The organism is Nocardia sp. NPDC006982 (assembly GCF_042869435.1).
Lineage (GTDB): Bacteria > Actinomycetota > Actinomycetes > Mycobacteriales > Mycobacteriaceae > Nocardia.
In genome coordinates this window covers 346,029-576,714 of record NZ_JBIAFV010000006.1, presented here as the reverse complement: position 1 = coordinate 576,714, position 230,686 = coordinate 346,029, and the positions used below count along the sequence as shown (strand labels likewise).

Here is a 230,686-nt window from a genome sequence, read left to right as displayed (position 1 = left end):
TCTCATAACCCGGCGACACCCGCCAATTGACCGATGCCATAGGTGACCGCCATCGCCAGCGCACCACCGACCACCACTCGTACCACCGCGCGCCCGCGATTACTACCGCCGAGCCGGGCGCTGACCGACCCGGTGATCGCCAGCGCGATCAGCACCGCCGCGAATGTCACCGGAATGCGTGCGGTGGTCGGCGGCAGGATGATCGCCAACAGTGGCAGCAGCGCACCCACGGTGAACGCGACCGCCGAGGAGGCGGCCGCGGCCCACGGGTTGGTCAATTCGTGCGGATCCAGACCGAGTTCGGCCTCGGCGTGGGCTAGGAAGGCGTCGTGCGCGGTCAGCTCCTCGGCCACTTTGCGCGCCGTCTCCGGTGTCAGCCCCTTCGACTGATAGATATCGGCCAGTTCGGCCAGCTCGAAGTCCGGTTCTTCCTTGAGTTCCGTGCGTTCCTTGGCCAGGAGCGCCCGCTCGGAATCCCGCTGTGCGCTGACCGAAACGTATTCGCCGACGGCCATGGAGATCGCGCCGGCGGTGAGTCCGGCAATGCCGGCGGTGAAAATGGCCGAGGCGCTGGTCGTCGCCGCGGCGACACCGACAACCAGACCCGCGGTCGAAACGATGCCGTCGTTCGCCCCGAGTACGCCCGCCCGCAACCAGTTCAGCCGAGAGGCCAGACCCTCACGATGTGGTTCATATGGGTGCGGCGAACCGGGCGTCTTGTCCATAAGCCGCAGACTATGCGAAAGTCCGCAAAGTATCAGCTAGCCGAACCGCCAGCGCAACGATCGTCAGGGTCGGATTCGCATGGCCGGTGGTCGGGAAAACCGAACTGCCCGCGACGAATAGATTGGCCATTCCGTGCACCCGGCAGTCGGTGTCGACCACGCCGTCGCGCGGATCCGTGGACATCCGGGTGGTCCCGGCCGGGTGTGCCCAATCGGTGAGCATCAGCGGCAGTTCGCTGTCCGCCCGCGCCCAGTCGTACAGCGTTGGGGCTGGGAATCCCAGTCGCGCGAACTCCTCGACCGCCACGGCTGCCGCCCGGCGCACAGTTGTGTCTTCCCGCCGATTCACCCGCCAATCGATCCGGGACAGCGGTACACCGAGCCGATCGGTCCGATCGGTCAGGGTGACGCGGCTGTCCGGGTTCGGCAGTTGTTCGACCATGCAGCGCAATTCGATTCGATCGAGTTTGTGCGGCAGTCCGGCGTGTTTGATGAGTCTGGCCCGCGCGCCCGCGAGCAGTAATCCGGCGTGGCTCACCGCGACTCGCGCATCGTGGCGATCGCCGCGTCCGCGCAGCAACTGCTTCACCGACTCCCATGGATCGTCCTCGGCGGGCACCTCCTGCAGCCACAGTGCGCAATTGAGCAGGCCCTCGGCCTCCTGGATCTTCGGCGAGAGCGCGACGCCGTGCAGGAAGGTGTGCTTACCGTGCGGCGTCTTCACCACGTACTTGCCGAAGCGTTCCAGCGCGCTGTTCGCCACGGCCGGATCCAATGCGCCGACCGCACCGCAGCGGTGATCCATCAGATAGCGCCCGACCATGTCGTGCCGGTTGCCGATGCCACCGGGCATGTTTCGCCGGGAGGCCAACAGCAGCCGCGGATTTCCGATACCGCCGGTGGCCAGGACGAAGACGGGCGCGCGCACCGACCGCGGCTGCGGATCCGCACCGGCGACCTGGACTGAAACCACCCGGGTGCCTCCGGGATCGGTGTCGATATGGGTGACCGTCGCATCTATGAGCACCCGGACATTCGGCGCGACAAGATCTTTCACGTGCGCACCGAAGCGCTTGCAGTCGAATGGATCCATCGGATCCCGGCTGATCTGCCAGAAGTACGGACGCAGGCGCGCCGGATCTAGGGCAACCGCGGGTTGGGACCGACCGGCCAGCTGCCAGAACGCGTCATCGGTGAAGCCACTGCCGCAGCCGATGCCGATGTGTTCGGCCGCGCGCGCCAGATACGGTTCGAGGTCGGCGGCGCCGATCGGCCATCCGGAACCGGAAACCCAAGGACGGCAACTGAAATCGAGATCGTCCAGCAGGCCGCAGCGGCCGCTCCAGGTATGGGATGCACCGCCCAGGATCCGGTCGCCCGCGACCCGATCCGACTGTGCCCGGCGCGCGCCCACATTCTCGATATCGGCTAGCGCATCGACCTCTTCGGTCGCGGTCAGCCCGCCGCTTTCCAGCACCAGAACGCGCAGCGGTGTTCCGGCAAGTTCGGTCGCGATGGTCAGTCCGGCGGGCCCGGATCCGATAATGACGATATCGGCGCTCAGCTCGTCGTCACCGACCGTGCGCAGCTCATCGATTCGCAACGGCGGTCCTCTCCCAACAACCGTATCCAGGCTATGACAGCGCGTCTGTGAACTCCGTCGAATTCTGTGACGCCGTCCTTCTCGGACGTCCGATGCCCAACCCGTGTCGGGTGTGGTCACCGGTTCCCGCGTCATCCGGGCTGGTTTCACACACCGGGTGGGTGTGTCAGAGCCGTCCCGTCGGCGGGCGTTGTTATCCGGGGCTCGTGCTTCGGGCTCCCGGACTCGGGCAAGATCCAGTTGCTCGCCGCGCGTAGCGAGGTTGACCGCGGCATTGAGATCACGGTCCATACGCGCACCACAATCACAGGTGAAAACGCGGCCCACCAACGTCAATTTCTCATTACGTGTACCGCAGTTCGAGCACAGCCGGCTCGACGGGAACCATCGGTTGATCGTGACCACTTCTCCGCCGCGCCAGGACTGTTTGTACCGGAGTTGGCGAGCGAACTCGCCCCACCCCGCGTCACTGATCGCACCGGCAAGACGCCGGTTGCCGAGCATGCCCGCGATGTTCAGATCCTCGATTACCAGCCGGTCGTGAGTCTTGACCAGCCGGTTCGACACCTGATGCAGGAAATGCGCGCGGATACTACGGATGCGGTGATGATGACGTGCCAACCGGGCAACGGCCTCGCGCCGATTACGGCTTCCCTTCTGTTTCCGTGTGACCGACCGGGCGAGCCGCCGTTGCCTGCGCATCCCGGTCACCAAAGGTCGCGGTTGATCAGTGATCCGGTCTAGCTCGACACCGCCGCTGGTGGCTGCGACCAGGAACGCCGACAACCCTCGATCAAGCCCCACCCAACCACCGTGATCACCGTAATCGTGGACCGGATGCCGGTGCGACGGATGCAATTCCGTGCACTCAGCGACGCTGACCATCCAACGACCGGCCCGCAGCGACACCGTCGCCGACAAGATTTTCGCCCGACCGTGGGCAATCATGCGCCGTAGCCGTCGGGTGTCCTCCCGCACCCGAATCGTGCCGATCACCGGCAAAGCGCCACAGCATCGCGCCAGCCACCGACAACAACTCCCTGAGACCCGATATCGCTGCGTTCGCGGTTCAACAACCTCGGTTGAAGAATGCCCGCACATAGCCCGCGGACTGCCTGAGGTACATCCAGGTCCAGAACTTCAGGCCGCCGTCGCTGGGACTGGCCACCATGGTCAACTCGCCGTGGAAGCATTTGCCGACGATGTACCTGGCCCGCGACACATGCGGGGTATAGGTCACCACGATGATGTGGTGCCAGCCGTAAAAGCTTGCACGCCGGGCGATCTCGCGCGCCTCACCGTCGGTCGTCCACGGATCGGGTACGAAACAGCTGACGGTGAACTCGAATCGGGGCGCGCAATACCGATCCATCACCGAATCGTTCTCGCCGGTCGATCGGGAAATCAGCAGTTGCGGTGCGTATCCGCGTTCGGCGAGATCGAGGCCGACGTCGAAACGTTCATAGGCGGTGCCGCCCAACACCACGATCGCATCGGCACGGCGCAACGGGTCGGTCTGCGGATGCACATACACCGGCAGACCCGCCACACCGAGGACTGCGACCAGGGCGAGCAGTGCACCGAAAAATAAACCAGCTCGTCGGAGGCCGGACACCGTTCCGACGATACCCGTGTCTGACATCGGCGCAGTTCACACCCGAATCCCGGTGTGGCACAGGATGTTCGGCGACCATGCCCGAACCTGCTGAGCCCTAACGATAGTCGGGGTTCTCGAAATCGAACCGGCAGCCCGCATCCCATTCGGAGCGTTGATTGCCGTGGGCGGGAATGCCGCTGCTGTCCTTCAGCATCCGGGCCAGATGCAACAGGTTCCACGTCATGAAGGTCGTATTGCGGTTGGTGAAATCGTTTTCCGGTCCGCCAGAGCCCGGATCGAGATACGACGGTCCGGGGCCGGCCTCGCCGATCCAACCGGCGTCGGCCTGCGGCGGAACCGTGTAGCCGAGGTGCTGGAGGCTGTAGAGGATATTCATGGCGCAGTGTTTGACGCCGTCCTCGTTACCGGTGATCAGACAGCCGCCGACGCGGCCGTAATAGGCGTACTGGCCGCGCTCGTTGAGGATCGACGAATTGCCGTACAGTCGCTCGATCACCCGTTTGGTGACCGAACTGTTGTCGCCGAGCCAGATCGGTCCGGCCAGCACCAGGATGTCGGCGTCCATCACCTGCCGCTGCAGCGCAGGCCATTCATCGGTGGCCCAGCCGTGCTCGGTCATATCCGGCCAGACGCCGGTCGCGATGTCGTGATCGACGGCGCGGATATGCGAAACCTGGACGCCGTTCTTCGCCATGATGTGGGCGCTGACATCGATCAGACCCTGTGTATTGCTCGGCTCAGGGGAGCGCTTGAGCGTGCAGTTGATGAACAGCGCCCGGAGGTCGTCGAAGGTTGTCATCCTCGAAGTGTGTGCTGGTCCGGGGGTCGCGACAAGGAGTTCGCCCGGCATGTCACGGACTCGTCAGATTGCGACTCGAGGTTCTTTCAGAAAGGTGCTGGACCGGGCGCACCGGCAACCGGTGCTGCCGGGGCGACCACGGCGTGCGCGGACTGCGTGGACCGGACCCGGCGGGCCCGCAGCCGCTGTCGATGCGACGCCCGCGATCGGGTGAACCTATCGATCGGAAACCGCGGGTGGACATGCCGATACGCCTTGCGTACCCCTCGCACACAAGTCGATATAGCGCGCCCGCACGACGGCGATCGCATCGACCCAGAGAATTCCAGGCAACCATCAGCATCCGATAAACGCTGAATAAACGCCGCCTAATCCGCGACGTCAGCGGTCGGCGCGGCACTGAAGAGCCGATCGATGGTGGGCGGGGCCAGCCCCGCGCGCCGGAAGATCTCGGTGGCCTCGCCGAACTCCGCCGCGGCCGGGCCGGTGCGTCCCTGTGCCGCCAACGCGCTCGCGTGCAGAGCCAGGGCGCGCGCCCGATCGATCGGATCGGCGGCCTTGGTGAGCAGCCGAACCGCCTCTGCGGCTTGGCTTTCCGCATCCGCTACAGCGCCGGCGCGCAACTGGATCTGCGCCAACCTGGTTCGCGCCCAACCCTCCCAGAGTCGCACACCATTGCGCTGCGCGATCCGCACGGCATCGCGACCGAGTTCGAGGGCGCGCTCGTGCTCGTCGCGCATCGATAGCGTGGCGGCCAATTCGTGGGTGGCCCAACCGAGTGCGACCGGATTCGAGGACGCCCGCGCCAGCGCGATGGCCCGATCCGCGATATCGATCGCCTCGTCGTATCGCCCTGCCTCGCAATAGGTTCGGGTGACCAAGGCCAGACACCAGGCCTGCATCGACCGGTCACCGAGTGCACGGGCGAAGCGCATCGCATTCTCGAAATGCCGACGCGACGTTTCGACATCGCCGAGTCGCCGATCGGCAATGCCGAGCAGTACCTCCGAAAGCACCGCGATCCGGCGATCGGCGTCGTCGGTGGATGGCTCGGCCGCCGCGTCGAGATATTTCAGACTCGCCTCGACCTCGCCGAGCCCGACCTGCAGCAGCGCGCCGAGCGCGACCCGGATGCGGCGTTCGCTCGCGTGCGACTCGCGAATTGCGGTGTCCAGCAATGCCGTCAGCGCCTCGGACAGTTCCCTGGCGCGGGTGCCCGCGTCCATCAATTCGGCCATTACCCAGGCCAGATCCGCCGCCACCTGCAGTGCGCGGCCACCGACCCTGGCGGCCTGCCGGTGCAGCGCGATCACTACCGGTCGCTCGACGTCGTTCCAGACCTGTCCCTCGGCGCCGCTGGTGAACTGCCGCCCGGGCACCGTGGTCGGAATCAACAGGCGCGTGATGTTGCTGTAGTCGATGGCGCTCAACAGGTTCTTCGCACCGGCGAGGTAGTAGTCCAGCAGCCGGACCAGCACCGCCGACTCGTCCTCGTCGGCGACGCTCTGGGCGAAAAGGCGCAGCAGATCGTGGAATCGGTAGCGGCCGGGGACCGTCGTCTCGAGCAGGCTCAGGTCGACCAGCGATTCGCAGATCCGCTCGGCCTCGGACTCCGCGATGCCGAGCACCGCGGCCACGCCGTCGACCGGCAGATCCGGGAAGTCGACGAGCGCGAGTGTGCGAAAAGCCTTGGCCTGCTGCTCGTTCAGCTGCCCGTAGCCGAGCCGGAACGCGGCCTCGACGCCGAGTTCACCGGTCTCCAGCACCGCGAGCCGACCCTTCTCGTCGGCCAGTCGCGCCGCGAACGATCCGATCGTCCATTGCGGCCGCACGGCCAATCGCGCGCCGACAATGCGCACCGCCAGCGGCAGGCAGCCGCACAGCGCCACGACCTGGCGTGCGGCGCCTTCCTCGGCCGCAACGCGTTCCGGACCGAGGATGCGGATCAGCAATGCCATGGCTTCGTCGCGCTCCAGTACATCGAGGCGAGTCCGGCGCACGGCGGGCATCTCGGTGAGCGCCGAACGACTGGTGATCAGCACGGCGGTGCCGGGTGTTCCGGCGAGCAGCGGCGTCAATTGCGCACTGCCACGGGCATTGTCGAGGACGATCAGCATGCGCTTACCGGAGAGGCGAGTGCGCAGTTCGGCCGCGCGATCGTCGACGGCGCCCGGAATCTCGCCCTCCGCGATGCCGAGCGCACGCAGGAATCCGCCGAGTGCGTCACCGGGTGAGGTCGGCACCGGATCGACACCGCGCAGGTTCACATATAGCTGTCCGTCCGGGAAGCGATCGCGCACGTGATGGGCCACATGCAGGGCCAATGTGGTCTTGCCTACGCCGCCCATGCCACCGACCGCGGAAATGGCGACCGCGCTGCCGCCGCCGGTCAACTGCTCGGCGATGTGCTCGACCAATTGCTCGCGGCCGGTGAAATCGGCGATATCCGGCGGTAATTGCGCGGGCACGACCGGTTCCGGACCGTAACCGTTCGATCGCGGTGTCGGCATTTCGGCACGCAGGATGCGTTCGTGCATCGCGGTCAGTTCCGGACCCGGTTCGACGCCGATCCCGTCCACCAGATCGCGGCGCGCCCGTGCGAACACTCCGAGCGCCTCGGCTTGGCGGCCGCAGTGATACAGCGCGGCCATGAGCAGTGCGCGGAACCGTTCGCGCAACGGATGCTCATCGATCAGCGGACCCAATTCGGCGACCGCGTCGGCGGCGCGGCCGACCTCGATATCGAGGGCGAGCCGGTCTTCGAGAATCGTCAAGTGCCACTGCTCGAGCCGGGTGCGGTGTCGTTCGGCGAAAGGTCCGGCCAATCCGCTCAGCGCGGGACCACGCCAGCGGTCGAGTGCGTCGATCAATGCTTCGCGTGCCGCGTCCGGCGTTTCGCCGCGCACCCGTTCGGCCCTGGCCACCAGGGCCTCGACCTCTTCGATATCGGTCGAGCCCGGCGGGATCCGCAATGCGTAACCGTCACCGACCGAGACCAGCACGGTCGACGGTGCCCGCGAAACCCGCTCCGGTTCCAGCACCCGACGCAATTGCGCGACATGGGTGCGCAGCGCGGCGATGGCGCGCGGCACCGGATCCTCGCCCCAGATCCCCTCCACCAATTCCGCTGCGGTGACCGACTTTCCGGCACGCAGCAATAGCGCGGCCAGTACCGCGCGACGTTGCGGAGGTCCCAATTCGAGCGGCGTCTCCCCACGCCACCCGCAGACCTCACCCAATACCGAAAACTGCACTGACCCGACCTCCCGGACCAGGGAGCTTACGCGCGCATCCGTCGAACGGCTCGTTCATTCCTTGACTATCTGGCGTTCATCGATCCCTGCTAACGCGGTTGCACCTCGACCGCCGGCCGATAGGGTGGCCGAACATGCGAGGTTTCATCACAGATCCGGCGGCGCGTGGCGGATTGCGGTTGACCGGCGATCTGCCGGAGCCGGATCCCGCGTCCGATGAAGTCGTCGTTGCGGTGCGCGCCTATGCCGTCAATCACGATGAGGTCAATTTGATCGCCCGCCGCTCCGATGGTTGGCGACCTGGTCAGGACGTCGCGGGTGTGGTCGTGCGGGCAGCTGCGAATGGCAAAGGCCCGGCCGTCGGTGACCGGGTGGTCTGCTACCTGGACTGGGAAGGCTGGGCCGAGCGCGTTGCGGTGCCGGTGCATTGCACGGCGGTGCTCGACGATCGCGTGTCCTTCGAAATGGCCGCAGCCCTGCCCATTGCGGGGCTGACCGCATTGCGCGCACTCCGCGTCGGCGGTGCCGTGCTCGGGAGGCAGGTGTTGATTACGGGTGCGACCGGCGGCGTCGGCCAGTACGCGGTGCAACTCGCGGTCGCGGCGGGCGCTCGGGTGACGGCACTCGTCAGCAGTCCGGAACGCGCGGCAGAAGCGCGTGCCCTCGGTGCGCGGCACGTCGTAACCTCCCTTGCCGAAGAAGGTTTGGGCCCGTTCCATCTGGTACTCGACGGCATCGGCGGACCGATCACGGCCCAGGCTGTTCGCCGCATTGCGCCCGGCGGACATCTCGCCTGGTACGGAAATATCGGCGGCGCAGCCGAATTAACCCTCGCCGACTTCTATGCCCAGGGCTGGAACGCACATATCGTCGGCTTCATCAGCCCGGTTCCCGAGGAGACCAAGGGCGAGGATCTCGGAATCCTCGTGGATCTGGTCGCCGATGGTCGGCTCACCCCGTTGATCGGTCTGACGCTCGACTGGGAGCAGACCGCCGATGCGTTCCGAGCGCTGTCCGAACGGACCCTTCGCGGTAAGGCGGTGCTGCGGGTGACTGCTGCCTGATACTCGGTCCCGCCGAGACCTCTGTCGCGCCTGTACGCTGCGACGATATCGATTCCGATATCGACTTTCGGCCACGTCGGTCTTGGACAGGCGGATCGGCACTGTGCTGTCGTGTCGTCATGACAAAGATCGGTAGACGCGGGCGGAGCTCGGCTCGCATGGGGCTCGTCCTGGTGACGACGGTGCTGCTCGGTGCATGTGGGAACGAGTCGAAAGATCCGGACCCAGCGCCGACTCCGGTGGGCCAGTTGGCCGGTATCGAACAGCAGCATCAGGCCAGGCTCGGGGTCCTCGCCGTCGATACCGGTTCGGGGAGGACCGTCGGCTTCCGTCAGGACGAGCGGTTCGCGATGATGTCGACTTTCAAGACGCTCGCATGTGCCGCGCTTTTGCACGAACATCCGCTTGCCACAGGGTATTTCGATCAGATCATTCATTTCACCGCGGCCGATGCGGCGGCTGCGGGCGGTTCGGCGGTCACCGGCACCCGGATCGACAGCGGTATGTCGGTGTCGGAACTGTGCGATGCGGCGATTACTCGCAGCGATAATGCCGCCGCCAATGAGCTGCTGAAACTGCTCGGCGGCCCGCAGGCGCTGACGCGGTTCCTGCGGTCCATCGGCGATCAGGTCTCCCGACTGGACCGCACGGAGCCCACGCTGAACACCGCCGTCCCCGGCGACGAGCGCGACACCACCACGCCCGCGGCAATCGCGGCCGACTATCGCGCACTGACGGTCGGCGACGTACTCGCCGCACCTGAGCGCGAGCAGTTGACATCCTGGCTGATCGCCAGCACCACCGGCGGCACTCGCATTCGCGCCGGCCTGCCCAACGATTGGAAGACCGGCGACAAGACCGGCACCGGCGACTACGGCTCGGCCAATGATGTCGCGGTCACCTGGCCCGCCGGAAGCGCCGCTCCGATCGTGATCGCGGTGCTGACCACCCATTCCAGCCCAGATGCCCAGGTGGACAATGCATTGGTCGCGGAGGCGACCAAAGAGGCGGTCGGTCTACTGCGGTAGCCGGTGCTGAGCACCCTCGCGCCGAACCGCGGTAGGCGTTGTGCCCCACCATCTTCGGCAGCATCGGGTGAAGGTGGCCTGTTCGGACAGTCCGATCAGCGAGGCCACCTGACTCATCGGCATATCGGTGGTGGTCAGGTAGCGACGGGCTTCGTCGCGGCGGACCGTATCGAGGATGGTGGCGAAGGAGGTGTCCTCGGTGGCGAGGCGACGTTGCAGTGTGCGCGGGTGGATCGTCAAAAGCCTTGCCACGGCGGTGATTTCCGGCGGTGCAGTACCCAGTAGTTGTTGTACGGCGGCGCGGACCTTCGGTGCGATGGCGGCGTCCGCGCCGCCGGACTGTCCGGCCAGGAAGGCCATGGCCAAGCGATGCAGATTCTCGTCGCCGCCGCTCAGCGGCCGGGTCGCCAGGCTGATCGGCACTCGCAATGCCGCCGCGGGACGCTCGACTCGCACGGGTGCGCCGAAGAACTCCTCATAGATTCGGATCGGCGCGGCGGGCCGGTACGGCAGTTCGACCGAGCGCAGTCCGTAGCGCACATCCACCAGTCGTTGAAATGTGCGATGCACGAAGGCGAGTCCGAGATCGGTGCCTTGGACCGGTGTCGGCCCGCCGGGCTGGACGCCATAGCGCAAGGCGGTCACGCTGCGGTCGCCATACGGGTCGGGTTCGATCGTCAGGCTGAGCGACCGCGCGTGCAGGAACAGATAGCGGGAACAGCATTCGAGGGCATCGGCGAGCGTCGGCGAATTGCGGATGGCCAGGGCCAGCGGGCCGAGCATATCCAGATCCTGTCGATGTGAAATGCGCAGTCCGAGGTCGGGGCAGTCGAGCCGCTGCGCGGCCAGCTCCAGCGCCGCAGCGACCGCCTGATCCGGTACCAGCAGATCATCGGCATCCAGAGCGGCGATCGGCAGTCCGACGGCGGTGGCGAACTCCTCGGCGTTCCCGCCCAGCTCGGCCACCGTCGCGCGAAATCCGCGCAACCCCGCGGACCGAATCACCGACATGTCGCTCAGAATCAAATACTTGTCGCGCAAAGTCAAGAAATCGGTCCAGTGGGCTCGCAGACTGGAACGATGAGGCCAGCATCGCGCAGCGATTCGATGAGGGGCGGTGGTCGGGTGACGGGTGGGCCCGAGACCGCCGTAGTTCCGGACCACCTCGATGTCGTCATCGTCGGCGCCGGGTTGTCCGGCATCGGCGCAGCGTATCGGCTGCAGACCGAATGCCCGGGCAAAACCTATGCCGTGCTGGAGGCGCGCGAATCGCTCGGTGGGACGTGGGATCTGTTCCGCTATCCCGGCATTCGCTCGGATTCGGATATGTTCACCCTCGGCTATCCGTTCAAGCCGTGGCGGGATGCGAAGTCGATCGCCGACGGTCCGTCGATTCTGCGCTACGTCGAGGACACGGCCGCGGAATTCGGCATCGACCGGCACATCCGCTACGGCACCAAGGTGGTCGGGGCCGACTGGTCCACCGCATCGGCGCGCTGGACGCTCACCCTCGAGCAGCGCGATGCCGTCGGCGGCATCACGCAGTGCACGCTGACCTGCAATTTCCTCTACGCCTGCGCCGGGTACTACAACTACGACCAGGGCCACTCCCCGGATTTCCCGGGCATCGACTCCTTCGCCGGACAGGTCATGCATCCACAGTTCTGGCCCGAGGATCTCGACTACGCGGGCAAGCGCGTGGTGGTCATCGGCAGTGGTGCGACGGCGGTCACGCTGGTGCCCGCGATGGCCGATCAGGCCGAATCAGTGACGATGCTGCAGCGCTCGCCGACCTGGATCAGCGCCGTTCCCGGCCGGGACAAGCAGGCCGACAAGATCCGCGAGCTGCTGCCGCCGCAGTTGGCGCACCGCGTGATCCGCACCAAGAACATCCTGTTCAGCATCGGTTTCTATCAGTACTGCCGTCGCCGTCCGGAGGCCGCGCGCAAACTGCTCACCGGTCTGACGGCGCGAATCCTGAAGGATGAGAAGGCTGTTGCCGAACACTTCACGCCGAAGTACGACCCGTGGGATCAGCGGTTGTGTGCTGTACCCGACGCCGATTTCTTCAAGGCGATGAAGAAGGGGAAGGCGCAGGTCGTCACCGACCACATCGAATCCTTTGTGCCCGAGGGAATTCGGCTGAAGTCCGGTCGAATCCTGGAGGCGGACATCGTGGTCACCGCGACCGGGCTGCAATTGCTGGCCTTCGGCGGCATTGCGCCACATGTCGACGGAGAGCCGGTGAACCTGTCGGAACAGTTCGTCTGGCAGGGTGCGATGCTCACCGGTGTACCGAATTTCGCGGTCTGCATCGGGTACACGAATGCCTCATGGACGTTGCGCGCCGACCTGACCTCGCGGTTGGTCTGCAAGGTCATCAACCACCTGGACCGCAATGACTATGCGGCCGTGGTGCCGAAGCCGGAAGGCAAGCTCGACGAGCGCCCGCTGCTCGATCTGGCGTCGGGCTATATTCAGCGCTCGATCGGCGACTTTCCGCGTCAGGGTGACCGGCATCCGTGGAAGGTGCGGCAGAATTATCTGCTCGACTCGGCTACGACCATGCGCACCAGTTTGCACAAGACGCTGGCTGCGACCCCACGCTCGGCGGTTCGTCACGCTGACCTTTCAATTGCCCGCTGAGCCTGGGGCACCCGCTGGGGTGTCCAGTCGATCCGGTAGTCGAACATCCAGTTCAGCGGGGTGACACCGGCTTTGGCCGCCTTCTTCAGGAAGTACGGCGTGAGCAGGCGGACCAGTAGGCGGGCGAGTCCGTTCGACGCCTTGTCGCCGCTGGTTTCCGCGCCATAGGCGACCACCTTCTCGACCCGCTCGCGGCGACAGTCCTCGAACGCGGCCAAGGCCGCGGCGGTATCCGGAATATCGCGCAGACAGAGAGCTAATGTCAGGGCATCTTCCACCGCCATGGACACGCCCTGGCCGGAGGAGGATGCCACGGCGTGCGCGGCGTCGCCGACGATGACCATATTGTCGTTGTGCCACTTGGTGACCGTCGGCATGTCGTACTGGTTGAAGGCGGGGACGAAGGTGTCATCCGTTGTGGCGGCGACGATCCGGGCGGCCGGGCCGCGATCCGCTGACAGCATTTCGACGAGTTGCGCTCGCCACTCCACTGATTCCGCCGGTGAAAGTTCCTGTGTCCTGGGCATATTCGCGAACCACCAGATCTCGCCGTCCGGTGCGACGAAGTAGCCGAAGAACGCCTTCTTCCCGAAGATCATGCTGTACACACCGGGCCGCAGCCCGAGTTCGCGATGCAGCCCCCGATCGCTTACGAATCCGCCGAGCCCGTAGATGCCGAGGAAGTGCGCCTTCGGCGCGGATGGATCGATGATTTCCCTTGTGCGAGAACGGATTCCATCGGCACCGATCAGTACATCTGCGTCCATCGTGGTGTCGTCGGCGAAGGCCGCACGTACGCCGTTCTCGGTCGACGTCGCATCCACCAGCCGCTTGTTGTACTCGAACCGCACGCCGCGCCGCGCCGCTTCGGCATTCAGCGCTCGATACATATCGCGCCGCTTGATGCTGTGCGTGACGGTGCCGTCGGGCAGCGTGCCGCCGATCGGCATATCGGTGATGTGCTTGCCGCCGCTGGTCGCGAACGACAGTGTGGCGGTCGGGTGCCCGATCTCGGTCACCACGTGATGCGCGTCCAACAGCGCCAGCGCCGACAGTCCGTTCACCGCCACCGTCAGATACGCGCCGATCTGCTCGGCCGCCGCCTCCGCGTACGCCTCGCACGCAATCGGCTCCAATCCGGCCCGCTGCAATGCCATCGCGGTGACCGGCCCGGCGATCCCGCCCCCGATGATCAGCGCCTTCTTCATGGTGTGCCTCCGAAATCTCTCTTGACTCTGTTGTATCTTGATTATCAAGACATAAGTAGTTTGACGATCAAGAGGCTTGAATGTCAAGAGAAAAATCAGAACTGGCCGAACTGCGCGCCGAACTCGGCCGCGAAGCGCAGGCGCTACAGGCCGCGGTCGACGCCGTCGACCAAGCCGCCGCGACCAATCTCGGCGTCAACCGCACCGACCTGCGCTGTCTGGAAGTCCTGTGGCACGGCGAATCCACCCCCGGTGCTCTCGCCGCCGAACTCGGCCTGACCAGCGGCAGCGTGACCACCATGCTGGACCGCCTCGCCAAACTCGACTACGTCGTCCGCCATCCGGAACCGGGGGATCGCCGCAAGGTCGTCATACGGATTACCGACGCCGCGATGGCCAAGGTCATGCGGATCTACGGGCCGATCGCCGAGGAGGGTGCGGGCGAGATCTCGCGCTACAGCGCGGCGGAACTGCGCCTCGTCCTCGACTATCTGCGTCGCTCGCGTGAGCTGCAGGAGCGCCACCGCACCCGGATCACGGAGCTCTGAAATACCTTCCGCAAGTGGGTGCTCATGGCGACAGCTGACATGATCACCCCATGATCGAATTGCGTAATGCACGGTGGGCAGTGGCAATGGCGGCGGCCGCGGTACTCGTCGCGGGCTGTAGCGGCAAGGACGACTCGGCGAATCACTCGAATTCCTCGGCGCCGTCCACCCCTCGCGAACAGTTGGTGTTGACCCCGGAGGAATTCCCCGCGGGCACAAAGAAACTCGATCTGCCGCCGGAGCAGCTGCAGTCGACGGTCGGCGATCTCACCGCAACCCAGCAGAACGCCACCTTCACACCGGCAGAATGCGGTTCCACGCAGCAGGATCTCGGAGCGGCGACCAAGGAGTTGCTCGCGCAGTCGTCCATCTCCGCGGCGACCGGTAAGTCGGGCCAGATTTTTGTCGAATTCGTCTCCGGGCGGACCGGAGATCTGCAACGGATCGCGGACGGCAATAAGCGCTGCGGTTCGGTCGAGGTGATCGCGACCTATGACGGCCATCAGGTCACCGCATCGGAGCGCGTCACGAGTCAGCCTGTGCCCCAAGGACTGAATGGCACGAACGCAATCGCCTACCACGCGACCAGCACCGCGACGACGGATGCCAGCGGCACTCCGCTGACGCAGAATGCATACCTGGGTTACGCCGAGGTCCGGGGCATCACGGTCGCGGTTCGCCTTGCCGCGCTGGATGATTCGCTCGACCAGGCGGCCTTCGATCAGTTCTTCGTAGCGGCGGTGCAGAAGGTGGTGAAGGCGGCCTAGCCTACTTGCGGACGATCAGTTCCAACGCGATATTGTCCGGATCCCGGAACTCGAGGATATAGCTGAACCCGATGTCCTTGATGTCTCCGCGCGCGACCCCGCAGTCATCGAGATGCGCTGCGGCAGCCTCCAATTCGGCCAGTGAGTTCAGCGGGAACGCGAGATGATCGAGCCCGACCCGATCTTCGTCGAAGCTGTCGGTGCCGACCGGCCGCAACCCGAGCATCCCGTGCTCCATCCGATAGATCACCCCGCCGAACAGAAACCCGAGCTGCTCCCGCGTCGCCTCATCCACATCAGCGGGCACCTCCAGCGCGACCGGCCATCCGAACACCTTCTCGTAGAACGCCCGCGACCGATCGATATCGCAGACCGTCAGTCGCACATGGGCAATGGCGCTAGTGGTAATCGGCATACCCTCATGCTCGCACCCACCGCCGATTACCCGCTGGTTAACCCCTCCCACCTGCCGTTTAGGTAAGCGCCGACTCATGCTGTAGCGTTGTCCCTACCGACGCGGGGTGGAGCAGCTCGGTAGCTCGCTGGGCTCATAACCCAGAGGTCGCAGGTTCAAATCCTGTCCCCGCTACAAGGGAATTGGCCCGGAACACTTTGTTCCGGGCCATTTTTCGTTTTTGCTCAGGAGTGGGTTCGATTCGGCATCACGCGGTAGATAGTCCGCGCCGTCGACCGCTGCCTCCCGGGCCATTCCGCGCAGCGCATGTCTATGTGGCCGGTGGTGCCCGCAAAGCCTGGGCTTCTTCAACATTGGATTTGTTTTTCGAACAAGCGAACAGCGTCTTCGGTGGAGGTCCCGGTCGCAGCAGGCAATCAGAACGCGGCCCGGTTCGCCTTCCCATATTTGGAGAGGTCACGCGGACGAGGTCTGCTATTTCTGGTGTAGCGATGCCCTGAGGAGACCAATGCTTTACACCGCACAACCGCACTGGAGCCGTCTGGTGATCACCGCCTCGGGCCTGTTGCTCATCTCCGATCGTGGTAACTATCGGGAAGCTACTGGGCGGTTGACAAGGTCAAGATCGTCAAATTACTGTTCAGTACGATGAATCGCGTTCTACTGTTCGGAAATCTGAAGGATCATTGTGCTGATCCATATCGCTGTCGCATAGGTGTTATGTATGCACCTTGCGGCAGATGTTTCGGGCATCCCCTCTTGTGCGCGCCTGGACATTCTGGCGTGCCCACGTAGCGCCCCAGTCTTCAGCAGTATTTGCTGCTAATTTGCTCTATTGCGGTCCAGCGGTGGCATGTCCAGCCTGGGCCTAGCCTGCGATCTCCTCGGGCCCCAGGTCGCTTGCAGAAGACGCTCCGCATCATTCAGGGCTCCTCATTGAGCCTCGACCGCGTCGAAATCCGTTATGTCCGAAGCGGGAATCGACTGATTCCTTTGCTGCAGACGACAAACACACTCGTCAGAAGCTTTTCGGCGGGTCCCAGCCTGCCTTGGGAAGGATGTTCAGAGGTGACCGGATCGGCGTTCGAGGTCGCTATCGTCGGCATGTCCTGCAGACTGCCGGGCGCGGCCGATCTCGACAGTTTCTGGCAGCTGCTCAGCGAGGGGCGCGCCGCGATCGGCACCGGTCCTGCGGGGCGGGAGAGCATCACCGAGCGGGCCGGATTCGTCGACACCGTAGGGGAGTTCGACGCGGACTTCTTCGGGGTCTCGCCCAATGAGGCGCGCGCAATCGATCCGCAGCAGTTGCTGGCACTGGAATTGAGCTGGGAGACGCTCGAGGACGCGGGCCTGGCCGCCACGGCGCGCGAGGCCCGGCGGTGCGGTGTGTTCCTCGGTAGCACCGGAAGCGATTCCGCCGAAATCGCGAACCGCGTCTCGAACTACTTCGGTTTCAGCGGCCCGAGCATCCTGGTCGACAGCGACCAGGCATCCTCGCTGGTCGCGGTTCATCTGGCCTGCGAGAGTCTGCGCAGCGGCGAGAGCGACATGGCCCTGGCCGGTGGGTTCGTGCGCGGCGAGAGCGGCGGCATTGTGGTGCTGAAACCCTTGGCGCAGGCGGTCGCCGACGGCGACCGGATTCATGCCGTGATCCGCGGCAGTGCGGTCGACACCGGCGGCGAACGCCGAGTGCCGAGCGCCCCGAGTCGCGATGCGCAGGCGGCGGCGATCCACTCTGCTCTGACCGCGGCAGGTGTCGAGGCGTCGTCGGTGCAGTACGTCGAATTGCACGGCACCGGGACACCCGCCGGTGATCTGGTGGAAGCCGCCGCGCTCGGCGAAACCTACGGTGTGCACCGGGCGCAGGAAGCGCCGCTGGCCGTCGGATCGGTCAAGACGAATATCGGGCATCTGGAAGGTGCTTCCGGTATCGCGGGTCTCATCAAGACCGTGCTCTGTCTGCGCCGCCGAGAACTGGTGGCCGGCCTGGACTTCAAGACGCCGAATCCACGAATTCCGCTCGCGGACTTGGGTTTACGGGTGCTGACGGGCACCGAGGACTGGCCCGTCGCCGACGTACACAGGGCAGGTGTGTCGTCGTTCGGCATGGGGGGATCGAACGCCCACGTGATCGTGGAGGAGGCGCCCGCCGTGGAGTCCGCCGCGACCACGGGGGGCAGCAAGGCCGCCGCGGTGCCGTGGGTGGTCTCGGCGCGCAGCGAGGGCGGCGTGCGTGCACAGGCGGCCCGGCTGCGGGAGTGGCTACTGCGGCATCCGGAGCTGGATGTGGTCGATGTGGCGCATTCGCTGCTGGCCACGCGCGCCCAAATGGAGTGGCGCGGAGCCATTGTCGGGCTGGATCGAGCCGAGCTGCTGGCCGGTTTGGCAGCTTTGGCCGACCCGACCGTCCCCGCTATGGCGATCGAGCCGACAACCGGGCGGGCCGAGCAGCGGCGGGTCGCGTTCGTCTTCCCGGGGAATGGCAGCCAGTGGGAGGGTATGGCGCTGGGCCTGCTGGATTCGGGTGGTGCGTTCGCGGAGTCGATCGCGGAATGTGAAGCGGCGCTTGCGCCGTACGTGGACTGGTCGCTGACGGCGGTGCTGCGCCGCGAAGTCGATGCCCCCTCGCTGGATCGCGTGGATGTGGTACAGCCGGTGCTGTTCGCGGTCATGGTGTCACTGGCCCGGATGTGGCGTGCGGCCGGTGTGGAGCCGGACGTGGTGATCGGCCATTCCCACGGTGAGGTCGCCGCCGCGCATGTTGCCGGTGGACTGTCGCTATCCGATGCGGCGTGTGTGGTGGCGCTCCGGTCCCGGGCGTTGGCCGATGAGCTGGCCGGACATGGCGGTATGGCCTCGATCGGGCTCGGCGCGGATGCGGTCCGAGAACGTCTTTCGGCGTATGGGGATCGGCTGTCGTTGGGGGCGGTGAACGGACCGGCGCAAAGTGTGATTTCCGGTGACGTTTCGGCGGTGGAGGGATTCCTCGCCGACTGCGCCCGCGACGGTGTGTGGGCCCGCCGGGTTCCGATCGACTACGCGTCGCATTCGAAGGCGATCGAGCGGGTCCGCGATCGGCTGCTCGCGGAACTGGAGCCGATCCGCCCACAATCCGGATCGGTGCCGTTCTTCTCCACGGTATTCGCCGACCGGTTGGATACGGCTGAACTGGACGCCGAATATTGGTATCGGTCGGAGCGGGAACCGATTCGATTCGCCGATGCTGTTACGGCGCTGATCGGCGACGGCATCACCGGATTCATCGAGGTCGGCCCGCATCCGGTGCTCACGATGGGTATCGCCCTGACCGCCGAGGCCGCCGGTGCGGCCGAGGGCGTATCCGTTGTCGGATCGTTGCGGCGCGGGGCGGGCGGCCCGGAACAGTTCATCGCGTCGCTGGCACAGGCCTACTGCGCCGGTGTGCCGGTGGATCCGCGCGTGCTGGTCTCCGGTGGGGCGCGGGTCGATCTGCCGCCATACGCGTTCGAGCGCCGTAACTTCTGGTCCGGTGCGCTGGTCACTTCCGGTGGCTTCCCCGAAATTTCCGAGAGCCGAATTTCCCAAGATCGGGAGCGGACCGATGCGTGGGGCGACAGTCCGCTGGCCCGCAAACTGCTGGCAGCCCCCGAATATCAGCGTGACACAGTAGTTCTCGATATCGTTCGTGAGCATGCCGCCGCCGTACTAGGCCACGATTCGGCCCGATCAATCGACCCCGACCTGCCGTTCACCGAGTTCGGCATTGATTCGGTCAGTGGGGTGCGACTGCGGGACCGGCTGATACGGGCCACCGGTGTGCCACTGCCTGCGTCACTCATCTTCGACCATCCGACCGCGAGTGCGGTCGCGACACTGTTGCGGGCCCGGGTCACCGGAAACGACCGGGGCGAGCATCGGGTATCGCGACGCACGACCACGGACGAACCGATCGCGATCGTCGGCATGGGCGCCCGATTCCCCGGTGGTGTGCGGTCCGCCGAGGACCTGTGGGACCTCATGACCGCGGGTCGGGACGTGATCGGCGAATTTCCGACCGACCGGGGTTGGGACCTGGACCGACTGTTCGACCCCGACCCCGACAAACCGGGCACGGTCTACACCCGCCACGGTGGATTCCTCAGCAGCGCAGGCGATTTCGACCCCGGCTTCTTCGGTATCAGCCCACGCGAAGCGTTGGCGATGGATCCGCAGCAGCGGCTGCTGCTCGAGACATCGTGGGAAGCCCTGGAGGACGCGGGTATCGACCCGATGTCGTTGCGGGGCAGCGATACCGGCGTATTCGCCGGTGCCTGCTCATCGGGTTACTCGCGCCGGGTGACCGGCGACCTGGAGGGCTTCCGGCTGACCGGTACGTCACACAGCGTCATCTCGGGCCGTGTCGCGTATGTGTTCGGCCTGGAGGGCCCGGCGGTGACGGTGGATACGGCGTGCTCGTCATCGCTGGTGGCATTGCACCTGGCGTGCCAGGCGCTGCGCCAGGGCGACAGCTCGCTGGCTCTCGCCGGTGGCGTGACCGTCGCGGCCAGCCCATATCTGTTCGTGGACTTCGCCCGCCAGCGCGGCCTGGCACCGGACGGCCGCTGCAAGGCGTTCTCCGCTGCCGCCGACGGTGTGGCGTGGTCGGAGGGCTCGGGCGTCCTTGTGCTGGAGCGGCTTTCGGATGCGCAGCGGCTCGGACACAACGTCCTGGCCGTTATTCGCGGCAGTGCGGTGAACCAGGACGGCGCGAGCAACGGTCTGACCGCGCCGAACGGTCCGTCGCAGGAGCGGTTGATCGCGCAGGCCCTCGCCAATGCGGGGATCTCGGCGGTCGATGTGGACGCCGTGGAGGCGCACGGGACCGGCACGGCCCTGGGTGATCCGATCGAAGCACAGGCCTTGATCGCCGCCTACGGACAGGATCGTGGCGATCGGGAACCGGTGCGGATCGGTTCCTTGAAATCGAATATCGGCCATACCGTGGCCGCCGCCGGTGTGGCCGGTGTGATCAAGATGGTGCAGGCCATGCGGCACGAGCGGTTGCCGCGGACGCTGCACGCCGAAACGCCGTCGCCGCATGTGGATTGGGCCGCGGGCGCGGTGCGTCTGCTGACCGAAGCCGAACCGTGGATCGCCGGAGATCGGGTGCGCCGGGCGGGTGTGTCGTCGTTCGGGATCAGTGGCACCAATGCGCATGTGATCCTCGAAGAAGCGCCTGCCGCCCCGGTAGCGGCCGCCGGGGAAGACACCGAAATCACCGTGCCGGTCACCGCATTGTTGGTGTCGGGTAAGGGCGAGGCGGGTCTGCGTGCGCAGGCCGAGCGGCTGCGGGCCTGGTTGTCGGAGCGGCCGGAGGTCGACATCGCGGATGCGGCCTATGCGCTGGCGACGTCGCGGGCGCAGCTGGATTCGCGGAGTGTGGTCCTCGGTCGCGATCGGGACGAGTTGCTCGAGCGGTTGGCGGATCTCGCCGAATCGGGGACCGGTACCGGTGTGATCGGCGGCGTCGTTGGTCCGGGGCAGACGGCCTTCTTGTTCACCGGTCAGGGTGCACAGCGGATCGGTATGGGCGCAGGCTTGTACGAGACGTTCCCGGTATTCGCGGACGCGTTGGATTCGGTGTGCGCCCAGTTCGATCCGGTGTTGGAGTGCTCGCTCAAAGAGGTCATGTTCAGCGGCGTCGCCGGTGGCGATACCGGTGTGGCGGTGCTGGATCGGACGGAGTTCACCCAGCCCGCGTTGTTCGCCTTCGAGGTGGCGCTGTATCGCTTGCTGGAGTCGTTCGGCGTCACCGCGAATGTGTTGATCGGCCATTCGATCGGAGAAGTCGCGGCCGCGTACCTCGCGGGCCTGTGGTCGCTCGCGGACGCGTGCCGGTTGGTGGCGGCGCGCGGCCGTCTCATGGGTGCGTTGCCCGAGGGCGGAGCGATGCTGGCCATCGCAGCGTCCGAAACCGAAGTGAATGATGTTGTCGCCCGGTATCCCGGCCGAGTGTCGGTCGCCGCGGTGAACGCGCCGACGGCTCTGGTGATCTCGGGTGACGAGGACGCGGTCGGCGAGATCGAGGCCCGATTCGCCGAGCATGGCGCGAAGACGTCGCGGCTGCGGGTCAGCCATGCCTTCCACTCGCATCGGATGGAGCCGATGCTGGCCGAATTCGAGACTGTCGCAAAGGATTTGACGTACCACCGGCTACGCCTGCCGGTGGTGTCGAATGTGTCCGGTCGGCTTGCCGGGGACGAAGTGACCGAACCCGCCTACTGGGTTCGGCAGGTGCGGGCCGCGGTGCGATTCGCGCCGGGCATCGAGACGTTGCTCGCCTCGGGTGTGCGTCGATTCCTGGAAGTGGGGCCCGACGCGGTGCTGGCGGCGATGACCCGGCAGACCCTACCCGAGGACGCGGAGTCGGCCTCGGTGGTGGCCGCGGCCGCGCGCCGGGATCACGATGAGCCCCAACAGTTCTCGACGATGCTGGCGCACGCGCACACATCCGGTATGCGGGTGGATTGGACGCCATTGCTGCGTCGCCGGGCGATACGACGAGTTCCCCTGCCCACGTACGCCTTCCAACGCCAGCGCTTCTGGTTGCCGCCGCGCCCCGAAGCCATCGGCGACACCCTTGCCCACCCGTTGTTCACCGGTGTGGTGCCGGTGGCCGGTAAGGACGAGTTCGTCTTCACCGGCCGGTTCTCGCTGGCGACCCACCCGTGGGTCGCCGACCATATGACCTACGGCACTGTGGTGCTGCCGAGCGCGGCCCTCGTCGAGTTCCTGCTCGTCGCGGGCGGCAGCATAGATTGCGGCGTCGTCGAGGAGCTGACCCTGGAGGCTCCGATTCCACCGTCGGAAGACGACGAGGTCGAACTCCAGGTGTCGGTGCAGGAGCCGGACCAGGCCGGGCGACGGCAGTTCAGCTTCTACTTCCGGCAGGGGGGTGAATGGGTGCGCAACGCCAGCGGTGTGCTGGCACCCTCCTGGGACGGCGATGACGCGCTGCTGGACCAGCTGCGGGACGAGGCCTGGCCGCCGATCGACGCCGAAACTCTCGACCCGGCATGGATTCCCGAGCGGATCGCCACAGTATCCGGACTCGAATACGGCCCGGCGTTGCTCGGTGTCAGTGCCGCATGGCAGCGGGGTGAGACCGTCTTCTCCGAGGTCACCCTGGATACGGCGGCCGCGCCCGAACCGGAGCGGTTCGATCTGCATCCGGCTCTGCTCGACCTGGTGATGCACGCCGGGCTGGCCGGGCTCCTCTGGCGCGATCAGGACGGCGATCCGGACACCGGCCGGTTGCTGTTCCGCTGGGGCGGAGCGCGACTACACCAGCCGCCTGCCCAGGCGACGACGCTGCGCGTCATCGCCACGGCGCGCGGACCCGAGACGATTTCCATTGCGGCCATTGATGATTCGGGACGGCCGGTGGTCTCCGTCGACGCGGTTGTCATGCGGCCCTATGACGTGAAACAGATGCGCGGCACCCTGGCCGGGGATGCCGCCGGCCTCTACGAGGTCCAGTGGACGCCCGCGCCGACGGCGACACCGAGTGTGTCCACGGACCAGATGACCGTACTCGGTTCGGAGCCGGTTGCCGGAATCGGCACCTCCTATCCGAGCCCAACGGAACTCGCTGCGGCACAAGAGATTCCAGATGTCGCGATCTGGCATCCGGAGGACAGCGCCGCAGCCGACGATCCGGGCGTCGTTCGCGGCCACCTGGAAATGGTGTTGGCGACGGTGCAGGCCTGGCTGGCCGAGGATCGTCTGGCCGACACCCGGCTGGTCGTGGTGACCGCGAACGGTGCCGCGCTGCCGGGTGAGGCACCGGATCTCGCCGCGTCGGCCGTCTGGGGCCTGATGCGCAGCGCCCAATCCGAATATCCGGGCCGGTTCATTCTCCTCGATTCCGACCCGTCGGCCGTTGCGCCCATGGATGACTCGACACTCGTCGGTGCGGTGCTCGCGGCGGGCGAACCACAGGCGGCGGTGCGTGCCGGAGCATTGCTCGTGCCCAGACTGGTGCGAGCGCGAGCGAAGCGCGAGGCCGAGCCGGGAGAACCGTTCGGCGCAGGCACCGTCCTGATCACCGGCGGCACCGGCGGCCTCGGCGCACTGGTGGCTCGACATCTGGTCACCGCACACGGAGTCCGTCATCTGCTGCTGGTGTCCAGGCGTGGCGAAACAGCCGACGGCGCAAGAGAACTGGTGTCCGAGCTGTCGGAATCCGGCGCTGCCGTCGCAGTGGCGGCCTGCGATGTGGGCGATCGAGAAGCCCTCCGTTCCCTGCTCGATTCGATAGCGGCCGATCATCCGCTGACCGGTGTGGTCCATGCGGCCGGCGTCCTCGACGATGGCACCCTCGCGGGCCTGACCACTGCGCAACTGCGGCGTGTGTTCAGCTCGAAGGCCGCGGCCGCATGGCACCTGCACGAACTCACTCGCGACCGCGCCCTGTCGGCCTTCGTGCTGTTCTCGTCTATCGCAGCAACGATCGGATCGGCGGGACAGAGCAACTACGCGGCAGCCAATGCCTTCCTCGACGCGCTGGCGCACCGTCGCCGTGCCGACGGGTTGCCGGCGATCTCACTGGGCTGGGGGCCCTGGAACTCCGCCGGCGGCATGACCGGTGGCTTGGACCGCAGTGCCGTCGCCCGCTGGGAAAGGCTCGGTCTCCACGCAATCGGGAACGACGAAGGTCTGCGGCTGTTCGATGCGGCCACCGGTCGCGCCGCCGCGCACTTGGCGGCGATTCGGTTCGACCCGGCCGAGTTGCGGCGCGAAGCGGGCAATGGTGCGGTGCCGACGGTGCTGCGCGGTTTCCTGCCCCGCACCACGGACCGGACCGCGGCCGCGTCGAGTTCACTGGCCACACGACTGAGCCGGGTACCGGAGGCCCAACGCGCCGAGGTGGTGCTCGACCTGGTCCGGGAGCACGCGGCGGCCGTGCTGGGGCACGGTTACGCCGAAGACATCGGCCCCGGCGAGCGATTCGACGCACTGGGATTCGACTCGCTCGGCGGCGTCGAATTCCGCAACCGGCTGGCGAAGGCCACCGGTGTCCAGTTGCCGTCCACCCTGGTCTTCGACCACCCCACCGCCGCGGCCGTCGCCACCCTCTTGCACTCCACGATCGAGGGAACGGATTCCGGTTCCAGGACGGCACGGGTGTCGCGCCGCGTACGCGTGGACGAACCCATCGCGATCGTCGGCATGGCCTGCCGGTTCCCCGGCGGCGTCGAATCGCCGGATGCGCTGTGGGATCTGGTTGCTTCCGGCAGGGATGCGACCGGTGAGTTCCCGGTCGATCGTGGCTGGGATCTGGAGCGGCTGTTCGACCCGGATCCGGACAAGCCGGGGACGGTCTATGCCCGGCGTGGTGGATTCCTTTATGACGCAGGTGATTTCGATCCGGGCTTTTTCGGGATCGGCCCGCGCGAGGCGACGGCGATGGATCCGCAGCAGCGGTTGCTGCTGGAGGTGTCCTGGGAAGCGCTGGAGCACGCGGGGATCGACCCGACGTCGTTGCGCGGCACCGACACCGGTGTCTACACGGGCGTGATGTACCAGGACTACGAGGCTGTGACGGGTAAGGCCGGGCCCGAGGTCGAGGGGTATGTCCTCACCGGCGGCCTGGGGAGTGTGGCTTCCGGACGGGTGGCCTACGCGCTGGGTCTGGAAGGACCGGCGATGACGGTGGATACCGCCTGCTCGTCGTCGCTGGTGGCGCTGCATCTGGCCTGCCAGGCGCTGCGCCAGGGGGAGAGTTCGCTGGCGTTGGTCGGTGGCGCGACGGTAATGGCGACACCGATGGTGTTCCAGGAGTTTTCGCGGCAGCGCGGTCTGGCTCGAGACGGCCGGTGCAAGTCGTTCTCGGCCGCGGCCGACGGTGTCGCGTGGTCCGAGGGCGCAGCGGTGCTGATCGTGGAGCGCCTGTCGGATGCACGTCGGCTGGGCCATGACGTATTGGCGGTGGTGCGTGGCAGTGCGATCAATCAGGACGGCGCGAGCAATGGTTTGACGGCGCCGAATGGTCCGTCGCAGCAGCGGGTGATCGCGGCGGCGTTGGCGAATGCCGGGTTGAATCCGCGGGATGTGGATGCGGTCGAGGCGCACGGAACGGGAACGGCGCTGGGCGACCCGATCGAAGCGCAGGCGTTGCTCGCCACCTACGGGCAGGATCGTGCGGGAGAACCGCTGCGTTTTGGTTCGCTCAAGTCGAATATCGGTCACACGCAGGCGGCGGCGGGTGTCGGCGGTGTGATCAAGATGGTGCAGGCGTTGCGGCACCGAACTCTGCCGACGACGCTGCATGCGGATGAGCCGAGCCCGCACGTGGACTGGTCTGCGGGCGATGTCCAGCTGCTGACCGAGGCGCGGGCGTGGCCGGTGGGCGACAGGGTGCGCCGGGCCGGTGTGTCGTCGTTCGGGATCAGCGGCACCAATGCGCACGTGATCATCGAAGAGGCACCGGCCCAGGCGGTTTCGGCGCCTGAGCGTGCGGTGGCCGGGCCGGACATCGATGTCGCCGTGGTGCCGTGGACGGTGTCGGCCAAGTCGGAGGAGGGCCTGCGGGCGCAGTCGGAGCGGTTGCGGGCGTGGTTGGCCGATCGCCCGGAGGTCGACATCTGGTCGGCGGCACGGTCATTGGCGGACTCGCGAGCATTGCTGGACCGCCGGGGTGTCGTCGTCGGCCGGGATCGTGACGAATTGCTGGCGGGCTTGGCCGATTTGGCGGCGGGTTCGCCGGGCACGATCGAAGGGTCGGCGGGTTCGGGGAAGACGACGTTCCTGTTCACGGGGCAGGGTGCGCAGCGAGTTGGTATGGGTGGGGGGCTGTATCGGGCGTTCCCGGTGTTCGCGGCGGCGTTGGATGAGGTGTGTGCGCAGGTCGATCCGTTGTTGGGTCGGTCGCTGAAGGAGTTGATTTTCGCCGACGTCGAGGGGGTGTTGGATCGGACGGAGTTCACCCAGCCGGCGTTGTTCGCGTTCGAGGTGGCGTTGTTCCGGTTGTTCGAATCGTTCGGTGTCGCGCCGGATCTGCTGATCGGGCATTCGATCGGTGAGTTGGCTGCGGCGTATGTGGCGGGGGTGTGGTCGCTCGAGGATGCGTGTGCGCTGGTTGTGGCGCGTGGTCGGTTGATGGGTGCCTTGCCGGTGGGCGGGGCGATGCTCGCGGTCGCGGTGCCGGAGGCCGAGGCGGCGCAGGTGCTCGCCGCGTACGGCGGACGGGTGTCGTTGGCGGCGGTGAACGGCCCGTCGTCGGTGGTGCTGTCCGGGGCAGCGTCCGCGCTGGACGAGATCGGTGATCGGTTTGCCGAGGAGGGAATGAAGACCTCCCGGCTACGTGTCAGTCACGCGTTCCACTCGGTTCTGATGGAGCCAATGCTCGATGAATTCCGCTCTGTCGCCGCAGGATTGACGTATCGGGAGCCGCTGTTGCCGATCGTGTCGAACGTTTCGGCGGTCATTGTCGCTGCGGAGCTGACCGATCCCGAGTACTGGGTGGAGCAGGTGCGGGGGTGCGTCCGGTTCGCGCCGGGGATCGACGTTCTGGTCGAGGCAGGTGCGCGTCGGTTCGTGGAGATCGGACCGGATGCGGTGCTGTCCGCGATGACTCGGCAATGTCTGGTCGAGACTCCGGCCGTCGAGGCCAAGTCGACGGTCGTCGCGGCCGCCCGGCGCTCGATCGACGAGCCGGCACAGTTCGTGTCCGCGCTGGCACAGGCCGCCGTCGTCGGCGTAGCGGTGGACTGGACGCCGCTGTATGCGGGCCGCTCCACGTCTCGAATGACGTTGCCTACCTATGCGTTCCAGCACCGACGCTACTGGGCGCGGCCGGTCGACGCGCCGGACCTGTGGCAGTCGGGCCTGGACGATGTGGGACATCCGCTGTTCGGCGCGATGCTGCGGTTGCCGGACTCCCAGGATGTGGTGTTCACCGGGAGGCTGTCGCGAGCCGCTCATCCTTGGCTGGCCGATCATGCCGTCACCGGGGTGGTGTTGCTGCCCGGCGCCGCGCTCGTGGAGCTGGCCCTGCACGTGGGAACGGTGCTGGACTGCCCGCGACTGGTGGAGCTGGTGATCGAGGCACCCCTCCCGATCCCGGCAGCCGGGGCCCTCGACCTGCGGGTGGTAGCGGGCGGACCGGATGACACCGGCGCACGGACGGTGTCGATGTACTCGCGGTCGAACGGCGATGATTCGAACTCGCCCAACGACGCTGCGGGACAATGGATTCGCCACGCGGTCGCGACGGTCACCGTCGGGTCGAACACACCACCGGTCGACTCCGTTCCGATGAGCTGGCCGCCCGCAGGGGCGACGGCGATAGCGATCGATCACGCCTACGCGGATCTGGCCGCGCGGGGCTACGAGTACGGACCGGCGTTCCGCGGACTGACCGCCCTGTGGGGCCGCGACGGTGAGGTGTTCGCCGAGGTCGTACTGCCGGAGTCCGCACGATCGGACGGCTCGACATTCGGTGTGCATCCGGCATTGTTGGATGCCGCGCTGCACGCGGTCCTGCTCGGTGGGCTGGTTCCCGACACCGGGGCCGGTGCGGTCGCGGTCCCGTTCTCATGGGAGAACATCGCCCTGTACGCGACGGGCGCGACCACGGTGCGGGTCCGTGCTGCCGTGACCGGCTCCGGGCCGGGGGGTGAGCGAATCACCGTATCCCTCGCCGATCCGGCAGGCATAGCCGTGGCCGACGTGGAAGCACTGACGCTGCGGACCTTGTCCGCCGATGCGCTCGGCTCGGCGCACCGTCGCACCGACGGTGTCGGCTACGAGCTGAACTGGGTCGTGCTACCCGAGCCTGCGGACGCGCTCACCGCGGCCGACGCCTGGGGTCCCGACGATGACGGTGAAACCGTGACGATCGCGGGACGGGAGGCGACGGTGTTGCGGCTCGACGCTCACCGATGGAATGAGCTGTCGCGCACCGACTCTCCGGCCGTCGACGGCAATCTCCCCGTGGCAGTACGGGATCTGGTCACCGACCTCGCGGCGCAGGTGCGGCGGCTGCTGACACAGGACAGGCTCATCGTGGTGGTGACCCGGCAGGCGGTCGCGGTACATCCCCACGAGCCGGTGGACCTGTCCACGGCAGCCGCGTGGGGTCTGCTGCGTACCGCACAGAGTGAGAACCCGGACCGGATTCTCCTCGTCGATGTCGAAGACTGGGCGGACTATCGGCCCGCTGTGGTCCTGGCTTCGGCTACGGGCGACGAACCCCAGCTGGCCCTGCGGCACGGGAAGGCATACGTGCCGCGCCTGAACCGCGGTGATTCGAACGCTCTGGACGTCGCGTCGCGAAATGCCCCGGTCTGTGCGGTCAGGCCCGGAGGCGGTAGCGCAGCGTCACCACGTAGGGCTCCGCACAGACCGCATCAGACACAAGCATGGGCGCTGACTCTGCGCGACAAGGGCACGTTGACCGCGGACAACTTCGCCTTCAGCGACCATCCAACCGCGTTGGGACCGCTTGCACCAGGCCAGGTCCGGGTGAGTATGCGGTCGGTCGGCCTCAACTTCCGGGATGTGCTGATGGCGCTCGGCACCTACCCCGACAAGGCTGGGCGGCCCGGCGGTGAGGGAGCCGGTGTCGTATTGGAGGTCGCACCGGATGTGACCGAATTCGCGCCTGGCGACCGGGTTTTCGGGTTGATCCCGGGTGTCGGATCGGTGGCGGTGGTCGATCGCCGACTGCTTGCGCCGATGCCGCGTGGCTGGTCGTTCACCCAGGCCGCGGCGATTCCGATCGTCTACGCGACCGCCTACTACGGCCTGGTCGACCTGGCCGATGCGCGACCGGGTGAGACGTTGTTGCTGCATGCGGCGACCGGTGGCGTCGGTTTGGCGGCCGTGCAACTCGCGCGACACCTGGGCCTGCGCTTGTTGGTCACCGCCAGTGAGCCGAAGTGGAATGTGTTGCGCGATTCGGGGTTCGACGACGCTGAAATCGGCAACTCGCGCACGTTGGATTTCGAGCAGAAGTTCCTCGACGCCACCGACGGTCGCGGTGTGGACATCGTATTGGATTCGCTGGCAGGCGAATTCGTGGACGCGTCGTTGCGGCTGCTGCCGCGCGGTGGTCGGTTCGTCGAGATGGGCATGCTCGACCGGCGTGACCCGGTCGAGGTGGCCGCCGAGCATCCGGGGGTGGACTACCACAGCTTCATGCTGATGGAGGTGGGTCCCGATCGGCTGCACGAGATTCTGACCACGCTGGTCGAGCTTTTCGAGGCCGGGACCTTGGCGCCGTATCCGACCGTCGCGTGGGATATACGGCAGGCGCCGCAGGCCTACCGGTACCTGAGCCAGGCCCGGCATATCGGCAAGAACGTGCTCACCGTGCCGGTGCCATTGCGGCCCGAGGGCACTGTTCTCATCACCGGCGGTACCGGAGGATTGGGCGCGGTGGCCGCACGACACCTGATCACCGTCCATGGTGTGCGCAGGCTGGTGTTGGCGGGAAGGCGTGGTCCGCAAACCCCCGGCGCGGCCGAACTCGTCGCCGAGCTGACCGCGCTCGGTGCGCATGTGGACGTGGTCGCGTGCGACGCGTCCGATCGAGCCGCACTGGACGCGGTGTTGGCGGCCATACCGTCGCAGCATCCGTTGACCGCTGTCGTGCATGCGGCGGGTGTGCTGGCCGACGGTCTGCTCGCCGCCATGACACCGGAGCAGATCGCGAAAGTGTTGCGGCCCAAGGTGAATGCGGCCTGGAATCTGCACGAGGCGACCAAGGACCTGGATCTGTCGGCGTTCGTGCTGTACTCCTCGATCGCGGGCGTGATCGGCAATCCGGGCCAGGCGAACTATGCGGCCGCCAATGTCTTCCTCGATGCGCTGGCACAACACCGGCACGTGAGCGGTCTGCCCGCGACGTCGGTGGTATGGGGGCCATGGGAGCAGAGCGGCGGTATGACCAGCACGCTCGGCGCGGCCGACCTCGCCCGTTTGCGGCGCGAAGGTCTCCTTCCGCTGGGCAACGCGGACGGCATGGAGCTGTTCGACGCCGCGCTGGCGGGCGGCCGGTCGGCGTTCGTGGCGGTCCGGATCGACCGGACCGCTCTGGGCGAAGCACATCCCGATGATGTGCGCGCGGTCATGCGTGGCCTGTCGCGGCCATCGCACCGCCGGGTGGTCGATACGACGAGCGCGCCGTCGGCAACATCGAATGGCTCCCCGTCTTTGTCGGCGCAACTGCTCGGCCGCTCGACCGCCGAACAGGAACGCGTCATCCTTGGCGTGATCCGGGCCCAGGCCGCGGCCGTGCTGGGACACACCAGTGCGGACTCGACCCCGCCGGACAAGCCGTTCAGCGATATCGGGTTCGACTCGCTCGGCGTGATGGAATTCCGTAACCGGCTGAAATCGGCTGTCGGCGTGCAATTGTCCGCGACCGCGATGTTCGACTATCCCACCCCGGAGGCGCTTGCCGATTACCTCCGGCAGGAGATCGTTCCGGTCGACGACCCCGCGGAACGTATTGCGGCCGAGCTCGAGTCGCTGGCGCGCAGTTGTGCCACGGCCGCGCTGTCGGCTGCGGACCGGTCGGATATCGCAAGCAGGTTGACCGCACTGTTGCGTGAGCTCGAAGACGAGGGCACCGGCGAATTCGACCTGGGCGGTGGTGCCGACAGTCTCGAATCCGCGGATGACCGCGAGCTATTCGAATTCATCGACCAAATCAGTTGAAGCAAGTTCCGCGACCACCTGAGCTGAGCAAACACGATCTGGAGTTCCACCGATGGCCGACAACGACGAGCTGCGCCGGTATCTGAAGAAGACCGCGAAGGAGCTCTACGAGACCAAACAGCAACTGCGCGCGCTCACCGACCGGTCGCGGGAGCCGATCGCGATCGTCGGTATGGCTTGCCGGTATCCCGGTGGCGTCCGCTCCGCCGAGGACCTGTGGCGCATGACGGCGGACGGTGTGGATGCCATCGGCGACTACCCGACCGATCGAGGGTGGGACCTGGAACGGCTGTTCAACCTGGATCCCGATGTGCCGAACGCCATTTACACCCGGGACGGTGGGTTCCTCGACGCCATAGGCGAGTTCGACGCGGCCTTCTTCGGGATCGGCCCGCGTGAGGCCGCGGCGATGGATCCGCAGCAGCGCCTGATGTTGGAGGCGTCCTGGGAAGCGTTGGAGGATGCGGGAATCGACCCGGTGTCGTTGCGCGGCAGCGACACCGGTGTCTTCGCCGGAGTAATCCATCAGAACTACGGTCCACGCATCGGCTCGCCGAATATCACCGCCGAGACCGAAGGCCATGCCTACCTGGGTGTTTCGAACGCGGTGCTGTCCGGTCGGATCGCGTACACGTTCGGCTTCAAAGGCCCGGCCATCTCGGTCGATACCGCCTGCTCGTCGTCGCTGGTGGCGTTGCATCTGGCGTGCCAGGCGCTACGGCAGGGCGATACGTCGCTGGCGGTGGCGGGTGGGGTGACCGTCATGTCGGATCCGGCATTGCTGATCGCGTTCGCGCGTCAGCGTGCGTTGTCGCCCGATGCGCGCTGTAAGGCATTCGCGGCGGCTGCTGATGGAACCGGATTCTCCGAGGGTCTCGGAGTGCTTGTGCTGGAGCGTCTTTCGGACGCGCAGCGGCTCGGTCACACCGTGCTGGCGGTGGTGCGTGGTAGTGCTGTCAATCAGGATGGGGCGAGCAACGGCTTGACTGCGCCGAACGGTCCGTCGCAGGAACGAGTGATCGCGGCCGCGTTGGCGAACGCGGGTCTGGCCCCGTCGGATATCGACGCGGTAGAGGCGCACGGCACCGGCACGATGCTCGGGGATCCGATCGAGGCGCGGGCACTGATCAGCGCATATGGCACGCGTCGCGAGAGCGCGCCGTTGCGTTTGGGGTCGCTGAAGTCGAATGTCGGTCACACCTCGGCTGCCGCGGGGGTGGGCGGAGTGATCAAGATGGTTCAAGCTATGCGGCACGGCGTGCTGCCGAAGACGTTGCATGTGGATGCGCCGACCCCGCACGTGGATTGGTCCGCGGGCACGGTGCGGCTCCTGCAGGACAATGAGCCGTGGCCGGTGGGGGACCGGACCCGGCGAGCCGGGGTGTCGTCGTTCGGAGCCAGCGGCACCAACGCCCACCTCATCCTCGAGGAGGCACCGGTCCATCCGGTCACCGTGGCGTCGGTGGACGGATCCGAGCCGGAATCGGCCGCGAAACCCATTGTGGCCGATATCGTTCCGTTGCTGATATCGGCCAAGTCCGACGAAGCCCTCCGTGCCCAGGCGGATCGACTGCGGCAGTGGTTGATCGACGATCCCGACGTCGATGTCCGGGATATGGCGTATTCCTTGGCGACGTCGAGGGCACAGTTGGACCGGCGCGGTGCGGTCGTGGGGCATGACCGGCACGAACTGCTCGCCGGTCTGGCCGATCTGGCCGCGGGTTCGCACGGCACGATCGAAGGGAATGCCGGTTCCGATAGGACCGCGTTCCTGTTCACGGGGCAGGGTGCGCAGCGAGTTGGTATGGGTGGGGGCCTGTATCGGGCGTTCCCGGTGTTCGCGGCGGCGTTGGATGAGGTGTGTGCGCAGGTCGATCCGTTGTTGGGTCGGTCGCTGAAGGAGTTGATGTTCGCCGACGTCGAGGGGGTGTTGGATCGGACGGAGTTCACCCAGCCGGCGTTGTTCGCGTTCGAGGTGGCGTTGTTCCGGTTGTTCGAATCGTTCGGTGTCGCGCCGGATCTGCTGATCGGGCATTCGATCGGTGAGTTGGCTGCGGCGTATGTGGCGGGGGTGTGGTCGCTCGAGGATGCGTGTGCGCTGGTTGTGGCGCGTGGTCGGTTGATGGGTGCCTTGCCGGTGGGCGGGGCGATGCTCGCGGTCGCGACCAGTGCAGGACGAGCAGTCGATATCGTCGCCGACTTCGCCGACCGTGTGTCGATCGCGGCGGTGAACGGTCCGTCGTCGACGGTGTTGTCCGGGGACGTCGATGCCATCGGTGAGATCGAGCGACTGCTGTCCGCCGAGGGTGTGAAGACGAATCGGTTGCGGGTCAGTCATGCGTTCCATTCGGTGTTGATGGAGCCGATGTTGGCCGAGTTCCGTTCTGTTGCTGAGGGGTTGACGTATCGGGAGCCGTCGTTGCCGGTCGTGTCGAATGTTTCGGCGGTCGTGGTTGCTGCGGAGTTGACCGATCCTGGGTACTGGGTCGAGCAGGTGCGGGGGTGTGTCCGTTTCGCGCCGGGGGTCGACGTTTTGGTCGAGGCAGGTGTGCGGCGGTTCGTGGAGATCGGACCGGATGCGGTGCTTGCGGCAATGACGCGTGGCTGTCTGGCCGAGCATCCGGACGTCGAGTCGGTGTCGTCGGTGGCAGCGGCTGCTCGGCGGTCGGTCGATGAGGTGGAGCAGTTCGTCACTGCCTTGGCGCAGGTTCATGTCGCAGGTGCGCGGGTGGACTGGCGTTCGTGGTTCGCGGGTCGTGCCGAACGCCGAATTCCGTTGCCCACCTATGCCTTTCAACGCCGCCGGTTCTGGTTGTCGGGTGCCCTCGACGCGTCGCCGTCGGCGACGGATCATCCGATCCTGACCGGTGTGGTCGGGTTGGCGGGTACCGACGAATGGTTGTTGACCGGCCGGTTCTCGTTGCGGACGCATCCGTGGATCGCTGATCACATGACCTACGGTGTGGTGGTCGTGCCGAGCGCGACGTTCATCGAGTTGCTCCTCGTCGCGGGCCGCCGGATCGGTTGCGGGGTGGTGGAGGAGCTCACCTTGCAGGCCCCGATTCTGCCGACCGCGGACGACGAGGTCGAGTTGCAGGTGCTGGTGCAGGCGGCGGACGAGTCCGGGCGGCGTCCGTTCGAGTTCTATTTCCGCAAGTCCTCCGACGCCGAATGGATCCACAACGCCACCGGTGTGCTCGGGGCCCAGTGGGATGGTGATTCGGCGCTGGTGTCGCGGCTGCGGGAGGAGCAATGGCCGCCGGTCGATAGCGAGGTCGTGGACAGTGCGGGGCTGCCGGAGCGGATTGCGAAGCTCGCCGGGCTCGAGTACGGTCCGGCGTTCGTCGGTGTGCGTGCCGCGTGGCAACGCGAGGACACGGTTTTCTCCGAGATCGTCCTGGACACCGATGCGGCGCCGGAGCCGGGACGGCACGACCTGCACCCTGCCCTGCTGGATATGGTGATGCACGCGGGATTCTCCGGGTTGCTGTGGCGTGATGGGGATTTCGATCCCGATACCGGCAGGTTGTTGTTCCGGTGGGGTGGTGCGCGTTTCCACGAGTCGTCGACGGATGAGGTGACTTCGCTTCGGGTCATCGCGGTCGCGACCGGACCCGAGACCGTGTCGGTCGCGGCTGTCGATCCGGACGGCAATCCGATCGTGTCGGTCGACGCGGTGGTGATGCGTCCCTATGACGTGAAGGAATTCCGGAGCAGTCTCGTCGGTTACGAGGCGGGCCTGTACCAGGTGCGCTGGGAGCCCACTGCGGAATCGGGTGCCAGAGACGGCCGACCGGCCCTGGCGATGCTCGGGCACACGACGGTGGCGGGGATCGACACGGAATACGCGTCGATCGCCGATGTCGTTGCGGCCGAGGGCATTCCCAGTGTGGTGGTGTGGCGAGCGACCGAGCCTCTCGCAGCAGATTCGGACGTCGATGGTCCGGGATCCGTGCGGGCTCGCGTGCACGGCGCGTTGGCGATGGTGCAGTCCCTGCTCGGCGAGCAATGTCTGTCCGATGTCCGAGTGGTCGTGGTGACGACGGGCGCCGTGGGCCTGCCCGACGAGACTCCGGATCCGGCCGCGGCGGCGGTGTGGGGGCTGGTGCGCAGCGCGCAGTCGGAGCATCCGGAACGGTTCGTCCTCGTCGACGAGGATCCGGACCGGCCACTCGATGCCGACCGCATCGCGGCGGTCCTGTGGTCGGGCGAGCCGCAGATCGCGGTCCGTGGTGCGCAGCTTCTCGTTCCCCGGATGGTGCGCGCGTCCGCTTCCGCGGATCCGGGCCTGCGGCGGTCGTTCGGGGATGGGACCGTGCTGATTACGGGCGGAACGGGTGGACTGGGTGCGTTGTTCGCCCGCCATCTCGTTGCCGAACACGGTGTGCGCAGTCTCGTATTGACCTCGCGCCGGGGCCCCGATGCGCCCGGCGCCGCCGAGCTGGTTGCCGAATTGGCGCACGCCGGGGCCGAGGTCCGGGCCGTCGCATGCGATGTCGCCGACCGCGACGCGGTGCGGAACCTCCTGGAGACAATCGACCTCCCCCACAGGAAGCTGACCGCTGTCGTGCACACCGCGGGAATTCTGGACGACGGCACCGTCGAGTCGCTGACCGCTGACCAGATGGATCGCGTGCTGGCGCCGAAGGTCGACGGCGCATGGCATCTGGACGAGCTCACTCGTGGTCTGAATCTGTCCGCGTTCGTGGTGTTCTCATCGATCGCCACGGTGCTGGGGTCGTCGGGGCAGGGCAATTACGCCGCGGCGAACGGTTTCCTGGACGCGTTGGCGCAGCGACGTCGGGCCGCCGGTTCGGCCGCCACATCGCTGGCGTGGGGTCCGTGGAACCAGGCCGGCGGTATGACCGGTGGCTTGAACCGCGCCGCCCTCGCTCGATGGGACCGCCTGGGGCTGGGCCCGCTCGAAAATGTCGAAGGGACGCGACTTTTCGACGATGCGCTCGCGCACTCGGAGGCGCGTCTGGTTCCGATCCGGTTCGACGCGAGTGTCTTGCGTCGCGAGTCCGACGTCGATGCCGTTCCGGCGGTGCTGCGCGGATTCGTGCGGCGTTCGACGCGCCCGACGCAGCAGGCGGCGGTCGCCGCGGCGGCGGGCTCGCTGGCCGCCCGGTTGGCGGATGTGCCGCAAGTGCGGCGTGCCGAGGTGGTGCTGGAGGTCGTGCTCACCCAGGCGGCGGCAGTGCTCGGGCACGACTCGGCCGCGGACATCCGGCCCGACCAGCGCTTCGACGAGATCGGTTTCGATTCGCTGGGCGGCGTGGAATTCCGGAACAGGCTCGGCAAGGCCACCGGCCTGCAGTTGCCGTCGACACTGGTGTTCGATCATCCGACCCCGGCGGCGGTGGCGAAGCTGGTGCAGTCCCGCGTCGAGCCGACGGTGGGCGCACCCGTCAAGAAGGTTGCCCGCCGCGTCCGGGCCGACGAGCCGATCGCGATCGTGGGTATGGCCTGCCAGTTCCCCGGCGGCGTCGAATCACCGGATCAGCTGTGGGATCTCGTTGCTTCCGGAACCGACGCGACCGGCGATTTCCCGTCGGATCGGGGCTGGGATCTGGAGCGGCTGTTCGATGCGAATCCGGACAAGCCCGGTACCGTCTACACCCGACGCGGCGGATTCCTCTACAACGCAGGCGATTTCGACCCGGGATTCTTCGGGATCGGTCCACGGGAGGCGTCCGCGATGGACCCGCAGCAACGTTTGCTGCTGGAGGTGTCCTGGGAAGCTCTGGAGGACGCGGGCATCGATCCGACGTTGTTGCGGGGCAGCGACACCGGCGTATATGTCGGAGCGGGCTACTCGGGCTACATCGATCGGGTGGCCGGTGACCTGGAGGGCTATCGGCTCACCGGCACCACGAGCAGCGTGATGTCCGGACGGGTGGCCTATGTCCTCGGTCTCGAAGGCCCGGCGGTCACCGTGGACACCGCATGCTCGTCGTCGCTGGTCTCGCTGCATCTGGCCTGCCAAGCGCTGCGCCAGGGGGAGAGTTCGCTGGCGCTGGCGAGCGGTGTGACGGTCGCGGCCAGTCCTTACCTCTACGTCGATTTCGCGCGGCAGCGTGGTCTTTCGCCCGATGGCCGTTGCAAGGCCTTCTCCGCCGGGGCCGACGGCGTCGCCTTCTCCGAGGGCGTCGGTGTGCTGGTGCTCGAGCGGCTCTCCGACGCAAAGCGCCTGGGGCACAACGTCCTCGCCCTCGTGCGCGGTACGGCGGTGAACCAGGACGGCGCGAGCAACGGCTTGACCGCGCCGAACGGTCCGTCGCAGGAGCGGGTGATCGCGGCGGCGTTGGCGAATGCCGGACTCGAGCCGTCCGATATCGACGCCGTGGAGGCGCACGGTACCGGCACGAGGTTGGGTGATCCGATCGAAGCTCAGGCGCTGATCGCGGCGTATGGGCAGGACCGTGCGGGACAACCGCTGCGGATCGGATCGCTCAAGTCGAATATCGGCCACACCGTGGCCGCGGCGGGTGTCGGTGGCGTGATCAAGATGGTGCAGGCGCTGCGCCACGAAACCCTGCCGAAGACACTGCATGCGGACGAGCCGAGCCCACACGTGGACTGGTCCGCGGGCGATGTCCAGCTGCTGACCGAGGCCCAGCCGTGGCCGACCGGCGGACGGGTCCGTCGAGCCGGGGTGTCGTCGTTCGGTGTCAGCGGCACCAACGCACACGCGATCCTCGAGGAAGCGCCCGCCCCGCAGTCGGTCGTCGCGCTACCGGCTACCGACCGTCCACGCACGGTTGTGCCGTGGCTGGTGTCGGCCAAGAATGAGACCGCCCTGCGTGGACAGGCGGCGAAACTGCAGCAGTGGCTGATCGATCACCCCGACGCCGATCCGAGGCAGGTGGCGTATTCGCTCGTGACGACACGTGCGCAGCACGAGTCGCGGGCGGCGATCCTGGGCGGTGATCGCGACGAACTGCTGACGCGGCTGGCGCAGCTGGCCGCCGGATCCGCCTCTGCCGGTGTGGTTTCCGGCACGGTGGGCTCCGGGAAGACCGCCTTCCTGTTCACCGGTCAGGGCGCGCAGCGGGTCGGTATGGGCGCGGGTCTCGCCGCGGCCTTCCCGGTATTCGCCGCAGCACTGGACGAGGTGTGTGCCCAGTTCGATCCGCTGCTCGGATGTTCCCTGAAGCAAGCGATGTTCACCGGACACGTGGTCGACGATCAGGGCGTCACCGCTAGCGACTGCTTGTCAGGTCGCTCGAAAGGATCAGCGGGTACCGGGATCCTGGATCGGACACGATTGACCCAGCCCGCCCTGTTCGCGTTCGAAGTGGCGCTGTATCGCCTGCTGGAGTCGTTCGGAGTTGTCCCGGATGTGTTGATCGGGCACTCGATCGGTGAACTGGCCGCGGCGTATGTGGCCGGTGTGTGGTCACTGGAAGACGCCTGCGAGCTGGTCGCGGCACGCGGACGACTGATGGAGGCGCTTCCGGAGGGCGGCGCGATGCTCGCGATCGCCGCGTCCGAAGCCGAAGTCGACGCGGCGATCGCCGGATTCGATGGTCGGGTGTCGGTGGCGGCGGTGAATGCGCCTGCGGCCGTGGTGATCTCGGGTGACGAGGACGCCATCGACGAGATCGATCGGCAGTTCGCCGAACGGGGTCGCAAGACGAGCCGGTTGCGGGTGTCGCATGCGTTCCATTCCCATCGGATGGAGCCGATGCTGGCCGAGTTCGAGACCGTGGTTGCGCGAGTAACCTGCAACGCCCCACAGATTCCGTTGGTGTCCAACATTTCTGGCCGGATCGCCGGCGATGAGATCCTGGATCCCGGGTACTGGGTGGCGCAGGTGCGTGCGGCGGTGCGTTTCGCGCCCGGTGTCGAGACGCTGGTGGCGTCGGGCGTGCGCCGGTTCCTCGAGGTCGGACCCGACGCGGTGCTGGTGGCGATGACGCGGCACACGCTTGCCGAGGACGTCGAGGCTCGATCTGTGGTGGCCGCGGCGGCCCGCCGGGATCACGACGAGGTCGAGCAGTTCCTGACATTGCTCGGACAGGCGCACACCGCCGGCGTGAATGTCGATTGGACGCCACTGTTCACCGGTCGCCGGGTGGCACGAGTCGCCTTGCCCACCTATGCCTTCGAACACCGGCGGTATTGGCTCGAACCCAGCCTCTCCGAGCGCCGGAATGCCTCGGACCACCCGCTGCTCACCGACGTGGTCCGAGTGGCCGACCGCGACGAGTGGCTGTTCACGGGACGGCTTTCGCTGCGCACCCATCCCTGGATCGCCGACCACACCACCTATGGTGTGGTGCTCGTCCCGAGTGCCGCGCTCATGGAGATGCTGCTGGTCGCGGGCCAGCGAATCGGATGCGAGGCCGTGGGCGAGTTCACCCTCGAGACGCCGATCCTCCCGCCGGCCGACGGCGATGTCGAACTGCAAGTACTGGTGCGGGAACCGGATTCCGCCGGACGTCGATCGTTCACGTTCCACTACCGCCTCACCGGCGACGGCCCCGACGGCGAGTGGACGCGCAACGCCAGTGGCGTGCTGAGTGGTCAGCAGCCGATCGATATCGACCTCGTGGACATGCTGCGCGCGGGGCCGTGGCCGCCGGTCGATGCCGAACCAGTGCACGCCGATTGGGTTCCGGCCCAGGTGGCGCGTGTCGCCGGACTGGAATACGGCGCTTCGTTCCTCGGCATCGACGCCGCTTGGCGCAGTGGTGACACGATGTTTTCCGAGGTCACCCTGAATCCGGACATCCCGGCCGAGGGGTTCCAGCTGCATCCGGCGCTGTTCGATATGGCGTTGCACGCCGGACTTGTCGGTTTGATCTGGTCGGAAGACAAGGGCAATCCCGCTGAGGGCAAGCTCCTGTTCCGTTGGGGTGCGACGCGCTTTTACACAACGTCCAAGGTCACGACCTTGCGGGTGATGGCCGTTCTGCGCAGCGCCGAGGCGATCAGCGTCATGGCCGTCGACCAGGACGGAAATCCGGTGGTTTCCGTCGACGAAGTGGTTATGCGCTCCTACGACGCCCAGCAGTTCCGCGCCGCGCTGTCGGGCGGACGGGCGGCCCGGTACGGGTTGCGCTGGACGGCGGTCGAAGCGTCCGGGGGGCTCGCCCCGAGCCTGAGCGCGGCCGTGCTCGGCGCCGCACGGGTACCCGGAATCGACGAGAGGTATCCGGATCTGGCTGCGCTCGCTGCCGCTCCAAGCCTTCCGGATATCGTTGTGTGGTCCGAATCGACTGCATCACACCATGATTCGCAGCCGTCGGCGAGTGATCGGGTGAAGGTCGCCTTGCGCATGGTGAACGGCTGGCTGGCCGAGGAGCGCTTCGCGCGGTCGCGACTGGTTGTGGTGACCGACCGTGCGGCCACCCTGCCCGATGAGGCGCCGGATACCGCATCGGCCGCGGTATGGGGTCTGATAAGTAGCGCTCAGACCGAATATCCGGAGCGGATCGCGCTGCTCGACGCGGACGACTCCGTTGGTGCACAGCATATTTCGGCCGAATCGATCCGAGCCGCGATCGTGACCAGGGAGCCGCAGCTGGCGGTGCGGGGTGACCGCGTCCTGGCGCCGCGACTGGAGCTGGTGACATCCGCTGCGGCCGAGCAGGTTTCGTTCGGATCCGGGACCGTTCTGATCACCGGCGGAACCGGGGGGTTGGGCGCGCTGCTCGCCAGGCACCTGGTCACCGCGCACGGAGTGCGACGACTGCTGCTGGTATCTCGCCGTGGCGAGCGTGCCGACGGTGCAACGGAACTCGCGGCGGACCTTTCCGGACTCGGCGCAGAGGTACACGTCACCGCCTGCGATGTCACCGACCGCGACGCACTTCGGAATCTGCTGACCGGCCTTCCCCCGGAGCACCCACTTACCGGTGTCGTGCACACCGCGGGCGTACTCGACGACGGGACGTTCCACACGCTCACCGGTGACCAGATCGATCGGGTGTTCGCTCCCAAGGCCGATGCGGCATGGCATCTGCACGAGCTCACCCGCGACATGAATCTCTCCGCATTCGTGATGTTCTCCTCGATTGCCGGAATGATCGGTTCACCGGGGCAGGCGAACTACGCTGCCGCGAACGGCTTCCTGGATGCCCTCGCGATGCGACGCCGCGCCGAAGGGCTGCCGGCGCTCGCGCTCGCCTGGGGTCCGTGGCAGCCCGATATCGGCATGACCGGCGCATTGGATCGCAACGCCATGGGTCGATTGGACCGAATGGGCCTGACCCCGCTGGACCGTACCGACGGCCTGCGATTGTTCGACGAATCGCTGACCACTGCGGAACCGGTATCGGCGCTGGTGCACCTGGATACCGGCAAGCTGCGCCTGCAAACGCATACCGGTCCGGTCCCGGCGGTGCTGCGCGGGTTCGTTCGCGCACCCGGCCGGCCGGCCACGACATCGACCGTCGAACCGTCGCTCGCGGAGCGTCTGCACGGTGTGGCGGAGCCGAAGCGCCGCGGGGTCGTCCTGAACCTGGTGCGCGAACACGTGGCGGCGGTGCTGGGTTACGCGTCGGCCGACGATATCCGGCCCGATCAAGGTTTCGACGACCTCGGCTTCGACTCTCTAGGCGGAGTGGAGTTCCGCAACCGGCTGTCGAAGGTAACGGGGCTGTCGCTGCCCTCGACCTTGGTGTTCGACTACCCCACAGCGGGAGATATCGCCGGCTACCTGCTGGAGCGGGCCGTGGTGGCGGCACCCGCGCAACCGGCCTCGGTGGTGCCGGCCGATATCGCGCGGCTCGAGGCCATGGTCGAGCGGATCATCGCCGACGGCGGCAACGCCGACGAGACCGTCGCGGCGTTGCGGGGCATCACCCTGCGTCTGCGCGCCCATCTGGGGGACAAGTGGTCGGACAGTGCTTACGACGACCTCGAATTCCATTCCGACAATGAACTTTTGGATCTGATCGACGAGGAGTTTGGCCCAGCATGAGCAATCCGAGTACCAGCAATGAGGAACGTCTCAGCCGATATCTGCGGAAGGTCACCGGAGACCTCCGTACCGCCAACAAGCGCATCGAGCACCTGGAAGAACGTGCCGGAGAGCCGCTCGCGATCGTCGGCATGAGCTGCCGGTACCCGGGCGGCGCCGACACTCCCGCGCAGCTGTGGGAATTGCTCTCTTCCGGCACCGACGCCGTCGGTCCCTTCCCGGCCGACCGTGGCTGGGACCTCGAGCGCCTGTTCGACAGCGACCCCGATATCCCGGGAACCGTTTACACCCGGGAGGGCGGATTCCTGTATGCCGCCGGCGATTTCGATGCGGGATTCTTCGGAATCCCACCCAGCGTGGCCGAGACGATGGATCCGCAGCAGCGGCTGTTCCTGGAAGCCGCGTGGGAGGCGTTGGAGGACGCCGGCATCGATCCGGCGTCGCTGCGCGGCGGCGACACCGGTGTGTACGCCGGTGTCATCCATCAGGACTATGGTCCCCGGATCGGGTCACCGGGGCTGACCCCCGAAGCAGAAGGCCAGGCCTACCCGGGTGTTTCGGCCAGCATCCTCGCGGGGCGCGTCGCCTTCACCTTTGGTCTGAAAGGTCCGGCGATCTCGGTGGACACCGCGTGCTCGTCGTCGTTGGTCGCCCTGCACCTCGCCTGTCAGGCATTGCGTCAGGGCGAGACCTCCCTCGCTCTGGTCGGCGGGGTCACCGTCATGTCCGATCCCGCCCTGCTGATCGCCTTCAGCCGACAGCGTGCGCTGTCCCCCGACGCACGGTGCAAGGCCTTCGCGGCGGCGGCAAACGGGACCGGGTTCTCCGAGGGCCTCGGCATGCTCGCGGTCGAGCGGTTGTCGGACGCACGCCGCCACGGCCGCCAGGTCCTCGCGGTCATCCGCGGCAGCGCGATCAACCAGGACGGCGCCAGCAACCGTCTGACCGCACCGAACGGCCCCTCACAGGAAAAGGTGATCGCGGCGGCCCTCGCCAGCGCTGGTCTGGCACCGGCCGACGTCGATGCGGTCGAAGCACACGGCACCGGCACCGCTCTCGGCGACCCGATCGAGGCGCAGGCGTTGATCGCCGCCTACGGTCGCGAACGCGCCGGAGATCCGCTGCGCATCGGATCACTCAAGTCGAATATCGGGCACACCTCCGCTGCGGCCGGTGTCGGCGGCGTGATCAAGATGGTGCAGGCGCTTCGGCACGAAATACTGCCCGCGACACTGCATGTCGATGCTCCGACCCCGCAGGTGGACTGGTCGGCGGGAACGGTGCGGCTGCTCACGGCGGCGGAACCGTGGCCGGCCGGAGAGCGGGTGCGTCGCGCCGGTGTGTCCTCCTTCGGTGCCAGCGGCACCAACGCTCATGTGATCCTGGAGGAAGCCCCCGCTCCGGTAACGACCCCGGCCGAATCGGCGAACGATAGCGGTGCGCAGGCGGCATCCGGCGCCACCCCATGGCTGGTTTCGGCGAGAACCGAAGACGGCCTGCGTGCGCAGGCGGCCAAACTACGGCACTGGGTGAGCGAAAACCCCGACCTGACAATCGACGACATCGGCTACTCACTGCTGACGACCCGCGCCCAGTTGGACTGGCGGGCCGCGGTGATGGGCGAGGACCGGGACACGCTGCTGGCCGGACTCGCGGCGCTGGCCGAATCCAAGGGCTCCGCTGATGTGGCCGCAGGGCGGGCGGTTTCGCGTAAGGCGGCGTTCCTGTGCACCGGAGGTGGCGCGCAGCGGGTCGGTATGGGACGTGAACTGTACAAGGCGTTCGGAGTGTTCGCTGCCGCGTTGGATGAGGTCTGCGAGCAGTTCGATCCACTACTGGGCGGATCGCTGAAGCATTTGATGTTCACCGGTCAGTTGGTCGACGGCAGCTCTGCCGATGCCGATGCCGATGCCAGTGTTCTGCATCGGATCGAGTTCACCCAGCCCGCGCTGTTCGCCTACGAAGTCGCACTCTGTCGGCTCTTGGACTCGTTCGGCGTGACACCCGATGTCCTGGTGGGACATTCGACCGGTGAGCTGGCTGCCGCGTACCTCGCCGGCGTGTGGTCGCTGCCGGACGCGTGCCGGCTGGTCGCGGCGCGGGGTCGCCTCATGGGGCAGTTGCCCGAGGGCGGCGCGATGCTGGCCGCCGCGGCGGACGAGCGCGAGGTATCCGAGGCACTCGCCGGCCATGCCGACCGCGTGTCCATCGCCGCGGTGAATGCGCCTGACGCCGTGGTGGTTTCCGGCGACGAGGACGCGGTGACGGCGGTCGAGCAGTGGTTCATCGACCGCGGGCGCGAGACCTCGCGGTTGCGGATATCGATCGCCTCCCATTCGCACCGGATGGACCCGATGCTTGCCGAGTTCGCCGCTGTCGCAGGGGAAGTGACCTACCATCGCCCGCGGATTCCGTTGGTGTCGAATCTCTCCGGCCGGATGGCCGGCGATGAGGTGCAGGAGCCCGGCTACTGGGTTCAGCACATCCGGGCGACCGTTCAATTCGCCCGTGGCATAGACAGCCTGGTGGACTTCGGCGCGCGGCGATTCCTGGAAATCGGCCCGGACGCAGTGCTGACGGCAATGACCCAGCAAAGCCTGCCGACGGATATCGCGGCGCAGTCGCTGGTGGTCGCCGGAGCGCGTCGAGGGCGCGGCGAGGTCGAGCAGTTCCTGAACTGCCTGGCGCGCGCATACACCGCCGGTGTCGACGTCGACTGGCGGGTGTTGTTCGCCGCTCGCCCGGTTTCCCGAGTGTCGTTGCCCACCTATGCTTTCCAGCGTCGTCGCTACTGGCTCGCACCCTCGCGCAGCACCGCTGGTGTCGAAGCCGCGGGTTTGGGTGTGATCGAACACCCCATGGTGGATGCGGCATTGCCGATGGCGGACGGTGGTTTCGTCCTGACCGGGCAGCTGTCGGCGCTGTCGCAGCCCTGGTTGGCCGACCATGCCATCGGCGGGGTCATGGTGTTGCCGGGGACCGCGTTCGTGGAGCTGGCACTGTGCGCTGGTGGCGAAATCGGGTGCCCGGTGATCGAGGAACTGACATTGCAGGCGCCGCTGGTTTTTCCGGCGGCAGGCGGTGTGCGGATCCAGGTCGTGGTCGGGCCCGAATCCCCGCAACGACCGATAGCGATCTACTCCCGTGGTGAACACGACCACGACGGACAGTGGGTACTGCACGTCCGCGGGCTGCTGACCGACCGGACCGACACGACCGCACCCGAATCGGAGGTATGGCCGCCTGCCGCGGCGACCGAAATCGACGTCGCACACGCGTTCCTGACGCCTGATTACGACATGGGGCCGGCCTTTCAGTGCGTGCGGGCGCTGTGGCGCCGCGGCGAGGAGGTGTTCGCGGACATCGCCCTCGATGCTGACACCGGGGTGCACAGCGAAGGATTCGGGATTCATCCGGCATTGCTGGATGCGGTCATTCAGGCGGGACTGCTGGCCGGCGCGTTCGAGATCCCGGCGGATCACGTGGTGTTGCCGTTCTCGTGGGAGTCGGTGTCGCTGTATGCGACCGAAGCGTCGGCGTTGCGTGCGCGTCTGACTGTCAACGGAGCGTCGGCGTCGCTGTGGGTGACCGATGAGAAGGGACAATCGGTGCTGTCGGGGACGGTGACGAGCCGGCCGATGCCACTCGGGCAACTCGCCGCGGCGGGCGGCACGGCCGATCCGGTACTTGAACTGGTGTGGTCACCGGCCGAATCCGCGGCTGCGGCTGATGCGGGGTCCACAGGGGATTCGAGTGTGGGTTGGTGGGACCGGCTGGCTCCGGAAGCACCGATACCTCCGGTGGTAGTGGTCGAGGCCGGGGGCGGGTGGAGCGACCACACCGATACCGACGTGGTGGGCGCCACCCACGCCGAGGTCGCGCGGATTCTCGAGGTGGTGCAGGCGTGGCTGGCCGGCGAACGGTTCGTGGCCAGCACCCTGGTGGTCGCCACACGTGGTGCGGTCACGCTGCCCGGCGAGGACTGCACCGACCTGGCCGGCGCCGCGGTGTGGGGTTTGGTGCGGACCGCGCAGACGGAAGATCCGGGCCGGATCATCTTGGTGGATACGGACGCTCGCGTCGATGAGCACCTCGCGGCCGGCGTCGTGGCCGTGGATGAACCCCAGCTGGTCGTGCGCGCCGGCATACCTCACACCGCCCGGCTCATCCGGCCCGTGGTGCCGCCCCCACATGACGACACCGCTCCCGCCTTCGGCACCGGCACGGTGCTGATCACCGGCGGCACAGGCGGTTTGGGCGCGGCCGTGGCCCGGCACGTGGTCGTCGAGCACGGCGTGACGTCGGTGCTGCTGGTCAGCCGCAGCGGCCCGCGCGCCGTTGGTGCGGCGGCGCTGATCGCCGAACTCGAGCAGCTCGGCGCGCAGGTGCGGGTAGTGGCCTGTGATGTCACCGATGCCGGCGCGGTGGCCGGCCTACTGGCCGACATACCGGCGCAGCGGCGGTTGACCGGCGTGATCCATGCCGCCGGCGTGCTCGACGACGGGACCATCGGGTCGCTCACCGCGCAGCGGGTGGACACGGTCCTGGCGCCGAAGGTCGACGCCGCCTGGTATCTGCACGAGGCGACCGCGGATCTGAATCTGGCGGCGTTCGTGGTGTTTTCGTCGGTGTCGGGCACGGTCGGCGCCCCCGGACAGGCCAATTACGCGGCCGCGAACACCTTCCTCGACGGCCTGGTGGCGCACCGCAGGGCCCGAGGGCTGGCCGGTCAGTCGCTGGCGTGGGGGCTGTGGGCGCACTCGGGCGGTATGACCGCAGGGCTGGGTGCGGCCGATGTAGCCCGGATGAGTCGCGGCGGCTTCATCGCGATGTCGGATGAGCAGGCGTTCGCCGGCTGGCGTGCGGCACTCGCACGAGACACGGCACATGCGGTGATCGCCGCCGTGGATACCGCCGAGATCCGTGCCCAGGCCGATAGTGGGCTACTGCCACCGGTACTGCGAGAATTGGTGCCGGCTGCGGACCGTCGCCAGAGGGCGACGGGGCGTCCGGCGACGACCTCGGCGGTGGTGCCTGGTCTGCGGCAGACGGTCATCGATACCGTCATCAGCCACCTCGCGGCCGTGCTCGGTCACGACGGTGCGTCCGCGATCGATCCCGAGCGCCCGTTCGTGGACCATGGTTTCGACTCCCTGGGCGCGGTCGAGTTGCGCAACCGGCTGCAAACCGCCACCGGCCTGTCACTCCCGCCCGCGGTCGTCTTCGAATACCCCACCCCCACCACGCTCGCCGACCATCTCCACCAAAAACTCGGCGATCAGGACCAAGAAATCCAGGTCCGGTCGATCGATGCGGTATTCGACGAATTGGAAGCTGCCCTCGGGGCCGGGGATTGGGGTGATCCGGAAAAGAGGCGCATCGTGACTCGGCTGCAATCCATTACGACCGGCTGGGCTGATCGCATGAATACCAATGGCGACCGTGAGATTGCGCGCACATCGTCGAGCCGCTGGCGGAAGCTCATTTCGCGATCCGGGAGGACGGCACGCTGAATCTCTGTCACCACAGGCGACCCGAATTATTCTCTGCCACCGGCCTTCTGGTGGCACTCCCGGAAATGTTGTACAGCCTACTGAAGCGGGAGCAGGGGCACGAGAGAGCGTTAGGATACGAGCGTTGAATCAGCGGGCCACACCGGTCATTCGCCGGGCTACCGAGCACGATATCGAGGAAATGGCCCGGGTCGTCGCGCGGGCGTTCGACGTCGACGACCCGGTCGAGGAGTACATCTTCCCGAATCCGGCAGTGCGCCACCGGCGGGCGCCGGACATGGTGCGCCTCATGATCAAGTACCGGTTCCTGCCAGCCGACGGTGCGGCAGTGGCCACCGTCGACGGCAGGATCGTTGCCGCGCTGCTGTGGCAGCCCCCCGGATACCGCGCTTCGCTGTGGCGAGAGACGATTTCGGGTGTGCTGCTGCTGAAGGCCATGGGCACTGCCACGCGCCGCGGCATGGACGTCGACGCCGCCATGGCCCGGGTGTCCCCGCCACAGCCGCACAGCATGCTGGTCTACCTCGCCTGTGAACCCGACTGGCAGACCTCGGGTGTGGGCCTGACCCTGGCCTCCTGGGCCGCCGCGGACGCCGACAAGCACGGCGCCACCGTCGGCGGGATCTGCAAGGACGCCAACTTGCCCTTCTACGAGGCGTTCGGCGGCGAATTCGTCACCAAGATCAAGATTGGACGTAAAGGTCCCGAGATGAACTTTGTACTGCGCCCGGCGGCGATAGCCGAAGCCACCTGAAGCTCGAGCGCAAGGGGAATATTGCGCACCGCGCGCGGCGGGTGGGTCCTGCTGTCCCACAACGTCCTTCTCGGGGGGGCCAAAGTTCGATCAGAGTTTCCGAGGAGTTCCAGTGTCTGACATTGCCATTGTCGGTATCGGCTGCCGCTATGCGGGCGGTATCGAATCCCCCCGATCCTTCTGGGATTTCGTGCTGAACAAGCGTGACGGGGTTGTCGATATCCCCGGTGAGCGGTGGGACTATCGCCGCTACTACGACCCGGACCGCCGCGCACCGGGCCGCATGTACACCAAGCGGGCCGCGTTCATGACCAGCGACCCATGGGAATTCGATCCCGACTTCTTCGGCATCTCCCCGCGTGAGGCCGCCGCGCTGGATCCGCAGCAGCGCCTCGCGCTCGAAGTCGCCTGGGAGGCACTGGACGACGCGGGTCTCGCGGGCCGTGTCGGCGGTGCGCCTGTCGGCGTCTACATGGGCGCGTTCACCATGGACCAGACGCTCACAGCCCTGGGCGGCCCGGCGCTGGCCCATGTGGACATGCACACCGCGGGGGGCGCCTCGTACACGATGATCTCCAACCGAATCGCGTACGCGCTCAACATGGTCGGACCCGCGATCACCGTCGATACGGCGTGCTCGTCGTCGCTGGTGGCCTTCCACCTGGCCTGCCGGGCGATCGCCGACGGCGACTGCGAGATGGCCCTGGCCGGCGGTGTCACAGTTTTGATGGCGCCGGAATACTTCATCTCCATGTGCAAGGGCGGCTTCCTGGCCGCCGACGGGCGCAGCAAACCGTTCGACGCCGCCGCCGACGGGTACGGGCGTGGCGAGGGCGCGGGCATCGTGGTGCTGAAGAAGCTGGCCGATGCCGAACGCGACGGCGACCGCATCTACGCGGTGGTCAAGGCGACCGGGTCGAACCAGGACGGGCGCACCACCGCCATCACCGTGCCGAACGCGGATCTGCAAGAGGCCCTGGCCAAATCGGTAACCGCGCGCGCGGGTATCGCACCGCACGAAGTGACCTATGTGGAGGCGCACGGCACCGGCACCGCGGTCGGCGACCCCCTGGAACTGCAGGCGATCGGCCGGGCGTATGGCGCGGTCGACGGGCGCACCGAACCCCTGGGAGTCGGGTCGGTGAAGGCGCAGATCGGGCACACCGAGGCCGCGTCCGGCATCGCAAGCGTGATCAAGTCGGCGCTGGCCATCTCGCATCGGACCATCGCCCCACAGGGGTGGCTGGACACGCCCAACCCGGATATCCCGTTCGCCGAACTCAACCTGGCACTGCAACTGGACCCGCGTCCCGTGTCGCCCGACGAGCGAATGACGGTCGCGATCAACGGTTTCGGCTTCGGTGGAACGAACGCCCACGCGATACTCACCGAACACCGGGCGGCCACCGGCACCCCGCATACCCCGGTTCATTTCGGAGTGCTGCCGTTGTCGGGCCGGACCGAGACGGCCGTGCGTGAGCTGGCGCGGCGGTTCGCCGAGCAGATCGCCGACGGCGCGGACCCCGGACTGCTGGCCGAGGCGGCCTGGACGCGGCGTCAGCACAATACGGTCCGCGCCGCGATCACCTTCGGTGACGATGCCGAATTGGTCCGCGGCCTGGTCGAATTCGCGGGCGGCGAAGGTCGGGTGGGGAAGGTGATTCCCCGCAAGGTGGCCGAACCGGTATTCGTCTTCACCGGCATGGGGCCGCAGCACTGGGCCATGGGGCGCGAATTGCTCACCGGTGACGGTACTTTCGCCGCCGAGGCGAAGAAGATCGACACGGTGTTCACCGAGATCGCCGGCTGGTCCATCATCGAGGAACTACTGAAACCCGAGGAGGAGTCCCGGGTCACCACCACCGCGGTGGCGCAGCCGGCCAACTTCCTGGTGCAGGTGGCGCTGTACGCGTGGCTGACCGAGCACGGCATCGAACCCGCCGCGGCGGTCGGGCACAGTGTCGGCGAGGTCGCCGCCGCCTACGTTACCGGGGTGCTTTCGCTGCGTGATGCCCTCACCGTCGCCTATCACCGGGCCCGATTGCAGGCCGTCACAGCGGGTTCCGGCGGGATGCTGGCAGTCGGTGTCTCCGAGCAGGCGGCGCTGGAACTGCTGTCCGGAGACGATCTGGTCGACATCGCCGCGATCAACAGCCCGAGTGGGGTCACCCTCGCGGGCAACGAGGAGCGGCTCGACGAGATCGCCGAAAAACTTGCCACCGAAGGTGTTTTCGCCAGACGACTACAGGTGGAGGTGCCGTACCACAGCTACCTGATGGAGCCGATTCTCGACGAATTGCGTTCCGCCCTGGCCGATCTGAAGCCCGCCGAGCCGACCGTCAAGCTTTTCTCCACCGTGACCGGCGCCGAGGTGGTCGGTCCGGACTGGGATGCCGAGTACTGGTGCCGCAACGTCCGGCAGCCGGTGCGGTTCGCCGACGCCGCCGCCGCACTGGTCGGCGCGGGCAGCCGCATCTTCGTCGAGGTCGGCCCGCATCCGGTGCTGGGCGCCAACATTCGCGAAATCCTCATCGGCGCGGGGGAAACCGGCACGACCATCGCCACCCTCAACCGCAAACAGGACGACGGCGTCAGCGTGCGGCAGCTGATTGCCGGACTCTACGCCGCGGGCGTCCTCGATATCGACGCGCTGTTCGCCTCCGTGCACGCCGGACCCACCCCACATGTCGAGCTGCCCCGCTACCCGTGGCAGCACAGCCGACTGCACGACGAGCTGCCCGCGTTCGCGCAGGCGCGCCACGGCACGGCCGGCTCGTATTCGATGCTCGGCGACCCCGATCTGGCCGAACCCCAGCACCTTTGGCGGACGCACCTGAGTGTCGCCGCGCTGCCCTGGCTCGACGACCACGTCGTGGGCGGCTCCCGGATCCTGCCCGGCGCCGCGTATCTGGACGCGGCACTGAGCGCCGCCGCGGCGCGCACCGGTCTTGTCGGCCCAGCGGGATCCGCGCGGGTGGCGGTGGGGGACGTGCGCTTCCTGGCCCCGCTCCTCATCGCCGACGGCGACGTGCCGGTGGTCGAGCTGCGGGTCGAGGAATCGACCCGGCGATTCACCATTCGCTCCCGGCCCGCCGACTCGGACCTGTGGACCGTCAATGCGACCGGCCGTCTGGTCGACGGAGCCTACGATCCGCCGGAGCGGGTGACGGTCCCCGATGCCGACGAATTGCTCACGGTGGATCCAGAATCGGTGCACGCCGCGATGGAGCAGAGCGGACTGCGGTACGGTCCGGCCTTCCGGCGGTTCACCTCGGTGCAGGTATCCGGCAAGACCGTGGTGGCCACCCTGGACGGGTCCATTGCCGCCGGGTCCGGCCACCTCGTGCACCCGGGTGTCGTGGACGCCGCAGTGCAGAGCATCGGAGCCCTGCGGGAGGGCGTCGGTCGCAACGGCAGCCCGATGGTGCCGGTCGCGGTCGACGGGGTGCGGGTGTTCGCACCACTGCCCGCCGCGGTGACCGTGGTGACCCGGCTGAGGGATCCGGACGCGCTGATCATCGACTACGACCTCCTCGATGCGCAGGGGCAGGTGCTCATGCAGATCATCGGACTGCGGCTGGGCGCGATAGACCCGGGCCGCAGTGCGCTGCAACGGATGACGGACTTCTTCTACGAAACCACCTGGGAACTCCGCGATCCCGTGGATACCTCGGCGCTGCCACCGACCGAGAACGTCCACACCCTCGTCGTCACCCTCGGCTCGGAGCCGAGTGCGCGGGCCGCCGACATCGCCTCGCTGACACCGTCGAACTCCAGCTTCACCGTGGGCGACCCGTCCCGCGAGGACCTGGAAACCGCTTTCGCGCAACAGCTTCGAGACACCGATCCGAATGCGGCGCGGCTGCAGGTGGTGGTGGTCGCCGGCACCGAATACGACGAATTGACCAACCTGTGGACGCTGCGCAGGCTGGCACTGACCCTGCACGAATACGACGACGAGCAGCACGGCGAAACCGGCAAACGACCGATGACCGGAGACGGCAGCATACACGCCACCGTCATTACCGAACGGGCCTTCGCGCATCCGGAAGCCGACCAGCCGCCGAACTCGCGGCATGCCACCCTGGCCGGTGCGCGACGGGTCCTGCTCAACGAACAGTCCGTGCTGCGCTGGCGTTTGGTCGACGTCGACCCGCAGACCGAGCTCGCCGACCTGGCCGCCGAACTCGCCATTCCCGGCGCGTTCACCTACGACCATGCCGACGAGGTGTACCTGCGCGACGGCCTGCGCTGGGTGCCGGTGGTCACCAGGACCCTGGAGGGCCGTCTCGACGCCCTCGATCAGGCTGCGCCCCTGGAGGATCCGGAAGCCAACTTCACCTTGGAGATCCCCAAAACCCGGGTGCTCTCACAGCTCGCTTGGCGGCGCTGCGACCGGCAGGAACCCGGCCCCGGCGAGATCGAGATCCGCACCAAGTCGATCGGCTTGAACTTCAAGGACACGATGAAGGTCACGGGTGTGCTCACCGAACGGCAGTTGGGCGCAACCTATTTCGGCCTCGAACCGGGCATGGAGGGCCTCGGCGAGGTGGTGCGGGTCGGACCGGGCGTCGAGGACTTCGCGGTCGGTGATTGGGTGGGCTTCTGCAAGCGCGGCATGATCCGGCGCTACAACACTGTGGACGCCGCCATGGCGTTCGGCACCCCCGTCGACAGTGATCCCGGAATCTGCAGCAACGGAATGGCCTTCTTCAGCGCCGAATTTTCGCTGCTGGAACTGGTCCGGCTGCGCGCCGGGGAGACGGTGCTGGTGCACGGCGCGGCCGGCGGTGTCGGCTCGGCCGCTGTGCAGATCGCGAAACGCCACGGCGCCACCGTCATCGGCACCGCCGGCACCGCCGAGCGCCGCGACTACGTGCTCGCCCAGGGCGCCGATCACGTGCTGAATTCGCGGTCGCTGAACTTCGCCGAGGAGGTTCTTGCGCTCACCGACGGGCGCGGGGCCGACATCGTGATCAGCACGACCCCAGGCGATCTGCTGCGCAAGAACTTCGACGCCGTCGCCGAATTCGGGCGGATCGTGGAGGTCGGCAAGACCGACAGCTACGACGGCGGGGTTCTGGACCTGCGGCACTTCGAAAAGAACGTGTCATACCACTCCATCGACATGGACCGGATGCTGGCGAAGAAGACTGCCGAATCCATGGCGATGTTGGAGCGCATCAACTCCGCAATCTACGCGGGCGAATACACGGCACTGCCGTACGAACGCTACGGCACCGCCGAGGTTGCGAAGGCATTCGACGAGGTCGCGCGCTCCACCAAGATCGGGCGCGTGGTCCTGGACCTCGGCGAGGCCGCACCGCTGGTCCGGCCGGCGCTCGGCGAGGTCGCGGTCGCGCCGGACGCCCAGTACCTCATCACCGGCGGCTTCGGCGGCTTCGGCCTGGCCGTCGGCCGCTGGCTGGTCGGCAAGGGTGCGCGGCGGCTGACCCTGGTGGGCCGGGGCGGAGCGAAAACCGAAGCGGCACAAGCACAGCTGCGCGCCTGGCAGGAGATGGGCATCGAAGTTGTCAGCGAGCGGCTCGACATTGCTGATTCGGAGGCCGTCACCGCGATGATCGCGCGGGCACACACCGCCGACCATCCGCTGCGCGGCGTCTTCCACGCCGCGGGCACCGTCGACGACAAACTCCTCGCCGCCATCGACTACGACAGCCTCGTCAAGGTCGTCACCCCCAAGGTGACCGGTGCCCGTGCATTGGTCGACGGACTCGCGGCGGCCGGTGTCACACCGGACATGCTCGTGCTGTTCTCCTCCGGCGGTGTGATTTTCGGTGGACCCGGTCAGTACACCTACACGGCGGCGAACCTGGCGCTCAATGCGCTCGCCGACGAGATCGTGCGCTCCGGCGGCACCGCACTGGCCATCGGCTGGGGACATATGCACGGCGCGGGAATGGTCGACACCGACACCATGGCCCGCTACCTTCTCAGCAGCGGTCTTGATACCATCGAAATGGACGAAGGTCCCGAATACCTCGAAGCCGCACTGCGACTCGGCCTGCACCACCACGCCGACATCGCTCCGATCGACTGGAACAAGGTCGTCGCGGCCAATGGCCTGTTCGCCGGCACCGGACGAGTCGAAGCGGTCATCGCCGCCTCCGTCGAAGACGATTCGGCCTCCGCCCAATTGGCCGCGGCCCTGCGGGAATTGGAGGTCGGCCAACGCAACGAGGTGGTGGCGCACATGCTCGCCGAGCAGCTGGCGACCGTCATGGGTGTGGCCGCGGAGTCGATCGACCAGACGGTGCCGGTGCCGGATATCGGCCTCAATTCGCTGATGACCGTGGAATTCTCCGCGCTGGTCACCAAGAATCTGGGCGTCGACCTGACGTCGGTGCAACTCGGCCGCACGTTCACGCTGGCGCAGGCCGGTGCGACGGTCGCCGCGATGCTGGTCGGCGAGACCGGCGAGGACGTGGCGGAACCGGTGGCCGAGGCGGTGCCCGCATGAGTGAACGCAGCGATCGAATGTACCCAGCCGAGTGCGCGCCCGGGGCGGCACCGAATGCCGGAGAGGTGGAGTTATGAGCGAGTCGGCTCGGGATCTGGCCAGGAAACTGTTGTCCAGCAGCAAGATTCCTGCTAAAGAGGGCAATGGGGTCGCTACGGGCGGCATCCGGGTTCCCAACGCGGGCGGCGGGAATGTCGTCACCACAGCCTCCCGCGCGTCCATCCCACCGCGCCCGGACCGTACCGTGCGCGGCCCCGGGAAGCAGTTCGCCGATCATCCCGGGGTGCTCGCGGCTGCGACGCAACGCGCGACGATCGCCGCGCTGACCGAGCACTCCGGCCTGCCCAGCCCGTATTTCCTGCCGCGGAACAGTCCCAACGACAACGTAATTCGCTCCGCCGCAGGTGAACTGGTGAATTTCAGTGCCTACAATTATCTAGGTCTGGCCAGTCATCCCCGAGTCGTGGAGGCCGCCACCTCGGCGTTGGGCGAGTACGGCGCCTCCGCGTCGGCGAGCCGGATCGTCGGCGGTGAGATCCCGCTCTACCATGAACTCGAGCAGCGTCTGGCCGGGATCTACGACGTCGGCGATGCGATGGTCACCACCAGCGGCTACCTCACCAATGCCGGTGTCATCGGATATCTGCTCGGCACGGGCGATGTCGCGTTCTGCGACACGCTGATTCACGGCAGTGTGGTCTCGGGTACTCAATGGGCGGGGTGCCGCCGAATCAACTTCCGGCACAACGATCCGGAATCGTTGCGCGTGGTATTGCGCACGTCGCGAGCGGCTTTCGACCGCGCGCTGGTGGTGCTCGAGGGCCACTACAGTATGGACGGTACCGTCGGCCGGGTCGCCGAACTAGCCGCTGTTGCCAGGGAATATGACTGCGCGGTCATGGTCGACGAGGCGCACTCGTTCGGTGTGTTCGGCGCGAGCGGTCACGGTATCCGCGAGCACTACGAGATGGCGGGCGCCGACGTCGACATCTGGATGGGCACGCTGTCCAAGGCCCTGGGCAGCTGCGGCGGCTTCATCGCCGCCGACGCCGACCTGATCGGGGCGATGAAGTCCAGCGCACCGGGCGTAGCGATGCTCACCGGGGCACCGGCACCGTCCGCGATCGCCGCCGCCCTGGCGGGTCTGAACGTGCTGGCAGACGAGCCCGAACGCCTGACTCGCCTGTGGGACAACACGAAACACTTCCACACGGCCCTACGCGAGCGCGGCATGGACCTGGGCGACTCCCAGCAGACCCCGATCTGCCCGGTCATCATTCCCGGTGAGATCCAGTGCGGTATCGCCTCGACGACGTTACTCGAAAACGGGGTCTACGCCCCCGCTATCGCCGCTCCGACCGTTCCGGCGGGAAAGGAGCGCATGCGCTTCTTCCTCACCTCCGAACACACCGAACAGCAACTGGATTCGACGGTCGACCTCCTCACCGAGGCAACGGCAACCCTCAACCGCCTGTCCGGCCCAACCGTCACGGGTTGAGCCTCGCCGAGCACAACCCGGTGGCCCTGCCTCCCCATCGCGACAGGGCCGCCGGGTGCGGTGAGTGATGGTGGATAGCTCCGGCCGAGATCGTCCCGTCGATGAACTGACAGGGGGCGTAGCCGGCTATATCCATAGGGTGGAGAGCCTTTCGTTACGGCGAGCTAGAGGCTTGATGGTGTGTGCTCGAGCCGCACCACCGCACTCCAAGGCGTCCGCGAATTTTCGATCGGCCCGTGGGGATCCGGCTGTGGGAAGAGCATGAACGGCTTCATGAACCAGGGCAGCCGGTGGAACCGGTGTGCCGCCGAGGCCAGCGGTTCCACCTCGTCGGCCGTCCAGCCGAGGTCGGCGAAGAAGCGCAGCGGATCGACCGGACCGAACTGCCAGGGGGCATTGGCCAGTAGTTCGGCGGCGGCTTTGCTCATCCGCTTCACAACCGCCTGGTTATTGACATCCAGTGCCCACCAAGCGATTTCAGGACGAACCAGCGCCGCGGCCAAGCTGGTGACATCGTCGTCGCCGAGGTAGTAGACCAGCCCCTCGGTGAGCACCAGCGCCCGCTGCGCACCCTCGAGGGCCTCGTCCAGGAACTGCCCCCGCACCTCGGGATCGGTGAGATCCACCGGCGTGCGGGTGAACGCGCAGCGCGGCGACTCCCCGTTCAGCAGCGCGTTCTTCTCGGCGACCAATTCGGGGAGATCTGCTTCTATCCAAGGCAATTCGCTGGGCAGATCCAAACGGTACGGGCGGGTATCCATACCCGCGGCCATATTGACCACCCGATCGCAGCCCTCCGCGATGGTCTTCAGAATCAGGTCGTCGATGAGTTTGGTCCGCGTAACCAGACTCCAGCCATTGCGCATCAAGCGCGGTGTGTGGGCCGCTATGGCGCGGCCCCGCTCCCCGGCGACTCGGTCCGCGAGGGGATCGTGAAAGAGGGCGTCCGGACGCGCGGATTCGGCGGCGCGGAAAGCGGCCACCCAGCGGGCGGTGTCGGAAACATTTGTAACAAGTTCACCGGTCTCGGGCACCAGTGCAGTCTGGCACAGCAAACGCTCAGAACCGCTCGAGTTCGTACAGGCGGGTGCCTGCGGAGTCGAAGACGACCGCGTGGTCGGCATCACGGAATTCGACTTTGTACGTGCTGCGGTTCGGGCTTTGGGTGACCACGAGGGAATAGCGTCCGGTCAGCGTCCGCCTTTCCTGAGATGACGCAGGTCATAGGGCCGCCGATATCGAGTGGTTTGCCAGCCGTCGCATCGGCCGCCGCTCGAGCTGAAGGTCTTGGTTCCGGTGGCGTCGGATGCGGTCCATAGTGCTCGTCCAGCACCGGCTGGGCCGTCTCAGTGCACGGCATCCGATGCAAGAGAATCCACGCCGGGCCAATTGGTTTCGGGTTCTGCGGTCAATCGGCGCGGGAGTGCGAACACACCTGCGGCGACGGCGACGAGAATGCCGATGGCCCACCACAGTGTTTGCGCGAACGTGCGAGACATGTTGTGCGCGTTGGCTTCTAGCCCCGCGTTGGTCAGCACTTGTTGCAGCGGCTCAGAGGACGGCTGTCCGGGTGCGGGCCGGCAGCTGGATGGAATGGCGGTGGGGTCGGTGGCGGCCGAGCGATCGTGTACGCAGGCGCGGAACTGGGTGAGTATCTGGTCTTGGGCGGAGGCCGGGATGTTCAGGTCGGTGAGTTGCTGTTGGAGGGCAGGGATGGCCGCGGCGGTGCCGTGGGCGGAGGTGTTGTCGATTTGGGTGAAGAAGAAGACTCCGGCCAGCGCGACGCCGAGCGCCATGCCGACCTGCTGGATGGTCGACAATTGTCCGGATGCGGACCCGGCATCGTGGCCGGGAACTCCGGACAAGATCAGGTCGACGGTGGGGGCGACGAAGAGTCCGAACCCGAATCCGCTGATCGCGAGCGGTGCGAACATCTGCGCGGAGGTGATGCCGGGGCCGTAGTGCGCGGCCAGATAGAGGTACAGCCCGAACCCGGCGGCATTGATGATCGCGCCCGCGAGCAGAACCAACCGCCCATACCGCGGCACGAACAGCTCCACACTGGTTCCCGCCCCCGCGGCAGCGGCTATGGCGAACGGCGCTGCGCTCAGTCCGGCCCGCAGCGGCGTCCAGCCGAGTCCCGCTTGCAGATACAGCGTCCACACCAGGAAGTAGCCGCCCAGGGCGATCCAGAACAACAGCCACACCGCCATACCGGTACTGAATGTGCGCTCCCGGAACAGATTCAGCACCACCAGCGGCGAACCGACCGTTTCGCTTCGGCGACGCTCATAGGCGACGAATACTGCGAGAACCAGCACGGCTGCGGCCATCAGCACGAAGGTCCAGACCGGCCAGCCGAGAGCGCGTCCCTCGGTCAGCGGATACGCCAGCAGCAGTACCGCGCCGATCGCGAGCACGGTGCCGATCGGATCCAATCGATCCGCCGTGGCCGAGCGAGACTGTCGCACCAGCACCATCGCCGCGGGAATCGCGAGCACCCCGACGGGCACATTGACCAGGAAGATCGGCCGCCATGCCCAGCCGAAAAGGTTGGCCTGCACCAGGATTCCGCCCACGATCAACCCGGCCACCGATGCTGAGCCGAGCACACCGCCCCAGATGCCGAGCACCTTCCCGCGCTCGGCGGCGGGGAACGATACGTACATGATCGCCAGGATCTGCGGGATCATCAGCCCCGCCGTCGCGCCCTGGACTATCCGTGCGGCGATCAGCCACGCCGGGCCCGGCGCGATTCCACATGCCAGCGATGCGAGCGTGAAAAGGGTAAGGCCGACGAGCAGGATGGTTTTGCGGCCGATCAGGTCGCCGAGTCGGCCGCCGGTGATCAGCATGGCCGCGAATCCGAGCAGATAACCCGACACCACCCACTCCAGATCCGCGTAGGGTGCGTTCAGATCGCTTTGGATCGTCGGCAGCGCCACATTCACGATCGTCACATCGAGTAGGTCCATGAACCCGGCCACCAGCAATACCACCAGTGCGAGCCAGCGCCGCCGGTCCGGTGTCGGCTCCAGGGTGGGGCGCAGTTCAGATGTCTCGCGCATCAGCTCGTCCTCCTGTCCGAGGTGGATCCGCGGGCGTGTCATGCCACCGCGGTTTCGGCCGTCATAGATATGACGGAGCACGACCCATCGACATGACGGACGAATCGGATGGAAGGAGACCGCCGATGACCGACGAGACCCAGTGGCTAGCGCAGCGCTTCGAAGACCACCGCGCCCACCTCGGCGCGGTCGCCTACCGCATGCTCGGGTCGGCCAACGAGGCCGACGACGCCGTTCAACAGGCATGGCTGCGGCTGGACCGCGCCGACACCGCAGGCGTGCGCAACCTGCGGAACTGGTTGACCGCAGTCGTCGCCCACATCTGCCTGGATATGTTGCGCGCCCGCAAGGCCCGCCGTGAAGACCCGGTCGGCGCGCTACCGACCGAGTTGCCCGCCATCCCCGCGGACAGCGTGAATCCGGAAGAAGAGGCGGTGCTGGCTGACTCGGTCGGGCTCGCATTACTGGTCGTGCTCGACACCCTTACACCCGCTGAGCGGCTGACTTTCGTACTGCACGACCTCTTCGATCTGCCATACGCCGAACTCGCGCCCATCCTCGGCCGCACCCCCGCCGCGGCCGCACAACTGGCCGCCCGCGCCCGCCGCCGCGTCCGTGGCGCACCTGTGGCCGAGACCGACCGCATCGCCGATGAACGTGTGGTCGTCGACGCCTTCCTGCAGGCCGCCCGCACCGGTGACTTCGACGCACTGATAGCCGTACTCGACCCGGACGTCGAACTGCACGCCGACGCCGTCGCCGCCCCCAGCGGACACTCGATCCGCATGAGTGGCGCCCGCCGCGTCGCCTCCAGCGCCCTGATGTTCTCCAGCCAGGCCCCCTACACCCGCCCCGCCCTCATCGATGGCCACATGGGCCTGGTCGTTGCCCCCAGCGGAAACCTGAACCTACTGCTGGCCTTCACAATCACCGCCCAACGGATAACCACCATCGACATCATCGCCGACCCGACCCGAATCGCCGACATGTCCCTCGCCGTTCCCGAGGAGTCGTAAGTCCGCGGCGTCCGGAAAAGCTCGTCGGCCCGATGGCCTGGCGGCAATCCGGTTCCGCTGCCGTGTTCGCGACGGCAATGCCCGCCCGAGCGACGGCACTCGGCCTAGGAGAGCGGTTACCGGTGGCTATTGACGAATGCCACGATCTCATCGAGGCCAGGTCGATAACCGTCCGTCGTGTCGACCTCGATCGCCGGCACATCCAGCGATACGCGGTCGAACACGCGGTGGACATCGGATGCAACCGTATTCGGCCCGGAATGTGCTCGCCGCAAAGGGTTTTCGCGCTTGCGCCGATGAATCCGCGCCATCGCGATGGCAGGCTCGACCTCGCAGTGCACCACTCGCATAGTGGCCAGACCCCGTAGCGGCTCGAGGCCCGGCCGCCACAGGCGATCCTGAAATGCCGCCTCCGCCACCACTGTGACGCCCGCTCGCAACAACAGCTCCAGCACACCGAAGAACGTCGGCAGTGTAAGCAGACTCAACTCGTCACCGGGTTCTGCCGCGAAATCCGGCCGCCCGTGCACCATGCCTTCCTTGATTTCGTCCCGGCAGATCGCGGGACACCCCACCTCGGCGGCCAGGGCATGCGCGAGTGTTGTCTTCCCGGCGCCCGGCGGTCCGCTCACGACGACGAGGGTGGGTAAGCGACTCATGGGCATAGTCAACCGTGCCTCGATGAATATCTCGATCGTTACCCCCGGCCGCGCAGACGGACTGAAGTGTTTTGGCAGGAATCCGGCGAAAATGGGCAGTTAGTCGATCGCGGTCGGCACTCGAGCTCGGCACGATGAGTTTGTGACCGAAAATCTTTGGCCGGTAGTCGAACTCAGGCAGTACACCCTGCACCCTGGCACGCGGGATGTGCTCATCGAGCTGTTCGATCGGGAACTCGTGGAGACCCAGGAGGCGGTCGGAATGCGCATAATCGCGCAATTCCGCGACGAGGACGATCCGGACCGCTTCGTCTGGCTCCGCGCCTTCCACGACATGCCATCCCGCGGCACCGCATTGAAAGCGTTCTATATCGACGGAGCCGCATGGCGTGAACACGCTCCGGCCGTCCGCGCGACCATGGTGGACACGACGAACGCACTGCTGCTGCAACCCGCCACCGCGACATCCAACTTCACGCTCCCGACCGAGCGTCCTGGTGCAGCGGCAACCGAGCTGCCTCGCTCACGAGTGCTGGCAACCGTCTACTACCCGGAAGGCCCGCTCGACGAGTTCACCGAGTTCTTCGAGAACCGGCTGCGGCCACTGCTGGTCGAGACCGATGCCACTCCGATCGCCTACCTCCAGACCGATCCCACCCCCAATACCTTTGCAGCGCTTCCAGTTCGAGAGGAAACCGTCTTCGTCTGGTTAGCGCTTTTCGAGGATTCCGCCGCACTCGACGCCCACTTCGATGCGCTGTCCAGCTCCCGCACCTGGATCGAGGAGGTGCAGCCGGAACTGTCGAAACTCCAGTCCAGGCGGGAAGATCAACTACGACTCGCACCAACCGCGCGCTCACTTCTGCGGTGAATGTGACGACAGGTTGTTGTCACTGCGGGCCGTATCCGTCACCCGCGCGAGTGCCCCCTGCCGGCGTGAGCGGACATATCGCCCCAGCTGTCAACCCGCCACCGCCGTTGATTGGCGAGGGATCGGGCTCGCGGCGCTGAACGAGTAGTCCACTACTCGCGATACTTGATGCTGTCCGGAGCCACCATTTGCCCATGTATCGGGTGTTCATGAGCCATTCCAGCCGGGACGAGGTGTGCTTCCCGCGCCTGTCGCCTGGGCGGACGTGCTGTGCGACAAGCTGGCCGCGAATCCGAGCCGCGAGCAGTGGAACGACTGGATCTCACCTGACATCGCCTACATCGAGCTGTGCCCGGGCAAACCCGTCTCGTCCGTGTCGGACCGGTGATGTCGGTCTTGGGCTCGGATGCTGTCTCCCATCACCCAAACCCACGCTGGCAGATCGGGAACCCCGAGATTGTCAGAGCTGTCGACAAGCGTCCGGCTATTTCCGGACGGTCATGGGTAGTCCGCGACCGGGGTTAACGAGCGTGTCACCGTTCTCGTGCATTTGGCGCGGAGGCCCGTCGAGCGGTCGTCCGCGTCCGAATCGCTTCGGCGACTTCATCAATCGCGGTGCGAATCATTGCCCCGTAACCGTCATCACCGAGCGCATCCACACACTCTCGCGCCGCGCCGATCTCGCACTGCGCCGCATCGAATGAACCGAGCCGCCGATAGTTGTCCGCCAGATTCAAATGCAGCGACGGGTAAAAGCCCCGCACCTCCAAATTCGCATCATGCTGATGCAACCGCTCATCGGTCAGACTGTCCGCCGCGTCCAGCGCCCGGACATCCCAGCAAAGCGCCTGTGCCGCATCGTCATACAGATCCGCGAGATAGTGCGCCAACGTGCACCGATGCAATGGATCACCCTGCGGACCGAGCGCCGCCCATATCCCGAGCAGCGCCTCCCGCGCGGCTTCCGGCGAGCCTGTTCGCCCGAGCTCGACCGCCTGTGTAATGGCTGCCATGGTTTCCGTAGCGGCATTCATGCGCCGTACTCCTTCGAATTCGGAATGGCAGTCGGCATAACGAGCGTGGTCAACTCACCGTCCGTCGCGGAACGAACAACCACGGGTGCGTCGGCCGCAGCGATATCGAGCATGATTTCCGGACCGATCGCACTCACCAATGCGGGCCGTAATGTCGTGGGGGAGACCGCAAGTTCGATACCCCGACCGGTGACGGTTGCCGGAATGCGCGGGCGCGCAAGTGGGTCGGTATACCCAGGCGAACTGGGTGAGCCCGGTGAGCCGGATGAGCCGGATGAGCTGGGCCTGAGTTGCCCATCGCAGGTCGCCACAAGCCCAGACTGATCGACGGCGAAGACAACCGGTGCCCCACCGCCCGCCTCGAGCACTGTGAGCAACGCATCCCGCCTCACCACCACTCGCGTCCGAACCACACCCAGCCCAGCCAACATCGCCCGATAGTCCGGAAACGCCTCATTGATGGTCCTGCACCGACGCTCGGAGTCGTCACCGGCCAGAACGAGCCCATCGTCCAAAGCGCGCACGGTCACCTCATCCAATCCCCGCAGCCAGGAACCGATTCCGCCCAACTCACCCGCATCGACAACCGCCGACCACGCCCCACCACTCGGCCGCACCGGCACCATCGCCCGCGTCGAGAGCCGATACCGATCCGTGGCCGTCAACGTAACCGAATCCGCATCCGACTCCACCAAAACCCCAGCCAACACCGGTATTTCACGATCCAACGCCGCCGCCGACCGCACTTGCTCGATGGCCGCGGCCAACACCGCCGCGGACAACACCACCCCCGCCCCGATCTCCTGCTTGATCACCCGCGCAACCGCAGCAGCCTCCCGAGCCCGCTTCGCAAGCTCCGCCACATGCTCATCGAGCAACCGCCCCGCCCGTGCCATGTCTCCGTTCAAAATCTCCGAAACAACCTCCAGCGGCACCCCGATTCCCCGCAGCCGCCGAATCATCACCCCGCGCTCGACCTGCGCCTCGCTGTAGTACCGATATCCGGTCGCCTCATCCACCCGAACCGGAACCAGCAACCCGCAATCGTCATAAAACCGCAGCGCACTGGCCGTGAGCCCACAGGCCCGCGCCAACCCGCCGATCGTGATCAACCCATCGCCCGCCACCCGCTCATCATGGAGTCTCAGGTAGCTCGAAGGTCAAGCGCCGGTCAGGACCGGTGCACCGGCCCATGCGCCTCCACGCAATGCGCATCGTCGGCTGAAACCGTCAGCTCCGACGAGTGGTCCACCTGCAAAGTCGTATGTTCCAACCCGAATTCGTCGTGCAGCACGGTCTCGATCTTCGAACGAATCGCATGGCAGTCGGCAGCGTTGTCGACGAGGATATGCGCCGACAGCGACGGCTGTCCGGAGGTGATCTGCCAAACGTGCAGGTCGTGGACCTCGGTCACCTGCGCGAGCGCGACGATGCGCGCCCCGATGGCGTCTGGATTGAGATGGGCGGGCGCGGCCTCCAGGAAGATCCGCCCCGATTCCCGGACCAGGGACCAGCCCGCCTTGATCATCAATGCCGCGACGACCAGTGCCGCGATCGCATCGGCACGGGCGAATCCGGCCAACCACACCACCGCGCCCGCGATGGCGGTCCCGATGAAGGCATAGAGGTCGTTGAGGATGTGCTGGAATGCTCCCTCGACATTCAGGCTGGTCCGGTTGGCGCGGCTGATGCTCCACGCGGCGGCGAGATTGACCACGATCCCGACCAGCGCCGTGATCAACACCAGCGGCCCTTCGACATCCGGCGGATTGATCAGCCGATTGATGCCCTCGTACACGAACCACGCCGCGAGCAGCAGCAAGGTAATCCCGTTGGCCTGCGCCGAAAGGATCTCGACCCGCTTGAACCCGTAGGTGTATCGCCCCTGCGCCGGACGTCGAGCCAACCGGATCGCGATCATCGCGAGCACGATCGAGGCAGCATCGGTGAGCATGTGCGCGGCATCGGAGATCAGCGCGAGCGATTGCGCGAGCAGGCCGACGACCACCTCGGCCACCATGAACGCGACGATCAAGCCGAGCGCGATGGCCAGCCAGCGCGGATTCGAATCCGCCGAGACACCGTGGTCGTGGCTGTGGCCGCGTTTGTCCGAATGGCCGGACTGTGCGTGGTCATGCGAATGGTCATGAAAGATGTGTTCAGCCTCGCTGACCACCACTGCGGACCGCTTCGGCGACACGCACTGCTCGCCCATAGTCGAACGCCCCTTCCAGTTGATTTTGCTGCCGTTCGTCAGCGTAGCGGATCTTGCACTCATGCGCATGTATGAATATGGAACAGGCGTGGAAGGCCCAGATCAACAGTGGCGAATTCGTGATCATTCGGACCGACCGGCCCGACTACTATTGCGGACTGCACCATTCGGTGATCAACAACGCGGTATCCGGCGGTGCGGATCTGGATGGTTGGTCCGATGGTGAATGCAGAGGGGTTGCGATGGACAGGCCGGCGTGGGCGCCCGAGGGCGTGGATCTGCAACAGGCGAGTCCGGCACGGATGTATGACGCCTTGCTGGGCGGTTCACACAACTTCGAGATCGATCGCAAGGCCGCCGAGGCCGGCAAACAGCTGGTGCCCGACCTGCCCCGCCTGGCGCTGAGCAACCGGGCTTTCCTGCGCCGCGCGGTCCGCTTCCTGGCCGACCTGGGCGTGCGTCAGTTCCTCGATATCGGTTCGGGCATTCCGACCGCGGGCAACGTGCACGAGGTCGCGCAGTCGGTGGATCCGGAGATTCGCGTGCTCTACGCCGATATCGATCCGGTCGCGGTCGCCCACGCCCGCGCGATCCTGGTGGACAACGACAAGGCCGCGGCCATCGAAGCGGACCTCCGCAAGCCCGACGAGCTGCTCGCCCGAGTCCGCGAGACCGGCCTCATCGATTTCGCGCAACCGGTCGGGGTTTTGCTGGTGGCGGTGCTGCACCTGCTATCCGACGAGGAGCGGCCGGTCGAGAAGGTGGCCGCCCTGCATGCGGCCGTCCCCGCCGGAAGCTACGTCGCGATCTCGCACCTGACATCGGAGTCGCGCCCCGAGGATGCGGGCAAGCTCGGCCGCAATGCGGCCGATGTGACCCGCGTCGGCATCCACTTCCGTTCGAAGGACGGCATCTCCGCGATGTTCGACGAGTGGGAGCTGGTCGAACCCGGCGTCGTCGAGCTACCCGCCTGGCGACCGGAATCCGAACGCGACCTATACGAGACGCCGGGCCGATCGCTCGGCCTGGCGGGCGTCGGCCGGAAGGTTTGACCGGAGCCGTGGCAGGGGATTCGTGTGGGGACACGTGAGCTGGCGATGCGATGGGCGGATGCGCTCGACGGCGCCGTCGCTCCGATCCTCACCCGAAGCCAAATCGAAACTCTGCTAGCGGAACTCGCCGATGTGCTGATCGCGGCCGTGCGCGGGACGCGGGAGGTCACGGTCGCGCAGGACGCCGCCGCGGTGCTCGTCGCGGCGAACTATCGTGACCAAATCGCCGTCAGCCGTTCAGTTCTGGTTATCTGCCGGGAGATCGTTCGTGAAATATGCCCAACCGGAACCGAATCCGATTACGAGCCAGTTCGCGAGCGTGCGATAGTTGTCGCTGCCGAGTTCGCCGCGGGTTTCACCTCTGCGCTGCGGAACGCGGCGTTAGGGGAGCAGGAAACCACACTCGCAGCGGTGTTTTCGGCCGCGCAGGAGGCCGAGGTGCGAAGGCAATTGTCGGAGGCCAGGTTCGAAGCGGTCTTCGCGGGAGCATCGGTTGGGATCGGGACGGTCGACGTCACCGGCCGGGTACTGGAGGTGAACGCGGCCATGGCCGATATGCTCGGACTACCCGCGGCGATGATGCCGGGTCGGTCGGTCGCCGAATTGCTCGGTCCCGCGAATATCGGTGACGCATATGCCAATTTGGAGCACCTACTCAGCGGTCGGACCGACCGCTTCCGCCTCGAAACCGACCATCTCCGACGCGACGGCACCATCACCAGCATCGACCTGTCCATGTCCGCGGTCCGCGACAACAGTGGGCAGGTCCGCTTCCTGATCGGTGTCGCCGTCGATGTCACCGAACGCAAACAACTGGCCGACCAGCTGTGGCACGATGCCAACCACGACAGCCTGACCGGTCTACCCAACCGTGTCCTCTTCTTCAATCGACTGGCCGATGCCGTTCCGCCAGTTGGTGTTTGCTATCTGGACCTCGACGGGTTCAAGGAAGTGAACGATGTGTGGGGGCATACGGTAGGGGATCGGGTGCTACGCGACGTTGCCCAGCGTCTTCGTGAATCCGTCGAATCCGTCGGTGGATTGGTCGCGCGAATCGGCGGCGACGAGTTCATCGTACTCGTCGAGAAGTGCACTGGCACAGAGCAATTGGAAACAATTTCCGCGCTTCTGCTCGACGGGCTCGGCACCCCGATACAGGTGGCCGGGCGGCCCGTTGTCGTAGGCGCAAGCATCGGAACGGTTTTCGTCGAAGACCGCCCCACCGACATCGACGAAATGATGCACGCCGTCGACACCGCGATGTACCGCAACAAAACCACGGGAGGACGCAGGCTCCGGCAGTAGCTACCAACGGAAGGTCACGATGTTCGCGATATCCCTCGGTGCGGACGGCGCCGAGCTGTGCCCGCTCGAACCGCGGCATGCCGCGGAGTTCCTGGAACATATGGACCGGGGGCGGGAGTCCATCGGGCAATACATCAAAGTTGCCGACGCCGTAACGGATCTGGAGTCGAGCCGTACCTACCTGCGCGAGTACGCGGAGAAGGCGACGTCCGACACCGGCCGGATCAAGGGGTCCGGCTGGACGGCAAGTTGGTCGGCAGCGTCCTGTTCCGAACGATGGACCTCGCACTCGGCGTCGCCGAAGCGGGCTGCTGGCTGGAGCCCTCGGCCGCGGGCCGTGGCCTGGCGACCCGGGCCGCCCGCGTGATCATCGACTGGGCTATCGAGGAGCGCGGCCATCCACCGCGTGGAGTGGCTGGTCGCGTCGCCGAATCACGCCAGCATCGCCGTGGCACGGCGGTTGGGAATGACCAAAGACGGTGTGCTGCGCGAGTTTTACCCGCATCGAGGGCGGCGGCTCGATGTGGAGGTCTGGTCAGTGCTGGCCACCGAGTGGCGGGCGGGCATCGGCTAGGCCCATCGTGCTGGTCCCTGCCAGCGCCACCACCGATCCGTGCTCGCTGATCAGCCACCGCCCACAGATGCAGCGCAGGTAGCTGGTTGCGCCGTGCGAGGAAACGAGAGTGGGGGACGACCAGGAGCAAGAAGGGCAGGTAGCGATCATGCATCCAGCCTGATGTAATGACTTAGTGCATTTCAACCCTTACGGAGGCGCGGCGGCCGAACTCGCCGCCCGCCTGGTGAACGCGGACCCGCGGCAAGACCTGCTGCAACTGCTCGCCGATTCCGGCTACAAGCCAGTCGGCACCCTCAATGCCCGCCAGACCGCCGAGCTGCGCCGCTGGATAGTGCGTCTCGACGAGGTCTTCACCGAACCGAGCGTCGACCTGCTCAACGCCTTACTGGCCGAGACCACCAGCCAGCCCTACATCTCCACCCACGACGGCCGCGCCCCCCACCTGCACTACGCCCGCGAGGATGCGCCCACCGACGAGCGAGTCAAGGCCTACACCGCGGCCGGACTCGCGGAGCTCTTCTGTGAGGATCCGGGCCGCATCGGACGCTGCGCTCGCGCGGGGTGCGGCGTTGTCTTCGTCGACACCTCACGCAACGGCAGGCGCAGATACTGTTCCACCCGCTGTTCGACCCGCGTGCACGTCGCGGAGCACCGCACCCGTCGCTCCGCCTGATCTCGGGCGCGCGGCCGCCCGCGTCCAGCTAACTTCTGAGGTAATCGAGATCCGTCGAGCGCAGTCGAATGGCGGTACCGCGGGGCGCGTCGTGCCGCGTTTCGACTGCGCTCGACGGGCGAACCGGATCTGATGGCGCGGCAACCTATCTGGACGGGGTGCTAATAGAGGCTCGCCTAGTTCTGGAAGTCGATCCGCTCCCACGACAGTGTCTCCCGCCAGCCAGGCCGCTGAGAAGCCCAGTCCTGCACCGCTTTCACCACCAGCTCGAGGGCGGGCGAGTATGCACTGCCCCACGGCTGCGTATCGTGCACGGTGGCTCGGAAATGTCGATCGGGCCCGCCGTTGCGGTATTCGACGAAGTATCCGTGACCATCCTCCGGATCCACTTGCTCATCCATATGAACCTGGATGTAGTAGTGGCCGAGCGGAACCAGATTCGGGCGTTCGACAATGACGTACGGATACCTGAAGTTCATGCTGGCGAGCAGGTCGTGTAGGGCTTCGTCGGACGGATTGTCGACCGGACGATCCGGAGCCGCGCTCGTCGCCCTGACTGCAACCATTTCGTTCATGCCGTGCATTCTTACCGAATTCTCTTGGGACCCGAATCATTCCCGGAGCATCACCGGCAACGCAACCAACCCATGAGACCGCCATGATGCCCGATACTCGAGCTCGGATTCCGGCACAGCCAGGCGCACTCGCGGATACCGAACGAACAACTCCGGCACCACCGCGTCGACGATCAGATCGCTGACCTGTGCGCCCAGGCAATAGTGGGGTCCGCGCCCGAACATCAGGCTCGGTCGCCCATTGCGGGCAGGATCCGAATCGGCGCCGAATACCGACAACAGCACGGTGTCGCCCTTGGGGATGATCCGGTCGCCAATCGTCAAGTCGCTGACCGCGAATCGCCGAATAGCGAACGGCAACGGATTGGCGGCCTCCATCAACTCGCCACGCCGACCCTTCCAGTCTGCTGGTACACCGGTGGCCAAGAGCGCCGCAAATATGTTGCCGCACAGATGAACCACATTCTCCAGCCCCGCCAGCATCATCAGAAAGGCCAGCGAAATCAACTCGTCCTCGGACAACAAATCCGCGTCATCCCGAGCCCGCACCCACCCACTGATCAGATCATCGGCCGGCTCATCCCGCTTGGCTCGCACCACACTCGTGAACACCCCCGCCAGCCACTTGACCGCCTCCGCCAACCGGACCGCGGACTCCTTCGATGAGGCATCGAACGTCACCATCGCCGTAGCCGCGTCGCGCAACTCGCGATACCGATCAGCGGGCACACCGAGCAGCTCACCGATCACGAGCGCGGGCACCGGAACACACAGTTGATCCAGCAGATCGACTGTGCCACTGGCATTTTCATCCAGCGATCGGAACGTGGCCTCGCTGATCCGCTGTACCACCTTCCTCAGCGAATCCGCCGACCTTCGCGAAAACGCAGGCGCCGCAAGCCGCCGCAGCCGCCCGTGCTCCACCCCATCCAAATTCAGCAGATTCCGATCCAACGCCGGCGGCAACGAAAACCCCGAATACCCACCTGCGGAATTCCGCTTATCCACACTCAGCCGCGCATCCGCCAACAACTCCGCCACCGCGTCATACCCACTGACCACCCAAACCTGCTGCCCGCCAGGCAGTTCAGCGTCCCGAACCGCCCCACGCCACCCACCATGCTCCCGCCACCGAGTTCGACCGGAGATCCCAACCGGACACCTATCCACCACAACTCCTCAATACCACCCCTGCGAGGATATTGCGCCGGACTCACACCGCGCCCCCGCATGCTCGATATACGCGCCCCACGTACCATCGCCCGTCTTCACATCCACAAGACCCGGATTACCACCCGGCAACGTATGCGTCCCCACCGCAAACGTCGGATGCGCAGGCAGCCACGACTGATCGATCACCATGTCCCGCACCGGAAGCAGAACCGGCAAGAAGCTGTACTGAACCTGCACCTGACTCGTGAAATCGCACCTGACATGCCATCACCCGCGATCGAACAGTTCATGAACCCAGACGAGAAATACACCGTATCCCCTCACCCCAGACGGGATGCCGCTGGGCTTTCGGCCATGGGGTGTGCTGGGTAATCAGTCGTGGGTATTCAGGGCTGGAGCGAGGTGGACGAGATGGTCTATGCCGGGGGCGAATTCGGTTCCGATGGGTAGCAGCAGGGTGACGTGGTCGGCTCCGGCGGCCAGGTGCTCGTGCACTTTCCGCGCGATCGAGTCGTGTGTGCCGTGTGCGACGAGCGCGTCCACCACCTGATCGTTGGGCTCCTCGTCCGTGTAGCCGAGGTCGGCCAGGACCGCTCGGAAGGAGGGGCGCTGGGACCAGGCGGATACCACCTGCCGCGCGGTGTCGCGGGCTCGGTCGGGTTCGTCGTCGGCCACCACGGAAAGCCCGACCACGAGCAGTTTGTCCGGGCCGAGTACCTCCCTGGCCCGCGCGGTGTGTTCTACAGGCAACCCGGCGGGCAGTGCGCCGTTGGTGATCTCTGCGGCGAGCGCGAGCATCTTGGGCCCGTTCGCCGCGAGGATCCGCGGATACGCCGCGTCGGGGGCGGGTGGCCAGGTCTGACTGTCCATGCCGGTTACGTAGTCGCGGACGGTGGTCAGCGGGTCGCCGAATTGTCTTCCCACGCTTTCGGCCTGTTGTGGATAGCCGACCCCGAGACCGAGAACAAAGCGTTCGGGATAGGCCTGGGTGAGGTAGCCCGCCGCAGCGTGCGCGGTCTGCGGCGGTCGCGCCCAGATGTTGGCCACACATGTGCCCACCGTCATCTGCTCGGTGGCGGCCAGCAGCACCCCCAGGTGCGCGAACGCGTCCTTGCCGATCACCTCGTTGGTCCAGACGGTGTGGTAACCAGCGCGTTCGAGTCGGCGGCCTGCGTCTCGTTGCTGGTCGGCCGGCGGTGTGCTGGTGAAGGAGACCGGCAGACTCACACCGACCGGCCCCAGCGCTCGACGCGCCGTGTCCACCACCGTGTTGATCGTCATGGGCTTTTTCCTCCGAGTGAGTCCGTTGAGCACGCCCGACAGTGTCGGGCCGATACGTCCACTCTGGTGCCGGGTGATCCTCGTGATCCAATGACTCTTTCGTATCAGGCAATACGATTCACGCATCACTGCATCTCGCCGGGGGCGCCAGCACGATATCGATGGGGCTACTGTGGCGTCATGAGCGAAGTGCCCTCGCCCGCAGTGGATCTCGACCTGCGGCTGGTGCACTGTTTCACCGTCGTCGTCGAGCACGGGCATTTCGGTCGTGCCGCCGCGGCTCTGCACGTCACGCAGCCGTCGTTGAGCCGCCAGATCAACCGGCTCGAACAGCAACTCGGGGCACGGCTGCTCGACCGCGGCCCACAGGGCAGCCGGCTCACCGAGGCCGGCGAGGTGTTCTTACCGCAGGCGAAAGCGCTGCTTCGCACCGCAAGCCGGGTCGTCACGCAAACCCGCGCCGCCGCCCGGTCCGCCCGCGTCACGATCGGCTACACCGGGAACCTGATCATCACCTCCGTCGTGCGCGAGATGCGCCACCGCCATCCCGACGCCGAGGTGCGCGCAGTGCACGTGTCGGTGACCGATGTCCCGGCCGCGCTGCTCGATCACCGGGTGGACGTACTGGTTTCGCGCCTGCCGTTTCCCACCGAGGGACTGCACGTCACAGTTCTGTACGACGAACCGCGCGTGGTGCTCATGCCGGTGGACCATCGGTTGGCCGGCAAGGAATACGTCACGCTCGACGACATCGCCGATGAACCCGTGCCCCGATTACGGCAGTCGGACCCGGACTGGAGTGCCTATTGGCGCATCGATCCCCGCCCCGACGGTCGCCCCGCGCCCGACGGTCCGATCATCGACGCCATCGAGGACAAACTCGAAGTGATCGCCGCCGGTGAGGCCATCGCCATCGCCGCCGGCCTCCACTTGTCGGCGGTTCGTCCCGACGTGACAGCGATCCCGCTGCACGGCGTGGACCCGGCTCACGTCGTGCTGGCCAACCGCCGCGACGACCGCAACCGCCTGGTCGTCGCGTTCCGGAAATATTCGCAAGACCAGCTCACCGGCCCCGAGCCCGGCAGGCTCGCCAATCCCTGACCCCTCGACAGAGCGTGGCGGGTGTGGCGGGCAAGGGGCCCAGACCAACGACCACCGCTGGTACGGAGTTCGCCGCCATCCGTCTTTGGGTGAGGTGCCCTGGACTTCCGAGCGAGCGAGTTGCTGCACCTATTGCACAGCCCCGCAGCTGGTTACATCTGGCCGTGGCGAACCGGGCCGGCTGGCTCGTAGGTGCCGAGGACGATGCCGAGATCGGTCAGCGTGAGGTCGACAGGGCGCATCGTCGCCGGGAGGATGCCGTCGTTGAACAAGCGCCGACCGGAGCCGAGCACCAGCGGGAACGTCATCAGGCGGAAGCGGTCGACGAGTTCGTGCTGCAACAGCGTCTGGAGCAGTTTGCCGCTTCCCCAGATCTGCAGTTCGTCCCCGGGTTCGTCCTTCAGCGCCCGCACCGCCGCGACGACGTCGCCCGTCAGCAGGCGAGCGGTATCCGGGTGCTCGCCGCGCCACGTGGCATCGGCCGCGCTGAGCGAGTTGGACACGACGTACTTGGGCAGCGAGTTGATCGCCGTGGCAATGGGATTGCCGGGTTCGGTCTGATCAGGCCAGTAGCCGCGGAAGATGTCGAACGTTCTGCGGCCGAACAGGAACGCGCTGGCATGACTGTTGAGCTCGGTGACGAACTCGCCTACAGCCTGGTCTGGAAAGGGGGCCTGCCAGCCGCCGTGGGTGAAGGCGTCGCTGGAATCTTCCTCAGGCCCGCCAGGGGCCTGCATAACGCCGTCGAGGGTCAGGAATGTCTGAACGGTGAGCTTCATGTGACTGTAGACGGAGCGAGGTACTGATTCTGAGCGGTCGCACATCGAATCGCCGGTCGGGCAATCACCGTAGCTCTGGTGAACCGGCCGCGCCGGTTACGGCTACTGTCCGGGTACCGGGCCGCGACGCTCAACGAAGCACAACAACGTGCGGGAGGGCCGCGTGAGTGGCGTTGGATCGTTGTGGGAAGCACTCGATGACCAGCTGATGCCGTTGCTCAGCCGGTATCGACGCAATCTGGCGGCCCTGCACGTCGACCGAAAGCCGACAACACCCTCCTCTCCGAGGCTGATGTGGCGACGCAAGAGGCGATAGTCAACGCTATTGAGCAGCACTTCCCCGGCTCCGGATTCGTCGCAGAAGAAGACGATCCAAAGTTGCCCACATCCGGCGACCCGACTTGGGTCATCGACCCGATCGACGGCACCAGCCAATTCGTTTTCCCAGAGGGCCGTGAATTCTGCAGCGTGGTATGCCGTCTCGACGCAGGTGTCCCCTCAGACGCCTCGGCCTCGACTCCGCGGAGACCAACGAGACGGAGGCCGGTCTGATCGACGCCGTCGCTTGCGTTGCGGACTGGGGCACAGGCATCCCCATCACCAGATCCCTCCGCCTGGCGCTCGTCCCATTCCGTCGGTACTCGGGAACTCTGGAAAGCCTTCATCAGAAGTTTCTCTACCGCGAGTTCGTCCGCGGCATGTGAGGTGGTGGCTGCCCATTAATGTGGTCGGCCGAGGACTCGCCCCGACGTTCGGTGCGTCCGACTCGCGCGGAAATGATCGCGCTATGCATCGTCCAGGCCCATTCGGTATCGAATCCCGCTGTTCCGGTTCGGTTTGGCGCGGCTCTGGCGGTCTCGCTGCGGAGCTGACAGGCGCGAGAGGGCAGGCACTCATGCGAAACGGCGTGGGCGATCGCGGGGGATCGTCTCCGCGCACCCGCTCACTTTGTGGTCGTCGGCGCGGAGCTGCGCTGCGGAGGTGTCGTCGGTCAGGGCGGCTCCCCTCGACAGCGATGTGATGAGTGATCTCGGCTTCTGGACCGTGGATCTGAGATCGCTACGGCCCTCGAGGCGAACGGGCCCAATCGGATTCATGGCTTATCGCTCAGCCGCGGTTGCTCGTAACCGATCGGTGTGCCGTCTGGCCCGAATTCAAGCCCGGCGAAACCGGTTGGGTAGGTGTCGGGTTCGTACAGGAACCGGATCACCGTGCCGTCAGGGTCGCTGATGTCGAGGGCGGCACCATACGGCCCGCGGTCGTGAATCTCGCCGTGGGGAGCGCCTAGTTCCTCGGCGCGCTTGATCAGTTCGGTGAAAGTTTCTAGGGAGTCGACTTTGAGCGCGAAGGCGTCGAAGTCGTTGAGGTGGGGGTGGCTCGCGCAGTAGGCGCGTTCGCGGAGGCCGATGTGGAGGTCGGCGTTGGGTTCGAGGAGGACTACGCCGCGGACGGCGTCTTCCTCGTAGAACTCGAAGACGGGTTCGAGGTCCAGGAGTTGGCGGTACCAGGCGACGCTTTTGGCGAGGTTGCTGACGGGGAGTTTCACCTGGCGGATCTTGTTGATTCCGAGCGGCATCGGCGGGGTCCTCTGCGTCGACGGCGGTTGGGGTAACGCTACTCGGTGGGGCGATGCGTGGACCGTCGATCGGGGCCGCGTCTCACTGTGGCCGGATTGTTATCGCGAACAACAAATATCTTTGCGAAACGGCTGTGCTTCGGGTCACAGTGCAATATGTTGTGTCGAACAACATTCGCTCTTGCTCGACCGCCCGGTCTGATCGGGCGGTGGTTCGACGAAAGGCTCGCCCTCATGCGTAAGGGGATCCTCGGCATTGCGGCCGTATCGGTCGCGCTTCTCACCTCGCTCACTGCCTGCGGGGACGACAACAAGGACGCCGGTGGGGGCGCCAAGATCGGGGTGATCCTGCCGGATAGCAAGTCATCCGCACGGTGGGAGACGGCGGATCGGAAGTATCTGCAGGCCGCGTTCGACGCGGCGGGGATCAAGGCGGATATCCAGAACGCGCAGGGCGATAAGAACGCCTTTCAGACCATTGCGGATCAGATGATCACCAAAGGTGCCTCGGTGCTGATGATCACCAACCTCGACAGCGGGACCGGCAAGGCTGTGATTCAAAAGGCGAAGTCGCAGGGGGTGACCGTCATCGATTACGACAGACTGACTCTCGGCGGCGGGGCGCCGTTCTATGTGTCGTTCGACAATGTGAAGGTCGGCAAGTTGATGGGGGACGGGCTGGCCAAGTGCCTCACCGACAAGAAGGCGGTCAATCCGATCGTCGCGTATCTGAACGGTAGTCCCACCGACAACAACGCGACGCTTTTCAAGAATGGTTACGACAGCGTGCTGAAGCCGAAGTTCGATTCCGGTGAGTATGCGAAGGGACCGGATCAGGCGGTGCCGGAGTGGGATAACACCAAGGCGGGCACCATCTTCGAGCAGATGCTCACCGGCACACCGAATCTCGGCGGTGTGCTCGCGGCCAATGACGGGCTCGGCAATGCCGCGATCGCGGTGCTGAAGAAGCAGAAGCTGAACGGCCAGATCCCGGTGACCGGCCAGGATGCCACGGTCCAGGGCCTGCAGAACGTGCTCGCGGGCGATCAGTGCATGACCGTCTACAAGGCGGTCAAGCAGGAGGCCGACGCCGGCGCGAAGTTGGCGATCGCGCTCGCGAAGGGTGAGAAGGGCGAGGCGACCAGCACCGTCGACGATCCCGAAGCGAAGGCAAAAGTGCCCGCGGTGCTGCTGGAACCGAAGGCGATCTTCAAGGAGAACGTGAACGACGTTGTCGCGGACGGCTACGTCACCAAGGCCGAGCTGTGCACCGGCGAATTCGCCAAGCTCTGCGCGGATAACGGGGTCCGCTGATCGTGTACACCGCCCCTTCCGCGATTCGATGAGGGGACCGCGGAAGGGGCGCCCCAACTTGAGGAGCTGTACCCATGCCGGAGACCCCGGTCATCGAATTACGCGGGATAGAAAAGAGTTTCGGTCCCGTCCATGTCTTGCACGAGGTCGCCTTCTCCGCGTACACGGGTGAGGTGACGGCACTGGTCGGCGATAACGGCGCGGGCAAGTCCACCCTGGTCAAGTGCATCGGCGGCACCCATCCGATCGATTCGGGTGAATTCCTGTTCGAGGGCAAACCGGTGCGTGTGCACAGTCCGCGTGACGCCGCCGATCTCGGGATCGAGATCGTGTACCAGGATCTCGCGCTCTGCGACAACCTCGACATCGTGCAGAACATGTTCCTCGGCCGGGAGAAGAAGCACGGCCTGGTCCTCGACGAGTACGGGATGGAGGAGCTGGCCGGAAAGACTCTGGCGGGCTTATCGGTTCGGACGGTGAAGTCGGTGCGACAGCAGGTGGCGAGTCTGTCCGGTGGTCAACGCCAGACGGTGGCGATCGCGAAAGCCGTGCTGTGGAACAGCAAAGTGGTGATCCTGGACGAGCCGACGGCCGCGCTGGGTGTCGCTCAGACCCAGCAGGTGCTCGAGTTGGTTCGTCGACTTGCCGACAAAGGCCTTGCGGTGGTGTTGATTTCGCACAATATGAACGACGTCTTCGCGGTCTCGGATCGGATCGCCGCCCTGTATCTCGGCCGGATGGCGGCCCAAGTGCGCACCGCCGACGTGACGCACGCGCAGGTGGTCGAATTGATCACCGCCGGTCGTAGCGGAAGTCTCGGCCTCGGAAATGGAGCAAGCGTATGAGCGCCGTGGTTACGGATAAGTTCGAGGCCACGTCCTCGCCGGTGACCGAGCTGGTCAACTCGTATGTCGGACGGGTGCGCAGCGGGAATATGGGTGCGTTGCCGTCGATTATCGCGCTGGCGGTGCTGTCGGTGGTGTTCTGGATCGCGCGGCCGGTGTTCATGACGCAGGGCAATTTCGCGAATCTGCTCACCCAGGGCGCGGCCATCGCGGTGATCGCCATGGGACTGATCTTCGTACTGCTGCTCGGTGAGATCGATCTGTCCGCCGGATTCGCCAGTGGTGTGTGTGCGGCGGTGCTCGCGGTATTGCTCACGGATAAGGGATGGCCTTGGTACGCGGCGGTTCTCGTCTCGCTGCTCACCGGCGTCGCGATCGGCCTGACCATCGGCACGATCGTGGTGAAGATCGGAATCCCTTCGTTCGTGGTGACATTGGCGGCATTCCTGGCATTGCAGGGTGTGGCGCTGAAGATCATGGACGGCGGGCGCAATATCTCGATTCACGACGAGACGATCCTGTCGATCGCCAATAAGAATGTGCCGCCTTGGCTCGGCTGGGTCATGTACGTGGTGCTGCTGGCCGGATTCGCGGCCATCCAATACCGAAAACTGCGGGCACGCACCAAGCTTGGTCTAACCGGGGAGACCGCGCCGGTGATCGCACTTCGGATCGCCGCGGTCGCCGTGGTGGCGGGCGCTGCGGTGCTGATCCTCAATGACGAACGCAGCCGCAACCCGGCGATCAACTCGCTCAAGGGCATGCCGATAGTTGTGCCGTTGATCATTGCGCTGCTGCTGCTTTGGACGTTCGTGCTCAACCGCACCTCGTTCGGCCGACATATCTACGCGGTCGGCGGTAGCACGGAAGCCGCTCGGCGGGCGGGCATTCCGGTCGATCGGATCAAGATCTTCGCCTTCGTGCTGTGTTCCACAATGGCCGCGGTGGGCGGGCTGATCGCGGCATCGCGCGCCAACTCCGTCGATCCGAATACCGGCGGCAGCGATGTGTTGCTGACCGCTGTCGGAGCGGCCGTGATCGGCGGTACGAGTCTGTTCGGTGGGCGCGGTCGGATGCTCGATGCGGTGCTCGGTGCGGCGGTGGTCGCGGTGATCAATAACGGAATGGGCCTGATGGGCTACAGCGCGGGCACCAAATTCGTTGTGACAGGATTCGTGCTGCTGCTGGCAGCGGGAGTGGATGCGCTCTCGCGCAAGCGTGCGTTGCCAGGAAGTTGACCGACGACCGGGAGGAGGTTCGCCCGAATGAGAGCTGCACCTTCCCCGGACGAGATCCGGCGGCAGAACCTTGCCGTGCTGCTGCGGCATGTCCACTCCAGCGGACCCATGTCCCGGACGGCGCTCGCCGAGCGAATGGGGCTCAATCGCAGCACCATTCTGGCGCTGACCGCCGACCTCGCCGCCGCCGGTCTGGTCAGCGAAGAACTGCCGCCGCAGACGGGGAAGGCGGGGCGGCCGTCGCTGGTGGTTCGCCCCGAATCGGAGCGGGTCTACGGGTTGGCGCTGGATGTCGGTGCGGACCGGCTCGCGGTGGCTCGGGTCGGCTTGGGCGGGGTGGTTCTCGATCGGCGGGAAACACGCCGCCCCAGCGGGACATTCGATCCGAATGATGTGATCGGTGCGCTGGTGGACCTCGCGGAGAACATGATGCGCGGCTCCGGGCCCGAAACGGTGTGTGTGGGTGTGGGAGTCGCGTTCTGTGGAATGGTGCGTGAGGAGGACGGGGTCGTTCGGTACGGGCCGAATATCGGGTGGGTGGATGTGCCGGTCGGGGCGCTGCTTTCGGAGCGACTCGGGTTGCGCGTGGTGGTCGGTAATAATGCCAACCTCGGTGCGCTTGCCGAACGGGAGCGTGGTGTCGGAGTCGGGGTTGCGGACATGATCTATCTGCACGGTGAGGTCGGTATCGGGGGCGGAATCATCATGGGCGGCAAGCTGCTCGGTGGTGAGGGCGGATACGGCGGCGAGGTCGGGCACATGATCGTGAATCCGGGCGGGCGGGCTTGCACGTGTGGGTCGCATGGCTGTCTGGAGGCCGAGGCGGGCGAGCTCGCGTTGATCGCGGCCGCCGGGCGGACGGACCTCACCGGGCGGGCGGCGGTGGAGGCGATCGTGGATGCTGCTGCGCGTGGTGATGCCACTGCCCGAGATGCGTTGCACCAGGTGGGGGATTGGCTCGGGTACGGCGTTGCCAATCTGGTCAATATCTTCAACCCGACGATGGTTGTGTTCGGTGGGGTGCTTCGCGAGATCTACCTTGCCTCCGCCGCGCAGGTTCGCAGCAGGCTCGCGGTGAACGGATTGCTCGCGGTGCGTGAGCGGGTTCGCTTGCGTACCTCCGCACTTGCCGACGATGCGCCCTTGGTCGGTGCCGCCGAACTGGCGTTCGCCGATGTCCTGACCGACCCGCTGCAAACTCTGGCACGCATCTCCGGCTGACCCGCATCAAGATCAGGTGGAATCTGTGCAGGCATCGGTCGAGTGCCACCTGATCTTGATTGTCTTGACGCCAGAGCGGTCGCTTGGGTGGTTTACCTGCTGCGATATTCATGGAATGCTGGCGCGGTCCGAGCTTGGGGGTAATAGTTCGAACTCATTTGGGGGTGCTTCATGGAGCGACATCCGTCGGGGCTTTCGTATGCGCCGAGGACCGAGCCGCCGTTGTTGCCGTACCGTCCGGCAGGGAGCCGCGCGGAATTCGAGGATCCGCCGCGTGCGTCGCCATGCCGTACGCCGTTATCGCGGAACGATCAGACCGGACGATCCGGTCCGCCGGGTGTCCGGCGGGCGCTCAGTGCCGGGCATGCCGAGTTGCCGCCGGTCGTCGAATTGGATTCGACGGCACAGCAATTCGTGGAGCGTGCGCTGCGGCTGGCACTCGAGATACTCGACCACCGCCGCCCCGTCGCCCAACTCACCAACATGGCAACGCCCGCAGTGGTCTCCGCGGTGCGGACCATAGTCCGAGCCGACCTCGCACCCGGCCGCACGCTAGGTGTTGCCGTGCTCTACCGCGCGGGCCTCATGATGGTCGACGCCTCGACCGCGGAAGTCTTCGCCACCTACGACCGCGGCCGCCAACACTTCGCCATCGCCGCCCGCATCGCCCGCACCCGCTCAACGGACTGGCGGCTCACCGTTTTCCGGGTGCGGTAGTTCCCGATGCGCCATCCGATGCTCGCCGCGGTGCGGACTTTCGTTCCGCACCGTGGCTTGGCCTTCGGCAGGTTTCGCCACGGATGGTGAGATCACCTGAGACTGCTCAGTAATGTCGAGTCCAGGGCGTTCGCAGAAGCGTGCACACGATCTCGGCTGCACCGATGGATTTCGGGTGCATCCGTCGTCTCTGTCTCTGGATGTACCGAAGGGAGATGATCATGGGCTTCCCCCAGGGGGGCTGGCAGGTGATCTCGCCGACACAGAGAGGAATTCAGTCATGACGAGACCGTTTCGATTCGGGGTCGTTGCCCCGCTCAGAACCGACCTGCCGACGTGGCGAGATCGCGTGCGCCGCATCGCCGACAGCGGCTACTCGACACTGCTGGTGCCCGACTTCCCGCAGACGCAACCGGCGCCCGGTCCCATGCTGGCCACCGTCGCGGCCCTGACCGACCTGCGCGTGGGCACGTGGGTGTACGCCTCTCCGCTACGCCCGGCCTGGCTGACGGCGTGGGAAGCGCACTCGCTGTCGCTACTGACCGAAGGTCGCTTCGAGATGGGCATCGGCACCGGCAGACCGGGAATCGAGGACGAGCTCCGCGACAAGGGACTGCCCGTCGTCCCGCCGAACGAGCGGCTGGCCCAGATAGGTGAGACCGTCAGGGCGCTGCGAGAGCTCGACGGTCCCGACCGTCACACGCCTGTGGCGATGGCCGTACTCGGTCCGAAGGCCCGGGCGCTGGCGGCCGAGGTCGCGGACACGGTCACCTTCGCGCTCGGGGATCAGCCTCGGGCCGAAGTCGCGCGGCTGGCACGCGACTTCCGCGCCATCGGGGACCTCGAGCTCGCGCTCGCTGTGCCGGTTATCGGTGACACTGTCGCGCCGCACATGGCGCCCCCCGACACCGACCCTGCCGCACTTCGGGCGGCGGACGCACTGACCGTACTTCCGGATGACCCGGCGGCCGCCGCCGAGGAAATCCAGCGGCGACGGGAAGAGATCGGCTTCTCTTACTTCATCTTCGGCGCCGACTTCGCCGACAGGTTCGCTCCGATCGTCGCCGAACTCGCCGGACGGTAGTCGAGCAGGGGATCGGTGCTGGCAGACCCGTTGGGTGGTGTTGGATCGTGCTGTGGGCGAGCTGGATTCGTCGATGGTGTGGCGCTCCTGGAGGCACCGCGCGACTTGGCGAAACGATTTACGCTCAGCCGCACCGATGAATTCTGGGTGGATCCGTCGTCCCTACCTCTGGATACACCGACAGCGGTGGGTCAGAGCAGAAGCAAGCGATCCGGACAGTGATCCGGCGGGGTGAGTGGGAGGCAACAGTGAGCGGTACCAGAGTGTTGGTGGCGGGGGCGAGCATCGCGGGGCCCGCGCTTGCCCACTGGCTGCGCCGTCGGGGAGCCGAGGTGACCGTGGTGGAGCGGGCCCCCGAGCTGCGTCCGGGTGGGCAGGCGGTGGACGCGCGCGGGGTGACCAAGGAGGTCATCCGGCGCATGGGGCTGGACGCGGCGGTGCGCGCGGCCTGCACCCAGACCATCGGCGCGCACACCGTGGACGCGGACGGCAACGTGCTGGAGACCTTCCGCGTGGACGACGACGGCGGCGACGGATTCATCGCGGAGATCGAGATCCTGCGCGGTGACTTGTCGCAGGTGCTCTACGACGACACTCGCGCCGGTGTCGAATACATTTTCGGCGACCGGATCGCCGAACTCACCCAGGACGCCGACGGGGTCGACGTGGTCTTCGACGGCGGCGACCGGCGACGCTTCGACCTGGTGATCGGAGCGGACGGGCTGCATTCGGCGCTGCGCACAATGGTTTTCGGGCCGCACGAGCAGTTCGTCCGCCACCTCGGGCATGTGCTGGCCTTCTACAGTGTGCCCAACGAGTTCGGGCTGGACCGCTGGCTGATCGAGTACCAGGAGTCCGGGCGCTCGGCCGGGCTGCGGCCCATCCAGGACGCCACCCGGGCGATGGCCATGTTCTCTTTCCCCGCAGCCGACCTCGACGTCGACTACCGCGACATCGAGGCCCAGAAGCGCCTGCTGCGCGAGCGGATGACCGGCCTGGGCTGGTTGACCCCGGGCATCCTGGCGCACCTGGACGACACCCCGGACTTCTACCTCGACCAGGTCGCCCAGGTGGTGATGGACCGCTGGTCTCGCGGGCGGGTGGGGCTGCTCGGGGACGCGGCGTTCAGCTCGTCGCCGATGTCCGGGCAGGGCACCGGGCTGGCCCTGGTCGGCGCCTACCTGCTGGCCGGTGAGCTGGCCGCCGCCGGGTGGGACCCGGAGGCCGGGTTCGCTGCCTACGAGGGCAGGATGCGCTCGTTCGTCGAGGCCAACCAGGAGATCGCCCAATTGAACGCCCGAAGCCGCGACGTCCCCGGGCCGGACGCTGAGCCGGGCCCCGATTTCACCGGAGCGTGGTTCGGCGAGCTGGTCGAGCGCGCGATCAACGGCGTCGAGTTGCCCGACTACGCAGGGGTGCCGGACTCCGGAGCCCCGGCCGGACCGCCGATCACCTCGTCGGCCAGGCCGTAGGCCACCGCCTCGGGCGCGGGTCCCGGCCGGTGGAGATCTGCCCCACCGACGCCCGGTGTGCTCGGCGGCGAGTTCGACAATGCGCCGCTCGAGCCGGCCTGGCTAGGCGTCGCTGTGGTGCGGACACTGGCCGGCCGTTTACCAGGGCCGGTCAGTCCTACGGCAGGCGCGTGTTGCGGGGCGGAACTACGCTGGCTGGATGATCGGCACGCGGCGCAGTTATGACCTCGTGGCCGAGCGTTATGCCGATGAGCTCGGGGATGAGTTGCGGGGGAAGCCGTTGGATCGGGGGATGTTGGAGGTGTTCGCCGAACTCACCGACGGTGGTGTGGTTGCGGATATCGGTTGTGGGCCTGGGCATGTCGCTGCTTATCTTGCGGGGCGGGGAGTGCGGGCTATCGGGATGGATCTTTCGCCTGCGATGTGTGGGGTGGCGCGGCGGACTGCTGCGGTGGCGGTTGGGGCGGCCGATATGACTGCGCTGCCGGTGCGGGCGGAATCGTTGGCGGGGGTGGTTTGTCTGTATGCGGTGATCCATTTGGACGAGCAGCAGCGGGCGGCGGCCTATGCGGAATTCGCGCGGGTGTTGCGGCCGGGTGGGTACGCGCTCATCGCATTTCACACCAGCGATGCGGACTTTCCGGATGGTGGGGCCAAGACGCTCACCGATTGGTGGGGCCATCAGGTTGACCTCACCTTTCGTTACCTGGACCCGGACGCTGAATCCGATGCCTTGGCGACGGCCGGTCTGGTTCCTGCGGCGCGCTTGGACCGTGAACCGCACCCGGATAGCGAACATCCGAGCCGGCGCAGCTATCTGCTGGTTCAGCGCGTGTAGGGAAAGGTGCGAATTGTGTTGCGAGCATTACTTTTCGATGTGCAGGGTACGGCGACGGATTTTCATTCGACCGTCTGCGCGGAGGCGCGACGCATCGGCGGTACCCGATACCGGCACATTGATTGGCCCGGTTTCGTAGACCACTGGCGCGCCGAATACTTCGCCGCGCTGCGGAAGGCCGAGCCCGACCGAGACAACTGGGTCAGTGTGCATTCGGTCTACGCCAACGCGCTGGACGGCCTATTGGGTGACTACGGCATCGACCTATTGCCCGACGAACGCGCCGACCTCACCCTCGCCTGGCAGCGCCTCGAACCGTGGCCCGATGTCGTCGCCGGATTAACCAGGCTCGCAAGCAAATTCACGATCGCGACATTGTCGAATGCGGATGTCGCCGCGGTGGTGAACATCTCGAAGCGAGCCGCGCTGCCGTGGGATGCGGTGTTCACCGCCGAGATGGCGGGTGCGTTCAAGCCCGACCCCACGGTGTATCGGATGGCCGCACGGTATCTGGGGCTCGAGCCATCCGAGATCATGATGGTCGCCAGCCACAAATACGACATCCAGGCCGCGGGCGCACTGGGCTTCCGTACGGCCTTCGTCGCACGGCCGCTCGAGTTCGGCGCTGATGGTGACGTGGATGTGTCCTTCGATGACGATTTCGACGTCAACGCCACCGACTTCCTCGATCTCGCAGACCAACTCGGCTGCTGACTTACCCGGTTCGCATGGCACACAGCACATGTGGCGGAGCGGTGGAACCCTGTCGCGGCTTGATACCGAGGTAACCGGCGACGAGATGCGGTGCATCGCGATCGTCGATTCGGTCGAATCCCGCCTCCCGCAAGATATTTGCGATCTCATCGGCGGTAAAGAAGCTGAGCCATGGCTCGCCGATGGACGCCACCAAGTCGGCTCGCGCGGTGCGCTGATCCATCTCCTCACCCAAGGAAGCCGAAGCGGGATAGAGGTAATCGAACACCAACCGCACCGGTGTCGCCTGACCCGCGACGAACCGTAGCGTGTCCAGGATCGTATCCCGAGTCAGATACATGATGACACCGAGCCACACGAACACGGCCGGCCGACTCCGATCGAACCCAGCGGCAGCCAATCCTGCTGCGAGCGTTTGGTTTTCGAAGTCGACAGGCGCGAAGGTCAGCGACGCCGGAAGTTCGATGCCCGCCGCATCGAGCCGCTGCCGCTTCCACTCCTGGGTATCGGGATGATCGACCTCGAACACCCGCACATCCGGATGCGGGTTGCGATAGGCGAAGGTGTCCAGTCCGGCACCGAGAATCACCACCTGCCGGGTGCCCGCCGCCACGGCGTCGGTAACGGTGTCCTCGGCGAAGCGGGCGCGGGCGGCCAGGAACAGACGGCGTCGGCGACGCATGTCGGAGTCATCCTGATATGTCGTGGTCTCCAGGTCGGCCAATTGATCTGGCGTGATGCCGGCGATCCGAACGGCCAGCGGATCGGTGAAGATGCGCGGCTCACCCGCGATCTGGTGGTAGGCGCGAGCGTAGGCCGTGGCGAGCGCGGTGCGACTTGGCTGACCGAGTTGCATACGCCGAACTTACGTGGACGCGGCCCGGCGCGCTATTCCTCGGTGATGATCAGCGAGGTGGCGATGGGAGCGAGCACCTCGACCAGTTGCGTGATCGGCGGGCGCGGGTCGGCCAGAATCCATTCGTGCGCGACGCCGTTGATCGCGCCGATGAGTGCGCTTGCCGCCCAGGTGATTCCGCCACGGACGCGGATATCCGGGCCCGCGATCGAGATGAGCAGCGCCTCGATTTCCCCCGCCCAGGCGCGGCGGCGCTCACGGCGGTGCTTCTCCATGCGTTCGCTGACCCCGACCACCTCGACGAAGGCGACCTTGGCTCGATACGGATCGGAACTGATCGAACCGATGAACGCCGTCAGCACCGCGGTGAGCCCGGTCGCGATATCGGTATCCGGACCCAACGCCGCGACGGCCTGCCCGACGACCGCGGCGGACTGGTCCTGGATGTAGTCGTAGGACGCGATGAGCACGTCTTCCCTGGTCTGGAACTCCTCGTAGAACTGCCGCTTGGACAGTCCGGCCGCGGTGCACACATCGGCCAGCGAGCAGTCGGCATAGCCGCGCTCGGCGAAGGTTCGGATGGCGGCGTCCAGGAACCGCTGCCGTCGCTCGGCCTTCCGCTCGCTCACCGCGCGACCGCCGTACTGCCTGTCCACGATGGTCACAGCTCCGCCTCGCTAGCGCTCGGCTCCGCCGCGACCAAGGGTGCTGTGTCTTTGGTTCCCTCGCTGTGCTCGGTCACAGGCACCACGGTATCCGAGCAGCCACGCGGACTGCTCGGTGTGCCGTGACGGCTCGGGTCAGCCCAGGATGAAGGTTCTGCCCAGCGCATCCTGTGCGCCATAGAAGAGCAAGAAGGCGTAATACAGAACCGTCGAGACCGGTTCATTGAGCACGTGCATGTTTCCTCGGAGCTTCCCCAGCAAGCTATCCGGCACCAACCGGCCGGTTCGGTGAACCGAAAGTTACGGCATATTCCGCCGCTCGGCACATCGAGTCGGCGAATCGGGTCTATTTCTGCCCAAGACTGCGGCCGTTGTTGCGATGCACGTCACGTCTGTGTCATAGTCGCCAGCATGTGAGACGGAGTGGTCTCACAGTAGGGCGAAGGGGCTGGAAGTTGATCAATCCGCTGGCGGGTCGCGCCCGGCGAATCATGTTCTCGGCCGGAGTCACGGCCATCGCACTGCTCGCGACGACCGCGGTCACGGTCGCCGAGCCACCGGAGGAACCGGCAGCGGTGCAACCTGCGGCACCGGTTCCGCTGCCGCCCGAATTGGATCCGGGTTTCTACCATCCGGCCGCGGAACTCGTAGCGAGCAAGGCGCCGGGCGAGATCATCTCGGCGCGGCAGGTCAATGTCGCCAACTTCGGGTTGATTCCGGTGAACGTCGATGCGTGGCAGGTCTCCTACCGCTCGAACAACAGTCGGGACGAGGCGATTCCAGCGGTCGCGACGGTCGTGAAGCCACGCGGCTCGGCACCGGACAAGCTCGTATCGATGCAGATCGCCGAGGATTCGTTGGCCGGGTACTGTGCGCCTTCCTATGCGCTGCAACAGTTTTCGGCTAGTCCGTTCGTCGGGCAGATCGTCGCTCCCGCGGAATGGGTGATCGCGCAGGGCGCGGTGCAGCAGGGCTGGGCGGTTGTCATTCCCGATCATCAGGGACCCAACAACGCCTATGCGGCCGGACCGCTGGCCGGGCGGATCACCCTCGACGGCATCCGTGCGGCGCGCAATCTCGAGCCGATGCGGCTCGCACCGGATACCCGGATCGGGATGTACGGCTACTCGGGTGGGGCCATTGCTACCGGTCACGCGGCCGAATTGAAGCAGGGCTATGCGCCCGAGCTCAATATCGTCGGTGCGGCCGAGGGCGGTGTGCCCGCCGATCTCGGGGTGACGCTGAATGTCGCGAACAACCAGCTCACCTCCGGTCTGGTCCTGGGCGCCATCAACGGGCTCACCCGCGAGTATCCGGATTTCGCCCGATTCATCGACGGGAATATCGATCTGCTCGGCCGGGCGGTGTCGACCGTCCAGGGCGGGCTGTGTGTGCAGTATGTATCCGCGTTGCTGCCGTTCTTGAATCTGAAGGGCATGCTCCGGGTTCCCGGCGATCCGATCCAGCACCCGGCGGTCGTCGATGTGCTCGACAAGACCCGTATGGGTAAGTCGGTACCCGATATGCCGATGTACATCTGGCAGGGCAATCCGGATGAAATCATTCCGGTGGGTCAGGTCAACACGCTGGTCGATACCTATTGCCAAAGCCCCTCCGCAAGTGTGCAATACACCCGCGAGCACTTTGCGGAGCATGTTGTCACCGAGGTGTCGGGAACTGCGCCCGCCCTCCTGTGGCTGCGTGACCGGCTCAATGGTGTTCCGGCGCAACAGGGTTGCAGCACCGCCGAGGTCGGTTGGTTGGCCTTGGACCCGAACGGAATCGAGCTGTTGAAGGCGACTTTCGGTGAGACCTTCGCCGCATTCTTCGGTAAGCCCATCGGCGTGAAGTGAGCTGCGCCTCCGGCTGGATCCGGGCCGGAGGCTCAATCGTCCAAGCTGCCGATGATCGGACCGAAGTCCTCGCCGTCAATCGGCGCCGAACATTTCCGCCGCGCGACGGGTGTCCATGTACTCGCGCACGCGGTGGATCCGACCGTCGCGCAGTTCGAAGATGAAGCAGTAGTCGTTGTCGTAGTGGTTGCCGTTCATCAATGTCGCGCGCATCCGCTCCTCGACGACGACCGTCGTGCCCTCGGCGATGATCGCGGTGAACTCCACGCTTCGATCGGAAACGAAAACGGTCGGAAACTCCCTGGTGAGGAACCGCACAATGCGGTCACGGCCAACGAGATGACTGGTGCCGTCGAGGGCGCGGGCGGTGGCGTTCTGCGGCGGTGCGAGCCATTCGGCATCCGGGGTGAATACCGCGGCAATGCGGTCGGGGTCCTGGGTCGCGAATTCGCGCCAGGCTCGGATGATCACATCTTTGCTCGTCTGTGCGTCCATTCGGCCAATCCTGGGTGGGCCGCGTCCGCCGATCACGCCATATCCGGACAGGCCGTGTCCGGATATGGCTGGTCGGTGCGCGGCTCGGCGCGCAGACTCGGGGGATGGGATCGTTCGAAGGCGTCGTCACGACCGGCATCTACTGCTTGCCGCCGTGTCCCGGACGCCCCCGGGCGGAGAATGTCGTCCCCTTCACCTCGGCTGCGGGTGCTGAGGCGGCGGGATTTCGGGCGTGCCACCGCTGTCGGCCCTATCGGAGTGATCGAAAGCCCACGAGGGCATCCGAATTGGTCTGTCGCGCTATCGATCTCATTGCTGTGGGTGCACTGGACGAGGACAATGAGGCGGAACTCGCCGCGCGGCTGGCAGTGTCGGAACGTCACCTGCGGCGAATGTTCCACGAGCAGGTCGGTGCGACGCCGGATCAGCTGGCCCGTTCGCGGCGTGCACATTTCGCGCGACGACTGCTGGACGATACCGATCTGTCGGTCACCGATATCGCCTTCGCCGCCGGATTCGGGAGCCTGCGTCAATTCAATCGGGTGATGGTCGCGATATTCCGCGCAACGCCTGTCGAGTTGCGCAAGCGTCGGCGGCGTGCGGATCGGCTTGTCGCGGATGGCGGTCTCGCGCTGCGGGTGCCGGTCGCTGAGGGAACGAATATCGAGTGGCGATTGGCACAGCTGGCGCACACCGCGATCGCCGGTGTCGAGAGTGCCACGCCGACCCGCTACCGGCGCACGATCGACCTGGACGGCGATCCGGGCGTCATCGAAATATCCTCAGCCGCAACAGATGCCGCGCTACTCGTGGTGCACGTGCCGCATATCGAGGGCCTGATCCATCTGGTGTCCAGGGTGCAGCGGCTGCTCGCGGGGGAGCCGTGGGACCCATTCGAAAACGACATCCGCGGTGTCGTGTCGGACAGCGATGCTCTCGACGATCTCGTCACGAACTATGGCAAACCCGTCGGCGGCCTGCAGCAGTTCGGCCTCTCCCATCTCTTCCCGACCCCGAAGATGCTCGCCGCTGATCTGAGCAGTCCCGATGTCGTTGGTGCACAGGCGATCCTGACCGCGCTCGTGCACTGACACTCCAGGCAGTTCTATGAATCGGATGTCTTCATCTTGTCCAATATTCTGGGTTGCCATTGGTAGAACCAACTGAATTTGTAGGACTCGCCGTCGGGCGACGAGGTCGCGGCATAGGTGAATCGACGGTCGTTTGTGCTGATCGGAACTTTGTCGACGAGTTGCTCGAAGCGCGGTTCGATCTGAACTGGGAGCGTTCTCGGGTCGGGTGTAATCACGGGGAAACAGAGGCGTTCGATCCGAGGAGATTCCCAGCTGAAGGTGGCGTATATATCGAATGCTTTCTCGGTGAGCGAGAGGAATTGATCGCTCGGGTCCGGAAATCCGGCATCTCGGTGCAGCGACACGATGGCGCCGGGTTCGAAGCAGTCGGCAGGCAGACCGGGGAAATACACGTTCATCGTCTTGTCGTGGTAGTCGATGCCGAGCAAGCCGACTCTGTCCTCCAGGCCGTGACGTGCGAACATGCGGACATGGTCGCCGAGACCGGGCGGCATGGACGGGAGTGCGGCAAGCTCGGATACCTTTTGCACGCCATCGGCAGGAAAGAACGGCCAGATTTTCTTGAAGCCACCGACTACACCGATGTCGATCCCGTAGCTGTCGATGGGGCACTGTTTCCGGACCTGGTCCAGCAGAGCGCCAACCGGATGATCGGTCTCGGAAATCAGTCCGTTGGAAAGGGCGATGTTGTAAGGGTCGGTGTCTTTCGGCAGCGTCAGAAAACGGTAGTCGAGGTCTCCCGAGCGGCGGGCGTCGGTGACCACTCTGAAAGAGATCACGGACTGCGTGAGCATCGTGCCGTACGCGGTTAGGTTGGGCCAGACCGTGTCTCGCGTGCAGGGGACGTTCCACAACCGCGCGGATTTCTCAATGGCCGCATAGAGATCGTCCAACTCGGATTCGGTGGTGGGCATGCGTCCTTCCAAAGATGAGCGCTACGAACAACATTGCTGTCTCGCCAACCCCCAGCTGGCGAGACCGCAAGTTTAGCCGCCTTGCGTGCACCAGGGATGTTGCCGAAGGTGGGGAGGGTGGCCCAGGCCCAGTTGTACTCGCGGGCACCGCGCAATCCGCGGCCAGGACTGGACTCGTTGCAGCACAACGAAATATAACTGCCTTGCTACTAGCGGCCGTCTCCGACCGTAGCGGACAAGCACACCATGTCGCTTCGTGTCCACTCCCGATTGAGCCGGTGTAGTGAACGGGTCTCGTGATACTGTCTGTCGTTTTCGACGACCAGGAGTGCGGTATGGAGCCCAGTGGGCTCGAACAACAACAGTTCGCGTGGATCGAATCCGATGATCGGTTCGACCTGGGCTTTTGCTTGACGGTGGTGGCGACCGAGGACAGCGCGGGTGTGCTGGATATTTTCAACGCTGTCGAGCCGCGCGGTGCCCGCAGGCACGAGGATCAAGACTTCGACGAGTGGCTGGAGTCCCTGGACGACGATGACGGTCCGCAGATGCGTCACGCCGGGCGGGCCGGAGGGTGGACCTGGGTACTGGAGGAAATCGCCAGTGCGGCCGCGCGATCCCCACTGCCCGAACAGCTTTCGGCGCAATTCGGACGCGCGATCACGGTCGGTTGGACAGTGAACCTGGACTCCTTCTTTGTGGAGTCTGCCGATGGGGTGATCGTGCGCGATTTCGAACTCGGGCGTAGTGCCGAGCCTGGTAGCGAAGGCATCGACGGCTACCTGCCCGGTGAGGCGGGGTTGGACTGGGAGCAGTGGATGTCCGCCGGGCTTTGTTTGCAAGCGCGGCGCACCGGTGCGGTGGCCCTGCCTGACGGTGAGTTCGACGCGCTGATCAGTGAAACCTGCCGGTTCGGCCTCGACTGAACGTGAATTCGAAAGGTTACCGCGGATAACGGGCAACGAGTGCTGCGATATCTCTGGGCGCGCCAGTTGCAGTGCTAACCCGTTGAGTCGTCCTGCCACGGAATCGGGCGCGCTGTCGAACGATCGAGCGTATTGAGCACGAGTGCGGCGGTGGTGGGTGAGAAGGCCGTGCCGTTGTGGCCGGCTTTGCTTGCGGGGCAGACGTTTTGGAGGACGTAGTTGTCGACACCGGGTTCTGCGAGGATGGCCTCGTTCTGGCCGAAGGACGAGATCGGGTCGAAGCGGCTGCTGATGGTGGTGTAGGCGACGCCGGGGACGGTGATGGGGCCGGAGTTCAGTTCCTGAAGGAAGGCCGATCCGGCCAGTAGATCCTTCACCGCGGGCGGTACCGGCAGCTCGTCGCGGAGATTTCCGAGCAGAGTCGCGCCGAGATCACCGAGCGTGCCGTGTGTCGGCGAGGAAATGGTGGTCACCGAACGGACGCCGCTGGCGATATCCGGATCGGTTTTCACGATGTACTGCGCCATGATGCCGCCCTCGGAATGGCCGATCAGGTCGACCTTCGGGACGCCGAGGCGGGTGGTCAGCGCGGTCAGTTTCTGCTTGATCTCGACCGCCGAATCGGCAAGTGGACCATTGCCGCCGCCCTGCATGGCATTGGTGCCGCCATAGGAGAAGGAATAGACGCACAGACCCGCGTTGGCGAGGGCCGGTCCGAGATAACCCCAGGCTCGGTACTCGTCGCCCGCGAAACCATGCAGTAGGACAACGGGAACCGCGCCGGGGACGGTGGGCACGCAGTCGTACCGGTTGACCCCTGGCGGCGTCGGGGCTTCGACCTTGCCCTCCTGTGCCCAGCGGGTCTCCTCGTCCTGCACCTGCTCCCAGGTGGCGGTCGGATACGGTCCCGGCTCGGCGGCGGCCACGGGCATCACTGCGGCGCATAGCGCAAATCCGCTGAGGAACAAGGTGATTCGGCGCAACTTCATGCCTGTGGTCCTTGAATGGCGGTGGTCAGACGGATATCGGCAACCGATCGTCCGGTCAGCAGGTCGTATGCGGTGGCCGGTAGTACCCAGGTTTCGGTTGCCTCATCCCAGGATTCGGCGGCTCGGCGGGGGATCGGAATCGCCACCTCGGCCGCCTCGCCCGGCTCGGCTTCGACGACGGCGAAGGCGGCCAGCCGGGGTTCCGGTCGGGATGAATTAGCGATATACGTCTGGATCGTTTCACGGCCGGGACGCTCGCCGGTATTGCGAACCGTCACGGTAAGCGTGCCGAGACCAGATGCCGGATCGGGGGCAAAGGCAGCACTCTCGTATTCCCAGGTGGTGTAACCGATTCCGTGCCCGAACCAGTACGCCGGTGCGGTCGAAAGTCGTTGCCACGCACGGTATCCGATGAAGGTGTCCTCTTCGTAGGCGAGGACACCATCGGTCGGCGTGACATTCAGCACCGGCGCATCGTCCTGATGTGCGGGCCAAGTGGTGGGCAGCCGTCCGCTCGGCTCGGCCCGCCCCGTGAGCACGTCAGCGAGCGCGGCACCGCCTTCCTGTCCTGGAAACCAGGTGAGCAGAATCGCCGCGACATCCGAGGCCCACGGCATGTGCACGGGGGAACCGGTATTCACCACGACCACGGTGCGCGGATTGGCAGCGGCGACCCGCGCGACGAGCTCATCCTGTCGGCCGGGCAGCGAAAGCGTTGTGCGGTCGAAGCTTTCGCTCTCCACTTCGGGCGTGGTGGCGACGACCACCACGGCCACCTCGGCCGCAGCCGCCGCGGCGACCGCTTCTTCGATGAGCGCCTCGGGGTCGACATTCGGTTCCTGATGTCCGAGGGAGAACTTCTCGAAGGCAATGGGCATCTCGGGCAGCGTCGTCACGGTGTGCGTAAGACTGATCGAAACCTGCTGTCCCGCAGTGAGTTCGATCTCGAAAAGTGTTTCCGGCGGCTGGAGGAAGGCCGCCATCGGGTCGCCCTCGGGGACGATCGTGTCGTCGAGACAGGTCACATCGCCGACCGTCAGCCGGAACGGCCCGATGCCCGCGATGGCCAAGGTATGCGTTCCCGTCGCCCGCGGCGTGAAGGTGCCGGTGACAACGACCCGATGCAGTTCCCCGACCGCGATCCCGTCCGGGAATTCGCCGATCCATTCGATCGTGGCCTCCGGCAGCGGATGCTCGCCGAGCAGGCGGTCACCCGCGTCGTGCAGCTGCACCCGCAGATCGAAACCTTCCTTAGCGGCGGGAATCTTGACCCTGGGATCCGCGCCGACGGCATAGACCAGTTCGGTATCCGCATCGAGCACGGTCCGTAGACCCTCGAGCGGTGAGACGGTATGCGGTGGGAACACTTGGGCGCTACCGCCACCGAGCGCCCTCGGCTGGTCGGCAGTGTGGCCGATCAGCGCAATGCGCCGCATCTTGCCGAGCGGAAGGACACCACTCTCGTTGTGCAGCAGCACAATCGAGCGTCGGGCGATCTCGCGAGCCAACGCGTCGCCGTTGATCGTCGCGGGCACTGTGGCGACTTCTGGTGGCGCTCCGGCCAACGCGCCGACCCGGGCGGCGAGCCGGAGCACATGCCGTGCCATCTGCTCGACCGTCTCGGCCGGAACCTGGCCTGCCCGAACCGCTTCCGCGAGTGCGTGGCCGAAAACGCTCTGCGGTCCCGGCATCGCAATATCGAGCCCGCCGACGGCCGCGCCGACGGTATTGCGCGCCGCCGTCCAGTCCGAGACGATAGCCCCATCGAAACCCCAATGTGCACGCAGAATTTCGTTCTGCAGCGCATTGTGCTCGGTCATCGTAGTGCCGTTGACACTGTTATATGCCGCCATCAAAGCCCACGGCTGGGCCTGCTCGACTACGGCTTCGAACGGAGCCAGATACAGTTCGTGCAGTGCACGCTGGGACACGCGCACATCAACAGTGAATCGGTCGGTCTCGGAATCATTGGCCACGAAATGCTTCGGGGTCGCGGCCACACCACCCTCCTGCACGCCGGTCGCATAGGCCGCGCCGATCGCCCCAGTCAGCAGCGGATCCTCCGAATAGCATTCGAAATGCCTGCCGCCCAATGGGCTTCGATGCAGATTGAGCGTCGGAGCAAGCAGCATGTGCACGCCCTTGCGTCGCGCCTCCTGCGCGAGCAGTTGCCCGGCCCGCCGGGCCAGAGTCGGATCCCAGGTGGCGGCCAGCGCGGTCGGGCTCGGCAGGGCGATCGAGGGATCCTCCGGACTCCAGTGCACGCCGCGCACACCGATCGGACCGTCGGACATCACGAGGGATGCCAGCCCGATCTCCGGCATCGCGGGCAGGGACCACATGTCCTGTCCGGCGAGCAGGCGGCAACGCGCATCCAGATCCAGTGCAGCCAATGCCTTTTCGATAACTGCCTCGCGGTCGGCTCGGTGATTCGCCATGTCGGTCGACTCCCTTGTTCGTATGACGCGCCGGGCATCTACCTCGAAGTATGTCCGAATTACCTAGTAACTGGTAGGTAATGTTATCAATACGTTATAAATTTGGATCGCCATCCGGGCGGATCAATTGCAGGAACTTGCGCAGTAGTGCGGGCATATCCACCTCGTCCGGCGACAGCAACCACTGCTGCTGCAAACCGTCCAGAACCGCGATCAGCAATACGGCGGCATCCCGATGCGAGACGCCATGCGGCGGATCGCCACCCAGTGCGCGCTCCAGGAATGCGGTCAGCATCTCCCTGGTCTGCGCGTACCGATCGATGAAGTAGTCGCGTGCGGGATGATCCTGGGTGACACTCTCGGCCGCGAGCACCGTGAACGACTGTACGATTCCGGGCCGCTCGGCATTGCGTTCCACCAGTTCGGCAAGGAGTTCCAGGGTCGTCGCACGGCCCTGTGCGGTGGCGAGCAGGACATCGAGATCGTTCTGATCGCGCAGTGCGAGCACATTCGCCAGCAGTGTCTGCTTATTGGGGAAGTAGTGCAGCACGCCCTGCTGGCTGAGCCCGACCCGCTCCGCGACGATCGCGATAGTCGCCCCCTGGTAACCGCGTTCCGCGAAAACCTCGAGTGCCGCCTCCAGGATCGCTCGACGACGATCCTCGTGACCGGCCCGGCCCTGGGCCCGCCTCATGCGGTGCACTCTTTTGCTGCGTCCATTGTTCGCAGACTAGCGAATCGCCATTGACAGCGGCAGTTTCGGCGCGTCTACTATCTACCAACGCTAGGTCTAGCGTTGGTAGATATCAGAGCAATGATAGAAGTAGGCGTGTCATGTTCTTGGTGGTCGGCGGAACCGGCGTCGTAGGACGGCAAGTGGTCGAGAGATTGGTGGCAGCGGGTGCGCCGGTGCGTGTGCTCACGCGCAATCCGGCCCATGCGCCGCCGGGTGTGGAGGTCGCGGTGGGTGATCTCCATGACGGCTCGGTTGTATCCGCCCTGGGTGGTGTGACGCGCGTGGTGTGCACCGTTCACGGCGGAGAAGGCAAGGGCCGCAACGGACCTCGTGGACTGGAAGGTGCGGCGCTGCCCCGCCTGATCGATGCCGCCACCGAGGCGGGAGTCACGAATTTCGTATATCTGTCCGCGACGAGTGCCGATGTGGACAGTCCGGTCGATCTCTTCCGCGGCAAGGCGCAGGTGGAGGCGCTGCTGGACCGCGGCCGGATGCCGTATACGGTGCTGCGGCCGTCGCATCTGATGGAGACCTGGGTGCCGATGCTGGCCGACTCGCTGGTGAACTCATCGCGCGCACTCGTCTTCGGATCCGGGAACAATCCCGTCCCATTCGTCGCCGGTGCGGATATCGCCGCGGCCGCAGCGCAATTCGCATTGCGCGAGGGCATTCGTCGAACCGTGGAGCTCGGCGGGCCGGAAAACTGGACGTTGCGCGAGTTGAATACGCAGATCGCGCAGCGGCTCGGCATCACGATCGGCAAGGAGACCGCACTGTCGGCCCGCATGCTGCGGATGTCCGCGGCGGCGGTGCGGCCGTTCAATGAGGTGCAGGCTCGTCGAATGCGCTTGGGGGCGTTATTGGATTCCCGCCCGCAGACCGTTGACGCGGGTCCGAGGTGGGAGGAACTGGGCATCGTGCCTGCTCGGCTGACCGATTGGCTCGACCGTATGCCGATGCCTGACACGGTGTCACAGTGACGCTGGACGCTGTACCGCGCCCAGCGCCGCGATCTCACCGCAGTGCGGCGACAACCTGCTGTGCGATGTTCTGCTCGCCGAAGGTGTTGGGGTGCAGCGGGACAATGGATGGAGTCGACAGCGAGGGGATGAGTCCGTTGATCCACTGCTGGTCGGGTGCGGCGCACATATCGTGTCCGACGCTGGAGGCAGCGGTGTCGACGAAGATCGCGCCGTGTGCGGCCGAGACGTTGCGCAGCAGCGTATTGAGGTTGACCAGCACGTCCTGGAGGTAGTCGGCGTCGCGCGGCCAGGCGGGCTGTTGCGCCGGGCAGGCGCCTTCGCGCGAGGCGGTGGGGTATCCGACGATCACGATCGTGGCTTCGGGTGCGCGCGAGCGGATTTCATCGATCGCGGTGCCGTAGACGGGTGCCAGCGCCTTGATTCGTTCCGCGAAAGTGTCGACGCCGTTCGCGGTGAAGGTATCCGCGCATGATGTGCCGTAGGGCTCCGGCAGGAGATTTCCGCACCGCAGGGCCTGGCTCGCCAGGCCGATATCGTTGCCGCCCATGGTCATTGTCACCAGGGTGGTGTCCGGGGTCAGCGCATCGAATTGCGGTGCGGCGGTTCCGGAGACGACGCCACGCTGCGGGCTCGCGAGGTCGTTCAATGTGGCCCCGCCGCAGGTGACGTCCTGGAAGGTCGCGACGCCGAGTTCCTTCGCGACCAGCGACGGGTAGTTGACCGCGGAGCGTGAACAAGTGGCGAGCTCGGTTTGCGGAAATACGCCCGCGCCCGCGGCGAAGGAATCACCGAGGGCCACATAGTGGGTTTCGGCGGTCGGATCCGCGCTCGCTTGCCCGGTGATAGCGGCGCTCGCCGCGACTGTCATCGCGGCCGCGGCGACCGCCGGTCTCACCTTTCCGAATAGGTGGTTCCAGCTGCCGAAAACTTGCATTGTGCTCCTTGTTGAACCCATGACCGGACGAATTCTGGTCTGAACTCCCAGGAGTAACTCGCACAGGCGGGATCGACCCTGGACATCCGACCGGCATGGGCAGAGTCTAGCCGCGATTCGCCAATCCCGAATAACTTTCTGTTTTCCCGCTCGCATTTTCTGGTCGCTCCGGGCTCGGCCGCATGCGACAACCTCGGGCCACGTTGGGGGATAGTGCATTTCGTCAGAACGTCAACGACCGACTTTGTTTCAGATTCATGCCTTCAGGTGGGACACTGTTGCGTTCCTCACTATTTCGCCTCTACCTGTGGAAAGCCAACGATGACGAATCGTCAGGGTTGACACCGCCCGCTCGCGCTGGCTACCGTCGCCATTGTTCGCGCTGAGTCATCGCCCGCCTCGGCATTAATGGCAGCAGGCTGTCCAAATGGTCTGGCCGAAATGTTTCGACTGCGGGGAGGCTGTCGTTATTCTTCGACCCTGGGTCGCATTCATGAACAAACTCGGCGGACCTTTCTTTGTGCTTCGAGACAAGATTCTCGCGCCTTTTTCCTCCCCTGCCGAGACCCACCAGTTCCTTTAGACGTTAGGCGCCAGCTTTGTCCGTCTCGATCTCACCCGCCATGACCGTGGATGATCTCCCGGGGCCGAGCCGGTGGCCGTTGCTGGGGAATCTCCCGCAGATGCGGCCCTCGTTGCTGCACCGTCAGTTCGACGAGTGGTGCGATGAGTACGGCCCGCTCTACCAGCTGAAAATGCCGGGGCGGCACATCGTGGTAGTCAGTGATCCCGATCTGAACCGCGAGATCTTCCGGGACCGGCCCGGCGGGTTCCGGCGGCAGTCGGCGATCGAATCTGTCATGGACGAGATGGGTTCCAACGGACTGTTCTCGCTGGAGGGTGAGGCGTGGCGGCTGCGTCGCAAGCTGGCCATGCCCGCCTTCAATGCCTCGCATCTGCGCAGCTTCCATCCCACCCTGGAGACGATCACCGGACGATTGCGACAGCGCTGGGAACGGCAGTCGCCCAAGGACATTCGTGCCGACCTGACCCGCTACACGGTGGACGTCACCGCCAAGCTGACCTTCGACTACGACATCAACACCATCGAACAGTCCGGCGACATCATCCAGCGGCACCTGGAGCTGATCTTCCCGCTCATCAACCGACGGATCAACAGCCCGCTTCCGTACTGGCGTTATGTCAAACTCCCGGACGACCGAGCGCTGGAGCGCGCGCTGGCCGCGCTGCGCACCGATCTCACCGGTGTCATCAGTCGGGCCCGCGCGAATCTGCCTGCGGCGCCGACCAATTTCATCGAGGCCTTCCTGCTGGCGCAGGACGGCAGCACCTCCTTCACCGATGACCAACTGTTCGCCGAGGCGCTGACCATCCTGATCGCCGGCCAGGACACCACCAGCAATGCCATGGCCTGGCTGCTCTACCACCTCGCGGGCAATCCGGCTGTGCAGGAACGGATTCGCGAGGAGGTCGCCGAGATCCCCTCGGCGCTGGACCGGCAGCCGTATCTGGAAGCCGTTGTCGCCGAATCGATGCGGCTGCGGCCGACGACCCCGATCGTCGGACTGGAGGCCGCCGTCGACACGACGATCGACGGTGTGCACATCCCGGCGGGCACCTGGGTGATCGTCAATGTGCAGCATGCGAGCCTGCAGGAGGAGAACTTCGAGGACGCACTGCGCTTCGACCCGGACCGCTGGCTGCGGTCCGAGCATGGCACGCATCGGCCAGAGGTCTCCACGCCGTTCGGGGCCGGCCCGCGGTTCTGTCCGGGGCGCGGGTTGGCGATGTTGGAGATCAAGAACGTGACAGGCATGGTCTGCCGGAACTTCGAGGTGCGTCTGCCCGCGGGGGCGCAGGCGCCGAAGGATCGTTTCCACTTCGCCGTCATCCCCATCGATCTCGATCTCGAACTGATCCGACGGCCCGCCTGACCCCTATTCGCCGAGCACACTCTAAGGATGTAGATGTCGTTGCATCGATTGACCGCGACCGACGGTGTCTGGCTGTCGCTCGAATCACCCGATATGCCAATGCATATCGCCTTCCTGCTGGAATTCACCGCACCCGAGGGCGGGGCGGCCCAGTTCCTGCGACAGTGGCGGGCCGGGCTGGACGCACCGGCGAGCCTGCCGCAACCGTGGAACTTCCGCCCGCTGAAGTTCCCGCCGCCGGGTGTCGCGGCCATGGTGCGTGAGGTCGACGATATCGACCTGAGCGAGCACATCCGGGAGTGGACGCTGCCGGAGCCGGGCAGCCAGGACCAGTTGACCGAGCTGGTGTCGTCGATCCATCAGAAGCAGCTCGATATGAGCCGTCCGCCATGGGAATTGCACGTCATCGAGGGGCTGGCGCAGGATCGTTTCGCGCTGCTGCTCAAGGTGCACCACAGCCTGCTCGACGGCGCATCGGCCATGCGGTTGTTCACCGATACGTTCACCGAGGATGCCGCCGCCCGCGATGTGCCGGACCTGTTCACCGTGCGACCGGCGGCCGAGTCGGCGGAAGCTGGTACGGCGAATCCGTTCCGCGCCCTGCTCGCGGCATTGACCGGCGTGCTGGCCTTGTCGCGCGGTGTCGGATCCGCCGCCCGCGATGCCTTCCGGCGTGCACGCGGCGATAAGACGATGGCGCAGAAGGCATATCAGCAGCCGAAGACCATTCTCAACGGGACCATCACCGGCGCGCGCGATCTGTCCAGGCGTCGCTACGACCTCGCGCTGTTCAAGCGATTGGCGAAGGCGGGTGACTGCACGATCAACGACATCGTGCTGTACCTCGTCAGCACGGCGCTGCGCAGCTACCTGACCGATCACGCCACGTTGCCCGAAGAGTCGTTGACCGCGGGCGTGCCCACCGATCTGCGCGAGGAGGACGACGCTCGCGCCGGCACTCGCGCCGGCATGATGTTCACCGCGCTGGCCACCGATATCGCCGATCCGCGCGACCGGTTGAGTGCCGTCAAGTACTACATCCGCGCCGCGAAGCAGCATATGGGTGAGATGGCCCCGAACGAGGTCATCGGCTACGGACTCGCGGTCACCCTGCCGTGGATCCTCGGGCTCAGCTTCGGCTTCACCAACACCGCATCCTCCCATCCGATGGGCATCTCCAATGTGCCGGGACCGCGAAACCCCCTGTATTGGAACGGTGCTCGGCTCGAGACGATCTATCCGATCTCGCTGCTCATGCACGGCAATTCGCTGAACTTCACCTGCATCGGCTACTCGGGCGGGCTGCATTTCGGCGTCCTCGGTGTCCAGGACAAGCTGCCGCCGATGTCGTATCTCACCGGGGCCATGGATGCCGCGCTCGATGAGCTCACCGAACTGCTCCTGCCGGACCGCACACAGCTGGCCGCTGGATGACGTCGGTGTCGAATTACGATGTGGCGATTATCGGCTCGGGCTTCAGCGGGCTCGGCGTCGCGGTGAATCTGCGACGCCTCGGCAATGACAACTTCGTCATCCTGGAACGTGCCGACGCAATCGGCGGCACTTGGCGCGACAACGTCTATCCCGGTTGCGCGGTTGACGTGCCATCGGTGCTGTACTCGTATTCCTTTGCGCCGAACGCGGATTGGACCCGCGTGTACGCGACCCAGCCCGAATTGCGTGCCTACACCGAGCGGGTCGTCGACACCTTCGATCTGCGGCGGCATGTGCGGCTGAACAGTGACGTGGCCGAGGCCGATTTCGACGACGAGGCCGAACAGTGGGTGCTGCGGCTGAGCGACGGCAGACTGGTCCGGGCCCGCGCCGTCGTCATGGGTTACTTCTCCCTACATGCTGAGGCTATTCCGGATATCCCAGGTCGCGCCGATTTCGCTGGACGGCAGATGCATTCGAGCAAGTGGGATCCGTCGTTCGAACCGGCGGGCAAGCGGGTCGCGGTGGTCGGAGCCGGGGCGAGCGCGGTGCAGATCGTGCCCGCGCTGGCGAAGTCGGCTGGTGAGCTCATCTCGTTCCAGCGCACTCCGGCCTGGGTGATTCCGCGACTGGATCGGCCGATTCCGCCGACGGTGCGCAAGATACTGCGCCATGTTCCGCCGATCAGGCTGGCAGCAAGGGGATTCGTCTTCCTGTTCCTGGAGGCCATGCACTTCGCGGTGTTTCATCCGCGGCTGGTTTCGGTCTACGAATGGGTCGTCCGCAAGGTGCTGGCCGAGCAGGTGCCCGATCCCGAGCTGCGGCGCAAACTCACGCCCGACTACGCATTCGGCTGCAAGCGACCGATGGTCTCCGACGAGTACTACAGCTCGTTCACCCGCCCCAATGTGCGGCTGCGCACCGAGAAGATCACCGAGATCACCGCGACCGGCCTCCGCACCGCCGACGGGGAGTTACACGAGGTCGACGCGATCGTGTGGGCCACCGGCTTCCATGTCCAGGATTCCATCGCGCACTTCCCGGAGTTCCGCACCGCGACGACCTCGACGCGAAAGAAGTTCCAGCGCTATGGTTTTCGCGCGTATCGCGGCATCGCCTTTGCTGGGCTGCCGAATCTGTTCGCGGTCACCGGACCGAATACCGCACTGCCGCACACCTCGCAGTTCATCGCCATCGAACCCACCACGAAGCTGATCGCCAGGACGATCGAGCACATGCGGGCCAAGGGGATTCACCGCTACAGCCCGTCCGAGCGGGCCGAGCGCGAATGGGTCATGCGCGCACGGAAACTGCTCGGCACGCGGGTGTGGTCGACCGGCGGATGCACCAGCTATTTCGTGGATGAGGACGGCACCAACACCCTGACCTGGCCGGGCGGAACATTCAGCGTCCGACTCGACCGGCGTCGCATCCGACCGCAGGACTGGGATACCGGAAGACAGTGACATGTGCGGCATCAATGGAATAGTCGATTTCGCCGGACCGGTCGATCCGACCCCCATCGCGGCGATGAACGAGATCCAACGCCATCGCGGCCCCGACGGTTTCAGCACCTGGCACAGCCGCAATGTCGCCTTCGGCTTCCAACGCCTCGCCATCGTCGATGTCGAGCACGGCGCGCAGCCCGTCCGCAACGAGAACGACACCGTCCACGTCGTCTTCAACGGCGAGATCTACAACCATCGGGAACTGCGCGATGCGCTCGCCGCGCGCGGTCATCGGTTCCGCAGCCACTCCGATGCCGAGGTGATCCCGCACCTTTACGAGGAGTACGGTCCGGGCTTCGTCGAACGCCTGGACGGCGATTTCGCCATCGCCCTGTGGGATTCGCGCCGAGAACGGCTGCTGCTCACCCGCGATCGGGTCGGCGTCAAACCGCTCTTCTATCACCACCGCGGCAGCCGGATCGTTTTCGCGTCGGAGATCAAGGGCATCTTCGCCTCCGGACTGGTCGACGCGACCATGGACCCGCAGGGCCTCAGCGACTGCCTGTTCTACGGCCACACCATCGCACCGCGCACCTTCTGGCAGGGCATCGACGACCTGCCACCCGCGACCGTCGTCACGATCGATCGTCGCGGTATCTCCGAACAGCGCTACTTCACGCCGTTCCTGCGCCGCGATCCCGATGCACCGCTGCTCACCGGCCGGACCGCTATCGAATGCTTCAACGATGCCTTCACCGCGGCGGTGCGCAAACGCCTGCCCGACGAGGTGGCGGCCGGAATCGCGCTGAGCGGCGGCCTCGACAGCTCCGCCATTGCCGCGGTGGCCGCCCGGCGCTGCGATGCCCCGCTCACCACCGCGAGCATCCGGCTCACCGGCGAAGTCCTCGACGAGACGCCGATGTCGCGGCTGGTCGCCCGGTCCCTCGGCCTGGCCAACGACGAGGTCGAGATGACCGGTTCTCGTGCGTGCGAGCTACTGCCGAAGAGCCTGTGGCACTTCGAATCACCGTTCTGGTACGGCGCGGTGGCGACGCCGTTCCTCGATCTGACCGAGTTCGCGCGGAACAAGGGCCTCAAGGTCGCCATGAGCGGCGACGGTTCCGACGAACTGTTGGCGGGCTACGACTTCTACCGCCTGATGAAGCTGAGCTCCCGGTTCGAACAGCTGAAATGGGCCCAGACCGCAATCTGGCGCAATGCCACCAAATGGGTCGGTGCGCCATCGGGTTTGGACAGCCACATCGTCTCTGTCGCAGGACGACGTGCCGAATACACCGCACGCTACGGCGAGGTGCCGCCCTGGATCTACCTGTGGAGCGCCCTCGGCGACACCACGGGACCCATTGCGCCCGAGGGTCTTCCGGCACCATCGCCGCTGGCACCGCCACCGCCGCACGACAGGCTCCGCCGCCAGCTGCATTTCGAGTTCTACACCCGGCTGCCGCACTGGGTGCTGCCGATCTCGGACCGACTCGGCATGGCCAATAGCATCGAGGTGCGCGTGCCCTACCTCGACCGCGATGTCATCGATGTCTGCGCCGAACTGTCACCGGAGATGCTGGTGCACTGGGGAACCGAGAAGTACGCGCTCAAGCGGGCCACCGCGGACGTGCTGCCGAAACAGATCGTGCGCAGGCGTAAGAAGCCGTTCATGACGCCGGTCGGCCCGTGGTATCTCACCGGTTCCGGTACGGATCTGGCGCACGACCATCTGTCCCGGGATTCGGTGCGGCGCTACGGGATCTTCGATCCGGTCGCCACCGAACGGATGTGGCGCACGGCGGTCGAACAGAGGGGCACCTGGGCCGCCACCGCCGCGGAATGGGGTTGCCTGGCCGTCATGTCCACCCACCTCGTGCTGGACCAATTCCGCTCGGTGGGCACGAGTGAGCGAGTCGCCTCGTGAAAACCGCCGCCGCCCACGAATATGCCCTGCACGGCTTCGCCCAGCCCGCACTGCCCCTGGTACTCGCCGCCGGAACGCTGATCAAGCCGATACGGCGGGTGCCCAAACTCGGCTGGCTGGTGGCCGACCCGGAACTGGCACGCCGGATCCACAGCGACACCGAACACTTCAGCATTATCGGCGTCGGCGCATCCGGGCACTGGTGGGGACAGATGCTCGGCGATTGGGTCTTCGAACTGTTCGAGGGCCAGCCGCATGTCGAATTCCGGGCACAGGTTCGCGATCTGTTCACCCCCGAACGGTCCAGGGTGATCACCGAGCGGTCGGTGGGGCCGATGCTGCGCCAACTCACCGCGGATCTGTCTGCCGGGAAAACCGTTGATATGGCGCAGTTCTCGCGCGAATTCACCGGACGCACCATGGCGGAACTGGTCGGCTTGCCGGTGGACGATTCACCCGCCGCATACGAGGAACTCTTCGGCTTGGTCGAGGCAATGGCCAATCTCGGCAAGGGCAACTACGACACCACGGTGGTCTCGGACCGCAATGCCCGCAAGGGACGCGCTGTAGCCGACCGTATCGCTGCTTCCGTGCCCGCCGTCTACGAAACCGCCGACCCGAGCACAACCATCGGACGCAGCCGCGAACTCGGCCTCGGACCCGAAATCACCCGCCGCATGGCGGCCTTCCTGGTCGTCGCCGGAACCGCGACGCTGGCGAGCACGTTGGGTCGAATGGTCGCTTTGCTGCACGATAGCGGAGCTCAGCACGAACTGGTCAAGGACCGGAGCCTGATTCCGGACGCGGTGCGCGAGGCGCTGCGGGTCACCAGCTCGATGCCTATCGTCGGGCGCGGTGTCGTCTCGGATATCGAGTTGGCGGGCAGACGATTACGCGCGGGCGACCGGGTGAAGATCATGACCTGGTCGATCAACAATGCGGCAGGCGGCTACGACCTGCGGCTGGGCAAGGTGCACGAACTGCGGCAGCTCTGGTTCGGCGGCGGTCGCCATATCTGCCTCGGCGCGAGTCTGACCCATGTGCAACTGGCCGCGGTGCTGGAGGCGATGACCGCGCCCGGCCGTCCGTGGACCATCACAAAGCGCCGCTACCGGACCAATGTGTTCGTCCCGCTCTACCAACGATTGGATATCGCTTTGACCTGATAAGCGGTCCGATTGCCGCACAGTCGGTTCGGGCAGAATGCCTGGCAACTTAACTGCTGTCCACGGTCCAAGGTGTGCTGTACAGGGCGTTGTAGTGACTCATGGTTGCGGACCAACGGTGATGCACGTTACTGTACCCAATCGTTGATGGGAACGGGGTAGTTCCTCATTGCCGGGAGGGTTTGGCAAGCATGATCCGACGTCGACGTCCGATTAAGGCGGTGGCTGCTGCGATAGCCACCTTCACCGTGTTTGCCGGAGCCGTGGTCGCCGCCGCGCCGACCCAGGCCACGCTCGGCCTCGATGCGCAATTGACCGCGACTCATGCGGGGCCGCAACAGTATCCGAATGTCTACATCGACTGGGACATCCCGATCACCATGAGTGACGGCACGGTGCTGAAGGCGAATGTGTATCACCCGGCCGACGCCTCCGGCCGGCCGATCGTCGAGCCGACGCCGACCATCGTGAACCTCACGCCCTACACCAAGTTGGTGGCGAATATCGCCGACTCCGTGCTGGCCATCCCCGGCCTGGCCGAGCCGCTGATGCAGGCGCTGCACGGCTTCGATCTCTCGGCTTACGGCCTGAGCGGAATCAGCGATCTGGCACAGGCATTGGCGGGCGGCGCCGCGCGCACCTTCGCTGTGGATCGCAAACTGGTGCAGAGCGGCTACACCCAGGTGGTCGTCGACGTGCGCGGCACGGGCTTCTCCGAGGGCACCTGGCAGGTGTTCGGTGATCGCGAGCAGCAGGACGGCGTCGAGGTCGTCGACTGGGCGGCGGCACAGCCGTGGTCCAACGGCAAGATCGGCATGAGCGGGATCTCCTATTCGGCCATCAACCAGTTGCAGACCGCGGAGCGCAGACCCGCTGCGCTGCAGGCGATCTTCCCGATCGTGCCGGGCAGCGATCTGATCCGTGACGTGGCCGCACCCGGTGGCGCACTCGGCATCGGGTTCATCCCGGAATGGCTGCTCGCCGTCGACGGCACGAAGTTGATTCCCGACGTGGTGTCGATGCTGGCGGGCAAGTTCGACTGGACCTGGCTGGCGGATCGGGTCCGTGACCCGTTCACCTTCTTCAATATGATCATCATGGCGCTGGGCACCCAGAGCATGGATCAGATTCCGCCCGAAATGTATTCGGTGCTCGATGATCAAAGCCCGTTGCGCACAGCCTGGATCGGACATCCCGATCGCATCGATGTGCCGACCTTCGTCTATGGCGGCTGGCAGGACATCTTCGCCTATTCTTCGCCGCGGGTCTACAACGCGATCAATGTGCCCGACAGCCAGAAGAAGCTGGTGATGGACAACAACTATCACATCACCACCGGCTCGGGCATGGGTGACGCCGACGGACCGGCGGCCCTGGATGTATTGCAGCGCGCATGGTTCGACAAGTGGCTCAAGGGCATCGACAACGGCATCGATGACTACGACCAGGTCACCCTGTGGCAGCAGGGCGGCGGCTGGACCCACACCTCGGCCTTCCCGCGGCCCGATATGGATTACCGCCGTATGTATTTGAACGCGGCGGCCTCCGGTACCGCGCCGGGCAGCGTCTACGACGGCAGCCTCGCCGCGCAGCCGGGTGGACCCGCGCGGGTTACGATCGCGCCCGGCCTGACCACCCTCTGCTCACGCGACGGTGCACAGGGTACGGCGGGCATCCTGCCGCTTCCGGATATCTGCACCAAGGATTCTCGGATCGCCGAGACGAACGGTTTGACGTTCACCAGCGCGCCGGTCGCCGTCCCGACGCAGATCTCCGGCCCGATCGCGATACACCTCAATACCGTGATGGACGCCACCGACGGCTACTGGACCGTGACGTTGAACGACGTTGCGCCGGACGGACGTTCGACTCAATGGACACACGGCCAGCGCACCGCATCCCTGCGCGCGGTCGACGAGAGCAAAGCCACCCGCTCGGCCAACGGCGACTACACCGACCCGTACCCCTATCTGACCCTGGACACCCGCGAACCGATCGTGCCGGGCCAGCCGACGGTCATCGATATCGGCATGTTCGCCACAGACGGCGTGCTGCAACCGGGGCACCGGCTGCGGGTCGACATCTTCGCCGGAAACTTCCCGAGCAGTCTTCCCTTGCGCCCCTTGCTGAATGAGAGCGGATTGCGCCCCCAGCACATCGACCTCGACCCGAACCAGCCCAGCTGGCTCAACGTCCCACTCAACCCCGCGCCGCAGTGATTCGACGGTAGTCGAACGGTCGCTCACGAAGCGGGCGCGGGCCGCCTTTCGACTACCTTCGGCGAGGCGGCGGTCAGGTTGGGCCGGAGCCCAGTAGGAGTAGGGCGGCGCGGGTGAGGGTGGGAGCCAAGGCCGGTAGGTGGTGCGGGCCGGATTCGATCAGCGTGGCGCGGACACGATCGTCGATACCGCCGAGCAGGACGTCGAGGAGCCCCGGATCGGGTTCGGTGCGAAGCTCGCCTGCGCGCACACCGATTCGGGCCGCCGCGATCATTCGGTAGCCGAACATCCGATGCGTGCGGGCCCGCCGCGCTATGAGCCCCGGTCCGGCGGCGAGGGTCTCGATATGCAGCGCCCGCGCGGCGGCGGGCTCGGCCGCGAGGAACTCCAGGTAGGTCTCCAGAGTGGTGCGCACCAACTCGTCGAAGGCGTCGGCGCCGGATTCGGTGACCACCCGGTCGAGCTCGCGGGTGATCGTCTCGACCGCGAAATCGAAAGCGGCGGTGAAGCATTCCTCTTTGCTCTCGAACAGCCCGTAGAACGTGCGCCGGGCCACCCGGGCCCGACCGACGATATCGGTGATCGTGGTCGGGCCGTAACCGAGTTCGGCGACCGCCTCCAGTGCGGCGATATATAGCCGCTCGCGCTGTGACGTCACGACTTCGTCCCGGGTCAAGCGATGCGGCCCTCGGGGCAATCGGTCCGGAGAAGCGCTGGTCAAGACGGTCATAATGCCGACGATTCTGCCACACCTGGAACTTTCGCCCGGAAATTCTTTCCGGGCGACAAAGACTCAGTGCAGCGCGCTGCCCTGGAGCCATTCATCCCAGGGCACGCCCCAGTCCCCGTTCTGCCAGACCTCGAGCGGTGCGCCGCCGGTATTGCGGACCTCGACCACATCGCCCGGAATCGCAAAATTGTAGAACCACTGGGCATTCGCGAGGCTCAGGTTCAGACAGCCGTGCGAGAGGTTCTGGCTGCCCTGCGCCCAGACCGTGGAATCGAGCTGGTGCAGATAGATGCCGTCGGTGCTGATGCGGGTGGCCCAGCCGATGGCCTCCTTGTAGCCGAGCCGGGAATTGACCGGCAGGCCGTAGGTGGAGGAGTCCATGATCACCGGATTGCCCTTGTCCATCACGGTGTAGATGCCCGGCTGGGTCCAGAAGGTCAGCGTCTTCCCCCCGATGACCTCGCTGCCGCCCCTTCCCATCGAGGTGGGCATGGTGCGGATCAGATTGCCGTTCTCGAAGACCTGCACCTGTTTGGTGTTGTCATCGGCGATGGAGACATGCGACGGGCCGATGGTGAAGGTGGTCTTGGTGTCCTCTTGGCCGTAGAGACCACCGCCGAGATCCGCGCCGTAGATATTGGCCGCGGCGGTCACCTTGGTGCCCGGTGCGAAGTACTGCTGCGGCCGCCAGTGCGCGTTGCGCTTGTCGAGCCAGTACCAGGAACCCTCGACCGGCGGGTTGGTCGTCACCGAGAGCCGCTTCTCGGCAACGGCCTTATCCGGGACGTCCTCGTCGAAATGGGCGACCACGACGGTGCCGACACCGAAGGTGCCGCCGTCGGTCAGCGGTGTGCCGCCGGTGGTGGTCATATAGACCTTGGTCTGGTTGTTCGGCGCCAGCGTGCTGAAGGTCGAGGTGGTCGGCCCGACGCGGCCGGTGATGGTGAGGCTTTCGGCGCTGATCGTGTAGGTGTGCCCATAGCCCAGTGGATCGACGGGCTTCCACGCCGTCTTGTCCGGGGTGTAGATGCCCTCGATCGAACGGCCCGCCTCATTGGTGAGTTTCACCGAGGTGAGCATGCCGTCGTTCGCGGTCACCACGACCGGCGCGAGCGGATCGACATTGTTGCCACCGCCCGGCGTGATGACGATCGGGGGCGGCGGCGGTCCGGCCTGGGTGGTCGGCGCTTCCGACTTCGATGAACATCCGGCGACGAGCAACATCATCACCAATGCAAAACCCGCAGCTGCTCTCCACCGGAAGCGGCGACTCGACATGACTCTCCTGTGTTTCGCCGTGCGTTCCCTGCGGCGCACCTATGACGTACTGGCCCGTGCCGTAGTTTACCGGCCATTTCGGGCGGGGTTCGCCGCCGCGGGTGTGACCTGCGCGAACATTCGGCCTCAGTTGACGCAGGGCACGCTGCTGCCGATCGTGGTCGCGACCGGCTTGCCCGCATCGGGTGCGGGTGTGACGGAGGTGGTGGTCGCGGACGCGCTGGTGGTCGGCACGAGTTCGGTGGGCATGGTGAAATCGGCGCCGACGACCACGCTGATGTGGCCGGGTTCGACACTCGGCGATGCGGTCGCGGTGAGGCCGAGGATGTCGCCCAGCTGCGCGGCGTCGGTCTCGGCGCCGGTGCCGTAGGTGATGGTGGAGGTGGCGCGGGTGGTGACGCTGTCCAGCGTGCCCGCCGTATAGCCGCGCTTGGTGAGAGCGGTGGAGAGCTGGGCGGCCCGGCCGGTGTATCCGCTCGCATTGCGGACGTCGACGATGCTGGTCGGGGTGCGCGTCGAGGTGGTCGGCGTGGTTTCGATGCCGAAGGCGGCACGCACTTCCTTCTTGATGGCCGCCGGATCGACGATATTGACGTCCTGACCGTCGATATTGTCGTAGCGCAGCACCGGCAGCGTCCGGAATTCGACCGAGATCGAGCCCGCCGAACCGAGGTCGCGGGCGAAGTCGAGCAGGTTCCAGCCGTCGGACAGCACGACATCGCGGTGCGCCACATCCATGAGTCCGGAGAGCTTGCTGAAGTTGGTCAGCGTGCCTGCGTCCTTCAGCGATTTGGCGACCGAGGTCAGGAAGGCCTGCTGGCGGTGGGTGCGGTCGAGGTCGCCGTTCTCCAATCCGTGGCGTTGCCGCACGAAGGACAGCGCATTGGCGGCATCGAGATGCTGTGGCCCCGCGGGGAAGACGGCGCCGGAGTAGTAGCTGTCGTTGACCGCGTGGTTGAGGCAGACATCGACGCCGCCGAGCTTATCGGCCAGATCGTAGAAGCCGACGAGCGAGATTTCGGCGAAGCGGTCGATGGGGACGCCGACCAGATTGCGCACGGTCTGCACGATCGATGCCCGTCCCGCCTCGCGGCCGGCGCGTTCCAGGGCCAGCTTGTCCTTCATGCCCGAGTTTTCCAGCTTGGTCTCGGTGGCGGCCTTCTTCAGCCCGTAGGCCTCCTTGATCTTGGCGTGGTCGTAGCCCGGAATGCCGGAGACCGCGACATAGTCGTCGCGCGGAATGGAGAACGCGACGATCTTGTGCATATCCGCGGGAATATGCAGCAGGATCAGCGAATTCGCGTTGTAGCCGCCGTTGTCGCCGTCGCCGGCGTGCAACTGGTCCAGGATCGCCTTCGGTAAGTCGTTGCCGTCGAGGTCCTTGCGGGTATCCAGGCCGATCAGCAGGATATTCAGATCGCCGCCGAGTGAGCGCGGTGCGTCCTTGCCGATCGCGTCGGTGTGGGTGAAGCCGCTGTCGAATTCGTTCTTGGCAGACCAGGCGAATCCGGTGCCGGACACAACGGCGAGAGCGGCGATCGATGTCAGGACGCGCATCGCGATCTTTGCCGCTTTGCGCGCGCGATGGGGTTTCGGTTCCGCTCGTCGGTGCGCTGCTCGCCGGTTCCCGGAGGGGCGAGTCTCGGTGATTTTGGGAAGCTCGACGGTGTCGTCATCCATGGCGGCGGCCTAGGTCCCGGGTCATTCTCGCCGCCTCAGCTTTCGTCTCGGGTCACGACCTCGGGTCACGACACAGCGCATGTCCGGGTCATACCCGCTGACGACTAGTTGCACCCGCTAGTGACTGCGTGCAGGTCACTCGAAAGCGCCTGCTCAACCTTCCCAGTGTTACCGACGCCGCTCGAGGCAGGCAAGAATCGGACATTGTGATCTGCGCAGATTGACGATCTAGTCTTGTAAATATGGCTGCTCCCGTGTTGCTCGTCCTCGGTGCCGGTCCCGGCGTCGGGCTGTCCGTCGGCCGTCTTTTCGCGCGCGACGGGTATGTAGTGGTGCTGGCATGCCGGCTCGGCGCAGAGGCCGAGCCGTTGGCCAAGGAATTGCTGGGCGAAGGTTTCGATGCCGAAGGTGTCGGTGTGGATCTGGCCGATCCCGACGATGTCAGTCGAGTTGTGACCGAGGTGGGCGAGCGGCACGGGCGCATCGACGTGCTGCATTTCAACCCGAGCATCTTCCGGCAGGCGGATCCGCTGCGGTTGACGGTCGCGGAGTTGATCGAGGACTTCACGATCGGCGCCGCGGCGCTGCTGCCCGCGGTGCAGGCCGCGCGGCCGTTCTTCGCCCCCGGTGCGCGCGTGCTCGTCACAGGGAGCGCGGCGGCGGATAAGCCCTGGCATGAGGCGGCATCGCTCGGTGTGCAGAAGGCGGCGGTGCGAAATCTCGTCACCAGCCTGGACACCACTATGGCGCCCGACGGTTTCCGCGCCGTCGCGGTGCATATCAATGGTGTGCTCGGCGAAGGTGCGTTCACCCGGGAGCGGGTCGCCGCGGCATTGCACGCCGCCGCCGTCCGCCCCCTCGACGACTGGACACCGCAAGTGTCCTATAACGGCTGATCCGACAGGACGTTCCGACCAACGACGCGCGGCCGAGCGGTTCGCGACGAAGGAGGATGGATGCGGTGGTTCAATGTAGCGACGGCTTTGGTTGCCGCACTGATGATTTCGCTGCCGCATCTCGCGGCGTCCTCGGCCGAACCGGCCACAGTGCACCCCCAAGTGCTGCAAGCCAGGCTGGATGACCTGGTCCGTTCGGCTTTCGTTCCAGGGGCGCAGCTGGTCGTGACCGCCGACGGCGACGCGACTCAGATCAATAGCGGCGTTGGCGATCTCGCGACGGGCGCTCCGTTCCCGGATGACGCACAGATTCGGATCGCCAGCAATACCAAGACATTCGTGGCGACCGTCGTGCTGCAGTTGGTGGGGGAGGGGCGAGTCGAGCTGGACGCTCCGATCGAGCGTTATCTGCCCGGTGTGGTGCGCGGCCCCGGCGGCGACGGGAATCTGATCACCGTCCGAAATCTGTTGCAGCACACCAGCGGTATTCCGGACTATCTCGTTCGATTGGACTGGGGGTCGGTCGAGGCATTGCAGCGGTACCAAACAGCGGATCAGCTGATCCGACTCGGTTTGGATATGCCCGCGCTGTTCGCGCCCGGCTCGCGTTTCAGCTACTCCAATACCAATTACCTGCTGGCCGGAAAACTGATCGAGCAGGTCACGGGACGGCCGCTGGGCGTCGAGGTGACCTCCCGGATCCTGATCCCGCTGGATCTCCAAGACACCTATTGGCCCGCATTCCCGCAGGAGAACGTGATTCGCGGTCCACACCCGCGCGCATATCAGATCTTCAACGGCGCCCAGGTCGACATCACCGATATCGACCCGGGCTGGGGCCTGGCCGATGGCGCGCTCGTCTCCACCGATGCCGACCTGAACCGCTTCTTCACCGCCCTTCTCTCCGGAAAACTGCTTCGCCCAACCGAACTCGCCGAAATGCAGCACACCGTCCACGGCGGCGACCCAGCCCTCCCCGACGATGTCGGCCTCGGCCTGTACCACCGCACCAACGCCTGCGGCATCGATATCTGGAGCCACGGCGGCGCCATGGACGGCTTCTTCGTCTTCGGCGGCTACACCCCCAACCGCGCGATAACCGTCAGCCTCAACCAAGTCCCACCCCTGTTCGGCCTCGGCTACAAGGGCGCCATGGACAGCCTGGTAGACGGTGCCTTCTGCGGGTGAGGGAGTCAGTTCTGCGGAACTACTTCGGTGCGGGCGGCACGGGTTGGGTCGTCGTCTTGTCCGCGAACCGGGTGGTGCCGTCCGGAGACATCATCGTGTTGACGTAATCCACGCCGGAGGCGATCAGGACCGGTCCGCCGATGACGACCGTGCCGATGATCCCGCCGAGTGCGGCGCCGGTGGTCAAGCCGAGGATGCAGCCGGCGGCAATGGTGGCGACACATCCGACGACCGCGCCGATTGCGGTGCCGACGAAGCCGCCGATCGCCGTGGCCAGACCGAACTGCGTGGCGAATTCATCACGGGCACGGTTGTTTTCGGCCATCGATGCGACCGGCTTGATGGCCAGTGGCTGCGAGATGTCGAGTCCGGCGGGCTTCTGCGGCGCCAGTTCCAGTACCGTGCCGTCCTTTTCGACCACCGGCTTGACCGGAATGTCGGTATCGGCCGCCCGGAACCGCAGTGGCAGCGTAAGGACGACGTGACCGTCGGTGTCGGCCAGATCGACGACATCGACCACATCGGCGATATCGGCGGCCTTGCCGTCTTTATCGACCAGCGTGCCGTCCTTGTCGACCAGCCGCCCGTCGCCGCCGGCCGCGAGCTCGCTTTCCGCCGCCTTGGACAGGGTGAAGGTGCCGTTGCGCACGCTGGCCACCACCGTCTTGTCGACTAGCTTGACCGAGTAGGTGATGTCCTGCCGCGGGGGCGCGGCAACCGGCTCGGCATGCGAAACTCCGGCGCCCAAGGTCACGGCACCGATGACAAGGATCGCCGCCGCAGTGCTATCGCAAAGCTTCATTCGGTTATTCCGTTCAGTCATCAGATTATTCGCTCTTCGCAACGCCCCGTGCAGGCTCGACTCGCCTGCTCGAGCAACTCCCCGTGCAATGTACTCGTATGCGCGGCAAGGAGGTCGAGGGGAGCCTAGCCGAGCCTGCGGTGCGAGGCGAGCGGATTCGGAGCGAAAAATCGATGCCAGCTATGACACGGTTACTTCCTCCGGTGTGTCGACCTGCGGCGCGGGCCGTGTCCGCAGCAGTAGCAAACCGAGTAGTGCTGCAGCGATGCTGAAGCCCGCACTGATCCACGCGCCGGTCGACATGGCATCGGTGAACGCTTCCTTGGCCGGTTCGACATATCCGAGTTGGAATGCGGCGCCGATGGATTCACGTGCCGCATCGGGTACGTCTTCGGGCATATGCGACGTGAACACACCGGCCAGTACGCTTCCCAGGATCGCGATGCTGATCGCCATGCCGACCTGCTGCAGCGTGTCGTTCATGGCCGAGCCGACGCCCGCATGCTCGAGCGGAATGGCGCTCATGATCGCGGCATACGCGGCCGGACCCGCCAGACCCCCGCCGATCCCCATGACCAGCATGCTGGCCAGGACCGCCAAATATCCGGAACCGACGGCCAGGATCGCGAACGCCCCGCCCATGACGAGCAGACCGGCGACGATAAGCGTCTTATTGCTCAACTTCTTGCCCAGCGTGGCGCCGAGACCGTTGCACACCGCGGCGGCCACCGCATACGGCAGCAGCGCCAGCCCCGCCTTCATCGGCCCGTAGCCGAGTACGAACTGCAGGTACTGGGTGAGCATCAGCATGATCGCGCCCATACCGAACACCATCAGCAGCAGCGTGCAGCAGGTGCCGGTGAAATCGCGATTGCGGAACACCGCCAGCGGCAGCATCGGATGCGCCGACCGGCTTTCCCAGACCACGAACGCCAACCCGGTGACCACGGCGAGTCCGATCATCGGAATGTTCCACTCGCGCTCGATGATCACGTAGACCGTCGAGGTGAGTGCGACGATGGACAGCAGCACGCCGATCAGGTCGACCGGCCGCTGCTCACCGGTGGATTCCGGCATCAGCACCAGCGCGGCGACAATCGCGAGCACCGCGACCGGGATATTCAGCAGGAACACCGAACCCCACCAATAGTGCTGTAGCAGAAAGCCGCCCAGCGTCGGCCCGAGCACGATGCCGACCATCGATACGGTGGACCAGCCCGCCATCGCCTTGCGTCGCTCGTCCTCGGCGAAGGTGGTCATCAAGATGGACAGGGTCGAGGGCATGAGCAGCGATCCGCCGACGCCCATCAGGGCGCGCGCCCCGACCACCTGCCACGGCTCGGTGGCCAACACTGCCGCAAGCGATGCCGCGCCGAACAGTGCCAACCCGATCACCAGCATGCGTCGCCGGCCGAACCGGTCGGACAGGCTGCCCGCGGTGAGCAACAGGCCGGCGAAGACCAGGACGTAGGCGTCGAGGATCCACTGGACGTCCGACGGCGTCGCGTCGAGTTCCCGGATCAAAGACGGAATGGCGATATTGAGCACAGTGCCATCGATCATCAGCACCAGCAGAGACAGACAGAGGACCCCCAGAATCCACCAGCGGCGAGGGTCTCGTACAACGTTCGATTCCACTCGAACACCGTACGATAGAATCGCACAATGTGCGAGGGAATTATGCTGGCCCTGTGACTGAGCGCAGCGAGGGAACCGAAGACACAGCACATCTTGTCGCAGCGGAGCCGAGCGCTAGCGAGGCGGAGCTGTGACAAAGCAGCAGTTCTCCTCGGTGTGGACCCGCGAGCCGCGCCAGCCGAAGGCGGCCGGACTGCGCCGCGAGCAGATCGTCGCCGCCGCTATCGAGGTATTGGACGCGGACGGGCTCGGCGCGCTGAGCATGCGAAAGCTCGGCGCGAAGCTCGATGCGGGCGCGACCAGCCTCTACTGGCATGTCGCGAACAAGGATGAACTGCTCGAACTAGTCCTCGACGAGATCTGGGGTCTGATACGAATTCCCGATCCGGACCAGGCCTCCTGGCGTGAGGTCGTCACGACCTACGCCTACAACTTCCGGCTCACCATGCTCGACCACACCTGGGTCACCACCTTGATCGGCTCCCTGCCGAGCGTCGGCCCGAAGGCCTTCGAACTCAGTGATCGACTGCGCCGCACCTTTATCGACGCCGGATTCACCGGCGTCGATATCTACCTCGCGAGTGGCACCGTGACGAGTTATGTACTCGGGCAGGTCATCCCGGAGATCACCGCGGCGAAGGCATTCGGCGACAAGGGTTTCGACAAGGAAATGGTGCTCGACGTCATGGATGAGCTCGCCTCCGACTATCCGGAGATGCTCGACGACTACCGGAAGATGCAACCCGCCGATTATCAGACCGCCCGCGCGATGGCCTTCGATTTCGGTCTGCTCTGCGTCATGGACGGTCTGGAATCACGGCTGCGCAAGTGACCCCTCGGGAATAGATGGCGACACCGCCCTGTTGGTTGCCATATCCACCAAATAGGTGTCAGACTTTCCGAGAGGAGGCGTGGTGCAGTTCGGAATCTTCACGGTGGGCGATGTGACGGTCGACCCGACGACGGGTCGGGCCCCGACCGAGCACGAGCGCATCAAGGCGATGGTCGCGATCGCGCGCAAGGCCGAAGAGGTCGGCCTGGACGTGTTCGCCACCGGCGAGCATCACAACCCGCCGTTCGTGCCGTCGTCGCCTACCACGATGCTCGGCTATATCGCGGCGCAGACCGAGCGGTTGCAGCTGTCGACGGCGACGACACTCATCACCACCAATGATCCGGTGAAGATCGCCGAGGACTTCGCCATGCTGCAGCATCTGGCCGACGGTCGCGTCGATCTGATGCTCGGCCGCGGCAATACCGGTCCGGTCTACCCATGGTTCGGCAAGGACATTCGCGAAGGCATCCCGCTGGCGGTCGAGAACTACCATCTGCTGCACCGGCTTTGGCGCGAGGATGTGGTCGACTGGGAGGGCCGATTCCGTACTCCGTTGCAGGCGTTCACCGCAACGCCGCGACCGCTGGACGGCGTACCGCCGTTCGTGTGGCACGGGTCGATCCGCAGTCCGGAAATCGCCGAGCAGGCCGCCTATTACGGCGACGGCTTCTTCGCGAATCATATCTTCTGGCCCAAGGAGCACTTCCAGCGCCTGATCGAGCTGTATCGGCGCCGCTTCGAGCATTACGGCCACGGCTCCGCCGACCAGGCCATTGTCGGCCTCGGCGGACAAGTGTTCATGCGCAAGAACTCTCAGGACGCGGTACGCGAATTCCGGCCCTACTTCGACAACGCGCCGGTCTACGGCCACGGCCCGTCGCTCGAGGAATTCACCGAGCAGACGCCGCTGACCGTCGGCAGTCCACAGCAGGTGATCGAAAAGACCATGACGTTCCGGGAAAGCTTCGGCGACTATCAGCGACAGCTGTTCCTGATGGACCACGCCGGTCTACCGTTGAAAACGGTGCTGGAGCAACTCGATCTGCTCGGTGCGGAGGTAGTTCCGGTGCTGCGCAAGGAGTTCGACGCACTGCGTCCGGCCCATGTCCCGGATGCGCCGACTCATGCGTCATTGGTCGCGGCTCGTGCCAAGGGCAGCGCCGTGGAGGTCGCGCAGTGACTCTGATCTCGGAATTCGCCGATCCGACCTGATCCCCGGTGCAACGGCGCACCGGTCCTGAAATGCCAGAACTGAATACTCGTTCGATGTACAAGTAATTGAAAGATCAACCACATGAGGAGACCAACAATGTCGACCACCACCGCCAAGGATCTGACCGCAGGCACCTGGGTCATCGATCCCGCCCACTCCACCCTCGGATTCACCGTGCGTCACCTGATGGTCAGCAAGGTCCGCGGTCGCTTCGCCGACTTCTCCGGCAAGCTGGTCGTCAATGAAGACGGCACCGCCTCTGCCGAGGCCGAGATCCTGGTCGAGTCGGTGACCACCGACAACGAGCAGCGCGACGCGCACCTGCGCACCGCCGACTTCTTCCACGCCGCCGACTTCCCGGTGGCCACCTTCAAGTCGACCGGATTCCGCGTCAATGGTGAGGATTTCGTCGTCGACGGTGAGTTCACCATCCGCGGCACCACCCGCCCGGTCTCCCTCGATGTCGAATTCCTGGGCGTCAACCCCGGCATGGGCCAGGGCCCGGTCGCCGGTTTCGAGGCCAAGACCGTCATCAACCGTCGCGACTTCGGCATCACCATCGATATGCCGCTGCCCGACGGCGGCGCGGTGATCGGCGACAAGATCACCCTCACCCTGGAGATCGAGCTCGGCCTCCAGGCCTGATCAGGACCGACGTAGTGTTCTCGCCGCCGCCCGGGGTCACCGACCGGGCGGCTGCGCTTACTCTGAATTCCATGTCCAGATTCGACGCATCCGCTGTCGACCGGTTGTGCGAGCTGCTGGCGGGGCGGCGGGTCGCGGTGCTGACGGGGGCCGGGGTGTCGACCGACAGCGGGATTCCGGATTATCGGGGGCCGGGGTCGCCGGCGCGGACTCCGATGACGTATCAGCAGTTCGTGGGGGACGCGGCGTTTCGGCAGCGGTATTGGGCGCGCAACCACATCGGGTGGCGGGCCATGGACGGGTCACGGCCGAATGCGGCGCATCGGGCGTTGGCGCGGTTGGAGCGGGCCGACGTCATCACCGGGTTGATTACGCAGAATGTCGATCTGCTGCATACGAAGGCGGGTCATCGGCGGGTCATCGATCTGCACGGAACCTATGCGCGGGTGCGGTGCCTCGGCTGTGCGGCGCTGATTTCGCGGATGACCTTGGCCGAGCGGTTGGAGGCGGCGAATCCGGGTTTCGCGGCATCGGCGACGGCGACCGGGGTTGAGGTGGCCCCCGATGCCGATGCGGTGGTCGCCGATACCGCGAATTTCCGGATGGTGGACTGCGCGCGCTGCGGCGGCATGCTCAAGCCGGACATCGTGTACTTCGGGGAGAACGTCCCCAAGGAGCGCGTCGCCACCGCGTTCGAAATAGTCGAGGCGGCGGACGCGCTGCTGGTGGCGGGATCGTCGTTGACGGTGATGTCCGGGCTGCGGTTCGTGCGATATGCGGCGAAACAGGGCAAGCCGGTCGCCATCGTGAACCGCGGCCGGACCCGAGGCGATGAACTCGCCGCGCTCACTGTCGATGCCGGGTGCGCGGATGTGCTGACCGCCCTGGCGGATTCACTGGGTGCCGAGCGCGTTCGGCGTCTGACCGGCTCAGCCGAAGTGGCAGACGTAGTGCAGCGTCGTGAGCGCCTCGATCTCGAATGAGCTGTTGCCCGGCACCGAGAACGATTCGCCGCCGCGGTAGGTCACGGCTTCGGTCTCGCCTGGGAGGGTGACCTTGCACTCGCCTTGGATCAGCTCCATGATCTCCGGCTTGACCGTATCGAACGTCAGGGTGGACGGCAGGATGACGCCGACCGACTTCGCGGTGCCATCGGCCAGCTCGATGCTGTGACTGATGCACTTGCCGTCGAAGTACACATTGGCCTTCTTGGCCACACTGACGTTCTCGAACCGCGTCATGATCTCTTTCCCGAGGTGCTGGAGGTGGAGCCGTCAGCGTACGTGACGTGCGTTAGCGTCCCTGTCATGCGGCTTCACGTGGGATGTGCGATGTGGACGCACGCGGCATGGCAGGAATATCAACCGGTTCCGGCCGAGCGTTTGCGGCACTACGCCTCGTGGTGCACCGCGGTGGAAGGCAATACGACGTTCTATGCGACGCCGACGCGCAACACGGTGGCGTCGTGGGCGAAGCAGACCGATCCCGACTTCCGCTTCGTCGTCAAACTGCCCAAGCCGATCACGCACGAGCGCAGGCTGCACGGCGCCGAAGCCGACCTGCGCACCTTCCTGGATGCGATGGAACCGCTCGGCCCACGCATTCATGCGCTGTGGGTGCAGTTGCCGGGATCGTTCGGTCCGACCGATCTCGGGACGCTGGCCGGATTCCTGCGCGCGCTGCCCGAGTCCTACCGATCCGCCGTCGAGGTCCGGCATCCCGCATTCTTCGAAAATGACAGCGCCGCAAGGCAATTGGAGCAGGTGCTCGCGCGCGTGGGCGCCGAATGGGTGCCCTTCGATACCACTTTGCTTTTCGAAGGACCCGCCGAGAGCGCCGCGGAGGCCGAGGCGCGGGCGAAGAAACCGCGGGTGCCGCGCCGCACGCGAGCGCTCACCGAATTTCCGATCGTCCGCTATCACGGCCGCGATTCGGCCGACCGCACAGTTGCCGGTTGGCAGCCGTGGCTCGACATCGTCATCGCTTGGCTGCGCGAGGGCCGCTCACCAACGGTTTTCATCCATACCCCCGACAATGCCTCCTCCCTGCACCTCGCCCGCCGCTTCCACGACGAGGTGCGCGCCCGCCTGCCCGAACTCGAGCCGCTGCCTGCACCCATTCCGACCGAGCCGATGACTTTGTTCTGAATATCTCGAATAAGTAACGATTCCGAATGTTTGCTCGGATAGACTGGAGGTGTTGCCGCACTAGTGCCGAGCACGATGGAGGAACCGATGAGCCACGCCACCGCGCAGTCCACGTCCTTCACCCTGCGCGGCGCGGCGGGCGCGCTGGCCGCGTGGGAATCCGTACCGCCGCATGACGTCGAGATGCGCGGCACGGTGCTGCTGGTCCCCGGCTTCACCGGCTCCAAAGAGGACTTCGAGGCCATGGTGCCCATTCTCTCGGCAGCCGGATTCCGTTGTGTCGCTTACGATCAGCGCGGGCAGTGGCAGTCCGACGGTCCCGATGAGGCATCGGGATACACGATGGCCGATTTCGCCGACGATCTGATCCTCGTCGCCGATCAGATCTCGGACGACACACCGATTCACCTGGTGGGCCACTCATTCGGCGGCTACGTCGCACGCGCGGCGTTTGCCGCCCATCCGGATCGCTTCCGCAGTCTCAGCTTGCTTGCCTCCGGTCCGTCCTCGACCTCCGATATCAACTTCGCGCCACCGCAATTGGTCGCCCAACTCATCGAAAGCGGTGGCCAGCGGGCACTCTGGGAGCAGATGAGTCAGGCCGTGGCGGCCCTGGTGCCACCCGCAAAGCTCGAATTCCTGCGCAACCGCATCTTCACGACCAAGAAGGCGAATCTGATCGGCATCATGCGGGCCATGGAGGGCCCGACCGACTGCACCGCCGCCCTGCGCGCCACCGGTCTCCCGATCCTCATCGCCTACGGCAACTCCGGCGATCTCTGGCCGCCGAGCGTCCACGAACGCTATGCCGAGGAATTGGGCGCGCGCACTGCGGTTTACGACGGTGTGGGCCACCTACCGAACGAGGAGCGTCCGGCCCGCGTGTGCGCCGATCTGGTCGCCTTCTGGACCGGCATCGATCCGCACTAGGCGGACCTGTCTGAGAAGGTGCCTGCTAGCGTGCAGGTATGCACGATAGCGTGACGGTTCGAATGGCGGCACCCGCAGACAAGATCTGGGCCTTGGTCAGCGATATCACGAATACCGGGAAGTACTCGCCGGAGACCTTCGCCACCGAATGGCTCGGTGGCGCAACGGCTCCCGCAGTGGGCGTCAAATTCCGCGGCCACGTCAACCGCAATGGCTGGGGGCTGAAGTATTGGACGGTCTGCCGGATCGTCGCGTGCGAGCCTGGACGTGAGTTCGCATTCACCGTGCTCGGCCCGCGCGGGATGGCGGTCAATACCTGGCGCTACCGTTTCGAGCCGGTCGAGGGCGGTACCGACGTCACCGAATCGTTCCAGCTGAACGAAAACAACCTCCCGCTGCGTCTCTACTGGCTCGTAGCCGGCCGCGCCCGCGGCAAGACCAACCGCGACGGCATGCGCCAAACCCTCGAGCGCATCAAAGCCGACGCCGAACAGTAATCAAGATCAGGTGGAATCCATGGCGGCATCGGTCGAGAAGCCGCCGCCACCAGTTCCACCTGATCTTGATTCTCGTTAGTGGCCCCGGGCGATCCAGTCGGATAGCGCGGGTTTTTCGGTGCCGATGGTGGTGGTGTCGCCGTGGCCGGTGTGGACCGTGGTTTCCTCCGGGAGGGTCAGCAGGCGGTCGCGGATGGAATCGATGATGGTGCCGAAGTCGGAGAACGAGCGGCCGGTGGCGCCGGGGCCGCCGTTGAACAGGGTGTCGCCCGTGAACAGGGCGGTGGCCTCGGGCAGGTGCAGGGAGACCGAGCCGGGGGAGTGTCCCGGGGTGTGCAGGACTTCGATATCGGTGCCCGCCACGGTGATTCGCTGGGTATCGGCCAGTGATCGGTAGTCGACGTCGGGGTGGGTCATGCGCCAGAGCGGATCGTCGCCCGGATGCAGCAGGATCGGGGCGTCGAGGCGTTTCGCGAGTTCCGGTGCGACGGTGACGTGGTCGTTGTGACCGTGGGTGCAGACGACCGCGCGGACATTGCGGTTGCCGACGGCTGTGATGATCGCGTCCGCATCATGCGCCGCGTCGACGATGACCACCTCGGCATCGTCGCCGACCAACCACACATTGTTGTCGACATCCCAGGTGCCGCCGTCGAGTGAGAAGGTCCCGGAGGTGACGACCCGATCGATGCGCAGGCTCACCAGACCACCACCGAACGCAGCACTTCACCGGCATGCATTGCGGAGAAGGCCTTTTCGACCTGATCCAGGGCGATGCGCTCGGTGACGAAGCGCTCCAACGGAAGCCGGCCCTGCAGATACAGATCGACAAGCATCGGGAAATCGCGTTCGGGCAGGCTGTCGCCGTACCAGGAGGATTTCAGTGCGCCGCCACGGGAGAACAGGTCGATCAGCGGCATATCGATGGTCATATCCGGAGTCGGTACGCCGACCAGCACCACAGTGCCAGCCAGGTCGCGTCCGTAGAAGGCCTGCTTCCAGGTTTCCGGGCGCCCGACCGCATCGATGACCACATCCGCGCCGAAACCGTCGGTGTATTCCTGGATCTGTTCGACGACATCGGTGTTGGTCGCATCGATCGTGTGAGTTGCGCCGAATTCCGTTGCCCAGCGGAGCTTCTGGGGATCGCGGTCGATCGCGATGATGGTCCGCGCACCGGCCAGCCGGGCACCCGCGATGGCGGCATCGCCGACACCGCCGCAGCCGATGACGGCGACCGTATCGCCACGCGACACATTGCCGGTATTCATCGCCGCGCCGAGACCCGCCATCACGCCGCAGCCGAGCAGTCCGGCGACGGCCGGGTCGGCATTCGGGTCGACCTTGGTGCACTGGCCCTCGTGCACCAGCGTCTTATCCGCGAATGCGCCGATGCCGAGGGCGGGGCTGAGTTCGGTGCCGTCGGTGAGGGTCATCTTCGTGCTGGCATTGTGGCTGGCGAAGCAGTACCACGGGCGGCCGCGCTTACACGCGCGACATTCACCGCACACCGCGCGCCAGTTCAGGATGACGAAATCGCCCGCGACGACATGGGTGACCGCATTCCCGACGGTCTCCACGATGCCCGCGGCCTCGTGCCCGAGCAGGAACGGGAATTCGTCGTTGATGCCGCCCTCGCGGTAGTGCAGATCGGTATGGCACACCCCGCAGGACTGGATGCGCACCACCACATCGTGCGGCCCGGGATCCGGGATCACGATATCGACGAGTTCGACCGGTGCGCCCTTGCTACGGGCAACCACGCCACGCACGGTTTCGGACACGATTCCTCCTAGATGTCGCCGAGTGCTCGAGACACACGCCGTTCCACTCGTACCAAAGCCTAGGAGAGTGACCGTGGACTATTTCGACTTCGGGAAATACTCGCGTCCGGTGAAGGCCACGTCGGAGGTCAGGCGCCCAGTCCGTTGGCGAGAACCGGCCACGACTCCTTCAGTGCGCGTTCCCAGTAACCCCAGGAGTGGGTGCCGGTGGGTTCGAGGTCGTAGGTGGCCGGAATGCCGAGTTGGTTCAGCCTGTGCTGCATGTTGCGGGTGCACCAGGCGGTCGATCCTTCGATCGCACCGCCCATCGTCACCTGCAGGGGCAGTCCGCCCTCGGCCCAGCTCTGCGTGTGCGGATCGGTGGGATTGTCGTAGGGCCCGGGTAGTCCACTCCCCGCCGACAGGTACAAATTCAACCCGCGCAGGCCTTCGGCGTTGACATACGGATCATGCGCCGCCCACATCGGATCCTGCGGCGGCCCATACATATTCACCGGATCGCCGCCGCCCTTGCGCACCGACATCCCGACGAACGCCTGCCCAACCGGATCACTGATCTGCGCACACCCACTGAACGCGCCGACGGACCGGTACAGCCCCGGACTCGAAATCGCCAGCGAAAGCACCGACGTACCGGAGGTGGAGATCCCGGCAATCGCATTGCGCCCATTGGTGCCCAACGCGGCATCGATCAGCGGCGGCAATTCCCGAGTCAAATACGTCTGCCACTTGTTGACTCCCAACGCCGGATCCCCCGCCCGCCAATCGGCGTAATAGCTGTACGCCCCACCGAGCGGCTGCACCACATTGACGTTCTTATCCCCGAAAAACCCCATGACATCGGTCTTCGACCCCCAGGTCGCCCCATCGACCCCACCGTCCACCCCGGCCAACAGGTACAACGTCGGCCGCGGCGGTCCGGTATCCGCAGGCTGCTGCACCTCCACCGATAACTCCCGCCCCATCGCCCCCGAATACACCGTCAACGTGAGATGCCGGTCATCTCGAACCTGAACCCCGGTAATCCTCGATCCATCCGTGGTCACCACCGATCCCGGTTCGTCCGGTGCCGCGTACGAACGAGGTCCGGCCACAACGGATCCGAGCACAACGGCGGCGACAACCGAGGCCAATCGAAGACCACCAACGCTCATCAGCTACCAACCTCTCCCGGCTCGGCTTCCCGAAGTTTCACGCCTGTCTGCGACAGTAGCGGGGTTGCCGGTAGGGCGAGTGACGTGTCAGCTGGTGAGTTTGCGCTCGGCCGTCCGCAGGACCGTGCGGAAACCGAAGGCGACGGCGGGTGTGAATGCCCTGGTCAATGCGCCACTCAACACCGGAGTCCGGACTTCGAAGGTCGAGCCCCAGGTGACTTCGGTACCGTCCGCGGTCTCCCGCAGCCGCATGCTGCCGCTCTCGTGCCGCAGCGGCGGAATCGAGGAACGGATCAGATAGTCCATTCGCACCGGGCGCTCGTATCCGACGATCTCTTCGGTGAGTTTCAATGCGGCCGTGGTGACTTCGCGAATAGTGCCAACACCGTCGATGCCGACCCGCGTGACCTCCGCCCGGAGCACGCCCGGCACCTGACGGTAGTTCGCCGCATCGGTGATCCAATCGAAAACCTGCTCGATCGGTGCCGCGATGGTGCGCCGCACCGTTACTGTCCGCATGACCGACTGTAACTACAACCCGGAGAAATCGCGCTGGACAACATGGTTGCGGTCGGCGCAGCTGCCGAGGGCGTGATCCGGATGCAGGCCGAGGTATTGGCGGCGGGTGCGAGTGCTCCAGCAGCGGGCCGACTCGGTGCGGGTCTTGTAGAAGTTGACCGTGTAGCCGCCCTCGTAGACGCGCAGCAGACTGTAGCCGCCCGGATATTCCTTGGTGGCAGCTACTTCCAGGAACTCGACATCGACACCGGAGTCCGGGCGGTTGCGCCGGTTGCGGTGGGTGTGGCCGCAGTGGTGCAGGAATACGCCGGGAGCGTCGCGATAGAGCGCGCCGAGCGCGGCGGCATTCGTGCGATCGAGAACGAACCCCGGGCCGCCCGGATTACTCACCGCCGCATGGGAAGTCACCGGATGGTGTCCGAAAACAAGGGTGGGCCGATCCGGATCGGCCGCCAGGAGTTCGCGCAGATGCGCGATTTGCGGTGCGACGATTGTGCCACCGGATCCACGCAGTCGGGTGGTGTCGAGGCCGATCATGCGCAGCTCGCCGACACGATATTCGACCAGGCGCTGACGCGCGTGAAATACCGTGCCCCAGTGGTCGATTCGGTGCGCGTCGGGCTTGTCGTGGTTACCGCGGCAGACGAAGTAATCGCGGCCGAGCACGCCCCACTCGTCCAGCCGAGCCCGCACGCCGAGGCTTTGTTCGAGGGTGCCGGTATCGGTGAGATCGCCCGCGACGATCAGTTGATCGGCCGCGCGGTCCGGTCGGCGCAGATCGTCGAGCAATGCGGTCAGCATGAACTCCGGATAGTGCTCGGTCTGGTGACGCAGGCCGGTGGGAAGCCCGGCCACGATCAGGCCGCTGCTGTGCTCGCCGAAGTGCACGTCGTTGGCGAGCGCGATGGTGTGCAGCAGTCGTCCCGGCGGCGGATCGGCCATGGTGAATGTGCCGGTGGATTCCGGTGTTCCGGAGCGGCGGGTCACCAGGGTGCGGGCGGGAACGGCGCGGTGGCCGTCCGAGTAGGCCTCGAATCGGTAGGTACGGCCGGGTTCGAGGCCGTCGAGCTCCGCATAGTGGTAGGCGGTCGGCCGGGAGTCCAGATAGCGCGGTCGCGCCGCCGACCGGCCGTCGACCGGTGCGATGCGGACCTCGGTATCGGCCGGGACCGGACGGGCGCGGCCATAGCGGTCGCGGGCACACGTGGTCCAGGTCAGGATGACCGAGCGGTCGGTCACCGTGACGACCTCGAGGTCCGTGGCGAGCATCGAATCCCGTTGCACACGAACGGAATGGGTCGGTCTGGGGCGGGCGTAGAGTGGGGTGCGCACGGTCACAGCGGCCGCGCCCGCGGCCACATTCGCCAGCCATAGGGTTCGAAGTCGCGGCTCGAGCATGGGAATCTCCGTTCGCTTCTGGCTCGAACGGTACGGTTGCCGGTTGAACGCTCGGGTCCCCGCACATGACGTGTCGGCTGTCCGGTGTCGAACATTCGTATCACCGGGTCTGGGAATTTGACTGCTGGGCGGATGCGGGTCGAGAGTTCGCGAATGGACGGAACGCCCGAGGTGTCCCGCGCGACGTTGCGCAAGGTCACGATTCGACTGGTGCCCTATCTCGGGCTGCTGTATTTCATCAACTACCTGGACCGGGTCAATATCGGATTCGCCGGGCCCAGCGGTATGAAAGCGGAGTTGGGGCTGACCGAGACGGCCTTCGGGTTCGCCTCCGGCATCTTCTTCATCGGCTATCTCGTACTCGAGGTGCCGAGCAATCTGGCGCTGCACCGGTTCGGTGCGCGCCGCTGGATAGCCAGAATCATGGTGAGTTGGGGTGTGGTCGCCACCGCCATGGCATTCGTGCCGAACGAAACCTGGCTCTACATCCTGCGATTCACCCTAGGCGTGGTGGAGGCCGGATTCTTTCCCGGCATCCTGCTGTATCTCACCTACTGGTTTCCGCAGACCCAGCGCGCGAAGATCGTCGCGCTGTTCATGACGGCGGTGCCGATTTCAACGGCTTTGGGCTCGACGGTATCGAGCCTGATCATCCAGTACGGCGACGGTGTCTTCGGACTCAGCGGTTGGCGATTCATGTTCCTGGTCGAGGGCGTGCCCGCGATCGCCCTCGCGGTGATCACCTGGTTCTTCCTCACCGACCGGCCCACGCAGGCCAAGTGGCTGACCGAGACCGAAAGAGACTGGCTCACCTCGGAACTCGACAAAGAGCAGGCCGCGCGGGTCGAACACTGGACGGTGCGCAAGGCGCTCACCCATCCACGCGTGCTCGGCCTCGCCTTCATCTACGGCGGCATCGTTTACGGCCTGTATGCGCTCGGATTCTTCTTGCCCACGATCATCAACGGCTTCCAGCAGCAGTACGGCACCCACTATTCGGTGGTGCAGCGTGGGCTCATCAATGCGGTGCCCTATGTGATCGGCGCCGTCGTGATGGTGCTGTGGAGCAGGCACGGTGATCGAACCGGTGAGCGGGCCCGGCATGTCGCGCTGCCCGCGCTGGTCGGTGGACTCGCGATTCCGGTGGCGCTGTATCTGGGCAATCCGTTCGCCGCCATGGTCGCGGTGACCGTCTGTGCCGTCGGAGTGCTTGCCGCGTTGCCCACCTTCTGGGCGCTGCCGAGCACCTTCCTGTCCGGTGCGGCCGCGGCGGGTGGGATCGCCCTGATCAACTCCATCGGCAATGTCAGCGGGTTTGTCGCGCCGTATGTCACCGGCGCGCTGAAGGACCTCACCGGCACCCAGCGAGCCGGACTGTGGGTCGTCGGTCTCGCGATGATCGGCTCGGCCGCAGGCGTTCTCGCACTGCGATCCCGAATCCGCACCAATTAGTGAGCAGCTGTGCCGCGTATCACGGGCTGCTCTCCCCCTGGCTGGCGCCGGGCCGCCTGGACGGCTTCCTGCGCGAGATCGATGACCATGTCGCGGCGCATCGTCCCGGCGGATCCGAAATCGCCTGACCTATCGACCAGTTGGCGGCGACACGCCCGAATGTGTCGACACCCCTTGAATGAACCGACTGGTTGGCTGTTTGCTGGTGGCAAGCAGTCGCGCCGCAGCGAGTCCGGGCCGGTGAACCGTATGTTCATTGCGGCGCGGGCGGCGTCCGCGAGTGCCGAATCGTCGTTAAATCGAGACTTCGCATGCGTGTGTCGCGCGCGGCACGCCGCAGGACGACCCACCGGCGGCAAATTGACAGTTTCGCTGGCAACGGTGAATCGACTATGAATGTCTGGTGCCGTTCCCACGCGTGATCACTTGTCTGCCGTCGAATCTCTCCCGCGGGGAGTCGAATTGACCATCGAGCATCATCCCGTCGAGGACGAGGTCGGACAGCTCGCGCGAAGGGTCGAGCGGGCCCGGGGCCGACTGGCCTACCAGTTCGATCCCGCGCTGACCGAGGCGCTCTCCGAGGACGAACTGATCGCCGAGCGTGAGCTCGCGGAGAAGATTCGCGGCGAGGATCGCGCACAGCGATGGAAACAGGTGCAGGCCGCGGCCTCCGCGGCCGACCGCGCCAGGCAGACCACTGAAGCAATCGAGAAGGCCGACATCAGAGATCTATTGGTAGCCCGCAAGGCAATTGCGGCACAGCGGCGGGAATCCAGCCCGCACGCCAAATTGGCGTCGCTGTACCGGCACCGCGGATGGTCACTGCGCGCGTTGGCCGGCGTGGTGGCGGCGGGCATGCTGTGGTCCGCGGTCAATGTGCAGCACAACATCGCGCCTGGCGGGCCTTCCGATCCGCTGTACTGGTTCAGCTACCTCATCGAGGCGATGATCAGCGTCTGCTTGATCATCATCATGGTCGGCACCAACAAGGTCGCCGAATGGGGCGTGATCGACAACCGCCGACAGGTTGCCGCTGCCGAAATCGCCCTGCTGTCACTGACTGTCACCCTCAACACCTACCCCTATCTGCGCGACGGGGAGTGGTACGAGACCGGTGTGCACGCGGTCGCGCCGGTGATGATCGGTGTCGCCCTGCTCATTCACGACGCGGCCAGCGCACGTTACGGCCTGGCCATCTACCGGGCCACCGAGCAGGTCCGCGAGCTGCCCGATCCGGCCGAACAACTCAAGCAGACGATGCCATCGATCGCGTCCTACCGCGCGAACACCCAGGCGGCCCTGGTGGCGCCGGGAGCGGAGCGGGAGTCCGCGGAACATGCGGCACCGGGTGCCGAAGGTGCGGAACAGGACGCCGAGCTGGAAGTCGACGAGATCGTGGAGGCCGAAGCGGTCGAGGTCGAGGAGTCGCCGGATGGGGAAAGCCCTGCCGCGCAGGAGGCTTCGGAAGCACCCGAGCGTCGCGCGCCGACCAACGGCCAGGCGCCGGACCATGCGGAGCCCCGGGCAGCCGAGCAGCGGCCAGCTCCCGCGAAGGCCGAGAACCGCCCTGCGGTCGTCAAGGAACCGACCGCGCCGGTGGTCGCGAAGCCGGTGGTCGCGAAGAACAACCCCTTCGCACCGGCCACACCCGAGCCGGTCGCTACGGCCGAGACCCAGCCCGTCGCGAAGGTCGAGAGCCCGCCGCCTCCGCCCCCGGCCAAGGCGCCCGCGCGCAAGGCCGCCCCGGTGAGCCAGGAGAAGCCCGCCGCGGAGAACAAGCCGTCGGTCGTGTCGGCACTGCGCAGGGGCAACGGTTCGGCCGCGGCTACGGCGCGCAAGCCCAGTTCACTCGAGGGCAGGAAGGACAGCAGGACGACCGAGAACGCGCGCGGCAAGGGCAGCGCACCCGCCGAGCCGGATTCGCACCTCCAGGTGGTTCGCACGCCTGATATCCACGACACCGGGCAGTTCCGCATCGCCGAGATGCTCGAACAAGAACTTGCCGAACTGCAGGCGGAGCGCAGGCGGGCCAGGGCCAGCAGGCAACGATGATCCCGCGGCTTGCTTGCCCCGGCACTTCGGGGCATGATGCAGGCGCGGGTCATTAGGTACGTTAAAAACTGGTTATCGCCGTAGTGCAGCAGGTGCGGGACGAAGGGATGGATCGGTCGACGTGATGAGGTCTTATCACCCAACAGGATCCTGTACTTCGAATCCTGCGACGGTGTTGCCTCGGTCGTAGCGGATCGGTGCGAGACACCCGGAAGCTGGAGTTTCCGCGTACGGGACCAGCGATATACCTGCTCGCCGGGAGCGCCCTGCTGTCGGTGATCCTGCTCTTCACCACCATCGATCCCTTCCTGGACAAGGGCGGGTTCCTGGTCGGTGGCCTCGACGTGCACATCTATCGGGACGGTGCGTGGCGCATCGTGCACGATCTGCCGCTGTATACCGAGCCGACCATGCGCGGCCTCCTGTACACCTACACGCCGTTCTCCACCATCGCGTTCGTGCCGATCTACATGGTGCCGTGGGGGTATGTGACGAATACCTGGTTGGCGGTCAACCTCTCCGTACTCGTCGCCTGTGTGCTGCTCAGCTGGCGGCTGCTGGGCTACCGGATCACGACTCGGCTGGTGGTGGTCAGCGTGCTGATCGCGGCCACCTGCGTATTCATCGAGCCCGTCCGCCAAACGCTCTACTTCGGGCAGATCAACCTGGTGCTGATGCTGCTGGTGCTGTTGGACGCGCTGCGCGGGGACCGCAGCAAACTGCGTGGCCTCGGCGTCGGACTCGCGGCGGGCATCAAACTCACCCCGATCTACTTCGTCGCCTATTTCGTGGCCCTGCGGCAGTGGCGCGCGGCGGTCACCGCATTCGCCGTCTTCATCGCCTCGGTCGCCTTCGCCTGGGTCATCCTGCCCGCCGATTCCCGGCAGTACTGGACCTCGACGTTCTTCCAATCCAACCGGATCGCGCCGGACAACCACCCGTCCAACCAGTCCATCCGCGGTGTCATCGCGCATCTGCTCGACGGGCCCGCGCCGGTGTGGTTGTGGTTGCTCATCGCGGGCTCGGTCACGATCGCCAGCATGATGGTCACGACGGCGCTGTATCAGCGAGGTGAGCGGCTGCTGTCGATCACCCTCGGTGGTCTCACTGCCTGCGCGGTGTCGCCGTTCTCCTGGGGACACCACTGGGTGTGGTTCGTGCCGCTGTTCGTCTTCCTCGTGCACAAGGGGCTGGACAACTGGCGCTGGTGGGTGGCGGCGGCGCTGCTGTTCACGGTGACCGCCTCGTGGACCTACCACTGGAGCAAGACCTGGGTGTCTATTGGTGTGTTCCTGCTGCCGCCGTGGTGGCCGATCACCAAGGTCTTGATCAACGGCTACGTCATCGAATTTCTGATCGTTCTGATCGCGGCCTGGATACACCTGCGCAGGGACGGCCGGTCGGCCCTCAGCGCGCATTCGGCCGAGCGCTCGATTCGATTCCCGCTCCCGCGCCGCCGTGATCCGGAATCCCCTTCGTGCCCAACACCTTCCCCCTGACCGATTCCGGAACCCAGTAGCGCAGGCCAAGTTCCGGCCGAGGGGGTTGCTGTGGCCCAGATCATGCGGGCGTTCAGCGCGCAGGGACGAGCGGCAGCGGTGCCGACGGGCCATCGGCCCTAGAGCCTTTGCGATCTCTTTACCTGCGGATTCCCTTCGGTTTCCACCCGAAATCGATCTCTTGCCGGGCAGGTCGGCCGGGGTTACGGTTGCTTCCTGCGTCGCGAAGCAATCGGTCACCGCCAGGTTGCTGGACCTCCCGGTCGCCGGGGGGTATGACTTCGATGTCGCACGAATATTTCGCTCGACAGGGCCGGAGGTTTTCCCGCTATGACGAAGAACAAGGCTCAGCCCAACCCGATGTTCGCGGTGACCATGGTCAATGCCATCCATCAGGATGTCGATGGCTACGGGGACAGATGGGTAGCCACCGTCGATCACGGGAATATGCGCGCCGACTGGATCGCGGCAGCCGTGGCCAAGGACGCGCGTACGGTCCGGATCTGGTGCGACGACTGCGGGAACAGCGTCCATCTGTGTGCGGAGATCCGGGACTACCTGCCCACGGATGTGCGCAAGGCATTGGCCGACGCCTGGGAGCACTACCACCCGACGCACCACGCCTCGTAGTCGGCGGTTCGCGAGTCAGGCGAGATCGAGGACCTGAACCAACGGACGGCGCAGCGAACGCGCCGTCGGAGGCCCCGCGTACGCGAGTCGGAACAGCAGCACCTCGGCATGGTCCGCATCGGTCTCGAAGACCCGTTGATAGCGCACGCGCAGCTCGCGGAGTTCGGCCTGCTCGCGTTTGCAGAGGCCGTGGCCGGCGCCGCGTTCGAGGCGGGCGAAGAGGTAGGGCAGTGCGGTCATCGGTTGCAGTGCAATGCCTTTCGCCGTCGCGGTGAGCCACATCCGCTGCATGGCGCGCCCGCCACGCAGATAGCTTTCGCGTGACACACCCGGCATCGTCAGCAGGCCGACCGCGCCGGCGCCGGCCACCGCGCGCCGCGAAAGGTCTTCCAGCGCACGGCCGCCGCCGATCTCGGCCAGACATTCCGCGACCCGCCACTGACTCAGCAGGCGCAGCGCGCCGCGTTCGGCCGCGCTGAGTTCGGCGGTGGCGATATCGAGACCGTAGGGTTCGGCTCGCACCTCCTCGGGTGTCCACCGGTAGCCGCTCATCGCGTCGCGGTGCATCGCCCGGTTCAGCAGACCGATGCGATCGCCCGCGCCGATCAATGCGCCCAGCTCCGCCAATTCCGTTCTCTCGCAGGATAGCTGCAATCGTCCGCCGAATTCGGCACAGGCGGTGACCAGCGCTTGCGCCGTCTCCGCATCGAGCGGTCGCCGCAACTCGCGACGCCGGTTGGTGACTCGCGTCGGGATATGCGCGACAAGCGGTGACGCCGCCGATTCCGGTGCGCCGGACAATTCGACTGTGGCGACGAGGTCGGCTCTGGGCCACGTCCGGATCTGCGTGCGCAATCCGAGCTGCCCGGCTGCGAGCTCGATATTCTCCAGCAGCGCACCGAACGCGACCCACGTTGCGCCGTGCGCGAAGTCGAGGCTGGGCAGGTCGCGTCTCGGGTCGTGGCGGCACTCCAGGACCGCCTTATCGCGCCGCCAGATCAGCGCCCACGGCTGCGCATTGTGTGCGGAGGGCGCCAGTGTGCCCATGGCCGCTATCCACCGCACGGCATCGTCGGATACCGTTGCGCGCTCCGATGGTTGCGGCGGCAGCGGCGGATCCCTCCGGGCCTCCTCGGCGATCGCGAATAATGGTGCGGGCGCGGCAGGTTCGCGATAGCGACAATGCTTCGCGTCGATCAACTCGCCTGGATCGACGTAGTAGCGCCCGGATCCGACCGGTTCGCCGAGCAGCAGTCGCCGCGCCGCATCCGCGACGATCGCGCCGCCGAGCGCCACGCCGGAGGCTAGCTGAGGCCAGCTGCCGATCGTCCGCCCGACCTCGGGCAGCGAGGCCGCCGCGCGAGTGCTGAGCCGTGCCGCGTCGAGGATTTCGAGGACGTACGGGATCTTCTCCGGTGTCGTGATATCGCGCAGATCCGCGGCCCGTACCGAACCGAGCAGACCGTGCAAGATCGGCCGATCCGGTTCGATATCGAATCGCTCGATATCGAGTAGGCCGCGATCGCTGGTCTGCATGAGCACCGGAATGCCGTGAACACGCGCCCGCTCCCGGAGCAGCACCTTGGTGTGCAGATCGTCGCACCCCTCGACCAGCAGATCGAGACCGCCGCCGCCGAGCAGGAAGTCATCGATGGCCTCCGGCCGAATTCCCCTCGAGCACCGTTCGATTCGAAGATACGGATCGATCTCGAACATCTGCCGCGCCGCGATGACGGACTTCTCGATGCCGAGGTCGGCCACGCGGGCACGGATGCGATTCAGATTCGACAGGCCGAGCCGGTCGAGGTCCGCGATCTTGAACGAACCGCCGATACCTTCGAGTGCGAGGGTGAGCGCGGCAGCACTGCCGACCGACAGCCCGACCACGCCGATCCGCATCCGCGCCAGCCGCTGCTGTTCTTCCCGGGTGATCCGGTAGCGGTTGCGGTCGGCACGGACCTCCCGAAAGTCCGTCTCGGGCAGCACATGTACGAGATCGGCCGACCACGGGTACCACACCCACCTGCCGTATTCGGCGGGATCGGGGCCATGCAGCTGCCCTACGCGTTCCTCCAACTCGCCACGGGGGCAAGCGGGTTCGCGTGCGAGCACGAGTTGTTGCAATTGCTCGGAAACCGTGTCGTGTACCCGCACGTCCGTTGTCGCCAGTAGTTCGGACAATATCGACCGGTCCCTATCGATGGCCAGATCGAAATGAATTGGCCGCCATTCAGGGATGTCATCGTTCTTGTCGGCGCGCTCCCGTAGATCCCGGCCCAAATCGATGCGCAAAACCCCTCCCGGCGTGTGCGTGCGGATCGCTCTACCAAGGTCTACACCCGACCAGCCGGTAACTAGTTATGATTGAGCAAGCCGGTGGAGATCGCCGAAATCGACCCGCGCGTCAGTGGATTCGCGGCAGGGGTGCGCGTACTACTCGGCTGGAACGTGGGTCGTCGCAACCGCGTCCGCGGGGTAGATCATCCGGTCCGGCGGGTTGCTCGTGCGACGTGCCAGCGGGTAATAGATGGCTGCTGTGAAGACGATGCCAACCATCCAGGAGATGTCCGCGCCGCCGAGCAGATCGGTAATCGGGCCGGTGTAGAGCTTCTGCGCGAGGAACGGGATCTGGGCGAGAATGCCGAGGGTGTAGCAGGCCAGCGCGGCGAGGTTCCAGCGTCCGTAGCGGCCGTCCGGATTGTAGAGCGCCGGGATATCGATGCGCTCGCGCGAGATCAGGTAGTAGTCGATCAGGTTGATCGCACTCCACGGGGTGAAGACCATGAGCAGGACGAGCACGAAATTCTTGAAGTTGTTGAGGAAGTCGGCGCTGGCCCCGATGGCGATCAGCATCGACACCACGGTGAAGCCCACGATATAGGCGGCCCGCGCGGCCTGCGTGGTATGGGACCGACCGTTGAATGCGGTCACCGAGGTCAGGATGGACATGAACCCGCCATAGGCATTGAGACAGTTCACCGTCAGCTTGCCGACCACGATGACCAGGTAGATCAGTAGCGCGATCGCGGACGGTCCGGCGAGGTCACCGATGAAGCCGACTTGATTGCCAAGGAACGCTTTTCCGGCGACCGCGGCCACCAGCGCGCCGAGCGTCATCGCCCACTGCGAGCCGAGCACGCTGCCCGCGAAGGTGGACCAGAACGTGGTGCGCGCACTGGTCGTGCGGGGCAGATAGCGCGAATAGTCCGCGACGTACGGTCCGAAGGTCAGCTGCCACCCCGCACCGAGGGAGATCGCGAGGACGAACGTCACGATGTCGAAGGATTCGGTACCGATGTAGGCGCTGACGTCGTATTCGGTGAACAGTCGGATGGTCAGATAGGTGAAGCCGATGATGCCGACCACGGTGGCGATTCGCCCGATCACATGGATCAGCCGATAGCCGGTCACCGCGACCACGGCCGTGAGCGCACCGAAGACGAGTATGCCGACGGTCGAATTGTCCACGTGCAGAATCTTGTTCACCGCCTGACCGGCCAATACCGTACCGGTCGCGGCGAAACCGAGATACATCACGATCACCAGCAACAGCGGCATCACCGCACCGAGTACGCCGAATTGCGCTCTGCTGGAGATCATTTGCGGCAATCCGAGCCGTGGACCCTGCGCCGAATGCAGCGCCATCACGATGCCGCCGAGAATATTGCCGAGCAGCAATCCGATGATCGCCCACAGCGCATCGGCGCCGAATACTACTGCCAACGCGCCGTCGACGATCGCGGTGATCTGCATATTCGCCCCGAACCAGAGGGTGAATTGATTGCGCGGCGTGCCGTGGCGTTCGGCATCGGGAATTACTTCGATGGTGCGTCGCTCGATCTGCAGTCCGGCGTCGATTTCGTCGTGGTGCGGCATGGATCCGCCTTCCATCAGGAGAAGGGGAGCAGCTAGGACAGCCTGCCCAGATGCATCGTCCTGTATATACAAGTGACTGTCAACCGGAACGGCTAGGGTTGCGGCCAGGCGAGGTGAGAGGTGGTGGCGATGGCCCGCCCGGTGGGTGATGCAGACCTGGCGGTCTTGTTCGCGGCGTCCGGACCCGATACGGCACCGGCGTACGAGCGGATCAAGACCCTGATCCGCACTCAGATCGGTGCCGGACGCTGGGGCGCGGGGGATCAGCTGCCCTCGGAGCATCAACTGGTCGACGCGCTCGGAATCTCCCGCATGACGGTCAACCGGGCACTACGTGAATTGGCCGCGGCCGGGGTGGTCGTACGAATGATGGGCGTCGGCACCTTCGTCGCACCCGCGAAGGTTGCCTCGCCGCTGTTCGAGGTGCGCAATATCGCCGACGAGATCCAGCAGCGCGGTCACCGGCACCGCACCGAGGTCATCTTCCTGCGCAGCGAACCCCTCGACAGCGCCAATCCACTGCTCGACGATTGGCCGAGCGATTCGGTATTCCATTCGCTGCTGGTGCATTTCGATGACGAGGTGCCGATTCAAGTGGAGGACCGCTACGTCAACCCCGCGGCCGCGCCCGGCTACCTCGACCAGAACTTCGCCGAGATCACCCCGAACCGGTACCTCAGCGAGGTGGCCCCGCTGGTGCGCGGCGAACACGTCGTCGAGGCGGTACAGGGCAGCCAGGAGGACTGCAGGCTACTGCGCATCCGCCGTACCGAACCGTGCCTCCAGATCCGCCGCCGCACCTGGTCCGCGAGTGCCTTGGTGAGCGTGGCGCGCCTGGTCCACCCCGGCTCTCGCAGCCGCCTCGAAGGTGCGTTCGGCGCCTGATCAGGCTGGGCGGGAACGTCTCCCACGCATCGATCCGCGCGGTCAGGTGCCGAAGTGGAGGGCGTGGGTGACGATGGCGTCGAGGCGCGCGTGATGGGCGCCCTTCCAATAGGTTCGGCCGCAGTCGACGCACTGTGCGAACGCGTCGTAGGTGCGCTCGGTCTCGTTCGGGAGCCGGCCACGGAGGGTCTGCTTTTCGGTTACCCGCAGCGGGCCGTTGCAGGCGGTGCAGCGGGTCCATGGCGCAAGCGGCGGTGCGAAACGCGATAGCACGTCGTCGAGTTGCTCGACGGGACGGTGACTGTAAATGTATGCGCCAGCGAAGATTTCGCGTCGATGCAGCAGTCCGCGATCGCGGGAGAGCAGGATGCGATGTTCGGTCGCCGAGCGCGTGGCGAGTGCGGCGTCGCCGATATCCGGATTTTCGTAGGCGGTGTCGACGCCGAGCAGGCGCAGCCGCCGCGCCAGGGTGCCGAGATGGATATCCAGCAGGAAACGCAGTGGTTCGTCGAATCGCTGCGGGCGCACCACAGCGCGCACCGACACCGACTCGCCGTCGGTGGGCAGATACGACGGATCCACGAACCGACCATCGACCAGCAGCTCGCCCACCTCGGTGAGCGGCACGCCGAGCGACTCCACGATATGTCCGAGGGTCGACGCGGTGTCGATCCGCACGGACGAGCGACCGTCCCGCTGTGCGGCCGCGACGAACAGCCGCAATTCGGGCGCGAAATCAATTGTGATCTGCGCGGTGCTCACGCGGCCAGCATGCCAGGGCATGCGGTCCGGCGACCACCCGGATTTACAAAGCCCAGGGCTCGGCGCGGCGTCGGACCGGTGGCTCGGCGTTGGCCATCGCCTCGAGGTCCTCGAGGAATTTGTCGATACTGTCCGCCGCCACGTGCGTGGAACCGATCTCGTATCGGACCTTTTCCTCGGTGCTGTCCATGACCGTGGTGATGAGCTCTTCCTTCAGATCGCGGATGAGCTGGGTACGCATCTGGGCGATCTGGTCGCGGCCCTGGCTGCGGACCCGGGCGACCTCGGCGTCGGCGAATTCGCGCATCTTGGCGATGATGCGTTCGGCGTCGGCGCGCGCGTCTTCGCGGATGTGCTCGAGTTCGGCCTGGGCGTCGGTGACCGCGTTGTCGTAGGCGCGTTTGGCCTCGACGAGACGGTCGGCCGCCTGCTGGTTCTCCTCGAGCTGTTTCTGAATATTGTTCTGTGCCTTGGCCATCAGCCGTTTGACCGGCGGCGCCACCCATTTGACGATGACGAAGATGATGACCGCGAAACCGAAGAGCTGGCTGAAGAAGATCGGCCAGTCGAAGGTGATGTGGAAGATGCCCGAGTCTTCGGCAAGGATGCCGCTGTTGAGGTTCATTGGCTACGCTCGTTCTGACTGATGGCCGGCGCTGGAGCCGGCGTGCCGATCTTTGATGCCGAGCACTCGATCGGCCAATGTCTCGGCGAGCGGTTCGACAGCCTCACGCAGCTCCGCGGCCACTTGGTCCGCCTGGGCCCGCAGTTCCGTCGCGGATTCCGCGACGATCCTGTCGGCCTCGTCCTGCGCCTCGCTTCGCAACTGCTCGAGGATAACTCGGCCCTCGGCCCTTGCCTGGTTCCTGATCTCGACCGCTTCACTGCGCGCCTGCGCGACGGCGGCCTGGTATTTCGCTTCGGCGTCGGCGAACAAGGATTTGGCTTCCTTGTTGTCGACCGCGGTTTCGGCGACTCTCGCCTCGCGTTCCGCCAATACCTTGCGTATCGGCGGAACGACGAAGAACCACATGACCCCGAGCACGATCAGGAAGATCAACAGCTCGGCGAAGAATGTGCCGTTGGGGATCAGGAAGTTCCCCTCGGCAACAACATCCGTTCGCGGAGTCATACTGAATTACTTACCTGGAGTAGCGAATACGAAAAGCGCCATGAACGCTAGATTGATGAAGTACGCCGCCTCGACCAGACCGACGGTCAGGAAGAAGTTACCGCGGAGGCGACCTTCGGCTTCCGGCTGACGGGCAACGCCGTTGATCAACGCGGCGCCGGCGAGTCCGTCACCGATACCCGCGCCGATGGCGCCACCGCCCATAATGATGCCGCCGCCGATGAGCGCGCCCTGGACGATGGCCGCCGTTGTTGCGTCTGCCATTTTTCACTTCCTGTTCTTTACTGAGCTCGATCGGCGGCGCCGATCCGGTAGTTGTTCGAGCGACCTGAAAGTGTCGCAGGGGCTAATGCTCGTGCTCCAGCGACATCGACTGGCTGAAGTAGAGGACGGTCAACAGCGAGAAGATGAACGCCTGGATGGCACCGACGAAGAGATCGAAGAGTTTCCAGATGGCATTCGGCCCCCAGCTGATCCAGAACGGGAACAGTGCGATCACCGAGACCATCACGCCGCCCGCGAACATGTTGCCGAACAATCGCAGCGACAGCGAGAGCGGTTTGGCGACTTCCTCGATGACATTGATGAAAACCATCGGGCCCCATCCGGTGTGGCCCTTCAGCAACTGCTTGGCGTGGCCACCGGGGCCGCGCCGATAAATACCCGCACCCTGATACATGATGAAGACGAACAGGGCCAGCGCGTAGACGAAATTGACGTCCGACGCAGGCGGTGCGATCAATTCGCCGTGTCCGTACTGCACGGGCAGCACGGACAACCAGTTCGACAACAGGATGTAGATGAACAGTGTGACGGCCAGTGGCAGCGCGAACGGCGCGACCTTCATGCCGATGGCGCTTTCCACCTGGTTGCGCATCTGGACCGTGACGGTCTCGAAGAACAGTTGCACGCCGTTGGGTACGCCCGAAGTCAGCTTCGCCCGCAGGTAGAACGCCAGACCGAGCACGATCGCCGCCGCGAGGGCGGTCGAAATGATCGTGTCGACATTGAAGTCCATACCCCACAGGTGCGCGACCGCGTGTTCGCCGACCTTGATTTTCGGCTCTTCGGCGGGCGCTTCCTGTGCGAGCACCGGAAGCGCCGACTGGGCGATGAAGGCGAGTTGATTCGTCATGATTGCTGGCGAAGCTCCTTCACTTCAGGCAAGACGGTGACCAACACCAGAATCACTTGAAAGGCGGCCAGGCCGAAGAAGATTCCGATGCCGTGCGGCCTTGCCAGGAAACCCACTGCGAGCGAACCGCCGGTTATTACGATCAGCCGGGTCGCCGAGGAGAGGTACAACCCCTGTTTCCTCGGTTTCTCGGCGTCGGCGACGCGGTTGACCGTCAATCGGGTCAGTTGCGCATTCACCCAACCGAGTCCGAGTCCGATGCAGATGAACAGGCCGACCAGCAGCCCGTTGAGCGGACCGGCCGCAGCAAGAGTCAGTACACCGACGCCTACTGCGAAGACGGTCGCACGGCGCATTCGGAGTGCATTGACATCCACCTCGACACCGTCCTCGGTCATCATCCCACCTCGTAGTGGGGTCTTGATTGATCGATAGCATACACATTAGGAACCCTTTTGCGAGGCAATGTTTTTGATCTTTCTCGGGCGGGTTTTCGTACGATGTCCATCGGGGGACAGTGTCATGCCGAAGACAACTTGATCAACCGAAGATCTTGGTGCACGCCGGGTAAATCGGACAAAACGGTCACCGTATCGCTTGCCGCTATTGCTCGGCTTATTAGAGTTCGGCGCCTAATTTTGGTCATGTATTTGTAAAGAGATTCTAAAGCAATCGCCAGTATGTCGAGCTGGAGTCGGCTCGCGGCAGCCGATCGCGCGATCGGCGCGGTATCCGGATTACCGCATCCGGGTGGAAACTCTTGATAGCTGGCGCGCTGCCGTTCGGTCCGCACTGTACGGGGTGGCGTGGTTCAGGTGAAGTCGAGGTCGGTGGCGCCGACCCAGGTGGTGAGTGCTTCGGCCAAGCCCGCGGTGGTGGGTTCGTCGGTTGCCCACGCGACGTAACCGTCCGGGCGCAGCAGGACGACGGCGGGGGCCGGGATCTCACCGAATCCGGGAATGGGCCAGTGTTCGGCGCGGCTGGCGGCGCTGATGATCTCGACTCGGTCGTGCCATTCCGGGGCCGCGGGCACGTCGTTTCCGTTGAGTACCAGCAGGACCGGGCTGCCCGCGCGCAGCAGTGCGTGTACTCGGGTGTCGCTGTCGGCGGTGCTGATATCGGCGTCGGGGACGCGCCTGCCGATGAGTGGGTGCTCGCCCTTGATGTCGTAGCGGATATCGAGTGCGGTGATCATCAGGCCGAGACTGTGGCGCACCTGGTCCATATCGATCAGGTCGCTCATGACGTCGCGCAGTGCGTCGGTGTGCGGCCCGGGGCGTCCGAGCGCGGTCTGGGCGCGGGTGTTGTGCAGGACGCGGGCGGCGATGGGGTGGCGCTCGGACTCATAGGTGTCGAGGAGTTCGTTGGATGCGTTGCCGCGCAAGGTGGCGGCGAGCTTCCAGCCGAGATTCATCGCGTCCTGCAACCCCAGGTTCTGGCCCTGACCGCCGGCCGGGTAGTGGATGTGCGCGGCATCCCCGGCCAGGAAGACCCGGCCCACGCGGTATCGGTCGGCTTGGCGGGCGGCATCGCTGTAGTGCGAGATCCAGCGCGGGCTGTGCATGCCGAAGTCGGTGCCCGCGAGTTCGGTGAAGTTGGCTCGGAAGTCCTCGAAGCTCAGTTCGGTGCCGCGTTCCAGGACGAGGTCGTGGCGCTGCACGAGCAGTCGGTACCAGCCGGGCTCGAATTGGACCACGGAGAAGTCGCCCGCACCGGCGCGGTGCGCGAAGACGGTCTCTGCGGGCGGATCGGCCAATTCGACATCGGCGAGCATGCCGGTCGCGGTCGCGTCGGTGCCGACGTAGTCGATGCCCGCCAGTTTGCGTACCGCGCTGCGGCCGCCATCGCAGCCGACCAGGTAGGCCGCGCGAATCCGGCGTGGATTCGGGCCGCCGATCTCCACCTCGACACCCGCCGCGTCCTGCCGGAAGCCGACAACGGGCGAGCCCCACCGCACGACCGCGCCGAGTTCGGTTGCGTGCCGCTCGAGTTCGCGCTCGATCACCGACTGCAGGACGGCGAGGGTGTAGGGGTAGCGGGTATTGAAGTCGCTGAAGTCCAGGCGCAGGCCGCCGAAGTGCCCGGCCTGCATGACGCGGCCGAGCGGGATCAGGTCGTCGAGCAGGCCGCGCTGATCGAGCATTTCCATGGTGCGGGCGTGGATGCCACCCGCCCGCGATTCGCCGGTGCGCGCCGGAAGTCCATCGACGAGCGCGACATCCACGCCGGCCAGGCGCAGTTCGTAGGCCAGCATCAGCCCGGTCGGTCCGGCGCCGGCGATCACTACCTCGGTCGTTTCCATGTCGGTCTCCTTAACGTTGTTAAGCTCTTAACGATGTTAAGGAGACCAGAACATTGTTAAGGTGTCAAGGGGTCGGACATCAGGAGGTGACAGTGAAGATCGATGCGACGGTGATCGCCGAGGCAGCATTGGGTTTGCTCGACGAGGTCGGTCTCGACGGACTGACCATGCGGAAGGTGGCCGGGGCCCTGGATGTGCAGGCGCCCGCTCTGTACTGGCATGTAAAGAACAAGCGCGAACTACTCGATGCGATGGCTCGGCGGGTATTCGTCTCCGCTGTCGACGGGATCGAGGCGCCGCGGCAGGGCGAGGACTGGCAGGACTGGGTGGTGGCGGTGGCCGGGCGGTTGCGCCGGTCGATGCTGCGCTATCGGGATGGAGCGAAGGTGCTGGCCGGAACCTACGTCAGCGATGAAGCCATGTGGCGCACCACCGAACTGACCTTGCGCACGCTCGAGGACGCGGGTTTCTCGGTGGACCATGCCGAGCGGGTGTTTCCGATCCTGCTGCACTACACGATCGGGTTCGTTATAGAGGAACAGGCGCAATCCGGCGCGGAGTACGCCGACGGCAATCCCTACGATCCCGCGCGGATGGCGCACACCGTCGATGCCGAGCGTTATCCGCGGACCGCTCGGATGGTGGCCGAGCTGTTCGACGCCGATACCGATGTCGAATTCGAACGCGGTCTGCGGATCATCCTGGCCGGAATCCGCGCCTCTCGATCCTCGTAACCGCTCAGCGGCCCAACCCCACCAGACCGTCGGCGAGCGTGCTGATATTCAGCGCGTCGAGCACCTGTTGCCGGACGTCCGGACATTGGGTGGTGGTGATGCGATCGACGATGGCCCGGTCCTTCACGACGGTGTCGTTGAGGCCGCCGTTGCGGGCCGCCCAATCGTGCACGGTGCCGTTGAAGCCGAGCTTGCCGAGCTGCGCGCCCTCGGTGCGCCAACGATCGACCTCGGGTTTCAGCATGTCGCACAGCTGTTTTGCCGCCGTCGGGGTGATTTCGTCCGGATTGGGCACCTGTGCGGAGCTGCCCGGAGACGAGAAGGTGATGGTGATGTCGGGATGGGAGGTCGGGGTGGCGGGCACCGGGTCGAGGGGGCCGTTGCCGCCGCAGCCGGCGAGCAGGGCCGCCGCCACTGTCGCCGCGGCCAGCGTGGCGATGGATCCGATCGAGGGCATCGGTACTCCTTATTATTCTTTTGTTTCCGGTGAGAGCTCGTAGACGACGTAGGCGGTGCGCACCACCGGTTGAGCCACATTGCGTACCCGGATGCCGCCCGGGGTGGTGCCGCGTTCGATGCCCGCGTGCGCGTGCCCGTGGATCGCGAGGTCGGCGCGCTGGTCATCGATGGTTTCGCCGAGTAGATAGGAACCGAGGAACGGGTAGATCTCGCGTGGCTCGCCGTGCAGGGTGTCGCTGATCGGGGAGTAGTGGGTCAGCGCGATCGTGATATCGGTGTGCAGGCCCGCCAGCGCGTCGCGCAGCATCTCCGCGAGGTCGACGGTGTGCGAGGCGAATTCGCGCATCACGCGTTCACCGAAGACGCTCGCGCATTTACCCGCGAAACCACCGCCGAAGCCCTTCGTCCCCGCTATGCCGAGGGTATGTCCATCGACCGCGAATTCCATTGCGGTGCCCTCCAATACGGTAATGCCGTGATCGGTGAGCTCGGCCGTGATCTCGTGCTGCGCGTCGCTGTGGTGGTCGTGATTGCCGAGCACCGCGACGACCGGAACGCCGAGATCGGCGAATTCCGCGGCGACGACGCGGCCTTCCTCGACCGTGCCGTGCCGGGTGAGATCACCGGCCAGCAGCAGCACATCGGCGCGATCGTGCAGTTCCGCGAGTGCCGGGCGGAGTTCGCCGCCCGATTCGGCGCCGAGATGGATGTCACCGATTGCCGCGATCCGCATGCCACACTCCTTCCGGTCTCAGTCCGCCAGCGCCTCGGCGGCTCCCGGTGCGCAGGGCGGCGTGACGTGCACATCGTTGTGGATATGCGCGCGCGGAAGCTGTTCGCGCACTACCTTTTCCATCTGCAGCTTGCGTTCGATACTGCTCACCTCGCCGCCGAGGACGACGACATCGCCGCGGATCGTCACCTGCACCCCGAGCTCGGCGGTGCGCGGATCCTCGGCCAGCGCCCGGCGTAGGTGCGCGACCAGATATTGCGGTCGATCCATTCACACCACCCGCTTCGGCTCTATTACTCCGAGATCGTCCAGCAGTCCGAGGAAGGCTCGGGCATAGGGCGAAATGTCGGTTTCCTTGCGCACCCGCTCCCAATCCACCTGTTCGCGCAGATCGCGTGCGATGGTCAGCAGTGGGCTCAGGTCCAGTCGGTGCGCATCGAAGACCAGTAATTTGTCGATCATCAGGTCGGTCGCGCTGATCACCGGCGCCATCGTCGGGCCGACACGCATCATGTCGGCGCGATCGAGCAATTCGTCGGTGACGGCACGGTTGTTCGGCCGGTAGATCAGGTCGATGAGCACGCCGCCGTCATAGACCTTGGTCAGCCAGTCCTCGGGCGGATCGGCGACCCGCAATCCGCCGCGGGCCAGCGCACTGCGGGCCTGCGACAGGTCGGCGGGTTTGATGAAGATGTCGACGTCGTGCTCCGAGGCGGGCCCGCCGCGCGCGTACACCGCGCAACCACCCGCGACCGCGAAGCGGATACCGGCATCCGCCAGCGTGTTCACCGCCCGGGTGAGCGCGTGCAGCAGTTGGTCGATCGTCGGGACCATATGTGCGCCATACCCGCGGTTCGGTCGGCTAATCGCCTAATGCCGACGCAACCCGCTGGCCAATGTCTCGAGCCCCCGGCTCAACCACGCCTGGGTACTGCGCCGGTGCGCACGATCATCGAACTCGCCGTGTGCGCCGAAGTCGTGTCCACCGGCCCGGTCGACCGGCTCCCAGAGATTGTCGGCCCGTGCGTCGGCGTCGGCATCGGTCTGCTGCGAGTCGTAGCCGGTGCGGGCGAGATATCGATCGAGCAGGCTGGGCGCGAGCCGTTGGGCGAGCAGCGTCCCCGTCGTGCTCGCGCCGACCCAATATTCTTTGCGCTCAGGATGTTTCGCGGCGAAGGCGATCGAGCGCGCGATGACCTCGGGTTGGTAGATCGGCGGCACCGGCTGTGGCCGCTTCGGCAATCGCGACAGCACCCAGGAGAATTGGGGCGTATTGACCGCCGGTGCTTGCACCAGCGTGATGTGCACATTGCTGCCTTCGTGCATCAGTTCGACCCGTACCGACTCGGTGAATCCGTTGATCGCGTGCTTGGCGGCGCAATAGGCAGACTGCAGCGGAATCGAGCGGGCGCCGAGCGCAGAGCCGACCTGCACGACAGCGCCGCGGTCACGTGCCCGCATCCGGGACAGCGCGGCCATGGTGCCGTGCACGGTGCCGAGATAGGTGACTTCGGTGACCCGCCGGAACTCCGCGGCCGCAATCTGCTCGAACGGTGCGAAGACCGAGGTGAAGGCCGAGTTCACCCAGACATCGATGGGTCCGAACACCTGTTCTGCCCGGGTCGCCGCGGCCTCGACCGCCGCGTAATCCGCGACATCGACCGGAATTGTCAGCGGCTCACCACCCGCCGCGCGCACGTCATCGGCGGCGGCCGCGAGTCCGGCATCGCCGCGGGCGAGCAGTGCGACTTTACAACCGCTCGAAGCGAATTCGCGTGCGGCCGCGCGACCGATACCCGCACTGGCCCCGGTGATCACCACTACTCGGGGTTCGAAACTCATCACAACTCCTTACTCATCGCCGAATCGGGTGAGCTGGACCGAGGATTCGAACAGCATCGCGTGCACGAAGGCCTGCGGCATATTGCCGCGCAGTTGACGCTGCCGGACATCGAATTCCTCGGCGAACAATCCGGGCGTGCCGCACGCCGCGCGGTTGCGCTCGAAATAGCGTGCCGCGCAAACCGGGTGTCCGAGTTGGGCGGCCGCGATCGCCATGATGAATCCGCAGAACAGGAATGCCCCCTCGTTCGTCTCCAGCGGCTGTTCGTCGTGGCGGTAGCGATAAACGTAGTAATCGGTGCATAATTCGCGCTCGACGGCCCGATAGGTGGCGAGGCTGCGCGGGTCGTCGGCGGGTACACCGCCACGGATGGCTGGCAGCAGCAGGGCCGCGTCGACACCCGCGGCATCCGGCGCCTGCTGCCATGCGCCACTGGGATGCACACTGGTGCGGGCGGTTTCGGCCATGATGGTATCGGCGAGCGCCGTACAGAACACCGGGTCGGCACCGGTCTCGGCAACAGCGGCAACCGAACGCAGACCACTGACGCAGGCCAGCCGGGAGTGTGTCCAGTGCCGGTCCTCGATCTCCCAGATGCCCGCATCTGGTCGACGCCAGCGTTCGGCGATCGCGCCGACCGGCACCGAAACCGCCTTGCGGCTGTCCTCGGTGAGCCGGTCGTGCCGCGCACCCGCGGCGAACAACAGCAGTGTCTCGCCGAATACGTCGAGCTGGGACTGGTCGCGCACCCTGTTGCCGATCACCATGCGACCGCCCGGATAGCCGGGTAGATCCAGATTGCTGGGCTCCGGGATGGGTCGGCCGGTGATCGTACACGCAGGAAATACGTCGGGTCCTTCGGCGAGCAGCCGCTCGGCCACGAAACGTAACGCATTGTCCAGCAACGGGTGTGGACCGTCTGCTGCTACAGCTTGACCGGCGAAGCATTGGTCGCGGAGCCACACGTAGCGGTAGTCGTAGTTCTCGGCGCGGTCCGCGCGTTCGGGCAGGCCTGTGGTGGCCGCGGCGACCATACCGTTGGTGGAACTGGTCATACCGCGCATGACGGCGTAGGCCTGAGCGGTATCGCGGGATGCGGCGCACGCGCCCAGCTTCGGAACCCCACGCTGCCAAGCGGATTCGGTCTGCGCCCATGCGGTGTGCGGATCGGGTGGTTCGTCGGGCAGTGCGATATCGGACAATTCCAGGACGAGATCATGAGTCTGGCCTTGCCGCAGCGTTATCCGATCGGTCCAGCCGCGATCATCGCGGACCGAGGCGGCCGCGCCGCCCGTCCAACGCAGTGCGAGGTCCCCGACTCGCGCGAGCCACAACCCGTCGTCGGTGCGGCGCAGGTCGCGTGTCTTCGCCTTGCCGAACTGCCCGGCAGGGCGCAGCACCACATCGACCTCGGCATCACCGTGCACCGCGACGATCCGGCGCAGCACCACAACCCGATGCGGATCACCGGGAAAGGCCAGCGCCTCCCGGCATTCGACCACCGACGAGCCGACCAGCCAGTGCGAATTCCAGATCAATGTGCCCGTCTGGTAGTAACCGCCCCACACGTAGCGCCCGGACGGCGTCACCGAATACGCGCCGTCCCCGCCGACCAGGCCGGCGAAAACAGCGTCGCTGTGCCAGCGTGGTGCGCACATCCAGGCGAAGTCACCGCGTGGACCGACCAGCACACCGCGCTCGCCGTCCGCGAGGAATGCGTATTCGCGCAGTACATGGGGCCGGGTGATATTTTCGGCCGTCACATCGGTCGTATACCACCGCACACCGTTCGCAACCGTTTCAAGTCCGCGACGAATCCGGCGTAGGCCTCGTCGCGATCGGGCGCGCGCAGCACCGCCGACGGGTGCACGGTCGCGATCACCGCGTAATCCGGCATCGTCACGAGCTCGCCGCGCCGTTCGGAGACCTTGAACGAGGGACCGAGCACGGCCTTTGCCGCGATCGCGCCGAGGCAGACCACCAGTTGTGGCTCGATGACCTGCAACTCGGCGTCGAGCCAGGCCGAACAGGCGACGATTTCGGTGCGTCCGGGTTGTTTGTGGATGCGGCGCTTACCGCGCTCCTCGAATTTGAAGTGCTTCACCGCATTGGTCACATAGATCCGGTCGCGGTCGATCCCGACCTCGGCGATGGCACGATCGAGCAGCCGCCCGGCGGGGCCGACGAACGGGTGTCCGCGCACGTCCTCCTGGTCGCCGGGCTGCTCACCGATCATTACGACGTCGGCGTTTTCCGGGCCCTCGCCGAAAACCGTCTGGGTGGCGTGCCGGTAGAGATCGCAGCCGTGGCAGCCGCACGAAGCCCGCTGCAACTCGGCGAGGCTCGCGTGCGGCGGCACGAATTCCGCGGCGCCCGGCACGGCCATATCCTCAGCCCCTACCCAATGCCCGCTCGAGCTGGCCCTTGCTCATCTTCGAGCGGCCCTTGATATTGCGCTTCTTGGCTTCGTTGTACAGCTGGTCGCGGGTCGGGCCCTTCGGACCACTGCGGCCCGAGCGCTGCCCACCGCGCTGCTGTGGCGACTTGTCCTTTATCGAGGAACGGCTGGCGGTCTTCGACTGCCCGGCTTGGGCGCGATTCTTGTTGACCGTCCGCGCGGCGATTTCCTTCGCCCGCTTCTGGCTCGCGCCCCGGTCCTCTGCCGAGTCCTTGATGTGCTCGTACTGCCGTTCCTGTTTATTGCTCCATTCCTTTGGCATGTCACACCTCCTGCCCACCGAATACCCCGGCTCGTTTCGTGAAACCAGGGCGTGGGCTCGATCGGGGGCAGATCAGCGCCGATATGCTGGCCCGGTGAAGGTGTTTCCTGGCACGTTGGTGACCGTCGCCGATGATCTGGACGCGGTGACGACGGTCGGGCACGAGGACGATCCGGCCGATGCCGGGTTGACCGACGACGACATCGCGGCGCTGTGGGCGTCGGTGCAGGCGTGGTACCGGATGGGGACGACGCCCGCGATTCAGACCTGTCTGCGGCGCAATGGAAAAATCGTGCTGAACCGGGCGATCGGGCACGGCTGGGGGAATGCACCGAAAGACGGTCCGGATGTGGAGCAGGTGCTCGCGACGCCGGAGACGCTGTTCTGCGGGTTCTCCACGGCCAAGGGTGTGGCCGCGACGCTGATGTTCATGCTCATCGAACAGGGTGCGTTCGCGCTGAATGATCCGGTGTGCAAATACATTCCGGAGTTCGCGGCGCACGGCAAGGATGCGATCACCATCGGCGATGTGCTGTCGCATTCGGCGGGTGTGCCGTTCATTACGCCGCCGTACAAGGGCGTCGAGCTGGTGCTCGACGAGGAGTTGGCCGTACAGGGCTTGGCCGATCTGGTGCCGAGTTGGCCGCGCGGGCGGTTCCGGGTCTATCACGCATTGACCAGCGGTTTGATCCAACGGCTGCTGGTGCGGCGGGCCACCGGGAAGCGGATGCGCGAACATCTCGCCGAACAGGTGCTCGAACCACTGGGCTTCCGCTGGAACAACTTCGGGGTCCGGCCCGAGGATGTCGACAAGGTCGTGCCCAGCGTGAAGACCGGCCCGCCACCGTCGCGCATGTCGATGCTTTTGGCGCGCAAGGCCCTCGGCGGCCGGATGGACGGTGCGACCGCCAAATCCGCGAATCAGGATTTCCTGACCGCCGAACTGCCGTCGGGAAATATCGTCACCACCGCCTACGAGCTGTCCCGCTTCTACGAAATCCTCACTCGTGGTGGCGAACTCGACGGTGTCCGAATCATCGAGCCCGACACCCTCCGCGAAGCGATCCGCCCGGCACGCCGTATACCCGGTCTGGCCGGACGAGTCAGCACGGCGGGCTTCGAACTCGGCGCTCGTCGCTCGAAGTTCGGGCGCAACACCCAATCGCACTTCGGCCGCAGCGGCCTGACGACCCAATACGGCTGGGCCGATCCCACCCGCGGACTCTCCGGCGCGATCCTCACCAGCGGCAAGGCCACCACCGATACCCAGCGCCCCTGGGCTCTGGTCGCCCAGATCTCGAACACCATCAGCCAACTCGCGCCCGCCGATCGGCTGTTCGACACCGACTGATTCAGTAGTCGCGGATCGCCTCGGCGAGGATTTGTGCCGCGTGCCGAGGCCGGGCTCGCGGATCCAGGTGCTCGATTTGGGTTCGGCAGCTGAAACCATCTGCCAGGACCAGGGTTCCGGGCTCGCGCTTGCGGATGGCCGGCATGAGTTTGTCTTCGGCGCAGGCTATCGAGACGTCGTAGTGGCCGCGTTCGAAGCCGAAGTTGCCCGCCAGGCCGCAGCATCCGGTATCCAATACTTCGACGTCGAGTCCGGTTGCGGTCAAGAGCCTTTGGTCGGCCTCGTAGTGCAGGATCGCGTGCTGGTGGCAGTGCGGTTGGACCATGGCGTGTGCGTCGATGCGCGGGGGTTCCCAGTCGTCGGCTTGTTCGGTGAGGATTTCGCCGAGGGTGCGGACCTGATTGGCCAGGCGGTGGGCGTCTTCGTCGCCGGGGAGTAATTCGGTGAGATCGGAGCGGAAGACGGCGGCGCAGCTCGGTTCGAGCACGACGATCGGGGTGCTCGAGCGCAATTGGGGTTCGAGCTGACGCAAAGTGCGGCGCAATACTCGTTTCGCGGTCGGGAGTTGGCCGGTGGAAATCCAAGTCAATCCGCAACAGACTGTGCGCCTTGGTATTTCGATCTCGAATCCGGCGGCCTCCAACACGGTCACCGCTGCTTCGGCTATTTCGGGGGCGAAGTTATTGGTGAAGGTGTCGGGCCACAGCAGCACTCGGCCGCGGTGGCCGCGCTCGTCCGGTGCGCGGCGGGCGAACTTCTCGGTGAAGCGCTCGCAGGCGAAGCGCGGTAGTTCGCGGCGCGGGTCCACACCGCCGAGCCGTTTGAGCAGCCCACCCGTGCCCCGGCTCCGCGCCAGTGCATTGGCCGGTGCGGACACGGCGGTGACGAGGCGGGCCCACAGCGGGATCCAGCCCATCGAATAGTGCGCCATCGGCCGGACGCGGTGTTCGTAGTGGTGGGAGAGGAATTCGGCCTTGTAGGTGGCCATATCGACATCGACCGGGCAGTCGCTGCGACAGCCTTTGCAGGCCAGGCACAGATCGAGGGCATCGCGCACCTCGGTGGAGCGCCAGCCATCGGTGATCACCTCGCCCTGGAGCATTTCGAACAGAAGTCGGGCGCGGCCACGGGTGGAATGTTCCTCCTCCCTGGTCGCCCGGTAGCTCGGGCACATCACACCGCCCTCGTGACCGCGGCACTTGCCGACGCCGACACAGCGCGCGGCGGCGACGCTGAAACGGTGGTCGTCGTCCGGGAAAGCGAAGTGGGTCGCCGGCTCCCACGGTCGATAGCTCGCACCCTGGCGCAGGTCCTGATCCAGTGGTCGCGGGTGCACGACCTTGCCGGGATTCATCCGATTGCGCGGATCGAAGAGATGTTTGACCGCGCCGAATGCCTCGACGATCCGCTCGCCGAACATGATCGGCAGCAGTTCGCCGCGCGACTGACCGTCGCCGTGTTCACCGGACAACGATCCGCCGTACCGCGTAACCAACTGTGCGCTCTGCTCGGCGAAGCCGCGGTACTTCGAAATGCCTTCCGCACTACGGAGATCGAACGGAATGCGGGTGTGGACGCAGCCGTGACCGAAGTGGCCGTACAGCGAGGACGACTGGTAGTCGAAATCGTCCAGCAGACTTTCGAAGTCGCGAAGGTAATCGCCGAGCCGGTTCGGCGGTACCGCGGCATCCTCCCAGCCCTCATGGGTTTCCGGACTGTCCGGCGGATAGGCGGTGGCGCCGAGGCCCGCTTCCCGGGCCATCCAGATCTCCGCCTCCCGCGCGGGGTCGTCGATCATGGTCGAGGTGGCACCGGTTTTCATGGTTAGTTCCTCGACCATCGTCTGCGCCCTGCGGTCGGCTTCGTCCTGGTCGGCACCCTCGAATTGCGCCATCAGCCAACCGTTTCCGTCCGGCAGCTGCGCGATGGCGCACCCGGCCAGATGTTCGAGATTCTCCAGGTCGACCAGCCGGTGGTCCACCCCTTCCAGCGCTATCGGGTTGTGCTGCAAAACGATCGGAACCGCGTCGGCGGCGTCGTAGATATCGGGATAGCCGAGTACGGTCAACGCCACCGCTTTCGGGCGTTGCACGAGTTCGATTTCGGCACGCAACACCGTCACCAGCGTGGACTCGCTGCCGACGAGAAGTTTCGCGAGATCGAAGCCGTGCTCCGGCAGCAGGGAATCGAGGTTGTAGCCCGACACCCGGCGCGGAATATCGGGATAGTGCTGACGGATGTCCGTCGCGTACTCATCGCGGATCTGCCGCAGGCCGTCCCGCAATTCCGCAAACCCATCCTCGGAATCCGCGCCGACCCAACCTCGTAACCCGTCGTAGGTCAGGATTTCCAGCCGACGTACCGAGTCGACCATCTTCCCGTACGCCTGCGCGGTGGAACCGCAGGAGTTGTTGCCGATCATCCCGCCGATCGTGCAGCTGACATGGGTCGCGGGTTTCGGGCCGACCATCAGGTCGTAGCGCGCCAACTGCGCATTGAGCGGGTCGAGCGCGATGCCCGGTTCCACGATCGCGGTGCGGGCCGCCGTATCGACCGAGATCAGCCGATCGCAGTACTTGCTCCAGTCCAGCACCACGGCCGCATTGCAGCATTGACCGGCCAGACTGGTGCCGCCGCCGCGCGAGAGCACCGGCATATCGTGTTCGCGGCACACCGCGATGGCGGCGGCCGCATCCTCAGGTGTGCGTGGCAGCACCACGCCGAGCGGCACCGCGCGGTAGTTCGAGGCATCGGTGGAGTATGTGGCCCGGGATCCGGGATCGAAACGCACCTCACCGGCCACCTTTCCGGTGAGTTCGGCCGCGAGTCGGGCCAGCGGGAGATCAATCATTCGCCCAATCCCTCCTGTCTCGGCACAGTGCGGCTACCCACTCCGGTGCGCGGCACACCCGCTGATTGCCTGCCCATTCGCTGGGTATCACCGGTCTGACCAACCCGGATACCAACAGGAGATCCTCATGAAGCAACAGGTTGGTGACTACGTCCTGCAACGACTACGCGAGTGGGGCGTTGATCAAGTTTTCGGATACCCCGGCGACGGCATCAACGGTCTGGTCGCCGCTTTCGGTCGCGCGCACAACAAACCACAGTTCGTGCAGGCCAGGCACGAAGAGATGGCGGCCTTCCAAGCCACCGGGTTCGCCAAGTTCAGTGGGAAGGTCGGCGTCTGCACGGCCACCTCGGGACCCGGTGCGATCCATCTGCTGAACGGCCTCTACGACGCCAAACTAGACCATGTCCCGGTCGTGGCGATCGTCGGTCAGACCGCGCGCAGCGCCATGGGCGGCAGCTATCAGCAGGAAGTCGACCTGCAGAGTCTGTTCAAGGATGTTGCCAGCGACTATCTGGTCGAGGTAAATGTCTCTAGCCAATTGCCCAACGCGCTGGACCGGGCGTTTCGAACGGCGATGACCCGGCATGCGCCCACCGCGGTGATCATCCCCGCCGATCTGCAGGAAGAGCCCTACGAGCCGCCCGAACACGAGTTCAAGCAGGTGCCGTCCAGCCCACCGCATGCGTTGACCGCGACGGTGGTCGCGCCGTACAACGAGATCGAACGCGCCGCCGAGATCATCGAGGCCGGATCCAGGGTCGCGGTGCTCGTCGGCCAGGGCGCACGCTCGGCCGCGCGCGAGGTGGTCGAACTCGCGGAACTCACCGGTGCGGGTGTGGCGAAGGCGCTGCTCGGCAAGGATGTGCTGCCGGATGATCTGCCGTTCGTCACCGGGCCGATCGGGTTGCTCGGCAGCAGGCCGAGTTATGAAATGATGCGCGACTGCGACACTTTGGTCATCGTCGGGTCGAATTTCCCCTATACCCAGTTCATGCCGGAGTTCGGTCAGGCGCGTGCCGTGCAGATCGATATCGACGGCACCTTGATCGGCATGCGCTATCCGACCGAGGTGAATCTGGTCGGTGACGCGAAAGCCACACTGGCCGAACTCGTTCCGCTACTGCGCCGCAAGGAGGATCGATCCTGGCGGGAGAAGATCGAGCAGGATGTGGTCCGCTGGTGGGAGACGGTCGAGCGGCAAGCGATGTTGCAGGCCAAACCGGTCAACCCGATGCGCGTGGTCTGGGAGCTGTCGAAACAGCTTCCGGATAATGCGATCGTGACCGCGGACTCCGGCTCGTCCACCAACTGGTACGCCCGCTGCCTGCGATTCCGCATCGGTACGCGCGGCTCGCTCTCGGGCACCCTGGCGACCATGGGACCCGGCGTGCCCTATGCCATCGGCGCCAAGTTCGCGCATCCGGAACGACCGGCGATCGCATTGGTCGGTGACGGTGCCATGCAGATGAACGGAATGGCCGAACTGCTCACCATCGCACGCTATTACCGGCAGTGGAGTGATCCCCGGCTGATCGTCTGCGTCTTCCACAATAATGATCTGAACCAGGTCACCTGGGAGCTGCGTTCCATGGGCGGCGCACCGAAATTCGAAGAGTCGCAGATACTTCCGGAGACCTCCTACGCCGATCTCGCCCGCTGTATGGGCCTGCCGTCGGTCGCGATCGACGATCCGGACCAGCTCGCCGACGCGTGGAGCCTGGCGCTGAGCGCGGATCGTCCGGTGCTGATCGATGTGCGCTGCGATCCCGAGGTGCCGCCGATTCCGCCGCATGCGACCTATGAGCAGATGAAGGACACCGCGGAGGCGGTTATGCGCGGCGATCCGGATGGCTGGCATCTGATGTGGCAGGGCGTCAAGACCAAGGCTCAGGAATTCGTGCCGCATCGGAGTTCGTCATGACCTTGCCATCGACCGAGGACGTCGTCGATCTGCTGACGGCACAGCACAAGCAGATCAAAGAGCTTTTCGCCCAACTGAAATCCGGGCAGGGCAATAAGTCGGAGCTGTTCAAGGAACTGGTCCGGTTGCTCGCGGTGCACGAGAGCGCCGAAGAGGAGGCTGTGCATCCCGTCGCCGCCCGTGCCCGTTTCGGGGCGGACAAGATGGTCGGAGACCGCAGGGACGAGGAGAACCACGCCAAGCGTGCGCTCGCCGACCTCTACGACCTCGGTGTCGACCACCCGGACTTCGATGGCAAGCTGGCCGAATTCGCCGATGCGGTGATCGACCATGCCAGCCGCGAGGAGAACGAGGAATTCGCCCTTTTGCGCCAACAGTTTTCGGTGCATCAGTTGGAGCGAATGGCGGGTTCGGTGCGGGCCGCCGAAGCGGTCGCACCGACCCGGCCGCATCCGAAGACCGGGGAATCCGCGCTGGCGAATCTGCTGGCCGGTCCGCCGCTGGCGGTATTCGACCGGGCGCGCGATGCGGTGCGGGACTGGCGTCGAGAAGACGACGGATGAGCGGGCGCATCGGAGCGGCGGCGGAAGTCGTCGGCTGGTGGGTGGTGCTGGTGTTGCTGTGGCTGGCGACGCTGACGACATTCAGTCTCCAGGAGTTGGTCGCGGCGGCCGTGCTCGCATTACCTGCTGCATTCGCTGGTCGTGTGGGACGTATTGCGGTGCAGGGTAATTGGCGACTGCCGGATAGGGTTCCGCAGTTGTTGGCCGCTCTGCCCGGCGCTGTCGTGCGCGACAGCTGGGCTGCCCTGTCGATCGCCGCGCGCGGCAGGCCGGTCGGGCGGTTCGAGGAGGACGAACTCGACGCAGAGGCCGACGCGCAGCGGCGAGCAGGGCGGGCGGTTCGAGGAGGACGAACTCGACGCAGAGGCCGACGCGCAGCGGCGAGCAGGGCGGGCGGCATTGATCACCGGCGTGCTCTCGGCGACGCCCGGCTCGCTGGTCATCGATGCCGAGGACGACCTGCTACTGCATGTACTCGCGATGCCCGTGACCCGACTGCGACGGATGTTCGGGGGCTGATCGAAATGTCCACCGCTCCTTGGCTGCTCGCATCGGGTGTGCTGCTGGTCGGTGGGATCGGACCGGCGTTGCTGCTGTCCGCTCGCGGCACCGCGGCGCATCGGCTCGTCGGGCTGCAACTGGTCGGTTCGCTGTTGATCGTCGTCTTGATATTGCTGAGCCTGGGACTCGGCAGGCCGGACTATTTGATAGTGCCGCTGGTGCTCGTCCTGCTGTCCTTCGCGGGCACGCTGGTTTTCACGCGCCTGCTGGGGGTGCGCGATGACTAGCTTCTTCGTCGACACACTGCTCGCGATCGGCACCCTGGTCGCGGTGGCCGCCTCGGTGGCGGCGCTGCGGCCGCGTTCGGTCTATGCGCGACTGCACTATTCGTCGATTATCAGCTCGGTCACCGGACCCTTCATCGTGCTCGCGGTGCTTATCGCCGAGGGACCTGGACTGACCACGGCCATCGTCGCGGTGACCCTCTTACTGCTGGCGCTCACCGCCCCGGTACTGAGTGCCGCCATCGGCAGGCTCAATGCCCGCACCGACGGCAGGATCGAGGCTCCGCGATGACCGCCCTGATCGTGATCACCCTCGGACTTGTCGCGGTGGCGGGCACGGTCGTCGTATTCACCACTCAGCCGCAGCGGCAGGCGGTATCGCTCGCGGTATTCGGCGCGCTGCTGGCACCAGCATTTCTCGTGCTCGGGGCACCGGATGTGGCGTTGTCGCAGGTCGCGGTGGGTACCGCGGTGGTGCCGCTGATGGTGTTGCTCGCTGTGCGTGCCGTGCAGCGGAGGCGAAAGTTGTGAAGCACAGTGCTCGACTGGTGGTCTTTCTCCTCGGCGGGGTCGGAGTTGTCGTATTGCTCGGACTCGCGCTGTTGCGGATGCCCGGGTTCGGCGGTACCGACCATCCGTATCGGGACGCCGCGGTCCGAGCGTCGCTGGAGCAGCACAGCCCGAATGCGGTTTCCTCGGTCAATTTCGATCAGCGTGGGCTCGATACGTTCGGTGAGGAGGCCATTCTGGTGGCCGCGGTGCTCGGTGCGTCGACGCTGTTGCGTCCGGAAGGACATCGGCCGCAACGGCAGTCGGAGGATGTCGGTCGGATTGTGCAGGCGGCCCGATTTCTGGGCTATGCCCTGTTACCGGTGACCCTGATGATCGGCGCGGATGTGGTCGTGCACGGACATCTGACGCCGGGCGGCGGCTTCCAGGGTGGTGTGGTGCTGGCCACCGGCCTGCATCTGCTGTACGTGGCGGGCAATTATCGCGCGTTGCGGCGGGTGCGGCCGCTGGCCTGGTACGAATTCGGTGAGGCGGTGGGCATGGGCACGGTGGTGGCGCTCGGTCTCGCCGGAATCCTCAGTGGTGCAGGATATCTGGCGAATATCCTGCCGCTCGGACAATTCGGCCGCCTGCTGTCGGCCGGCACGCTGCCGCTGTTCAGCGTGGCGGTCGGTCTCGCGGTCGGCAGTGGTGTCGTCGTACTGCTCGCGCAGTTCCTCGACGAGTATCTGACTACGGAGAGGCGGGCGTCACGATGACCATATTTCCCTATGCGATCGCCGGTTGGCTCATGTTGATCGGCATTTACGGCGTGGTACGCAGTACGCATCTGGTGCACACCGTGGTGTGCGTATCCATCGGACAATCGGGAACCTATGTCCTGTTATTGGCCATCGGCTACCAAAAAGGCGCGTCCGCACCTATTTTCGGCTCCGCGAACCCGCCAGGTTCGCCCGTGGTCGATCCGGTGGTGCAGGCGATGGCGCTGACCGACATCGTCGTGGCCGCGACGGTGACCGCATTGCTGTTGGCGCTGGTCGTGCAGATCGCCAAGCGGCACGGCACGGTCGTACCCGACGAACTGCACGCGCTGCGTGGCTGATGGTCCCCTTCGATCAGGCACTCCCGGCACTCCTGATCGGGTTGCCGGTCGCCGGTTCCTGTGTGCTGCTCGCCTTCGGGCGCGTATTGCCCAGGTTGCTGATCGATGTGCTCGGCACCGGAACCGCGCTCGCGGGGACGATCCTGGCCGGATGGCTGCTGTATGAGACCGGTGCGGGCACAGTGGTTTCCTGGTCCGGTGGTTGGGAGCCGCGACCGGGCCTGACCGTGGGGATTGTCTTAGTCGCCGATCGGATCGGTGCCGCAATGGCTTTGCTGATCGCGCTGCTCACTACGACCGCCCTGCTGTTCGGCTGGCGCTACTTCGACAATCTGCACGCGCACTATCCGGCGCTGGTTCTGCTGTTCGCCACCGGTATGACCGGATTCGCGCTGACCGGTGACCTTTTCGACATGTTCGTCTTTTTCGAGTTGATGGGCGTCGCGGCTTATGCGCTGACCGGGCTGAAGATAGAGGAACCCGAATCCGTCCAGGCCGGGCTGAATTTCGGGGTGATCAACTCGCTCGGCGCATATCTCTGCCTGTTCGGAATCGGACTCCTGTACGCGCGAACCGGACAACTCGGGCTGGCGCAGTTGGGAATTGCGGTCGAGGCGCGGGCGGGTGACGCCCTAGTGCTGGCCGCATTCGTGCTGATCGTTACCGGGTGGCTGGTCAAGGCGGCGGCGGTGCCGTTTCATTTCTGGCTGGCCGATGCGCACGCCGTCGCGCCGTCGCCGGTCTGCGTGCTGTTCTCCGGTGTGATGGCACCGTTGGGCGTTTATGGGCTGGCACGGGTGTATTGGACGGTTTTCGATGGCGTGCTTCCGGCTCCGGGGGTGCGTCGAATGCTGTTGGTGTTGGGCATCTTTACGGCCTTGCTCGGTGCGGTGATGTGTGTTCTGCAACGGCATATCAAACGGCTGCTCGCGTATTCGACGATCGCGCATATCGGGCTGTTCATTCTCGGACTCGCCGCGCTGTCACCGCTCGGTGTGGCCGCGTCGGCGCTGTATCTCGGTGGTCATGCCGCGGTGAAAGGTGCGCTGTTCTTGCTGACCGGTGTGCTGCTGTCGCGGTACCGGAGTGTGGACGAGTTCAGCTTGCATGGTCGAGCGCGTGGTCAGCGGACCATTGGTGTGCTGTTTGTGCTTTCGGCGTTGGTATTGGCCGGGTTGCCGCCATTCGGTGCGGGGCTCGGCAAGGCGTTGCTCGAGGAATCCGACGCGTCGATTTTCCTGGTGGCACTGGTGATTGTCGTATCGGCGTTGACCGGCGGTGCGGCGTTGCGTGTGGGGCTGCGGGTGTGTTTCGGTGTGGGCGCGGTGCCCGAGCACAAGCTCGATCCCGAGGAGACCACCGGGGAATACGAGGTGCCCGATGTCGCCGCGCCTCGCAACAGGACGCCGATCACCATGATCGGGGCGGTGCTGGCTTTATTGCTCGTTGCGCTATTACTGGGCCTGCCAACCGGATTCACCAGAGCCATAGGTCCCGCTGCCGCGACATTCGTCGATCCCGAGGCCTACCGGGCGGCGGCGCTGATCGGCAATACAACCGGCCACTCTGGTGCGGCCCCACATATCGAGTGGACAGGCGGAGGGCTGGCGCTCTGTCTGCTGTCGACCGTGCTGGCCGTGCTCACGGCACTTGGTGCACTGTATTACGGCACGTTGCGCGCACGGGGAAAGCCTCCGATTCGTCCGATCGAGTTGGCGGTGATTGCATTACACCGACTGCACAGTGGGCATGTGGGCGATTACGCCGCTTGGCTGGTCTTCGGCACGGCAGCCGTTGCCGGGCTGGTTGCCAGCGGTTGGTTGTAGTGGGCGTGGTAGCCCGGCTCGGCATGGAAGCGGGAACCTCGGGCGAGGTGGCATCTGCGCGGTCAGCGTTCGCCGGCGTTAGGCAGCAGGCGCGGGAGTACGGTCGAGCCCGATCGACGACCGCGCTATCCACCTCAGGCTGGGTTGTACCGGCGAGATCAGCCTTGTGCGCCGGGCAGTAGGCGAGGAAGGACGGTCGAGCCTGCGGTAGCTGCGGCGGCGGAGGTTGTGGCGATGGTCCAGCCGACGGGACCCAGTGGCGTGCAACCGAAATAGGCGGACAGCCCTGGAACCATGACGACCGCGCCGAGAACCACGCCGCTGGCAGCGGTGGTGACCCAGACCAGGGGACTGCGGTGGCCGGAAACGAGTGTCTGGCCTAGTTGGGTGCCGATGAGCGCGACCAGTCCGATGGTGGCCGCGCGGCGTCGGGTTCCGGTGTAGCGGCCGAGCGTCCACGCCGTGCATGCACCCGCCGCCGTGGCTATGCCGCGTACTGCGATCGTGCGGGTGAGGTCGGGACCAAGATGGGCAGGCGGAATTTCCGCCAATTGCCGTGCGCGCTGCTCGGCACCGTGCTCCACATCGTGCGGATCCGGGCTGTCGCGGTCCGGTGAAAGGGCGAGGGCCAGCGCGGGAAACATATCGGTGAGCATGTTCACCAGCAGGAATTGCCTGGTGCCCAGTGGTGCCCGTCCGCCGACCACCGTGCCGTAGATGGTGAAGGCGATCTCTCCGGCATTGCCACCGACCAGCACGCCCACCGCGTCGGTAATGCGCTGCCACATGCCGCGTCCTTCTACCAGGGCGTGCAACAGGGCGAACGGATCCGGATCGGTGAGCACCAGATCCGCCGCATTGCGTGCGGCTGCGGATCCGCGTGCGGCCAAACCGATTCCGATGTCCGCGCTGCGGATTGCGGCGGCGTCATTGCTGCCGTCGCCGGTCATGCCGACCACGTGTCCATTGCGACGCAGCGCGGCCACGATGCGCACCTTCTGCTCCGGATCGACCCTGGCGAAGACGGTGCTGCGTTCGATGAGCTCGGCCTGCTCGGTATCGTCGAGCCGATCCAGATCGGCGCCGGTGGTGACGGTATCCACGGTAATGCCGAGTTGGCGGGCCACCGCCGCCGCCGTGACCGGGTGATCGCCGGTGATCATGCGCACGCCGATATCGTTGTTCTGCAAGGCTGTTACCAGCGGCAGCGTCTGGGGTCGCGGGGTGTCGGCGATGCCGATGAAGCCGAGCAGCGTGAGTTCGTCCACGGCGCGTTCGACATCATCGGGCTCGTCGGCGAGGTCGCGGCGGGCGACGACGAGTACGCGCAGGCCTTGTTCGGCGAGATCATCGATGACCGCCCGCGCACGCTTGTGCACGTCTTCGAAGATCTGTTCTGCGGTAAGTGCTTTGGTGCAGCGAGGGAGTACGACTTCGGGCGCGCCCTTGACGATCAGGCGCAGCTTGCGCGTCGTTTGGCCGAGCACCGCGGCGTAGCCGCGATTGGATTCGAATGGGATTTCCTCGATCTGATCCCACTGGTGCGCATCGTCGCCGAGGTTTTCGGCGGCATCCAGTACGGCGCGGTCGGTGGCGTGCAGCACCGGTCCGGCGTTCGGATCCGGGCAGGCGCGGGCGGCGGCGCGCAGCAGTCGGCGCGCATCGTCGGATTCGTCGTCTGGTGACCACTGGTTGTCCAGGTCGGCCAGCATGGTGAGCCGCAGCCGTCCCTCGGTGAGGGTGCCGGTCTTGTCGAAGCACAGGGTGTCGACGCGGCCGAGTGCCTCGACGGTGCGGCTGGCGCGGACCAGCACGCCGTAGCGCGACAGCCGACGCGCGGCCGCCAGCTGTGCCACGGTGGCGACCAGGGGCAATCCCTCCGGCACCGCCGCCACCGCGACGGCGACGCCGTCGGAGATCGCATCGCGCAGCATCCGGCCACGCAGGCCGCCCAGCGCGGTGACCAGGGCCCCGCCCGAAAGGGTGAGCGGTAGGGCGCGATTGGTGAGCTGCCGCAGTTGGGCCTGTACGCCGCCCTTGTCCGGCGGCACCGCGCCCGCGGCCGCGCGACCGGCTTGGGTGTCGGCGCCGACCGCGACCACGACTGCCAGACCCGACCCGTTCACGACGGTGCTGCCCGCGAAGATCATGCAGGTGCGTTCGCCGAGTGCCACGCCGGGTGTAGCGGCGAGATTCTTTTCGACCGTGACCGATTCGCCGGTCAGACCGGACTCATCCATTTCGAGTTCGTCCACGCGCAGTAATCGGGCATCGGCGGGCACCACATCGCCCGCGCGGACGACCAGGGTGTCGCCGATGGCGAGAGCGTCCGCGGGCACGGATTCTTCGGTCGGGTCGGACTCGTCGATCGCATCGCGGTCGATCAGGCGACCGGTGAGTTGCTCGCCTTCGAGTAGATCTTGCAATTCGCTCTCGGCACGCTGGCGCTGACCGGCCGATATCACCGCGTTCACCGTCAGCACGGAGGCGAGGAGTATGGCATCGGACGGCTCGCCGAGTATGGCGGTGGCGACGGCGCCAACGCTGAGGATCGGTGTCAGCGGATCGTCCAGTTCGTGGCGCAGATGGCGGGCGTAGGTCGTCAGCGGTGCGAAAGTTCTAGTGAGCAAGCTCTGTTCGGCTCGGGCCGGAATCGCGCGCTCGTCGAGCGCCGGAGGTTGCGGTAGGCGTCCGAGTACTTCATTTGATTCCAGTGCGTGCCAAGGTAATAGAGGTGCAATGGTGGTGGGCGGTGCGGACGCGGCGGCTCGAACACCCTTGCGCGCCCCGGTTATCAGGGCGGTCAGCTGTGCGGCGACCATCGGTGTCGTCCGGGCGTTCCTGGTCGGAGTGACGGCGAGCAGCAACCCACCGAGCGCACACGCCGACAAGGCCAGGGTGCGGCCACGATCGCTGACCTCCCGCGCGGGCGCGACAGTCGCGAGTACGCGCTGCACCTGCCCCAGATCCCGGCAGATGGCATCCGCGGCCCACGGTGGTTCGCAGCGATCGGCAGTGAACAACCCGAGCGCCACATCAGCTCGGGCCAACGCCTTATGGGCGCGCGGGCTCAGCACCGCGACAACCTGCCCGTCCTGCTGCCGTCGCTCGACCAGCTTGCTCATCGATGACGTCGCCGAGACGAATTCATCAGCAAGCGAACGCAATTCGTGCGCATCCTCATGCGCGACAAGCACCACCCGCAACCCGGCCCGCCGCGCCGCAGTCAACACATCATGCGCGCTCGAATCGAGCTCCCGCCCGAGCAACACCCGCCCGACCGTGCGGTCCCCATCGCGCAATTCGCGCCAGACCGGCCGAGTGGTGGCACCCCGGTCCCGAGCCCCAGAGTTGGGATGCACCAGTTGCAGTGCCTCACCCTCCGTTGCGGCCTCCTCGTCCTCGTCGGTTACGGACGCCTCGTTGTCCACGGTGGCGGCTTGCTTGCCGCCCTTGGTCACGGCCTCCTCGTCGGCCTCGGTGGTGGCGTGCTTGTTGTCCTCGGTCGCGGCTGTCTGGTTGCTGTTGGTGGCGGCCTTCTTGTGGCCGTCGGTCGCGGCCGTGCCGCTGCCGTTGGTGGCTGCCCTCTTGTCGCCTTCGGTTGCGGCTGCGCCGTTGCCGTCGGTGGCGGTCTTCCCGTCACCCTGCGACGACCACAGCAATCGCTGGGCTGCGCTCCAGACCTTCCCCGTAGACCATTCGTCATCGGCCGACTCGACGTCGAGTACCAGCCGTCGCGAGGTGAGCAGCGCTTCGCCGTCGATTACCAGCGTGGTCAGCCGGTCCAAACGTCGCCACGCACCCCGATGCAGTGTGAGTACCCCCGCCCGTGCGAGGACCATGTTGACGCTCGCGGCGTAGGCCTCGCGGGAGGCCCGGGCGGCTTTCGGTGCGCCGAGGCCGAGGGCGTCGGCGGCGTCGCCTATGCGGCCGAGGCCGACGAATGCGGCGGTGCCGATCAGCGATCCGGCCGCTGTTTCGTCGCCGACGCGCTCGATCGGGCCGGGTGGCAGGTCGGTGGGGCGGGTGTAGGGCGGTAGGGGTTCGGTTACGTCGGGGTGTTCGCGGCACACCAGGTCGGACTCCCAGTTGCGCCACTCCAGACGCTGGGCGACGGCTTCGCCGAGGAGGAAGGTGCGCTGGGCCGTGTCGGCCAGCAGATTCGTGATGCCGTCGGCGGCGTTCTCGCCGAATGCGGTTCCGATCGCGGTGACGATGGTGAGGGCCATATCGGTGCGGGAGCGCCCGAATCGGGATTCGAGCATTGTGCGCAATCGTGGTTGGGTGTCGAAGACGGTGGCCGCCGCCCGCACCGCGCGCGCAGGCCCACCGAACGGTAGCCGCGCGCCGACCGTGCACACTGCAATGGCGAATACCTCGCTCGCCACCTGAATTCCCGCCGCCAGCAACGGTTCCCGGTCCTCGGGGTATTCGACGGTGCGACTCCAGTCCACTTCGGCGACATTGCTGTCTGCCTCGATCCCCTCGATGACCTCGAGCAGTTCCGGCAGTCCGGTCGCGCCTTCGCGCAGCGTGGCAACCACCCGACCGGTCACCGCGTTGACATGCGACCACCGCACACCACGCAACTTGCCGAGCCGCTCGTCCAATGTCCGAGCCAGGGCCGCGCCGCGCTCGGAGCTCAGTCCGCGCACCTCGATCGTCGCCTTGTCCTCGCGCAGGGCGACCCGGCGGTTGGCCCGCCGCTCATGCGGGTCGACCAGATCGAGCAGGTCATCGCCCAGCGGGCTCTCCGGTTGGGGAGCCAATTCGTCGACTCCGGCGGCGGCGGTATCGACTACCGAAGCGGCGGCATCGGCCACGGCTTGCGCCGCATGAAACGGCGCTTCGACGAGTTGTACGCCTAGTCCGACGGCCGTCGATACCCCGGTGCGCACCACACCGGTAATCGCCGCCGTCGGTGCCTCGATCCACCACGGTGCCAAACCGTCACGCCTACCCATATTCGGCAACTACCCGGCATCATCAGATGCAAACGGACACCGAAAATGGTTGTCGGCTGGGATTTCAGGCACTGCGCCACGGTGCCCAACGGCACTGGATTGGCCGTCTCCTCAAGGGGTATCCGCCGTACATGCCGACCTTCCGAAGTGAAGGTCCAAGCGATATGCGGGGCTGCCCGGCACCGTCAACGAGGACGAGGCCCACAATGGCGCGGACCGAGCACGGCCAGCCACGCGACGGTCGTCAACACCGGAAAGTGTCAGGTGATGCAGGCAATGGCGGTGCTCACGCGTGGGTCCGAGGGCGGCGGCGCCGCACTCGACCAGGTCGCGGTGCTGACCGGCACCGCGATCGCCATCGCGGCCGTGCTCGTCGTGGTCGGGTATCTGCACCGCACCCGCCGCATCACGTGGCTGCAAACCGCCGCCGATCGACTCGGCGGGCTGATCAACCGGCCGGGCTGGGTCGCGCTGCCGCTCGCGCTGTTCATCGCCACCATTCTCACCGCGCTGTTCGGCTTCATCTGGGATGTGAGCCTGCATATCGGTAAGGGCCGCGACGAGGGCCCGCTGGCGAACCCGGCGCACTACTTCATCATGATCGGCCTGTTCTTCCTGTTCATGGCCGGAATGCTGGCCATCATCCTGCCGCTGGACGAGAAACCCGGTCCGGCCGCGATTCGGATCACCCGCGACTGGTACGCCCCGGTCGGGGGCGTGCTGATGGCGGGTGCCGGCCTGTACGCACTCATCGGCTTCCCACTCGACGACATCTGGCACCGACTGTTCGGCCAGGACGTAACCCTGTGGGGTCCCACGCATCTGATGCTGATCGGTGGCGCCGGATTGTCGCTGGTCGCGGTGCTGCTGCTGGAGTTCGAAGGCCGACTGGACCGGCCCGATCCGGATCGCACCGACGGTCCGCTGCTGTGGCTGGTCCGCACCTTCGCCTTCGGTGGTCTGCTGATCGGCCTGTCGGTGTATCAGGTCGAATTCGATTTCGGCGTCGAACAGTTCCGTCTCGTCTTCCAGCCGATGCTGATCGCGGCCGCGAGTACGATCGCGCTGATTTCGGCGCGCTATACGCTCGGCCGCGGTGGCGCGTTGGCCGCGGTAGTGTTCGCGATCGTCGTCCGCACTGTTTTGGCGTTCCTGGTCGGTTCGCTGCTCGCTGCGCCGCACAATGTATTTCCGCTGTATCTCGGTGTCGCGCTGATCGTCGAACTGATGGCGCTGCTGCCCATGTCCAGACCCGTTTGGTGGGGTGCGCTGACCGGACTGGTCGCGGCCACTCTCGGGCTCTGGCTCGAATCACTTTGGGTGGCAAGGATGTTCGTGGATTCCTGGCCTGCCGGTATGTGGCCGGAGCTATTGGTCATGGCGGTGCCGGTGGGTGTCGCGGGCGGTGCGGTCGGCGTGCTGCTCGGCATGGTCCTGCGGGGCGAAGAGCTCCCGTACGTTGGGATTCGCCGTGGCATCGTGATCGCGGCGGTGCTGATCACCGCCGCCGCCACCGCGAATGGATTGCGCGTCGATGTTCCCGAAAATGCCTCCGCAACAGTCCAGTTGCGTGATGCGGCACCGGTAGCCGCGGGCCGGATGGTCAACGCCGATATCACACTTGCTCCTAAGGATCTGGTGGGCGGTGATCCCGAGTGGGTGCAGATTTTGGCCTGGCAAGGCGGCACCGGTTCCTCGAACCCCGGTCGCGGACTCGTGATCGATCAGCTGCGCCGGGTCGGCGAGGGGCATTATGCGAGCACGAAACCTGTTCCTGTATACGGAAATTGGAAGACGATCCTGCGACTGCACGACGGCCGATCGCTCACTGCTCTACCCATCTACATGCCGCATGACCCCGGCATCGACGCCGCCGAAGTTCCGGCACTGGACCAGTTCACGCGCCCCTTCGTCCCCGAAATCACTGTGCTCCAACGTGAACGCTCATTCGACCGGCCCTCCTGGCTGATCGATGCGGCATCGCTGGTCGTACTCGTCTGCTCCCTGGTTCTCATCTGGTCGCTGTCCTGGGGTGCGGCTCGGATCAACCTCGCCTATCGACGCGACCTGCGTGCGGAGGCCTCGCCCCTTAAAACTCATGCCAACCCGAGCTAGCCTCGGGATATGTGCCGAAATATCACTGCCCTGCGTGGGCTCGAGCCTGCCGCCACCCCGGAAGAAGTGCATGCCGCGGCATTGCAGTACGTCCGCAAGGTCGGCGGGCTTTCCAGCATTTCCGCAGCTACGCGCCCTGCGGTCGATGCCGCGGTCGCCGATATCGCGGCCGCGACCATGCGGCTGCTCGAACAATTGCCCGAGCGGAAGGTGCCGCCCAAGAACGTGCCGCCGCTGCGGCGGCCCGAGGTGCAGGCGCGCATCCACGCGCATTCGCACGACTGACGCTGCTCTGAGCAGATCTGCTGTGGGCAGCGTGGCGAGATTTTTCGGGTAGGCGCGCGGCACGGTGGAGTCATGGCTCACGATGACAAGACACCGTTGTTCAGTTGGCGCGCCAGGGAGCAGCTGCTCAGCAGACGGATTCTGGTGCTGGACGGACCGCTCGACGACGACAACGGCACGCTCCTGATGACGCAGCTGCTTACCTTGGCCGCCGAGGATGCCGATTCCGGGATCTCGTTGTGGATCCATTCCCCGGGTGGTTCGGTTCCGGCAATGCTCGCCATTCGCGATGTGATGCGGCTGGTGCCGTGCGAGGTCTCCACCCTGGCACTCGGATTGGCTTGCAGCGCAGGGCAATTCCTTCTGTCGGCAGGTACGCCGGGTCGGCGGTTCGCCCTGCCGCACGCCAGGGTGCTGATGCATCAGGGCTCGGCCGGAATCGGCGGCAGTGCCGTCGACGTCGAGGTGCAGGCCGATGACCTGCGCTACACCGTGGAGACCGTGCTCGGCATCATCGCGGGGGATACCGGCCAGCCGTACGACCGCATCTACGAGGATTCGCTGCACGATCGCTGGTTCAGCGCGGCACAGGCCAAGGAATACGGCTTCATCGACCACATTGTCGGCTCGTTCGGGGAAATCGTGCCCCAGCGCCAGCGGATCGGAATTTCGGCATGACGTACACCATTCCCAATGTGATCGCTCAGCATCCGCGCGGCGGCGAGCGGATCACCGATATCTACTCCCACCTGCTCGCCGAGCGGATCGTCTACCTCGGGACCCCGATCGATTCCGGCGTGGCCAATGCGCTCATCGCCCAGCTGTTGCACCTGGAGTCGGAGAGTCCGGAGCAGGAGATCAATCTGTACATCAACTGCGAGGGCGGCGATCTGTCCGCAATGCTCGCGGTGTACGACACCATGCAATTCATCAAGGCCCCGGTGGCGACCACCTGTGTCGGCCAGGCCATCGCGGTCGGCGCGGTACTGCTGGCCGGTGGGGAACCCGGTCGCCGCTCCTTGCTGCCGCACGCCCGGGTCGTCCTGCATCAGCCCGCCGCCCGCGGTCAGGGCGCGATTCCCGATCTGATCCTGCAAGCCGACGAGTTGGTGCGGATGCGCGCGGAAATCGAGTCGATCCTGTCGCGGCATACCGGGCAACCAGCCGAGCGGCTACGTCACGACACCGATCGAGACCGCGTCTTCACCGCGCAGGCGGCCGTCGACTACGGCCTGGTCGACAACGTGCTCGGTGCCCGCGCCGACTGATCAGGCGGCCAGTGCCATGAGGGTAGGTCCAGCACTGGCTCGTGGCGCGGCCTGCCGGGCGAAGGTGAGCCGACGATGAGCGCGCAATTCGTCGGCCACCTGCTCGGTGAGACCGAAGAGGGTGGTGCCGAGCGCACCGGCCAGCGCCGCGATCATCTCGCTCGACGGTTCCTTGCGGCCCCGCTCGACCTCGGACAGGTACTGCGGCGAAATACCTGCGCGACCGGCGGTTTCGACGAGGGTCTCGCGTTGCTCCCGCCGCAGCGTGCGCAGCCGTTCACCGAGCACCTCGCGCCACAGCGGTTCCTCGGTGTGGCGAGGTCGGTCATCGCGTCCGCCCTGGATCGAGTGCAGCTCGGTCATAGGGAGAGCGTACGGCCGCGCCTGCCGATCCGGCCGGGCATTACGCTGTGGGCGGACAAACCGACGAAGGCCCCATGCCCAACGGACACAGGGCCTTTCGCATCGAGTCGAGATCAGGGCAGCGGAATCCACTGGCCGGAGAACCAGAAGCCGTGACCCTGGGGCTGCTGATCATGCCGCTGCTGGTCCTGGCGCTGATCCCCGCGCTGCTGATCGTGGCCCTGCTGTTGCTGCTCGATACCCGGACGCTGATCCTGCCCCGGATCGGCGCTCGCCACACCCGCACCAACGCCCAGCAGGCCGACCAACACGCCGCCCGCGATCGCGCCCTTCGCCAGCTTCGACTTGATCTTCATCCACGTTCCTCCTGTTGTCGGGTCTGCGTCCGAGACCGTCGACCCGTCCGATCCGGACCGACAAGACAATCTTGGAATCGCAAGATTTGCGCACCCTAGCCCGTGGCTGTGAGTTAGCTGGGACCCATCCGCTTACTGCGCGAGCTGTTCGCAGACGCGAAAGGTGGTCATGATGTTGAGGCGATGCAGGTTCCGGCACAGTTCCCGAAAGCCCTGCTCGGCGAGGTCGAGGGGAATCTCGTATTCACCTAGGGCAGTGGCGAATTCGGGATCGAGATCGGTGGCCCAGGGGTCTGTGCACAGCGCGTAAGTTTCTTCCAGCGTGTGGCCCGCTTCGAATGCGGCCGACACCTCGTCGCGTAGCCGTTCGAGATAGTCGATGAGCACGGTGATCGAGCGTCGACCGCGGCCCATCGGGCCGTGACCAGGGACGATCGTCTCCAATTCGGGCAGAGTTTCCTGCATGGCGCGCAGCGAGGCGAGGTACGGCTCGGGGCCGCCCTGCAGGAGCATGTGCGCGGATCCGGCACCGGTCAGAAAGTTTCCGGTCCAAGCGGTGCGCTGTGACGGCACATAGACGATGGTGTCGCCCGGACCGTTGCCGGGGCCGAAATGGTGCAACTCGACGGTGCGGCCGCCGAGATCGATCTCCATCGCCGTCTCGAAAGTCAGATCCGGCAGCCGCCAGCGGGTGACCTCGCCGAACAACTCCTCGTCGCCGTACATATTGCGGGAGCGGATGTCCTTCTCGTAGGCGAGGTCGTACATATTGGCACGGTTGGCGCCCGACGTGATGACGGTGAGGTCGTCGAAGGCGGCATTCCCGAAGGTGTGATCACCGTGGTAGGTGGTGTTCACCAGGTAGCGCAGGGGAGCGTCGGCGAGATCGCTTGCCAGACTTCGGATTTGGGTGCCGATGGTCGGGGTGATACCCGCATCGATGACCAGGGCGGCCCGGTCGCCGAAAATAACGCCGTTATTGTCCTTCGGGGGCACATTTGCCATGAGTGCGACGGCACCCGCGCCGATCGGATGCGGTATCAACCGCAGGCCGGTCGGGCTCAGATTCGGCCCGGCGTAGCCCGCGGGACGTTCGGAAATCTCTTGGGACAGTAGATGTTTCGACATGAGCATGATCCTCGCGATGAGTGACTGTAGGTTGAGCGCTCAACTCAATAATAATCAATCGATCGATTATTAACCAGTGATCGTTTAATCTGAGCCAATGACCGTGACCCCGCCACGTCGCGTCGGCCGCCCGCGCAAGGACGAGGCAGGCGACACCCGTGCGCTGCTGCTCGCCGCCGCACTGGATCTGTTCGTCGAGCACGGCTACGCCGCCACCTCGGTGCGGATGATCGCGCGGGCGGCAGGGCTTTCCGATGGCGGTCTCTACGCTCACTTCGCCAATAAAGAGGCGATCTACCGGGAGTTGATCGCGCAGGCCGGTGTCGGCGCGGTGGATACGGTGATCGCCGAGATACTCCCGGATCCGAAGGCGGTGCCGGATGACCCGCGCGGATTCCTGACCGAAACCGTCGACCGAATATTGGACCTCTTCGATACCGACGAATCCCGAAAGTTCACCAAACTCATGCTGCGCCAAGCGATTCCGAACGATCCGCGCCTGGTCACCGACATGCTCGCCAAGGGGGCGGCCGCGGTGGCTCCGTACTTTCCGATCTGGGCGGAGCGTGGACAGCTGACCGAGGTGGTCACCGCGCGGCTGCGCAAGGGGGACTCGACCGGTGAAGCCCTGATGTGGGAACTGCTCGCACCGCTGGGTTTCCTACGATTGGTCTACCTGCACGGCCCGGCTGCTGCCCGCGCCGAAGGCCGTCGCCGCGCCCACGATCACCTGGTCTTCTTCCTCGACGCAGTAGTGCGCGACCAACGATGATCTCCCTCGACGACGCCGATGACACCCGGGGCGGACTGTGCCCCCGAAGGAAGGAGATAGCAGATGACCATCCGCAAGGTGACCGTCCTCGGAACCGGGGTGCTGGGATCGCAGATCGCATTCCAGACCGCATTCCACGGATTCGATGTCACCGCCTACGACATCAGCGACGAGGCCATCGCCGGTGCTCGCGATCGATTCGCCAAGCTCGCGGCGACCTATCGCATCGAAGTGCCGGGTGGTGATACCAAGGCCGAGAAGACCGAGGCGGGCATCGTCGCGACCACGGATCTGGCCGCGGCCGTGCAGGATGCCGACCTCGTGATCGAAGCGGTGCCGGAGGTGCTCACCATCAAGGAGCAGACCTACCGGCAGCTGGGCGAACTCGCACCGGCGAAGACGATCTTCGCCACCAATTCGTCCACCCTGCTGCCCAGCGATATCAAGGACTACACCGGCCGCCCCGACAAATTCCTCGCGCTGCACTTCGCGAATCAGGTGTGGCGATACAACACCGCCGAGGTGATGGGGACGCCCGAGACCGATCCGCAGGTCTTTCGGGCGGTCGTCGAGTTCGCCGCCGCGATCGGCATGGAGCCGATCGAATTGCATAAGGAGAAGGCGGGTTACGTCCTCAATTCGCTGCTCGTGCCGCTGCTCAATGCGGCCATGGCGCTCGGCGCGGGCGGATTCGCCGAACCGGAGGCGGTCGACAAGACCTGGCGGATCGGCACCGGCGCACCGGTCGGCCCATTCCAGATGCTCGACGTCATCGGCCTGACCACCCCTTACAACATCCTGGTCAACGGCGGCGACGAGGGGCAGCAGCTCGCGGCCTGGCTCAAGACCAACTACATCGACAAGGGCAAGCTCGGCATCGCCACCGGAGAGGGCTTCTACAAGTACTCCGAATAGCTCACGGCACAGCCACCGGATGCAGCTAGTCCGGCGCGGGCTCGGGTTCGGGGGATTCGTCGGGGGGTGCGGTGACGACGTCGATCTGCTCGCCGAGGTAGCGGGCTACCACGGCGAGGACGGCCGCTACCGGTACCGCGAGGAAGGCGCCGACGATGCCGTAGAGGGAGCCGCCCGCGGTGATCGAGACCAGGACCACCACGGCATGCAATTTCATGCTGCGGGCCTGCAGGACCGGTTGCAGCACATTGCCTTCCAACTGTTGGACGGCGATGATGATGCCGAGCACGATCAGCGCGGTGGTGACGCCATTGCCCACCAGCGCAACGAGCACCGCCAGCGCCCCGGCGACGAATGCGCCGACCATCGGCACGAAACCGCCGATGAAAGTGATCACCGCGAGCACGAATGCCAGTGGGACGTGCAGGATCACCAGTCCGGCGCCGATGAACACCGCGTCGATCAGACTTACCAGCGCCTGTACGCGGATGAATCCGCCGAGGGTGGACCAGATGCGATTCAGCACCTCCTCGAGGTGCCTGCCGCCGCGACTGCCGAGCACGGCATGCAGCCACGGCAGCAGCCGTGGACCGTCTTTGACGAAGAAAAACGCCAGTACCAGCACCAGGAACAGCGTCACCAGCGTGGAGGTCGCGGTGGTCACGCCGGTGAAGACGCCGGAGGCGATCTGTTCCGAACTGGACTTCAGCCGCTGCGTGATCGCTTCCACCGCGGCTTGCAACTGCTCGTCGCGTATGCGCAGCGGCGGACCGTGCAGCCAATCACGCACCTTGTTGACACCCTCGGTGGATTGTCGGCCAGCTCCGGGGCCTGGTCGACAACCGACGGAACGATCAGGGCGATGACACCGGCGAGGACTCCGATGAATCCGAGCAGGGTGACCGTTGCCGCGGCGCCGGGCCGAAAGCCGTGCGCGGTGAGCCAGCGGGTCGGCGGCCACAGCATCGTCGCGACGATCAGCGCCAGCGCGATCGGCAGCAGTACCACCCAGAGCGCGGCAATGACGGTGCCGAGCACCCACGCGCCCGCAGCGATCGCGATAATGCACAGCGACCATTTGGTCAGCCAGATGAGTCCGGCGCCGATCGCGTCGCCGCGATCGCGGGTCGGTGGGCGGGTCTTCTCGGTGCCGTCCTGCTCACTCACGCCGTCAGTCTGGCACGGCCGACGGCCGGGCGGTGCCGTCATCGGCACGCTGTGCAGGCCGCAGCGGATCCACCGCTACCGAGTCATTTGCGGCGAACCAGGTCCGGTAGAAGGTGAACGCCAGCGCGGCGAAGACACCCAGAATCGCGACGCCGAACGGGAACGGGTAATTCGCCATCGGCAGCGCGAGGAAGCGCACGCACAGCAGCACCCCTGCGAAGGTCGCGATACCGAAGGCCACCACTTGGGCGCGGCCGCGGTCCCAGCCCCGGTCCGGATCACGCAGAACGGATTCGACGGTCAGGCACAGTGCCGCGCCCGCGACGAGATCGACGCCGTAGTGGGCACCGAGACCGAGCGTCGCGACGAGGGTGCAGGCCAGCCAGAACGCACCACCCCAGCGCAACCAGAGCGGTCCGCGCCGGGAGTGGATGAACAGCGACAGCGCCCACGCCGTATGCAGTGACGGCATGCAGTTGCGCGGTGTGATGCCGTCGAAGGGCATCGAATCGACCGAGGACGGCAGTGCCGCAACGACATTCGGCCAGACATCGGCGAGTTCGAAACCTTGCCCCTCCGGGCCGAACGCGAGCACCGGCCCGACGACCGGGAAGACCACATAGAACAGCGGGCCGACCACACCGAGCGTGAGGAATGTGCGCACCAGATAGTGCCGCGGCCACATACCCGCGGTGACGCCGCGCAGCTGCCACGCGGCGACCACGATGGCCGCGACCGGCAGTTCGAAATAGACCCAGCGCACCACACCCAGCGGCACGGGTCCTGCCGCGTCGAGTACCTGTCCGACGAGCCACGACGGATTGCCGAGCGCGTGATCGGCCAGTTCCGCATAGGGATCCAGCACGGTCGGGCAGGCCCAAGCGGTGATGTCCAGCCAGATCTCGCCGACCTTCGTCGCCAGAATCAGCAGCGCACCGAGAGCGATTGTGCGCAGCGCGGTTTCGCGTCGCGCGCCGGTCCAGCGCACGGCGGCGATCACCGCCAGCGCGGTGAGCACAATGGTCGGACCGTTCCCGACCGTGAACAACCGCCCCTCGATCGCGCGAATGATCACGAAGACCACGTCGATGCCGACCGCGGCCGCCAGCGCACGTACCCGCACACTCCAGGAGACGCCGATCAGCGCCAGCAGAAACCCGGCCCACGGCGTGGTCGCCGACTTGGGCCGCCCGACGTAGTCCCAAGAAAGACTGGTCAGTGGCCCGAGCGCATTGATATGCACGGCCATCAACTGCCCCGCGATCAGCACCACGACCGCGCCCGCGATACTGCCCCAGATCAGCCGAGTTCGCCACGGACGCGCAGTCCCCACTTTCCCCGGTGGTGCAACCGAACTCTCCTGCGCGTCCTGAATCAACATCCCGATATCGTAAACAGGATGTGAACACCACCGTGCGCTCCGATTAACGCAACCTGTGAACTCGCTGCGTGCTTGCGGACCGGTGAGTGCCGGAACGTGCTGAAGGGCCACCCGGGCGGGGATATCAGGGTCGGGCGATGATGAGGGGGCAGTCGGTGGCGTGTAGGACGGCCTGGCTGACCGAGCCGAGGGTCATGCCCGCGAAACCACCGCGGCCGCGGCTGCCCAGGACGATCAGTTGCGCGTATTCTGCCTCGGCGAGTAGGCATCTGGCCGGTCGATCCTCGACGACCACGCGCTCGACCGCGAGGCCCGGATACTTTTCCGCACAGCCCGCCAGGCTCTCGGAGAGCACCGCCTCGGCCTCTTTCTGCATATCGTCGCGGGAGATATAGCGGTTGAACTCGGACCAGGTGAGTACCGCGCGCAGCCCGACCGCGCGATGGGCGGCCTGGTCGAAGGCGACCTCGATGGCGCGGGTGGCGCTGGGGGAGCCGTCGACACCGACGAGCACCGGTCCCAGCAGCCGATCGGCTTTGTAGTCCTCGGGTTCGGGAATGACGGCGACCGGACAGTGCCCGTGCCTCGCGACGGCGGTGCTCACCGAGCCGAGCAGGCCACGGCGGAAGGCACCCAGACCGCGGGTGCCGACGACGAGCATGCGCGCATCCTTGGAACGGTCGAGCAGGACCGGTATCGGCGGCGCGTCGACCACGAAGGTGGCGATTTCGAGTTCGCCGATGGGTGCGGCCGCCGCGGTCGCGTAGGCGCCGGCAGTGGTGACGGCGGCGGCGCCGGCCGCTCGATAGGCGTCGTAATCGATTTGGTCGAAGGCTATTCCGGGACCGAAGTCCATCGGGGCGCCGATGCCGTACACGATGTGCAGGGGCGCGCGGTGGTGGACGGCGTCGGTCGCGGCCCAGCGCACTGCCTCGGCGGCGGCATCGGAGCCGTCGATGCCGACGAGTACCGGGGGATTCGTGGTGGTGGACATGGGATTTCGTCGCCTGTCAGCGTGACTGCGCTACTGCGGGCGGACAACCATGACCGGGCAGTGCGCGGTCTGGACCAGCGCATCGCTGGTGGAGCCGAGCAGCAGTCCGCGGAATCCGCCGCGTCCCCGGCTGCCGACCACGAGCAGCTGGGCCGACCGCGACCATTCGCGCAGTGCCTGCCGCGGACCCGACAGGTACACCTTGCGGACGACCTGCACGTCCGGGTACTTCTCCTGCCAGCCGGTGAGCTGGTCGGCCAGGATCGCCTGTCCGGTGGTCTCGGCGTCGTGATCGCAGACGCCGTAGGGGAGGCCGGCGACGCGGTCGAAGTACAGGTCGCTCCAAGCGTGGACGGCGACGAGTCGGGTTCTGCGTTCACTGGCTTCGGCGAACGCGGCCCCGACGGCGGCCGTGCTCCCCGGTCCGCCGTCGATACCGAGCACAACCGGGCCGACGCGTCGAGTCTGCTGTTCGGTGCCGGTGTCACGCACGACCACGATCGCACCGCGCCCATGGCTTGCGACCGCGAGCAGCGTCGATCCGAGATAGCTCAGGCTGCCGTCGGAACCCGCCGTGCCGATCGCGACCAGATGCGCGGCCTCGGACAGCTCGATCAACAGGTGTGCCGGATTGGCTTCGGAGAGTTCGGTTTCCACGGTCAGGCCCGGATCGGCCTGATGGGCGAGTCGGCGTGCGGTGCGCAGCACGTCCGCGCCTTCGCGGCGGATCGCGTTGATCACCGGGGGCATGATCACGTCGTACATCCCGTAGACCGACCCAGCCGCCGCAAGATCGAGACCGTGCACGATGCGCAGCCGCCTGCCCCGCTGGGAGGCGGTCTCGGCGGCCCAACGGACGGCCAGATCGGCCGCCTCGGAACCGTCGGTTCCGACCACTACTTCGGCCGACGCCAGCCGGTGTGATTCATCGCGGTGCTGGGCGGTCATGGATGTCCCTTCGGGGTTCCGAGATTGCGGCTACCCGTAGGTTAGGAATTCGAGGTGGTCGCGCACGCCTGGCATTGGTCACCAACCGCAGGGCCCAAAGGCCGCTCCTCATGTCTGCATGGTGTCCGGATGGCACAGCGCCCGGACAGCCCCGCCTTGGCGACACGGTTCAGGGCAACGGTGCCGACCAGCGCAACGTCGTGCCCCCGTGCTCGCCCTTGATCACGCTGAAACTGCCGCCCGCCTGCTCGGCGCGTGTCGCCAGATTCGCCAATCCGCTCATCCGTGCGAGCTCGTCGGGCACGCCGACACCGTCATCGGTCACCTCGATGGTGACATCGTCGCGCACCCGGAGCTGGACCGATACCGTCGTCGCCGATGCATGCCGCACCGCATTGCTCACCGCCTCGCGCAGCACCGCTTCGACATCCTCCGACAGCGGCGGTGCCAGCACCGAGACCGGACCGGCGAGGCGAATCGTGGTGCGCAATCCGCTTTCGCCGATCATGTCGGCGATGATGCCGTGCAGCCGTTTACGTAGCGTCGGGGCATCCGCGGTGGTGCTCTCGTGCAGATCGAAGATCGAATGCCGGATTTCCTGCACGATCGACTGGACGTCCTGAATGGTCTCCGTGAGCCGAGATTTGACCTCGGGCACGCGGGCCCGCTGGGCAGTGCCCTGCAGCGAGAGACCGACCGCGAACAGGCGCTGGATGACATGGTCGTGCAGGTCACGCGCGATCCGGTCGCGGTCGGAGAGCACGTCGAGTTCGCGGTTGCGGCGCTGGCTCCGGGCAAGTTGCAGTGCCAGCGCGGCTTGGACGGAGAAGTCCGCCATCATGGCCTGTGCTGCCATATCGATCGGAGCGGCCGCTGGTGAACGCAGGATCGTCAGCACACCGATAACCGTCTGTTCGGCCCGCAGTGGCAGCACCAGCACCGGACCGAATTCGGTCGAGTTGCCGAACCGCAGGGTGTATTGGAGCCGATCGACCGAAAGGACCCGGTTCTCCCGAAATGCGATGCCCGAGTGCGATTCGTTTATCGGAATACTCTGTCCGGTCAGCTCTTGCGCATCGACACCGGCCGCGGCGACCACGACCAGATCGGTCACCTCGTCGGGCGGAATATCCGGATCTTCGGGCAGTGAAAGGAAGCTGCACGCCGATTGGGTCAGCTGCAGCGCCCGGTCGGTGATCAGCTCCAGCACCTCCTTCGGTTCGCCGCCGGCGAGTAGTTCGGTGGCCACATCGCGGTTGGCCTCCAGCCATTGCTGGCGGATCCGGGATTGTTCGTAGAGGCGGGCGTTGGCGATGGCGATACCCGCGGCGGCGGCCAGCGCCCGCACCACCACCTCGTCGTCGTCGGTGAATTCCTGCCCACCGGCCTTCTCGGTCAGGTACAGGTTGCCGAAGATTTCGTCGCGAACCTTCACCGGTACGCCGAGGAAGGTGTGCATCGGCGGGTGGTGGGTGGGGAAGCCGACCGACGAGGGATGCTTCGAAAGATCCGGCAGCCGAATGGGTTTCGGTTGTTCGAAGAGCAGGCCGAGGACACCGTGACCGCGCGGCAGATCGCCGATCATGACCCGGGTGCGGTCGTCGATGCCCTCGTAGACGAATTCGGCGAGCTCGTTGCTGGTCTCATCGGTTTCGCGCACGCCGAGCGCGCCGTATCCGGCGTCGACCAACTCGATGGCGGTGTGCACGATCGAGCGCAGCGTGTTGTCCAGGTCCAATCCGGCGGTGACGACCAGCATGGCCTCGATCAGGCGGTCCATCTGGTCGCGGACGCCGACCATTTGGGCGATGCGGTCCTGGACTTCGCCGAGCAGTTCACGAAGTCGCAGTTGAGACAAAGTTTCCGTCCCCGGTGCCGGACCGGAGACGGTCGACTCGTCCGCCATGATCTGTATTCTGCCCGGAGTCCTGACCCCATGTCACGCCGAGCGAAACCACAATCGCTCACTTCTGCTGCTTGGTGGGCGCGGTGAGTTTGGAGGCCAGCACCGCGGCCTGGGTGCGGCGTTCGACTCCGAGTTTGGTCAGCAGCCGGGACACATAGTTCTTCACGGTTTTCTCCGCAAGGAACATCCGGCTCGCGATCTGCCGATTCGTCAGCCCCTCACCCAGCAGGTTCAGCAGCGTCTGCTCCTGTTCGCTGAGACCAGCCAGCGGTCCCGTCTTGGCCTCGGCCTCCTCGCGCAGCTTCGCCATGAGGGCAGCGGCCGCGCGATTGTCGAGCAGCGACTTACCAGCGCCGACCTCGCGAATGGCCTCGACCAGCTCGATGGTGTCGATGTCCTTGACCACGTACCCGCTGGCCCCGGCCAGAATGGCATCGAGCATGGCCTGCTCGTCGGTGAACGAGGTGAGTATCAGACACCGCAGCTCAGGATGCTGATTCAGCAATTCACGACACAGTTCGATGCCATTGCCATCGGGCAGGCGTACGTCCAGAACCGCGACCTGCGGGCGCAGCGCGGGAATGCGCGCCAACGCCTGCGAAACCGTGCCCGCCTCACCGACGACCTCGAGATCGGGCTCGGAATCGATCAGATCCCGCACACCGCGACGCACGATCTGATGGTCATCGACCAGGAACACACTCGTCATCGCAACACCTCCGCTGGGTCCCTCCAGCGTAGTCCCGCCGATATGCGCATCTGGGCGGTCGATCACCAGGCGTAGGGATGTCGAGAAGGCCCCACCACCGGCGCATTCTCGAGTTACTTACTGCATGGTGAGGATGTCGGGGAGGGGGCGGCGGGGGGTTGGTGGGGGTTCGGGGGTGTTTTCGGGGGAGGTGCCGACGCGGATGAGGACCTGGGGGATGGTGGGGTGGGGGAGCATGGTTGCGATAGCTGTTCGGGCCGAAGGCAATTCGGTGATGTGGGTCATCGGGCAAGTTGCCAGGCCGGACGTGGTGCATTCCAGGAGGACTGCGGAGAGGGCTTCGCCGGTGTGCAGCCAGGTGGTGACGGATTCGCGGGGTGAGCTGAGTACCAGTAGGCACGCGTTGTCCTCGAGAGTGTCGCGGCGGGCCGAATGCGGTGCGGATGGGAAGGTGCGGCCTACGCCGACGCGGGCGAATTCGGCATCGGAGGCCAGGGATTCGCGCGGGACGCCTTCCGTGTCACCGGAATGTCCGGCCCACCATTGCAATTCGGTCTGGTATTCCATGTCGTAGCGGCGGACCGCGGTGGCGTGGTCGGAGGCCGCCGTCAGCTTCGCGCGGGCGCTGTCGTCGAGGAGATCGAGTTCGATGTCGTGAGGTGTCACCAGCATTCGACCGGCATGCAGGAGCGGCGACAAGTCGGCCGGCGCGTACAGCGGCAGCCGGTCCGTGCGTCGCTTATCGATGGCGCGGGCGCGGGCCAGCACGCCGACCGGCGGCTCGGGCCACGGCCGGAACTCGATCAAGGCCAGATAGTCGGGGCGGCCGGTATCTGGGAGCCGGGTGGTATCTGTGTGCCAGCCCCTGGCGGCGAATGCGGTGCGCACGTGGTGCAGCATCGCGCCACAGCTGATCACCAGTTGCCGACCCGACGGGTCCGCCGAGGTCAGCAGGCGGTCGTCGTCGCGGTACAGATGCAGCCGGGTCCCGTCGAAGACCCAGCGCCACGGTTGAGTGTTGTGCAACGACGGCGCGCGGCCGGCCGAACGCATGGCAGCCAGCACCGTCGAATCGTCCGGCACGGAACGTACAGGGGAGAGGCGGGTGTCGGTCATACTCCGGAGCCTCGTCCGGCGATGTGCCGGTTGATATGGGCCTTTTGCCTGTTCTCGAAGGTCGATGGTCACCCGTCGGGTCGGGCCGTGTACTGGGTGCCGAAGGTCAGGTGTGGCAGTGACTTTCGGCCCTGCCGTCGTGGACGTCGCGGATGCTGCCATCGAGTCCGGAGGGTCGGAGCTCGAACAATCCAACAGCGAGGTCGTCATGAGTGCGTCAGGGAAGTGGTCCACCGCGGACTTCCCCGACATCGTCGTGTTTCCGCGTGGACCGATCGCGGAGTTGGAACTCGAACGCGTGTCGGGCGCGGTCGGGCGATTGCTTACCCGAAATGGGATCGAAGGTGGTGCCCGGGTACGGGTCGTCGTCGCGAACTGCCCGAGTGGGCCGCAGTTGGTGCAGGTGAATCTGTGCGTGCGCGGTACACCGGCGCGCGTGCAGACGATTACTCCAGGGGCGGGCATGGTGCTGCCGGTCGTGCAGCGGCTGGAGCGGCTGATCGAGCGGTTGACGACAAAGCGACGGGTGGCGTCGGAGCCGGAGCCGATACGGCGACTACTCGCGGTATCCGGACATGGCACGATCACCCGCCGCAAGAATTGTTCGCTGCTGGTGGGCACACCGGAGGCGGCGGCCGCGGTGCTCGACGCGATGGACTACGACGCACATCTGTTCGTAGATGCCGAGACCGGCGCTGACGCGATCGTCTACCGTGGCGATTCCGCAGGTATCGAGTTGCTCCGTTCGTCGTGCGACCCATCAGCAGCCGATCCAAGGATTCCGGAGTTGTCCGAGACCGCGGCCGTCGACCGCCTGTGCACCATCGGCCTGCCATTCCTGTTCTTCATCGATCCCGTCAGCCGCCGTGGGAACCTGCTGTACCGCCGCTACGACGCCGACCTCGGGCTGATCACGTCCCGGACCAGTTGACCTGTGTTCGGTAGGACCGAACGTCCCCGGATCTAGGGCATCCCGGCTCTGTCGAGGACCGTGCCACCCCGAGCACAGTTGGGATGGAGCCGGCCACCGATGGTCGGGCAGAAGCGAGGCGGAACGAACGGCATACCGCGAGAGCGGATCATGGGGCGGGCGATTCGACTCGGCGGTGCCATGCGGGGCAACGCACGAGTCGTGTGTGGCGATCGACGACCGCGCCGTGATCCGACGGATTCGCGCCGTCGCCGCCGAAACCCGCTCGCCCACTGTCGCGTTGGCCGGCTCCGTTCGATTACAGCGCGCGGAGCACCACGATGCCGGGCGTCGTGCGCACGTAGTCGGCGAAGGGGGAGTCGACCACCTTGTTGTTGGCGGCGAGTGAGGACGCGTTGCGGAAGACCGGGCCGCTCGGTGTCATGACGAAGATGCCGACATGGGTCACATCGAGTCCCGGCTGGTCGGCGTACGCGCCGATGTAGTCACCGGTGCGGAGTCCACCGATGACGCTCTCGTCTACCGCGGCGCCGGGGATGTAGGTGATATCGCGATCGACCACCGGCAGCCCCGGAAGATATGTTCCGCCACCGGCTTTCGCGTTGAGGTGCTTGGTGACGGTCACCGCGGCCGGGCTCAACGTACCGGTGATATCGGTGGCCGCGATGCGCGCGGTATGCGACCAATCGCTGAAGAAGTGCTTGCGCTGCTGGAACTCGACGCGGCCGTCGGTATAGCGGGTCGCGATCAGATTCGCGACGAACTGGTCGCGATCGGTGGACCTGCTGAGCGCCTCGACATAGTCGAGGTAGGTGAAGCAATCCACCCGCCGCAGATCGATGACCAGCTGTTCGGGCTGGTCCGCCGAGCCGATGAGCATATCCGCGCCATACGGCGTTCCGAGCAGACGACCCGACAACCGCTCGATCAGCTCACCCTTGCTCGCACCCGGCGAGGCAGCCCGCAGTGCCAGCAGCTCATCGATCTTCCCGGCAGTCACGTCATCGCTGACCGGTGCGCCGAATGCGGCGGGAACGGTCGGCATGGCCATGCCGACGAGTGCCGAGATGATGAGCAGTACGCGGGCGATGCTGCGCAAAGGGTCTCCAGCAAGTCGATCGGTCATTGCTGCCACGGTAGTCCGAGTCCGGCGGTCCTCGGTCGCCGAACACGAAAACGGCCCGGCGGCTGCAAGATCCGCTGGGGATTCCGTCATGAGCCCTACATTCCGAGTCGAACAGTTTGGACACGGGATGATCACGATGTTGCCGTTTCGTTATCTCGAAGGGGCTTTGGTCGTCGGAAATCGCCTGGTTGAGCGCGATTCGACCGGACTTACAGATGCAAGTGCGCGGCGGTGTCCCGCAGGATGCCGGGCTCGGCGCGACGATTCCCGGCAAGTGTGGCAGGCTCAGTAATCGAGGCCGGGGTGCAGAGGTTTCGACTCGCACAACGGTCGGCGTGACCACGGGAGACCCCAGCTACGGCTGGGGTCTTCGTGTGTCTGTGGCGTGCTTGTCCCGCGCAACGGTGCTCATTAATGTCGATTTCGCACCGATGTGAGCTCAGTAACCAAATCCTGTTAAGCATCAGTTACCGACGTAAAAGTCTGTTACGGCCGACCTCCTGGGTTTGTGACGCCGGAACCTCCGTGTAACGATAGTTTCAATCGCGAACGAACAAATCATCCCGAAGTGTTCACCCACGGCAGATACGGTCCCCATCGTCGCACCGGATTTGTTCCCTTCGGTGTGTTCGCATGCGGGTCGAATTGCCGGTTGTGGCTGTCTCGCGCACGTCTGCGCGAAAAATTAGGAATGGTGCACGTGAGTGAGTTCTGGAGTCTGAGCACGTCGGCAGCTTTGGTCAGCGTCGGCATCTCACTGTATGGTGTCGTCGCATATCTGGTCGGAATTCTGGATGGTGGCACGCGACCGCGAATGGCGTCGTGGATAGCCTGGTGTACTGCCAATACCGTATTCGCGGTGGTCGCATATCTGGCGGGCGCATATCTCGCCGCTGGTATCAATGCCGCGTCGGCAAGTATGAATGCCGCCGTTATCGTCCTCGGTCTGCGGCGTGGGGTGAGTCTGCGGCCCTGCGACAATATCGATTGGGCGTGTCTGCTCTCCTCCGTCGCATGTGTGCTGGTCACGGTGGAGATTTCGGAGAAGACGTTCGGTGCGCTGATGGCCATCTGCGCCAATCTCATCGCCACCGTCCCGACGCTGCGGCATGCCTGGTCGAAGCCTCAGGAGGAAACCTGGCAAATGTTCGCCGCAAATGCCTTCGCCGGAGCTCTCGGTGTGCTGGGAGTGCTGCTGGCGAGTGGATACCAATTCGCTACTGTCGCGGGTCCACTGATTACCGCGATCGGAAATATCGCCTTGGTGTCGCTCACCGTCGGCCGTGGTCGAATTGTCGAAGAAGCCGCTGTGCCCGTGCGAGTTGGTTAGCCGAAATGCGATCGATAATCTCCAATATCGGCGACTGTTTCACCGATCCCGGTGAATTGACTCCGGGACAAGCGCGGCGTGCGATGGCCATCCACAATATTTGTTCACCGAGCTGCCGTATATTGCAGCGGGCGAAACTGACTCTCGATGGCTCATCGGTAGCAACGGAGGGTTTCAGCGAGGGGCAAAAATATTCGGCCGTCGAATTGATCGGATACGACGAACTCTCCACCGGATATCTACACTGAGTGCTCCAGCAATAATCCGGTTTCCGGGTCGTACCAGCGGCAGGCCTGCGGTGGCACATACAGGTTCAGCGCGTCGCCCTGGTCGGCCCGGAAGCCGGGCTGCGTCTGAATCTTGACGGTCTGTCCGCTGACATCGGTGGTCAACAGGGTGGACGAGCCGAGCGGCTCCAGCACCTGGAGTTGGGCGCGCACCGAATCGGTGCCCGCCTCGTCGCCGACGGCAATGGCCTCGGGCCGGATGCCGAGGTCGAGCTTCTTACCGTTGAACGATGCGAGCGCGGCGGGAACCGGCAGCGACTGCCCGCCGAGATCGATATGCGGTCCGGCCTCGCCTATGTCGACGATCCCGGTGAGGAAGTTCATCGGTGGGCTGCCGAGGAAGCCGCCGACGAATTCGGTCGCCGGACCGTCGTATACCGCTGTCGGCGAACCGCATTGAACGATCACCCCATCGCGCATGACCGCGACGCGATCGCCGAGCGACAGCGCCTCGACCTGGTCATGGGTGACATAGATCGTGGTGGTGCCGAGCTCGCCGACCAGCTTCTTCAACTCGGCGCGGAACGAAAGTCGCAGCAGCGCATCCAGATTGGACAGCGGTTCGTCCATGAGCAGCACATCGGCATCCATGACGATCGCGCGCGCCACCGCGACGCGCTGGCGTTGGCCGCCGGACAACTTCGCCGGATACCGATCCAGGTACGGAGTGAGCTGCAATAGATCCGCGGCCCACGCGACCTTGCGCCGGATCTCCTCGGCGGGCACACCGTGCACCCGCAGGCCGAAGCCGATATTGTCGGCAACCTTCTTATTGGGGAAGACGGCATAGGACTGGAACACCATCGACAGATTGCGCCGCCGCGGTTCGAGGTAGGTGACATCCTTGCCGCCGATCACGATCTGCCCCGCATCGGGCAGTTCCAGTCCGGCGATCATGCGCAGCAGCGTCGTCTTACCGCAGCCGGACGGCCCGAGCAGCACCATGAATTCACCGTCGGCGACCTCGAGCGAGACCTGGTCGGTGGCGCGCGTCGTACCGCCGGGATAGGTCTTCACCAGATCCCGCAGGATCACTTCGGCCATATGCCCTACACCTCTGTCATCTCAGCGTCGTCCCCCACATGTTCACCAGATAGCGCCGCATCACGAAGATGAAGACCAGCGCCGGAATGATCAGCGCGAACCCGCCCGCGAACCGGTACGGTGTCGACGCCTCACCGAGCGTGGTGAGCACCTGTGCGGGCAACGTGCGATGTCCGAGCGTCACGATGGTCGCGCCGAGGATCTCGTTCCACGACAGCACGAACGTGAAGATCGATGACGCGGCCAGACCGGGAAGTGCCAGCGGTACAACGACTGTGCGCGCCGCCTGCCAGCGCGTGCACCCGAAGACGCGCGCCGCCTCCTCGAGGTCGGCCGGTACCGCGACGAAAATGCTCGCCGTGATGAGCACGGTGGTGGGCAGCGCGAGTGTGGTGTGCACGAGCGTCACGGCGAAGACGGTGTCATAAACGTCCAGCCGCAGGAACATCGTGGCCAGCGGCACCGAGAGCACCACGATCGGCAGCGCCCGCACGAACAGGATGAATATCTGGTAGCTGTCCTTACCGCGGAAGGCATTGCGAGCCAACGCGTATCCGGCGGGCGCGCCGATGACCAGCGACCAGAACACCGTGTAGAGCCCGACGAGCACCGAGTTGCCCAGTGCCGGAACGGTTCCGGTCGCGTGGAAGAACGACTGCAGCGTCTCGGTGGAGAATTCGCTGGGCAGCAATGGCTTCGGGAACTCGTTCAGCGCCTCGCGCGAGGACACCGCGGCGAGTCCGATCAGCACGATCGGCAGTGCCATGAACAGCGTCACCGCAATACAGGCCACCTGCACTCCGATGGCCCGCCACCGACGTCGGCGCAGCGGTGCGCGATCGATCGGCGGCAGCGCCGTGGCCTCACTCATCGCGACCCCTCCGGCGCCCGGACCGTCCGCAGATAGAACACCGCGGTGCCGAGCGAGATGGCCAGCACCACAAGTGAAACCGCGCTAGCCACCGCCGGATTCTGCAGATTCGAGTACCACTCGTAGGTCTCGCCGACCAGCAGCGGAAAGTCGCGCCCGGTCAGTGCCTGTGCCACGGCGAAGGCCTGCAGCGCGAGGATGGTGCGCAGGATCAGCGCGACCTGCAGGCTCGGGCCGAGTTGCGGCAGCGTCACATGCCGGAGCCGCTGCCAGAAGTTCGCGCCGAACACCTGCGCGGCCTCGTCGTAATCCCGTGGAATCAGCTGCACACCCGCCACCACGATGACGAAGACCAGCGAGGTCGCCCGCCAGATCTCGGCGATCACCACCGCGAGCAGCATGGTGCCGGTGTGCTGATAGTTCAACCACTGCACACCGTCCTCGGACAAGCCGAGCCAGACCAGCAGTGAGTTCAGGTATCCGCGATTGCCGAAGATCGACAACCACACCAGTCCGGCGGCCAGTTCGGAGATCGCCAACGGCACGCACCACAGGTAGAAGTGGCCACTCGCGAACCGCGGCCGCGCCTGCATCAGCAGTGCCATACCGACCGCGAGCACCAGCTGGATCGGCACCACGATCACGATCAACAACAGCGTATTGCGCAGCGAGGTAAGGAAATACGAGTCGTCGATCAAGCGCCGCCAGTGCGCGAGCGTGAAGCCGTGATCGTCGCTGAACGCATCGACGATCGCCCGCACCAATGGCCAGCCGAACAGCGCGGCCAGCAGCACGATCGAGGGCAGCAGCAGAATCCACGGTGAACCGAGTCGCGCGCGCATTGCTACCCCACCCCGCAGATGTCGGCGACGGGATCGGGTGCCCAGCACGGCACCTTCAGCTCGTCGAGAATGCCTTGCAGCACCCGCGCCTGTTGATCGAGTGTGGCCCGAATATCGGCTCCGTCCAACACGATCGAGCGGAAGCTGTCCTTGAACACCTTGCTCACCTCACCCTCGCGCTGGCCGAGACCGACCGGTGGCAGCGACAGGATCGCGCCCTGCGCCTGCTGCTGTCGGTCCACGGCATCGGCCTCGAGCCTGACCGCCGGTGGCAGATCGTCCGGGACGGCGGTGTCGATCGACGGGAAGAAGCCATTGGAGCGCAGCAGTTCGATCTGGGTTTCCGGTTTGGTCAGCGCGCTGATCGTGCGCTGGGCGAGTTCGGCATCGGTGCTGCCCTTGGGAATTGCGAGCCCGGCGACCACCGCCATATAGCCCAGTCCGTGCTTGCCGCGCGGCGCGGGCAGCATGCGCCAGTCCTGCGGGTCGTGCTCGGGCGCGTGCACCAGGCGGACGACGTGATCCCAGGCCATGCGCACCTCGCCGCCGGCCAAAGGCTCCTGCATGAAGTCGTAATTCGTACTCGACTGTGCGCAGTTGGCCCACAGTTCGCGGAAGTACTGCCAGGCCGTCACGGCCTCGGCCGAGCGGAAGGTGGTGATCTGACCGCCCGTGAACGATGGCAGCAGATAGCCCTGGGTGAATCGATGCAGCAGGCCTTTCGGGCCTGCGGGCAGCCCGAGCATCGGTCGGTTGCCGTTGGCGCGGCGCGCGGCGATCGCCCAGTCGAGGAATTGGTCGTAGGTCAGTGCCGTGGCGTCCACGCCGGATGGCAGGTGCTGCAGCGCATCGGCGTGTGCGGCGAGCACGTAACTCGCTGTGGCCCAGGGGATATACCACGTCCGGTCGGTACCGGCCCGCGCCAGTCGCAGATAGGCGGCGGGCCAGCCGCGGTTGCCGAGGTCGGCGAGCAGGCCGGTGAGATCCTCGAGATAGCCGTCGGCCAGCGGTGCGATATCGCCGTGCAGCCCGCCGAGCAGACCGACCTGCGTCGAACCCGCCCCGACCTGGCTGCGCACCTGGCTCGCGAACGGACTCTCCTCGATGGTCACATAGCTGACTCCGGGTGCCGTCTTGCCGAGCAGGCTCCGGAATCGCTCGGCCTCGTCGGCGGGGCGGAATTGCGTGGAGAGAAAGAGCATGCCGCCACTTCCCGTGGTGGCGAATCCAGTGCACGCGGCGGTGAGCGCGAGGGCACCGATGCCCGCCGCGCCGAGGAACGAGCGGCGGGTCAGGCCGGATGTCGCCATGTGCGGCTCCCGAGGCAGGAATGGACCCGGGTGCGCCGACACCAATCCATCATGCCCAGATACAAACAGATGTGCGCGCACAGCCGAACACGCAACTTCCCATGAATGAGAATAAAACCCGAGTTGTCTTGCGGCACAAATAAAAAGGAAGTCAACCCTTTCAAAAAAGTTATGAAGATCTTTGGATAACGAATTCTTTACGCACTGCCCCGCCGGGGCGCCGAGACACCTATGCTCGGGGCTTTCACGAGTGATCGACGTTGCGACATATGAAGAAACGGGTAGCCGTATGACCGCCAGGACCGACCTAGAACACGAACTACGCGGGCCGCTGGCGGCAACCGGGCTGATCACCGAACAGGAAGCCGCCGAACTGCTGGAGATGTTCCGCGCGGCCAAACAACTCGAGACGGCGGCGCTCATCGAGGCCATCGACGAGATGGTCGGCGCACTGCCCCGGCCGTTCCGGGCGGTGACGAAGAAGATCATGTTCGGGAGCCGGCTCGGCTGATGAGTGATCTGGTAACCGGCGCCCAGATCGTCCTGCTGTCACGGACTTTGCACGCTCCCGTGGAGCGACTGGCGCATCTGGAGCGGTTGGGCAGTGAAAATCTGCACGAACTCCAGGATCGGCTGGCGGGCCTGATCTTCGACCAGCACAACGAGACGTTCGAGCGGATCAGCAAACTGGTGCCGATCATTCCGCTGCGCATCTCGATGCCGCTGGTGCAGCGCCTGGTGCCGCCGATGATGACGGGCCGGGCCGCGGGTGCGGTCGGTGTCGATCACCCGAAGAAGGCGGCCGAGACGGTCGCCATGCTCGCGCCCGCGTATGTGGCCGACTGTGCGCCGTATATGGATCCGCGCACGGTCGGCCAACTCGCCGAGGTGGCGCCGCCGGAACCCATCGTGCGCATCCTCAATGAAATGTTGGCCCGCAAGGACTACATCACCGCCGGGCCGTTCCTCGACGCCTTCGCAACACCGACACTTGTCGCGGCCTTCGAACAGGGCGTGCTCGATGACGAGGGCCTGATCTTCTCCGCCGCCTATGCCTATTCCGTCGCGGGCGTCAGCGCCATCTTTCGTCAACTGCTGTCCGGGCCGCGGCAGCGGATCCCGCGCATGCTGCATACCGTGCTCATCGGGTCTACGGGGCTGCAGTTGGCCGCGCTGTCGACGTTCGCGCGCTGTGAGGCCGAGCTGACCGCGTCGATCGGCGATGTCCTGTTCAGCATCGGCTCCACCGAAATGATCGGCAATCTCATCGCCGGTTATCTCCGGGCCGGTGCGGCGCCGGAGCTGTTGACCTTCATCGGAAGGCTGAGCAAGTGGGCACTGGGGGCCCTGGCCGCGAATCCGATCATCGCGAACGATGCGGCGTTGGCCGGACTCGTCGGCAGCCTGGAGGGCCGCATCGAATCCGACCTGTGGCGTGGACTTTTCAGCCTGCTGGCACACGCCGACGCCGGGATTCAGCGCCGGATAATAGCCCTGCTCGCGCAGATGAACGATGCGATGGTGTCCGCATTGCCCGGCATCGCCACCGATGCCCACGACTGGCCGCTGCTGTTGGACCTGATCGCCGGCGCCGACGCCCCGGTCCGCGGCCGCTTCGAAACGATGTGGTCCAACCTGCCACCAGAGCGCCGCATCGATTTGGAGCACCGCATCAGGGAACTCGGCCTGAACATCCGCCTGGCACCCGTGACCACCACCACGCTATCGGTGGACGAGGTGTTCTACCGTCGCCGCCAGATGCGCCGCCGCTACGACGCAGTGCAGAGTTGGGACTGATTGCTCTAGCTGCAAGGTAGCTCGCGCGGAGGCGGCTGAGAGCCGGTTGGGTCAGGGACTGACGAAACCTGCTGTCTATCTGACCGATCCGGTCGGGGCTACCGACAACCGCGCAATCCCGGCGTTCAATTCGAGCACATCGCGCGCCACGCGACGTTTCGAAAACGCTTGGAAGGTAAGACAAATGACCGAGTTCGCGACATTCGAGGAGGGGCGGATCGCCTGTGATGTCGTCGGGGACGGACCGCTGGTCGTGCTTTCGCACGGTATCGGAACTTCCCGGCACGACTATCGCCTTCTCGTACCGCGACTGACCGCCGCGGGCTACCGGGTGGTGAATGCCGACCTGCGCGGGCACGGCGAATCCAGCCCCGGCTGGCCGTCGGTGACCGGGAAGGCGGCCATCAGCCGAACCGATGTCGCAGGCGATCTGCTCAGTGTGATCAGGCATTTCGGCGGCCCAGCGGTGATCGTCGGCCACTCCCTGTCCGGCGGTGCGGCGACCATTGCCGCGGCCGAGGCGCCCGAACTGGTCAGCGCCATAGTCGAGATCAACCCGTTCACCAGGAGGCAACGACTGGATTTCGGTGCTCTGTGGACGGTGCCGCGGTACCGGCGCGGGGTGGTGCGGTTGATGGGCACGCTGTTGCTGGGGTCGCCGCGGTTGTGGCGCAGGTACCTCGATATCGCGTATCCGACCAAGCCCGAGGACTTTCCGCGCTACCTCGACGGCGTGTTCACGGCTTTGCGTGAACCCGGCCGGTGGCGCGAGTTCCGGAAGACCGGCAAGACCACTCCGGCCGACGCCGAGGTGGCGTTGTCGCAGGTGCACCGGCCGGCACTGGTGATCATGGGCGCCGAGGATCCCGATTTCCCGGACCCGAAGGCCGAAGCCATGGCGATCGTCGCGGCCATGCCGATGGGCATCGGCAAGGTGGCCGTCATCGAGAACGGCGGGCACTATCCGCATGCGCAGTTCGCCGACCGTGTCGCCGAATTGATCATTCCCTTCCTCGGACGGCATGCCGCCGGTGTGGTCGCACCGGTCCGGCACGCGAGGTGATCGGACTGCACATTGCCGTGACAGTCCTGGGGGAGTGCGGTGATGATAGGAACGTGTCGACGCCTCGCACGGTTGTCCTCGTGGTCTACGACGGCATCCAGCTGATCGAATTGGCCGGTCCCATGGATATTTTCGGTGCGGCGAACGCCATCGTCGGCGCACCGGCCTACCGGTTGGTGACGGCATCGCCGCGCGCGGGCACCGTCGCGGTGGACGGCGGTCTGACGATGAATGTCGAACATTCCCTGCCGGAGATCGCCGCCGGCGACGACGAGATCGACACCATGATCGTGATCGGGGGCAACGGCGCCTTCGTCTCATCGGTATCCGCCGAGGTGGTGCGCGAGCTCCCGGCCATTGCCCGGCGATCGCGGCGGGTGGCGTCGGTATGCGCCGGTTCGTTACTCCTCGCCGGAGCCGGATTGCTCGATGGTTATCGAGCGACAACGCATTGGGGAGCGTGTGCGGTGATGGCCGAGCGCTTTCCGCGGGTGCTGGTCGAACCGGACCGGATCTATGTCAACGACGGCAACCGGTGGACCTCGGCGGGGATCACCGCGAGTATCGATCTAGCGCTCGCCTTGGTCGAGGCCGATCACGGCACCGAGGTGGCCCAGTTGATCGCCCGCTGGTTCGTCGTCTTCACCCGAAGGCCGGGTGGCCAAGCGCAATTCAGCGCCCAATTACGTGCCCAACCCGCGCGCACCCCGGCGATCCGGGCCGTGCAGCAATGGCTGCCCGACCATTTGGACGAAGACTTGAGCGTGGCCGCATTGGCAGCGCGGGCGGGGTTGAGCGAGCGCGCCTTCGCCCGCGCTTTCCGTACCGAAACCGGTAGTACACCAGCGGCTTTCGTCGAGAATCTACGTGTCGAGGCGGCCCGGCGACTGCTCGAGACGACAGATCTGACGGTGATCGCGATCGCCAAGGCGGTCGGTTACAAGCACGGTGAGACGCTGCACCGGGTCTTCTCCCGGCAGCTGGCCACCACGCCCGATCGTTACCGGCAACATTTTGCGATCACCGGTTCGGACACAGACGATTTCAGCTCCCGGGGAAGCCGGGGGGCAGCGGCTGAAAGTCGGCCTTGAACTTCGGCCCCGGCGGCAGACCGCGCAACACCGCGCTGGTCCAGGCCACCGCGGGCGGCCAGCCGGTGACGGCATTGACGATGTGCTCGGGCACGGGAACGGTGTAGAAGCGCAGATCCGCGCCACGTTCCCAATAGCTTTGGACGGTAGGCAGCACCGCCGACGGCGGAATCAGTTCATCCCACAGTCCGTGCCACCACAGGATCGGCGTATCCGGAAGGTATTTGCCCAAGCTGTTGTCCTGCAGGACCCGAAGGATCTCCGGGGACGACTCCAACGACTTGCCGGGCTGATAGTAGGCGCTGATGGGCCGATAGACGCCGGTGAGCGCAATGGTCGCGTAGCAACGACTTCGGACGTCCCCGATGATCTGCTGGCCCTCAGCGGTCAGTAGATCGGCCGGATCGAAGACGTCCGGATATTCCCGGGCCAGACTCGCGAAGCCGAGCCACATGGTGAAGTTGCTGGTGCCGGTGAGCCCCGGTTCCGCGTGGGTCGCATACCTGGCCTCCGCCACCAGGTCACCCGGCGTCCCGCCGATGGTGGTGCCGAGCAGCCGCACATCGGGTGCGTAGCTCGCGCGCAGCTCGGCCGCGCGAATGGAACCCGAACCGCCGCCGGAATATCCGTACAGCGCGATGCCGGAATCGGTGAGGCCGAGGGTGGGATCGTTCTTCATCGCGCGCAGGCTGTCGAGGACCATCTTGCCCTCGGCATAGGTGTTGAAGGTATTGAACTTTCCGTCGAAGTCGGCCACGTTGAGCGCGAAACCCTGTGCCAGCCAATAGATCACCAGCGCCGACTCCTTCATGGTGCCGGTCTGCAGGGTGTGCGATGGATTGCACGCTGCATCGGTGGAGTCGATCGCCTCCTGGAAGGACAGCACCGGCCGCGCACTGCCCTGCCACGGAATCCCCGGCACCACAACGGTTGTCGCGGTGACGATCGGATTGTCGTGCACGTCGTTCGAGCGGAACAGCAGCTGCTTGGTATAAACCGGGAAGGGAATGCCGAGCACCCGCGTCTGCACTTCGCGGCTGCGCACGATCTGCCCCGGCTGATACGAGGCCAGATCCGCCGGATCGTCGTACCACGGGTCCTGATCCGGCGACGGGATCGGCAGCAGATCGTAGATTTGCGGCTCGGTCGGCAACTGCGGCAGCTGGTTCTGATCCGGCGGGAAGTTCGGCGGGAAGGCCGGATCGGCGATCGCCACCCCGGTACCGCCCATTGCCAGACCTGCCGCCACCGCCAGCACCGCGAGCCGCCGCCGAGATCGCTTCACCACATCCTCCGAATCTTCATTGATCCGCTAGCCGATCATGGGCTCGGCCTGCTGGATTCAGCTCACCGCAATTGACGGCGCAGGGCTATCGGCATGATGGAGAGCCTGGACATCGGGCTTTGTGCATCTGCACGAACCCGCTCGGTGGGGAGTCCCAGATCGGATACTGCCCACGGGGCCGCCAGGGTACCCGTTGAACCTTCAAATAAACTCGTTGAATGTACCGCTAAATAACGGTACATTCTTCCGCGACATGACTTCCCTTACTGGAAGGCCTGGTCGTGATCGCAGTTCGGGGACCAGTTGAGTTATCGGCGCTCGCAGATGCGCTGCATGCCGAGGACGTCGGTTATCGCAGATCGCTGCGCGCGCGCCAAGTGCAGATGATCGCGATCGGCGGGGTGATCGGCACCGGGCTATTTCTCGGTGCCGGTGGGCGCCTCGCCAGCGCCGGACCGGGATTGTTCCTGGTGTATGCGGTGTGCGGCGTATTCGTCTTCTTCATCCTGCGCGCACTCGGCGAACTGGTGCTGCATCGTCCCTCCGCCGGATCCTTCGTCTCCTATGCGCGCGAATTCTACGGGGAGAAGCTGGCTTTCGCGGTCGGATGGACCTACTTCTTCCACTGGTGCATGACCGGGATCGTCGATATCACCGCCATCGCCACCTACGTGCACTACTGGGGTGCGTTCGACGTCGTCCCGCACTGGGTGATCGCGCTCATCGCCCTGACCGCGGTGGTGAGTACCAATCTGATCTCGGTGCGCTGGTTCGGCGAACTGGAGTTCTGGGTCGCACTGATCAAAGTCGTCGCCCTGGTGGGCTTTCTGATCGTCGGCACGGTTTTTCTGGCCGGTCGCTTCACGATTCAGGGTGCGCAGACCGGTATCGGGGTGATGAGTCAGCACGGCGGGTTGTTCCCGACCGGTCTGCTGCCGCTGGTGACCGTGACGACCGGTGTCGTATTCGCCTACGCCGCAGTCGAACTGGTCGGCATCGCGGCCGGTGAGGCGGAGCGTCCGGAGACGATCATGCCGCGATCGATCAACTCCGTGATCGCCCGCATCGGACTGTTCTACGTCGGTTCGCTGGTGCTGCTCGGACTGCTGTTGCCCTATACGGTTTTCCGGGCGGGCGAAAGCCCGTTCGTCACGTTCTTCGCGAAAATCGGTGTGCCGGCGGCCGGTTCGATCATGAACCTGGTCGTGCTCACCGCCGCGTTCTCCAGCCTCAATGCCGGGTTGTACTCGACCGGCCGGATTCTGCGTTCGATGTCGATGAACGGCAGCGCACCCGGTGTGGCGGCGCGTATGTCGCGGACGGGTGTACCCTACGTCGGCATTCTCGCCACCGGCGCGATCGCCCTGGTCGGCGTCGGACTCGATGCGGTGGTGCCGGACAAGGCATTCGAGATCGTGTTGAACGTGTCCGCACTCGGCACCATTGTGTCGTGGACCGCGGTTGTGCTCTGTCACCTCCGGCTCTGGCGCGAATGGCGCCGCGGTTTGGCCTGGCGCCCGGCATCCCGCCTACCCGGCGCCCCCTACACCGATGTGGCGACCCTGCTCTTCCTGGCTACCGTTGTCGTCCTGATGGTCTGCACCGGCGATATGGTCCAGCGCATTGCCGTACTCGCCATGCTCGTCGTCCTGGGGCCGGCCTTGGTCGGCGGCTGGTTCCTCGCGCGCCGAAAAGTGTTGCGAATAGCTCGCATCCGCCAACATCACACCGGCCAATTCGAGGTAGTTGCCGAGCGTCCGCCTCTCGGGCCCTCGGCCGAACCGGAAGTGATCATCGAGGCCCCGAACTCTCGCTACGCCAACCCGGATCCGCTCTGAGGACCTTGTATACATCGGGAGTTTCAATGATTTTCGCGATGGCGCGTACTCTCGGTCGCAGCGATGAGCGGGCAATCGTCGCGCTTCCTCGATCGGGCTAGCGGTGCACATGGGGACAGACCGATAGGTTTGCTCACTAGTTCTGGAAAATGCTGGGCTACAGCCACTTTCGTGGGCGCTCGGCGTTCGATCGAGCCTGACCATAGGCGATGTTACGGCGGCATCCGCGCCCGATAATGCGTCGGGCAGCGCGAATGTTCCGCGACCGCGCAGGGCGAACGAACGGTGAACAGCTGCCGTCGATGTGGAGACGAAAAGCCAACGGGCTCCGATGTTTTCGCAGTATTCCGTTCACTGATCGGAGGGGGGTCGTTCACGGCGCGTGGTTAGCGTTTGAAGTTGTCGTTTCCGGAGACTGTTGAGCAGCTCCGAGGGTTTGTCCGCTTCGATGCTCGTCTTGCCATGCCGTGCCTGCGATCCGGGGGTGCGCGGAAACGAATCAGGTTGTGGTCGTGAACAACTGGAGATCGGATTACTGGGATCCGGACCGATGGCGGTTGCCCGCAGTGCTGCGAAGGTGTCGTGCGTGGATACGCGCGACGCGGCGGCGGCGCTGGACGGTCGGGGTCCTGCTCACTGTCTTCGTTCTGGTCGTCTTCCCTGGTCTACTCGGCGCTACAGCCTCGGCTACGGCCGAAAGCGGTACCCGGTCCGCCGGATCGTCGGTAGGTACCGCACTCGGCTGGACTCATGTCGCCGATTCCTCGGGCGTCGAGGCCGCCGGCTATATCTTCGCCACCGACCACGGCGGCGTGCTGAGCCCGGGAAATACCGCGATATCCCTGGTGATCGGCCTGGAATTCGCGGGCTGGAAAATCATTGTGATCACGGCGATCTGGCTGATCGGCTACGCCTTGAGTTTCGAGTGGCTGAACCTCTTCTCGAAGGCACTGCTCGGTGTGGCGCACAGCCTGACCGGACAGGTCGCGACGCCGATCATGCTGGTGACCGCCGCGACGATCGGCGCATTCTTCGTCGCGTGGTTCGTCGTGCGCGGCCTCTACTCCAAAGCAACCCTGCAAGTGGTGACCATGATCATGGTCGGATTGCTGGGACCGATATTCCTTGCCGAGCCGCTGGCCGATGTGCTGTCGTCGGACGGCCTGCTCGCGAAGGGCCGCGATCTCGGCATTTCGGTGGCGGCCGGGCTCAACGGCGACAACAATATCGATCCGCACCACATGGTGGCGACCATGCAGGGCACGCTGACCGACAACTTCGCTCGTCGTCCGCTGCAGGTCTGGAACTTCGGGCATGTAGTCGACGAGCAGGCCTCATGCCGTGCCGCGTGGTCGACAGGTGTCACGGCGCGCAGCGAAGACCGGGTGAAAAAGGGGATCGGCGCCTGCGGGGACAGTTCGGCCAAGGAATCGATCGAGAATCCGAATTTCGAGCAGATCGGCACCGGCCTTTTGCTGCTGCTGGCCGGGGCGATCCTGCTCGCCTTCGGAGCCGTGCTCGCGATCAAGGTGATCCGGGCCGCACTCGACACGATCTACCACGGATTGATGTCGATCTTCGGTTTCGCCGCAGGCGGATTCGTGTACGGACCCACGCAGACGTTCCTGATCCGCAATGTCGTCGACAGCTTCGTCGCCGCGGCACGCATGACCGCCTACACCATCTTTCTCGGCGTTTATGTGCTGATCCTGGGGGACCTGTTCAAGCTCGCCGGTGATCAGGTCATGGTGGTGTTCATCATCGGCGCGATCTTCGAAATCGTGGCGATCCTTCAGCTCAAGCGCCTCAGTAAAAGTTTGGACCGTGGCAATGAGTGGATCGCGAATCGGTTCGCACTTGCCGTGCAGGGCAGCGGTGGTGGCGCACGCGGTTCGGGTGGCAGCGCGACCGCCCTCGGCATGGGAGCGGCCGGCGCGGGCCATTCCATGCGAATGGGTATGCTGCCTGCTCTTGCCGCGTTCAGCACGGTCAGCAATTCGCCTGCGACCGAATGGCTGTGGGGACGGACCCGTTCACCGCTGCGGCCGTTCGCGCGTACGGAGCGGGCGGCACAATTGGGGCAATGGGGATTCTGGGGCGCGCCGGGAATGGGTGGCCCCGAGGGCTACTACGCCCAGGCGTACGTGCACCGGCCGGTATTCGGGAGGGCGGCCAGGGAGGCCGCGCTTGCCGCGCCGAATGGCGGCATCAATACCGTTCGCGGCGCGGCCGCGGCGATACAGGGTTTGGTGGATATCGGCGGGAAGATCACCGATGCACCGGCGGCATTGCTCGCCGCCGGATTCACCGACGAGGACATCATGTTCAACGCCATTCGCTCGTCGTCGATCGTCGATGACAACGCCAAGGGCTGGACGCTCGGCAATAACCATCTCGGCCGCGTGGTGGCCGCAGTCCAACGTGTCCAGGACTCGTCGCTTCGACTCCTCGAGGGTGGCAGTTCTACCGGCGAAGTCGCCGCGGATCTCGCCACCTTGCAGGCCGCCGCATTCCGGTATCGGCGCTCGGCGCCCGCAGGCGTCACCCTTAATGCGGACGAGAACCGATTCGTCGCTGCATACCTGCGCACACCCACGGAGGACGTGGCCAGGGATCTCCAAACAGTCGCTGGTGGCGGCACCCTCGCGGCGGGCCGCCCATTGCACGGTGGTCCATTCGCGAACGACGCCCTCGCCGCCCAGCGCATGCTGGGGGAGATCGGAAGCAGGCAGGCGGACCGTATCTTGAGCAGCGTCAACGATGTATTGGCTGATCCGGCCAACCAAGAGTTGCTCCGCGTGGCTCGTGGCCATATCTCCGAAACGGTTCTCACCGACCAAGCATTGAGCGGGGCCAAACGAACAGCGACGAACACGCCGACACCGCCGAGGCAAGGCAGTCCGCAGCGGCCCGGCTGGGCCCCGCCGATGGCCCGGGTCGGCGCTCAGTTGAATTGAGATGGTGCGCTGAATTGAGATGGTGCGCTACCCGTTCAGCGCGTCGCGGATCATCGGCCACGACTTGTGCAGATCTTCCTGCCAATAGCCCCACGAGTGGGTGCCGGTCGGACGCAGGTCGAAGGTGGCGGGGATGTTCAGCTGCTGGAGGCGGTCGCGCAGTGCGTGCGCGCACTGGTTGGTGATGGCCTCCAGCACACCGCCGTTGACGAGCTGGCCGACGAGTTTGCCACCGTTACCTCGGATGCCGTGACCGTCGAGGGTATCGAGCGGTCCGGGGAGGCCCGTTCCGGTCGAGACGTAAACGGCTGTGCCGCGCAGCATTTCGGCGTGCACATAGGGGTCGTTGGCGGCCCAGGCCGGATCGCTTGGCGGCCCCCACATATTGATCGGATTTCCCCGCCACCGCAGCACGACGGCATCGATCATGGCTTGGCCCAGCGGGTCACTGGTCTGCACGCAACCGCTGTAGGAGCCGATCGCGCGGTAGCGTCCGGGCGCCGCGAGCGCGAGCTGGAATACCGATGTTGCGGCCATGGAGATCCCCGCGATCGCATCGGCGCCGCTGCCGTTGAAGGCCGAGTCGATGATCGGCGGTAGTTCCTGGGTCAGGAAGGTGGTCCAGCGTTGGCGGCCGAGGATCGGATCGTCGTCGCGCCAATCGGTGAAATAGCTGCCATTGCCACCCATCGGGGTGACGACCGTGACCTGTTCGTCGCGGAAGAAATCGACGATATCCGTCTGTTCGGGCCAACTGCTGGCATCCGCGCCACCGCTGGCGCCGTTGAGCAGGTACAGGGTCGGTGCCGGCAGCGAACCATCCTGTGCTCGAAGCACTTTGACGAGGATATCGGTGTCCATTGCGGTCGAGTGCACGCGCAGGTCGAACATGCCGTCCAGGTTCTCGACCATGTCGACGAGGGAGGAGCCGTCGGCGGCGGGGCGAGCGGCGGCGATGGCCGCGGCGACCGTGCTCGGGCCGCTGGGGTCCGAGCGTGCGGTCACGGGCACGGCGGCCATACTCACTGCGGAGATCAGCGCCATCAGCCTTGTCGCAGTTCGCACTCGACTCTTCCTTTCCACTACCCGATGCCGTCGCCACGATAGTCGGCAATTACCAGGGCGGATAAGGCTATTTGGACGATCTTTCGGCGAAATCCATTGCTGCTGGGGAACATCACAAAGTTCGAGCTCGGCCATGGTCGACGGGCAATACATGCCGTTGACTGAGATTCTCCTGGTTTCACGAATTGAGGGCATCCATTGGTCAATTTCGGTTTCTTCGATGAATGGCATCCCGAGGGCGGTCGGCTCACCGCGTGGACGGCGTCGCCGAGTTCGCGGGCGGCGGTGCGGACCGCCCCGATACACGCGACAGGCCCCTCTTACCAGCAGGAGGCGTATCTGCGGACCGCGTATCGCAATGCCGATGCGGGCGTTCGCGCTTCGCGATTGTGCATGATTGCCTTCGATATTCCCGGCGCTCCGGTCCACCATGCGCTGACGCGCGCATGCAACGCATTCCTGCGCAGGCACGACACGTTTTGGAGCTGGTTTTCGTTTACCGCCGACGGCCGGATCGTGCGGCATGTGGCGCGGCCGGAGGATATCGAATTCGTCGCTACCGACCATGGCGAATTCACCGACAGCGACGCGATTCGCGAGCGGGTACAGGCCGAAACACCGGGACCGTTCGAATGGGATTGCTTCAGCTTCGGCGTGATCGATCACGGTGATTCGTTTACGGTGTTCGCCGCCGTGGATCATCTGCATACCGACGGGGTTGCGCAGGCGCTGTCGTGTGTGGATCTGCTGACGCTGTACGGCAACGAATTATCCGGCGGCAGAGTGCCTTCCGCGCCCGTCGACGGTCACCTCGCATACTGTGCGCGCGAACGCGGGCTCAATGAACGACTCACGCTCGCCTCACCACAGATCCGGCATTGGGTCGAGCTGCTGCACCTCAATGACGGTGATATGCCGTCGTTTCCACTGGATCTCGGACTGACCGGCGGTGGCCACATCCGCGGTGCGCAGGTGACGTTGCCGCTGATGAGCGAGGCCGAAGCATTGCGCTTCGAGCAGGTCTGCCAGGACCACGGAGGCCGATTCATCGGTGGACTGTTCACCGTGCTCGCCATGGCGGAGCTCGAATTGACCGGTCGGGATTGGTATTTCGGACTCACCCCGGCCAATACCCGAGCCACACCCGGCGAGGCTACCTCGGTGGGCTGGTACACCAACCTCATTCCGGTCACCGCGGCGATCCGGCCGGATGACACCTTCACCTCCCTCGTCGCCTCGGTCCAGGACGCAACCGAGCGCGCCAAGGAGCTGACCGATATTTCCCCGCACCGGGTGCTCGAGCTGGTCACACCCGATCTGGGCATCCGGACGAAGCCGGGCTGGGCCGCGCCGATGCTGTCGTATGTCGATGTCCGCAGGATGGCGGGCGCGGAAATGTTCGATCGGATCAACGGCGGTCTGTACGGCAATCGGGCAGGCGCGAGCGAGGTCTATCTCTGGATCAACCGGTTCAACGATGTCACCAAGCTGAGCCTGATGTTTCCGGACACCCCGCAGGCACACGCGTCGGTCGACCGGTATGCGAAGGCGCTGACCGCGGTCATTACCGCTGTGGTCGCGGACGGTGACTATGCCGTGCGGGTCGACGTCTTGTCATGACCGTCCGGCTTTGCGCGTTGTCCCTTGCCTTGCCGACGAGGCGCTGGTGACCAGCGCGACCCGGGCGGATGACGCTGATCTGCGAAATACACTGCCGCCGTTCGCATTGCGTCCGGTGGGCGCGATCATCGGGCTCGTCGCGGTCGTGCTGCTGGTGCGAGCGGACCGGTACGACTACTTCGGTGACGAACTGTACTTCTTATCGGCCGGTCATCGACTCTCCTTCGGCTACGTCGACCAGGGCCCTTTGCTACCACTCATCGCTCGATACATGGACTGGGTTGCTACGGGTTCACTTGTCGCGCTGCGCATTCCGTCGATCATGGCGGCGCTGCTCGCGATCGGGACGGCCGCCGCGTCGGCCCGCGAATTCGGCGGCGAGCGTTTCGCGCAGGTACTGGCGGCACTGGCCTACGCCAGCTGTCCGTTCGCGATCACCCAGTCGGCCACGCTGTCGACCTTCGCCCTCGATGCCACGCTGGTTTCGGTGCTGATCTGGTTGACAATGCGCTGGATTCGGATTCGCAACGATCGGCTCCTGATCGCGGCCGCCGCATTGGTCGCGCTGGATCTACAGGTGAAACTATTGGCTCCGGTGCTGATCGCCGGTATCGGCATCGGTGTCATTGTTTTCGGTCCGAGAGATCTGCTTCGCCGGCCTGCTGTGTGGTTCGGTGCCGGGTTATCGGTAGTGACGGTCCTACCGGGACTGGTGTGGCAGGCGCGGCACGGGTGGCCGCAACTGGCCATGGGCGCGACGATACGAGCCGAGCAGCAGGCCGCGACCGGTGCGATCGCCGGATTGCCGATGCAGTTCGCCATGCATACGGGCATCGCCGGATTCCTTGCGCTGGCTGGCATTTGGGCGTTGATCAGGCATTGCGCACTGCGCCCGTATCTGTTCATCGTTGTCACTGTCGCCGTCCAAGCGGGTTTCGTGCTGGCGACCGGGACGCGTGCGTATTACGTCGCGGGGCTACTTCCCGTTTTGTTCGCCGCAGGTGCGGTATGGGCGCAGACCCGCGCGTTCCGCCGGTGGGCGCAGGCCACGGGAACCGCCCTGTCCGCGCTCGCCGCGACAATCGCTGTGGCCGCGGTGTTTCTGTTGCCGGTATCGCCGACTGCCCTGGATCGGCCGACGAATACGCAGAGCGAGTTATCCACCCGAATGCGCGTATCCGGCACCAGCGGTTGGTCGGAACTGGCGGCGGCCGTCGATACCGCCTACCACACAGTCGATCTCGGTGAGCGCGCTTACATAGTCATTGTTACGCAGACATATTGGCAAGCAAGTGCGCTGGACCGACTAGGCGGCCCTGACCTGCCCCCGATCTACAGCCCCAACCGCGGATTCGCCTACTTCGGTCAGCCGTCGGACACCGACTACACGGCACTGTACGTCGCCCCTGAAACAGCGGAACCGGTTTTGCGACATACATTTTCGGATGTCACTTCGGTGGCGCGCCTCGATGATCGACTCGGATTTCCCGGTATCGACCGCGAGATCGTCATCTGGCGCTGCGACCACATGATCCGCCCCTGGGCCGAAACCTGGCCGCAACTGATCACCAACGTGCTCGACCCGGGTATCTGACACCCCCGCGGTCTTCGAGGAAAGGGATTCACCGATGAGATACACGAGCACCAGCATTACCTGGTTCCAGCGAACCTGGTCGCTGCCAGAGCTTGTCGACCGCAAAGGCGAGCGCATCATCTCCGTCGTCATCCCGGCGCTCAACGAGCAGGACACCATCACCGATGTGATCGCCTCGATCCGTGAGCTCGTCGGCACGCTCGTCGACGAACTGATCGTCATCGACTCCGGCTCGACCGACGACACTATGGTGCGAGCCCGAGCGGCCGGCGCGACTGCGGTCTACACCCGCGAGCAGGCCCTCGAGGGGCTGTCGCCACGCCCTGGCAAAGGCGAGGTGCTGTGGCGTTCGCTGGCCGTGGCAAACGGTGATGTCATCGTTTTCCACGACTCCGACCTGGTGGCGCCGGACCCGCGATTCGTACCGGCCTTGGTGGCGCCGCTGCTATTCGATGAGCAATTGAAGCTGGTCAAAGGCTTCTATCGGCGGCCACTGGCTACCGATCCATTCGAGGACGCCGACGGTGGCGGGCGCGTCACCCAACTGGTGGCGCGTCCATTGCTTGCCGCGCTGGCCCCCGAACTCGCGGAGGTGCTGCAGCCGCTCGGCGGGGAATACGCGGCGACGCGAGACCTGTTGACCAACCTCCCGTTCGCGCCCGGCTACGGCGTCGAGATCGGCATCCTCATCGATACCTGGCAGCGCCACGGCGCACATGCGATCGGCCAGGTGGACCTCGGCACCCGGATCCACCGCAACCGGCCCACCCACGAGCTGGCCGCCATGAGCCGCCAGATCGTCGCAACCATGCTCGACCGGTTCGGCATTCGCGACTCGGGCCGCGGGCTGATCCAATACCGCCCCGACGGCGCGACCTGGCGACGCACGACGAGCACGGTCTCCCTGGCCGACCGCCCCGCTATGTCGGCGCTGCCTCCGGCTCCGATCACCGACGAAATCGCCTCCGCCGCAGTCGAACACTTGCTTTCGCCTGGTAGAGACACGCCGATATTCGAAGCCGCCCTGAACGAGTGAGCGTCGGCCCGGTGCGCGTCATCGAAATCCGCCGAAGGTTTTGTGTCGCTTCACCATCGACCGCCAGGTGCGTATCACACACCGAGAATCTGTCGTAGCGTGACCGACCGACGGTGTAGTCGAACGGGGAAATGCCATGACGGTCACGAATGATCCGATCGAGCCGAATTTCTCGGCATTGTCGCGCAAGATCGTGAACCGACTCGAAAGCGTACCGGGCGAAGGGCTCGATGGCGCCGTCCAGAGCGACCTGATCGCGGTCGCGCGCTGTGGCCTGGAGGGGCTCACCACCGCGATTCGTACAGGCCGGCCGGTATCCGGGCGAACCGTCGCCCGGCTCGAGGCCATCGCGGCCAGAATGGCGGATCGGGAGTTGCCGATCTCGCTGATCCAGCACGTCATGCATGCCGGTATCAAAGCCGGTTTCGAACTCGTCGCATCCGATAGGCCGCGCTCGGTTCGGCAGGGTTTCTGCACCGATGGCGCCCGGCTCATCCAAGCGACACAGGCGCTTTCGACCGCGATACTGCGCGGGTACGTCGGCGAAGTGCGTGCCATGACCGGTGATCGCAGAGTCGCCGCGCAGACCCTGGTATCGGCGCTGCTGGCCGGAAAAGCGGATCTGGCGATGGCGCAACGATGCGGCACCGAACTTTCGCCGTCCTATTTCGTGGTCGCGGTCGCGCTTGGAGCGCATCCCGACGAGAACGATCGTCGACTCGATTCCCGGGTGGTCGCGCGCCGCAAGCTGCGGCGCGTCCAAGCCGAGCTGGCGACCCTTCGTGCATGCCAGGTGCTATCGATACTCAGCGTGGACGGCGGAACCATCCTGATCCCAACGGAATTCGCGGCCGATGTCGAAGAACGGCTGGACGACCTGGTCGCTCGGCTGACCCGCGCCGCTGCCGCACCGATAACCGCGACATTCACGGCAGCGCCGCGCGGCCGGATTTCCCACGCCGCCGACCGCGTGCACAAACTGCTCGACCTCGCCCTGCGCCTGGATCGCGGACCCGGTTTGCACCGGTTCGAAGATCTGGCACATGAGTACCAACTGATCCAGCCGGGTCCCGGCTACCAGCACCTGCGTGCGATCCTCGAGCCACTGCGGGCCGAGCCCGGACTCCTCGACACCCTCCGCACCTACTTCGCCGCACAAGGCAAACGCGCGCCGACCGCCCGCACGCTCGGCGTCTCGACCAGCGCCGTCCGCCGCCGCCTCATCAGAATCGCCGAATTGACCGGACTCGATCCCGAAAACGCCACCGACGCCTGGTATCTGAGATCGAGCCTGGTTGCCTGCACCTTCGCCGACTTTCCATCGAGCCAACCACTGGGCACGGCGTTATGCCTGGTCGGCTCCTGAGTCGCCGGTGTCCGACGGCGCAGCCGGTAGTCCTTCGCTCGCCCGCAGCTTCTCCGCCATGGTGGCGAGCAGATTCTGTGACTCCTCGGAAAGGTCGAAAGCCCGGCTCGATAGTCGGCGCAGGTGGTAGCCCTGGAGCTGAGACAGCAATTCCAGGTCGTGGTCGATTTTGGCGGCGTAGACGTCGTTGAAGAAGTAGTCCGGTTTGACCTTGAAGAACTTGGCGAGGGCGGCCATGGTCTCGTTGGACGGGTTGGCGCGCTGTCCCGAACGCAATTGGGACAGATAGGGTTTCGAGATCGGGTGTCCGGAGTTCGTCAACGCGTCGGCGACTTCCGCGTTGGTATGCGAGCGGCGGCCCGGGGGATGCACGGTTTCGAATAGCTTGTTCAACCGCTCGGCGAAATCAGCCATCTGAGGTGCCCATCTTCTTCGCTGATCGAAACATCGGCCTCGCAGGTTACCGTGCCCGCTCACGGACCACTCGGGCGACGTCGATGCGTTGCACGAGCCGGCCCGCGGGCAGCTGCGACAGCGCCGCGGCGGCGACTACCGCGGCGACCGCCAGCAGTGGCGGTATCGCGCCGATGACGAGGTGCACTCCGCGCAAGGTCGCCCCGCCACGGGGCCGGTCAGTCCTGGTCTCGCTCGCCTTCGTGTGGATGATCACCGGAGTTCCCTTCGCTCGCAATGGGTTCGGTCAGTCCGGCCGCGCGCAGCAGTGGGCCGGTCACATCGATCGATTTCAGCGTCGGGTCGATCAGTCGGTGCAGGATGAGGCCATCGATCAGGGCCGGCACCACGGCCGCGGTCGCCGCCGGATCGGCCACGACCTGTTGATCGCGGAACCATTCGGCGAGTGCGGCCCTGGCCTCGGCGACGAACCGGCCGAGTTCGCGACGCAGGCGTTCGTGCCGGGTGGCGGCGAGCATCATCTCGCTCATGGCGACCGTTGCCGGATCGGTTGAGATGTAGGAACTGATCGCGGTGAGGATCTGGCGCATCGCGCCCGGCCCGGATGCCGCGAGCACCCCGATCATGACGTTCTCGTATTCGGTGCGCGCTGTCTGTAGCGAAGCGTCGATCAACAGGTCGGTCACCGACGTGAAGTGGTAGTGCACCAGTCCGGGGCGCAGCCGGGCGCGCTCGGCCACCATCCGGGTGGTCACCGCGGCCCAACCGTGTTCGGCGATCAGTTCGGTGGCCGCCGCCATCAATCGGGCCCGGGTTTCCCGGCCCTGCTCAGCCGCTGTGACCACCGGAATACCCCTCCGCCGAGTCGGTTGGACAACCGCCTTGGGCGTATGTCCAATCTAATCCTGATGATGGCACTGTGCAATAGTTGCCATAAGCAAGATTGAGCTAGCGGGTAAGGTCCTTACGTCGCACCGACGGAGGAGGATGATGGCGACGTCAGCCCGCTCGACACCATCGGACTCGGTCGACGAGGTCACCGACGCATTGCTGACCGCGTCCCGCCTGCTCATGGCCATCTCGGCCCGCTCGATCGCGCACGTCGACGATACGATCACGCTGCCGCAGTTCCGTACTCTGGTGATCCTCGCAACGCAAGGCCCGAGCAATCTGGCCACCTTGGCGCAGCAACTGGATGTGCAGCCTTCGACCGCGACCAGGATGGTCGAGCGACTCGTATCCGCGGAATTGCTTACCCGGCAACCCAATCCGCAGTCCCGTCGCGAGCAGATCGTCGATCTCACCGAGCACGGACGTCACGTCGTCGCCGAGGTGACCGCGCGACGTCGCGCCGAAATCGCCCGCGTCGTGCAGACCATGCCCGCCGCTCAGCGGCAGGGGCTGGTGCGAGCGCTGACCGCGTTCACCACCGCGGGGGAGGAGTGCGGAGCCGCCGAGGGACTGCAGGCGTATCCGCTCTAGTTAGCCGCGCGCGGCAACCAGTTCCGGCTCGCGCTCGGGTTCATCGGGATCGGGCACTTCGTCCGGGAATCGACGCCTGGGCCGGACATGAGCCCACTGCAAGGCAGCCAGCCCGGCGAGTCCGGCAAGTGCCGTCGCACTGCTGAGCTTCCACCCGGGTGGCCGCCAGGACAGGAGCAATTCCGCGTTGCCGGTATTCGGCGGGATGTCGACGGCGATGAAGGTGCCCGCCACCGTCGTGAACGGAATATCGGTGCCGTTGAGGGTAACTCGATAACCCGGCCAGCCGAGGCGAGCGAAGACGACACGTCCGCCGCGGGGTGAGGTGACCCGGATCCGGCTGGTGACACTGTCGCGTGACACCGAACTCGCTTCCACGCCTTCGGCATCGGCGATCAGTCCATTACGGATCGAGAGCGGGCCGTCGACGCGTTCGAGTACCCAGATATAGCGTTCGTGGCCCGGGTAGTCGACCCACTTCCAGCCCGGTGGTGCGGGGTGGTCGCGGGCATCGGGGAATTGGGCCCGCTGCAGGACGACTCGATCGACCTTCATCAGATCGACAATCGTTTTGCCAGTGGAGGATTCGGTCGAAAACGCGCGACGGTAGGCGTCCGGACAGGTGCTGCCGTCCCAACCCATGCACAGCAGCGCGCTGAAGGCGGCATATCCGATCGGGGTGTACGCGTTGACGTAGTCCAAGGGCAGGTTCTTGGCGTAATTGCCGAAGGCGAGGGACCCGTATGCGCCGGCGAGGCTCTTATCGCTCGGCTGCACGAGTGCGCGATCGGCGAGTTGCAGTGTGACACCGGGGAAATCGGGGAACGTCGCCTGCATCTGCGACCGCCGTTCCGGAAAGTTGTACGACATCGGCGTCGGCGGTGCGCCGCGCACCTGCGAGTAAGCGATCGGGAACATCGCCACGATGGTCAGCAGGCAGGCCGCCGCCACCCCTCGGGCGCGGATCACCCACAGCACCGCGGCCCCGAGCGCGGTCACCGCGACGACCGCGACGAGATGCCACACCAGCAGTGCCGGCGCCGCCGAGAACGACCGCAGGAACAGCAGACCGATCAATACCCCCGCAGCTGTTCCACGACGTCGCCACTGTTCGAAAGTGCCGTGCCGACTGAGTAGTACGCACACCAGCACCAGCAAGCCGAGCGCGAGCATCGGCAACACCCTCGCGGGCCATCGCAGCGGGCCGATACGGCCCGGCCCCGCGGTCCACATCAACATTCCCGCCGCGAAGATCGCGATGGAACCGAGGTCCCGCGCCGATTTCAGCGCCCTCCGCCAATCGATGAATGCCAGCGCGGGAATCAGGAACCACGCGATGTACACCATGGGCAGCGGCTGGATATAGCCCCACCATCCGGTGAATGCGGGCACGGTGCTGGGCAGGCTGGCATTCAGCGATTCCGACCACGGCACCGTCAGGAACGGGTCGTTGAGCACCCGCTCGTTTCCGCGCCAGGTGACCGCCGAGGACAGCACGCCGGGTAGATAGGTCGCCAAGCCCGCAAGTCCCGCGCATCCCGCCGCGAGCAGCAGCCGGATCGAGGGTCGCCACCCGCGGTGGTAGAAGAATTCGCCGACGGCGACCGCCCCGATCATCAATGCCGATTCGACTGCGGGAAAGACATATTGGACCGAGATCGCCAGATACAGGAATACGAAGACCGGGATCGGGCCGCCCCGGCCACGCGAATAGCGCAACGCCGCGGCCCACGCGTGCACCATCCATGCGGTGCCGGTCAGCGAGGTCGCCCAGCTGGCCTCGTCGAAGAACAGGAACCACCCACTCAGTGTGAACGCGACCCCGGCGACCGCCGCCCAAGGCGCACGCGCGCCGTATACCAGACAGATCCGGAACACCCCCAGCGCGGCGATGATCGAGAAGACCAGCTTCACCACCGTGACGAACAGCGCGAGGTTGTCGACCGACGGCGCGATCAGGTCGACCAGCAACTGCGGCGGATTGTAGATTCCGGCTTCTTCCAGCGCATAGTTGCCCGACATCCACTCCCACGGCACCAGCGCGGGAAAACGCCCCTCCCGTAGCTGCCGACCGAGCATGACCCACATCGGCCCGTACTGGGATTCGGTGTCATCGGTATAGAAGTGCCGGCCATTCGCCAGCAGCACCGCCGCATAGCCCAAGACCACACCGACCCCGGTGATCGTCCCCCATCGATACACATCCCTCGGTGATCCAACCGCCGCACTCGATGCCACGAGTCCGAGACACTACCGGACCAGCGCAGTATGCAACAGTTGCTATCTGCATCTATCTCGCTGGTGAATCGCTCAGAGCTCGTTCAGGCCGATGTGCCCGTCCTGCGGTGCGCGCCCCGGCAATGCGGCCTTGGTCGAAGCCGGTCGGCCGGCCGCATGGTACTTGTCGCGGATGCGTGCGAGGTGGGTGGTGACCGTACCCGCGGAGATGTAGAGCTGTTGGCACACTTCGGTTTTGGAATCGCTACTGAAATCCGGGTCCGGGTCTGCTCAGCGGAATAGTGCGGCCGAATCCGGCAGTTGTAGAGATATGGAGATCACCGAGTTCCCCGGATACGAGTGGACATCCGTCGCGGATTCGCCTGTGCGAGAGCTATTTCCGGGCATTCGCGCGCGGGCGCTGTGGCGCGGGGCGAACGGCGCGAAAGCGTACGTGCTGGAAATGGATCCGGGCACCGCATGGGAGGGCATCGATCTGCACGAACCCGGACCAGAGGAGGTTTTCGTAGTATCCGGCACGTTCAACGACGGATTCCGCGACTACCCGGCCGGATCGTTCATCCACGCTCCGGCCGGATCGTCACACATCCCGCAGTCGAGCACCGGCTGCACACTGTTCGTCTTCTACCCCGAGGGCTGAAGCCGTCGAGTCACTCGCGGTTGAACCGCTCCCGGACCGCGTCCATTCGGGCGCGCAACTCATCCGGGACGATCACTCCACGATCCATCAGCGTGTGGGCCGTCACGACGACCGATCGGGTGTGTACGGGAAAGTCGTGGTAGATCGTCTCACCGAGCGCATCCTCGGCATGGCGGCGTTCCAGACTGTCCAATGCGCCGCGCCAGGACAGGCATTCGCATGTCGCCTGCATGCTCGACTCCCAAGGGTCGGGCTTGCGATCGAGATCGGGCAGCGCGTTCTCCCGCCGCGACTGCGGATCCAGGGTGCGCAGGAGCACGTCGTAAGGGCTGCTTGTCATCGACCGCTCCTTCCCGAGGCGGCCTCGACCTGGTCCGGCGGCGCCTGCGCGGTCCAATCGACCTGCGGCACGGCCACGCCGATCATCGTGTCCCGGGTGACGATGGCGGCCAGCTGTTCCTCCGTCCAGCCCTCGGTGCCCGCCGGGCGCATCGGCATCACCATGAACCGGGACTTCTGGTTCGAATCGTGCACCCGGACCTCGACCTCGGGCGGGATATGCAGGCCGAATTCGGCGAGCACCTGACGCGGCCAACGCACAAGGCGCCGACGGTAATTGGGGGTGCGGTACCAGTCCGGCGACATACCGAGAACCGGCCGCGGGTAGCACGAACACAGCGTGCAGACGATCACGTTGTGCACCTCGGGCGTGTTCTCCAGCACGTAGAAGAAGGTGTAGTCGCTCGGCGTCCCGGACCCGGTCGGGTCGCGCCAGTCGATGCCGACCTCCTTGCACGTCTCGGTGCCGTCGGCGAGCAGGCGCGCCTTGAACTCGGGATCCGTCCACGCCTTCGCGACCAGTTTCGATCCCCCGTGCGGACCGACCGATTCCGCCCATTCGGAGAACCGTCGGTGGTCTTCTTGCGAAAACAGGCCCTTCTCGATGGCGAGCTCGCGAACCGCGGTCTCCAGGATCTCGAACTCGCTGATCTGCGAGCTCGTCTGGATCGGCGCATGCGCCCCGTGATCATGGGTCTGACTCACTTGGCATCCTCCTCTGCGGGCTCGAGCCAGCGCTCGGAGACCTCGGTCTCCAGGGTGTCGACGTCGAAGCCGGTGTATTTGGGCCAAAGATCTGTCTGGCGGAATCGCACGACGTAGAACGGTTCGAAGCGACCGTCCTCGCGTCCCCACGCTTCGTCTTCCGGAATCACCCATTCGGGCCGGTATTCGACGACGACGCCCGTTCGACCACGGGTGTAGGCCTGGGTGCGAGTGTGGAACATCGACGTCGCGTTACGAACCCGGACGCGATCGCCGATTTCGTATTTCCTGGTCATTGCCGCGCCTCCAGTCGTGCGCGTACCTCGTCCAATTTCGCGGACAGTTCGTCCGGGGTGATCAAACCCTTATTGATCAAAACCTTCGCTGCGACGGTCGCCCAGCGCGCGTAATAGGGCAGGCCGAAGTACAGCGTCGCGCCGAGGTCGTTCTCGGCTCGTCGGCGCTCCTCGGAGTTCCACACGCCACGCCAGCCGAGGCATTCGCAGGTGACGTAGGTGTTCATCTCCCAGGGTTCTTCATCTTTTTCGCGGTACTCGATCGGCACATCCGGCTGTCCGCCCACGTCGTGCAGGACGTGTCGGAGTGCGGTGAACAATTCGTTCGAGATCTCGTAAGGCGAGTCCAGCGGTTTGCGGAAAACGGGAGCGAGATCTGCTACGCGAGTTTGAACTTCGTCGAATCGATTCGGTGAACTCATGAGGTCTCCGTAGTGACGGATCCGATGTTCCCCCGGCCGAGTGATCGCATACGGCGCACACCCGGCTGCGGGGCCGCGAGCCCCTATTCAAATTGCATTGATCCGACTGACAAGGCTACACGTCAAGATCGTTCGATTGAAGCCGCCGCCGCCCGCCGTGTCACCCGAAAGACCACCATGACCTGCTCGGACGCGGGTTCGCGGCCGTGCGCGCGCAGCGCGGCTCGGGCGGAGTCGGATCTTTCACACAACCCGAGCTTGGCCTTCTTTATACCCCCTGGGGTATCGTCATTTGTGCGGCGGCAGCAACACCGATCGGCGCGCTTCGCGGCCTGGGCCGAACTGCAGCACCGGCGGCCGTGGCCATTCGCCATCGGCGCGCCGGCGGTGCTCATCGGCTTGGCGATTCCGGTCCTCGGTCTGAAGGTGGCAATGCCCTCGATCGCGGTCGTGCCCGAGGATGCTCCGGTGCATCGCGGCTACGAATTGGTGCAGCAGCAGTTCGGGGCTCCCGGGATGCTGCAGATCATCGCTGCGCAAGAGGTCGGCGCGCGGGCAGCCGAGATTGCGGCGGCGACCGACGGCATCGCCATGGTCACCCCGCCGCAGCCCGCATCCGATGGCAGTGGTCTGGTGATGCTGCAGGCCATGCCGACTGTCGATCCGTCGGATGCGTCCAGGGGCGCGACCCTCGATACGCTGCGCGACCGGCTGCCCGGCGGCGCGTTGGTCGGCGGCGCGGCGGCGGAGAATCTCGATCTGCAGCAGGCGCTCGACGATTACTCGCCGATCATCGTGGGCGTCATCCTGGTGCTCGGCTTCGGGTTGCTGATCGCTTTGCGGGCTCCGCTGATCGCGGTGCTTGGCACCGTCGTGAGCCTGTTGTCCACGGCGGCGGCCTTCGGTGTGGCGAAACTGGTGTTCCAGGACGGGCACGGCGCGAGCCTGCTCGGCTTCACCCCGCAGGGATTCCTGGACGGCTGGGGACCGGTGTTGTTCTTCGCCATGATCTTCGCCATCGCGATGGACTACACGGTATTCCTGCTGGCCACGGCGAAGGAGCACTACGAGCTGTCGAATGATCCGAAGGTCGCGCACGTGGACGGTGTGGCGCATTCGGGCCGGGTCATCTTCGCCGCGGCGGCGGTCATGGTGGCGGTGTTCTTCACCTTCGCGCTGGCGGATCCATTGCCGCCCAAGGAAATGGGCATCATCCTCGGTGTCGCGGTGCTACTGGACGCGGTACTGATCCGACTGGTCCTGTTGCCGGTGCTATTGCGCCTGACCGGTCATGCGGCCTGGTGGTTACCGGCCTGGCTGCGCAAGGTGCTGCCCGACATCAGCTTCTCGCACTGACCCTGGGAGCCGCATATACCCCGGCGGGTATGCTGGGTGATTCGATCGAAGGAGACGATTCTCATGGTTGGTGACGAGGAAAGCATCGCCCAGGTGCTCAACCGCCTGCGCCGCGCACACGGACAACTCGCGGGCGTGATCTCGATGATCGAACAGGGCCGCGACTGCAAAGATGTCGTCACCCAACTCGCCGCGGTATCCCGTGCCCTCGACCGCGCGGGGTTCAAGATAGTCGCCAGCGGCCTGCGCGAATGCCTGACCCGGGAAACGCCCGAAGGTTCGGAACCCATGACCGTCGACGAACTCGAAAAGCTGTTCCTGGCCCTGGCCTGACTCGAAGAATCAGAAAAACTTCCTGGCCGCAGGTTGGGAGTTCGGCCGAAACGATCGTGCACCACGGACCGTGCCGTGGTGCGCCGTTTCCGGGTCGACGCTCTCTAATTCTGCTGCGGCTCTGGCGATTTCATCTACTTCGGTGGGTGGCACTCCCATGCTGATCAGGCAGGTGCGCGTTTCCCGTCCAGATCCCCGAGGCGACCGGAGCTTCTATGAGGGCAAAGTTGCCGTCGCCTCGTTCTTCGCCAAAACCGTCCTGCCCGGACTCGGCGCCGACTGGGCAGTTGTTTCCGATATCGACACCACCGCAATGGAACTCGACGACGCGGCGCTTGACGCCTGTCTCAGGCCGATGCCCACGAACGCAATGTGTTCGTGGGCAACCCACTACGTCCCCGAGATCGGGTTGAACTGTTCGACCTGTGCCAGAGATGAGCTGAGCCCAGATCGGCCGAGGGTTGCTGACCATTGCTGCGTTTATGAGGAAATCGTCAGTTGTTGTGTTATCGTACCGGTGTTGTGCGTGATCGCTTTGCTGATGTGTCAATCGGTGGCTCGGTGAGAGGACCCCGTATGTCCCGGTATCTGTTCGCCCTCGGTCAGGTCGTAGCGCGTCGCCGCTGGTGGGTGCTGGCGCTATGGATCGTCGTGCTGGTCGGTGCGATCGGTTTCGCTGCCGGCGCCGGTGGCAAGACCAACGACAACTTCACCGTTCCCGGCACCGAGTCGCAGGATGCCGTGTCATTGCTGCAGCAGCGGATGCCCGCGTTCAGTGGCGCGCAGATGCAGATTGTCTTCGAAACCCCCGCCATGGCCAAGGTGACCGATCAGCAGGTGACCGGCGAGATCGAACAGGTGATGGCGGGGCTGAAGGGACTGCCGCAGGTCGCGGCGGTCGTCGATCCGTTCCAGGCGCAGGCGGTCTCGCCGAATCAGCGTGTGGCATTGGGCAGTGTGCAGTTCTCGGTGTCGGCGGGTGAGGTCGGCGAGGACACCCTCGACGAGGTGGATCGCATTGCCGACTCGGCTCGCGATGCCGGTCTCACAGTGGAATTCTCCGGTGCGGTCTATCCGGGCTTCACAGCCGAGATCCCGCACACCCCGGAGATTCTCGGCATCGTCGCCGCATTCATCATTCTGCTGATCACCTTCGGTGCGGTGGTCGCCGCCGGACTGCCCATCATTACCGCGTTGGTTGGCGTGGGTATCGGGCTCACCGGGATTCTGGGCGTGGCCGCCTTCGTCGACGTGGCCTCGGCGGCGACCTCGCTGGCGCTGATGCTGGGTCTGTCCTGTGGCATCGACTACGCGCTGTTCATCCTGTCGCGGCATCGGCACCAGATCGTGCTGGGAATGGCTGCGGCCGAGTCGATTCCGCTCGCGGTCGGAACCGCGGGCAGTTCGGTCGTGTTCGCGGCGATAACCGTGATCATCGCACTGTGCGGGCTGGCGGTCGCGGGCATTCCCTTTCTCACCGTCATGGGGCTGACCGCGGCGGGTGCGGTGCTGGTCGCCATGCTGGTCGCACTGACACTGCTGCCCGCGCTACTGGGCTTCGCCGGCGATATGGTCGCCAAGTTCATCTCGCCGCCGCTGCACCCGGGCAAGCCGCAGGAGGTCGCGCGCATCGCCGCCTACCAGCCCGAACGCACATTCGGGCACGCGTGGGGCCGATTCGTCACCCGATTCCGGATCCCGATGCTGGTTCTCGGTATCGCCGTTCTCGCCGCACTGGCCATGCCAGCCACGCGCATGGATCTCGGATTGCCCAGCGGTGAAACGCAATCGGAGTCGAGTACCGCCCGCAAGGCGTACAACATCGTAAGCGGGTCGTTCGGCCCCGGTTTCAACGGACCCCTGCTGGTTGTCACCGATCTGTCGGCCGCTGCCAGCCCGGACGCCGCACAAACACTGATGGGCCGACTACGGCAGGTCCCCGGCGTCGGCGTCGTCCAGCCCGCGGGCTCCGGCAACGGGTTGCTGCTGGTCCAGGTCATCCCGAAGACCGGTCCCAACGACTCCGCGACCACCGATCTGGTGCACCGGCTGCGTGACGATCGCGACAGCATCGAAAGCGGCACCGGCGCAACCTATCTCGTCGGTGGCACGACGGCAGCGAACATCGATACCTCGAACCAGTTGGCCAAGGCTCTGCCCATCTTCCTCGCGGTCGTCGTGGGTCTGGCGTTGGTATTGCTCACGATCGCGTTCCGCACGATTCTGGTCCCGCTGTCGTCGATCGTCGGGTTCATCCTGTCGGTCTTCGCCGCCCTCGGCGCACAGGTTGCCGTATTCCAATGGGGCTGGGGTGCAGGCCTTTTCAATGTGACCACGGCACAGACGCTGAGCTTCCTGCCGATCATCACCCTGGCCATCATCTTCGGCCTGTCCAGTGACTATCAGATCTTCGTCGTCTCCCGGATCAAGGAGGAGTACTCGCGCACCGGCGAGGCGATCAGTTCGGTGCAGAACGGTGTCGCGCATTCCGCGCGCGTCGTGACCGCCGCGGCGCTGATCATGTGCGCGGTATTCGTCGCCTTCACCACCACCGACAATCCGATCGTCAAACCGTTGGCGTTCACCCTGGCGGTCGGTGTCCTGCTCGACGCCTTCATCGTCCGGCTGACCCTGGTACCCGCGGTCATGGCCATCATCGGAGACCGCATGTGGTACCACCCGCGCTGGTTCGCGCGCTATGTCCCCGACCTCGACATCGAGGGTGTCGAACTCGAACGCCGATTCGGTCACGACGCCGAAGTCGAAGTGCCGCAAGACATTACCGGTGTGTCGTGATGCCAGCTAACCGGGCAGCACGTGCTCCTTGGTCACGAAGTAGGAGGACTGCGCCAGGTCGATGAAGTTCTTCTCGTCCTGGGTGAGTCGGTCGTTGGCCTGGATTCCCGCGGGTGTGGTCAATGCCGTGATCACGGCTTGTTCGGAGGGGAACCAGACTTCGGTGACGCCGTCGAAGGTCGCGTCCGTGCCTCGCGCGGTGGCGAGCAGCAGGTTCTGCGTCGAATCCACCGTGTGGCTCTGCACGTAGCGGTAGCCGCCGAGCACCTTGATCTGCTCGGTGGCGAAAGGCCCGTGGTTGTTGAGCCAGTTCACTTAGTTGGCTCGGCGTGTTCTCAGTCGCGAGATGCCGAAGCTCAGCGCGGCTATCGCGGCGGCGATCGGCCCGTAGACGTGCAGTGCCGCGATCTGCCTGCGGGCGTTGCGAGCCTGGCTGGTCATTGCGCTGGGCGTGCTGGCCGGCCTGGTGTGGTGGCCGCTCGGGGCGGCGGCCGGAATCGGGTTGGTGCTATTGATGATCGGCGCTGTCATCACCCATGTGGAGGCCGGTGACGGTGTGGGCGAGTACGCGCCGTCGGTCGGCGTTTGTGTGCTGGCCCTGGCCTATGTCGTGACTGTATTCGGGGCGCACCTATGACTGCTCGAAGAGGAGTTCCTCGGGCCCATGTCCCGGTCTACCGCCCCGACATCTATTCGCGCCAGGGCATTCTCGACCCCTATCCGCACTATGCGCGGTTGCGCGAGCTCGGGCCTGTGGTGTGGCTGGCCGAGCAACGCGCCTATGCGCTGCCGCGCTACGCCGAATGCAAAGCCGTCCTGCTCGACGATCGGACATTTGTCTCCGGAGCCGGCGTCGGGTTGAATCCGGTGGCCAACCGGCTCTCGAAGGGCACCACTCTCAACAGCGACGGTGAGGATCACAACCGCCGCCGCGCGTTGCTCGCCCGTCGGCTGGCCCCGCGGGCACTGCGATCGATGCGCGCATCGATCGACCAGCAGGCGGCCGCGGCCGTTGAGCAGGCGGTCACACAGGGACGTATCGACGGTGCCGAATTGGCGACCGCCCTACCGCTGTCGGTGGTGCCGGATCTGATCGGCTGGCCCCAACACGGTCGGGAACACTTATTGCGGTGGGCGGGAGCCACATTCGACGCACTCGGGCCACTCAATCGACAGTCCATGTGCACCGCACCGTCGGCGATCGGGATGATGCAATTCACGCGACGGCTCGCCCGCCGACGGGACCTGCTGCCGGGCAGCGTGGGGGAGGACGTGCTGCAGGCCACCGACGACGGCAAGCTTTCCCGTGCCGAATGCCCCGCCCTGCTCGTCGACTACCTGGCCCCGTCGCTGGACACCACGATCAGCGCTATCGCCAGCGCCCTATACCTTTTCGCACGCCACCCCGAACAGTGGCAGCTGCTCAAGGATGAGCCCACACGGATTCCGAATGCGGTGAACGAGGTCGTGCGATTCGAATCGCCGCTACGTGCGTTCTCCCGCAAGGTAATTCGTGATGCGGACATCGCCGGAACCAGCATCCCCGCGGGCGCACGCGTAGTCGTGATCTACTCCTCGGCCAATCGTGACCCGCTGGAATGGGACGACCCGGACACCTTCGATATCCGCCGTGACGCCACCCGCCAACTCGGCTTCGGTCACGGCATACACGGTTGCGCCGGTCAAGGTCTCGCGCGGCTGGAAACGCAGGCCATGCTCGCCGCCCTGGTCGAGCGTGTCGATCGTATCGAGATCGCCGGTGCACCCGGATGGGCGATCAACAACATCATCCACCGCTTCGAACGCCTTCCGCTGCAACTCATTCCAGCCCGATAGAGGGAATTCATCATGAAGATCGCCGTCGACTACTCCCGGTGCGAGGGACACGGTCTGTGCGCCGCGCAGGCACCCGAAGTATTCAGCCTCGATGACAACGCCGAGCTCATCTACCGTTTCGAAGGGGCCGAGGTGCCCGGTGATCTCGTGACGGCTGCCCGCACGGCCGTGGACTCCTGCCCGGTCGCGGCACTGCAGCAGGTCCAGTCTTCCGTCGGCTGAGCGTGTGAACCCGCTCGGGGATAACCATGCGCGCATGGCAGCGCTTCGGGCGGCGCCGTCTCGCTGGGCGGAGTGGCAATCCGGCAGCACGCTGCGCCGATGGTTCAACCGCCGGCTACTGCTCGGCTTGGACCGCCACGTCGTCGGCGTCGGTTTCCGCGCTGTCGGTTTGGTGGGTGTGTCGGATGCCGCGCCAGCCCAGTGGGAGTTGGACGCGGCCTGCCCGGATATCGCCGATGAGGTGCTCGTAGCCGTCACGGACCTCGCTGAGATGGACCCATGCCGCGTGCCGAAGTTCCTCGCAGTCGGCATGCAGCACCGTCCACCATGCCTCGGCGTAGGTCTTCGCGACATGACTGATCACCTCACCGAAGGTGTGGGTGTGGCGGCGGGCGCACCGGCTGTGACGGAGGTAGGACGCTGCCCAAGAGTTGATCTTGTCGATGACCTTCGCGATATCCGCATGCAGGGCCGTCTCGGTGACGTCGGGTGCATGCCGTTGCGGATTCAAAGCCGCCGAAATCAGGGCAGCGTGCAGATCGCCGAGTTCTCTCGCCCACCCGATCATCGGGAACGGCTCGGTGAGACGGCCCGCGATCGCGGCCAACAGTTGATCCGGCGACAGCACCGATGCCGCATCGATCGCACTATCCCCCGGTGCCGCTACGTCCGTGTCCATCGTGCTCACGGCGCTGCTGACCACCATCTGCGGCAGATGCTGACGTAGTGGTCCCCGCCTCGGGCGATGCATGTGGCGATGTCGCGGAGGCTGGTCATGTGAACCGTTCGGAGGCTCGTCGTTCGATGACGGCCTCGGCGGGGTGGGCGGGCTGGATCATAGGTTGTTGCTCGACTATTTCGAGATGAATGGTTGATGCGGCGAGTGCGGCGCTGCGTCTCGGCGCATAATGCTAATACTGACTGCGCACTCAGTCAACGACTGGTCGAGCAGTCGGTGGGTGCTAGAGTTTCCGGAAATTTTGGCCGAGGAGGGGTGGGATCAGTGGGTGAGCGTGCGACGGGACCGGGCAAGTCGGGCGCGATTCTCGATATTTTCACGCGCCATGTCGCCGAGAAGGGCTACGACGGAACCAGCTTCAGTGATGTCGCAAGCGAGTTGGGCATCTCTCAGGGCCTGATCGTGCATCACTACGGCACGAAGGCGCGGTTGTTGGAAGCTCTGCATGTTTCCTACATGCGGCAGCGGCTCGATGAGGCCGAGCGGATTGTGTCGAGGTTCGCCACGCCGACCGAGCAGCTTGCCGGGCTGTTGCACGCGGCCATGCTCTATCAGGTGCACGATCGGAATCGGACCGTCGCATTCCAGCGTGAGGTCGCGCGGCTCGCGCAGGAGGCCGAAGATTCCGAGGGGCGCAAGCTGCGCCGGGATTACCTCGGAATCCTGCACAGCGTGGTCGATGCGGGCATTGCGTCGGGTGAGTTCCGCACTGTCGATACCAGCATCCGGAGCCTGCTCATCTTCGGTGCCGCGCAATGGGCGTGGACGTGGTTCGAGCCGGAAGGGCGCAGTTCCGCCGCGCAGGTCGGTGCCGAACTGGTAGACCTCACTCTCGGATCCCTATTGTTGAATCGCAGATCGTTGCCGCGCCTCTGCGACCCCGACGGCCCACTGGTCGCAGGGGTACTCGAGATCATCACCGCCACCCCGAAGGCCGCCTCGGAGTGATGACCATCCTTCGGAAGAGTCCTCAGCCGAACTGACCCGCTGTTCTACGGGCCGTCGATGGCCGCCAAACGTCGATTCGTCACGTGCAATTGTCGTTCTGTGCTGTTGGTGAGGTCGTCGACTTGCTCGGCGGTCAACCGCCCGCACGGTTGTCCCCAGTGCAGCGCGATTTCGTCCCCCGGCGCCGCGTCGGGGAGCGCGGCGTAGCCGTCGGTCCACACCGGGATGGTTCGCCGTGTCGTCTCCGACAATGACAGGCGTGTGCCGTCCCAGCGCAACCGGCTGGTCCCGACCGTGAGGTCGTCGCGGTGGCGATCCAGTACCGTCGCGGCGGTGATGCGGCAGTTGTCGAGGATTTCCAAGGGCTGATCGCCGCCGGCGACGGGCAGCAGCCTGGTCCACGGGTAGACACCGAAGACGTGGAAGCTGTGGTTCGCGGCCGCCTCCGGAGCGAGCGCGGGACCCAGATGGGACCAGTAGACACCCGCGATCGGGGCGATGAGCCCCAGCAACTCGGCCAGGAATTCGGGACCGTCGAGTTCGCCGCCGATGCCCCCGCCCAGCCAATAGGACGCCACCAGTCGCTCGTCGAGCGGGTCGGTGACGCCGGTCAGGCGCGACATGGCCCGCAGGTACGGCCATGCGCCGGAGAAGCCGCGCGCCAGCACCCGCACGCGTTCGCCATCGCGGTCACGTAGCGCCGCGGTGTGCTCTGGCCCGCAGTATCCGAGGTGGTTGGGCGCGTACGCGTAGCGCGCGAACATCTCCACACCGTCCATCAGGTCGGCTCCTCCGATAGCGTTGCGCTCCAACGGCTTTCGATGTCGCCGTAATGCCAGATCGCGAGTGCGCCCGCCCAGGTGAACGCGAAGAGGCCGACGATGATGAAGCCCATCGTTGCCAGGTCGAGGCCCCCGATCCAGGCGAGTACCCCGCCGGTGACCTCGAGTTTCTCGGTGAGGATGGAGATGAGCTCCTGGACACCGATCAGCAGGGCCACCGCGACCGAGAGCCCGGTGACCACCATGTTGTAGTAGATCTTGCGGATCGGTCCGGCGAAGGCCCACCCGTAGGCGTAGTTCATGAACGAACCGTCCAGCGCGTCGAACAGCGACATGCCCGCCGAGAACAGCACGGGCAGCACGAGAATCGCGTACCAGGGCAGCCCGGTGGCGGCCGCGCCGCCTGCGATCACCAGCAGACCCACTTCGGTGACGGTGTCGAAACCGAGGCCGAACAACAGCCCCACCGGATACATCTGCCACGGCTTGCGCACCGTGCGCATGACCGGTGCCAAGATCCGGTTCAGCACGCCGCGCGAGTCCAGTGCGCGCTCGAGTTGCGCTTCGCTGTAGCCGCCGCGCCGCATCGCGCGTAAGACCTGCCAGATCCCGATCAGCGCCGCCAGGTTCAGCAGTCCGATGAGGATCAGGAAGGTGCCCGAGACCGATGTGCCGAACACCCCGGTCCACCGCTGCAATCGCGAGTCCTGGTCTTCCAGGTTTCGCGCCAGCGCGGTAACCCCCGAGGCCAGCAGCCCGACGAGCACGAAAACGATCGTGGAGTGCCCCAAGGAGAACCAGAAGCCGACCGTGATCGGTTTCTGCTTGTCCGCCACCAGTTTTCGGGTGGTGTTGTCGATCGCCGCGATATGGTCGGCGTCGAAGGCGTGTCGCATGCCAAGCGTGTAGGCGGTGACGCCGAGCCCGACGCCGAATATCGCGCCGTCTACCAGGTACTCGTCGGGCACGACCAGCAAAAGCAGCGACCCCCATCCCACGATGTGCAGGATGACGATCGTCGCCGCCATGCCGAGGATGCTGCGACGCTGCCCGCGGTCGAATCCGGCCCAGGCATCTCGCAGCCTCGTGGTGATTGTCGCCATCGCCACGGTCCCATCTTTCCCACTCGTCCGGCGGAGCCACCGCCGTGTTCAACAGATTCGCGGTAGCTGTTCTCCTGCGGGCAGGTCGACGACACGGGTGCCGCCGAGGGCGGTGCGGGCCACCACCATCCCCGGATGCTCGGCAACGCAGTGACCCACGATTGCCGCGTGGGCGCCGAGGGGATGCGCATGCATGGCGTCGAGGACGCGGTCGGCCTCGGCGGGAGGCACGAACGCGACGAGTTTGCCTTCGTTGGCGACATACAACGGGTCGAGACCGAGCAACCCGCAGGCATCGCGGACTCCGATGGGCACCGGTATCGCCCGTTCGTCGAGTTCGACGCCGACGCCCGCGGCCCGGGCGATCTCGTTGAGGGAGGCGCCCATGCCGCCGCGTGTGGGATCGCGCAGCACATGCACATCGGCGCCGGTGGCGAGCATGGCCGCGACCAATCCGTGCAGTGGTGCGGTATCGCTGCACAGGGTCGTGCCGAACTCGAGTCCTTCCCGGCAGCTCAGTACCGCGATACCGTGCAGTCCGATCTCACCGCTGACCAGCACCATATCGCCGGGCCGTGCCCGCTGGGGCCGGATATCCACGCCTTCGGGCACCAGTCCGATGCCCGCGGTGTTGATGAAGATGCCATCGCCGTGCCCGGCGTCGACGACCTTGGTGTCGCCGGTGACCAGGCGTACCTCGGCCGCGAGCGCGGCGGTGCCGACGGCTTCGGCGATGCGGGCGATCTCGGCCAGCGCGGTGCCCTCTTCGAGGATGAACGCGGTCGAGAGCACCATCGGCCGGGCGCCGGACATCGCCAGATCGTTCACGGTGCCGTTCACGGCGAGGTCACCGATCGAGCCGCCCGGGAACACCAGCGGCTTGACCACGAACGAATCGGTGGAGAACGCCAGTCGCACATCGCCGAGGGGGAGCACCGCCGAATCGCCGAGCTCGGTGTCGGCGGCCGCGCCGAATGCGGGCAGGAACAGGTGCTCGATCAGCTCGCCCGACATCGCACCGCCGCCACCGTGTCCCATCACGATATTGGGCGCGTCGCGCAGCGGCATGGGGCAGACCCAGCCATCGATGTCGAGCGGGGGAGATGCGGCCGCCCCACTGCCGTTGGTGTCAGGCATGGGCGGCCTCCGCGGGAAGATCGAGACGCCGGTACAGGTAGTACGCGGCACAGGCGCCTTCGGAGGAAACCATTGTCGCGCCCAACGGGTTCCGCGGGGTGCATTCCTTGCCGAATGCGGCGCATTCGTGAGGTTTGATCAAGCCTTGCAGCACTTCACCGGACCGGCACACCGAAGACTCGGCGGTGTGCAGATCGCCGACCGAGAAACGCTGTTCGGCGTCGTAGTCGCGGTAGCGCGGCGACAGCCGCCAGCCGCTGAGGGGGATCACGCCGATGCCGCGCCACGCCCGGTCGGTGACCTCGAAGACGTCCTCGAGCATCGCCTTGGCGGCTGGATTCCCGGCCGCGGCGACCGCGCGGGGATAGGCGTTCTCGACCTCGTGGCGTCCTTCCTCGAGCTGGAGCACGGTGCGACGGATGCCCTCGAGGATGTCCAGCGGTTCGAATCCGGTGACCACCATCGGAACCTTGTATTTCTCGGCCAGCGGCGGATATTCGCCGGTGCCCATTACCGTGCAGACGTGCCCGGCGGCGAGGAATCCCTGCACCCGGCAGCTGGGCGACTCCATGATCGCCGCGATGGCGGGCGGGACGAGCACGTGCGAGACCAGCAGCGAGAAATTCTCGATGCCGAGCCGTTGGGCCTGGTACACCGTCATCGCGTTGGCGGGCGCGGTGGTCTCGAATCCGATGCCGAAGAACACCACCTGCCGATCCGGGTTGTTCTTGGCCAGTTCCAGCGCATCCAGCGGCGAGTAGACCACCCGCACGTCGCCGCCTTCGCTCTTGACCCGGAACAGATCCTTGTGACTGCCGGGTACCCGCAGCATGTCGCCGAAGGAGCAGAAGATCACCCCGGGCCGTGCGGCGATCTCCAGTGCCTTGTCGATCACCTCGAGCGGGGTGACGCACACCGGGCAACCGGGTCCGTGGATCATCTCGATCTGATCCGGCAACAGCTGGTCGATGCCGTGGCGGATGATCGAATGTGTCTGTCCGCCACACACTTCCATGATCGACCAGCGCTTACTGGTAGTGGCGCGGATACGGTCGAGCAGGTGCCGCGCCAGCTCGGGATTGCTGAATTCGTCCAGGTATTTCATGACTTCGCCTCCTGGTCGTCGACGGTTGCGCCCGGCGCGGCTGCGTCGGAATTGTTCGCCCTGGGTTGTGGGGCTTCAGGGTTGTCGACACCGGCCTGCTTTGCCGCGAGCGCGAAACCGTCGCCGAACTCCTCCTTCAGTACGCCGAGATGTTCGAACTCGGCCAGCGTCTGCAATGCGGATTCTTCATCCAGGCGTTGGATCGCGAACCCGACGTGCACCACGACGTAATCGCCGACCGCCACGTCCGGGATGTATTGCAGGCACACGTCTTTGTGCACGCCGCCGAAGTCGACCTCCGACATCAGCGTGCCGTCGCGTTCGTTGACGCTGAGCACCTTTCCGGGAACCGCAAGACACATCGCTTGTCTCCTTCACTCACACCGCACCGGCTACCAGGAGCTGACCGAACGCGATCCCGCCGTCGTTCGGTGGCAGTCTGCGATGACTGATGACACGGAATCCGTCGTGCCGCAGCAGACGGGTACAGCTCGACAACAACAGCACGTTCTGGAACACACCGCCCGACAGCGCGATCACCGACTCGGGCGCGGCGAATCGCCGTGCGGTGTCGTGCACGAGGTCGGCGACCGCGGCGTGGAATCGGGCGCCGATGACCGCGGGCGGTACGCCGCCTGCGGCGTCGGCGACCACCTCGGCGAGCACCGGGGCAGGATCGATCCGGGCGGGATCGCCGTCGTGCCAAGTGAATCGGTACCGGCCCGCCGCGCCTGCCCCGCGGGCCAAACCCTCGAGTTCGATCGCGGCCTGCGCTTCATAGTCGACGACATGCCGCACCCCGGCCAGGGAGGCGACCGCGTCGAACAGCCGGCCCATGCTCGAGGTCGGCGCGCAGCCGAGCCCGGTGTCGAATTGGTGCGCGAGCACGGCCCGCTCGGCTTCGGGGCAGGCGTCGACCGAGGCGATGCCGGGGAACCACTCGATGCCCGCGGTTCGCAGATGCGACAGTGCCATCCGATAGGGCTTGCGGACGCTGAGGTCGCCGCCCGCCAAGGGCACATAGGAGAGATGCGCCATGCGCCGGTAGCCCTTGTATCCGGCGACGAGCACCTCACCGCCCCAGACCGCGCCATCGGGTCCGTACCCGGTGCCGTCGAAGGCGATGCCGAGGACCGTCTCATTCGCATCGATCCCGTGCTCGCCCATCACCGCAGCCAGATGCGCGTGATGGTGTTGCACCGTGTGCACCGGTCGGTCGGCCGCATTCGCCCGGGCCCACGCGGTCGAACGGTAGCCGGGGTGCGCATCGGCGGCGAGCTGGGTCGGGTGCACGCAAGTGAGTTGCTCCAGGTGGGATCGCGCCGTGTCGAACGCCTGCAGGGTGGCCAGATCGTCCATGTCGCCGATGTGCTGACTGAGCCAGGCATACCGCCCGTCGGCGACGGCGCAGGTGTTCTTCAGGTCGGCGCCGACCGCCAGGGTCGGCGGAACCGGGATGGGTAGCGCCAGCGGGAGTGGCGCGTAGCCGCGGGAGCGGCGCACCGGCAGCTCGGCGCCGTCCACGACACGCACCACCGAGTCGTCGCACGGGACGAGAATGCGCCGGTTGTGGCCGAGCCAGGCATCGGCGAGCCCGGCCAGGCGGGTGCGGGCGTCGGCGTCGTCGTAGCAGATCGGTTCGCCGCCGAGATTGCCGGAGGTCATGACCAGCACATCGGGGCCGGGCGGGTCGCCGGGCAGGCCGAACAGCAGCAGATGCAACGGGGTGTAGGCGAGCATGACGCCGAGGTCGGGGTTGCCCGGTGCGACCGCGTCGGCGACGGGCCGTTGGCCACGCGGGAGCAGGACGATCGGCCGCTGCGGACCGCTCAGCAGGGCCGCACCGGTGGGGTCGATGGTCACGATGCGCGCCGCGGCGTCCAGGTCGGCGACCATGAGGGCGAACGGCTTGTTGCCGCGCCGCTTGCGGCGACGCAATTCGGCCACGGCCGTGTCGTTGTCGGCGTCGCAGGCGAGGTGGTAGCCGCCGATGCCCTTGACCGCGAGAATGCCTCCGGCGCACAGCAATTCGCGCGCCGCGGCGAGTGGCCGCGCCGGATCGCCGGGCCCGGCGTAGGACAGGGTCGGCCCGCAGTCCTGGCATGCGATCGGTTGGGCGTGGAACCTGCGATCGGCGGGGTCGGCGTACTCGCGGGCGCAGCGCGGGCACATGGCGAAATCGGCCATGGACGTGCGCTCGCGGTCGTAGGGCAGCCCGGCGATGATGGTGAATCGCGGCCCGCAGTTGGTGCAGTTGACGAAGGGGTGGCGGTAGCGGCGGTCGGCGGGGTCGCGCAGTTCGCGCGCGCAGTCCGTGCAGATCGCCACGTCGGGTGAAGCCAGGGTGCGTCCGGCGCCGCCGCGCCGGGTGTCCCCGATCCGGAATCCGGTACCGCCGCGGATATCGACCGCGCTCTGCTCGACCGAGACGACGGCAGCCAGCGGCGGCGGGGAGTCGTGCACTCGGCGAATGAACTCGCGCACCGACGCCTCGGCGCCCTCGATCTCGATGACGACGCCGTCCGTGTCATTGGCGACACTGCCGGTCAGCGCGAGCTCGACGGCCGTGGTGTAGACGAACGGCCGGAACCCGACGCCCTGCACCACGCCGTGCACGAGCAGGCGGCGGCGAACGCGGTCGGCGGTCATGACTGCGCCTCGCTGGCGCTCGGCTCCGTCATGACCGCCCAGGCGGCTGTGTTTATCAGGCGCTCGCTACGCTCGCTCATGATTGTTCTCCGCTGCCGAGCAGACGCAGCCCGGCCATCGCCCGCTCCGCACCATCGGCGTCGGTCTTCTCGACGACGAATCCCATGTGGATGATCACCCAATCACCCGGCGCGGCAGGCTGATCGGCGTCGAGCAGACCGATATTGACCTTGCGCTTCTCACCGGACACCTCGACCACGGCGATCTGCCCGTGGTAGCCGTCCGGAATCTCCACGACCCGCCCCGGAATGCCCAGGCACATCCTCACACCTCCTGTCCAGCGCGCAGTTGCGCCGCGATGCGCGTGACCTCGGCCGCCGCCGGGTCGACGGCCGCCGCGACGGCAGGGCTGAGGCCGATTCCCTCGGCCACCGAGTCGACCTGGCAACCGACGACGACGGTCGGCGGCACGACACCGCCGAGCGCGCGCACCGCGGCGAAGACCGCCTCGGGATTCATCGCGTGCGCGTCCATTGCCGTCGTCGCCCCCGACTCGTGTTCGGCGCGCAGGATCTGCACGCGGCCGGGTTCGCCGGTATTCGGCAGGGCGTCCACCAGCACCACCGCATCCCACCCGTCGAGCAGGTCGTAGGCCAGATGCAACCCGCGGATGCCGTAGTCGACGATCCGCTGGTTCTCCTCCCGCGCCGTGGGCAGCCGACTGACCACCTCGGGGCCGAATCCGTCGTCGCCGAGGAAGATATTGCCGATCCCGGCAATGAGCACGCGAGCGCTCATCTCACATGTGGCGAATCTTCAAATAACGCCGGAGGTCCGGGATCGAACGTATGCCGAGATACGCGCCGACCACGACGATGACTCCCACCACCGCGGTGGAGACCACTCCTACTGCTTGCATGACCGTATTCCTTTCACTCGTCGCCGTTGACAATCGGTTCGAGCTCATCTGGAGCGAAATACAGGTAGCGGCCATACCATTCGTGCAGATCGGCCGCCGGATCGTCGTCGATGACCACACCGACGTGCGTTTCGCCGTCGACGTCGGCGTGCACCGAGGTGACGCGCGCCGCCCTGCCCTCGTAGAACAGGTCGTGGGCGTCGGCGCGTCGCGTCGGGCGCAGCCGAACGCGGCTGCCCTTGCGTACCAGCACCCCGGCGATCGGAACCGCGTCGGAATCCGGGCGCACCGCGCCGTCGGCCGCGGGATCCCACCAGCTCATGCCTTCGGGCACTTCGGGTACCAGGCGCGGTCCTTGCTCGCGCCACAGCCCGTGCAGGTCGTGCATGGCCTCAGGCGTCATCCCTTCGCAGCGGTCGATGATCTCGGCCGCTCTCGGGTCGGTGGCGCGGGCCCGTTCCTTTTCGTCGTCGGTGAGCGTCATCACGCGCAGGGTGAGGATTTCGTCGATCTCGGTGGAATCGAACAGCTGGCCCGCGCTCTGCTCGGCGATCTCGGGATGGTCGTAGAGGATGATCGGCGAGACCAGGACAACGCCGTTGTGGCCGGGCGGTCCGGCCAACACCGGGAAACAGCGGTGCTGGGTGCAGTGCTGGACGGCCGTCTCGGCGCCGGGTTCGGGGTCGAGCAGCGAGACGAACTCACCGTCGTCGAGTTCGGCGATTACGTGGGCGCCGAGCATGGAACGGGCCGTGGCGTCGTCCGAACTGGTGGCCGCGTCGCCGCTGTTGCGCAACCGTATTCCGATGCGTCGATAATCGCCCTCGGGGGCGACGGTCAATTCGAGTGTGCCCTCGATCGGTGCTCGAGTGCGCACCACCGTGCCCGCCGTCGATCCCGGAATCGGTTCGACCGCCTGCCAGCCCGGTACTTCGAACGGCATCGTTGCATCCATCAACGACCAAGGACCACAGGGTATTTCGCATTCAGTGGCCTCGTCCCAGCTGACCCATCGGCGGCCGTCGACGATCAGTTCGGCGCGCTCGGTCCCGTCCAGTTCGACAGTTCGGCGCTGCAGTTGCAGGAACCGCGCGGTGAGCGTGATCTGCGTGGCACCGGACGCGCGGACGAGGCATTCGGCGGCCAGCGAATCGTCCTCACCGACTCCGGCCGCGGCCGCGCCGCGCGGGCCGAGCACGCCGAACTGCCAGCGGGACTGGTTCTTTCGGGCGTCCGACCGGTACGGGTACAGCAGATATCCCTCGTACAGCACGGCGTCGGCGACGGCGCGGGCACGGGTCATGGCGTTCACGGCGCGGACTCCTCGGTGAGAAGTTTCGCGACCGCGTCGTCGAATCCGAGCAACCCGTGCGAAGACTTGTAGGCGGCCAGCGCTTCGACATTCTCCCTGCGCAACCGCACCCAGCCGGAGTTCGGATAGTGCGCGTCCATGAGATCGCGCCAAACCGCGACCGGCATGTCGAATTTGTCCTCGCGGTCCCAAGGCACCTGCTGAACCGCGAAACCTGTTTCCCCCCTGATGAATACGGTGCCACTGAACAGGAAGATCAGGGGCACGGTGCCCTCGCGCAGGGCGTGCAGGTACTTCGATCCGGTGACCTCGAAGTCGTAGGTGCACGGCATCGGCAGTTCCACCTCGGCGCCGCCGGAGAAGCCGGGCACCATGGTGGCACAGTGCATCCAGGTGAACGACTTCTGTGTTTCGTGCCAGCGTTCGCGCGGGCCGAAAAGGTCCAGCAGCCCCGCGCCTTCGGCGTCGGAGTAGCCGCGCCGGAAGGGTTCGATGCGCACCTGGGCGCGCAGCGCGATCGCGTGCACCGGCTCCTCGGCCAGCGCGGCGATGCCGATGCGCGCCGACAAATTCGGGGCGACCGCGTACGGTTCCGGCCGCACCTCGAGCACCGCGAAGGTCATCGAATAGGCCGGGCTCATCACGCCACCTCCGGCCGGGCCCGAGCCGACATCGTGGTGAAGAATTCCGCGATGTAGTCCCTGGCCTCCTTGCCACCGTCGAATCCGCGCCACAGCATCCGCATCCGTCCGACGAACTCGTAGCAGGCATCGATCGGCAGCAGCAGGACCGCGCCCGGACCGCCGCGCTCGGGCATCCGGATCAGCAGGGCCTCGACATCAGGTGCGAGCCGGTCGAGTTCGGGATGGCGATCCAGCATCGCCTGCCAATCCCGCAGCGGCAGTTCGGATTCGGTGGCCCCGGCCGGTCCCGGATAGAACGCGACAGTACGTCCGAGCGCCGAATTGACGAAGAAGAACGCCAAGCCGACCGGGATGTCGAGGGCGTCCCATTCGCCCTGACCGATCGCACAGTCGGGGAACGAGACATAGTGGTCGGGCACTGCCCGGTAGCGCAGCGCGGCCCGCTGATCGGTGAACAGTAGATAGCAGCCCACGCATACGCACATCAGCTGCCTGCCTTCGATATCCACCACATGCCGGTGCTGTGCACCGATCAGTTCGGCGCACATTTCGCACCGCTCGCCAGCCGCTGCGGGCGGGGGCGGATCGGTCACGATGCGACGAAGTGCGCGCAGACTCTGGTTCATCCGCGGACCTCCGCGGGCACCGCCACCGAGATCTCACCGGAGCGCACCAGCACGGGCAGCGGCTCGAGATGCCCCTCGCCGTCCAGCCGCGTTCCGGCGTGCACCACGTCGAAATGGGCCAGGCACCCCGGACAGCGCAGCACCGCCGAGTTGGCCGGAGCTCCCATCTTTCGGTGCAGCGCGGCCCCCGCCATCGAACGCCCGCAGGCCGCGCAGCGGTCGCGATAGACAAACAGGTCCGCGCCGACCCGGCACGCCAGCACCGGCACGTCGGCCACCGTGAACCCGCCGACCTCGCCTGCCGCCAAGTCCGCGAGCTCCGGGACCGAGATCCAGCTGCCCGCGGGCGGATCAGCGGTGTGTACCCGGGCGAAC

General features: G+C 65.8%; 189 protein-coding genes, 1 tRNA gene and 5 pseudogenes (1 of these 195 running past the window's edge). 95 read left to right on the top strand and 100 right to left on the bottom strand.

What is annotated here, in order from left to right; translation table 11 throughout:
• Positions 1–2: 2 nt before the first annotated feature.
• The 6 genes and pseudogenes from ACFYOW_RS26645 to ACFYOW_RS26620 form a co-directional block, all read right to left on the bottom strand.
• On the bottom strand, positions 3–725 hold the full coding sequence (locus tag ACFYOW_RS26645; protein WP_387292275.1) for a VIT family protein: 723 nt from the start codon (positions 723–725) through the stop codon (positions 3–5).
• Between the two features lie 10 nt (positions 726–735).
• The gene (locus tag ACFYOW_RS26640; RefSeq protein WP_387292425.1) at positions 736–2,328 is read right to left on the bottom strand and encodes a GMC oxidoreductase; all 1,593 of its coding nucleotides are present in this window, start codon (positions 2,326–2,328) and stop codon (positions 736–738) included.
• Positions 2,329–2,637: 309 nt separating this feature from the next.
• A pseudogene (locus tag ACFYOW_RS26635) lies at positions 2,638–3,276 on the bottom strand (RNA-guided endonuclease InsQ/TnpB family protein); the annotation flags it as partial.
• A gap of 121 nt (positions 3,277–3,397) precedes the next feature.
• Positions 3,398–3,970, bottom strand: coding sequence for a YdcF family protein (locus ACFYOW_RS26630; RefSeq protein WP_387292273.1), 573 nt, complete (start codon positions 3,968–3,970; stop codon positions 3,398–3,400).
• Positions 3,971–4,040: 70 nt separating this feature from the next.
• Complete coding sequence (locus ACFYOW_RS26625; RefSeq protein ID WP_387292271.1) at positions 4,041–4,745, bottom strand: flavodoxin family protein; 705 nt, start codon at positions 4,743–4,745, stop codon at positions 4,041–4,043.
• Positions 4,746–5,113: 368 nt separating this feature from the next.
• Entirely contained in the window at positions 5,114–7,999 is a 2,886-nt protein-coding gene (locus ACFYOW_RS26620; RefSeq protein ID WP_387292269.1) for a BTAD domain-containing putative transcriptional regulator, read from the bottom strand.
• Between the two features lie 134 nt (positions 8,000–8,133).
• On the opposite strand from ACFYOW_RS26620, the gene ACFYOW_RS26615 reads away from it, so the two are divergent.
• Together ACFYOW_RS26615 and bla are read left to right on the top strand one after the other, a co-directional pair.
• The gene (locus ACFYOW_RS26615; protein ID WP_387292267.1) at positions 8,134–9,063 is read left to right on the top strand and encodes a zinc-binding dehydrogenase; all 930 of its coding nucleotides are present in this window, start codon (positions 8,134–8,136) and stop codon (positions 9,061–9,063) included.
• A gap of 158 nt (positions 9,064–9,221) precedes the next feature.
• Positions 9,222–10,091: a class A beta-lactamase gene (gene bla / locus ACFYOW_RS26610; RefSeq protein WP_387292265.1), complete on the top strand. Its 870-nt coding sequence runs from the start codon at positions 9,222–9,224 to the stop codon at positions 10,089–10,091.
• On the opposite strand, the gene ACFYOW_RS26605 is transcribed toward bla, so the two are convergent.
• On the bottom strand, positions 10,080–11,102 hold the full coding sequence (locus ACFYOW_RS26605; protein ID WP_387292263.1) for an AraC family transcriptional regulator: 1,023 nt from the start codon (positions 11,100–11,102) through the stop codon (positions 10,080–10,082). The two genes, bla and ACFYOW_RS26605, sit on opposite strands and share 12 nt — an antisense overlap.
• Positions 11,103–11,198: 96 nt before the next feature.
• On the opposite strand from ACFYOW_RS26605, the gene ACFYOW_RS26600 reads away from it, so the two are divergent.
• Positions 11,199–12,737, top strand: coding sequence for a flavin-containing monooxygenase (locus tag ACFYOW_RS26600; protein WP_387292423.1), 1,539 nt, complete (start codon positions 11,199–11,201; stop codon positions 12,735–12,737).
• On the opposite strand, the gene ACFYOW_RS26595 is transcribed toward ACFYOW_RS26600, so the two are convergent.
• Positions 12,710–13,945 carry an FAD-dependent oxidoreductase gene (locus tag ACFYOW_RS26595; protein ID WP_387292261.1) on the bottom strand — a complete coding sequence of 412 codons (1,236 nt, stop codon included), beginning with the start codon at positions 13,943–13,945 and terminating at the stop codon, positions 12,710–12,712. The two genes, ACFYOW_RS26600 and ACFYOW_RS26595, sit on opposite strands and share 28 nt — an antisense overlap.
• A gap of 80 nt (positions 13,946–14,025) precedes the next feature.
• Here ACFYOW_RS26595 and ACFYOW_RS26590 point away from each other — a divergent pair, with 80 nt between their 5' ends.
• Both ACFYOW_RS26590 and ACFYOW_RS26585 read left to right on the top strand, forming a co-directional pair.
• Positions 14,026–14,493: a MarR family winged helix-turn-helix transcriptional regulator gene (locus ACFYOW_RS26590; RefSeq protein WP_387292259.1), complete on the top strand. Its 468-nt coding sequence runs from the start codon at positions 14,026–14,028 to the stop codon at positions 14,491–14,493.
• Positions 14,494–14,543: 50 nt separating this feature from the next.
• Positions 14,544–15,260, top strand: a complete 717-nt coding sequence (locus ACFYOW_RS26585) for a hypothetical protein (protein WP_387292257.1) — start codon at positions 14,544–14,546, stop codon at positions 15,258–15,260.
• A 1-nt stretch (position 15,261) separates the two neighbouring features.
• Here ACFYOW_RS26585 and ACFYOW_RS26580 read toward each other — a convergent pair whose 3' ends face one another.
• Complete coding sequence (locus ACFYOW_RS26580; protein WP_387292255.1) at positions 15,262–15,675, bottom strand: VOC family protein; 414 nt, start codon at positions 15,673–15,675, stop codon at positions 15,262–15,264.
• 100 nt (positions 15,676–15,775) lie between these two features.
• Between ACFYOW_RS26580 and ACFYOW_RS26575 the strand changes: the two genes are divergently transcribed.
• From ACFYOW_RS26575 to ACFYOW_RS26545, 7 genes are all read left to right on the top strand, one after another.
• A tRNA-Met gene (locus ACFYOW_RS26575) sits at positions 15,776–15,849 on the top strand.
• Between the two features lie 894 nt (positions 15,850–16,743).
• Positions 16,744–31,359, top strand: a complete 14,616-nt coding sequence (locus ACFYOW_RS26570) for an SDR family NAD(P)-dependent oxidoreductase (RefSeq protein WP_387292253.1) — start codon at positions 16,744–16,746, stop codon at positions 31,357–31,359.
• 52 nt (positions 31,360–31,411) lie between these two features.
• Positions 31,412–42,292, top strand: a complete 10,881-nt coding sequence (locus ACFYOW_RS26565; RefSeq protein WP_387292251.1) for a type I polyketide synthase — start codon at positions 31,412–31,414, stop codon at positions 42,290–42,292.
• Entirely contained in the window at positions 42,289–47,805 is a 5,517-nt protein-coding gene (locus ACFYOW_RS26560) for a type I polyketide synthase (RefSeq protein WP_387292249.1), read from the top strand. The genes ACFYOW_RS26565 and ACFYOW_RS26560 overlap by 4 nt, the downstream gene beginning before the upstream one ends.
• A 124-nt stretch (positions 47,806–47,929) precedes the next feature.
• The gene (locus tag ACFYOW_RS26555) at positions 47,930–48,559 is read left to right on the top strand and encodes a GNAT family N-acetyltransferase (protein WP_387292247.1); all 630 of its coding nucleotides are present in this window, start codon (positions 47,930–47,932) and stop codon (positions 48,557–48,559) included.
• Between the two features lie 112 nt (positions 48,560–48,671).
• Positions 48,672–55,040 carry a type I polyketide synthase gene (locus tag ACFYOW_RS26550; RefSeq protein ID WP_387292245.1) on the top strand — a complete coding sequence of 2,123 codons (6,369 nt, stop codon included), beginning with the start codon at positions 48,672–48,674 and terminating at the stop codon, positions 55,038–55,040.
• Between the two features lie 73 nt (positions 55,041–55,113).
• Positions 55,114–56,538 carry an aminotransferase class I/II-fold pyridoxal phosphate-dependent enzyme gene (locus ACFYOW_RS26545; protein ID WP_387292243.1) on the top strand — a complete coding sequence of 475 codons (1,425 nt, stop codon included), beginning with the start codon at positions 55,114–55,116 and terminating at the stop codon, positions 56,536–56,538.
• A gap of 164 nt (positions 56,539–56,702) precedes the next feature.
• Here the strand turns inward: ACFYOW_RS26545 and ACFYOW_RS26540 are convergent, their stop codons facing one another.
• The gene (locus ACFYOW_RS26540; protein WP_387292241.1) at positions 56,703–57,572 is read right to left on the bottom strand and encodes a class I SAM-dependent methyltransferase; all 870 of its coding nucleotides are present in this window, start codon (positions 57,570–57,572) and stop codon (positions 56,703–56,705) included.
• Between the two features lie 312 nt (positions 57,573–57,884).
• The gene (locus tag ACFYOW_RS26535; RefSeq protein WP_387292239.1) at positions 57,885–59,606 is read right to left on the bottom strand and encodes an MFS transporter; all 1,722 of its coding nucleotides are present in this window, start codon (positions 59,604–59,606) and stop codon (positions 57,885–57,887) included.
• Positions 59,607–59,731: 125 nt separating this feature from the next.
• Between ACFYOW_RS26535 and ACFYOW_RS26530 the strand changes: the two genes are divergently transcribed.
• Positions 59,732–60,622, top strand: coding sequence for a sigma-70 family RNA polymerase sigma factor (locus tag ACFYOW_RS26530; RefSeq protein ID WP_387292237.1), 891 nt, complete (start codon positions 59,732–59,734; stop codon positions 60,620–60,622).
• 116 nt (positions 60,623–60,738) lie between these two features.
• Here the strand turns inward: ACFYOW_RS26530 and ACFYOW_RS26525 are convergent, their stop codons facing one another.
• Entirely contained in the window at positions 60,739–61,281 is a 543-nt protein-coding gene (locus tag ACFYOW_RS26525; RefSeq protein ID WP_387292235.1) for an AAA family ATPase, read from the bottom strand.
• Between the two features lie 142 nt (positions 61,282–61,423).
• On the opposite strand from ACFYOW_RS26525, the gene ACFYOW_RS26520 reads away from it, so the two are divergent.
• Together ACFYOW_RS26520 and ACFYOW_RS26515 are read left to right on the top strand one after the other, a co-directional pair.
• Positions 61,424–62,152, top strand: a complete 729-nt coding sequence (locus ACFYOW_RS26520; protein ID WP_387292233.1) for an NIPSNAP family protein — start codon at positions 61,424–61,426, stop codon at positions 62,150–62,152.
• Positions 62,153–62,387: 235 nt separating this feature from the next.
• A complete protein-coding gene (locus ACFYOW_RS26515; protein WP_387292231.1) occupies positions 62,388–62,540 on the top strand; it encodes a hypothetical protein in 153 nt (50 codons plus the stop codon).
• 145 nt (positions 62,541–62,685) lie between these two features.
• Here ACFYOW_RS26515 and ACFYOW_RS26510 read toward each other — a convergent pair whose 3' ends face one another.
• From ACFYOW_RS26510 to ACFYOW_RS26500, 3 genes are read right to left on the bottom strand one after another with little or no spacing between them, the layout of a single operon-like run.
• Positions 62,686–63,186, bottom strand: a complete 501-nt coding sequence (locus ACFYOW_RS26510) for a hypothetical protein (RefSeq protein ID WP_387292229.1) — start codon at positions 63,184–63,186, stop codon at positions 62,686–62,688.
• Positions 63,183–64,313, bottom strand: a complete 1,131-nt coding sequence (locus ACFYOW_RS26505; protein ID WP_387292227.1) for a MerR family transcriptional regulator — start codon at positions 64,311–64,313, stop codon at positions 63,183–63,185. Before ACFYOW_RS26505 ends, ACFYOW_RS26510 begins: the two co-directional genes overlap by 4 nt.
• Positions 64,314–64,357: 44 nt before the next feature.
• Complete coding sequence (locus ACFYOW_RS26500; RefSeq protein ID WP_387292225.1) at positions 64,358–65,401, bottom strand: cation diffusion facilitator family transporter; 1,044 nt, start codon at positions 65,399–65,401, stop codon at positions 64,358–64,360.
• Between the two features lie 71 nt (positions 65,402–65,472).
• On the opposite strand from ACFYOW_RS26500, the gene ACFYOW_RS26495 reads away from it, so the two are divergent.
• The 5 genes from ACFYOW_RS26495 to ACFYOW_RS26475 all read left to right on the top strand — a co-directional run bounded on the left by ACFYOW_RS26495 (position 65,473) and on the right by ACFYOW_RS26475 (position 69,008).
• On the top strand, positions 65,473–66,453 hold the full coding sequence (locus ACFYOW_RS26495) for an SAM-dependent methyltransferase (RefSeq protein WP_387292223.1): 981 nt from the start codon (positions 65,473–65,475) through the stop codon (positions 66,451–66,453).
• A gap of 24 nt (positions 66,454–66,477) precedes the next feature.
• Positions 66,478–67,758, top strand: coding sequence for a diguanylate cyclase domain-containing protein (locus tag ACFYOW_RS26490; RefSeq protein ID WP_387292221.1), 1,281 nt, complete (start codon positions 66,478–66,480; stop codon positions 67,756–67,758).
• A 19-nt stretch (positions 67,759–67,777) separates the two neighbouring features.
• Positions 67,778–68,125, top strand: a complete 348-nt coding sequence (locus ACFYOW_RS26485) for a hypothetical protein (RefSeq protein ID WP_387292435.1) — start codon at positions 67,778–67,780, stop codon at positions 68,123–68,125.
• Entirely contained in the window at positions 68,035–68,382 is a 348-nt protein-coding gene (locus ACFYOW_RS26480) for a GNAT family N-acetyltransferase (RefSeq protein ID WP_387292219.1), read from the top strand. The genes ACFYOW_RS26485 and ACFYOW_RS26480 overlap by 91 nt, the downstream gene beginning before the upstream one ends.
• Before the next feature lie 125 nt (positions 68,383–68,507).
• Positions 68,508–69,008 carry a CGNR zinc finger domain-containing protein gene (locus ACFYOW_RS26475; RefSeq protein ID WP_387292217.1) on the top strand — a complete coding sequence of 167 codons (501 nt, stop codon included), beginning with the start codon at positions 68,508–68,510 and terminating at the stop codon, positions 69,006–69,008.
• Positions 69,009–69,184: 176 nt separating this feature from the next.
• Here ACFYOW_RS26475 and ACFYOW_RS26470 read toward each other — a convergent pair whose 3' ends face one another.
• The 3 genes from ACFYOW_RS26470 to ACFYOW_RS26460 form a co-directional block, all read right to left on the bottom strand.
• Entirely contained in the window at positions 69,185–69,583 is a 399-nt protein-coding gene (locus tag ACFYOW_RS26470) for a hypothetical protein (protein ID WP_387292215.1), read from the bottom strand.
• 36 nt (positions 69,584–69,619) lie between these two features.
• The gene (locus ACFYOW_RS26465) at positions 69,620–70,645 is read right to left on the bottom strand and encodes a cytochrome P450 (RefSeq protein ID WP_387292213.1); all 1,026 of its coding nucleotides are present in this window, start codon (positions 70,643–70,645) and stop codon (positions 69,620–69,622) included.
• A 483-nt stretch (positions 70,646–71,128) separates the two neighbouring features.
• Entirely contained in the window at positions 71,129–72,031 is a 903-nt protein-coding gene (locus ACFYOW_RS26460) for a TIGR03620 family F420-dependent LLM class oxidoreductase (RefSeq protein ID WP_387292421.1), read from the bottom strand.
• A 186-nt stretch (positions 72,032–72,217) separates the two neighbouring features.
• On the opposite strand from ACFYOW_RS26460, the gene ACFYOW_RS26455 reads away from it, so the two are divergent.
• Positions 72,218–73,138 (top strand): LysR family transcriptional regulator, encoded by a 921-nt coding sequence (locus tag ACFYOW_RS26455; RefSeq protein ID WP_387292211.1) that lies wholly within the window; start codon positions 72,218–72,220, stop codon positions 73,136–73,138.
• Positions 73,139–73,290: 152 nt separating this feature from the next.
• Here ACFYOW_RS26455 and ACFYOW_RS26450 read toward each other — a convergent pair whose 3' ends face one another.
• The gene (locus tag ACFYOW_RS26450; RefSeq protein WP_387292209.1) at positions 73,291–73,917 is read right to left on the bottom strand and encodes a dihydrofolate reductase family protein; all 627 of its coding nucleotides are present in this window, start codon (positions 73,915–73,917) and stop codon (positions 73,291–73,293) included.
• A 294-nt stretch (positions 73,918–74,211) separates the two neighbouring features.
• On the opposite strand from ACFYOW_RS26450, the gene ACFYOW_RS26445 reads away from it, so the two are divergent.
• Complete coding sequence (locus tag ACFYOW_RS26445; protein ID WP_387292207.1) at positions 74,212–74,469, top strand: inositol monophosphatase family protein; 258 nt, start codon at positions 74,212–74,214, stop codon at positions 74,467–74,469.
• Between the two features lie 541 nt (positions 74,470–75,010).
• Here ACFYOW_RS26445 and ACFYOW_RS26440 read toward each other — a convergent pair.
• The gene (locus tag ACFYOW_RS26440) at positions 75,011–75,493 is read right to left on the bottom strand and encodes a VOC family protein (protein ID WP_387292205.1); all 483 of its coding nucleotides are present in this window, start codon (positions 75,491–75,493) and stop codon (positions 75,011–75,013) included.
• 234 nt (positions 75,494–75,727) lie between these two features.
• Between ACFYOW_RS26440 and ACFYOW_RS26435 the strand changes: the two genes are divergently transcribed.
• The 9 genes from ACFYOW_RS26435 (at position 75,728) to ACFYOW_RS26395 (ending at position 84,936) form a co-directional block, all read left to right on the top strand.
• Positions 75,728–76,807 carry a sugar ABC transporter substrate-binding protein gene (locus ACFYOW_RS26435; protein WP_387292203.1) on the top strand — a complete coding sequence of 360 codons (1,080 nt, stop codon included), beginning with the start codon at positions 75,728–75,730 and terminating at the stop codon, positions 76,805–76,807.
• 74 nt (positions 76,808–76,881) lie between these two features.
• Positions 76,882–77,652, top strand: coding sequence for an ATP-binding cassette domain-containing protein (locus ACFYOW_RS26430; RefSeq protein WP_062987696.1), 771 nt, complete (start codon positions 76,882–76,884; stop codon positions 77,650–77,652).
• Positions 77,649–78,890 (top strand): sugar ABC transporter permease, encoded by a 1,242-nt coding sequence (locus ACFYOW_RS26425; RefSeq protein WP_387292201.1) that lies wholly within the window; start codon positions 77,649–77,651, stop codon positions 78,888–78,890. Before ACFYOW_RS26430 ends, ACFYOW_RS26425 begins: the two co-directional genes overlap by 4 nt.
• A gap of 27 nt (positions 78,891–78,917) precedes the next feature.
• Positions 78,918–80,111, top strand: coding sequence for an ROK family protein (locus ACFYOW_RS26420; RefSeq protein ID WP_387292199.1), 1,194 nt, complete (start codon positions 78,918–78,920; stop codon positions 80,109–80,111).
• 171 nt (positions 80,112–80,282) lie between these two features.
• A complete protein-coding gene (locus ACFYOW_RS26415) occupies positions 80,283–80,828 on the top strand; it encodes an Rv3235 family protein (RefSeq protein WP_387292197.1) in 546 nt (181 codons plus the stop codon).
• A gap of 280 nt (positions 80,829–81,108) precedes the next feature.
• Positions 81,109–81,912 (top strand): LLM class flavin-dependent oxidoreductase, encoded by an 804-nt coding sequence (locus tag ACFYOW_RS26410; protein WP_387292195.1) that lies wholly within the window; start codon positions 81,109–81,111, stop codon positions 81,910–81,912.
• A 140-nt stretch (positions 81,913–82,052) separates the two neighbouring features.
• Positions 82,053–83,384 carry an FAD-dependent monooxygenase gene (locus tag ACFYOW_RS26405; RefSeq protein WP_387292419.1) on the top strand — a complete coding sequence of 444 codons (1,332 nt, stop codon included), beginning with the start codon at positions 82,053–82,055 and terminating at the stop codon, positions 83,382–83,384.
• A 199-nt stretch (positions 83,385–83,583) separates the two neighbouring features.
• The gene (locus ACFYOW_RS26400) at positions 83,584–84,222 is read left to right on the top strand and encodes a class I SAM-dependent methyltransferase (RefSeq protein WP_387292193.1); all 639 of its coding nucleotides are present in this window, start codon (positions 83,584–83,586) and stop codon (positions 84,220–84,222) included.
• 6 nt (positions 84,223–84,228) lie between these two features.
• Complete coding sequence (locus ACFYOW_RS26395; protein WP_387292191.1) at positions 84,229–84,936, top strand: haloacid dehalogenase type II; 708 nt, start codon at positions 84,229–84,231, stop codon at positions 84,934–84,936.
• A gap of 1 nt (position 84,937) precedes the next feature.
• On the opposite strand, the gene ACFYOW_RS26390 is transcribed toward ACFYOW_RS26395, so the two are convergent.
• Positions 84,938–85,792 carry a class I SAM-dependent methyltransferase gene (locus tag ACFYOW_RS26390; RefSeq protein WP_387292189.1) on the bottom strand — a complete coding sequence of 285 codons (855 nt, stop codon included), beginning with the start codon at positions 85,790–85,792 and terminating at the stop codon, positions 84,938–84,940.
• Between the two features lie 32 nt (positions 85,793–85,824).
• Positions 85,825–86,457, bottom strand: coding sequence for a TetR/AcrR family transcriptional regulator (locus tag ACFYOW_RS26385; protein WP_387292187.1), 633 nt, complete (start codon positions 86,455–86,457; stop codon positions 85,825–85,827).
• Positions 86,458–86,912: 455 nt separating this feature from the next.
• Here ACFYOW_RS26385 and ACFYOW_RS26380 point away from each other — a divergent pair, with 455 nt between their 5' ends.
• Entirely contained in the window at positions 86,913–88,310 is a 1,398-nt protein-coding gene (locus ACFYOW_RS26380) for a lipase family protein (RefSeq protein ID WP_387292186.1), read from the top strand.
• Positions 88,311–88,385: 75 nt separating this feature from the next.
• On the opposite strand, the gene ACFYOW_RS26375 is transcribed toward ACFYOW_RS26380, so the two are convergent.
• On the bottom strand, positions 88,386–88,805 hold the full coding sequence (locus ACFYOW_RS26375; protein WP_387292184.1) for a nuclear transport factor 2 family protein: 420 nt from the start codon (positions 88,803–88,805) through the stop codon (positions 88,386–88,388).
• 104 nt (positions 88,806–88,909) lie between these two features.
• Here ACFYOW_RS26375 and ACFYOW_RS26370 point away from each other — a divergent pair.
• Positions 88,910–89,044 (top strand): annotated as a pseudogene (locus ACFYOW_RS26370) (Ada metal-binding domain-containing protein); the annotation flags it as partial.
• 78 nt (positions 89,045–89,122) lie between these two features.
• On the top strand, positions 89,123–89,896 hold the full coding sequence (locus tag ACFYOW_RS26365) for a helix-turn-helix domain-containing protein (protein ID WP_387292417.1): 774 nt from the start codon (positions 89,123–89,125) through the stop codon (positions 89,894–89,896).
• A 14-nt stretch (positions 89,897–89,910) separates the two neighbouring features.
• Here the strand turns inward: ACFYOW_RS26365 and ACFYOW_RS26360 are convergent, their stop codons facing one another.
• Positions 89,911–90,813 (bottom strand): aromatic prenyltransferase, encoded by a 903-nt coding sequence (locus ACFYOW_RS26360; RefSeq protein ID WP_387292182.1) that lies wholly within the window; start codon positions 90,811–90,813, stop codon positions 89,911–89,913.
• 335 nt (positions 90,814–91,148) lie between these two features.
• Between ACFYOW_RS26360 and ACFYOW_RS26355 the strand changes: the two genes are divergently transcribed.
• Entirely contained in the window at positions 91,149–91,739 is a 591-nt protein-coding gene (locus tag ACFYOW_RS26355) for a DUF6461 domain-containing protein (RefSeq protein ID WP_387292180.1), read from the top strand.
• A 74-nt stretch (positions 91,740–91,813) separates the two neighbouring features.
• Here ACFYOW_RS26355 and ACFYOW_RS26350 read toward each other — a convergent pair whose 3' ends face one another.
• The 3 genes from ACFYOW_RS26350 to ACFYOW_RS26340 form a co-directional block, all read right to left on the bottom strand.
• Entirely contained in the window at positions 91,814–92,728 is a 915-nt protein-coding gene (locus tag ACFYOW_RS26350; protein WP_387292178.1) for an esterase/lipase family protein, read from the bottom strand.
• Complete coding sequence (locus tag ACFYOW_RS26345) at positions 92,725–95,166, bottom strand: glycoside hydrolase family 3 C-terminal domain-containing protein (RefSeq protein WP_387292176.1); 2,442 nt, start codon at positions 95,164–95,166, stop codon at positions 92,725–92,727. Before ACFYOW_RS26345 ends, ACFYOW_RS26350 begins: the two co-directional genes overlap by 4 nt.
• Before the next feature lie 94 nt (positions 95,167–95,260).
• Complete coding sequence (locus tag ACFYOW_RS26340; RefSeq protein WP_387292174.1) at positions 95,261–95,860, bottom strand: TetR/AcrR family transcriptional regulator; 600 nt, start codon at positions 95,858–95,860, stop codon at positions 95,261–95,263.
• 140 nt (positions 95,861–96,000) lie between these two features.
• Between ACFYOW_RS26340 and ACFYOW_RS26335 the strand changes: the two genes are divergently transcribed.
• On the top strand, positions 96,001–96,882 hold the full coding sequence (locus ACFYOW_RS26335) for an SDR family oxidoreductase (protein ID WP_387292172.1): 882 nt from the start codon (positions 96,001–96,003) through the stop codon (positions 96,880–96,882).
• Positions 96,883–96,916: 34 nt separating this feature from the next.
• On the opposite strand, the gene ACFYOW_RS26330 is transcribed toward ACFYOW_RS26335, so the two are convergent.
• Positions 96,917–97,819, bottom strand: coding sequence for an SGNH/GDSL hydrolase family protein (locus ACFYOW_RS26330; protein ID WP_387292170.1), 903 nt, complete (start codon positions 97,817–97,819; stop codon positions 96,917–96,919).
• Positions 97,820–98,442: 623 nt separating this feature from the next.
• Between ACFYOW_RS26330 and ACFYOW_RS26325 the strand changes: the two genes are divergently transcribed.
• The 6 genes from ACFYOW_RS26325 (at position 98,443) to ACFYOW_RS26300 (ending at position 107,968) form a co-directional block, all read left to right on the top strand.
• A complete protein-coding gene (locus ACFYOW_RS26325) occupies positions 98,443–99,774 on the top strand; it encodes a cytochrome P450 (RefSeq protein WP_387292415.1) in 1,332 nt (443 codons plus the stop codon).
• Between the two features lie 33 nt (positions 99,775–99,807).
• A complete protein-coding gene (locus ACFYOW_RS26320; protein WP_387292168.1) occupies positions 99,808–101,208 on the top strand; it encodes a wax ester/triacylglycerol synthase family O-acyltransferase in 1,401 nt (466 codons plus the stop codon).
• Positions 101,209–101,213: 5 nt separating this feature from the next.
• Positions 101,214–102,674 carry a flavin-containing monooxygenase gene (locus ACFYOW_RS26315; protein ID WP_387292166.1) on the top strand — a complete coding sequence of 487 codons (1,461 nt, stop codon included), beginning with the start codon at positions 101,214–101,216 and terminating at the stop codon, positions 102,672–102,674.
• A 1-nt stretch (position 102,675) separates the two neighbouring features.
• Positions 102,676–104,583 carry an asparagine synthase (glutamine-hydrolyzing) gene (gene asnB, locus ACFYOW_RS26310; RefSeq protein ID WP_387292164.1) on the top strand — a complete coding sequence of 636 codons (1,908 nt, stop codon included), beginning with the start codon at positions 102,676–102,678 and terminating at the stop codon, positions 104,581–104,583.
• Positions 104,580–105,749, top strand: a complete 1,170-nt coding sequence (locus ACFYOW_RS26305) for a cytochrome P450 (RefSeq protein ID WP_387292162.1) — start codon at positions 104,580–104,582, stop codon at positions 105,747–105,749. Before asnB ends, ACFYOW_RS26305 begins: the two co-directional genes overlap by 4 nt.
• A gap of 191 nt (positions 105,750–105,940) precedes the next feature.
• Entirely contained in the window at positions 105,941–107,968 is a 2,028-nt protein-coding gene (locus tag ACFYOW_RS26300; RefSeq protein WP_387292160.1) for a CocE/NonD family hydrolase, read from the top strand.
• Between the two features lie 73 nt (positions 107,969–108,041).
• Here the strand turns inward: ACFYOW_RS26300 and ACFYOW_RS26295 are convergent, their stop codons facing one another.
• From ACFYOW_RS26295 to ACFYOW_RS26285, 3 genes are all read right to left on the bottom strand, one after another.
• The gene (locus ACFYOW_RS26295; RefSeq protein ID WP_387292158.1) at positions 108,042–108,698 is read right to left on the bottom strand and encodes a TetR/AcrR family transcriptional regulator; all 657 of its coding nucleotides are present in this window, start codon (positions 108,696–108,698) and stop codon (positions 108,042–108,044) included.
• A gap of 63 nt (positions 108,699–108,761) precedes the next feature.
• Positions 108,762–109,976, bottom strand: a complete 1,215-nt coding sequence (locus ACFYOW_RS26290) for an Ig-like domain-containing protein (protein ID WP_387292156.1) — start codon at positions 109,974–109,976, stop codon at positions 108,762–108,764.
• A 126-nt stretch (positions 109,977–110,102) separates the two neighbouring features.
• Positions 110,103–111,656, bottom strand: coding sequence for an LCP family protein (locus ACFYOW_RS26285; protein WP_387292154.1), 1,554 nt, complete (start codon positions 111,654–111,656; stop codon positions 110,103–110,105).
• Positions 111,657–111,898: 242 nt separating this feature from the next.
• Between ACFYOW_RS26285 and ACFYOW_RS26280 the strand changes: the two genes are divergently transcribed.
• Positions 111,899–112,552, top strand: coding sequence for an SDR family NAD(P)-dependent oxidoreductase (locus ACFYOW_RS26280; protein WP_387292152.1), 654 nt, complete (start codon positions 111,899–111,901; stop codon positions 112,550–112,552).
• Between the two features lie 60 nt (positions 112,553–112,612).
• Positions 112,613–113,740, top strand: coding sequence for a serine hydrolase domain-containing protein (locus ACFYOW_RS26275; protein ID WP_387292150.1), 1,128 nt, complete (start codon positions 112,613–112,615; stop codon positions 113,738–113,740).
• Positions 113,741–113,759: 19 nt separating this feature from the next.
• On the opposite strand, the gene ACFYOW_RS26270 is transcribed toward ACFYOW_RS26275, so the two are convergent.
• Both ACFYOW_RS26270 and ACFYOW_RS26265 read right to left on the bottom strand, forming a co-directional pair.
• Entirely contained in the window at positions 113,760–114,542 is a 783-nt protein-coding gene (locus ACFYOW_RS26270; RefSeq protein WP_387292148.1) for a hypothetical protein, read from the bottom strand.
• A 180-nt stretch (positions 114,543–114,722) separates the two neighbouring features.
• A complete protein-coding gene (locus ACFYOW_RS26265) occupies positions 114,723–116,180 on the bottom strand; it encodes an MFS transporter (RefSeq protein ID WP_387292146.1) in 1,458 nt (485 codons plus the stop codon).
• Between the two features lie 130 nt (positions 116,181–116,310).
• On the opposite strand from ACFYOW_RS26265, the gene ACFYOW_RS26260 reads away from it, so the two are divergent.
• From ACFYOW_RS26260 to ACFYOW_RS26245, 4 genes are all read left to right on the top strand, one after another.
• Entirely contained in the window at positions 116,311–117,012 is a 702-nt protein-coding gene (locus ACFYOW_RS26260; RefSeq protein ID WP_387292144.1) for a TetR/AcrR family transcriptional regulator C-terminal domain-containing protein, read from the top strand.
• 82 nt (positions 117,013–117,094) lie between these two features.
• Positions 117,095–118,195 (top strand): LLM class flavin-dependent oxidoreductase, encoded by a 1,101-nt coding sequence (locus ACFYOW_RS26255; protein WP_387292142.1) that lies wholly within the window; start codon positions 117,095–117,097, stop codon positions 118,193–118,195.
• Positions 118,196–118,324: 129 nt separating this feature from the next.
• Positions 118,325–118,873 carry a YceI family protein gene (locus ACFYOW_RS26250; RefSeq protein WP_357479410.1) on the top strand — a complete coding sequence of 183 codons (549 nt, stop codon included), beginning with the start codon at positions 118,325–118,327 and terminating at the stop codon, positions 118,871–118,873.
• Positions 118,874–118,944: 71 nt separating this feature from the next.
• A complete protein-coding gene (locus ACFYOW_RS26245; RefSeq protein WP_387292140.1) occupies positions 118,945–119,856 on the top strand; it encodes an NAD-dependent protein deacetylase in 912 nt (303 codons plus the stop codon).
• Here the strand turns inward: ACFYOW_RS26245 and ACFYOW_RS26240 are convergent.
• Positions 119,803–120,114: a pyrimidine/purine nucleoside phosphorylase gene (locus ACFYOW_RS26240; protein WP_387292138.1), complete on the bottom strand. Its 312-nt coding sequence runs from the start codon at positions 120,112–120,114 to the stop codon at positions 119,803–119,805. The genes ACFYOW_RS26245 and ACFYOW_RS26240 overlap by 54 nt on opposite strands.
• Before the next feature lie 66 nt (positions 120,115–120,180).
• Between ACFYOW_RS26240 and ACFYOW_RS26235 the strand changes: the two genes are divergently transcribed.
• The 3 genes from ACFYOW_RS26235 to ACFYOW_RS26225 all read left to right on the top strand — a co-directional run bounded on the left by ACFYOW_RS26235 (position 120,181) and on the right by ACFYOW_RS26225 (position 122,447).
• Positions 120,181–121,020, top strand: coding sequence for a DUF72 domain-containing protein (locus ACFYOW_RS26235; protein WP_387292136.1), 840 nt, complete (start codon positions 120,181–120,183; stop codon positions 121,018–121,020).
• 87 nt (positions 121,021–121,107) lie between these two features.
• The gene (locus ACFYOW_RS26230) at positions 121,108–121,950 is read left to right on the top strand and encodes an alpha/beta fold hydrolase (RefSeq protein ID WP_387292134.1); all 843 of its coding nucleotides are present in this window, start codon (positions 121,108–121,110) and stop codon (positions 121,948–121,950) included.
• Positions 121,951–121,988: 38 nt separating this feature from the next.
• Positions 121,989–122,447 (top strand): SRPBCC family protein, encoded by a 459-nt coding sequence (locus ACFYOW_RS26225; RefSeq protein WP_387292132.1) that lies wholly within the window; start codon positions 121,989–121,991, stop codon positions 122,445–122,447.
• 75 nt (positions 122,448–122,522) lie between these two features.
• On the opposite strand, the gene ACFYOW_RS26220 is transcribed toward ACFYOW_RS26225, so the two are convergent.
• The 5 genes from ACFYOW_RS26220 to ACFYOW_RS26200 form a co-directional block, all read right to left on the bottom strand.
• The gene (locus ACFYOW_RS26220; RefSeq protein WP_387292130.1) at positions 122,523–123,149 is read right to left on the bottom strand and encodes an MBL fold metallo-hydrolase; all 627 of its coding nucleotides are present in this window, start codon (positions 123,147–123,149) and stop codon (positions 122,523–122,525) included.
• The gene (locus tag ACFYOW_RS26215) at positions 123,146–124,231 is read right to left on the bottom strand and encodes an S-(hydroxymethyl)mycothiol dehydrogenase (protein ID WP_387292128.1); all 1,086 of its coding nucleotides are present in this window, start codon (positions 124,229–124,231) and stop codon (positions 123,146–123,148) included. The genes ACFYOW_RS26220 and ACFYOW_RS26215 overlap by 4 nt, the downstream gene beginning before the upstream one ends.
• A 128-nt stretch (positions 124,232–124,359) precedes the next feature.
• On the bottom strand, positions 124,360–125,385 hold the full coding sequence (locus tag ACFYOW_RS26210; protein ID WP_387292126.1) for an alpha/beta hydrolase: 1,026 nt from the start codon (positions 125,383–125,385) through the stop codon (positions 124,360–124,362).
• Positions 125,386–125,472: 87 nt separating this feature from the next.
• A complete protein-coding gene (locus ACFYOW_RS26205; RefSeq protein ID WP_387292124.1) occupies positions 125,473–125,904 on the bottom strand; it encodes an SRPBCC family protein in 432 nt (143 codons plus the stop codon).
• A 12-nt stretch (positions 125,905–125,916) separates the two neighbouring features.
• Entirely contained in the window at positions 125,917–127,302 is a 1,386-nt protein-coding gene (locus ACFYOW_RS26200) for a metallophosphoesterase (protein ID WP_387292122.1), read from the bottom strand.
• Positions 127,303–127,455: 153 nt separating this feature from the next.
• Here ACFYOW_RS26200 and ACFYOW_RS26195 point away from each other — a divergent pair, with 153 nt between their 5' ends.
• From ACFYOW_RS26195 to ACFYOW_RS26175, 5 genes are all read left to right on the top strand, one after another.
• Positions 127,456–128,754 carry an MFS transporter gene (locus tag ACFYOW_RS26195; RefSeq protein WP_387292120.1) on the top strand — a complete coding sequence of 433 codons (1,299 nt, stop codon included), beginning with the start codon at positions 127,456–127,458 and terminating at the stop codon, positions 128,752–128,754.
• A complete protein-coding gene (locus tag ACFYOW_RS26190; protein ID WP_387292118.1) occupies positions 128,754–128,882 on the top strand; it encodes a hypothetical protein in 129 nt (42 codons plus the stop codon). The genes ACFYOW_RS26195 and ACFYOW_RS26190 overlap by 1 nt, the downstream gene beginning before the upstream one ends.
• 334 nt (positions 128,883–129,216) lie before the next feature.
• On the top strand, positions 129,217–130,806 hold the full coding sequence (locus ACFYOW_RS26185; protein ID WP_387292116.1) for a hypothetical protein: 1,590 nt from the start codon (positions 129,217–129,219) through the stop codon (positions 130,804–130,806).
• Positions 130,807–131,003: 197 nt separating this feature from the next.
• On the top strand, positions 131,004–132,305 hold the full coding sequence (locus ACFYOW_RS26180) for a glycosyltransferase 87 family protein (RefSeq protein ID WP_387292114.1): 1,302 nt from the start codon (positions 131,004–131,006) through the stop codon (positions 132,303–132,305).
• A 330-nt stretch (positions 132,306–132,635) separates the two neighbouring features.
• Positions 132,636–132,935, top strand: a complete 300-nt coding sequence (locus ACFYOW_RS26175) for a hypothetical protein (protein ID WP_387292112.1) — start codon at positions 132,636–132,638, stop codon at positions 132,933–132,935.
• A gap of 15 nt (positions 132,936–132,950) precedes the next feature.
• On the opposite strand, the gene ACFYOW_RS26170 is transcribed toward ACFYOW_RS26175, so the two are convergent.
• Entirely contained in the window at positions 132,951–135,227 is a 2,277-nt protein-coding gene (locus ACFYOW_RS26170; RefSeq protein ID WP_387292110.1) for an Rv1355c family protein, read from the bottom strand.
• A gap of 141 nt (positions 135,228–135,368) precedes the next feature.
• Positions 135,369–136,826 (bottom strand): purine-cytosine permease family protein, encoded by a 1,458-nt coding sequence (locus tag ACFYOW_RS26165; protein ID WP_387292108.1) that lies wholly within the window; start codon positions 136,824–136,826, stop codon positions 135,369–135,371.
• 114 nt (positions 136,827–136,940) lie between these two features.
• Here ACFYOW_RS26165 and hutC point away from each other — a divergent pair, with 114 nt between their 5' ends.
• Positions 136,941–137,696, top strand: a complete 756-nt coding sequence (gene hutC / locus ACFYOW_RS26160) for a histidine utilization repressor (protein ID WP_387292106.1) — start codon at positions 136,941–136,943, stop codon at positions 137,694–137,696.
• Positions 137,697–137,738: 42 nt separating this feature from the next.
• On the opposite strand, the gene ACFYOW_RS26155 is transcribed toward hutC, so the two are convergent.
• From ACFYOW_RS26155 to ACFYOW_RS26125, 7 genes are all read right to left on the bottom strand, one after another.
• Entirely contained in the window at positions 137,739–138,458 is a 720-nt protein-coding gene (locus ACFYOW_RS26155; protein WP_387292104.1) for a Mut7-C RNAse domain-containing protein, read from the bottom strand.
• Positions 138,459–138,501: 43 nt separating this feature from the next.
• A complete protein-coding gene (locus ACFYOW_RS26150) occupies positions 138,502–139,083 on the bottom strand; it encodes a hypothetical protein (RefSeq protein WP_387292102.1) in 582 nt (193 codons plus the stop codon).
• Between the two features lie 3 nt (positions 139,084–139,086).
• Positions 139,087–139,590, bottom strand: a complete 504-nt coding sequence (locus ACFYOW_RS26145) for a F0F1 ATP synthase subunit B (protein WP_387292100.1) — start codon at positions 139,588–139,590, stop codon at positions 139,087–139,089.
• 6 nt (positions 139,591–139,596) lie between these two features.
• Positions 139,597–139,854: a F0F1 ATP synthase subunit C gene (locus ACFYOW_RS26140; RefSeq protein ID WP_040687366.1), complete on the bottom strand. Its 258-nt coding sequence runs from the start codon at positions 139,852–139,854 to the stop codon at positions 139,597–139,599.
• A gap of 82 nt (positions 139,855–139,936) precedes the next feature.
• Positions 139,937–140,725, bottom strand: coding sequence for a F0F1 ATP synthase subunit A (gene atpB / locus ACFYOW_RS26135; protein ID WP_387292098.1), 789 nt, complete (start codon positions 140,723–140,725; stop codon positions 139,937–139,939).
• Positions 140,722–141,126, bottom strand: a complete 405-nt coding sequence (locus ACFYOW_RS26130; protein WP_387292096.1) for an ATP synthase subunit I — start codon at positions 141,124–141,126, stop codon at positions 140,722–140,724. Before ACFYOW_RS26130 ends, atpB begins: the two co-directional genes overlap by 4 nt.
• 410 nt (positions 141,127–141,536) lie before the next feature.
• The gene (locus ACFYOW_RS26125) at positions 141,537–143,027 is read right to left on the bottom strand and encodes an FAD-dependent monooxygenase (protein ID WP_387292094.1); all 1,491 of its coding nucleotides are present in this window, start codon (positions 143,025–143,027) and stop codon (positions 141,537–141,539) included.
• A 92-nt stretch (positions 143,028–143,119) separates the two neighbouring features.
• On the opposite strand from ACFYOW_RS26125, the gene ACFYOW_RS26120 reads away from it, so the two are divergent.
• Complete coding sequence (locus tag ACFYOW_RS26120; RefSeq protein WP_387292092.1) at positions 143,120–143,761, top strand: TetR/AcrR family transcriptional regulator C-terminal domain-containing protein; 642 nt, start codon at positions 143,120–143,122, stop codon at positions 143,759–143,761.
• Positions 143,762–143,765: 4 nt separating this feature from the next.
• Here ACFYOW_RS26120 and ACFYOW_RS26115 read toward each other — a convergent pair whose 3' ends face one another.
• Genes ACFYOW_RS26115 through ACFYOW_RS26080 form a run of 8 tightly spaced genes read right to left on the bottom strand, consistent with a single transcriptional unit; the run spans position 143,766 to position 149,516 of the window.
• Positions 143,766–144,218, bottom strand: coding sequence for a hypothetical protein (locus ACFYOW_RS26115; RefSeq protein ID WP_387292090.1), 453 nt, complete (start codon positions 144,216–144,218; stop codon positions 143,766–143,768).
• Between the two features lie 12 nt (positions 144,219–144,230).
• Positions 144,231–144,953 carry a metallophosphoesterase gene (locus ACFYOW_RS26110; protein WP_387292088.1) on the bottom strand — a complete coding sequence of 241 codons (723 nt, stop codon included), beginning with the start codon at positions 144,951–144,953 and terminating at the stop codon, positions 144,231–144,233.
• Positions 144,954–144,971: 18 nt separating this feature from the next.
• On the bottom strand, positions 144,972–145,223 hold the full coding sequence (locus ACFYOW_RS26105) for a BON domain-containing protein (protein ID WP_063043059.1): 252 nt from the start codon (positions 145,221–145,223) through the stop codon (positions 144,972–144,974).
• Positions 145,224–145,787 (bottom strand): nucleotidyltransferase family protein, encoded by a 564-nt coding sequence (locus ACFYOW_RS26100; protein ID WP_387292086.1) that lies wholly within the window; start codon positions 145,785–145,787, stop codon positions 145,224–145,226.
• A 36-nt stretch (positions 145,788–145,823) separates the two neighbouring features.
• A complete protein-coding gene (locus tag ACFYOW_RS26095) occupies positions 145,824–146,795 on the bottom strand; it encodes an SDR family oxidoreductase (protein WP_387292084.1) in 972 nt (323 codons plus the stop codon).
• Positions 146,796–146,804: 9 nt separating this feature from the next.
• The gene (locus ACFYOW_RS26090) at positions 146,805–148,559 is read right to left on the bottom strand and encodes a glycoside hydrolase family 15 protein (protein ID WP_387292082.1); all 1,755 of its coding nucleotides are present in this window, start codon (positions 148,557–148,559) and stop codon (positions 146,805–146,807) included.
• On the bottom strand, positions 148,556–149,182 hold the full coding sequence (locus ACFYOW_RS26085; RefSeq protein WP_387292080.1) for a UdgX family uracil-DNA binding protein: 627 nt from the start codon (positions 149,180–149,182) through the stop codon (positions 148,556–148,558). Before ACFYOW_RS26085 ends, ACFYOW_RS26090 begins: the two co-directional genes overlap by 4 nt.
• A 4-nt stretch (positions 149,183–149,186) precedes the next feature.
• Positions 149,187–149,516, bottom strand: coding sequence for a plasmid stabilization protein (locus tag ACFYOW_RS26080; protein WP_387292078.1), 330 nt, complete (start codon positions 149,514–149,516; stop codon positions 149,187–149,189).
• A gap of 94 nt (positions 149,517–149,610) precedes the next feature.
• Here ACFYOW_RS26080 and ACFYOW_RS26075 point away from each other — a divergent pair, with 94 nt between their 5' ends.
• Positions 149,611–150,867 carry a serine hydrolase domain-containing protein gene (locus tag ACFYOW_RS26075; protein ID WP_387292076.1) on the top strand — a complete coding sequence of 419 codons (1,257 nt, stop codon included), beginning with the start codon at positions 149,611–149,613 and terminating at the stop codon, positions 150,865–150,867.
• Position 150,868: 1 nt separating this feature from the next.
• On the opposite strand, the gene ACFYOW_RS26070 is transcribed toward ACFYOW_RS26075, so the two are convergent.
• A complete protein-coding gene (locus tag ACFYOW_RS26070; protein ID WP_387292074.1) occupies positions 150,869–153,718 on the bottom strand; it encodes an FAD-binding and (Fe-S)-binding domain-containing protein in 2,850 nt (949 codons plus the stop codon).
• Between the two features lie 127 nt (positions 153,719–153,845).
• Here ACFYOW_RS26070 and ACFYOW_RS26065 point away from each other — a divergent pair, with 127 nt between their 5' ends.
• Genes ACFYOW_RS26065 through ACFYOW_RS26030 form a run of 8 tightly spaced genes read left to right on the top strand, consistent with a single transcriptional unit; the run spans position 153,846 to position 160,428 of the window.
• Complete coding sequence (locus ACFYOW_RS26065; RefSeq protein WP_387292072.1) at positions 153,846–155,642, top strand: thiamine pyrophosphate-requiring protein; 1,797 nt, start codon at positions 153,846–153,848, stop codon at positions 155,640–155,642.
• The gene (locus ACFYOW_RS26060) at positions 155,639–156,205 is read left to right on the top strand and encodes a hemerythrin domain-containing protein (RefSeq protein ID WP_387292070.1); all 567 of its coding nucleotides are present in this window, start codon (positions 155,639–155,641) and stop codon (positions 156,203–156,205) included. Before ACFYOW_RS26065 ends, ACFYOW_RS26060 begins: the two co-directional genes overlap by 4 nt.
• A complete protein-coding gene (locus tag ACFYOW_RS26055; RefSeq protein ID WP_387292068.1) occupies positions 156,202–156,993 on the top strand; it encodes a monovalent cation/H+ antiporter complex subunit F in 792 nt (263 codons plus the stop codon). The genes ACFYOW_RS26060 and ACFYOW_RS26055 overlap by 4 nt, the downstream gene beginning before the upstream one ends.
• The gene (locus tag ACFYOW_RS26050) at positions 156,986–157,282 is read left to right on the top strand and encodes a monovalent cation/H(+) antiporter subunit G (RefSeq protein ID WP_387292066.1); all 297 of its coding nucleotides are present in this window, start codon (positions 156,986–156,988) and stop codon (positions 157,280–157,282) included. Before ACFYOW_RS26055 ends, ACFYOW_RS26050 begins: the two co-directional genes overlap by 8 nt.
• Positions 157,279–157,521, top strand: a complete 243-nt coding sequence (locus tag ACFYOW_RS26045; RefSeq protein ID WP_387292064.1) for a Na(+)/H(+) antiporter subunit B — start codon at positions 157,279–157,281, stop codon at positions 157,519–157,521. The genes ACFYOW_RS26050 and ACFYOW_RS26045 overlap by 4 nt, the downstream gene beginning before the upstream one ends.
• Positions 157,518–158,258, top strand: a complete 741-nt coding sequence (locus ACFYOW_RS26040) for an MnhB domain-containing protein (RefSeq protein ID WP_387292062.1) — start codon at positions 157,518–157,520, stop codon at positions 158,256–158,258. Before ACFYOW_RS26045 ends, ACFYOW_RS26040 begins: the two co-directional genes overlap by 4 nt.
• The gene (locus ACFYOW_RS26035; protein ID WP_387292060.1) at positions 158,255–158,602 is read left to right on the top strand and encodes a sodium:proton antiporter; all 348 of its coding nucleotides are present in this window, start codon (positions 158,255–158,257) and stop codon (positions 158,600–158,602) included. The genes ACFYOW_RS26040 and ACFYOW_RS26035 overlap by 4 nt, the downstream gene beginning before the upstream one ends.
• Positions 158,602–160,428 carry a complex I subunit 5 family protein gene (locus ACFYOW_RS26030; RefSeq protein ID WP_387292058.1) on the top strand — a complete coding sequence of 609 codons (1,827 nt, stop codon included), beginning with the start codon at positions 158,602–158,604 and terminating at the stop codon, positions 160,426–160,428. Before ACFYOW_RS26035 ends, ACFYOW_RS26030 begins: the two co-directional genes overlap by 1 nt.
• A 158-nt stretch (positions 160,429–160,586) precedes the next feature.
• Here ACFYOW_RS26030 and ACFYOW_RS26025 read toward each other — a convergent pair whose 3' ends face one another.
• Entirely contained in the window at positions 160,587–165,392 is a 4,806-nt protein-coding gene (locus ACFYOW_RS26025) for an HAD-IC family P-type ATPase (protein WP_387292056.1), read from the bottom strand.
• A gap of 276 nt (positions 165,393–165,668) precedes the next feature.
• On the opposite strand from ACFYOW_RS26025, the gene ACFYOW_RS26020 reads away from it, so the two are divergent.
• The 4 genes from ACFYOW_RS26020 (at position 165,669) to ACFYOW_RS26005 (ending at position 169,060) form a co-directional block, all read left to right on the top strand.
• Positions 165,669–167,507, top strand: coding sequence for a hypothetical protein (locus ACFYOW_RS26020; RefSeq protein ID WP_387292054.1), 1,839 nt, complete (start codon positions 165,669–165,671; stop codon positions 167,505–167,507).
• A 9-nt stretch (positions 167,508–167,516) separates the two neighbouring features.
• Positions 167,517–167,792, top strand: a complete 276-nt coding sequence (locus ACFYOW_RS26015) for a DUF2277 domain-containing protein (RefSeq protein WP_063043074.1) — start codon at positions 167,517–167,519, stop codon at positions 167,790–167,792.
• Between the two features lie 72 nt (positions 167,793–167,864).
• A complete protein-coding gene (locus tag ACFYOW_RS26010) occupies positions 167,865–168,470 on the top strand; it encodes a ClpP family protease (protein WP_040687344.1) in 606 nt (201 codons plus the stop codon).
• Positions 168,467–169,060: a ClpP family protease gene (locus ACFYOW_RS26005; RefSeq protein ID WP_063043076.1), complete on the top strand. Its 594-nt coding sequence runs from the start codon at positions 168,467–168,469 to the stop codon at positions 169,058–169,060. Before ACFYOW_RS26010 ends, ACFYOW_RS26005 begins: the two co-directional genes overlap by 4 nt.
• Here the strand turns inward: ACFYOW_RS26005 and ACFYOW_RS26000 are convergent, their stop codons facing one another.
• The 3 genes from ACFYOW_RS26000 to ACFYOW_RS25990 all read right to left on the bottom strand — a co-directional run bounded on the left by ACFYOW_RS26000 (position 169,061) and on the right by ACFYOW_RS25990 (position 170,907).
• Complete coding sequence (locus ACFYOW_RS26000; protein WP_387292051.1) at positions 169,061–169,423, bottom strand: helix-turn-helix domain-containing protein; 363 nt, start codon at positions 169,421–169,423, stop codon at positions 169,061–169,063.
• 113 nt (positions 169,424–169,536) lie between these two features.
• Complete coding sequence (locus ACFYOW_RS25995; RefSeq protein ID WP_387292049.1) at positions 169,537–169,779, bottom strand: hypothetical protein; 243 nt, start codon at positions 169,777–169,779, stop codon at positions 169,537–169,539.
• Positions 169,780–169,911: 132 nt separating this feature from the next.
• A complete protein-coding gene (locus ACFYOW_RS25990; RefSeq protein ID WP_387292047.1) occupies positions 169,912–170,907 on the bottom strand; it encodes an MBL fold metallo-hydrolase in 996 nt (331 codons plus the stop codon).
• A 97-nt stretch (positions 170,908–171,004) separates the two neighbouring features.
• Between ACFYOW_RS25990 and ACFYOW_RS25985 the strand changes: the two genes are divergently transcribed.
• Together ACFYOW_RS25985 and ACFYOW_RS25980 are read left to right on the top strand one after the other, a co-directional pair.
• Positions 171,005–171,679 carry a TetR/AcrR family transcriptional regulator gene (locus tag ACFYOW_RS25985; RefSeq protein ID WP_387292045.1) on the top strand — a complete coding sequence of 225 codons (675 nt, stop codon included), beginning with the start codon at positions 171,005–171,007 and terminating at the stop codon, positions 171,677–171,679.
• Between the two features lie 63 nt (positions 171,680–171,742).
• On the top strand, positions 171,743–172,594 hold the full coding sequence (locus ACFYOW_RS25980; protein ID WP_387292043.1) for a 3-hydroxyacyl-CoA dehydrogenase: 852 nt from the start codon (positions 171,743–171,745) through the stop codon (positions 172,592–172,594).
• A 25-nt stretch (positions 172,595–172,619) separates the two neighbouring features.
• Here the strand turns inward: ACFYOW_RS25980 and ACFYOW_RS25975 are convergent.
• The 7 genes and pseudogenes from ACFYOW_RS25975 to ACFYOW_RS25945 all read right to left on the bottom strand — a co-directional run bounded on the left by ACFYOW_RS25975 (position 172,620) and on the right by ACFYOW_RS25945 (position 180,815).
• Positions 172,620–173,803, bottom strand: a pseudogene (locus ACFYOW_RS25975) (AI-2E family transporter).
• Positions 173,766–175,142, bottom strand: a complete 1,377-nt coding sequence (locus ACFYOW_RS25970) for a DUF5933 domain-containing protein (RefSeq protein ID WP_387292041.1) — start codon at positions 175,140–175,142, stop codon at positions 173,766–173,768. Before ACFYOW_RS25970 ends, ACFYOW_RS25975 begins: the two are co-directional and overlap by 38 nt.
• Positions 175,143–175,266: 124 nt before the next feature.
• On the bottom strand, positions 175,267–176,136 hold the full coding sequence (locus ACFYOW_RS25965; protein ID WP_387292039.1) for a universal stress protein: 870 nt from the start codon (positions 176,134–176,136) through the stop codon (positions 175,267–175,269).
• A gap of 30 nt (positions 176,137–176,166) precedes the next feature.
• Positions 176,167–177,084 carry a universal stress protein gene (locus ACFYOW_RS25960; protein ID WP_387292037.1) on the bottom strand — a complete coding sequence of 306 codons (918 nt, stop codon included), beginning with the start codon at positions 177,082–177,084 and terminating at the stop codon, positions 176,167–176,169.
• A gap of 169 nt (positions 177,085–177,253) precedes the next feature.
• Entirely contained in the window at positions 177,254–178,990 is a 1,737-nt protein-coding gene (locus tag ACFYOW_RS25955; RefSeq protein ID WP_387292035.1) for a GAF domain-containing protein, read from the bottom strand.
• A gap of 58 nt (positions 178,991–179,048) precedes the next feature.
• Complete coding sequence (locus ACFYOW_RS25950) at positions 179,049–179,699, bottom strand: response regulator (protein ID WP_387292033.1); 651 nt, start codon at positions 179,697–179,699, stop codon at positions 179,049–179,051.
• Between the two features lie 117 nt (positions 179,700–179,816).
• A complete protein-coding gene (locus ACFYOW_RS25945) occupies positions 179,817–180,815 on the bottom strand; it encodes an Acg family FMN-binding oxidoreductase (RefSeq protein WP_387292031.1) in 999 nt (332 codons plus the stop codon).
• A gap of 118 nt (positions 180,816–180,933) precedes the next feature.
• On the opposite strand from ACFYOW_RS25945, the gene ACFYOW_RS25940 reads away from it, so the two are divergent.
• Positions 180,934–181,746 carry a sigma 54 modulation/S30EA ribosomal C-terminal domain-containing protein gene (locus tag ACFYOW_RS25940; protein WP_387292029.1) on the top strand — a complete coding sequence of 271 codons (813 nt, stop codon included), beginning with the start codon at positions 180,934–180,936 and terminating at the stop codon, positions 181,744–181,746.
• A 298-nt stretch (positions 181,747–182,044) separates the two neighbouring features.
• On the opposite strand, the gene ACFYOW_RS25935 is transcribed toward ACFYOW_RS25940, so the two are convergent.
• Positions 182,045–182,872, bottom strand: a complete 828-nt coding sequence (locus ACFYOW_RS25935) for a DUF1460 domain-containing protein (RefSeq protein WP_387292027.1) — start codon at positions 182,870–182,872, stop codon at positions 182,045–182,047.
• 700 nt (positions 182,873–183,572) lie between these two features.
• On the opposite strand from ACFYOW_RS25935, the gene ACFYOW_RS25930 reads away from it, so the two are divergent.
• A complete protein-coding gene (locus ACFYOW_RS25930) occupies positions 183,573–184,202 on the top strand; it encodes a hypothetical protein (protein ID WP_387292025.1) in 630 nt (209 codons plus the stop codon).
• Positions 184,203–184,441: 239 nt separating this feature from the next.
• Here ACFYOW_RS25930 and ACFYOW_RS25925 read toward each other — a convergent pair whose 3' ends face one another.
• Genes ACFYOW_RS25925 through ACFYOW_RS25910 form a run of 4 tightly spaced genes read right to left on the bottom strand, consistent with a single transcriptional unit; the run spans position 184,442 to position 188,556 of the window.
• On the bottom strand, positions 184,442–185,533 hold the full coding sequence (locus tag ACFYOW_RS25925) for an ABC transporter ATP-binding protein (RefSeq protein WP_387292023.1): 1,092 nt from the start codon (positions 185,531–185,533) through the stop codon (positions 184,442–184,444).
• Between the two features lie 16 nt (positions 185,534–185,549).
• Entirely contained in the window at positions 185,550–186,404 is an 855-nt protein-coding gene (locus ACFYOW_RS25920; RefSeq protein WP_387292021.1) for a carbohydrate ABC transporter permease, read from the bottom strand.
• Positions 186,401–187,246, bottom strand: coding sequence for a carbohydrate ABC transporter permease (locus ACFYOW_RS25915; RefSeq protein ID WP_387292019.1), 846 nt, complete (start codon positions 187,244–187,246; stop codon positions 186,401–186,403). Before ACFYOW_RS25915 ends, ACFYOW_RS25920 begins: the two co-directional genes overlap by 4 nt.
• Positions 187,247–187,248: 2 nt before the next feature.
• Positions 187,249–188,556: an ABC transporter substrate-binding protein gene (locus tag ACFYOW_RS25910; protein WP_387292017.1), complete on the bottom strand. Its 1,308-nt coding sequence runs from the start codon at positions 188,554–188,556 to the stop codon at positions 187,249–187,251.
• Between the two features lie 289 nt (positions 188,557–188,845).
• On the opposite strand from ACFYOW_RS25910, the gene ACFYOW_RS25905 reads away from it, so the two are divergent.
• The 4 genes from ACFYOW_RS25905 to ACFYOW_RS25890 all read left to right on the top strand — a co-directional run bounded on the left by ACFYOW_RS25905 (position 188,846) and on the right by ACFYOW_RS25890 (position 192,507).
• The gene (locus ACFYOW_RS25905; RefSeq protein ID WP_063043105.1) at positions 188,846–189,067 is read left to right on the top strand and encodes a hypothetical protein; all 222 of its coding nucleotides are present in this window, start codon (positions 188,846–188,848) and stop codon (positions 189,065–189,067) included.
• The gene (locus ACFYOW_RS25900; protein WP_387292015.1) at positions 189,067–190,353 is read left to right on the top strand and encodes a hypothetical protein; all 1,287 of its coding nucleotides are present in this window, start codon (positions 189,067–189,069) and stop codon (positions 190,351–190,353) included. The genes ACFYOW_RS25905 and ACFYOW_RS25900 overlap by 1 nt, the downstream gene beginning before the upstream one ends.
• Before the next feature lie 184 nt (positions 190,354–190,537).
• Positions 190,538–191,416 (top strand): alpha/beta fold hydrolase, encoded by an 879-nt coding sequence (locus tag ACFYOW_RS25895; RefSeq protein WP_387292013.1) that lies wholly within the window; start codon positions 190,538–190,540, stop codon positions 191,414–191,416.
• Between the two features lie 53 nt (positions 191,417–191,469).
• Positions 191,470–192,507, top strand: coding sequence for a GlxA family transcriptional regulator (locus tag ACFYOW_RS25890; RefSeq protein ID WP_387292011.1), 1,038 nt, complete (start codon positions 191,470–191,472; stop codon positions 192,505–192,507).
• Here ACFYOW_RS25890 and ACFYOW_RS25885 read toward each other — a convergent pair.
• A complete protein-coding gene (locus ACFYOW_RS25885) occupies positions 192,461–193,738 on the bottom strand; it encodes a lipase family protein (RefSeq protein ID WP_387292413.1) in 1,278 nt (425 codons plus the stop codon). The genes ACFYOW_RS25890 and ACFYOW_RS25885 overlap by 47 nt on opposite strands.
• Positions 193,739–194,073: 335 nt before the next feature.
• Here ACFYOW_RS25885 and ACFYOW_RS25880 point away from each other — a divergent pair, with 335 nt between their 5' ends.
• Both ACFYOW_RS25880 and ACFYOW_RS25875 read left to right on the top strand, forming a co-directional pair.
• Positions 194,074–195,630: an amino acid permease gene (locus tag ACFYOW_RS25880; RefSeq protein WP_387292009.1), complete on the top strand. Its 1,557-nt coding sequence runs from the start codon at positions 194,074–194,076 to the stop codon at positions 195,628–195,630.
• Between the two features lie 512 nt (positions 195,631–196,142).
• Positions 196,143–198,587, top strand: a complete 2,445-nt coding sequence (locus tag ACFYOW_RS25875; RefSeq protein ID WP_387292007.1) for a hypothetical protein — start codon at positions 196,143–196,145, stop codon at positions 198,585–198,587.
• 27 nt (positions 198,588–198,614) lie between these two features.
• Here ACFYOW_RS25875 and ACFYOW_RS25870 read toward each other — a convergent pair whose 3' ends face one another.
• Complete coding sequence (locus ACFYOW_RS25870) at positions 198,615–199,631, bottom strand: alpha/beta hydrolase (RefSeq protein ID WP_387292411.1); 1,017 nt, start codon at positions 199,629–199,631, stop codon at positions 198,615–198,617.
• 219 nt (positions 199,632–199,850) lie between these two features.
• Between ACFYOW_RS25870 and ACFYOW_RS25865 the strand changes: the two genes are divergently transcribed.
• From ACFYOW_RS25865 to ACFYOW_RS25850, 4 genes are all read left to right on the top strand, one after another.
• A complete protein-coding gene (locus ACFYOW_RS25865) occupies positions 199,851–201,272 on the top strand; it encodes a condensation domain-containing protein (protein WP_387292005.1) in 1,422 nt (473 codons plus the stop codon).
• 10 nt (positions 201,273–201,282) lie between these two features.
• The gene (locus ACFYOW_RS25860) at positions 201,283–202,866 is read left to right on the top strand and encodes an ArnT family glycosyltransferase (RefSeq protein ID WP_387292003.1); all 1,584 of its coding nucleotides are present in this window, start codon (positions 201,283–201,285) and stop codon (positions 202,864–202,866) included.
• 34 nt (positions 202,867–202,900) lie between these two features.
• A complete protein-coding gene (locus ACFYOW_RS25855) occupies positions 202,901–203,902 on the top strand; it encodes a glucosyl-3-phosphoglycerate synthase (RefSeq protein WP_387292001.1) in 1,002 nt (333 codons plus the stop codon).
• Positions 203,903–204,038: 136 nt separating this feature from the next.
• Entirely contained in the window at positions 204,039–205,268 is a 1,230-nt protein-coding gene (locus ACFYOW_RS25850; RefSeq protein WP_387291999.1) for a PucR family transcriptional regulator, read from the top strand.
• Here ACFYOW_RS25850 and ACFYOW_RS25845 read toward each other — a convergent pair.
• From ACFYOW_RS25845 to ACFYOW_RS25835, 3 genes are read right to left on the bottom strand one after another with little or no spacing between them, the layout of a single operon-like run.
• Complete coding sequence (locus ACFYOW_RS25845; protein WP_387291997.1) at positions 205,248–205,682, bottom strand: helix-turn-helix domain-containing protein; 435 nt, start codon at positions 205,680–205,682, stop codon at positions 205,248–205,250. The two genes, ACFYOW_RS25850 and ACFYOW_RS25845, sit on opposite strands and share 21 nt — an antisense overlap.
• A 46-nt stretch (positions 205,683–205,728) precedes the next feature.
• The gene (locus ACFYOW_RS25840; protein ID WP_387291995.1) at positions 205,729–205,869 is read right to left on the bottom strand and encodes a hypothetical protein; all 141 of its coding nucleotides are present in this window, start codon (positions 205,867–205,869) and stop codon (positions 205,729–205,731) included.
• Positions 205,870–205,900: 31 nt separating this feature from the next.
• Positions 205,901–206,527 carry a TetR/AcrR family transcriptional regulator gene (locus ACFYOW_RS25835; protein ID WP_387291993.1) on the bottom strand — a complete coding sequence of 209 codons (627 nt, stop codon included), beginning with the start codon at positions 206,525–206,527 and terminating at the stop codon, positions 205,901–205,903.
• 142 nt (positions 206,528–206,669) lie between these two features.
• Here ACFYOW_RS25835 and ACFYOW_RS25830 point away from each other — a divergent pair, with 142 nt between their 5' ends.
• Positions 206,670–207,164 carry a MarR family winged helix-turn-helix transcriptional regulator gene (locus ACFYOW_RS25830; protein WP_387291991.1) on the top strand — a complete coding sequence of 165 codons (495 nt, stop codon included), beginning with the start codon at positions 206,670–206,672 and terminating at the stop codon, positions 207,162–207,164.
• Here ACFYOW_RS25830 and ACFYOW_RS25825 read toward each other — a convergent pair whose 3' ends face one another.
• Entirely contained in the window at positions 207,165–209,366 is a 2,202-nt protein-coding gene (locus tag ACFYOW_RS25825) for a hypothetical protein (RefSeq protein WP_387291989.1), read from the bottom strand. It lies immediately after the preceding gene.
• Positions 209,367–209,474: 108 nt separating this feature from the next.
• Positions 209,475–209,630 (bottom strand): DNA-binding response regulator, encoded by a 156-nt coding sequence (locus tag ACFYOW_RS25820; RefSeq protein WP_387291987.1) that lies wholly within the window; start codon positions 209,628–209,630, stop codon positions 209,475–209,477.
• Between the two features lie 82 nt (positions 209,631–209,712).
• Here ACFYOW_RS25820 and ACFYOW_RS25815 point away from each other — a divergent pair, with 82 nt between their 5' ends.
• Positions 209,713–210,042, top strand: coding sequence for a cupin domain-containing protein (locus tag ACFYOW_RS25815; protein WP_387291985.1), 330 nt, complete (start codon positions 209,713–209,715; stop codon positions 210,040–210,042).
• A gap of 10 nt (positions 210,043–210,052) precedes the next feature.
• Here ACFYOW_RS25815 and ACFYOW_RS25810 read toward each other — a convergent pair whose 3' ends face one another.
• The 4 genes from ACFYOW_RS25810 to ACFYOW_RS25795 are packed head-to-tail and all read right to left on the bottom strand — an operon-like array spanning position 210,053 to position 211,804.
• Positions 210,053–210,382 carry a ScnB gene (locus ACFYOW_RS25810; protein ID WP_387291983.1) on the bottom strand — a complete coding sequence of 110 codons (330 nt, stop codon included), beginning with the start codon at positions 210,380–210,382 and terminating at the stop codon, positions 210,053–210,055.
• Positions 210,379–211,086 (bottom strand): thiocyanate hydrolase subunit gamma, encoded by a 708-nt coding sequence (gene scnC / locus ACFYOW_RS25805; RefSeq protein ID WP_387291981.1) that lies wholly within the window; start codon positions 211,084–211,086, stop codon positions 210,379–210,381. Before scnC ends, ACFYOW_RS25810 begins: the two co-directional genes overlap by 4 nt.
• Positions 211,083–211,382, bottom strand: coding sequence for an SH3-like domain-containing protein (locus ACFYOW_RS25800; RefSeq protein ID WP_327095983.1), 300 nt, complete (start codon positions 211,380–211,382; stop codon positions 211,083–211,085). Before ACFYOW_RS25800 ends, scnC begins: the two co-directional genes overlap by 4 nt.
• Positions 211,379–211,804: a hypothetical protein gene (locus tag ACFYOW_RS25795; protein ID WP_387291979.1), complete on the bottom strand. Its 426-nt coding sequence runs from the start codon at positions 211,802–211,804 to the stop codon at positions 211,379–211,381. Before ACFYOW_RS25795 ends, ACFYOW_RS25800 begins: the two co-directional genes overlap by 4 nt.
• A gap of 297 nt (positions 211,805–212,101) precedes the next feature.
• On the opposite strand from ACFYOW_RS25795, the pseudogene ACFYOW_RS25790 reads away from it, so the two are divergent.
• The 4 genes and pseudogenes from ACFYOW_RS25790 to ACFYOW_RS25775 form a co-directional block, all read left to right on the top strand.
• A pseudogene (locus ACFYOW_RS25790) lies at positions 212,102–213,160 on the top strand (MMPL family transporter); the annotation flags it as partial.
• A 63-nt stretch (positions 213,161–213,223) separates the two neighbouring features.
• Positions 213,224–213,493: a metal-sensitive transcriptional regulator gene (locus ACFYOW_RS25785; protein WP_063043125.1), complete on the top strand. Its 270-nt coding sequence runs from the start codon at positions 213,224–213,226 to the stop codon at positions 213,491–213,493.
• A gap of 70 nt (positions 213,494–213,563) precedes the next feature.
• Positions 213,564–213,827: pseudogene (locus tag ACFYOW_RS25780) on the top strand (acyl-CoA dehydrogenase C-terminal domain-containing protein); the annotation flags it as partial.
• A gap of 242 nt (positions 213,828–214,069) precedes the next feature.
• The gene (locus ACFYOW_RS25775; RefSeq protein WP_387291978.1) at positions 214,070–216,289 is read left to right on the top strand and encodes an MMPL family transporter; all 2,220 of its coding nucleotides are present in this window, start codon (positions 214,070–214,072) and stop codon (positions 216,287–216,289) included.
• A gap of 6 nt (positions 216,290–216,295) precedes the next feature.
• Here the strand turns inward: ACFYOW_RS25775 and ACFYOW_RS25770 are convergent, their stop codons facing one another.
• Both ACFYOW_RS25770 and ACFYOW_RS25765 read right to left on the bottom strand, forming a co-directional pair.
• Positions 216,296–216,604 carry an EthD domain-containing protein gene (locus ACFYOW_RS25770; RefSeq protein ID WP_387291976.1) on the bottom strand — a complete coding sequence of 103 codons (309 nt, stop codon included), beginning with the start codon at positions 216,602–216,604 and terminating at the stop codon, positions 216,296–216,298.
• The gene (locus ACFYOW_RS25765; protein ID WP_387291974.1) at positions 216,605–216,730 is read right to left on the bottom strand and encodes a hypothetical protein; all 126 of its coding nucleotides are present in this window, start codon (positions 216,728–216,730) and stop codon (positions 216,605–216,607) included.
• 10 nt (positions 216,731–216,740) lie between these two features.
• Here ACFYOW_RS25765 and ACFYOW_RS25760 point away from each other — a divergent pair, with 10 nt between their 5' ends.
• The 3 genes from ACFYOW_RS25760 to ACFYOW_RS25750 are packed head-to-tail and all read left to right on the top strand — an operon-like array spanning position 216,741 to position 218,347.
• A complete protein-coding gene (locus ACFYOW_RS25760) occupies positions 216,741–216,926 on the top strand; it encodes a DoxX family protein (protein ID WP_387291972.1) in 186 nt (61 codons plus the stop codon).
• Positions 216,923–218,125: a cytochrome P450 gene (locus ACFYOW_RS25755; RefSeq protein ID WP_387291970.1), complete on the top strand. Its 1,203-nt coding sequence runs from the start codon at positions 216,923–216,925 to the stop codon at positions 218,123–218,125. The genes ACFYOW_RS25760 and ACFYOW_RS25755 overlap by 4 nt, the downstream gene beginning before the upstream one ends.
• Before the next feature lie 12 nt (positions 218,126–218,137).
• A complete protein-coding gene (locus tag ACFYOW_RS25750; RefSeq protein ID WP_387291968.1) occupies positions 218,138–218,347 on the top strand; it encodes a ferredoxin in 210 nt (69 codons plus the stop codon).
• A 115-nt stretch (positions 218,348–218,462) separates the two neighbouring features.
• On the opposite strand, the gene ACFYOW_RS25745 is transcribed toward ACFYOW_RS25750, so the two are convergent.
• Entirely contained in the window at positions 218,463–219,026 is a 564-nt protein-coding gene (locus tag ACFYOW_RS25745) for a hypothetical protein (RefSeq protein ID WP_387291966.1), read from the bottom strand.
• A 324-nt stretch (positions 219,027–219,350) separates the two neighbouring features.
• On the opposite strand from ACFYOW_RS25745, the gene ACFYOW_RS25740 reads away from it, so the two are divergent.
• The gene (locus ACFYOW_RS25740; RefSeq protein ID WP_387291964.1) at positions 219,351–220,034 is read left to right on the top strand and encodes a TetR/AcrR family transcriptional regulator; all 684 of its coding nucleotides are present in this window, start codon (positions 219,351–219,353) and stop codon (positions 220,032–220,034) included.
• A gap of 44 nt (positions 220,035–220,078) precedes the next feature.
• On the opposite strand, the gene ACFYOW_RS25735 is transcribed toward ACFYOW_RS25740, so the two are convergent.
• The 13 genes from ACFYOW_RS25735 to ACFYOW_RS25675 all read right to left on the bottom strand — a co-directional run.
• Positions 220,079–220,813 carry a DUF6390 family protein gene (locus ACFYOW_RS25735; protein WP_387291962.1) on the bottom strand — a complete coding sequence of 245 codons (735 nt, stop codon included), beginning with the start codon at positions 220,811–220,813 and terminating at the stop codon, positions 220,079–220,081.
• The gene (locus tag ACFYOW_RS25730) at positions 220,813–221,919 is read right to left on the bottom strand and encodes a HoxN/HupN/NixA family nickel/cobalt transporter (RefSeq protein ID WP_387291960.1); all 1,107 of its coding nucleotides are present in this window, start codon (positions 221,917–221,919) and stop codon (positions 220,813–220,815) included. The genes ACFYOW_RS25735 and ACFYOW_RS25730 overlap by 1 nt, the downstream gene beginning before the upstream one ends.
• Positions 221,920–221,967: 48 nt before the next feature.
• Positions 221,968–223,056: a hydrogenase expression/formation protein HypE gene (hypE, locus tag ACFYOW_RS25725; RefSeq protein WP_387291958.1), complete on the bottom strand. Its 1,089-nt coding sequence runs from the start codon at positions 223,054–223,056 to the stop codon at positions 221,968–221,970.
• A complete protein-coding gene (hypD, locus tag ACFYOW_RS25720) occupies positions 223,049–224,161 on the bottom strand; it encodes a hydrogenase formation protein HypD (RefSeq protein WP_387291956.1) in 1,113 nt (370 codons plus the stop codon). The genes hypE and hypD overlap by 8 nt, the downstream gene beginning before the upstream one ends.
• Positions 224,158–224,523, bottom strand: a complete 366-nt coding sequence (locus ACFYOW_RS25715) for a HypC/HybG/HupF family hydrogenase formation chaperone (RefSeq protein ID WP_387291954.1) — start codon at positions 224,521–224,523, stop codon at positions 224,158–224,160. Before ACFYOW_RS25715 ends, hypD begins: the two co-directional genes overlap by 4 nt.
• A gap of 16 nt (positions 224,524–224,539) precedes the next feature.
• Positions 224,540–226,810, bottom strand: coding sequence for a carbamoyltransferase HypF (gene hypF / locus ACFYOW_RS25710; RefSeq protein ID WP_387291952.1), 2,271 nt, complete (start codon positions 226,808–226,810; stop codon positions 224,540–224,542).
• Between the two features lie 76 nt (positions 226,811–226,886).
• On the bottom strand, positions 226,887–227,132 hold the full coding sequence (locus ACFYOW_RS25705; RefSeq protein ID WP_387292409.1) for a HypC/HybG/HupF family hydrogenase formation chaperone: 246 nt from the start codon (positions 227,130–227,132) through the stop codon (positions 226,887–226,889).
• Between the two features lie 2 nt (positions 227,133–227,134).
• Positions 227,135–227,608, bottom strand: a complete 474-nt coding sequence (locus ACFYOW_RS25700; protein WP_387291950.1) for a hydrogenase maturation protease — start codon at positions 227,606–227,608, stop codon at positions 227,135–227,137.
• Position 227,609: 1 nt separating this feature from the next.
• Positions 227,610–227,729 carry a DUF6893 family small protein gene (locus ACFYOW_RS25695; RefSeq protein WP_387291949.1) on the bottom strand — a complete coding sequence of 40 codons (120 nt, stop codon included), beginning with the start codon at positions 227,727–227,729 and terminating at the stop codon, positions 227,610–227,612.
• A gap of 13 nt (positions 227,730–227,742) precedes the next feature.
• A complete protein-coding gene (locus ACFYOW_RS25690) occupies positions 227,743–229,032 on the bottom strand; it encodes a hypothetical protein (RefSeq protein WP_387292407.1) in 1,290 nt (429 codons plus the stop codon).
• Positions 229,033–229,037: 5 nt separating this feature from the next.
• A complete protein-coding gene (locus ACFYOW_RS25685; protein WP_387291947.1) occupies positions 229,038–229,682 on the bottom strand; it encodes a DUF6084 family protein in 645 nt (214 codons plus the stop codon).
• On the bottom strand, positions 229,682–230,311 hold the full coding sequence (locus ACFYOW_RS25680) for a DUF5947 family protein (protein WP_387291945.1): 630 nt from the start codon (positions 230,309–230,311) through the stop codon (positions 229,682–229,684). Before ACFYOW_RS25680 ends, ACFYOW_RS25685 begins: the two co-directional genes overlap by 1 nt.
• Positions 230,308–230,686: the final stretch of a NifU family protein gene (locus ACFYOW_RS25675; RefSeq protein WP_387291943.1), read on the bottom strand. 569 nt of this gene lie beyond the right edge of the window; the window shows 379 of its 948 coding nt (coding positions 570–948); its start codon lies off the right edge, out of view; it ends in the stop codon at positions 230,308–230,310. The genes ACFYOW_RS25680 and ACFYOW_RS25675 overlap by 4 nt, the downstream gene beginning before the upstream one ends.

What these genes read in the sequence shown, in the direction of transcription:
- ACFYOW_RS26355 (WP_387292180.1), top strand. Translation starts at nt 91,149, where the DNA reads ATGGAGCCCAGTGGGCTCGAACAACAACAGTTCGCGTGGATCGAATCC.
- ACFYOW_RS25960 (WP_387292037.1), bottom strand. Translation starts at nt 177,084, where the DNA reads ATGACCGCCCAGCACCGCGATGAATCACACCGGCTGGCGTCGGCCGAA.
- bla (WP_387292265.1), top strand. Translation starts at nt 9,222, where the DNA reads ATGGGGCTCGTCCTGGTGACGACGGTGCTGCTCGGTGCATGTGGGAAC.
- ACFYOW_RS26200 (WP_387292122.1), bottom strand. Translation starts at nt 127,302, where the DNA reads ATGCTCGAGCCGCGACTTCGAACCCTATGGCTGGCGAATGTGGCCGCG.
- ACFYOW_RS26480 (WP_387292219.1), top strand. Translation starts at nt 68,035, where the DNA reads ATGGACCTCGCACTCGGCGTCGCCGAAGCGGGCTGCTGGCTGGAGCCC.
- ACFYOW_RS25980 (WP_387292043.1), top strand. Translation starts at nt 171,743, where the DNA reads ATGACCATCCGCAAGGTGACCGTCCTCGGAACCGGGGTGCTGGGATCG.
- ACFYOW_RS26150 (WP_387292102.1), bottom strand. Translation starts at nt 139,083, where the DNA reads ATGAACCTCAACAGCGGCATCCTTGCCGAAGACTCGGGCATCTTCCAC.
- ACFYOW_RS25810 (WP_387291983.1), bottom strand. Translation starts at nt 210,382, where the DNA reads ATGACAAGCAGCCCTTACGACGTGCTCCTGCGCACCCTGGATCCGCAG.
- ACFYOW_RS25970 (WP_387292041.1), bottom strand. Translation starts at nt 175,142, where the DNA reads ATGTTGATTCAGGACGCGCAGGAGAGTTCGGTTGCACCACCGGGGAAA.
- atpB (WP_387292098.1), bottom strand. Translation starts at nt 140,725, where the DNA reads ATGACGAATCAACTCGCCTTCATCGCCCAGTCGGCGCTTCCGGTGCTC.
- ACFYOW_RS25715 (WP_387291954.1), bottom strand. Translation starts at nt 224,523, where the DNA reads ATGTGTCTTGCGGTTCCCGGAAAGGTGCTCAGCGTCAACGAACGCGAC.
- ACFYOW_RS25915 (WP_387292019.1), bottom strand. Translation starts at nt 187,246, where the DNA reads ATGCGCGCGCGACTCGGTTCACCGTGGATTCTGCTGCTGCCCTCGATC.
- ACFYOW_RS25750 (WP_387291968.1), top strand. Translation starts at nt 218,138, where the DNA reads ATGAAGATCGCCGTCGACTACTCCCGGTGCGAGGGACACGGTCTGTGC.
- ACFYOW_RS26590 (WP_387292259.1), top strand. Translation starts at nt 14,026, where the DNA reads ATGTCAAGAGAAAAATCAGAACTGGCCGAACTGCGCGCCGAACTCGGC.
- ACFYOW_RS25765 (WP_387291974.1), bottom strand. Translation starts at nt 216,730, where the DNA reads ATGACCAGCCAGGCTCGCAACGCCCGCAGGCAGATCGCGGCACTGCAC.
- ACFYOW_RS25745 (WP_387291966.1), bottom strand. Translation starts at nt 219,026, where the DNA reads ATGGACACGGACGTAGCGGCACCGGGGGATAGTGCGATCGATGCGGCA.
- ACFYOW_RS26300 (WP_387292160.1), top strand. Translation starts at nt 105,941, where the DNA reads ATGATCCGACGTCGACGTCCGATTAAGGCGGTGGCTGCTGCGATAGCC.
- ACFYOW_RS26630 (WP_387292273.1), bottom strand. Translation starts at nt 3,970, where the DNA reads ATGTCAGACACGGGTATCGTCGGAACGGTGTCCGGCCTCCGACGAGCT.
- ACFYOW_RS25795 (WP_387291979.1), bottom strand. Translation starts at nt 211,804, where the DNA reads ATGAGTTCACCGAATCGATTCGACGAAGTTCAAACTCGCGTAGCAGAT.
- ACFYOW_RS26030 (WP_387292058.1), top strand. Translation starts at nt 158,602, where the DNA reads ATGGTCCCCTTCGATCAGGCACTCCCGGCACTCCTGATCGGGTTGCCG.
- ACFYOW_RS25905 (WP_063043105.1), top strand. Translation starts at nt 188,846, where the DNA reads ATGACCGCCAGGACCGACCTAGAACACGAACTACGCGGGCCGCTGGCG.
- ACFYOW_RS26455 (WP_387292211.1), top strand. Translation starts at nt 72,218, where the DNA reads ATGAGCGAAGTGCCCTCGCCCGCAGTGGATCTCGACCTGCGGCTGGTG.
- ACFYOW_RS26350 (WP_387292178.1), bottom strand. Translation starts at nt 92,728, where the DNA reads ATGAAGTTGCGCCGAATCACCTTGTTCCTCAGCGGATTTGCGCTATGC.
- ACFYOW_RS26070 (WP_387292074.1), bottom strand. Translation starts at nt 153,718, where the DNA reads ATGATTGATCTCCCGCTGGCCCGACTCGCGGCCGAACTCACCGGAAAG.
- ACFYOW_RS26615 (WP_387292267.1), top strand. Translation starts at nt 8,134, where the DNA reads ATGCGAGGTTTCATCACAGATCCGGCGGCGCGTGGCGGATTGCGGTTG.
- ACFYOW_RS25900 (WP_387292015.1), top strand. Translation starts at nt 189,067, where the DNA reads ATGAGTGATCTGGTAACCGGCGCCCAGATCGTCCTGCTGTCACGGACT.
- ACFYOW_RS26000 (WP_387292051.1), bottom strand. Translation starts at nt 169,423, where the DNA reads ATGACCGAGCTGCACTCGATCCAGGGCGGACGCGATGACCGACCTCGC.
- ACFYOW_RS25945 (WP_387292031.1), bottom strand. Translation starts at nt 180,815, where the DNA reads ATGACCGACACCCGCCTCTCCCCTGTACGTTCCGTGCCGGACGATTCG.
- ACFYOW_RS26275 (WP_387292150.1), top strand. Translation starts at nt 112,613, where the DNA reads ATGCGGTGGTTCAATGTAGCGACGGCTTTGGTTGCCGCACTGATGATT.
- ACFYOW_RS26095 (WP_387292084.1), bottom strand. Translation starts at nt 146,795, where the DNA reads ATGAGTTTCGAACCCCGAGTAGTGGTGATCACCGGGGCCAGTGCGGGT.
- ACFYOW_RS25850 (WP_387291999.1), top strand. Translation starts at nt 204,039, where the DNA reads ATGACGGTCACGAATGATCCGATCGAGCCGAATTTCTCGGCATTGTCG.
- ACFYOW_RS26050 (WP_387292066.1), top strand. Translation starts at nt 156,986, where the DNA reads ATGACTAGCTTCTTCGTCGACACACTGCTCGCGATCGGCACCCTGGTC.
- ACFYOW_RS26125 (WP_387292094.1), bottom strand. Translation starts at nt 143,027, where the DNA reads ATGGAAACGACCGAGGTAGTGATCGCCGGCGCCGGACCGACCGGGCTG.
- ACFYOW_RS26225 (WP_387292132.1), top strand. Translation starts at nt 121,989, where the DNA reads ATGCACGATAGCGTGACGGTTCGAATGGCGGCACCCGCAGACAAGATC.
- ACFYOW_RS26140 (WP_040687366.1), bottom strand. Translation starts at nt 139,854, where the DNA reads ATGGCAGACGCAACAACGGCGGCCATCGTCCAGGGCGCGCTCATCGGC.
- ACFYOW_RS26525 (WP_387292235.1), bottom strand. Translation starts at nt 61,281, where the DNA reads ATGAGTCGCTTACCCACCCTCGTCGTCGTGAGCGGACCGCCGGGCGCC.
- ACFYOW_RS26235 (WP_387292136.1), top strand. Translation starts at nt 120,181, where the DNA reads ATGCGGCTTCACGTGGGATGTGCGATGTGGACGCACGCGGCATGGCAG.
- ACFYOW_RS25895 (WP_387292013.1), top strand. Translation starts at nt 190,538, where the DNA reads ATGACCGAGTTCGCGACATTCGAGGAGGGGCGGATCGCCTGTGATGTC.
- ACFYOW_RS25730 (WP_387291960.1), bottom strand. Translation starts at nt 221,919, where the DNA reads ATGGCGACAATCACCACGAGGCTGCGAGATGCCTGGGCCGGATTCGAC.
- ACFYOW_RS26230 (WP_387292134.1), top strand. Translation starts at nt 121,108, where the DNA reads ATGAGCCACGCCACCGCGCAGTCCACGTCCTTCACCCTGCGCGGCGCG.
- ACFYOW_RS26010 (WP_040687344.1), top strand. Translation starts at nt 167,865, where the DNA reads ATGGCTCACGATGACAAGACACCGTTGTTCAGTTGGCGCGCCAGGGAG.
- ACFYOW_RS26105 (WP_063043059.1), bottom strand. Translation starts at nt 145,223, where the DNA reads ATGGATCGACCGCAATATCTGGTCGCGCACCTACGCCGGGCGCTGGCC.
- ACFYOW_RS25920 (WP_387292021.1), bottom strand. Translation starts at nt 186,404, where the DNA reads ATGAGTGAGGCCACGGCGCTGCCGCCGATCGATCGCGCACCGCTGCGC.
- ACFYOW_RS26585 (WP_387292257.1), top strand. Translation starts at nt 14,544, where the DNA reads ATGATCGAATTGCGTAATGCACGGTGGGCAGTGGCAATGGCGGCGGCC.
- asnB (WP_387292164.1), top strand. Translation starts at nt 102,676, where the DNA reads ATGTGCGGCATCAATGGAATAGTCGATTTCGCCGGACCGGTCGATCCG.
- ACFYOW_RS26400 (WP_387292193.1), top strand. Translation starts at nt 83,584, where the DNA reads ATGATCGGCACGCGGCGCAGTTATGACCTCGTGGCCGAGCGTTATGCC.
- ACFYOW_RS25855 (WP_387292001.1), top strand. Translation starts at nt 202,901, where the DNA reads ATGAGATACACGAGCACCAGCATTACCTGGTTCCAGCGAACCTGGTCG.
- ACFYOW_RS25775 (WP_387291978.1), top strand. Translation starts at nt 214,070, where the DNA reads ATGTCCCGGTATCTGTTCGCCCTCGGTCAGGTCGTAGCGCGTCGCCGC.
- ACFYOW_RS25955 (WP_387292035.1), bottom strand. Translation starts at nt 178,990, where the DNA reads ATGGCGGACGAGTCGACCGTCTCCGGTCCGGCACCGGGGACGGAAACT.
- ACFYOW_RS25885 (WP_387292413.1), bottom strand. Translation starts at nt 193,738, where the DNA reads ATGGGCGGTACCGGGGTGGCGATCGCCGATCCGGCCTTCCCGCCGAAC.
- ACFYOW_RS26100 (WP_387292086.1), bottom strand. Translation starts at nt 145,787, where the DNA reads ATGGTCCCGACGATCGACCAACTGCTGCACGCGCTCACCCGGGCGGTG.
- ACFYOW_RS26485 (WP_387292435.1), top strand. Translation starts at nt 67,778, where the DNA reads ATGTTCGCGATATCCCTCGGTGCGGACGGCGCCGAGCTGTGCCCGCTC.
- ACFYOW_RS25925 (WP_387292023.1), bottom strand. Translation starts at nt 185,533, where the DNA reads ATGGCCGAAGTGATCCTGCGGGATCTGGTGAAGACCTATCCCGGCGGT.
- ACFYOW_RS26320 (WP_387292168.1), top strand. Translation starts at nt 99,808, where the DNA reads ATGTCGTTGCATCGATTGACCGCGACCGACGGTGTCTGGCTGTCGCTC.
- ACFYOW_RS26390 (WP_387292189.1), bottom strand. Translation starts at nt 85,792, where the DNA reads ATGCAACTCGGTCAGCCAAGTCGCACCGCGCTCGCCACGGCCTACGCT.
- ACFYOW_RS26080 (WP_387292078.1), bottom strand. Translation starts at nt 149,516, where the DNA reads ATGCCAAAGGAATGGAGCAATAAACAGGAACGGCAGTACGAGCACATC.
- hypD (WP_387291956.1), bottom strand. Translation starts at nt 224,161, where the DNA reads ATGAAATACCTGGACGAATTCAGCAATCCCGAGCTGGCGCGGCACCTG.
- ACFYOW_RS25815 (WP_387291985.1), top strand. Translation starts at nt 209,713, where the DNA reads ATGGAGATCACCGAGTTCCCCGGATACGAGTGGACATCCGTCGCGGAT.
- ACFYOW_RS26450 (WP_387292209.1), bottom strand. Translation starts at nt 73,917, where the DNA reads ATGAAGCTCACCGTTCAGACATTCCTGACCCTCGACGGCGTTATGCAG.
- ACFYOW_RS25985 (WP_387292045.1), top strand. Translation starts at nt 171,005, where the DNA reads ATGACCGTGACCCCGCCACGTCGCGTCGGCCGCCCGCGCAAGGACGAG.
- ACFYOW_RS26375 (WP_387292184.1), bottom strand. Translation starts at nt 88,805, where the DNA reads ATGGACGCACAGACGAGCAAAGATGTGATCATCCGAGCCTGGCGCGAA.
- ACFYOW_RS26625 (WP_387292271.1), bottom strand. Translation starts at nt 4,745, where the DNA reads ATGACAACCTTCGACGACCTCCGGGCGCTGTTCATCAACTGCACGCTC.
- ACFYOW_RS26165 (WP_387292108.1), bottom strand. Translation starts at nt 136,826, where the DNA reads ATGGAAGGCGGATCCATGCCGCACCACGACGAAATCGACGCCGGACTG.
- ACFYOW_RS25990 (WP_387292047.1), bottom strand. Translation starts at nt 170,907, where the DNA reads ATGTCGAAACATCTACTGTCCCAAGAGATTTCCGAACGTCCCGCGGGC.
- ACFYOW_RS25830 (WP_387291991.1), top strand. Translation starts at nt 206,670, where the DNA reads ATGATGGCGACGTCAGCCCGCTCGACACCATCGGACTCGGTCGACGAG.
- hutC (WP_387292106.1), top strand. Translation starts at nt 136,941, where the DNA reads ATGGCCCGCCCGGTGGGTGATGCAGACCTGGCGGTCTTGTTCGCGGCG.
- ACFYOW_RS26060 (WP_387292070.1), top strand. Translation starts at nt 155,639, where the DNA reads ATGACCTTGCCATCGACCGAGGACGTCGTCGATCTGCTGACGGCACAG.
- ACFYOW_RS26645 (WP_387292275.1), bottom strand. Translation starts at nt 725, where the DNA reads ATGGACAAGACGCCCGGTTCGCCGCACCCATATGAACCACATCGTGAG.
- ACFYOW_RS26245 (WP_387292140.1), top strand. Translation starts at nt 118,945, where the DNA reads ATGTCCAGATTCGACGCATCCGCTGTCGACCGGTTGTGCGAGCTGCTG.
- ACFYOW_RS26560 (WP_387292249.1), top strand. Translation starts at nt 42,289, where the DNA reads ATGAGCAATCCGAGTACCAGCAATGAGGAACGTCTCAGCCGATATCTG.
- ACFYOW_RS26195 (WP_387292120.1), top strand. Translation starts at nt 127,456, where the DNA reads ATGGACGGAACGCCCGAGGTGTCCCGCGCGACGTTGCGCAAGGTCACG.
- ACFYOW_RS26340 (WP_387292174.1), bottom strand. Translation starts at nt 95,860, where the DNA reads ATGAGGCGGGCCCAGGGCCGGGCCGGTCACGAGGATCGTCGTCGAGCG.
- ACFYOW_RS26110 (WP_387292088.1), bottom strand. Translation starts at nt 144,953, where the DNA reads ATGCGGATCGCGGCAATCGGTGACATCCATCTCGGCGCCGAATCGGGC.
- ACFYOW_RS26015 (WP_063043074.1), top strand. Translation starts at nt 167,517, where the DNA reads ATGTGCCGAAATATCACTGCCCTGCGTGGGCTCGAGCCTGCCGCCACC.
- ACFYOW_RS26285 (WP_387292154.1), bottom strand. Translation starts at nt 111,656, where the DNA reads ATGGATGACGACACCGTCGAGCTTCCCAAAATCACCGAGACTCGCCCC.
- ACFYOW_RS25690 (WP_387292407.1), bottom strand. Translation starts at nt 229,032, where the DNA reads ATGACCCGTGCCCGCGCCGTCGCCGACGCCGTGCTGTACGAGGGATAT.
- ACFYOW_RS25705 (WP_387292409.1), bottom strand. Translation starts at nt 227,132, where the DNA reads ATGTGCCTGGGCATTCCGGGGCGGGTCGTGGAGATTCCGGACGGCTAC.
- ACFYOW_RS26270 (WP_387292148.1), bottom strand. Translation starts at nt 114,542, where the DNA reads ATGAAGCTTTGCGATAGCACTGCGGCGGCGATCCTTGTCATCGGTGCC.
- ACFYOW_RS25950 (WP_387292033.1), bottom strand. Translation starts at nt 179,699, where the DNA reads ATGACGAGTGTGTTCCTGGTCGATGACCATCAGATCGTGCGTCGCGGT.
- ACFYOW_RS26600 (WP_387292423.1), top strand. Translation starts at nt 11,199, where the DNA reads ATGAGGGGCGGTGGTCGGGTGACGGGTGGGCCCGAGACCGCCGTAGTT.
- ACFYOW_RS26295 (WP_387292158.1), bottom strand. Translation starts at nt 108,698, where the DNA reads ATGACCGTCTTGACCAGCGCTTCTCCGGACCGATTGCCCCGAGGGCCG.
- ACFYOW_RS25965 (WP_387292039.1), bottom strand. Translation starts at nt 176,136, where the DNA reads ATGTCCACCACCACGAATCCCCCGGTACTCGTCGGCATCGACGGCTCC.
- ACFYOW_RS26175 (WP_387292112.1), top strand. Translation starts at nt 132,636, where the DNA reads ATGACGAAGAACAAGGCTCAGCCCAACCCGATGTTCGCGGTGACCATG.
- ACFYOW_RS26530 (WP_387292237.1), top strand. Translation starts at nt 59,732, where the DNA reads ATGACCGACGAGACCCAGTGGCTAGCGCAGCGCTTCGAAGACCACCGC.
- ACFYOW_RS25935 (WP_387292027.1), bottom strand. Translation starts at nt 182,872, where the DNA reads ATGACCGATCGACTTGCTGGAGACCCTTTGCGCAGCATCGCCCGCGTA.
- hypF (WP_387291952.1), bottom strand. Translation starts at nt 226,810, where the DNA reads ATGACCGCCGACCGCGTTCGCCGCCGCCTGCTCGTGCACGGCGTGGTG.
- ACFYOW_RS26335 (WP_387292172.1), top strand. Translation starts at nt 96,001, where the DNA reads ATGTTCTTGGTGGTCGGCGGAACCGGCGTCGTAGGACGGCAAGTGGTC.
- ACFYOW_RS26425 (WP_387292201.1), top strand. Translation starts at nt 77,649, where the DNA reads ATGAGCGCCGTGGTTACGGATAAGTTCGAGGCCACGTCCTCGCCGGTG.
- ACFYOW_RS25995 (WP_387292049.1), bottom strand. Translation starts at nt 169,779, where the DNA reads ATGAAGATCAAGTCGAAGCTGGCGAAGGGCGCGATCGCGGGCGGCGTG.
- ACFYOW_RS25680 (WP_387291945.1), bottom strand. Translation starts at nt 230,311, where the DNA reads ATGAACCAGAGTCTGCGCGCACTTCGTCGCATCGTGACCGATCCGCCC.
- ACFYOW_RS25735 (WP_387291962.1), bottom strand. Translation starts at nt 220,813, where the DNA reads ATGGACGGTGTGGAGATGTTCGCGCGCTACGCGTACGCGCCCAACCAC.
- ACFYOW_RS25785 (WP_063043125.1), top strand. Translation starts at nt 213,224, where the DNA reads ATGGTTGGTGACGAGGAAAGCATCGCCCAGGTGCTCAACCGCCTGCGC.
- hypE (WP_387291958.1), bottom strand. Translation starts at nt 223,056, where the DNA reads ATGCCTGACACCAACGGCAGTGGGGCGGCCGCATCTCCCCCGCTCGAC.
- ACFYOW_RS25695 (WP_387291949.1), bottom strand. Translation starts at nt 227,729, where the DNA reads ATGCAAGCAGTAGGAGTGGTCTCCACCGCGGTGGTGGGAGTCATCGTC.
- ACFYOW_RS26605 (WP_387292263.1), bottom strand. Translation starts at nt 11,102, where the DNA reads ATGTCGGTGATTCGGTCCGCGGGGTTGCGCGGATTTCGCGCGACGGTG.
- ACFYOW_RS26330 (WP_387292170.1), bottom strand. Translation starts at nt 97,819, where the DNA reads ATGCAAGTTTTCGGCAGCTGGAACCACCTATTCGGAAAGGTGAGACCG.
- ACFYOW_RS26325 (WP_387292415.1), top strand. Translation starts at nt 98,443, where the DNA reads ATGACCGTGGATGATCTCCCGGGGCCGAGCCGGTGGCCGTTGCTGGGG.
- ACFYOW_RS26470 (WP_387292215.1), bottom strand. Translation starts at nt 69,583, where the DNA reads ATGAACGAAATGGTTGCAGTCAGGGCGACGAGCGCGGCTCCGGATCGT.
- ACFYOW_RS26055 (WP_387292068.1), top strand. Translation starts at nt 156,202, where the DNA reads ATGAGCGGGCGCATCGGAGCGGCGGCGGAAGTCGTCGGCTGGTGGGTG.
- ACFYOW_RS25845 (WP_387291997.1), bottom strand. Translation starts at nt 205,682, where the DNA reads ATGGCTGATTTCGCCGAGCGGTTGAACAAGCTATTCGAAACCGTGCAT.
- ACFYOW_RS26035 (WP_387292060.1), top strand. Translation starts at nt 158,255, where the DNA reads ATGACCATATTTCCCTATGCGATCGCCGGTTGGCTCATGTTGATCGGC.
- ACFYOW_RS26205 (WP_387292124.1), bottom strand. Translation starts at nt 125,904, where the DNA reads ATGCGGACAGTAACGGTGCGGCGCACCATCGCGGCACCGATCGAGCAG.
- ACFYOW_RS26565 (WP_387292251.1), top strand. Translation starts at nt 31,412, where the DNA reads ATGGCCGACAACGACGAGCTGCGCCGGTATCTGAAGAAGACCGCGAAG.
- ACFYOW_RS26535 (WP_387292239.1), bottom strand. Translation starts at nt 59,606, where the DNA reads ATGCGCGAGACATCTGAACTGCGCCCCACCCTGGAGCCGACACCGGAC.
- ACFYOW_RS26005 (WP_063043076.1), top strand. Translation starts at nt 168,467, where the DNA reads ATGACGTACACCATTCCCAATGTGATCGCTCAGCATCCGCGCGGCGGC.
- ACFYOW_RS26130 (WP_387292096.1), bottom strand. Translation starts at nt 141,126, where the DNA reads ATGATGACCGAGGACGGTGTCGAGGTGGATGTCAATGCACTCCGAATG.
- ACFYOW_RS25800 (WP_327095983.1), bottom strand. Translation starts at nt 211,382, where the DNA reads ATGACCAGGAAATACGAAATCGGCGATCGCGTCCGGGTTCGTAACGCG.
- ACFYOW_RS25755 (WP_387291970.1), top strand. Translation starts at nt 216,923, where the DNA reads ATGACTGCTCGAAGAGGAGTTCCTCGGGCCCATGTCCCGGTCTACCGC.
- ACFYOW_RS26145 (WP_387292100.1), bottom strand. Translation starts at nt 139,590, where the DNA reads ATGACTCCGCGAACGGATGTTGTTGCCGAGGGGAACTTCCTGATCCCC.
- ACFYOW_RS26545 (WP_387292243.1), top strand. Translation starts at nt 55,114, where the DNA reads ATGAGCGAGTCGGCTCGGGATCTGGCCAGGAAACTGTTGTCCAGCAGC.
- ACFYOW_RS26415 (WP_387292197.1), top strand. Translation starts at nt 80,283, where the DNA reads ATGGAGCGACATCCGTCGGGGCTTTCGTATGCGCCGAGGACCGAGCCG.
- ACFYOW_RS26495 (WP_387292223.1), top strand. Translation starts at nt 65,473, where the DNA reads ATGAATATGGAACAGGCGTGGAAGGCCCAGATCAACAGTGGCGAATTC.
- ACFYOW_RS25700 (WP_387291950.1), bottom strand. Translation starts at nt 227,608, where the DNA reads ATGAGCGCTCGCGTGCTCATTGCCGGGATCGGCAATATCTTCCTCGGC.
- ACFYOW_RS26210 (WP_387292126.1), bottom strand. Translation starts at nt 125,385, where the DNA reads ATGAGCGTTGGTGGTCTTCGATTGGCCTCGGTTGTCGCCGCCGTTGTG.
- ACFYOW_RS26345 (WP_387292176.1), bottom strand. Translation starts at nt 95,166, where the DNA reads ATGGCGAATCACCGAGCCGACCGCGAGGCAGTTATCGAAAAGGCATTG.
- ACFYOW_RS26360 (WP_387292182.1), bottom strand. Translation starts at nt 90,813, where the DNA reads ATGCCCACCACCGAATCCGAGTTGGACGATCTCTATGCGGCCATTGAG.
- ACFYOW_RS26240 (WP_387292138.1), bottom strand. Translation starts at nt 120,114, where the DNA reads ATGACGCGGTTCGAGAACGTCAGTGTGGCCAAGAAGGCCAATGTGTAC.
- ACFYOW_RS26410 (WP_387292195.1), top strand. Translation starts at nt 81,109, where the DNA reads ATGACGAGACCGTTTCGATTCGGGGTCGTTGCCCCGCTCAGAACCGAC.
- ACFYOW_RS26435 (WP_387292203.1), top strand. Translation starts at nt 75,728, where the DNA reads ATGCGTAAGGGGATCCTCGGCATTGCGGCCGTATCGGTCGCGCTTCTC.
- ACFYOW_RS26500 (WP_387292225.1), bottom strand. Translation starts at nt 65,401, where the DNA reads ATGGGCGAGCAGTGCGTGTCGCCGAAGCGGTCCGCAGTGGTGGTCAGC.
- ACFYOW_RS26020 (WP_387292054.1), top strand. Translation starts at nt 165,669, where the DNA reads ATGGCGGTGCTCACGCGTGGGTCCGAGGGCGGCGGCGCCGCACTCGAC.
- ACFYOW_RS26025 (WP_387292056.1), bottom strand. Translation starts at nt 165,392, where the DNA reads ATGGGTAGGCGTGACGGTTTGGCACCGTGGTGGATCGAGGCACCGACG.
- ACFYOW_RS26250 (WP_357479410.1), top strand. Translation starts at nt 118,325, where the DNA reads ATGTCGACCACCACCGCCAAGGATCTGACCGCAGGCACCTGGGTCATC.
- ACFYOW_RS26290 (WP_387292156.1), bottom strand. Translation starts at nt 109,976, where the DNA reads ATGTCGAGTCGCCGCTTCCGGTGGAGAGCAGCTGCGGGTTTTGCATTG.
- ACFYOW_RS25910 (WP_387292017.1), bottom strand. Translation starts at nt 188,556, where the DNA reads ATGGCGACATCCGGCCTGACCCGCCGCTCGTTCCTCGGCGCGGCGGGC.
- ACFYOW_RS26430 (WP_062987696.1), top strand. Translation starts at nt 76,882, where the DNA reads ATGCCGGAGACCCCGGTCATCGAATTACGCGGGATAGAAAAGAGTTTC.
- ACFYOW_RS26440 (WP_387292205.1), bottom strand. Translation starts at nt 75,493, where the DNA reads ATGCCGCTCGGAATCAACAAGATCCGCCAGGTGAAACTCCCCGTCAGC.
- ACFYOW_RS26045 (WP_387292064.1), top strand. Translation starts at nt 157,279, where the DNA reads ATGACCGCCCTGATCGTGATCACCCTCGGACTTGTCGCGGTGGCGGGC.
- ACFYOW_RS26085 (WP_387292080.1), bottom strand. Translation starts at nt 149,182, where the DNA reads ATGGCCGTGCCGGGCGCCGCGGAATTCGTGCCGCCGCACGCGAGCCTC.
- ACFYOW_RS26510 (WP_387292229.1), bottom strand. Translation starts at nt 63,186, where the DNA reads ATGAATGCCGCTACGGAAACCATGGCAGCCATTACACAGGCGGTCGAG.
- ACFYOW_RS26115 (WP_387292090.1), bottom strand. Translation starts at nt 144,218, where the DNA reads ATGCCCTCGATCGGATCCATCGCCACGCTGGCCGCGGCGACAGTGGCG.
- ACFYOW_RS26280 (WP_387292152.1), top strand. Translation starts at nt 111,899, where the DNA reads ATGGCTGCTCCCGTGTTGCTCGTCCTCGGTGCCGGTCCCGGCGTCGGG.
- ACFYOW_RS26580 (WP_387292255.1), bottom strand. Translation starts at nt 15,675, where the DNA reads ATGCCGATTACCACTAGCGCCATTGCCCATGTGCGACTGACGGTCTGC.
- ACFYOW_RS26065 (WP_387292072.1), top strand. Translation starts at nt 153,846, where the DNA reads ATGAAGCAACAGGTTGGTGACTACGTCCTGCAACGACTACGCGAGTGG.
- ACFYOW_RS26595 (WP_387292261.1), bottom strand. Translation starts at nt 13,945, where the DNA reads ATGAAGAAGGCGCTGATCATCGGGGGCGGGATCGCCGGGCCGGTCACC.
- ACFYOW_RS26420 (WP_387292199.1), top strand. Translation starts at nt 78,918, where the DNA reads ATGAGAGCTGCACCTTCCCCGGACGAGATCCGGCGGCAGAACCTTGCC.
- ACFYOW_RS25870 (WP_387292411.1), bottom strand. Translation starts at nt 199,631, where the DNA reads ATGGCGCTGATCTCCGCAGTGAGTATGGCCGCCGTGCCCGTGACCGCA.
- ACFYOW_RS25685 (WP_387291947.1), bottom strand. Translation starts at nt 229,682, where the DNA reads ATGAGCCCGGCCTATTCGATGACCTTCGCGGTGCTCGAGGTGCGGCCG.